The following is a 229818-nucleotide window of genomic DNA, read 5'->3' as shown; positions in this document are numbered from 1 at the left end:
GCGGGCACGGCGGGGCTGGGCCCCTTGTTCCGTGCCCGGGGAGCGGGTTCAGTGGTGGCGGACGAACCCCGCTCAACCGATGCTCCAAAACACAAAGGGGCCGCGCGGTTTCCCGGGCGGCCCCTTTTGCGGGTTGAAGGTGGGGGTCAGGAGACGGCTTCGGCGTTGACCCCGCCTTTCATGGCAATCTCGGTCATGCGGCGGTCGCCGTCATAGGTCTGGTCGAGGCATTTCTTCAGGACGGCGGCGTCTCCGTCGAGGCCGAGGCGGTTGGCGAAGGCGGCCAGGGTGCCGTAGCCTGCCAGCGCGTAGTGGACCATGCGCTGGTACTGCGGGATGATGGCGGCGTCGCGCACGTCCGGGTCGGTGATGTCGTCCGAGAGGCCGTGGGCGCGGGCTTCCTTCACGAGGCCTTCCATGCCCTTGCAGTGCTCGGCGTTCGGGTCGATGCCGTGATCGTTGCAGAGTTTTTCGATCTCGGCGATGCCGTCGGCGATGCCGTTGCCACCGTCGATCAGGGCTTCGGAAAGTTCTTTGTCACTGGCGGCGCGGCCAAGATCGTTCACGACGGACAGGGACTGCCTGTTGGCGCTCCAGATGTCCTGCAACTGGTCGAGATAAATGTCCTTGAGCGAGTTCATTGCCATGTCGGTGTCCTTTCGTGGTTCCGTTTGAGGTCCCAACGGCTGGCACGGTGGAAGGTTCCTTTGGGCGCGTCGATTTGCGTGTACCGGTGTGGGGTGACCGGGTGGTGGGTTCGGTCGTGGTCATGGTGGGGAGGGTTCAGTCGTTGGGGGGTTGTCTCACGCTTTGCTCCCGTAGGATCTGCCCCGAGGCGCGACGCGCCATGACCGGCTTTGGGAGGGCTCCGCCCCGGTTGTTCAGCGGGTGTCGTCTCAGTCACTGAAGCGATTGAGCGGTCGCCGACGTAGTGGATGCCCTCCCGGGGGGAAAGTCGGGCATGGCGTGTCGTGCCGACACGCCGGGAAGTTTGCTTGACCTGCGCCCCGCACCCGCGCCCTACCCCTCGGCGGCGATGCGGAGGAGGTACTGGCCGTATTCGGTTTTGAGGTAGGGCAGGGCGATTTCGCGCAGGTGGTCGGCGGTGATCCAACCGCGGGTGAAGGCGATTTCCTCGGGGCAGCCGATCTTGAGGTTCTGGCGGTCCTCGATGGTGCGCACGAAATTGCCTGCGTCGAGAAGGCTCGCATGGGTGCCGGTGTCGAGCCAGGCGTAGCCGCGGCCCATACGCTCGACCGTGAGGGTGCCCTCGGCGAGGTAGGAGTTGAGAAGCTCGGTGATTTCCAGCTCGCCGCGGGCGCTGGGTTTGACGGCCTTGGCGCGTTCGGGTGCCGTGCCGTCGAGCACGTAGATGCCGGTGACGGCGAAGTTGGATTTGGGCTTCTTGGGTTTTTCCTCGATGGAAATCACCTTGCCGGTTTTGTCGAATTCCACCACGCCGTAGCGTTCGGGGTCGGCCACGCGGTAGCCGAAGACCGTGCCGCCGGGGCCGCGGGAATTGGCGGAGTTCATCAGTTTGGGGATGTCCACGCCGAAGAATATGTTGTCGCCCAAAACCATGGTGGAGGGCGCGCCGTCGAGGAACTCCTCGGCCAGGATATAGGCCTGGGCGAGCCCCTCGGGTTTGGGCTGGACGATATAGGTGATGTCCATGCCCCATTGCGATCCGTCGCGCAGGAGGCGTTTGAACTGCTCCTGGTCGTCGGGGGTGGTGATCACGGCAACCTCGCGCAGACCGGCCAGCATCAGGACGGAAAGCGGGTAGTAGATCATGGGTTTGTCGTAGAGCGGCAGGAGCTGCTTCGACAGGGAATGGGTGATGGGATAAAGGCGCGTGCCGGAACCGCCCGCCAGAATGATGCCTTTGCGGGCTTTGGAGTTACCAGATACCATTTTACGCGGCCCCGTTCAGTTTTTGGATGACGTCCTCAAGGGCGGGACGCCAGTCAGGCTGTTTGATGCCGTAGACCTCCCGGATTTTGCTGCAGTCGAGCACGGAATTTTCCGGGCGTTTGGTTTTGGTGGGCCATTCCGATGAGGGGATGCCCTTCACGGAGGGGTTTTTCTCCCAGCCGGTGCGCTCGAAAATGGCGCTGGCGAAATCGGCCCAGCTGACGGCGGGCTGTCCCGCGAAATGGAAGATGCCGGAGACGCCGTCACCCTTGTCCCAGGCTTCCGCGATGTCCCAGAGCGCACCCGCGATGTCGTGGGCGGAGGTGGGACCGCCGAACTGGTCGTTGACCACGGTCAACTCGTCGCGCTGTGCGCCGTAGTGCAGCATGGTTTTCACGAAGTTTTTGCCGTGGGGCGAGAAGACCCAGGCGGTGCGCAGGATGACGTGATCGCCGCCGGCGGAAGCGACCTCGTTTTCGCCGTCGAGTTTGCTGGCGCCATAGACGCCGAGAGGCGCGGTCGGGTCGTCCTCTTTCTTCGGATCGCCGGGGGCGCCGTCAAAGACGTAGTCGGTGGAGATGTGCAGCAGCGGAATTTTCCGCATGGCCGCGGCGCGGGCCATAGTGCCGGGCGCGTTGCCGTTGACGGCGAAGGCCTCCTCGCTGTTGTCCTCGGCGTCGTCCACGGCCGTATAGGCGGCGGCGTTGACGATGATGTCGACATCGGCCTCGTGGATGCAGCGGGCGACCTCGGCGGCCTGGGTCAGGTGCACGGTCTGGCGGTCGACGGGCAGGACCTCGATGCCGCGATCCTGGGCGAGATCGAGAAGTTCGCGGCCGACCTGGCCGTTGGGGCCAAATACAAGTGCGCGCATCACTGACCCGCCTGTTTCAGGCCGAGACGTTCCTGGATGTGGCCGCGCTGCTGGATGGACTGCCACCAGGGGCGGTTTTCCAGATACCAGTCAACGGTGGCCTCCAGGCCCTCGTCGAGGGTTACGGACGGCTCCCAGCCAAGCTCGGCACGGATTTTGCTGGCGTCGATGGCGTAGCGGAAATCATGGCCGGGGCGGTCGGTGACGTATTCGATCAGATCCGCGTGCGGCGCGTTGTCCGGGTTGCGGGCGTCCATGAGGGCGCAGATTTTCCGCACGATCTCAATGTTTTGCGCCTCGGCATTGCCACCGATGTTGTAGCTTTCGCCGAGCTTGCCTTCCTGCGCCACCAAGAGAAGTGCGCGGGCGTGGTCGGTGACGAAGAGCCAGTCGCGGACGTTTTTGCCCTCGCCATAGACGGGGATTTTTTTGCCCGCGAGCGCGTTGAGGATCACCACGGGGATGAGTTTTTCGGGGAAGTGGAACGGCCCGTAATTGTTGGAGCAGTTCGAGAGTACCACAGGCAGGCCGTAGGTTTCGCCCCAGGCGCGCACGAGGTGGTCGCTGGAGGCTTTAGAGGCGCTGTAGGGCGAGTTCGGGTCGTAGGGAGTGGTTTCCGTGAAGAGTCCGGTGTCGCCAAGGGTTCCAAACACCTCGTCGGTGGAGATGTGGTGGAACCTGAAGTCGCGGGTGCCGGCCCAGTAGCTCCGCGCGGCCTCCAGAAGGGTGTAGGTGCCGACGATGTTGGTCTCGATGAAATCCGCCGGGCCGTCGATGGAGCGGTCCACGTGGCTCTCGGCGGCAAGGTGCATCACGATGTCGGGCTGGTGCTCGGCAAAGACGCGGTCGAGTTCGGGGCGGTCGCAGATGTTGACCTGCTCGAAAGCGTAGTTCGGGCTGTCCTCGACCGAGGCCACGTTGGGCAGGTTGGCGGCGTAGGTCAGGCAGTCGAGATTGACGACCTCGTGGCCGTCGGCGATGGCCTGGCGCACTACCGCGGAGCCGATGAAGCCCGCGCCGCCGGTTACCAGAAGTTTCATCAGTACTCTCCGTACTCGAATGGGGACTGCCAGTCGCGAAAGTTTTGAGCGGCGGCGTCCTTGGCGGACAGAACGGCGTCGGAGGGGTCGATGCCCCAGTCGATGCCGAGATCGGGGTCGTTCCAGGCCACGCCACCGTCGCTTGCGCCGTCATAGACGTTGTCGACCTTGTACATGACGAGCACGTCCGGGGTGAGCGTGACGAAGCCGTGGAGGAAACCGCGGGGGACGAGGATCTGGGCGCCGTTTTCGGCGGAAATTTCCTCGGCCACCCATTTTCCGTACCTGGGTGAGCCCTTGCGGGCGTCCACGGCGACATCGAGGATGGCGCCCTTGCCCACGCGGACCAGCTTGGTCTGGGCGAATGGCGGGGCCTGGTAATGCAGGCCGCGCAGTGTTCCTTTCGTCGCGGACAGGCTTTCATTGTCCTGGACGAAGTCAAAATCGAGGCCCTGTTCCGCCATGCGGGGGCGGCTCCAGGATTCGCAGAAATATCCCCGGTCGTCGCCAAACCGGCGCGGTGTGAGGACCTTTACTTCAGGTAGATCGGTTACTCGTACATCCATGTGGTCGGATTAGTCGATGTGGCGGTGCGGCGTCCAGTATCTTCGTGGTGAATCGGGACCGGCGTGGCGCATTTGCCCCTAGTTGCCGGAACCTTGGGCGATATTTCGCGTTTGGCTTGAGGTACGCCGCAAAAAAGGTACGATACCGGCAATAATAACGGGATGCGGGCAGCTCCATGCGGGACATTCACTATTCTCTGCTCACCGCCGGTCTGGCGGCGGGGGTCATGATCGCGACCGTACCATCGGCCGGGGCGTTCGAAATTTTTGGCGTCCAGCTCTGGGGCGGTGATGATGACGAGGACGAGATGGGCCGGATCGAGATTTCCGATCCCCTGCCCTATACCGTCACGATCCAGGCCACGGGTGTTGATGACGCGCAGAGCATTGTGGAATCCGCCTCCTCGCTGTGGAAGGACCGCGAGGAGCCTGCCGCGGGCAAGGCCGGGCTGGTATCCAAGGGCCGGGGAGATTACCGGCGCATCCTGTCGGCGTTTTATGCCGAAGGCTATTACGACACGGCGATCAGCATCGAGGCCAACGGGGCGGAGTTTTCCGACCTGACGCTGGGCTCTGACATTCCACCGAACACCAATGTCATGATCCGGGTGAATGCCGGTGGGCAGTTCACCTTCGGGCGTACGGAGGTCGAGAACGCGCCGGTGTTTGAGGATCCCGACCGGACGCCCGCCGCAGTGGGGTTTGAAACCGGTGAGGTGGCGATTGCCTCGGGGATTAGCGCGGCATCGGCCATAGCGGTTGAGGAATGGCGGCGGCAGTCACGGGCGAAGGCCCAGGAGATTGACCGGAGCATCACTGCCAACCACGAAACCCAACAGCTTGACGTTACGGTGACGCTGGACCCCGGTCCGGAGGTGCGCAACGGGCCGGTTTCGGCGCGCGGGAACACCCAGGTGGATGAGGAATTCATCATCTACATGACCGACCTTGAACAAGGCAAATCCTATAACCCGGAAGAGGTCACGGATGCGCGTAACCGTCTGGCGGATCTGGGGGTTTTCAGCTCCATCCGGCTCGAGGAGTCCGAGTATGTCGCGCAGAACGGTGAGATGCCCTATGTCATCACGGTTGAGGACATGGAGCGGCGCGGGATCGGGCTTGGCGGCACATATTCGACCATCGACGGGCTGGGTCTGTCGGCCTACTGGCTGCACCGCAACCTGTTTGGGCGGGCGGAACAGCTGAGGTTTGACGCGAGTATCGAGGGTCTGGGGACCACGAATAACTGGGAGGATTACGACTATAATTTCGGTGTGTCCTTCACCAAGCCGGGCATGTTCTCACCCAGGGCCACGGGGTATTCGTCGCTGGTGGCCAGTCAGCTGGACTATGAAAACTACCGGGAGACGTCCATTACTGCGCGGGCGGGTCTGAGCTGGGACCTGAACCGCTTTGCGACCGGTGATCTCTACGGGTTTGCGTCCAAATCGCGTTACAGGGATGATTTCGGGACGCGTGATTTTCTGACCTTCGGGCTTGAGGGCCGTGGCGAGTATGACCGGCGCGACAACGAGTTTGACGCGACGCGTGGGTATTACCTGCTCGCGACGCTGCAGCCGTTTTATGAGGCTGAGTACGGCAATACGGCCGTGCGGGGGACGCTGGAGGGGCGCATCTTCAAGGGGTTTGGCGAGGATGACCGCAAGGTGGTGCTGGCCGGGCGTGCGAAGGTCGGCAGCTTCTACGGCGCGCCGATTTCCGAAAGCCCGCCCGATCTGCTGTTCTTTGCCGGTGGCGGCGGTTCGGTCCGTGGTTACGAATACCAGTCGATCGGTGTTCAGCAGACGGATGCGGATGGCGACACGTTCACGACCGGTGGTCGAAGCCTGATGGAACTGTCGGGCGAGGTACGGTACAGGATCAATGACACGTTCGGCGCGGTTGCGTTTACCGATGCGGGTTATGTGGATACGGGGTCCGCCTTTGACGATGTGAGCGACCTGAAGGTCGGTACGGGTCTGGGCGTGCGTTACTATACGGGGTTTGGTCCGCTGCGGCTTGATGTGGCGGTACCTCTGGATAAAGATGAGGACGACGACGAGTTCGGCGTCTATATCGGGATCGGCCAGGCATTTTGAGACGGTTTGTTTCCATCGCTGGCGTATTGATGGTCGCCACCCTGGCGGTTCATGCGCAGACCAATCCTCCCACTGAGGGTGAGGAGGATAACGGGTTTCTGATCAATCTGATCCAGGAGAAAATTTCCGGACCGGGGCGGCACATCTCGATTGAGGGGGTCAGTGGTGCCCTGTCGTCGCAGGCCGAGATCGGGGCGCTGACCATTTCCGATGAGGAAGGTCCGTGGCTGCGTATCGAGGACGTGCAGCTGAACTGGAGCCGTCTGAAGCTTCTGGTGGGGAACCTGGAGGTCAATGAGCTTAGCGTGGGCACCATTGACTTCATGCGCAAGCCCATCCCGGTGGAGACCGCGCCGACGCTGAAGGCGAAGAAGGAGCCGTTTGCCCTGCCCGAGCTGCCGGTGTCGATTTTGCTCGAGTCGCTCGATATCGAAAGCATCGTGATTGCCGAGGAGGCCTTTGGCGAGGCGGCGGAACTGACCATGAACGGCAGTCTGCAGCTGGCGGACGGGAACCTTGATACGCGCATCGACGTGGACCGGCTCGATGAGCCTGGCGGGACGCTGGACGTGGTGGCGTCGTTTGAGAATGAAAACCGTATCCTGGGGCTGGACCTGGATTTCCAGTCTCCGGGCGGAGGGCTGGTTTCAGAGCTGCTGAACCTCGAGAACGATCCGGCCATTGACCTGACGGTTCAGGGCGAGGGTCCACTTGACAATGTGGATGTGACCTTTGGCCTCGACGCGGATGAGGAACAGCTGCTCGGCGGTCTGATCGCGCTGCGCGGGGTTGAGGACGGGCTGGGGTTTGACGTGGATGTCAGTGGTGGCGTGAGCCCGCTGATCCCGGCCGATTACCGGGAGTTTTTCGAGGGCAACACGGCCCTGACCGTCAGCGGCACGCAGAAAAGCGCGGGCGGTATCCGGGTGGACAGTCTCGATCTGGATGGTCCGGTTCTGCAGCTTGAGGGTCAGGCGGAAACCGGTGAGGACGGGTTCCTGCGCAGCCTGAACCTGTCGGGCATGGTGGGCGATCCGGCGGCGGAGGCGCTGGTTCTGCCGGTGCCGGGCGCGTCGACGCGTCTGAACTCGGCCACGATTTACGCGAATTACGGCACAGGCAGCCGCTGGGAGGGCTTTATCGTGCTCGACCGGCTGGAAGCGGCCGGGATTTCGGCGGAGGACATTACCCTGAAGCTGGGCGGTCTGGCGCAGGATCTGGACGACCCGGACCAGCGCAGTGTGACCGTGGCCCTGGAGGGTCTGGCCACCGGGCTTTATGCGGAAGACCCGGAGATTGCCGAGGCCATTGGCGACCGGCTCGATCTTTTTGCCGATGCGGCGATGCCCCCAGGCGGTCCGATGGAGCTGCGCCAGGTGCAGGCGTTTGGCAATGGTCTGTCGCTGTTTGCCTCCGGCGAGTGGGACCAGGAGGTGTTTGAAGGCAACCTGTCCGCGCGTCTGCCTGAGCTGGGCATTCTGTCAGGGCTGGCGAAGCGGCCGCTGGACGGGGGCGTGTCGCTCTATGCCTCGGGCAGCGTGACGCCAGGCGTTGGCGGGTTTGACCTGGCGCTGGATGGTGGCACCACGGATGTGACGATTGGCGATCCGCGCGTGGATGCCCTGATGGCCGGTGAAACGGAAATTTCCGGACGGCTGGTGCGCGATGAGGACGGGTTCCGGGCCGAGGATTTCGGCATTGAAAACAACCAGTTCAGCCTGGCCTCCGAGGGGCGGGCCTCCTCGACGGATACGGATATTGGCGTGGAGCTTCTGCTCACCGATCTGGGGCTTCTGGATGAGCGTGCGAGCGGGGAGCTGACCCTGACGGCCAATGCCGAGGGTGAGGGTTTCCCGGTTGACGTGACTGTTCAGGCTCTGCTGCCCGACGCCACGATCCTGGAGCGGCAGGTGTCGGATCTGGAACTGGGTTTTGACGGGGCCGTGGACGGCTCGACCGTGACCGGTGATCTGGAAGGTTCCGGTGAGCTGGATGACCTGCCGGTGGAACTGGCCGGGTCCGTGGATGCGGGGCCGTCGGAGCGTTCGGTTGAGGGGCTGCGCCTGGCCGTGGGGCCGTCGATCCTGACCGGTGACGTGCAAAACACGGTGGGTGAGCCCTATGAGGGCGCGCTGCGGTTCCGGTCGCCGGATATTGCGCCGCTGGCGGCCCTCGGTCTGATCGAGGCCGGTGGCGCGCTGCAGGCGGATGTGACGCTTGACCGGGCCGATACGGGCCAGGGCGTGGATGTGGAAGCCCAGGCGCGGGATCTCGCGGTGATGGGCAACACGGTCGACAGCCTCGACATGGACATGCGGGTGACCGATGCGCTGGCCGCGCCGATGGCCGATGGCACGGTCGCGGTGCGTGGTGTCAATGCGGGCGGGTTTGTGGTGACCTCGCTGGATCTGGAGGCCGAGCAGCTTGATCCGCAGGCGATGGCGGTGAGAGCGGATACGGAGCTTGAGATCGGCACGACCGCGAGCCTGGCCGGGCAGTTCGAGCGGGTCACGGACGGGTTTGCCATGACGCTCGACCAGCTGGCGATTGAGCATGACGCGGAGAGTGCGACCCTGGAGCAGCCGGCGACGGTGTCGATCGTGGACGGTGCGGTTTATCTCACGCCGCTGGCTCTGGATTTTGGCACCGGGCGGCTGGCCGCGGAAGGCCGGGTGGACGACAATCTTGATCTGGTGCTGGACGTGGATGACATGCCGGTGGCGCTGGCCAATGCGGTTGCGCCGGAACTTGGCCTGGAAGGCGTGCTGAACGGTACGGCTAACGTGTCGGGGCCGCGCAATACGCCGGTGATTGATTTTGACATCAGCGGTACCGGTCTGGCGGCGGCGGCGACGCGGAGCCAGGACCTGCCCGCACTCAACGTGCAGGCGCAGGGGCAGACCGAGGACGGGCTGCTGAACCTGGATGCGGCGCTCGATGCCGAGGGCGGGCTGGCCGCGAATGTGGACGGTGTTGTGCCGCTCGGTGAGGGTGAGCTGGACCTGTCCGCCGATCTGGCCGCCTTCCCCTTGCAGCTGATTGACCCGGCGATTGGCAATCAGGGCCTGCGCGGAACGGTGACCGGCACGGCGAGCGTGACGGGGCCCTTGAGCGCGCCGGAGGTGGTGTTCGATCTGGGCGCGGATGCGATCAGCACGACGCTGCTGCGCGAAAACGCCCTTCCCGACCTGTCGCTGGATGTTGCCGGGGGATTTGCCGACAACGCGGTGTCGCTGGACACCGCGGCCCTGTCCGGGCCGTTTGGACTGAATTTGAACGCCTCGGGCGTGGTGCCGTTTACCTCCGACGGGCTCGATCTGTCAGTGAATGGCGCGGTGCCGTTGCAGCTGGCGCGGCCGGTGCTGGCGAAGCGTGCGGCCTCGGCCACGGGGACGGTCAATCTCGATGCCACGGTGCAGGGCTCGCTGGCCGCGCCGCAGCTGGGGGGCAGTGTCAACCTGGCGGGCGGGACGTATACCGACCCGGAAGCGAACCTGAAGCTTGAGGATATCGTTCTGGCCGTGAACCTGGCCGGGGAGACCGTGAACCTGCAGCAGCTCTCGGCGCAGGTGACGCAGGGCGGGACGATCACGGGCCAGGGCACGATGTCGCTGGTGCCGCGCTCGGATCTGCCCACGCAGGCGGCGATTTCCTTCAACGACGTGCGGTATACCGATGGGGCCTTTGTGGCGACGCAGTTCTCGGGCGATCTGAACCTGGACGGTGATCTGCTCGGTCAGGCGGTTCTGTCAGGCGAGTTCAATCTGGGCAAAACCGATGTGTCGATCCCGGAAGGGTTTGGATCGAGCCTTGGGGTGGATCTGGAGGAGATTGTGCATCTGCGTCCGCCTGCCCGCGTGACGCAGACGCTGAACCGGGCGGAGGTCGGCGAACCCGCTCCGCGGCCGCAGTCGAGCGACGAGAACCTGATCCTGGACATTACGGTCAACGCGCCGAACCAGATTTTCATTCGCGGTCGCGGGCTCAATGCCGAGCTTGGCGGCGATGTGCAGATCACGGGCCCCGCCACGGATCCGCAGCCTGTGGGTGAGTTTGAACTGCGCCGGGGTGATATCAGCATCCTGACCCAGCGTATCGAGTTCACGCAAGGAGAGGTCACGCTGGACGGCAACCTTGATCCGCAGCTGGATTTTGTGGCTTCGACGGTGTCGGGTGACGTGACGGCGATGGTCAATGTGGAGGGGCGTGCCTCGGACCCGGACATTTCCTTTACCTCCTCGCCGGAACTGCCGGAGGATGAGGTTCTGTCACGGCTCCTGTTTAACCGCGCGAGCCAGGACCTGTCGCCCTTCCAGATCGCGCAGCTGGCCGCGGCGGCGGCGGAACTGGCCGGTGTGGGCGGCCCGGGCGTGATGAGCAACCTGCGCAGTGCCACGGGGCTCGACGACCTTGACGTGCTGACCGACGAGAGCGGTGCCACGGCGGTACGGGCGGGGAAATACATCTCGGATGACGTGTATTTCGACGTTCAGACCGACAGCGAGGGCGAAAGCCGCGCGGGCGTGGTTGTGGAACTGACCGACAACCTGGAGGCCGAAGGCTCGGTCGGCAGTGACGGCAACACGATCTTTGGGCTGTTTTTCAAGCACGACTACTGAGGGGTGCGGCCCGTCTGACGGAGGGCCTCGGGGACTGACGGCTGGATTTTTTGAAAGCCGGTGTTATCCTTGAGGTCTTTTGATCAGGTTGAAAAAGGCCGCACCCATGACAGGTTTGTCCGCTCGCACGCTTTCCAGGTTTCGCTTGGCCGTGGCGGCCGCAATGGTTTGGGGCGGAGCGTTGTGCGGGTCGGGGTCTGGGGTATCGGCGCAACAGCTTAACGTGACCGCGGGCCAGGCAACGGGTGTGGATCTCGTGGCGACCGCCCGGGCGGTGAGCATGCGGGATATTTATGCGCGCTCGCTTTATCTGCATATCCGGGCCAATCCGACGAAACTGGATGATCCGACATTCTATGCGAATTTCGTGATTTTCCTGCTCAAGGAATCCCCGGATTTCAATTGTGAAAAGGCCTTTGCGAACGAGTTTGAAAAGCGGGATTTTTTCACTCAGGCTTTCGCCATCAAGCCGCAGATCGCCGCGGCGGTAAATGGCGTTACCATTCCCCAGCGGTTTGACATCGCGTTCTCGATCCAGACCGGGAATTACGACTTTACCACCGCTACCCTGCCCTTTGCGGATGTGGCCACGGTGGGGGCCAGGAATGAGTTGAGTACGCGGGTTTCCGAGAGCAACCAGACGCAGTATTGCGCGAGGACTGTTTTGAGCGGCACGGAGGTTTCGTCACGGGAGTTTCCGTGGTCCTTCGATGTTGTAACCGAGGGGGAAGATCAGCGCTCCTATGGTGGCAACGGCAAGTTCTTTCCGTTTGGCGGGTCCATGAACCTGTCGGACTCGGATGCGCGTATTCTGTTTGAGCGGTTTGGACGGAAGCTCTACGCCATCGTCAGCTACAGCGTTCTGGCCGCGAATGACGGGCGCGCGTTGTTGCAGATCATTCCCACGGACGGGCAGATGTTTGGCCTGGCGGCGGATGCGGTGGTGCGGGTCAAGACCCATGCCCATCCGACCCTGAGCCAGGTGAACTACCTCGATTTCAGCAATCCGCTGCATCTTTCGATTCCCGCCATTGGCCTGACCGCCGACACGCGGTTTGAGCAGGACGGGTTCCGGGCGGTTGGCAAGGGTACGTCGCGCACGCGGGGCACGGGGATTACCGCGGGTCAGGTGTTGCCGGTGAGTGGCTCGGCCGCGGTGGGGAACTCGTCCTTCGTGGTGCGCCTGGCGACGGGTCCGGCCTATGCGCCGAAATACCTCACCCTGTTTGGTGACGTGGATTTTGAGAAGGTCACGGGCACATCCGTGCCGGTGTCGGGGGTCGTCGAGGTGATTGACCCCTCGGATGCGGACCGTCAGGCGCTGAACCACCGGAATTTCACGGCCTTTACCGGATCGTTCAGTCCGGGTGGCGAAACGCGGCCGGAACCGGCCGCGCCATCCTCGAAGCTGGATCAGTCGTCAATTATACCGACGACCGATCCCGCGGAGGCGGAAACCGCCAACTGACTTAAGGTCAGTTGATCGGGGTGTCGGCCGGGACAACCGGCTGGCTGCCATCCTGGGGAAGCACCACGTTGATTGCGGCCTCACCGCCCTGCTGCGCGGTCGGGTTCACCGGTGCGGCGATTGCGGCGGCCGCGGCGGGCTGCTGTTCAGGCGTTCCCGCGAAGATGTCGAGGGATGACTGTGGCTGTGCCGCCTGCTGGACAACCGCGCCGCCTTGCCCCTGCTGGGGTGCGGTGGCCGGGTTGGTTGTGGCAAAGAGCGGCGCTGGCTGCTGGCCCTGGCCGGTATTGGCGTAGACGTCATTGGCGCCTGGAACCACCTGCGGCTGCTGCACGGGCTGCTGCTGGAACTGGCCGTTGGCGGCCGGGTTCTGAACGGGCTGTCCGGGCTGGGCAAACGGGTTGTTGGTTTGCGGAGCGACGACCTGTTGCGGCTGCGGCGTGGCGAACACGCCGTTGTTTGGAGCGGCCACGTTTTGCTGCTGCTGCGGGTTGCCAAAGACCTGCTGGCCACCGGGCTGAACGAAAGTGTTGGGGTTCTGCTGCTGGTAGCCCTGCTGGAACTGGTTGCCTGGGCGGCTCGCGGCGATCATCGCGGCTTCCTGATGGATGTAGGGCGGCAGCTGCATGCCCGCAGCCATGGCGGCGAGCTGGAGCGCCTCAACGGGAGCGGTCATCTGCGGGTTGCGGTTCTGGCTCAGAAGGAAGCTCTGAACGCCATGCGCGGTGGCGCCACCAGCCAGACCATCGATCCGTCCGTGATAGTAGCCCAGCCGCTGCAGGCTCTGCTGCAGCATCACGACCTCATTGGGCTGAAGGTTGCGCTGGGTGACCACGGCGGGTGTCCCCATGCCGTTGGTGTATCCGATCAGCGCGACATACTGCGCGCGGGTCAGTAGCCCGGTGGCGGCCTCACCCCGGGAGGCCTGAAACTGCGAGATTGCGTTGCGGCTGCGCGGGCCGAGGGCGCCGTCGACGACACCCACGTTGTAGCCGAGACCGTTGAGGGATGTCTGGATCTGCATCCGTTCAGTGCGGGTGTACTGGTCGTTGATGGTCGGCTGCCGGGTTACGGTCCTTTTGGGTTGCCGCTGCTGCTGCACGCGCTGCTGTTTGCTGTTGTTTATGGTCTGGTTGATGATAGCGCCGACGACGCCACCGGCGATTGCATCACCGAGATCGGCCGACGCGGTGGTTGGAACAGCCATGGCGAGTGATACCGCCAGTCCAACTGAAAGCCCTGATTTTCTCATCTGTCCTCCAACTGTCGCAATCGCAACAATATCTTCGTTATCAACCTGCCCTGGGCCTCCCACCCGCTGTTTCCCAACTGAAATACCTGGAAATGGAAACGGCGGGTCAACTGCAGGGCAGCTGCGGACGGAGCATCAGGCCTAATCTAAAATATAAGTCTAACATCGGGCGCAGGATTCTTCCAGTTTGAGTTACAGTTTGTTTGAATTGGGAAAAAACGGGCGCAAACACCGGAAATATATTGCGTTTTACTGCTGCGGTACGGCGCGGTTACGGCAGGTTTTTAAGGGGTTTTGGCCGCCGGTCGTGCGGGAATGGCACGGCTGTTTCAGGGGAAACGGGCCTGCTTTTCAGGGGTCCCCGGCGGTGGTTGGCCGGTCGAAAATTTTTTGTTTTTGGCTTTGTTGACATCCGGTGAGGAACCCGGCATCCATTACCCGACTTAAAAAGTCAGATTAATGACAACGCCGAAAACTGGGGATACCGACATGTTTAAAACCACCCGCGTCGCCTGTCTGACCGCATTGATGGGGCTGACGCCGGCGATGGCCGCATGGGCGCAGGAGGTCAATATTTATTCCTCCCGCCACTACGACACCGACGACGCCCTGTATGAGGCTTTCACGGAAGCCACCGGGATTGAGGTGAACCGTCTGGAAGGTGAGGCCGATGAGCTGATCGCGCGCATCCAGGCTGAGGGCGACAACAGCCCGGCGGACATCATCCTGACCGTGGATATCGGACGCATCTGGCGTGCGGACAGCGCGGGGCTTCTGCAGCCGGTGGAATCAGAAGTGCTCAACGAGCGGATTCCGGAGAACCTGCGCCATCCCGAAGGCCACTGGTTTGGTCTGTCACAGCGCGCACGGCTGATTTTCTATGCGAAAGACCGGCTGGACAATCCGCCGATGACCTATGCGGACCTCGCCGATCCGGAGTATGACGACAAGATCTGCATCCGCTCCTCCACCAACATCTACAACCTGTCGCTGCTCGCGTCGATCGTGGCGAACCAGGGTGAGGAGAAGGCCCAGGAATGGGCGGCCGGTGTTGTGGAGAACATGGCGCGTGATCCGGAAGGTGGCGACACCGACCAGCTGCGCGGCATCGTGTCCGGCGCCTGCGACATTGCGGTGGCCAACAGCTACTACTTCGCCCGCGCGCTTGGCAGTGACGTTGAGGGTCTGACCGGCTCCACCGACCAGATTGGTGTGGTGTTCCCCGATCAGGACGGCAACGGCACCCATGTGAACGTGGCCGCGGCCGGTGTGGCGGTGAACGCGCCGAACCGGGACAACGCGATTGCGTTCCTGGAGTGGCTGACGACGCCCGCCGCCCAGAGCCACTTCGCCGACCAGAACAACGAGTTCCCGGTGGTTGAGGGTGTTGAGACCGGTGAGGTTGCGGCCTCTCTGGGTGAGTTCAGGGCGGACAGCCTGAACCTGAACGCGCTTGGCGAAAACCAGGCCAAGGCGCAGGAAATCTTCAACGCGGTTGGCTTCCAGTAGGGCCAAACCTGCCACACATTCCCGCTTTGAGCGGCCCGCCGGGGAGACCGGCGGGCCGTTTTTATTTGGGAATTCAGGGGGTAAGTGAAATTGTCGTACATCGAATTGGTGAGGTTTATTTGGCTCAAACATCCATCCTAAAGGACTAATTGTTCGAATCCCCCATTTGCCCAAATATTTGAGGCACGAAAATTAATAACAAGGGGGAGATTATTTATGGGACTTTTGAGTTCACTGTTTGGAGGTGGCGCGGAGGAGGTCAAACCCGCACCGCCGCCCGCACCGCCGCAGCCGAAATATACGCATGTGAAGATCCATCCGGCGGTGGATGGTGGGGTGAAGCCTGCGGCGGAGGGATTTGCCGGTGGGACGCTGACCTGCAAATGTGCTGACACTCCCGTGACGGTGACGATTTCGGCGCAGACGGCGCATAACCATGTGTGTGGCTGCTCGAAATGCTGGAAGCCGGAGGGTGCGGTTTTCTCGCAGGTGGCCGTGGTGGGCCGGGACAATGTGGCCGTGAGCTCGGGTGAGGAGAAGCTGCATGTAATTGACACCTCGGCCGCCATTCAGAGGCATGCCTGCCGGGAGTGTGGCGTGCACATGTATGGGCGGATCGAGGATGACGGTCATCCGTTTTACGGGCTCGATTTCGTGCATACGGAGCTGTCGGACAAAAGCGGCTGGTCGCCGGCGGAGTTTGCGGCATTTGTCTCGTCGATCATTGAGTCCGGGTATGATCCGGCAAAAATGGATGAGGTGCGCGGGCGGCTGCGGGAACTGGGGCTGGAGCCCTATGACTGTCTGTCGCCGCCTTTGATGGACCTTATTGCGGCGCATGTGGCGAAGAGCCGGCAGGCGGCGGGCTGAACGCGGCCCTGCGGCGTCGGAGCTGTCAGACCCAGGCGTCGTGTTCGGTCAGGGGAGAGCGGAAATCGTCCCGTGGGCGCAGGCGGAACCGGGTGCCGGTGCGGGAGGCGGAGAGCATCCGGTCGCAGCGGAAGGTGCGCGGCTGGTCCCGGAGGTGATCATGGGCCAGCACGTACCAGACCGGGTAGTTCAGCAGGAGGTAATGGGGCTCGATCTCGCGCCCGGAGGCGGTGCCGTCCTCGCGGGCGTAGCGGATGCGCAGGGTTTCCTGGTCCATGAAGGCCTGGTGCAGCGCGCGGACAACGCGCGGCGGTGGGCTGGTAAAATCGGCCTGGACGTAAGTGGAGGCGGTGACGCCGATCAGGATGCGCGATTTCAGGCGGTTTACGCGGTTGCGTTTCTCCGGGGAAAACGACGCGGCAAGCTGGCGGCGGACGGAGCCGAGGCCCGCAAGGAAAATCGGTGAGTTCATCTGCTCGGCCACGGCGATGCTGATAAGCAGGTCGACGGCCTCGGAATAGTCGAGATTGAGGCGACCGACGCCCCAGTTGCGGTCGAGGCGGACGCCACCGCCGCGGCCACGGTCGGCGTCGAGCGGCATCCCCTGCTCCCGCATTAATGCCAGGTCACGGGCGACGGTGCGCTGGCTGACGCCGTGTTCGCGTGCGAGATCGCTGATGGTGCAGTGGCCGTCCTGTTTGAGGCGGACGGCGAGGCGTTCGAGGCGGTGGAGTCTGCCGTTGGCGTCAGATCGGGTCATCAAACAAACAGGACATAAACTGTCATGTTTGGCAATATCAGCATGGCGACCGGCGATGATGCCGGTGCCATGGAGATGACCGCATGAAAATGAACTACTTCGTATTTGGGACCACCGACATGGAGGCGTCGGTCCGGTTTTATGACGCGCTGTTTGAGGGCGCAGGGGTGAGCCGCGTCGCACCGACGGAGCGGATGACCTACTGGCTCGGGGAGGATTTTGCCTTTGCCGTGGCAAAGCCATTCGACGGCGAGGCGGCCAGCGCCGGGAATGGCACGATGGTGGGGTTTGATATGGGATCGCAGGACGGGGTTCGGCGCAGCCACGGGCTGGCGCTGGAACTGGGAGGCAGTTGTGAGGGCGCGCCGGGTCCGCGGGGGCCGAAATTTTCGGCCTATGTGCGTGATCCGGACGGGAACAAGATCTGTTTTTCGGCCTGAGGTGGAACGGGGCCAGGGCTGTGCGCGGATTTTGCTTTACGGCGGTCGCGGGTTGTGGCTCCGTCGCCCTGTCGTCGGAGAGGTGATTTCATGGATATTCAGGTCTGGCTTGGTTTTGTGGCGGCGTCGACCGCGCTTCTTCTGATTCCCGGGCCGACGGTTCTGCTGGTCCTGAGCTATGCCATGAGCCAGGGCAAACGTGTGGCGCTCGCGACGGCGGGCGGTGTGGCGCTGGGGGATCTGATTGCCATGTCCGCGTCGCTGGCGGGGCTTGGGGCGCTGGTTCTGGCCTCGGCTACGCTGTTTACCGTGCTCAAATGGGTCGGAGCGGTGTACCTGGTGTATCTGGGCGTGAAGCTCTTTCGCAGTGCGCCGAAGGCCGCGCTGGGGGATCTGGAGCGGGTGACGGAGACACGGGCGTCAAGCGTGTTTGGCCATGCGGCGGCGGTGACGGCCCTGAACCCGAAATCCATCGCGTTTTTCATCGCCTTCGTGCCGCAGTTCGTGGCGGTGGAGCGCCCCCTCCTGCCCCAGTTTGTCATTCTGGTGGCGACCTTTGTGGGCCTGGCGGCGGTGAATGCGCTGGCCTATGCGCTGCTGGCGGACCGGCTGCGGGCGAGGATTTCGCGGCCTTCGGTTCTGGCCGGGATTTCCCGGCTGGGAGGCGGTGCGCTGATCGCCATGGGCTGTGCGACGGCCCTGGCCCGGCGGGCCTGAAGCGCCCCGGGCCGGATTGGTCGGAGAGAGCCCTTCATTTGTAAGATGGTTAACAGTGCGCGGGAGCGCCGCGTACTAAATTCGTCCTCGCTGGACCGCTCCGGGATGATCCCGGTGCGTGTACCAGGGTTTGAGGAAGGATATTTGAATGGCGACTTTTTTTGGAAGCGACAACGCTGACACCATCACGCCGGAGTTTGTGTCGGGCTGGATTTCCCCGTCACCCGCCGGTTCCACACCGGGGAATGGCACGGACTACATTTTTGCCGCGGATGGCCATGACAGCCTGGATGGAGGAGGTGGCAACGACCTGATTACCGGAGGCGAAGGTAACGACACCATCCGGGGCGGCGCGGGCGCTGACAGCCTGATGGGCGGCGACGGAAACGACATCATCTACAACGACGAATCCGTGTATCTTGCCGACAGGTATCATGACGAGGTGTACGGCGGTGCCGGAAACGACCTGATCCATGCTTTTGGTGCGGGCTCATATTTCGGTCAGGAAAACAATGACCGGTTCATCGTCAAACCCGTCACTGGTGCAGGCCAGCAGCTTTTTCATGGTGGTTCGGGAAGAGATACCCTGGATTTCAGCACGACGCATATTTTCACGGACATCAATTTGGGAACGCGGGAGGTGTCCACGCCGAACCTGAACTTTTCCCATATTGAGAATGTCGTGGGGAACTACCTGGCCAACCGTATCACGGGGGATTTTAATAACAACGAACTCAGCGGAGACGGTGGAGCGGACACAATCGACGGTGGCGACGGTCTGGACACGATCTCCGGGGGCAGCGGATTCGATGTGATCTATGGCGGCAACGGGTCCGATGAGATACGTGGCGGCGCCGATAATGACGTACTTTATGCGAACAGGCCGGGTGTCATGCTGGGTGGATTTGACGATGTCCGTGGCGGTGGTGGCGATGACATTCTGATCTCGAGCGGCGCAGGGACCTATGTAGGAGGAAGCGGGAACGATAATTTTATCTGCTTCGCGGAAGATAATTCGCAGCACCTTTTTGGCGGCGATGGAGTCGACACGCTGCAAATGGGTGATCTTACCGCGGATACGGTCATTAACCTTACGACCGGTTACACCAACGTGGCGTGGCTTTGGTTCAACGGGATCGAAGATCTTGTGATTGGCCAACACCTCGATGGGGGCGACAACCGGCTCTACGGTTCGTCCGTTGACAACCGTCTGGTCAGCGGCGGCGGCAATGATACCATTTATGGATACGGTGGCGACGATGAACTGCTTGGCGGACGCGGCGACGATACGCTGGTGGGCGGGAATGGTGACGACCGACTGGTGGGTTCCCACGGAAACGACTGGCTGCGCGGTGGCCAGGGTGCCGATGTCCTGGAGGGCGGGATCGGATCAGACCGGTTCGATTTCAACATGGGCACGGAGTCACAGGGCTGGGACCATGACAGGATCGTGGGTTTCGACGGGGCAGGATCCGCGTATGGTGACACGATCGATCTCTTCGGTATCGATGCCAACATCGGTGTTTCGGGAAATCAGGCCTTCGAGTTTCTGGGGGCCGTGTCGGATTCGCAGGGGCTGTCGCATGGGGCGGGTCATCTGTGGACGGTGAACACCGGTGGCAACACCTATGTGCGCGGCAACGTGGATGGGGACCGGTTCCTGGAACTGACGATTTTGATTGAGGACGGGGCCGGTACGTCGGCCTCGGATTATGAACGGTCGGACTTTATTCTCTGATCCACTGGCGCACCCTGCCCCGGTTTCGGGTAGGGTGCGTCCCTGGGGACCTGGGGTTCAGGCAGTAAGGACCGCGATGGCGCCGAAGATCAGGGCCGAGAGGAGTGCCGCGGCGGGGACCGTGATGATCCAGGCGGCGACGATGGTCATGAAGTGGGAGCGGCGCACGAGTTTGCGGCGTCGGCGTTCCTCGCGGGCCAGGTGGCCGGTTTCCGGAACCGCCTGTTTCAGGGCCTTCATGCGCCGTTCCGTGTACCACTCGCGGAAGAAACCAACGCCGAAGATGCCGCCCACGGCGATGTGGGTGGAACTGACCGGGAGGCCGAGCCAGCTGGCGAAGATCACGGTGACGGCGGCGGAGAGTGCGACGCAGTAGGCGCGCATGGGGTTGAGTTTAGTGATCTGGTTGCCGACCACGCGGATCAGGCGCGGGCCGAACAGGAAGAGGCCGATCGAGATGCCGAACGCCCCGATCATCATGACCCAGACGGGGATGTTGAAGCTGTCCACGAACTGGCCGCTGCGCGAGGCGTCGACGATGGCGGCAAGAGGCCCGACGGCGTTTGCCACGTCATTGGCGCCATGGGCAAAACTCAGCATCGCTGCGGAGACGATCAGCGGGATCGCGAACAGCGTTTTGAGCGATTTGTTGCGGTTCTCCAGCCCCTGGGACTGACGCCGGATTACGGGGATCATGATGAGCCAGCACGCCATGCCAACGGCCAGACCGAGGCCCAGCGTAGCGGCGGTGGAGATTTTCAGGACGTTTTTGAGGCCCTTCATGGCGAGATAGGCGGCGAAGGCCCCTGCCATGATGCCGACCAGCACCGGAACCCAGCGGCGGGCGGCGGCGATTTTGTCGTCCTGAAAGATGATGCGGTCCTTGATGAACCACAGGAACAGGGCCGCGATGACGCCGCCCAGCAACGGTGAGATAACCCAGCTGGCGGCAATCAGGCCCATCTGTGCCCAGTCGACGGAGGCAAACCCGGCGGCGGCGATGCCCGCGCCCATCACCCCGCCGACGACGGAATGGGTGGTGGAGACCGGCGCGCCGACCCACGTGGCGAGGTTCACCCAGAGCGCGGAGGACAGGAGTGCGGCCATCATGGCCCAGATGAACACCCGAGCGGAGCCGAGGCTGTTGGGGTCGATGATGCCCTTGGCGATGGTGGAGACCACGTCGCCGCCCGCCAGCAGGGCCCCTGCGGTTTCGCAGACCGCCGCGATGGCAATGGCCCCGCCCATGGTAAGCGCGTTGGCGCCCACCGCCGGTCCCATGTTGTTGGCAACGTCATTGGCCCCGATATTGAGCGCCATATAGGCCCCGAAAGCGGCGGCCAGAACGATCAGGAGGGTGTTGTTCTGATCCCCGAAGGCCAGAACGGCGAAGAGTGCCACGGCCACGACGAAGAGGAAGGCGATGCCCTTGCCGACGACGGGACGGCCCACGAAACCGGCGGCCTGCTCAAGCGTCGTGATGCGGCCGAGGTCGCGGTCGAGAGTGTCGAAATGTTTGGGGTCGAAGTCCCTGTCCGGCATGCCCGCCCTTGAATTTTGGTGGGTCTACCTACCTGGCGGGACCGCGGGTTTCAATCAGAATTGGGCGAGGATGTCGCGAAGCTCGGGCTCGTCCACCATGGTGGCGGCCTCCTGCGGCGTGACCCATTTGCGGGTGCGCTGGTGCGCCTCGGGGTAGTCCTCCTCCAGGGAGACGACGCGGACGGGGTAGACCATCGTGGTGACCGGGATGGACCAGTCGCCCTTGAGGCCTTTTTCGTAGGAGTAGCTGCCGACGGGTTCATCGGCGGGGATGCCGACGCGGACGCCCGCCTCCTCCCAGGCCTCTGTCAGGGCGGCGCCGGCGGAATCCTTGCCGTCCATGGGCCAGCCCTTGGGGATGATCCAGCGGCCGGTATCGCGGCTGGTGATCAGCAGGACTTTGCGGTGGGGTCCCTCAACGTCATAGCAGAGCGCGGCAAACTGGACCCTGTCGGGCCGTTTGAGCATTGGCTGAACGTATTCGGTCCAGACGGACCTGAGCTGGGATGACATTCTTTAAACCTGCCTAACTTTTATTAATTTTAGATTACCCCACATACGACATTAATGCAAACTGCACACGTGTGCGAGATAACAAGTGACCCCCTCACGACATGTTGCGATGGCATTTGTTACGGGCGGTGTTCACGTGAACATGTCAATGAAAACATGTGGTTGTTTTTCACGGGACGCATTGCGCCGGACGGTGTGACCGGGCCCGGATTTGTGAAGCAGCCCACAGAAGGCGTTAACCGTACCGATTATGTACGGGCTCATGCCGGTCCAGGCGGAATTTGTGAGGTCTGACCGGCATGTGACGGTGACCTGATTCCCAGGGGCCGGTTTTTGAGAGGATATTTCATGGCTTATTTTAACGGCACGTTTGGTGCGGACAGAATTACGACCACGGGTGTGTCTGCGGGAGTGACCGCGAATCCGGTTGGATCGCGGCCAGGTGATGGAGGTGACATTATCCTTGGTCAGGGTGGCGATGATTACCTGAGCGGCGGGGGCGGCAACGACCTGATTATGGGGGGTTGGGGAAATGACGCCATTTTTGGTGGCGCAGGTGCGGACAACCTTCACGGCGGAGATGGAGATGACGTGATTTATAACGCGTCAACCCTTACCGATGCCGTCATCGGGCTCGATTATGTTTATGGCGGCAACGGCAATGACACGATTTATGCGTCGGGGTTCGGTTCATTCGAAGGAAATGCCGGTGACGATACTTTTATTGTGCGACCGTCACTTTTGACCGGGCTGTTCGGGATCAGCGGCGGTACGGGTACCGACACGCTGGATTTCAGCCAAACCCAATACTTTCACACCATTGATCTTGCGACACGCGAGGTGTCGACACCAAACCTTGTGTTTGGACAGATCGAAAACGTCATCGGAAACAACTTCGCCAACCGCATCACGGGGGACGCGAATGATAACGAATTACACGGTAACGGTGGCCGGGACACGATTGATGGGGGTGACGGCGACAACAGGCTGTTTGGCGGAAGTGGCGGCGATGTCATTTATGGCGGCAACGGGCACGACCTGATCGAAGGCGGATCAGGGGACGACATTTTGTTTGGATCAGCTCCAGGCAGTGCGCCCTGGGCCTGGGACGTTGTTTATGGCGATGGCGGCAATGACATCATACAATCGAGCGGTTTCGGACGCTATTATGGCGGATCGGGTGACGATTATTTCGTTGTCGAAGAGGCGTGGGACCAGACGGTTTGGGGTGGCAGTGGAACCGACACGCTGCGATTGAACGGCGGGGGCAGAAACACCGAAATCAACCTCGGGACAGGTTACAGTAACGTCGATGAACTGACATTTTACAGTATCGAGAATCTCAACATCAGCAATGAACTCTACGGTGGAAATGACATTGTCAGAGGAAGTGACGGGGACAACGATATCAGGACCGGAAATGGCGTCGATGTTATCTTTGGCGAGGACGGTAACGATCATCTCTGGGGAGGGCGTGATCGTGACGTGCTTTATGGCGATGATGGCAACGACACGCTGGATGGGGGTGACGGCAACGACAATCTGAAGGGCGGACTGGGTGCTGATGTGCTGGATGGAGGAAGTGGCGACGACCGTTTTATATTTGGGCGGCGGGTTGAGGAGTCCCAGGGTTGGACCCACGACACGATCCTCGGATTTGATGGCGCGGGAGATGCCGAAGGTGATACAATTGGCCTAAACGACATTGACGCCGACACGACCCTTGCCGGGAACCAGGCATTTGTCTTTTTGGGTGCGGTGTCGGATGCGACGGGTATGTCGTATGGCGCGGGGCATCTTTGGACCGTCAATACGGGCTCAAATACCTATGTGCGCGGGAATGTTGATGGCGACGACTTCCTTGAACTGACGATCCTGATTGAGGATGGCGCCGATGCGACAGCGTCGGATTACACCGCGGACGATTTCTTCCTTTAAGATCACGATCACCCGTCCGGCCCCCGGGCCGGACGGGATGGCGGCGGTGCCATATCACCCGGTGCCGCCATCGGGAAGGCCGGTGGGGACGGCGGTGGGGAGTTTGGGGCGTTTTTGGCCGCCGGCGATGCGGCGGCAGACCATGATCACGGGCAGAAGGCCGATGGCGACGATGGCGAGGCTGGGGACCGCGGCCTCGTTTAGGCGTTCGTCGGAGGCGAGGCGGTGGGCCTGGACGGCGAGGGTGTCAAAGCCGAAGGGGCGCATGATGAGCGTGGCGGGCAGTTCCTTCATCACGTCCACGAACACGATCAGCATGGCGGAAAGGATGCTGCCCTTCAGGATGGGCAGGTGGACCTGGAACAGGAGGCCCGGCGGGGTGCGGCCGAGTGTGCGGGCGGCGGCGTCTATGGTGGGGCTGACGGAGGAGAGGCCCGCGTCGAGCGTGTTGAGCCCTGCGGCCATGAAGCGAGCCATGCAGGCGACCACGAGGAGCCAGATCGAGCCGGTGAACAGGAGACCGGTGGAGATGCCGAAAGCGGCCTCCATCCAGTCGTCGATGAGGTTGTCGAGGGCCGCGAAGGGCACGAGCAGGCCCACCGCAATGACGCCGCCCGGCACGGAGTAGCCAAGCCCCGCGAGCATGGTCATGGTGCGGCTGGACCGGCCAGGGTGGAGGCGACCGCGGAAGGTGATGAGAAGCGCGCAGGTGACGGTTAGGAGGGCTGCGGATCCGGCCAGGAGAAGCGAATCCGCCACAAACCCCTGGTAGCGCGGGTGCAGGATGCTCTGGCCCGAGACCACGGCCATTTTGGTGAGGATGATTACGGGCAGCAGGAAGCCGACCAGCACCGGCAGGAAGCAGAAGAAGGTCATGCACCAGCCCTGGAGGCCCGTGACCTCCATGCGGGAGAACAGCCCCTGCCCCCCGCCCCGGCCATGGGATTTGGCCTGTCCGCGCTGGATGCGCTCAAGGAAGGCCAGCAGCAGCGCGAAGGCGAGCAGGCAGAGCGCGAGCTGGGCCGCGGCGGCGCGGTTGCCCATGGAGAACCAGGCCTGGTAGATGCCGGTGGAGAAGGTCTGCACGGAGAAATGCGCGACCGTGCCGTAATCCGCGATGGTTTCCATGATGACGAGCAGCACGCCGCCCACGATGGCCGGACGGGCCATGGGCAGGCTGACGCGGAAAAACGACTGCCACGGGCCCTTGCCCAGGGTGCGGGATGCAAGCCAGGCTGACGCCGTCTGCTGCGCGAAGGCGGTGCGGGCGAGCAGGTAGACATACGGGTAAAGCACGCAGATCAGCATGATTGCCGCACCAGGCAGTGAGCGGATATTGGGGAACCAGTAGTCCCGCGGCCCCCATCCGGTGACGGCGCGCAGGGCGGTCTGCACGGCGCCGGGATGCGAGAGCAGATCGGTATAGGCGTAGGCCAGCACGTAGGCCGGAAACGCGAGCGGCAGGACGAGCAGGACCTCGAAGAGACGGGAGCCTGGGAAGCGGTACATGGTGACCATCCAGGCCGCGCCGGTGCCCACGGCGGCCGCGCCCAGCGCCACGAGGCTCACGAGCATCAGAGTGTTGGCGACATAGCCCGGCAGAACGGTTGCGACGAGACCGCGCCAGGTGGTCAGGTCGCCGGACAGGGCCGCGAGCATTGCGGCCACGATGGGCGCAAGGCAGATCAGGGCTGCGGCCCATGCGGCTGAATTGAGTATTCTGGCGCCCAAAATCCCGTCCCTGGGTGGAAAGACCGGTTGGGATTAGCGCCCGCAAGCGGTCAGGACAAGGCGGGTGCGCTCAAATGTGACCGGTTATGGGTCGGGGTCGGTGGTTGCTGGGGCGTCTGCGAGTGTTTCAGCCGTTGGTGTGGAGCCGTGCCAGCACAGGCCCTTGCGGACCGGACCGGCGCTGGCACGGCGGGGTTGAAGCCCGTTTGCTCCGTGCCTGTGGGCGGCCGGTGAAGGCGACCGTGCAACAGTTCCTTCGGCGGGGCGGGTGGATCTGCGTTTGAGCTTTCATGTCGGCCGGTGACGGAGGTAAAGCCCTGGGCATGGTACGAGTTTTGAAATGGGTGGGGCTGGTCTTCGCCGTGATGATCACCGGCCTCACGGGGTATGGGGCCAAAGGATATTTTGATGCCGTGCGGGACGTGGACGGGCTGAGGGATCGTGCGGAGCGGTTGCTGGCAGCCGGTCGGGGCGGTGAGGGTCTTGGGGATGAACGCCTAGAGGACCTGTTGCGGGTTCAGGATCCGGCCTATTTTGAGCATGGTGGGGTGGATTTCACCACGGCGGGTGCGGGCGCCACGACGGTTTCGCAGTCCGTGTCAAAGCGGCTCGCTTTCGAGCGGTTCCGGCCTGGCATCGGCAAAATCCGACAGACGGGGTACGCGCTCGGGCTGGAGAGCCGTCTGGACAAGGATCAGATCCTCGCGCTTTGGCTCGATACGCTGGAGATGGGGCGTGGCCCGGATGGCTGGATGACGGGGTTTCATCATGCCAGCGAACAGGTTTTCTGGGCGTCACCGGCGGAGATTGAGAGGGGAGATTTTCTACGGCTGGCGGCGGTTTTGATTGCGCCGGGTCAGTATGATTTGCGCGCGGACGATCCCGCGCTTGCGGAACGGGTGGGACGGATAGAGCGGTTGCTGACGGGTGAATGCGTGCCGCTGGATCACGGGGATGTCTGGCTCGAAGGATGCGGACCTACTGCGCAATAGATCGCCTGGATCAGCCTGCCGGTCCGAAGAGAAGCCTTGCGCGGTTGGGCGGGATGCGGCCGACCTCGACGCCGGTGAAGACGTGGAGGGTGTTCAGGTCGCGGTCGAGGACGGCATGGTCGGAGACCCAGCCGCCCATGGCGAGGTAGGATTTCAGGAGCGGCGGCATGGTGCGGGCGGCTTTTTTGAGGTCGGGCTTGCGCAGACGGAAGCGGCGGGCGAAGCGCAAGACGGCGGGGGCCTTGACGCGGGGCAGCCAGCGTTTGGGGGCCAGATGCTGCTGCGCGAGGAGCGCGAAAGCGTCCTCGTAGGGGTCGGCGGAGGTGCCGGAGAAGCTGCTGCAGCCTATGAGGAGGCCGATATTGCCTGCGCGAACCTCCGTTGCCACATGGGCCCAGGCGGTGCGCAGGATGGACGGGTCGCGGGCGTTTTCCGCGACGCAGAAGCGGCCGATTTCGAGGATGGCCTCGGGGTATTCGGCGAGGGCGCCGAGGTCGTAATAGCGGGCGGAATAGGACCGGGCGAGCTCCGCACCGGAGGCAAATCGCATCAGACGAAAGGTGCAGACGGGCTCGCCGGTGGTGGTGTCCCTGACCAGAATGCACTCGAAACCGCTGTCTTCCGGTTCGGCCCGGTCGTTGAACCGCGCGTGGCGCAGGGCCAGCACGTCGCGCATGTCCCGGGCGGATGTGGCGGGGGTAGCCATGAAGGCGCGTGCGGGTCTGCGTAACATGGTGGACCTCCGTAAGTTCCGGAGACGGAGATTATGCGAGGAATGTGACTTCCGTTTGACGGCCGGCGGCCGGGCCAGCGGGGTCCTTCAAATTAGTCAAGTCAATTTACCAATTCATCTCACAACCGTAGTTTTTTTAGCCTGGTTTTAATAAGAATCGTGGAGGAAGAGGGTCACGGTATTTGGAGACGCGTTGTTGAGACGGATTGGCGGCACACGTACGAAATTCGCCTGTTTTGGCGTGTTGTTCGGACTGATGTTTCCGCTGTGCGGCTTTGCGTTTGAACGGTACTGGATCGGCACGGAATTTGACACGCCGCTCTATCTCATCCGTCAGAACCCCATTCACGGCATAGTTGCGATCGCCCCGCTGGTTCTGGGCGGGGTTTTTCTGTTTCTGGGCCATATGCAGGCAAATCTGCGCTCGGAGATGAGGAAATCCCGCACCATGCAGCGGGAACTGTGGGGGGTTCTTTACCAGGACGAACTTACCGGGATCGGCAACCGCAACAGCCTGAAACGTGATATTGAGGCGCTGATCGACAAGCGCGCGCCGGCGGTGTTGCTGGTTATCGACCTGGACCGGTTCAAGCCCATCAACGACACCCTGGGCCACCAGGTTGGGGACGAGCTGCTTAAGGCGGCTGTGCGCCGGATCAGCCGGGAACTCGACAAGGGTTCCAAAATCTACCGCGTGGGCGGCGACGAGTTTGCGGTTCTGACGCCTGGTCAGGGCAGCTGGTTCATCAATGATCTGGCCAAGCGTATTTCATCCAGCATGGACAGGCCTCTGGAGGCCTGTGGCGCGCAGGTGGTCAGCGGGTGTTCGATCGGGATCACGTCGCTCGTGGAGGGTGACACGGAAAGAAGCGATCTGCTGGCGCGGGCGAGTTTCGCGCTTCAGCAGGCCCGGGCGCCGGGCGGCGGAGGCATATGCTATTTCTCGCAGACCATGTCGGAGGATGCGAATTCCAAACTGCGGATGGAATCGGAAATCCGTCGGGGCCTCGCGGAGAACGAGTTTTTCCTGGAATTTCAGCCCATCGTGAACATGCAGTCCAACATGGTGCGCGGCTTTGAGGCGCTGGTCCGCTGGCAGCATCCGGAGCTGGGCCGCATTCCCCCCAATGAGTTCATTCCTCTGGCGGAGCTGTCCGGTCTGATCGGGGCGCTGGGGGAACATGTGCTGGAGATGGCCTGTCGAGCGGCGGCGCAATGGCCCTCTCCGGCAAGCGTGTCGGTCAATGTCTCGATGGAGCAGTTCAAGAACCCACAGTTTGTGGAGAAGGTCGAGGATGCGCTCGACCGGAACGGCCTGCCCCCTGGACGGCTGGTGCTTGAGATTACCGAGACGGTGTTTTCGCTTGAGACGGAAATGCTTCAGACCGTGTTGCGGCGGCTGAAGATGATGGGCGTGCGGTTTGCGCTGGATGATTTTGGCACGGGCTATTCCTCGATCAACCATCTGCGGCAGTTTGATCTGGACTACCTCAAGCTCGACAAATCCTTTGCGGACTCGCTTGCCGACCAGAGGGAACGGGACCTCGTGCGCACGATCGTCAACCTGGGCCAGCGGTTCTCCCTGACCACGACGATCGAGGGCGTGGAATCCTCGCGGCAGCTGGCGTTCATGCGCGAAAACGGCGTCGATGAGGTTCAGGGCTTCCTGGTGTCAAAGCCCCTGCCCTCAGAGGACGTGATGAATTTCCTCAGCCATTCCAGCCACGGCGTTGCCGGAATGCTGACACCCGACCGCACGGCGTCGGGGCAGACCGGCGGCTGAGACCACCGCTCACGGGTTGTTTGACCGCCAGGCGTTGACACGCCATCGCAAAATCCCTGTATCCATATGCGGCGGAGGGTGCCTTCCGCTGAACCACATGTGACACGAGCGCGGGGAGCCTGATCGGATGGCTATCAGAATGTACGGAATGTCGGGATGCACCACGGTCAAGCGGGGTGCGGACTGGCTTGAGGAACAGGGTGTTGAGTTTGAGAGGATCAACTTCAACAAGGCCGAAAACCTGGCCAGTGACCTCGATGCGTGGATCGATGCCGCAGGGCTGACCACGGTGATGAACCTGAAGGCGGCGAATTTCAAAAAGCTCGATGAGGCGACGCAGGAGCGTCTGAAATCGGACCGGGCAGCGGCGATTGAGGCGATGGTGGAGAACCCGCGCATCATCAAACGGCCGCTGCTGGATGCGAACGGGACGGTGATACCGGGGTTCGACAGAGACGCCTGGGCGAAGGCCATCGGCTGACGGCCCCCTGACGGGGTGGCGCGGGCGGCGGCGCCTTTACCGGGCCGTCCGCGTCAGTTCTGGAACTGCTCCGCGTCGAGAGTCAGCAGGTTGCCGAAGATCTGCTCAAGCGCGCTGAGCTTGCGGCCGCCGGTTTCGGTGGTGCGGGTGGTCAGGTTGATGATCCGGCCATCCTCGATGCCATAGCGCACCATGCCGGTCACGGTGCCGGCGGAGTTGAACTCGATGGCCAGAACCGTGCGGTCGATCACCTCGGGCGCGTTGTAGGTGTAGTTGCGGACGACGCTTTCGACATAGTACCAGGTGCTGTCCTCCAGCAGGCCACTGGCGGTGGGGTTGCCCAGGGCCTCGGCTACGGTCTGCTGGGTGTCGACGCCGGGGCGGATCGGTTCGATCTCGGCATCGGACGGAACATAGCCATGAACCCGTATCGTGGGTGCGCATCCGGCGGCGATCAATCCCGTGAGGCTCGCGCCGACGATGAGACGCAACAGGGTTCGAGATTTCATCGGGTCCTCACGACACGGGTAAAACACCTTGCTCCCCTACCCTGCACATGGTCTAAATTCAAGCACCCTGGGACGCGGGCCGGTTGCCCGCCGCACGATAGGATACTCATGCCGGATCTCCTTAAAACCTCACCGGACAACCCGGATTTCGCACGTGTGCTCGTTCTGGCCCGAATGGCGAAGAGTCAGGAGCTGGATTTTGACGTGAGCCCCACGGAAGACGAGTACCGGGCGATTGCGAAACTTTTCGATGCCAACTCGGTCCGCAAGATGCGGATGACGGGGACGGTCGCGCCGCTGAGCGGCCAGGGGTGGCGCCTGACCGGAAAACTCGGCGCCACTGTCATCCAGCCCTGCGTGGTGTCGCTGGAACCGGTGACGACGCGGGTCGATGTGCCGGTGGAGCGGAAATTCGTGCCGATGGAGGCCCCGGTCGATCTGGATTACATGATTCCCCACGACCTTGACGACAGTGAGGAGCCGCTGACTGATCGTATTGATATTGGGCTGGTTGCGCTTGAGGCCCTGTCGCTGGCTTTGCCGACCTATCCAAAAAAAGAGGGAATTTCCCTTGAAAAACAGAATTTTGCGGAGGAAGGTGTAGTTCCGATCCGGGATGAGGATCTGAAGCCTTTTGCCGGTCTCGCCAAATTAAGGAACAAACTGGGTGATGGCACCTGAAAAAGTCTGGAAATGGGCTTGCGCGTCTGGCGGTTTTCGCTATGTTCCGCGCTTCGTTTCCCCGCTGATTCCGGGGGTCGGCATCATGCGTGCATGGGGTTGGCCAACCGGTTGCAAGACCACCCGGTCTTCGGTATGGGAAGCTCCGGAATTTCGGGCTGAGACCCGCGCGAGACTGAGGTTGAGAAATGGCTGTTCCAAAAAGCAAGATTACGCGTTCCAAACGCGGAATGCGACGCTCTCATGATTCGCTTGTTGGCGGCAATCCCAACGAGTGTTCGAACTGCGGTGAGCTGCGCCGTCCGCATCACGTCTGTGGTGCCTGCGGTCACTATGACGACCGCGAAGTGGTTGTGCTTGCCGAAGAAGTCGACTTCGACGACGAGGCTGCCTGATTTTTTCCCGACTGAGGTGGGCCAGGCATGAGTACGGGTACCGAAAAAACCGGACCTGACCGTACGTCCACCGGAGCCGGGAAAGATGTTGTGATCACGATCGACGCCATGGGCGGTGATCGTGACGTGTCCCATGTCGTGCGCGGCATGGGCAAATCGCTCAGGAAAAATCCGCAGATCCGCTATATCGTTCATGGCGATGCCGATCTGCTGAATTCCGCCATCCGAGCAAACTCCCCCCTTTCCCAACGCTGTGAGATCCGTCATGCGGACAGCGTGATTGCGATGGATGAGAAGCCGTCGCGGGCATTGCGCGCCGCACGGGGGTCGAGCATGTGGAACGCGCTGGAGAGCGTGAAGAACGGCGAGAGCAGCGCCGTTATCTCCTGTGGCAATACCGGCGCGCTGATGGCGATGTCGATGCTGGCCCTGCGCAAGGCGCCGGGGGTCAACCGCCCCGCGATTGCGATCCTGTGGCCCTCCACCAATCCCAACGGGTACAATGTGGTTCTGGATGCCGGTGCGGATATCCGCGCCGATCCCGATGATCTTCTGACCTTTGCGCTGATGGGGGCGTCCTATGCCCGCAATGCGCTTGGAATTGAGCGGCCGCGTATCGGGCTGCTGAATGTCGGGACGGAAGAGCACAAGGGGCGTTCGGAACTGCATGCCGCCGCGCAGCTTATCGAGGCGGCCGGGCCGGCCGGTGAGTTTGAGTATATCGGCTACGTGGAGGGCGGCGACATGCCGTCGGACCGGGTGGATGTGATCGTCACGGACGGGTTTACGGGCAATGTGGCGCTGAAATCGGCGGAAGGCACGGCCAAGCTGATCGGGTCGCTGCTGCGCGAGGCGTTCACCCATACCATTCTGTCGCGCATTGGCGGCATGTTTGCGGTCACGTCCCTGCGCCGTTTTCAGAAACGCATCGACCCGCGTCGCGTGAATGGCGGCGTGTTCCTGGGTCTGAACGGGACGGTGATCAAGTCGCATGGCAGTTCGGACGCCACCGGTATTTCGGCGGCGATCAAGCTGGCCTGCACGCTGAGCGAAATTGAGTTTACCCGCAAGCTGGCCGCGCGTGTGGCCTGCGGCGGGCAGTCGGGTACCGGCAGAAATGCCGAAGTTGAGGGGAGTGGAACTTGAGCATCATCAGATCGGTTCCAGTGGCCTGCGGTCACTACCTGCCAGAACGGGTCGTTGAAAACGCCGAGTTTGCCAAGACGCTCGACACGTCTGACGAGTGGATCACCTCCCGGTCAGGCATCAAACGCAGACATTTCGCCGCCGAGGGGCAGAAGACCTCGGACCTGGCCATTGCGGCCGCAAAACAGGCTCTGGAGAACGCAGGCCTGGACGGCAGTGATATTGGCGCGATCGTGCTGGCGACGGCCACACCTGACCAGACCTTCCCCTCCACCGCCGTGCGGGTTCAGGAAGCGATCGGCATGACGGGCGGGTTCGCCTTTGACGTGCAGGCGGTCTGTGCGGGGTTTGTCTTTGCGCTGTCCCAGGCGGATGCGATCATCCGCTCGGGCCAGGCGGAACGGGTCATGGTAATCGGTGCGGAGACGTTCTCGCGCATCCTGGATTTCACCGACCGGTCGACCTGCGTTCTGTTTGGCGATGGTGCGGGCGCGCTGATCCTGGAGGCGAAGGAAGGCACGGGGGAGAGCACGGACCGGGGCATCCTGTCGACGGATCTGCATTCCGATGGGCGATATACCGATATTCTCTATGTGGATGGCGGGCCGTCCTCCACCGGCACCGCAGGTGTGGTTCACATGTCCGGCCGGGAGGTTTTCCGGCATGCGGTTGTAAAACTTGCGGAAACCGGTCAGGCGGCACTGGACCGGGCGGGGCTCGACAAGAGTGACGTGACCTGGCTGGTGCCCCATCAGGCGAATTTGCGAATCATGACACAGACGGCGACCAAACTGGGGATTCCGCTGGAAAATGTTGTCGTAACGGTCCACGATCACGGCAACACGTCAGCCGCCTCGATCCCGCTTGCCATGTCGGTAGCGGCCCAGGAGGGACGTTTTAAGGAAGGCGACCTGCTCCTGATGGAGGCAATCGGCGGCGGACTGGCCTGGGGCGCGGCAACACTGCGCTGGTAGTCCGCATTTGCACCTCTCCACAAGCCGTTGTTATTGACTCGCTTTCCCATATCCACCTAGGTTAGCAAAACCGCATATAACAGGGGGAAGCCCATGAGTGAAAAGACCCTTACAAGAATGGAACTCAGTGAGGCGGTATTCGGCGCGGTGGGGCTTTCGCGAAACGAGTCCGCTGAACTCGTGGAATCGGTACTGAACCACATGTCCGACGCTCTCGTTAAAGGCGAGTCGGTCAAGATTTCATCTTTTGGAACCTTCAGTGTCCGGTCAAAATCGGCACGGGTGGGACGCAACCCGAAAACCGGCGAGGAGGTTCCCATTGAACCGCGCCGCGTTCTGACGTTTCGGCCGTCCCACATCATGAAGGAACGCGTTGACGCCGGGAACAAACGCTAACTACGGAGACAGACGTTGGTCAGGAAGTCGGCGGAAGCATTCAGAACAATCAGTGAGGTGGCGGACGTACTTGAGGTGCCTCCGCACGTCCTGCGGTTCTGGGAGACCCGTTTTTCACAGGTAAAGCCCGTTAAGCGTGGCGGTGGCCGGAGATACTACCGCCCGGAGGATATTTGTCTTCTGCGCGGCATTCGCGGGCTGCTGTATGATGACGGCATGACCATCAAGGGCGCGCAGAAGATCCTGCGCGAAAAAGGCGTCCGTCACGTGATTACGCTCGGCACCGTTGAGGCGGAGGCGGAAGAGGCACCGGCTGAGAAGGCGCCGGTGGAGGCCAAAACCAGGGAAGCCGCCAAGCCGAAGAAGGCTGAGGAGCCGACAGTTGTCACGCCGGTCGTCGTCGCCAGCAACGGTGTGACACCGTCCCAGGCTACGATACCGCAAGGCGATCTGTTTGGGGAATCGGAACCCGAGGAAGACCTTCTGCTGGAGGAGCGTCCGGAGGTGGAGGATACCGTGGCAGCCGACAAAAAAGCCGCAATTCGCGACCTTCTGGTCAAACTCGAAGCCCTGCGCGCCACCATGGTGGAAGACGCGCCGCGCTGATTTCAAGTGACGTTGTTTTCCTGCTTGCCCTTCCCCAACCGGTACCTGTATAGGGCTGCCTGTCGGGCTATAGCGCAGTCTGGTAGCGCGTTCGTCTGGGGGACGAAAGGTCGTGAGTTCGAATCTCGCTAGCCCGACCATTTCCTTAAATTCGCTTCTGGCGGCAACGGGTGTGGTCCCGTCGCAGGGCATCGCGGCAATGATCGCCGATGGCCTGATCCGCATGGACCAGCCAGCCGTTACGGGCCAGATCCAGCCGGCCAGTCTCGACCTGAGACTCGGGGTTGAGGCGTTCCGGCTGCGGGCGTCTTTCCTGCCGGGGCGGAATGCCACGATTTCCGAGCGGCTTGAGGATTTTTCCATGCACCGCATTGATCTGGAGCCCGGCGCGGTTCTGGAGAAGGGCTGTGTGTACCTGGTGCCTCTGATGGAGGAGTTGTCCCTGCCCCCGCATCTGGCGGCGGTGGCGAATGCCAAAAGCTCCACGGGGCGGCTCGATGTTTTCACGCGGCTGATCACGGACCGGGGCACGGAATTTGACCGGATCGAGGCCGGGTATGACGGGCCGCTCTATGCCGAGATTTCGCCGCGGTCCTTTTCGGTGCTGGTGCGGCCGGGGATGCGGCTCAACCAGATCCGGTTTTCGACCGTGGGCACGCGGGAGCTGGATGACGCGGCGCTGAAGGCGCTGGATGCGGACCAGGGCCTGGTGGATGGTGAGGCGCATATCGACAAGGGTCTGGCCTTCTCCGTCGATCTCAGGCCGCGGGAGGGCGGTGTCGTCGGGTATCGCGCCAAGCCGCATACGGGGCTGATCGATCTGGACCGGATCGGGTATTACGACCCCGCGGAGTTTTGGGAGCCGGTGACGTCCCATGACGGTCGCATGATTCTCGACCCTGGCGCGTTTTATATTCTTGTGAGCCGCGAGGCGGTGCATGTGCCGCCGGATCATGCGGCGGAGATGGCGCCCTATCTTGCGATGGTGGGTGAGTTCCGGGTGCATTACGCGGGGTTCTTCGATCCGGGATTCGGCAACAGCGATGCGGGCGGTCACGGATCGCGCGGGGTGCTGGAGGTGCGGTGTCATGAGGCGCCGTTTGCGCTGGATCATGGACAGGTTGTGGGACGGCTGGTTTATGAGCCGATGATGGAACGGCCGGATATCCTTTATGGTCGCGACCTGGGGTCGAACTATCAGGGTCAGGGTCTAAAACTGTCGAAGCATTTCCGGACGCCGTGACGGTGGGCGGCCGTACGGGACCAGTGATTTCATCAAATTGGCGGGACACCAGATGACAAACAACAGGCCCAATGTCGGCGTTAAGGTCGAGGAAATGAGTTTTCCCAGAGCCGATGGCGATGGCGCGGTAACGATTGGCCAGCCGAAGGAGCGCTGGACGATGCTGTTCGTGTATCGCGGGGCGCACTGCCCGCGCTGCAAGCGGTTTCTTGCCAAGCTGGATGCGGCCCTGCCCTCCTGGACCGAGGTGATGGATGTGGTGGTTGTCTCTGCGGACACGCGCGAGAAGGCGCTGGCGGACCGGGAGGAGTTTGGCTGGAGTTTCGACCTCTGCTATGGTCTGACCGTGCCGCAGATGCGGTCACTGGGGCTGTATGTTTCCGAGCCTTTGTCGGAGGCGGAAACGACCGGTGCGTTTGCGGAGCCTGGCGCGTTTGGCATTCAGCCGGACGGGACGCTGATGCTCGTTGACATTTCCAACGGTCCCGCCGCGCGTCCCGACCTGGTTGAACTGCTCGACGGGATGAAGTTCAACATTAAGAACAATCGGCCTGTGCGGGGAACGGCCTGACCGGTTCGGTCAGGCACAACATGTTTCGCAAACATTTCAGGACATTGTGACGGGGCGGTAGAGTACCGCCCCCCATGCCGCCAGCAGGAATGAGAGACCGGATGCGACCGTGCGGGTCTGGTTCCAAAACTGCCAGGGGCCGGAATAGTCGTTCCAGATTTGGGCGGCGGCGTTTGCGTCGTCCGGGATGGTGACCAAGGCCAGAGCCTCATTCATGGGGACGTTGACGGCCATGGTCAGAACCAGACCTCCGAAGAGATAGACGAGGCCCGCCAGCCCGAAGAACGTGGCGGAGGAACGGCGTTTCCGTGTCCACAGACACGCGCCTGCAAGGATCAGCAGGAAGGGCGTGGCGAAGAAGGCCGGGGCAAATACCGCGTTGCGCACGGAGGCGTTCATGGCCTGCATGGCAGCGATGGCGGTTGCGGGCTCCGCCGCATCGAGGCCCCACATGGTTGAGCAGACCCAGGCGTAGAAAAACCCGAAAATCGCTGCGGAATGCAGGAGTGCGGTGAGCATCAGGATCAGGGTGATGGCGCGTGTCACTGGGGCTTCCTTTCCGTACACATCTATACGCTTTGCAATTTACGTACACATGTGTACGGTATTTGTCCAGTACCGTTTGAAGGCGGTGCGGTGGAGATTTGGGAGAGATCATGCGGGATGAAGCGAGGCGAAAGCGGCATGAGGCGATTACGGCGGCGGCCTATGCCCTGCTTGAGGAGCGGGGATATGCGGGCACGTCGATGCTGACCATTGCCAGAGCGGCGAAGGCGTCGAACGAGACGCTTTACCGCTGGTACGGGGACAAGCAGGGGCTGTTTGCGGAGATGGTGCGGGATAATGCGGAAGCGTCCCGTGCGCTGCTGGACGAGGCCATTGCGGACGAGGGTGATCCGCTGGAGGCGCTGGCGCGGCTGGGTCCGGTTTTGTTCGGGATGGTTCTGGGGGACCGGGCGGTGCTGCTGAACCGCGCGGCGGCGGCGGATGCCTCGGGGGAGTTGGGCGCGGCAATCTCAGCGGGCGGTCGCGAGGCGGTGAGACCTCTGCTGGTGGATTTGATGCGACGGGTGGCGGGCGATGATGCGGCTGAAGGGTTGGTGGAGGTGTATCTGAGCCTGCTGATTGGGGATTTGCAGATCAGGCGGGCGATCGGGGCGATGCCGGCGCCGGATCAGGCCACCATCGACGCCCGCGCGGAGCGGGCGATGACGGCGTTTTTGAAGCTGCTGAACGACTGAGAGGGCTGTCTCAGGTAAAGAGGTCGGCGGGTTCGCCCTCGGCATCCTCGCCCGTAAGGTCGGCATCCCCTTCCCCGGCGGCGTTCTCCGGTGTGGGCACAAAGCCTGGGCGATTGTCGAGCAGACCGGCGGCGCGGAGTTCGGCGACACCGGGCAGGTCCTTTTCGGAGCCGAGACCGAAATGGTCGAGGAAGGCCGGGGTGACGATGAGGGTCATGGGTCGGCCCGGGCTTTCGCGGCGGCGGCCGAGTTTGACCCAGCCCTGATCCATCAGCAGGTCAATGGTGCCACTGGAGACGGAAACGCCACGGATTTCCTCGATTTCGGCACGGGTGACCGGCTGGTGATAGGCAATGATGGCGAGGGTTTCGACGGCGGCGCGGCTGAGCTTGCGGGTCTCGACAACCTCGCGGCTCATCAGGAAGGCCAGATCGCCCGCGGTGCGGAAGGCCCAGCCCTCGCCCACGCGCACCAGTTGCACACCGCGGCCGCGATAGTGTTCGCGCAGGGCCACGACGGCCTCGCCAATGTCGCATCCCTCGGGCAGGCGTTCCTTTAACTGTGCGGTGCTGAGCGGTGTTTTGCTGGCGAAGAGGACCGCCTCGACCATGCGCTGCTGTTCCTCCGGTGAAGGGAGCGTCCAGGCTTCGGCATCGTCGAAATCGTGGGTGGTCTCGTTCATGTTCGGTCCTCCTCGTCGCAGCGACGCAGAAAAATCGGCTGGAAGGTTCCGTCCTGACGGATGCGGAGCCTGCCCTCCTTCACCAGTTCAAGGGAGGCGGCAAAATTGGCGGCGGTGGCGTTGCGGCGTTTCTTGCCGTCGGTGCACCATTCGGGCGGGAGCCATTCGGAGAGCTGCACCCAGTCCATGGCGTCCCCCACAAGGCCGCGCATCCGCTCGAGCGCCTGCTCCATGGTGTAGACCGGTTTGCGGGTCAGGTGGAGCGGCTGAAAATCCTCACGGGTTTTGATGCGCGAATAGGCGCGCAGCAGATCCATGAGGGTGGCCGAATGGCGGATCTCGGTGGTTTTGCTGACATTTTGCGGCTCGCCACGGGCGAAAACGTCACGGCCAAGCTGGTCGCGGGCCATAAGCTGGGCGGCGACGGAGCGCATGGCCTCAAGACGCTGAAGCTGGAAGGCCAGGTGCGCGGCCATGTCCTCACCGGAGGGGCCCTCCTCCTCCGGATCGGGGGGGAGCAAAAGGCGCGATTTGAGGAAGGCGAGCCAGGCCGCCATCACGAGGTAGTCGGCGGCCAGTTCGATGCGGAGTTTTTTCGCCTCCTCAACAAAGCCCAGATACTGCTCGGCGAGTTTGAGGATTGAGATCTTCAGAAGGTCGACTTTTTGACTGCGGGCGAGTGTGAGAAGCAGGTCGAGCGGGCCCTCAAACCCGTCCACGTCCACGCGGAGCGCCTCGGATGCAATGCGGGCCTCGGTGCCGGCGGCGTCGAAACTCTCATCAAGCATGGACGGTCCTCTCCCTCAGTTCGGCGTATTCGGCCTCAAGAGCCTCGAAATCCGCCGGTTGCGGGTCCTGGCGCAGGGCGAGCGCCGCATCGGCGCGCTCCAGGGACCGGCCCTCCAGCATGGGAACGGCATCCGCGACCGGCACCATTTCGTTGGGATCGCCGTTGCAGTGCAGGACCACGTCACATCCGGCGGCCAGGGCATTCTCCGCCCGCTTGCCGAACGGTCCGGTCAGGGCGTGCATGGAGAGGTCGTCGGTCATCAGCAGACCATCAAAGCCGATTTCCTGGCGCATGATGGTGTTCATGCGCGGCGACAGGGTTGCCGGAGCGGTGGGGTCGATGTCGCTGTAGATCACGTGGGCGGACATCGCCATGGGCAGGTCCGCGAGCGCCCGGAACGGGGCGAAATCGGTGTTGGTCAGTTCCGTGTGGGTGGTGCTGACGACCGGCAGGTCCTTGTGGCTGTCGAGATCGGCGCGGCCCTGGCCTGGCATGTGTTTGATCACGGGCAGGACACCGCCCTCCATCAGACCCTCGGCCACGGCGCGACCGGTGGTGGCAACGCCCTGCATGTCCGGGCCGTAGCAGCGGTTTTTCAGGACGGCGTGGGAGTATTCCTGCACGAGGTCGAGGACCGGGGCGCAGTTCACGTCGATGCCAACGCTGCGCAACTCGGCCGCCATCAGCCGGTAGCGCAGGCGCATGGCCTGGGCGCGGGCGTCGATGTCAGTGAAGTGCTGGCATTCATCGAGGGCCGGTTCCCATTCGCGCCAGTGCGGGCCGCGCAGACGGGCGACGCGGCCGCCCTCCTGGTCGATCAGGACCGGCGCGTCACGGCCCACGGCCTGGCGCAGGCTGTCGGTGAGGGCGCGCAACTGTTCAGGGTTTTCCACGTTGCGGGCAAAGAGGATGTACCCCCAGGGGTCGCGGCTGGTGAAAAACCGCAGTTCCTCCGGTGTGAGCGTGGTGCCACCACAGCCAAAGATGACGGCGCGCGCGGCCATCTACTGCACGGTTACCGGGATGCAGTCGACGCCCCGTGCGCGCAGAGCCTCACACATGTCCCGGGTCTGGGTCGTGTTGGAGAAACCGGCAACGCGAAGGCGGTAGAACACCCGCGAATTGTTGGTGGTACGCTGCACGTAGAGGCTCTTGGAGCCCAACAGATCGCCGTGTTTTGCCACAAGGTTGGCCCAGGCGCTGCGCGTGATCTGCTCGCTGTCGAAAGCGCCGAGCTGGATCAGGCGGCTGCCGGTCGGGACGGAGGCGACCTCCTTCGGGACGACCGGGGCGGCCGCAGCCGGAGTGGTGCTGGCCGCCGTGGTTGCGGCGGGTGCGGCGCGAAGGTGACGCGGACGGCTCAGCGGACGCGGGCCGGTGGAGAACGGGGCTGCCTCCTCGGCTTCCTCCGGTTCGGGCGACTGAAGGCTTTCCACAAGGGCGCTGAGTTCGCCGGGCTGGACCGTGGGCGCGTCGTCCCCGGCGATGGCGTCCTCGGGGAGGGCCTCGACCGGTTCACCGCCGAGGGTAATCTCAGCGTCGGGATCCTCGACCGGCTCCGGAGCGGTCGCGGTGATTTCCAGGGTTCCCTGGGGGCCGTCCTCCTCGGTCAGCACTTCGGGCTGGGCCAGGGCGGTTGCCGTCTCACGGGGCACCGGGGCGGGGTTGCCCTCAAGGACCGAATTGATTTCGAGGTCGGTATTGGGTGCCACAAATCCGCCCTGGTCCTCCGGCGTGATGCGGGCGGGACCTTCCATGGCGCGGATGATGGGAACCTCGCGGGCGTCGCGGGTGCCGAGACGCCAGGCCCAGACACCCATCCCCGCTATCAGCCCGAGAAACACAAGCGCGCTGACCGCGCGCCTGACCGAGCCGGGGATCAGTGAGTTTCCGTTGCCATCCATAAGGGATACATAATCGTCGCGATAAGCTTCGTGCATTGGGTTCTAGCCTGTATTTTAAACACCATATCGTGTAGGTGCCCTTGCTCCAACCCCAAAATACTTTGGATTTCTTAACGCATCTCTTCCATTGGGGTTACTCCGAGAATACCAAGTCCTGTCGAAATCACAACCATTGAGGCCCGCACCAGAGCCAGTCTTGCGCGGGTCAGATCGGGCGCGTCGGGGCGCACGAAACGGTGCTCCTCCTCCAGTTTTCCCTGATGCTGCAATGCATGAAATTCCGACGCCAGGTCGTAGAGATAGAACGAAATTCTGTGCGGCTCATGGTGGTTCGCGGCCAGCTCGACATGGCGGGGCCACTCGGAGATCTTGCGCAGAAGACGCATCTCCGCATCGCGACCCAGCAGGCTCAGATCGGCTCCGGCCAGCGCCTCATCAGAGGTTTCCATGTTTTCGTCGCGGGCCCGGGACAGAATGGAACAGGCGCGGGCATGGGCGTACTGAACGTAATAAACCGGGTTTTCCTTCGATTTTTCCATGACCTTGTCGAAATCGAAGTCGAGCGGGGCGTCGTTTTTGCGTGTGAGCATGACGAACCGAGTCTCGTCCGGCCCGACCTGATCGAGCAGATCGCGCAGGGTGACGAAATTGCCGGCGCGTTTGGACATCTTGAACGGCTCACCGCCACGGAAGAGCTTCACAAGCTGCACGAGCTTAATGTCCAAAGATACTGATTTATCACCCGAAAGTGCCGCAACCGCCGCCTTCATCCGCTTGACGTAGCCGCCATGATCCGCACCAAAAACGTCGATCAGCATATCAAAGTCGCGCTGAATTTTGTCGTAGTGGTAGGCGATATCCGGGGCGAAATAGGTCCAGGAGCCGTCCGATTTTTTCAGCGGGCGGTCGACATCATCGCCATATTCGGTGGATTTGAACAGGGTTTGCGGGCGCGGCTCCCAATCCTCGGGCTTTTTGCCCTTGGGTGGTTCGAGAACGCCGTTGTAGATGAGGCCCCGTGATTCGAGTGATTCTACCGCCTCCTCGATGCGGCCGGAGCCGTAGAGGGACTTCTCGGAGAAGAAGCTGTCCATTTTGACGCCGAGCAGAGCCAGGTCGCTGCGGATCAGGTCCATCATCATTTCGGTGGCAAACTCGCGCAGTTCGGCCAGCCATTTGTCCTCGGGCTGGTCGATCAGGCTGTCGCCGTATTTTTCCTTGAGCGCCTCACCGACGGGAATCAGGTAGTCGCCGGGATAGAGACCCTCCGCAATTTCGGGCTCAAGTCCGTTGGCTTCGCGGTAACGCTCATAGGCGGAGCGGGCGAGAACGTCGACCTGGGCACCGCCATCGTTGATGTAGTATTCGCGGGTCACGTCGTATCCCGCGAAGGCGAGCAGGTTGGAAAGCGTGTCGCCGAACACGGTGCCGCGCGTGTGACCCACATGCAGGGGGCCGGTGGGGTTGGCGGAGACGAACTCGACATTGACCCTCTGCCCCTGCCCCATGTCGGAGCGGCCAACACCGGTACCGGCGGCGATTACGGCGGGAATGATGCTGAACCACCGGGACGGATCGAGACGCAGGTTGAGAAAGCCCGGTCCCGCCACATCGGCATTCGCGATGCCGGGGTCTTTGGCGAGCACCTCAGCCAGGGCGGCGGCAATGTCGCGGGGAGATTTGCGGGCGGGTTTGGCGAGGACCATTGCGGCGTTGGTGGCCATGTCGCCGTGAGCCGGATCGCGCGGGGGTTCCACGGAAACCGCGCGGGTTTCCAGACCCTCGGGCAGCGTGCCGTCGGCAACCAGCGTGTCAATTCCCTGCAGAACCAGGGTCTTCACTTCCGCGAACAGATCCATCGCGTAACAATCTCCGTTATTACTGACTGCGGGGGTCGCAGTTCCAGCCCGCCCTTTACGCCAATTCCCGGCACCCGTCCAGGCCACAAGGGGCGTTGCGGCGCGGAATCGGGTTCATCCGCGAATTGCGTCATGCTAGGTGCGTTCAAATGGGGACCCTGCGAACATGGTTGGTCGTTTCGATGCTGGCGGCTCAGCCCGTGTGGCTGGCGGCGGAACCGATTGTCACGGCTGAGGAATTTGCCCGGCGCGTCAGTGGCCGTACCGTTCATTTCACCTGGAATGGCGAGTATTTTGGGTCGGAGCAGTACTACCGCAGCGGGCGCGCGCTGTGGCGGTTTGCCAGTGGACTCTGTCAGGAGGGGTTCTGGGAATTTGATGGCGGGCATGTCTGTTTCTCCTATGTCGGCGATCCGGAGCGCATGTGCTGGCGCACGGGTGTGGAAAACGGACGTATTTACGCCACGCAGGTCGAGGCGTCAGGGGAAGACGGCATCACGCTGACCGAGAGCCATTCGGATGACAGTGACCTGCCCTGCCCCGGACCTCTGGTGGGCAGCTGACGCTGGGTAAGGTCAGTCCCGGGCCGAGCGTTCCATCAGGTAGCGGTGCATGAACCGGCCGGCGACGAAAATGCCTGGCAGTGTTGGGGTCGGGTTGTTGTAAACGGTTGGATTGCCGTTGCGGTCGGTGACAATCGCGCCGGCCTCGCGGGCGATGATGTCTCCGGCGGCGATGTCCCATTCAAAGGAATTGCGGAAGGTCAGCATGCCGTCGAATTTGCCCTCGGCAGCCAAACACATGCGGTAGGCGATGGAGGGCCGGAAGTGGCGTTCCAGTTGGGGGATGCCGCCGGGCCAGTACTGTTCCTTCATCTGGGCGCCGTTGACGAGGAGCGTGGCCTCGCCAATCGTGCTGGTCTCGCTGGCCCAGATTGCGGCGCCGTTGCACTGCGCGCCGTAGCCCTCGATTGCCGTGTAGCTGCGGCCAAGCACGGGCATGTGGACGATGCCGGCGATGGCGCGACCGCGTTCGACCACGGCAATGGATATGGCCCAGTCCTTTTTACCCTCGATGAAGGCGCGTGTTCCGTCGATCGGGTCGACAACAAACACACGGTCGGCGTTCAGGCGCGCGGGATCGTCCTCGCTTTCCTCGGAGAGCCAGCCATAAGAGGGGCGTGCCTCCAGCAGTTGTTTGCGCAGTAGACGGTCGACCTCGATATCGGCCTGGGTGACGGGGCCGAGGCCACCGGCTTTCTCCGTAGCCGCGCGGCTGCCCGCGAAGTGACGCAGGGCAAGGTCACCAGCCGCGCGGGCGGCTCCGATCATGATGGCGAGTTCAGCTTCCGGCAATAACCATCCCCTCAACCAGCAGGCTTGGCACCACGCGGCTCATGTGGTGACGGGCGTCGTTGGCGGCGGTGATGCTCAGGAGCATTTCGCGCAGGTTGCCGGCCACGGTGCATTCGTTCACGGGGCGTTTGATTTCGCCGTTTTCCACCCAGAACCCGGCGGCACCCCGGGAATAGTCGCCGGTATTGGGATTGATGGTGGAGCCGATCATCGAGGTCACGAGCAGCCCCGTTCCCATCTGCGCGAGCAGTTCGTCGCGGGACATGGCCCCTTCGGTGAGGCCCAGATGTGTGACCGCCGGAGACGGGGTTGATCCGGTGCCGCGGGATGCGTTGGCGGTGCTCTCGAGCCCCAGCTTGCGGGCCGTTGCCAGGTCAAGCGTCCAGCCCTGGAGCACGCCGTCCCGTACCAGTGCGCGTTTCGCGCAGGGCAGTCCCTCGGCATCGAACATGCGGGAGCCGCGCACGCGGTGGCGGCTGGGGTCTTCGATGAGGTCCATTCCCTTCGGCAGGACCTGCTCGCCCAGCGCGTCCTTGAGCCACGAGGCCCCGCGGGCAATGGCCTGGCCGTTGATGGCCTGCACGAGGTGGCCGATCAGGCCCGCTGCGATGCGTTCATCAAAAATCACGGGATATGCGCCGGTGGGCGGACGCGTGGCGCCGTAGCGGGCCACGGCGCGTTCACCGGCGAGCCGGCCGGTCTCTGCCACGGGTGGCAGATCCGCGAAGTGGGTCCGGGTCTCGAAGGCGTAGTCGTTTTCCATTTCCAGTCCGTTGCCGGCGATGGCCACGGCCTGGACCGCGTGGCTTGTGCGGCGGATGCGGCCCTCGAACCCGTTGGTCATGGCGAGGTGGATGGACACGTCCTCATAGCCCGCGCCCGCGGAATCCGTACGGGTTACGCCCTCAACGGCGAGTGATGCAGCCTCGGCCTCAAGCGCGCGTTCCTTCAGAAGCTCCGGCGATGGCGGTTCGCTGTCATCCACGAGATCGAGCGCGTCGTTGTCGCGGATTTCCGCGAGCTGATCCGGGTCGGCAAGGCCGCAGGTGGGGTCCTCCGGGGCCTCTTTTGCCATCGCAACGGCACGTTCGGCCATGGCGGTGATGGTTTCCGGGCGGGTGTCGCTGGCGGAGACGCAGGCCTGGCGACGGCCGAGCAGGACACGAAGGCCGATATCGACGCCCTCGGAGCGTTCGGCCTCCTCGAGCGCTCCGTTGCGCACACCGATCTGGAGGCTGTCCCCGGATACGGCGATGGCGTCGGCATCCGCGGCTCCGGCCTCTTTGGCGGCGTGCAGGAGTTGTTTGGTAATCTCAGCCAGCGCGGTCATGTTCGTGTCACCCCGTCCGGGTCACACACGACCCGCAAATTGTCGGAAATGGTCCGCGCGTCGCGGGCCTGGGCATCAGTCATGCGATACTCCTCAACATACCCCGATGACACCTAGGCTCAATCGCTTCCGGTGACAACCTTGGCCATTGGTGGGGCTTGCCAACGCAACTGCAAAGGGATTCAATACGGGAAATAATACAAGAGGATAGTCCGATGGCCAGTATGACCGGAAAAACAGCAATAATCACCGGTGCGAGCCGCGGCATCGGGGAGGCGACCGCGCGGGCGATGGCGGCGGAGGGGGCAAATCTGCTCCTGCTGGCGCGCAATGGCGGCAGCCTGACGGATCTGGCCCAGGAACTCTCCGGCAAGGGCGGCCGGGTTGAGGCGATGACCTGCGACGTGTCGGAGTATTCACAGGTGGAAACGGCCGTTTCGCGGGCGCGCGGGCTGTTTGAAAAGGTCGACATCATGGTGAACAACGCGGCCGTGATCGATCCCATCGGGCCGCTCTCCACCTCGACGCCGAAGGAATGGCACAAGGCCATCTCGATCAATCTTGGCGGCATGTATAATGGCACGCGGGCGGTACTGCCGCAGATGCGGCGTCAGGGCGCGGGCGTGATCGTCAATATCAGCTCCGGGGCGGCGCATAACCCGATTGAGGGCTGGAGCTCGTACTGTTCGTCGAAGGCGGCCGCGTTCATGCTGACGCGCTGTACGCATCTGGAGAACCGGGGCGCGGGCGTGCGGGCCATGAGCCTGTCACCGGGAACGGTGGCCACGGACATGCAGCGCCAGATCAAGGCCAGCGGTATCAATGCGGTAAGCCGCATGGAGTTTTCCGACCACGCACCCGTCGAGATCCCGGCGCGGGCGATCATCTGGCTGACCGGCGATGACGCGAAGGACCTGGCCGGTGAGGAGGTCAGCCTGCGTGATCCGGAGATTCGCGCCCGGATCGGTCTTGACCAGCCTGCCTGAGCCGCTGACCCCGGACGCGCTGGTCATCGGGGCCGGTCCGGCAGGGCTGATGGCCGCTGACATGATCTCGGCGGCCGGTCGTCGGGTTGTGATCGCCGATGCCATGCCCTCCCCGGCGCGGAAGTTTCTGATGGCGGGCAAATCGGGGCTCAACGTGTCGCGGGATCAGCCGCTGCCGGAATTTGTCTCGAGCTATTTTGAGGGAGGCGAGTGGCTGGCGCCAATCCTCGACAATTTCGGGCCGCAGGACGTGAAGGTCTGGCTCGACAGCCATGGCATCGAGCATTTCACCGGGTCGTCGAAACGGATTTTTCCGCAGGGCATGAAGGCGTCCCCCCTGCTCCGGTCCTGGCTAGGGCTGCTGGCCGGGCGTGGGGTTGAGCTGAAAACGCGCTGGCGCTGGGATGGCTGGGATGGTGACGGCTACCGGTTTCTGACGCCTGACGGGCCGCGGCAGGTCCGTGCCAGGTGTGCGGTTCTGGCTGTGGGTGGCGCATCCTGGTCGCGGTTGGGCTCGACCGGGAGTTGGACGCGGCTGTTTGAGGACAGGGAGATTGAGCTCAACCCGTTCAAGCCGACCAACGTGGGATGCCGGGTGCCGTGGTCCGAACATATGGAGAAACATTTCGGGCAACCGGTGAAGCCCGTGCGCATGCAGGTCGGGTCAGCGGAGGTGCATGGGGAATTTGTGATTTCAAGGAAGGGTCTCGAAGGCGGCGGGATTTACCTTCTGTCGAACCGGTTGCGGGAGGGTGAGCCGCTGGTTCTCGATCTTCTGCCCCATATGGACCGGGCAACCGTGGCGGAACGGCTGACGCGGCCGAGGGGGCGCAACAGTTTTTCGAATCACATGAGGAAAGCCCTGGGGCTCACGCCTGTGAAAATCGCGCTGTTTCGGGAGTGCTTTGATGGTGATGTTTCCGATGTGGATGCGGTAGCAGGCGCGCTGAAAGCGCTGCGGCCGCAGATTGCCGGGCCTTTGGAGATTGATGAGGCGATCTCAACCGGCGGTGGTGTGCCGGAAACGGCTCTGGACGGGAACCTGATGCTGCGTGCGGCGCCGGGTGTTTTTTGTGCCGGAGAGATGCTGGACTGGGATGCGCCGACGGGAGGTTATCTTCTGACCGCCTGTCTTGCCACAGGACGCCATGCCGGGATGGCGGCGGCCGGATGGCTGGAAAGCCGGGTTGCCACACCAACGCCTGCTTGTTAGACGCCTCAAAAATTTTGGAGCGAGGTTGCAAATATGCGTTTTTTCTCAATCGGCACGCGAGGCGTGTCGCTGATTTTGGCCATGCTGGCCTGGATGATGGTGGCGATGCCACTTCATGCCCAGGACGAACCGGCAGCGGATGCAGCCCCCGCCGCGACTGAGGAAGCGGCACCGGCTGTTGAGGGCGGAGATGCCGCGGAAGCCCCGGCAGAGGAGGCTGAAGCCGAACCGACTTTCGCGGATGTCATGCTCGATCCGGAAGCGTCGAACGAGGAATTTGAGCTGCGGCTCATTCCGCTGACGGCATCGGAGCTCGAGGCGCTGGCCAATGAGTGGCTGGGCATTGTCCGCAACGACACCCAGGCCGTTGTTGAGGAACGCATCCGGTCCCGTTCAGAGGACGCCGAAGTTGCAGCCGGTGCGGCGGAACGCGTTGTTGCACAGACCGAAGCGCTGAAACTTGCCTTCGACAAGTTCAATCTGGTTCTCATCAACTGGATTAAGAAAGGTGGAGATGAGGCTGTAATCAATGAGTTTCAGTCGTATCGCAGCGCGGTATTGATTGATGAACGCCGTACGGCGGATTTCCAGGCCGTGGTGCAGGAGGTGATTAACTGGGCGATCTCACCCACAGGTGGAATTGCGCTTTTGATTGACGTCGGCATCGTTGTTGGCTCCTTCATTCTGCTCTTTATGGCAGCCGGAATTATCAGCCGGTTTGCCCGGCGGATGCTGACGCGGGTGCCAAACATTTCCACCCTGCTCAAGGACTTCCTCGGCAAGGTGTTCTTCTGGGTCACCATTGCCATCGGTCTGATGGTGGTTCTGTCGATGCTGGGCGTTGACGTGACGCCGATGCTGGCCCTGCTCGGTGGTGCCTCGTTCATCATTGCCTTCGCGATGCAGGACACGCTCAGCAACCTGGCCGCCGGTCTGATGATCATGATCAACCGTCCGTTTGACGTGGGTGACTACGTGGATATTGGTGGCGTTGGCGGTACGGTTCAGACGGTTTCGATCGTGTCCACGACCGTGACCACGCCGGACAACCAGGTGATTGTGGTGCCGAACTCCAACGTCTGGGGCAATGTCATTACCAACGTTACCTCCAGCCCGACGCGGCGCGTGGATATGACCTTCGGTATTGGCTACAGCGACTCCATTGAGAAGGCGCAGAGCGTTCTGGAGGAAATCGCGGCCGAGCATCCGCTGGTGCTGGATGATCCCGAGCCGACCATTCGCGTCAGCTCGCTGGGCGCGAGTTCGGTGGACTTCATCTTCCGTCCCTGGACGCGGGGCGAGGATTACTGGACAGTATTCTGGGACATGCAGCGCATCGTGAAGGAACGGTTTGACGCCGAGGGCATCTCCATTCCGTTCCCGCAGACCGACATGCACATCAAGATGGATGGCGTCGGAAACGGTGACGGCAAGCAGGGTCAGCTGCCTTTTGCCACGGCCTCCCAATCCTCGGGCGATTATTCGACCGGTGACGAGGGTCACGACAGGGATGACCGGGGCGAGTAAGCCCCGTGAGGGCGGTCGGGCGGATTGCGCGTCTAGACCGCCCGTTTCATGGCCCGTCGCAAGGCGGGCCGTGACCGGACCCGGGCGAGATAGTCGCCCACCGGTCCATCAGGCAGGTTGAAGCCCGCCGGAACTGCCCACCCGCCGCAGTGGCCAAGGATGATGTCCGGAATGGTAAAGCGGTCCCCCATGACAAATTCGCGGTCGCCAAGGCGGCGTTCGAGCGTCTTCATGGCGCGGTCGAACTCCCAGATTGCAAGGGGTTTGATCTCCGCCAGGCGCTTTTCCGGCGGGTAGACGAAGGCGTGTTTGGACCGGGTCCAGAGCGCACCATCGACCTCCTCCACCGCGAACTGCGTGAAACCGTCCTGACGCAGGCGTTCGCGCGTTCCCGCCGGGAAGGTCAGACTGCCATGGGTGTCGGCCAGATACTGGATGATCGCGACGGAATCAGTGAAAGGCTCGCCATCCATCAGGAAAACCGGCACCTTACCTTCGGGATTAAGCGCCCGGACCGCGTCGGAATGTGGCGGGTCGGGTGAGAAATCATAGTCGAGGCCAAGTTCCTCCAGCACCCACAAAACCCGCATGGCACGGGATTTGGGGTTTCCGATCACCTTGTATCCGTGGGTCATTACACGCGTTCCAGACTGGCGATTTTGACGAGAAGCCGTTCGACGAAGGCAAGGCCCGGCACCGGTTTGCCGGAGCGCAGGCGCAGTTCGGCCTCCATGATCATCGCAAGCGCATTTTCGACCCCGGCGGGTCCGAGGCGGCGGGCCTGGGCCGCCATGCGGGAGCGGGCCGGGCCGAACACCGGTGGGCGGGCACGGGCAAGAGCTCTGTCCGGACCTTCAGGATCAATTGCGGCCGCGTGGAGGGCGCGGAAATGGCGCGCGGCGGCGATGGTGATGCCTGTGGCGTTGGTCCCCTGCTCCGTCAGGCGGGCAAATTCGGAGGCGAGGCCATCACGTTTGCCGTCAGCGGCCAGGTGAATGAGCGTGTCCATCTCCGCCCCCTGGACCGCCGGGGCGCAGGCGGCTATGTCGCCGGGCATGAGATCGGTGCCATCGCCCAGTTTGTAGAGCCCGAGTTTTTCCATGAACTGGCTGAAGTCGCCCGGATCCAGAGACCGGGCGAGAATGTCGAGATCAGTCATCGCCTCGCGGGACACACCGGAGATGCCGGACTTCTCAAGCGATGCGGCTATTTCGGCCCGTCCCGGCGGGTCCTGGTAGATCGCAATGCAGTAGGCGCGTTTTTCGCCCTCGAAGAGTTTGCGCAGGCTACTGCGGGGGCCAAGCTGACCGGCGGTCAGAAGGATTTGCGCGTCGCCGGGCTGCCAGTCCGCGATGGCCGATTTGATGGCGGCTGTGACTCCGTCGCCCGCCTCCTCCACGAAGACGGCGCGGTCGCCGGGGAAGAAGCCGGTGGCCTTCATGGCGTCGTTCACGGATGCCGGATCGCGTCGGACATCCGCGCCTGAGAGACGGGTCAGCCGCATCTCATCGGCGGCGTTTTCACCGACCAGCGTGAGAAGCAGTTCGCGACGGCGCAGGGCCACACGCACGGCATCGGTGCCGTAGATCAGGATGGCGGCGGCGTTCCGGTCCGGTTTGGCGAAGAACTTCTGGGCATCCCGGGTGTTGAGTTTCATGTCGCCCAGTCCGGTGCGTTCAGTGCGAGGCGGCGTACCATCTGTTCAGCCAGGTTGCGGGTCACGCGCAGGTTGGCGTCGCGCTCCGCGGCGCGAATGGCGTAGGCCGATGAGGTTTCGGTTTCCGGTGCGCTGTAGCGGGAAATGGCGAAAACACTGTCCGTTAGAGCGGATGGCCCGCCTTCCAACGGAACAAGGCGGTAGTTGGCCTCGCCCTTCACCTCGTAACGGGTGGTGACATTTTCGGTTGTCAGGGCAACACCATCGGTTTCGACCCTGAGATCGACGACAAGCCGGTGTGTGGCGATGTCGGGCGGCCCGAGCAGTTCCACGAGACGTTCCCGCAGGGCGTATCCGCGCTCGGTGGGAATGAGGTCGACGTCAACCCGGCCGTAAATATGGCGGGCGGAGGCGCCGTCGCCATACATGGGCTCAAAGCCGCAGGCGGTCAGGGCCGCTGCGGGCGCTGCCCCGGCCAGAAGTTTCAAAATGGTCCGGCGGTCAGACAACCACATTCACGATTCGGCCAGGAACAACGATCAGTTTCCTCGGCTCCCCTCCATCCAGGGCTTTTACCACGACCGGATCCGCCAGAGCCAGCGCCTCAATGGCGGGTTTGTCGGCGGTGGCGGGCACGTCCATCTGGCCGCGACGCTTGCCGTTGATCTGTATCGGGAGGGTCACGGTATCGACGGTAAGGTATTTCTCCTCGGCCTCGGGCCACGGCGCGGTAACCACCAGGCCCTCACCGCCCATGGTTTTCCAGACCTCTTCGGCCAGATGCGGAACCATCGGCGCCATAAGCTGGGCCATCGTCTTCATGGCAAATCGGCGGGCGCCGGAGGCTCCTGGGGCACCGGCCTTGAGTTTGGCGATGGCGTTGGTGAACTCGTAAAGGCGCGCGACGGCCTTGTTGAAGGCAAAGCCCTCGATATCCCCGGTCACGTCCCGAATTGCGCGGTGGGTGGCGCGGATCAGGTCATTTGCTTCATCACCAGGGGCCGCGTCATCGGCATCCGATTCGGCGATTTCAGCAGCGATGCGCCAGACCCGTTGCAGGTGACGCCAGGCGGCCTCGGCTCCGGAGGCGGTCCATTCGACGTCACGTTCAGGCGGGCTGTCGGACATGACAAACCAGCGTGCGGTGTCGGCGCCGTAGAGGTCGATGATGTCTTCCGGGTCGACCACGTTCTTTTTGGATTTCGACATCTTGATGGACGGGCCGATTTCAACGGCGGAGCCATCGGACAGCGTTGCGCCGGCATCCGTGCGTTTTACGTCATCCGGGGAATGCCAGACGCGGCGGCCATTGGCATTGATCGTCGAATAGGTCTCGTGTGTGACCATGCCCTGGGTGAAGAGCGCATCGAAGGGTTCGATCGCCTTTTCAGGCAGATGCCCGGTGCGCTGCATGGCCCGGGCGAAGAAGCGGGAATAGAGCAGATGCAGAATCGCGTGCTCGACGCCACCGATATACTGGTCAACGTTCATCCAGTAGGCCGCGTCCTCCGCCACGGTGGGCGTGTCGGCCTTTGGGGCGGTGAATCGGGCGAAATACCAGGACGAGTCGACGAAGGTGTCCATCGTGTCGGTTTCGCGCAGGGCGTCGCCACCGCATTTGGGGCATTTGGTCTTCCGCCAGGTGTCATGGCGTTCCAGCGGGTTGCCGGGGCGGTCGAAGCTGACATCCTCAGGCAGACGCACGGGGAGATTCGCCTTGTCCTCCGGAACAAGACCGCAACTGTCGCAGTGAATGATCGGAATGGGACAACCCCAGTACCGCTGGCGGCTGATGCCCCAGTCGCGCAGCCGGTATTTGGTAACGCCCTCACCGATGCCTTTGGCCTCCGCCAGTGCGACGGCTTCGGCCACGGCCTCGTCGCCTGTCATCTCCTTTTCGCCGCTCAAACCACGGCTGTACCAGACCGACTGTGTCTTTTGGGGCACATAGGCCTCATTTGCCACATCAGGGGCGTCGGGGCTTTCGCGATAGACGTCAAGAACGGGCAGGCCATATTTGCGTGCGAAGTCGAGGTCGCGCTGGTCATGGGCCGGACAACCGAAGATGGCACCGGTGCCGTAATCCATCAGCACGAAGTTCGCGATATAGACCGGCAGTTCCCACGAAGGATCGAGCGGATGTTTGACCGTGACGGCGGTTTTCAGACCCCGCTTCTCGGCCTTTTCCAGCGCCTCCTCGGAAGTACCGATCCGGCGGCATTCGGCGTTGAATTCGGCGATCTCCGGGTCGCTTTCGAGCGCTTTGGCAAGCGGATGATCCGGCGAGATGGCAGCGAAAGATGCGCCCAGAAGGGTGTCCGGGCGGGTCGTGTACACTTCCAGCTCGCCGTGGCCCTCGGGGGCGCCAACGGTCTCAAAACGGAACTGGAGACCCTGGCTTTTGCCGATCCAGTTGCGCTGCATCAGGCGGACTTTTTCCGGCCAGGCCTCGAGCCCGTCAATGGCCTCGAGCAGCTCCTCGGCCATGTCGGAAATGGCAAAGAACCACTGGGTCAGTTCGCGCCGTTCCACAGGCTCGCCGGAGCGCCAGCCCTTGCCGTCGATGACCTGTTCATTGGCGAGAACGGTCATGTCCACCGGATCCCAGTTCACCACCGCGGCCTTGCGGTAGATGAGCCCGGCGTCGAGCATGTCGATGAACAGGGCCTGCTGCTGGGCGTAGTATTCGGGGTCGCAGGTGGCAAATTCGCGGGACCAGTCGATGGAGAAGCCCATGGGCTTCATCTGCTCGCGCATGGTCGCGATATTGTCGTAGGTCCATTTGCCAGGATGCAGTTTGTGCTCGATCGCGGCGTTCTCGGCCGGCATGCCGAAGGCGTCAAAACCCATGGGATGCAGCACGTTATAGCCACAACTCAGCTTGTAGCGGGCGATAACGTCGCCCATGGTATAATTGCGGGTATGGCCGATATGAATGCGTCCCGACGGGTACGGGAACATCTCCAGGACATAATATTTGGGGCGCGAAACATCCGTGCGCGCCTGGAACACTCCGGCCTCATCCCAGGCCTTCTGCCATTTTGGTTCAACCTCACTGGCGTTGTAGCGCGACATCGGGGTAACTCATCCTTAAAGCGTAACAGTTGCAGGCGGGGTCCGGTCGGGTCCGGAGCCGGAATCATCCGTCGATTTCGAAGTCCTCGATCCGGAGTTCTCTGGCGCGGGTCAGAATGGCGTCCTCAAGCTGACGGTTCTGCTCGTCGGAAACCGGCACGGCCCGTCCACCCTGGGAACGGAAGGCGGCAACCTTGAGGGAGCGGGCGTCAAGGGCCGGATCCGTGATCAGGATCGTGGCCTTGTAGGTACCCGCGCCGGAGACACTGCCCCATCCGGTCAGAATCAGACCGGAGAAGGGATCGGCGGTCTCGACGGGAAGGAAAGAGAGAACGTCAAGCGAGGCCTGCCAGAGATAGCGGTTGACCGCGACACCCTGTTCGGGCCCGTGCTGGTTCCGGAAGAGGTCGAAGAACGATTCCTCCTCATACTCGTTTTCACGATAGAAGCGTTCCTCGCGAAGTTCGTTCTGGTATTCCGCATCGCCATTGCACGCGGAAAGACCCCACGTCGCAAGCAGCAGCAGTATTATCGCCTGAAATCTGTTCACAAAACCGCCGCAGTCCCATCGTCAAAACCGAACCCATTCTGTAAAGTTTCGGGACAGGACGGGCAAGTGCAAAGCTGACGGGGTGTGGCGGGGTATAGTGTGGCAAAGCTGCATCAATAATACCAACAAACCTGAAGCCGTTCGCCATTTGCTTGACCCACCGAGCCCTCCTGAGTGAAAAGACCGCATCTGGTCCGGACAAAAACCGGGTTTGAGATAGGTTTCGAATTAAAAAAACGAGGAATAGCGATGAAGAAGGTTCTCTTCGCAACTACAGCCACCTCAGCACTGCTTTTTGCTGGTCTGGCTTCCGCCCAGGGCATCTCGCTCTTCGGTGACGCACGTCTGGGTATGACCTACAACGAAGACCGGGACGATGAGCTTCAGGCCACTTCCCGTGTTCGTTTCGGCGTAAACATGACCGGTGAGACCGACAGCGGCATCACCTTCGGCGCCAGCGTTCGTGCTGACAACGCCGTAGCCGGTGAAAACGGCCTTGCAGGCAGCACTTTCGTGTCCGGTTCGCTCGGCACCCTGACTTTCGGCGACACCTCCGGTGCCGACGAAAACTGGGTTGGCGACGTTCCAGGCAACCTCACCCTGACCGGTATCGGCGATGAGAACGAAACTCCGTTCATCTCCAACGCTGGTGGTTTTGAGGTAGCAGCAGGCGACGGCCTTGCATTTGCTCCGAACCCGCAGGCTCGTCCGACCGTTCGTTACGACTTCGACATCGCAGGCTTCGGTGTTTCGGTTTCGACCAACCGTCTGATGGATGACTACGGTGTAGGTGCTGGTTATGCCGGTTCCTTCGGCGGCGTCGACCTCAACGTAGGTGTTGGTTACTACGACTTCGACGGCTTCGACACCGGCGTTGGCGCAGACATCCAGGAAGTTGCAGACGGTGAGCAGGTTTCCGCAACCGTTGGCGCAGCATTCGGCAACTTCGCCCTCGGTGTTGTTTGGCAGAACGCTGACTCCGACGACGCAGAGTACGAAACCGTACACGTTGGTGGTACCGCCGGATTTGGCGCATTCACCGTTGGTGCATGGTACGTGAACGCCATCGAAAACCTCGACATCAACGAGGAAGACGACTCCATGGGTCTGTCCGCTGAGTACGACCTCGGTGGTGGCGCTTCGGTTAAAGGCGGCGTTGGCCAGAACTTCGCCGGCAGCACCATTGGTGACTTCGGTATCTCCATGTCCTTCTAATCCCCCCAGGGATTTGGATATGAAAGGCGGGCCTTGGGCCCGCCTTTTTTTATGCGCGAAGCGGCCGGTTGTCCGCGCGGCGCGCTTTTCCCCGCCCGTCTGCTGATGTATGCCCTGCCCTGTTCAGAACGGGGAGACTTTCATGGCACTGGATGACATCAGAACACGTATCCGCTCGGCCGCGACCGCTGCGGGACGCAACCCGGATGACATTACCCTGATCGCAATTTCCAAGGTGCAACCGCTGGAGCGGGTTGAGGCCGTGCTGGAGGCTGGACACCGGATTTTTGGGGAGAACAGGGTTCAGGAAGCCGGAGAAAAATGGCCCGACTTCCGCGAAAGGTTCGACGGTGTGGATCTGCATCTGGTTGGGCCGCTGCAATCCAATAAACTGAACCGGGCGCTGGATCTGTTTGATGCGATCCACTCCCTGGACCGGGACAGCCTCGCGAAGAAACTGGCCAACGCGGTTCAGTCCCGTGGCGGCTGTCCGAAGCTGTTTGTGCAGGTCAATGTGGGTCGCGAGCCGCAGAAGGCCGGGGTGGATCCGGATGGGCTTGAAGGGTTTCTGAAAAACTGTCGCGATACGCTGGATCTGCCCATTTCAGGGTTGATGACCATTCCGCCTGCGGATGATGAGCCGGAAAAATGGTTCGGTATGCTGAAGCAAATGGCGGCGGATCAGGGACTTACGGAGCTTTCCATGGGGATGTCCGGGGACTTTGAAACCGCGATTGCCCACGGCGCGACCCATGTAAGGATCGGGTCGGCCATATTCGGGGAGCGCACGACCGCTGGTTGATCAGCGCAGGCGGCCGTGGCGGGCGAGGTAGAGTTCCCGTGCCCAGATGGCGATGCCCGCCGCCGCGACAATCGTGGCCCCGATGACAACCCAAATGTCGGGAAGATCGCCGAACAACAGGAAACTCCAGATCGCGATGTAGATCATGAAGGAGTAGCTGAACGGCACCAGCTTGTTTGCCGGTGCAAAGCGATAGGCGCGGGTCAGAAGCTCATGGCCGATCCAGCCGAAAATCCCGAGGCAGATGAACACAATCCATTCCAGTCCCGTCTTGGGCAACACCCATGTACCCAGGGCCAGTGGCAGCATTGCAACAGTGCCGACGACACCGGAATAGAACTGCATCAGGTCGGAACTTACCCGCTCTGACAGCATGCGTGTCAGGATGGAATAGACCGCGAAACAGGTGGCGGCCCCAAGGGACAGGAACGCCGCCCAGTGGAATTCGGCACCGAACGGGCGGATCGCAACCAGTATTCCGGCAAACCCCGCCAGGATGGCGAGGGTCCGGAACTGCCCTACCCTCTCGCCCAGCATTGGCCAGGAGAGTACGCACACCAGGACCGGCGCGAGGAACAGGATTGTCGAGGTCAGGGTTATGGGCAGGTACTGAATCGCGATGAAGTTCAGCACGGTCGACAGCGCCAGCATGATGCTGCGCAGAATGACGAGGCCCATGCTGCCGGAGCGGAGTTCACTCCACTGGAAGCCACGGTGAAACACCAGCGAGGATGAGATCACCAGATGGCCGAAGTAGCGCATGAAGGCCAGCTGCAACGGGGGCAGACCGGCCATCACGAGCCATTTCACACCGGTATCGATCCACGAAAAGAAGAAAAACGCCGCCAGCATAAGGCCCATGCCGAGCAGTGGCCGTTCCTCATTGTGCAGAACCGCGCTGCGCCTCACGTCCGTGACCGGTGCAAATCAGTCGGTGGAATCATTTCCTGGCTTTCAGGAAATCAATCAGCTGCGGAACCATGATGTCGCCATGCCCCTGATCGGTGGCCGAACCAAGGAGTTTGCGCGGGCCTTCGGAGACCAGGGATTCGAAGCCGAGATCACCGGTCATGCGTGCGTAATAGCCCACATCCTTGTTCGCATTGCGCACGGCAAAGGCGAGTTGGTTGGGATCACCGTCGACGCAGTAGGCCTTGACGAAATCCATCATTCCGGAATGCAGCGGACCCGCGGACACCACGTCATAAAGCTGCTGACGCGGGATACCGGCGGCATCGGCGACGGCGAAGGCCTCGGACATGGCGGTGGCGGTGGTCATGGCGAAGAAGTTGTTGATCAGTTTGATCGTGTGACCGGAGCCAAGCGGGCCGAGGTGGAAGACGTTTTCGCCCAGATCGTCGAGCACCGGTTTGACCCGGTCGAAGGTGTCCCTGTCACCGGCGCCCATAATGTTGAGCTTGCCTTCGCGGCCATGGGATGGCGTGCGTCCGAGCGGCGCGTCGAGCATGACCGCCTGTTTCTCCGCAACCATTGCGCCAAGTTTCTTTGTGGATTCCGGCAGGGAGGTGCCAAAGTCAATCACGACGGCATCCGGGTTCAGACCCGCGATTACACCATCATCGCCGAGCATACGGGCTTCGACCTCGTCCGAGGTGCCGACGCAGAGCATGACGATGTCGCTCGCCGCGGCCAGTTCGCGGGCGTTGGCCGCCTCAACGGCGCCGCGTTCGACAGCCGCGTCAATGTTAGGACGCGAGACATTGCCCAGAACCGTGAGGGAATAACCGCAATCCTGCAGCCGACCGACCATTGCACTCCCCATGAGGCCAAGGCCAATAAATCCAATGCGGGGTTTGCTCATAGAAAAACTCCAGTCTGAGTGACAATTACAGGGTGATGTGGATGTGGCCGGGGCCGGTCAGGCCCTAGCGGAAGAACATCGTGATTTCCGGGAAAAACAGCACGAGTGTCAACACCAGCAGCTGAATTCCGATGAAAGGCAGGAATCCGCGGAAGATGTCCGGAAGGGTGATGTGCGGCGGAGCGACCGATTTGAGGTAAAATGCCGCGGGGCCAAATGGTGGCGACAGGAACGACACCTGCATGTTCACGCAGAACAGGATACCGAACCAGACGGCAACATGGCTGGTTGTATCCACCATGGGACCGAACAGGCCGATTTCCTCAACAGGCAGTTGGAGCACGATGGGCAGGAAAACGGGCATGACCAGCAGAACGATGCCGACCCAATCCATGAACGCCCCCATGAACAGGAAAATCAGCATCATCACGAGCAGAATGCCGGTGGTTGGCAGGTCCGCTCCGGTGATCATGTTGGCGACATAAACGGGGCCGCCGGCGATTGTGTAGGCGCCGGCCAGGGCGGTTGCGCCGATGGTCACCCAGATGATGGTGCCAGTGGATTTCAGGGTGCGCATCAGGCTGTCCCAAACCAGTTCGAAACTGGCTTCGCCGCGCAGAACCGAGAGGATGAACACGGCGATCACGCCCATGCCTGCAGCCTCGGTGATGCCGGTTATGCCACCATAAATGGAGCCGAGAACAACGCCGATGACGACAATGGGGGCGACAAGCCCCTTGCCCATGGACCAGGCGAGCTTGGCGCGATCAATCCCGGCGAACAGAATGAGGGCTACGCCGGCGGCCACCATGCCACCAAACCAGGGCAGGTAGTCCACGGTGCCGTAGGCGATTGGGTCGACGCCCTCAACGAAGGCATTCTGGCCGGTGACGGTGAAGAAGAGCGCGCGCAGGAACAGGATACCCGCGCCCATCACCAGAAGAACCGCGAGGAAGGAGCCGAACAGAATGGTCTTTTCGCGCGGTTCGGGATCGTTCGGGTCGGGTTCCGGCAGGGGTGCCACGTCCGGGTTCATCTGGGTCCGGATGATGATGTAGATGATGATAAAGGACGCGAGTATGAAACCGGGAACGAAAGCGCCGGTGAACAGGGCCTTGATCGAGGTTTCGGTGATAAGCCCGTAGATGATCAGAACGATGGATGGCGGGATCATCGTGCCAAGGGAGCCGGAGGCGCAGATCGTGCCGATGGCGAGGTTCTGGTTGTATCCGAGACGCAGCATTTGCGGCAGGGCGATCAGGCCAAGCAGGACGACCTCGCCGCCAATGATTCCGGACATCGCGGCCATGATGACGGCCATGATCGATGTCACGATGGCGATGCCACCGCGCGTGCGGCTGAGCCAGACATTCAGGGAGGAATACATGTCGCGGGCGATGCCCGAGCGTTCCAGTAGCGCGGCCATGAATATGAATAACGGTATGGATATCAGCACGTAATCCGTCAGGAGCCCGTATATTCGCTGGGCCAGAATGTTTAGCGGACCGGTACCGAAGCCGCGGAAGAGGACATCGGGGCCGAATTTAAGGACGAGGACGCCAACAGCGAGGATGGCGGAGGCAAAACCAAGCGGCATCCCGATGGCGAGGAACACCAGCATGGCGACCAGCAGGAGGAGGGAAAGCGTTCCGATATCAACCATTTAGTCGTCTTTCCCGAGAGATTTTTTCAACGCCGCAATTTCCTCGGCGTCGATTTCATCAGCCGCTGTATGGTGCTCCGGCTCGCGGTTCCAGTCGGCAATGAGGTTTGAGATCGCCTGGAGGGCCACCACGGCCACAATGATCAGGATCATCGGCTTGAGGGTGGCGGGGATGGGCGGATCGAAGGCCGTACCGAAGGTTTCCCAACGCAGGAGTTTGGCTATCGCCTCACCGGTTCCGCCGTAGATCAGGGCCAGGGCGAAGAGGACGATCATCAGTGTAGAGATAATGTCGCAAACCCTCTGCAGCCAGCGGGGCAGCATGTCATAGATGATGAAGATGCGGATGTGGCTGCGCTGCTGCATGGCGTAGAGACCGGAAAGCAGAAACACGAAACTGGCCATCCAGAGGGATAGCTCATTGGCCCAGAGCGTGGGTTCCTCAAAACCGTAGCGCACGACGACTTCGTAGAACATGACGCAGACGAGACCCGCGACGAGCGCCATGGTGACGCGTCCGAGGAAGACGGAAACACGGTCGATGCCGCGCACTTCGGGGAACTCCATCGGGGAAATTCCGACGGTGAAGAGGCCCCAGATGAAGAACGCCACGACGCCGGCTAGCGACAGGAGGTCGACCAGGCCCGCGGGTTCATTGTTGGCGATGATCGCCTCACTGGCGAAGCCGAATGTGATGAGATAGGCGGGGCCGTTCCAGATGGACCAGGCCGCACACAGTGTGAATGCCAGCGGCACGAGCCATTCCAGCAATCCAGTCTTTTTGGCCACCGACACGGGCCCCTCCCCTGGAAAATAGGGTCAGGCAGGCATTGTTCCGCCTGCCTGACCCGCGTTTTTGAATACCGGGTTTATTCGGCTACGAGGCCGAGCGTCGCGAGGTATTCCATGTGGCTGTCCACGATTGCGCGGGCTTCCGGCGTTTTGTCGGCCCAGCCCTGCCAGGCTTTCTGAGCGGCGGTACGGAAGGCGGCGCGGTCCTCTGCAGACCAGTCGTAGATGGTCACGCCGTCAGCGGCGAGCTGTGCCGCGGCCTCGGCATTGGCTTTCTCGAAGGTCAAAGCCGTTTGCAGAGCCAGCTTCTGCATGGCGGTGTCCATGATACGGCGGTGATGCTCCGGCATTCCGTCCCAGACAGCCTTGTTACAGGCGAGGTGGTCGGACGGCATGGAGTGGAAGCCCGGATAGTTCGCGTGCTTCACGATGTCATAGAGGCCGAGTCCCACGTTGTTCGCGATACCCGATGCATCCGCACCGTCGATGATGCCGGTCTCAAGCGCCGTAAAGATTTCGGTGAAGTCCATCACGATGGGTTTGGCGCCCAGTTCGGCAAAAATTTCGGTTTCAAGTCCCGGAGGGGACCGGAATTTCCAGTCCTTGAGATCGTCGGGGCCTGCGATGGGTTTGGAGGATGCCAGCGATTCCTGACCGTAGATCCACCAGCCCACGAGCTGCATGTCGAAGGCGTTGTAGAGCGACTGCGCCGCGTCGTAACCACCACCGTGATAGAGCCAGGAGAGCTGCTGATACGGCGTGTCATAGCCGCCCATAATGTCGCCCACGAACTGGAAGGCGGGGTTTTTACCGGTCTGGTAGGCACCGCCGGTCATGTCGCAATCAAGGATCCCGGTTGCCGCGGCGTCGAATGCCTCAACGGTTTTCACAACGGAAGACGCGTAGAACATTTCGATGGTGATTTCGCCGTTCGACATGACCTGCACGTCGTCGACGAACTGCGAGGCGAGTTCGCCGGATACCGATTCCGGGGTATAGTGGGTCTGGATGCGCAGATGTGTGGACTGCGCAGACGCCATACCGACGGACAGCGCGCACAGGGATACAGCAGCGATTGCTGACACAAATTTCATGGATCGTCCTCCCATTGGACTTTTCGTTTTCATTACCTGGCCTTCCGGCCTTTTGCAGTCTCTGGCGTGGTTGTGCCCGGAGCGTCGCGCCCGGTTGGTATGCTTCAGCAAGGAACCGCAACGGAAGCCGGAGACTAGCGGCTGATATTTCACCTATCAAGTATAAACGAAAACAATCGCAAACGGGATGTCCGGACCCGGGAGTAACGACGCGCAAAAAGAAACCGCCCGTAGGACACGGGCGGTTTGGCAGTTTTTTTATGTTAGAGAGGTGTCAGTCCACGAAGGCTTTTTCGATGACGAAGTGGCCCGGCTCGGAGTTGGAGCCTTCAACGAAACCACGCTCCTCGCAGATTTCCTTGTGGTCCTTGAGCATGGCCATTGAACCGCAGATCATCACGCGGTCGCTTTCGGGATTGAGGTCTCCCCCCACCGCGCCGGCCAGACGGCCGTCACGAATCCAGTCCGTCATGCGACCCATCTGCCCGCTGTCCTCACGGGTGGTCGTGGCGATGTGGGTTAGTTTGTCGCCGACGATTTCCGGAAGGAACTCATGGGTTTTGATGCTCTCGATCAGGTGCTTGCCGTAATCAAGCTCCTTCACGTCGCGACAGGTTTGGGTCAGGATAACCTGGTCGAACTTCTCATAGGTTTCCGGGTCGCGGATCACACTGGCGAAGGGCGCGATGCCGGTACCGGTGGAGAAAAGGAACAGACGTTTGCCGGGCAGAAGCGCGTCGTGAACAAGGGTTCCGACCGGCTTGGGGCGCATAACGATCTCGTCGCCCTCTTTAAGGTGCTGAAGGCGGGAGGTGAGTGGACCGTCCTCTACCTTGATCGAGTAGAACTCAAGTTCATCGTCCCAGGACGGGGATGCAATGGAATAGGCCCGCAGGAGCGGCTTGCCATCAACGATAAGGCCGATCATGGCGAATTCGCCCGAGCGGAAGCGGAAGCCCTGGGGCCTCTCGCAGTCGAAGGAAAATGTACGGTCCGTCCAGTGACGGATGTTGCTCACCTTGAGCAGGGCGACACCACGCAGGGCCTTGTCGACAATCTGGTTCATGTCTTGCGTCTCCAGGATATTTCGGCCCCCTTACACCGGTCGACCGCCACGGGAAAGGCCCCGGCGGAACGCTGCCACGCAGCGCAACGGAAAACCATCATCACGGTTTTCATAGCAAACGAATTTCATTCCGAAAATCACCAAATCGATCCTGGTTTTCCCAAAAACATCGTTGGCCCAGGGAATTCATCCCTTTTTTTGGCCTGTTCCCGCATTACGGGGAATGTCGTTCCGAAGATACATCTGACAGTTGCAGTGCAGCGTCACCATTTACCGCAGTGGTGTATCGAATTTGACCTGTTGTCCATATTGGTCTATAGGCGGCTGCACATAGCAGAGTTCCAATACGGGAGCTCGGGCCGCGAGGACAAATGCGGCCAAACAACCGCAACAACCTTGCAGGCCATATGACAAGTTTTTCCGATCTCTCGCTCGATACGCGGGTCCTTCAGGCGGTTACTGAATCAGGTTACGATCAGCCCACTCCGATTCAGCAGCAGGCCATTCCGCATGCACTCGCAGGCGAGGATGTGCTGGGCATTGCCCAGACCGGTACAGGCAAGACGGCCTCGTTCGTGCTTCCCATGCTCACGCATCTCTCCAAGGGCCGCGCCCGTGCGCGCATGCCACGGAGCCTCGTTCTTGCACCGACCCGCGAGCTGGCCGCACAGGTTGGGGAGCAGTTCGAGAAGTATTCGGCGCATCTAAAACTCACGATGGCGCTGCTGATCGGTGGGGTCAGCTTCAAGGATCAGGACAAGCTGATCGACCGGGGTGTGGACGTGCTGATCGCGACGCCGGGCCGCCTTCTCGACCATTTTGAGCGCGGCAAGCTGATGCTGACCGGTGTTCAGATCATGGTGGTCGATGAGGCCGACCGGATGCTGGACATGGGTTTCATTCCGGACATCGAGCGGATTTTCAAACTCGTGCCGTTTACACGGCAGACACTGTTTTTCTCGGCCACAATGGCGCCGGAGATTACGCGGATCACCGAGGAATTCCTCCACAATCCGAAGCGGGTTGAGGTGGCACGCCAGGCGACTACGTCCGAGACGATCACCCAGGCGGTCTGCAAGCACAAACCCTCGCGCAAGGACCGGGCGGATTCAGAGAAGCGCGCGGTTTTGCGGGAATTGATCCAGGCTGAGGGCGACGCGCTCACCAATGGCATCGTGTTCTGTAACCGCAAGCGGGACGTGGATATTGTTGCGAAATCCCTGAAGAAACACGGATTTGACGCGGCGGCGCTGCATGGTGATCTTGAACAGAAGCTGCGCATGCAGATCCTCGGCCGGTTCCGCGATGGCGAACTGAAGCTTCTGATCGCATCGGATGTGGCTGCCCGCGGTCTCGATATCCCGAGTGTGAGCCACGTCTTCAACTATGACGTTCCGATCCACTCCGAGGACTATGTCCACCGGATCGGCCGCACGGGTCGTGCGGGACGTGATGGCAAGGCGGTGACGCTGTGCCTGCCGTTTGAGGAAAAGCACCTGGAAAAGATTGAGCAACTCGTTGGCGCGAGTATTCCGGTCATTCCAAGCCCGGTTGACCGTTCGGCGCGCAAATCGAGCGCCGGGTCGGATCAGGAAGAAACCCAGAGTGGACGTGGTCGGCGTGGTTCGTCACGGCGGAAATCCGGTGAGGAAACCGAGGCGGCCTCGCAGGACGAGGCAGCGAAATCCTCCGGCAGCAATCAGGAAAGCCGCCGTGAAGGCTCGTCGCGTCGCGGTGGACGCAATAATGGCGGACGCCGCAACAACGGCAATGGGGGCAACGGCCCGGTAGTTGTCGGAATGGGCGATCACGTACCCGCGTTTTTGCTGCGCGAAATCCGCTTTGAGAAAAGTGATGCGCCAGCCACGGACGAGCCGTCCCAGGAGCAGGAGGCTACGCCGGCCACAGACAGCCAGGATGAGGCTGCCGTAAAGCCCGCAGAGAATTCCGGGACCGATGCGGCGACGGATTCGGAAGCACAGGCATCCGATACCTCGTCGACGGAAACGGAAAAGCCGAAGCGTAAACCGCGAAAGCCGCGCAAAACGTCGAGCCGCAGCAAAAAGTCGGCCAAGGACGAGGACACAGGGGACGGCGCTGAGACACCAGTTTCGGGTGACTCCGGTCCAGCGAATACGGGTGCTGACGAAGAGAAGAAGTCGGACAGCCCTGCCCCGTCAAATGATACCGGCTCGGAGCCGGGCTCGTCGTCGCAGGAAGTGTCACCGGAGGCCTGAGCCTCCGGTTTTACCGAAAAGCTTTAATCGGCCAGGCGGCTGATCATAATGCTGCAAATCGGCTTTTTGCCCATGGCATTGTTGCAGGTTCTGGTGCAGGTGCGCCGGATGAGATCCTCAAGCGCGTCGTCATCATTCAAAACCTTGCGGTCGGCCCGGTTCATGACGTCTCCGAGTTCATCCTCGATCTCGCCCGCCAGTCCGTTGGGCATGGCAGTCATTTCCGGCAGGCCCTGAAGCTCGACCCAGGCATCGCCAAGTGGCCTGCCCTTCTCGTCGATAATCACACTGACCGAGACATGACCGCGCAGCGCGATGCGGATGCGCTCCAGGATGACACCGTCCATGGCACCGATCAGTTCGGTGCCGTCAAGGTAGAGACGTCCGGTTTCGATGTTGTCGACGATCTCCGGCGTATCACCGGTGAGGTCCACCACCGTGCCGTTGGGCGCGATGACCGATTTCATGCCCTTTTCCTCACCGAGCGCGGCATGGGTGGACAGATGCCGGTGCTCACCATGCATTGGGATCAGGATGTCGGCATTGATCAACTCATGCATGCGGGCGAGGTCCGGGCGGTTGGGGTGGCCGGAGACATGGTAGATCTCGGCGCTGTCGTCGATGATGTTGACGCCCTTCTCGCTCAGCCGGTTCAGGATGCGCGCGACGCTGACCTCATTGCCCGGAATGGTCTTGGACGAGAACAGGAAGGTGTCGTCCTTTTTGAGCTCGAACCCGAGGTATTTGCCTTCCGAGAGTTGGGCGCTCGCGGCGCGCCTTTCGCCCTGGCTGCCCGTAGCCAGAAGCATGAGGTTGCGGCGCGGGATGTCCTGGGCGTCGGTTGCGTCCACGGTTGGCGGGAAGCCGTCGAGGACCTCCGTGGCCCGTGCGGTGGACAGCATGTGGTTCATGGCCCGGCCAAGAACGACGATCTCCCGACCCGCTGCCTTGCCCGCAAGGGCAAGCGTCTTCAGCCGCGCGACGTTTGAGGCGAATGTCGTCGCCACCACCATGCCTGAGGCATTTGAAATGAGTTCCGATATGGGCTTTTCCAGGGTGGCCTCGGACCGGCCCGGATGAGTGGAGAAGACGTTTGTTGAATCGCAGACGAGGACCTTGACGCCCTCGCGGCCGATTTCGCCAAAGAGGTCCGGATCGAACGGTTCACCGACCACCGGTGTCGGGTCGACCTTAAAATCCCCGGTGTGCAGGATGCGGCCCGCCGGTGTGTCGATCACCAGACTCGAGGATTCCGGGATGGAATGGGAGACGGGAACGAAGCCCACCTCGAAGGGTCCAACCTTGACCTTTTTGGGCCAGGGATGGGTTTCAATGACCTTGGTCGTGTCGAGGCCCGCGCGCTCCATTTTGCCCTGCGCGAGAGCGGTGGTGAAACGTCGGGCATATACCGGCACGTGCAGGCGCGGCCACAGGAGGCCGAGCGCTCCGACATGGTCCTCATGTCCGTGCGTGATGAATATCGCATCGAGCCTGTCGGCCCGTGCCTGTATCCAGGATATGTCGGCCATGATCAGGTCGACGCCAGGCGAGCTTTCCATGTTGCCGAAGGTCACGCCCACATCCACCAGGATAAAGCGCTCCTTCCCTTCCGGCCCGTAGCCGTAAAGGTACATGTTCATGCCGATTTCCCCGGCGCCGCCGAGCGGCGCGTAAATCAGTCTGGCATTTTTGTTCTTTGCCATGTGTTCAGTTCTTGTCCGTATTTATTCGATTTATGAGAACGAGCCCGTGGATCGTCAGATCGGTGTCCACGGTCTCGAGAATGTCAGTGCCCTGGGCGAAGAGGGTCGAGAGCCCTCCGGTACCTACAACCTTCATCGGCACGCCACGTTCCGCGCGGATACGGTTACAGATGCCCTCAATCAGGCCAATATAACCCCAGTACACGCCGGACTGCATACAGGCCACGGTATTCGTGCCAATCACGTTTTCCGGCCGTGTCACGTCAATATGAGGTAGTGCGGCGGCGGCGTCATGCAATGCCCGCAGGGACAGATTGACACCTGGCGAGATCACACCACCGACATAGGCGCCGTCCTCCGCCACCACATCGAACGTGGTGGCCGTCCCGAAATCCACGATGATCAGGTTTCCGCCGTAACGGTCATGGGCGCCCACCGTGTTGACGAGGCGATCGGCGCCTACATGGGTTGTGGGGTCCACCCGCACCGGCACGCCCAGTTTGACTTCCGGTTTGCCCACAACAAGTGGCCGGGTGTTAAAGTATCTGTCCGAGAGGACGCGCAGATTGAAGACCACCTGCGGCACCACAGAAGAGATCACCACATCGGTGATACGCGGTTGCAGATCGGTAAATTCCATAAGCTTTTGCAGCCACACGAAGTACTCGTCGGCGGTTCTCTGGCCGGAGGTGCTGCACCGCCATTCGGCGATGGATCTTTCGCCATCGTGAAGCGCGAATACGGTATTGGTGTTTCCAACATCAATTGCCAGCAGCATCCAACCCCTCCATTTCCCGGTTCTCCGCCTCAAATTCCAGTTCCGCAGCCGGCAGGCTGACCGGTCCGTCGTCTGTTTCGACCACGATAAAACCACGCCCGTCGATGCCGGAGAATATGCCCCTCACCTCGCGATTGGTCATGCGCGCCACAACCGGCTTGCCGAGTCCGGACGCGCGTTCGAGCCAGATTTTGCGCAGCGGCTCGAACCCCTCCGCCACCAGGCGGTACTCCCATGCCTCAACCGCACGGCCCAGGAGGTCCAGCAGCGCTTCTGGCGGATGGGTCATGCCGTCCACCTCAGCAAGGCAGGTGGGCGGTAGAGCGTGTGTTTCGAGCCCCGATGGATCAGGTGCGGCGGCGAGGTTCACGCCAATGCCCAGGATCAGAACCTGGGGTATTCCGGCCTGCCCGCCCTGTAACTCCAACAGAATACCCGCGAGTTTTCGGCCATCGAGCAGCACGTCATTCGGCCATTTCAGGGAGAAACGTTCAGGATGACCAGTCAGGAGATGGAAAGCGTCGTAAAGCGCGAGTGCCGCCACAAAGGACCGTTGTGCGGCGGCCTCCGGTCCTCCCACCACGGGACGAATAAGGGATGCGGCGAAGTTGCCCTCGGGGGCAACCCAGGCGCGCCCGCGTCTGCCGCGGGCGGCTGTTTGGGTCTTTGCCATGATCCAAAGCGGTCCGGTCTCCCCGGCCCGCGCGCGGCGGGCGCATTCCAGACTGGTGCTGTCGAGTTCATCGTGGACCTCTACCCTGATCCGGGAGGGACAGGGGGTCATGAACTACTGGACAAGAGTAGCGGCAGCGAGTGCGGCCACATCGTCGATACCGAAGAGGTTGAAGACACCGATCACCATGGCCAGCGACGAGACCGCCAGAAGGGCTCCGTGTACCATCGGCATTTTGCCATCGAGAGGCTCGACCGCGGTGCCGAAATACATCAGCCGCACGATGCGCAGGTAATAGAACGCGCTGATAACACTGGCGATCACGGCGAGTACCGCGAGCCAGACGAGGCCCGCATTCACGGCGGCCTGAAGGACAAAGAACTTGCCGAAGAAGCCAACGAGCGGCGGAACACCGGCGAGGCTGAACATCAGCGCCGCAAGCGCCGCGGCCCGTGCGGGGTGGACCGAACTGTACTGACCGAGCGACGAGATGTCCGTCACCGGTTTGCCGTCACGCTCCATGTTCAGGATAAAAGCGAAGACACCGATATTGGTCGTGACGTAAATCGCCAGATAGATCAGCAGGGAGCGGGCGCCCTCCTCCGTACCGGCGGCGAGGCCGGTCAGGGCAAAACCCATATGGCCGATGGAGGAGTAGGCCATCAGGCGTTTGATGTTGGTCTGACCGATAGCCGCGACCGCGCCCACAAACATCGAGGCGACAGCGAGCAGTGCGAGGATCTGCTGCCAGTCGGAAACGACACTGCCAAAGATGTCGAACATCACCCGTGCGAGCATTGCAGCCGCCGCGACCTTTGGAGCCGTTGCAAAGAACGCGGTGACGGGCGTGGGCGAGCCCTCGTAGACGTCCGGGGTCCACATGTGGAACGGAGCGGCGGAGACCTTGAAGGCCATACCGGCTGCGAGGAAGACCAGACCGAAAATCAGGCCAAGTGACAGTTGGTCATCACCGATGACTGCGGAGATGCCTGCAAAGTCCGTGGTGCCGGAGAAGCCGTAGGTCAGGCTCGCACCATAGAGGAGAAGACCGGAGGACAGAGCGCCCAGGACGAAATACTTCAGGCCGGCCTCGGTGGATTTAAGGCTGTCCCGGCGGAAGGACGCGACCACATAGAGGGCCAGCGACTGCAGTTCAAGGCCGAGGTAGAGCACGATCAGGTCGGACGCGGAGACCATGATCATCATCCCGACAACCGACAGGACGATCAGGATCGGGTATTCGTATTTCAAAAGATTGTTGCGCTCCAAAAACTCGACGCTCAGGGCAAGCGTGGCGGCGGAGCCGAACAGGATCAGGACTTTGGAGAAGCGCGCGAAGCCGTCGCTGACAAAAGAGCCGTGAAACGCGTATTGCGCTTCGCCGGACTGGAAACCGACCCAGAGGCCGACGACGACCAGCAGGCCGCAGGATGCCCATAGCACCTGGCGGCTGATGTCGCGGGGGCTGTAGGCGCCGGCCATGAGTGCGGCGGCCGCAAAAAGCACCAGAAGAAGTTCGGGAGCGATTATTGACAGGTCTTGTCCAAGCATTGCGGTATTCCCGGATTCAGTGCTGTGCGAGCGTCGTGGTTCCCGCCGCGATCGCCGTTTGGGTCTGGTCAACGAGTGCGCTCACCGAAGGCCCGACAATATCAAGTACCAGCGCCGGATAGACGCCGAGGAGGATCGTCATGACCACCAGCGGAGCGAAGAGCAGTTTTTCGCGACGGCTCAGATCCCGAATGGTTTTCAGGCTTTCCTTGATCAGGTCGCCAAAAACCACACGGCGATAGAGCCACAGGGCATAGCCGGCCGACAGGATAACACCAGTGGCCGCAAAGAACGCCACCCACGTATTCACCTGGAATACTCCGGCGAGGGTCAGAAACTCACCGACGAAACCGGATGTGCCAGGCAGGCCCACGTTACCCATGGTGAAGAGCATGAAGACAAGCGCATAGGCGGGCATCCGGATGACAAGGCCACCATAGGCGGCGATCTCACGGGTGTGCATGCGGTCGTAGATCACGCCGACCGAGAGGAAGAGTGCGCCGGAGATGAAGCCGTGGCTGATCATCTGGAAGATCGCACCGTCGAGACCCTGCTGATTAATGGCGAAGATGCCCATCGTCACAAAGCCCATATGGGCGACGGATGTGTAGGCGATCAGCTTCTTCATGTCCTCCTGCACGATCGCGACCAGCGAGGTGTAGATGATCGCGATTACGGAAAGGGTGAAGACGAAGTTCTGCATCACTTCGGATCCAATGGGGAACATCGGCAGGCTGAAACGCAGGAACCCGTAACCACCCATTTTCAGCAGGATCGCGGCCAGGACCACGGACCCGGCGGTTGGTGCCTGCACGTGAGCGTCGGGCAGCCAGGTGTGAACCGGCCACATCGGCATTTTCACGGCGAAGCTCGCAAAGAACGCCAGGAACATCAGAGTCTGTGCACCACCGACAATGGTCAGGCTGAGGAAGTTCAGGGGTTCGGAGCTGAACTCATGGGTCAGCAGCACCTCGATATCCGTTGTGCCGGCCTGGTAGTACATGGCGATCATCGCCACGAGCATCAGGACCGAGCCGAGGAAGGTATAGAGGAAGAACTTGAAGGAGGCGTAGACCCGGTTGTCCCCGCCCCAGATGCCGATGATGAGGAACATTGGGATCAGTCCGGCCTCGAAGAAGACGTAGAACAGGAACAGGTCGAGCGCACAGAACACCCCGATCATCAGGGTTTCGAGCAGCAGGAACGCGACCATGTATTCCTTGACCCGTTCGGTCACGCCCCAGGACGCTCCGATTACGATGGGCATCAGGAACGTGGTGAGCATCACGAAGAGCACGGAAATGCCGTCCACGCCCATCTTGTAGGTCAGGCCGCCCAGCCATTCGCTTTCCTCAACGAACTGGAACCCGGTGTTCGAGGGATCAAATCCGCTCAGGATGAAGAGTGACAGAATGAAGGTGGCGGAGGTGGTGAACAGCGCCAGCATGCGGGCGTTGCGCCGGGCCATCTCGTCGTCGCCCCGAAGGAACACCATCAGGACGACCGCACCGATGAGCGGCAGGAAGGTGACGAGTGAGAGAAGGGAATTCATCTTAACCTGCGCTCCGAATGCTGAGCCATAGGGACAGGAATATCAGTCCCACGACCATGGCGAGGGCGTAGTGGAACAGGTACCCGGACTGCGCCCGGCCAACCTGGCGGGTGAAGAAGGGAACCACGCCCATGGCGATGCCGTTGATCGCGCCATCGATGGTGTTGCCGTCGCCCTTCTTCCACAGGAAGGTTCCGAGCCATTTAGCGGGACGGACGAAAACAGCGTCGTAGATTTCGTCGAAGTACCATTTGTTGAGCAGGAACCGGTAGAGGATCGGCTGTGCCTCGGCCAGTTTCCGCGGCATGGACGGGCTGGCAATGTAGAACCAGTAGGCAACAGCCAGACCGATTGCCATGGCGATGAAGGGCGAAACCTTCACCCAGACCGGCGCCTCGTGTGCATCGTGAATGGTGTGGTTTTCGGGGCCGAAGAAAAGCGCGTTACCAAACCACTCCTCATAATGGTGACCGAAGAAGCCCCCGTACCAGATCATCCCTGAAAGGATCGCCCCTGCCGAAAGGATGGCAAGCGGGATGAGCATGTTGTTGGGGCTTTCATGCGCGTGATCATGGGTATGCGCATCGCCACGCGGTTTTCCGAAGAAGGTCATGAAAATCAGACGCCAGCTGTAGAAACTTGTCATCAATGCCGCGATCACAAGTGCCCAGAACGCGAAGCCGGCAGCGGAGTTGTGACCGGCCCAGGCGCTCTCGATGATTGCGTCCTTGGACAGGAAACCGGCAAAACCGATATGGGTCAGCGGAATGCCGACACCGGTGATAGCGAGTGTGCCAATGACCATGGCCCAGAAGGTGTAGGGGATTTTGTTCCTCAGGCCACCGTAGTTTCGCATGTCCTGTTCATGATGCATCGCGTGAATCACGGACCCTGCGCAAAGGAACAACAGTGCCTTAAAGAAGGCGTGTGTGAACAGGTGGTACATCGCCGCCGGATAGGCACCGACACCTGCTGCAACGAACATGTAACCGAGCTGCGAACAGGTGGAATAGGCTATGACCCGTTTGATGTCGTTCTGGACGAGACCCACAGTCGCCGCGAAGAACGCGGTCGCCGCACCCATGAAGGTGATGAATGTCAGCGTGGCGGGAGCCCATTCCAGGACCGGAGACATGCGGCAGACAAGGAAGACGCCTGCCGTCACCATGGTTGCGGCGTGGATCAGGGCGGACACGGGCGTTGGGCCCTCCATCGCGTCGGGCAGCCAGGTGTGGAGCAGAAGCTGTGCCGATTTACCCATCGCTCCGATGAAGAGCAGGAACGACGCGACCTCGGCCGCATTCCAATCGCGCCAAAGAAAGGTGATCTGGGTTTCCGCAAGGGTGGGAGCGGCGGCGAAAATGTCGTCGAAATGGATGGAGTCAACGAGGAAATAGATCGCGAAGATCCCCATCAGGAAGCCGAAATCGCCCACGCGGTTAACGATGAAGGCTTTCATCGCAGCGGCTCCGGCGCTCTGTTTACGGTAGTAGAAACCGATCAGCAGGTAGGAGGCGACACCCACGCCTTCCCAGCCGAAGAACAGTTGAAGGAGGTTGTCGGCCGTGACCAGCGCAAGCATGGCGAAGGTAAAGAAGGACAGGTACGCGAAAAACCGCGGCTTGTAGCTCTCGCCCTCCTTAAAATTGACGTCGTGATCCATGTAGCCAAGGCTGTAGACATGCACGAGGGCCGACACGGAGTTGACCACGACGAGCATGATCACTGACATCCGGTCGATGCGTACGCCCCAGTCGGCGCTCATCGAACCGGAAACGATCCAGCGGAACAGCGGATGGCTTTCCGCATCGCCGTGGAAGGTCAGGAAAACCACCCAGGACAGGAGAGCGATGGCAATCAGGATACCCGTTGCGGTCCAGATGGCGGCTTTCTCACCGATGAACTTCCAGCCGAAGCCGCAGATCAGTGCGCCGAACAGCGGGGCGAGGAGAATAAGTGTGGTCATGTTCCCTTACCCCTTCATCACGTTGATGTCCTCAACCGCAATCGTTCCGGTATTGCGGAAGAAGCAGACGAGGATGGCGAGGCCGATGGCTGCCTCAGCGGCGGCAACGGTCAGAATGAAGAGCGTGAAGACCTGTCCGACCAGGTCACCGAGATGAGCGGAAAATGCGACCATGTTGATGTTGACTGCGAGCAGCATCAGTTCGATCGACATCAGGATGATGATGACGTTCTTCCGGTTCAGGAAGATGCCGAAAATGCCCGTGACGAACAGAATGGCAGCAACGGTTAGAAAGTGACTGAGTTCAATCATGCGCCCTGCCCCGGTTTGATATCAAGAAGCTCTACGGCTTCCTTCGGATCGCGGTACATCTGTGACACCACGCTCTGTCGTTTGACGCCCTCACGATGGCGCAGTGTCAAAACGATGGCGCCAATCATTGCAACGAGCAGGATGAGCCCCGCCACCTGGAAGAGAAACACGTAGCGCGTGTAGAGGAGCATACCGAGAGCCGCCGTGTTCTCCGTGACCTCCGGCGCCGGTGTCACAGCCTGGCGCATGGAGAGCATCTCGTCGGTGACCTCCCACGCGCCGAAGGCGAACCCAAGCTGGATCAGCAGAACGAGGCCAATCAGCAGACCTACCGGAAGGTATTTCGCCATACCTGCTTTCAGCTCTGCAAAATCCACGTCGAGCATCATCACTACGAAGAGGAACAGCACCGCGACCGCACCGACATAGACGATCAGCATGAGCATCGCGACGAATTCAGCGCCGAGCAGAACGAAAAGCCCTGCGGCGGAGAAAAACGCCAGTATGAGCCAGAGCACGGAATGCACCGGGTTGCGGGCGAAGATCACGAGGAACCCGGATATCACCGCCACGGTCGAGAACATGTAAAATGCGAAGGTCGCAAAACCCATTGTCATTTACCTTTCATCGGTACGGAGCATCCAGTTCCAGGTTGCGCGCGATTTCCGTTTCCCAGCGGTCGCCGTTATCGAGCAGCTTTTCCTTGTTATAGAACAGCTCCTCGCGGCTTTCGGTGGCAAACTCAAAGTTCGGGCCCTCAACGATCGCATCCACCGGGCAGGCTTCCTGACAGAAACCGCAATAGATGCATTTCGTCATGTCGATGTCGTAGCGGGTGGTTCGACGGGAGCCATCCTCACGCGGTTCGGCATCGATGGTGATGGCCTGTGCCGGGCATATCGCCTCGCACAGCTTGCAGGCAATGCAGCGTTCCTCGCCATTGGGATACCGGCGAAGCGCGTGCTCACCACGGAAACGCGGGCTGAGCGGGCCTTTTTCGTGCGGGTAGTTCAGGGTCGGTTTGGGCTTGAAGAAATACTTCATGCCCATTTTGAACCCGCCGAAAAAGTCGGCGAGGAAGAAATACCGCAGGCCTTTTTGGATCGTGAATGCCATTGCCTCAGCCTCCTACAGTCCAGCGCTGATATGCGCCCCAGAACCAGCCATACTGTGCGAAGAGACCAACCAGAGCGACCCAGGCGAGGCTCATCGGCAGAAAGAATTTCCAGCCAATCCGCATGAGCTGGTCGTAGCGGTAGCGCGGCACAACGGCTTTCACGAGCGCGAAGATAAAGAAGAAGAAGCCCATTTTCAGCACCATCCAGTGCAGACCGTCCGGAAGGAACGGGATGGGCGAGAGCCAACCACCGAAGAACAGGATCGACATGAGCGCGCACATGAAGACCACGGCCATCAGTTCGCCGATCATAAAGAGCAGGAACGGTGTGGAGGAATACTCAACCTGGTAACCGGCCACGAGCTCGGATTCCGCTTCCGGCAGGTCGAAAGGCGGACGGTTCGTCTCAGCCAGGGCCGAGATGAAGAACAGGAAAACCATCGGCAGGTGCGGCAGCCAGTACCAGCTGAACGCTCCAAGATCGCCGTCCTGGGCGCGCACGATGTCGCTGAGGTTCAGCGACCCGGTCGAAACGAGCACACCGATGATGATCAGACCGATGGAGACCTCGTAGGAGATCATCTGCGCAGCTGACCGCAGGGATCCAAGGAACGGATATTTGGAGTTTGAGGCCCAGCCACCCATGATGACGCCATAAACCTCAAGGGAGGAGATGGCGAAAATGAACAGAATGCCGACATTTAGATCGGAGATGACCCATCCCTCGTTCCACGGCATCACGGCCCAGACGATCATCGACAGGACGAACGTAATCATCGGGGCCATGAAGAACACGGTTTTGTCCGCACCCGCGGGAACCACGATCTCCTTGACTATGTATTTCAGGAAGTCCGCGAAGCTTTGCAGAAGGCCCCAGGGGCCAACTACGTTTGGTCCGCGACGCATCTGGACCGCAGCCCAGATCTTGCGGTCGGCGTACATTAGGAACGCGAGGCTGACCAGAACCATCACGGTCACCAGCATACACTGGGAGAGGATCACGACAAAAATGCCAAGGCCCGTATCGAAAAAACCGGTTTCCATACCCTACTCCGCCGCCATGGGGTGATCCCGCTGTTCCGCGAGTTTTGCCAGTTCAGCCATAACGGTGCTCGCCCGCATGACCGGGTTGGCCAGGTAATGCTCGCCCACGGCCGATCCAAAATCCGCCTGCGTCATATCGCCGCCTTCCACCAGGGTCCAGGCATTTTCCGGAACGTCGTCGATCCGGGCCAGATGTGGAGCCGCCGCAAACATCGCGCTGCGGAGCATGCCAATTGCGTCGAAGGGAAGCGTGACACCAAGGCGGCCAGACAGGGCCCGCAGTATGGTCCAGTTCTCCCTCGCGTCTCCCGGCGGGAAGCCGGCCCGCATGGCCATCTGTGGACGGCCCTCGGTATTGACGAAAATCCCGGTTTCCTCGGTATAGGCAGCCCCTGGAAGGATCACGTCCGCCCGGTGCGCGCCGCGGTCGCCGTGGCTGCCTTGGTAGATGACGAAAGCCCCGTCCGGCATGTCGACCTCGTCGCAGCCGAGATTGTAAATCACGTCCGCCCCGTCAACCGCCGCATCCATGCCGCCGTCCGTGACACAGCCGAGATCCATGGCACCAACGCGGCCCGCGGCCGTGTGCAGCACGAGGAAACGTGACTCGGTGTTGTTCGCAAACTTCATGGCAGCGGCGAGTACGGCTTCTCCATCGTCCCCGCGCAAGGCGTCCTGACCGATGATGACGACGGTTTCCTTGCCGAGCGCATCCTTGTGGTCACCGTCGAGCAGTCCGGCCAAAGCCTCACGACCGGTTCCCGCGTGGAAATAAGGATAGGTCAGGTCCACATTCTCACCGACCAGTCCCACCTTCGCACCATTCAGCCAGGCCTTGCGGATGCGTGAGTTGAGAACCGGTGCTTCCTTTCGCGGGTTCGTGCCGATCAGCATGATTGCCTGAGCGCTATCGATGTCCTCGATCCGTGCCGTTCCGACATAGGCGCCGCGATTACCGGCAGGCAGTTTGGCGCCGTCGGTGCGGCACTCGATACGGCCATCCAGACGCTCGATCAACTGCTTCAATGCAAAGGCGCTCTCAGTCGACACGAGATCACCGACAACACCGGCTACGGTTTTGTCCTTCACGGCCTCGGCAATTGCGTCGAACGCCTCATTCCAGGTTGCGGCCTGAAGTTTGCCGTCGCGACGCACATAGGGCCGGTCGAGACGCTGTCTGCGCAGTCCGTCCCAGATGAACCGGGAGCGGTCGGCAAGCCATTCCTCGTTTACGCCATCGTTGTTGCGAGGCAGGATCCGCATGACCTCGCGGCCTTTGGTATCCACACGAATGTTCGATCCGAGCGCGTCCATCACGTCGATAGATTCCGTCTTGGTCAGTTCCCAAGGACGGGCCGTAAATGCGTAGGGTTTCGACGTAAGAGCGCCAACCGGGCAAAGGTCGATTACGTTACCCTGCATCTCGCTCGTGAGCATCGCGCCGAGATAGGAGGTGATTTCACTGTCCTCGCCACGTCCCGTCTGTCCCAGTTCGGGAATGCCGGCCACCTCGGTAATGAACCGCACGCAACGGGTGCAGGAGATGCAACGGGTCATGCATGTGCCAACGAGCGGACCAAGATCCATATCGATCGCGGCGCGTTTGGGTTCGCGGTACCGACTAAAATCGACCCCGTAGGCCATCGCCTGGTCCTGAAGGTCACACTCACCGCCCTGGTCGCAAATGGGGCAGTCGAGCGGGTGGTTGATGAGCAGGAACTCCATAACCCCTTCCCGGGCCTTTTTGACCATCGGGGACTTGGTTTTCACCTCGGGCGGCGCGCCTTCCGGCCCGGGACGCAGATCCTTGACCTGCATGGCACAGGAAGCGGCCGGTTTGGGCGGTCCGCCCACAACCTCGACGAGGCACATGCGACAGTTTCCGGCAATCGACAGTCGCTCGTGGTAGCAGAAACGCGGCACCTCGACACCGGCAACCTCGCAGGCCTGCAGCAGTGTCATGCGCGGATCGACCTCGATCTCGTCACCGTCGATTATGATTTTGCGCAGATCGCTCATTTTGTCACTCCGCTACCACGTCGGCACAACCGCTGTCGCGCCACTGTGCTGCTTTTTCAATAGATTTCCGGAACAAAGAGGTGCCAGTGTTGCCGCTCGCACGCAGTTCGACGCGCGTCGGCAGGGCTGACCGGATGTTCCGGGTAACCTCCATTACTCGGCCGCCACCGCGCCGGAACGGCCGCCGCGTTTGTGTGCGATGCGGTCCTCGATTTCGTCCCGGAAGTGGCGGATCAGGCCCTGGATGGGCCAGGCGGCCGCGTCACCCAGCGCGCAGATCGTGTGGCCCTCGACTTGCTTGGTCACGTCCAGCAGCATGTCGATTTCCTCAGGCTCGGCATCGCCGGTGACCAGACGGTCCATGACGCGCATCATCCAGCCAGTCCCTTCACGGCACGGGGTACACTGACCGCAGCTTTCATGTTTGTAGAACTTGGACAGGCGCCAGATCGCCTTGATGATGTCCGTGCTCTGATCCATGACGATCACGGCGGCCGTTCCCAGACCGGAGCGCTGTTCCCGCAGCCAGTCGAAATCCATGATGGCGTCGCCACAAACGTGCGACGGGAGGCAGGGCACGGATGATCCGCCTGGGATTACGGCCTTAAGGTTTTTCCAACCGCCCCGGACGCCACCGCAGTGTTTGTCCAGCAGTTCGCGAAGGGAAATCGACATCTCCTCCTCCACGACGCAGGGGTGGTTGACGTGACCGCTGATGGCAAAAAGCTTGGTGCCCGCATTGTTTGGACGGCCAAACCCGGCGAACCAGCCTGCCCCACGCCGCAGAATGGTCGGCACGACGGCAATGGATTCCACATTGTTCACGGTGGTCGGTGCACCATAGAGGCCGGCATTTGCCGGGAAAGGCGGCTTGAGGCGCGGCATACCCTTGCGGCCCTCAAGGCTTTCAAGAAGAGCGGTTTCCTCTCCGCAGATATAAGCACCGGCGCCATGGTGCAGGTAGAGGTCAAAGTCCCACCCGGAACCGGCGGCGTTTTTGCCGAGCAAGCCGTCTTCATACGCCTCATCTATGGCGATCTGCAGAGCCTCGCGCTCGCGGATATACTCACCACGAAGGTAGATATACCCGGTGTTGGCCCCCATGGCGAAACCGGCGATCAGGCAGCCCTCGACCAGCGTGTGCGGGTCGTGGCGCATGATCTCGCGGTCCTTGCAGGTGCCCGGCTCGGACTCGTCGGCGTTTACGACCAGGTAATGTGGCCGGCCATCGCTTTCCTTGGGCATAAACGACCATTTTAGACCCGTCGGGAAACCGGCGCCGCCACGACCGCGCAGGCCGCTTGCCTTCATCTCCTCAACGATCTTGTCCCGGCCCCGCTGGATGATGTCAGCGGTGCCGTCCCAATGGCCGCGGGACTTCGCACCGGCAAGCGTGCGGTCAAACATACCGTATATGTTGGTAAAGATCCTGTCCTTATCAGCGAGCATCGGTGTTCGTCCCTACATCCCGGCCTGAAAAGCCTGTACATTTCAATTTTTTACATGCCGCACGGAGCGGCATGAACGCAACCGACGAGTGCAATCGTCAGTCGTAAACATCTCCGTCGTCCACCCGTTTGGAAAACTCGGTTTCCTCACCGGCGGCCAGCAGTTTGCTCTGTCCGACCCAGTCGTCGCGGGAAGCCCGGCCCTTGAAATCGTCCATGTTGGAGTCGACCCAGAGCAGCTCCTCCTCCGTCCAGTTGGCAATCTGATCGAAGTGGTAGAAGCCCAGCTTGTTGAGGGATTCCTCAAGTTTCGGGCCTACACCCTTGATTTTCTTGAGGTCATCCGCCTGACCGCCCCGGGGAGCGGTCAGTGTCTCGGGACGGGTCCCGATCTCCTCAGCTTCCTCCTCATCGAATTTGCCGATGACCTTTTCCTCGTCGGCTTCGGCAGCCTCTTCCATGGCTTTGTGTTCGGAATTGGTTTCGGGCTTTTCAGCATCGAGACCGTCATCTTCCACCGGCTCCGGCTGATCCATCAACTGCACCGAATCCGTTTCGGTGCCGGCCGTCGCGACCGGGGCGGCAGAGTCGAGCATGGGCATTTTCAGGGCGGGTTCGGTCCCGTCGATACGTTTGATCGTATCCTGCCCGTATTCCGCGAGACCGACCGAGGCGTTGCCGGAATAACGGCGCTCGCCCTCGGTCAGGGACGTCAGACCACCGAACGGCTCGGCACCGAAACGACCGTTTTGCGGTCCCGGGCGCGGCACTTCGCCACGTCCAAGCGCGTCAATGATCTCACCGAGGCGCTCTGCGGTCAGGTTTTCATAGTAGTCCTTGCCGATCTGAGCCATGGGCGCATTGGAACATGCACCGAGACACTCCACCTCTTCCCATGAGAATTTGCCGTCAGCAGAAATCTCATGCGGATTGGCTGCGATTTTCGCCTGGCATACCTCAATAAGGTTTTCAGAACCGCAGATCATGCAGGACGTGGTGCCACAAATCTGAATATGCGCCACCGAACCAACGGGTTGCAGCTGGAACATGAAGTAAAAACTTGCAACCTCAAGCACGCGGATCGAGGCCATGTCGAGCATGTCGGCGATGCTTTCGATCGCCGGTTTGGTGACCCAGCCTTCCTGTTCCTGGGCGCGCCACAGCAGTGGAATCACGGCTGACGCCTTCCGCTCGGGCGGGTATTTGCTCAGCTGCTTTTCAGCCCACTCCTGGTTGCCAGGGGTGAACGCGAAGCTCTCGGGCTGTTCGGGGTGTAGACGGCGCAGCATCAGGAACGTCCTTTCCTGCCGTTCAGTCGAAATTCAGGATGGGCACTCACCGGTCGACCTCACCAAACACGATATCGAGCGAACCCAGCGCGGCAGAAACATCAGCGAGCATATGGCCCTTACAGATGTAATCCATTGCCTGAAGGTGCGGATAGCCGGGGGCGCGCAGTTTAACTTTCCAGGGTTTGTTGGTTCCATCGGACACCAGATAGACGCCAAACTCCCCTTTCGGAGCTTCAACGGCGGCATACACCTCACCTGGCGGCACATGGAAGCCTTCGGTGTAGAGCTTAAAGTGATGGATCAGGGCTTCCATCGACGTTTTCATGTCAGTGCGTTTCGGCGGTGACAGCTTGCCACGGGTCATGACCTCGCCGCCCTTGCAGTCATTCAGTTTTTCAATGCACTGCTCAATGATCCGGGTACTTTCCCGCATCTCGGCCATACGGCAGAGGTAGCGGTCATAGCAGTCACCGTTTTTACCGACCGGAATTTTGAAATCAAACTCGTTATAGCACTCGTAAGGCTGCGAGCGACGGAGATCCCAGGCAATACCGGAGCCGCGCACCATGACACCGGACAGGGCAAGATCCTGGCATTCCTGCTGGCTGACGATGGCAATATCAACGTTGCGCTGCTTGAAGATGCGGTTTTCCGTGATGAGGCTCTCAATGTCATCAAGCGCCTGGGGGAATTCCTTCGCCCAGGCTGCGATGTCATCCACCAGATCCTGGGGCAGATCCTGATGGACGCCACCGGGACGGAAATAAGCGGAGTGAAGCCGCGCTCCACAAGCCCGCTCATAGAAAATCATTAGCTTTTCGCGCTCTTCGAAGCCCCAGAGCGGCGGGGTAAGCGCACCCACGTCCATTGCCTGGGTGGTCACGTTCAGGAGGTGGTTCAGAATACGCCCAATCTCGGAATAAAGCACGCGGATCAGCGAACCACGACGGGGCACCTCAGTCTTCGTCAGTTTTTCAATCGCGAGACACCAAGCATGCTCCTGGTTCATTGGAGCCACGTAATCCAGACGGTCCAGATATGGAAGATTCTGAAGATAGGTGCGGCTTTCCATCAGCTTTTCGGTGCCGCGGTGAAGTAGACCGATATGCGGATCGCAGCGTTCAACGATCTCGCCATCCAGCTCCAGCACAAGACGCAAGACGCCGTGGGCCGCGGGATGCTGCGGACCGAAGTTGATGTTGAAGTTGCGGATGTTTTGCTCGCCCGTCAGGACGTCGTTACCTGCTCCGTCCATCATTCGCTCCCCTCGTCACCAGGCCATTTGCGAAACGCGAGAACCCAGAGGAAAATCAGACCCACCAGCGGAATAAGAAACAGCAGCGAAAATGCCGGGTGCATGCCGGAGCGGCCCACAATTTTCCAGGCCGGGACAACCAGCAGAACCGCAAAAATGAGATATACCACGAGTTCCATTACGCACCGTCTTTCTTCTCATCACCGGGGAGGATGTATTCTGCCCCTTCCCACGGGCTCATGAAGTCAAACTTCCGGTATTCCTGCGTCAGTGTTACGGGCTCATAGACCACGCGCTTCTGTTCCTCGTCGTAGCGCAGTTCCACATAACCGGTGGTCGGAAAATCCTTGCGCAGCGGATGTCCGCGGAAACCGTAATCGGTGAGAATGCGTCGCAGATCGGGATGACCGGAGAACAGGATACCGTACATGTCGTAGACTTCCCGCTCGTACCAGTTGGCGGCGGGGAATATGGATACGATGGACGGCACCAGCTCGCCTTCACGGACGGAAACCTTGACCCTGATCCGCTGGTTCAGGTGCATGGACAGGAAGTGGTATACCACCTCGAACCGCTTCTCACGGTCCGGCCAGTCCACAGCCGTCACATCAATAAGCGTCGTAAAACGACAGGCGCCGTCCGCACGCAGATGATCCACAAAATCGACGAGATCCCCTGCGGCGACGGTGATCGTCAGCTCGCCATGTGCGGCGACCGCCTCGACCATCGCATCCTCTTTGCGGAGGGCGATTACTTCGCGGAGATCGTCAAGTGCTCTGTCCATTATTTCACCCAAACGAGGATCCTATCGCACGATGGTTCCGGTACGCCGCATCTTCCGCTGAAGCTGCAGAATTCCGTAGAGAAGCGCCTCCGCCGTTGGCGGGCAGCCTGGCACGTAGACATCCACGGGAACAATCCGGTCACAGCCGCGAACCACGGAATAGCTGTAGTGGTAATATCCACCGCCATTTGCACAGGAGCCCATGGAGATCACGTATCTCGGCTCCGGCATCTGGTCGTAAACCTTGCGCAGGGCAGGCGCCATTTTGTTCGTAAGCGTACCGGCCACGATCATCAGATCGGACTGGCGCGGTGACGCGCGGGGGGCCGTTCCAAACCGTTCAAGGTCATAGCGGGGCATGGAGGTGTGCATCATTTCGACCGCACAGCACGCCAGACCAAACGTCATCCAGTGCAGGGAGCCCGTGCGGGCCCAGTTGATCGCACCGGCGGTGGAGGTGACGAGAAAGCCCTTGTCGGCAAGCTCATCGGAAAGCATCCGGGCGGTTGCCTCCTTGTCCGCTCCGGCCTGTGTCGCGAGTGCTGCGGAACTGTCGGTCATTCCCACTCCAGCGCTCCTTTTTTCCACTCATACGCGAATCCTATGGTCAGGATCGCAAGAAATACCATCATCGACCAGAAGCCAAACTCGCCGATGTACTGGAAGCTCACGGCCCAGGGAAACAGGAAAGCGACCTCAAGGTCAAAAATGATGAAGAGGATCGAGACCAGATAGAACCGGACATCAAACTTCATGCGGGAGTCGTCGAATGCGTTGAAGCCGCACTCGTATGCGGATGTCTTTTCCGGATCGGGATTGCTGACCGCCACCACAACCGCCGCCAGCAACAAAACCAGGCCGAGAGCGATTGCAAGACCCAGGAAAATCAGGATGGGGAGATATTCCCTTAACAGTTCTTCCAAGCGGCACCTCCGTCCCGAGCACTGGTTTTGAACATCCGGTCGTCACCGACCTCTGCTACGGGTATATGCCGCAACGCACCAGGTCAACAAGGCGGCGGTAAATTCCACGCGGGTTTGGAGGATTTTAGACAGTTTTCCGACGTACTAACCAATGGTTTAGACGGCGCGCGACCTGCAGCCGCGCGTGTCCCTGAGCATGCATTTATCCGATCAAATCAGTCGGCAATAAATTCCTGATACGCATCCTCATCCATGAGGCCGTCCATGTCGGATGCGTCATTGAGGGTCATTTTGAAGAACCAGCCGATTTCCATCGGGTCCTCATTAACCTTTGCCGGATCCTCGACAATCGCCTCGTTCACCTCCGTGATCGTGCCGTCGAGCGGAGCCACGATGTCGCTGGCAGCCTTCACGGATTCGATAGTGACGATTTCGTCACCCTTGGCCACGACCGCCCCGGCTTCGGGCAGTTCGACAAAAACCAGGTCACCCAGCTGTTTGGCGGCGTGATCGGTGATGCCGACGGTAACCTCATCACCGTCGAGCAGCAGCCATTCGTGTTCCTCGGTAAATTTCAGCATTTGCCCAGTCCCTTTTGAACCCACAATGAATTTACACCGAGGATTGCCGCAAATCGATTGTGACGTCCAGCAGGTTTGCAGCGTTTGTGACCGCCTTCCCGCAGCCTTTGACTGCGGCCCTGTTTGAGGACAGGTTTCCTCATGTTATCGAAGCCTGCAAACGATCCGGGAGGGTGTCACATGCATGAACTGCTGACCGCTGAACAGATGGGCAAAGCCGACGCACTTGCTATTGGGTCGGGAATTCCAGGCATGACGCTGATGGAGAACGCCGGTCGTGCGGTGGCGGATGTTGCAGCCAGCATTGCACCGACCGGACCGGTGACCGTAGTTGCCGGGCCAGGAAACAACGGAGGCGACGGATTCGTCGTGGCCCGCTTGCTGGCATCGGCGGGTCGGGATGTAAGTGTACTTACGCTTGGAGACGTTGAGGCCCTGAAGGGCGATGCGGCGACCGCGAAAAACAGGTGGCACGGCAGAATACAAGGCGTTGACCATCCTCTGCCCGAGGACGGTGTCATCATTGACGCCATATTTGGTGCCGGACTGAACCGGGCGCCGGAAGGTGTTGCGGCAGACCTCGTTGAGCGGATCAACAAAAGTGAAGCCCGGGTAGTCGCGGTGGACGTTCCCAGCGGGTTAAATGCCAGTTCCGGAAAGGCACCAGGAGCCTGCGTACGGGCCGACGCGACCGTCACTTTTTTCCGCAAAAAGCCCGGCCATCTTCTTCAACCGGGACGCGGACTGTGCGGCGAGGTTTATCTCCACGACATTGGCATCCCGGAAATGGTGCTGGACAGCCTGCCGCGCGACCTATCGGAGAATACGCCTGATCTATGGCTGTTCGAGCTTAGAGTGCCAGGGGCTGGCGGTCACAAGTTCTCGCGCGGTCACGCCCTTGTCCTTTCGGGTCCAGCAACCCGGACAGGGGCGGCAAGGATGTCTGCCATGGCCGCGCTGCGAGCGGGCGCTGGACTTGTAACCGTTGGGAGCCCGGCCGACGCGCTGGCGGAAAACGCGGCGCATCTGACTGCTGTTATGTTGAAGGAGGTCAATACGACTGACGATCTGGCGGGTGTTTTGAATGACAGCCGGTTTTCGAGCGTAACGCTTGGTCCGGGATTTGGCACTGACCCGAGCAAACGGGATTTTGTGCTGACCGCGCTTGCCGCGAACCGGGCCACAGTGCTCGATGCGGATGCGATCAGCTTGTTCGAGTACGCCCAGGCGGAGCTGTTTGCTGCAATTCGCGAAAACGCTGGAGAGGTGGTAATGACGCCGCACGCCGGAGAATTCGCACGCCTGTTTCCTGATCTCTCATCGGATGACAGTGATAAGGTCACGCGCACAAGAGCGGCGGCTGAACTCTCCGGAGCAATTGTGGTCCTGAAAGGGTCTGACACGGTGATTGCCGGCCCCGGCGGGCGGGCCGCGATCAATTCGAACGCTCCGCCCTGGCTTGCGACGGCCGGTTCGGGGGATGTCCTCACCGGGATTGCTTCGGGGCTTGTTGCCCAGGGCATGCCGGCGTTCGAGGGCGCCTGTGCCGCGGTCTGGATACATGGTGAGGCCGGGCGACAGTTCGGCCCGGGCCTGATCGCGGAGGATCTGGCGCCCGGGCTTCCACCCGTATTGGCCGACCTCTATAGGCGTCTTGAACGAGCCTAAGCCTGGACGGCGGTGATTATGCCCTTTGCCTCGTCCGACTCAACAGCGAGGTCGAGAACCTTCTGTAGGTCGGCGCCCCGGGCAAAATCCGGATCCATCGGGCCCTCGCCCCGTATGGCGGAAATGAAGCGCTCGAAAACCCAGGGCTCGGACTCGGGTATCTCGACGTCTCTCCAGACTCCTTCGAGAAGATCCTCTCCGGTACAGGCGCGCAGGGTATTGACCCCATGCGTTGCCCGGACCTCAAGCCCCCCCTTGTCCCCGTAAATGCTGAGGGACAGGTCGTTGATATGTCCGGAGGCGAAGCGGGAGGCATGCAGTACACCGGTCGCACCATTCGCCAGTTCAAGATGCATCATGCAGCTGTCATTCGCGTCCAGAACATAGTCGTCAATCCGGTTACCAGGCGCCTTGTCGAAAGTCTTCAGACGACACGATACGGACGCAACGGCGCTGCCCGCCACGTGAGTGGCGTAGTCGAGGATATGCACTCCGACGTCGCCTAACACGCCTTTCGATCCATGGGCTGAGGAAAGACGCCATAGCCACTGCTCCTCCTCGTCCCACTTGCCCCAGGCATCCTGCGTCAGCCAGCTTTGCAGATATGACGCATCAAAGTGACGAACCTCGCCGATGTCGCCGGATGCGACCATTTTGGCCGCCGTTTGCATTGCCGGGCCATTGCGGTAGGTCAGATTGACCATGTTGACGACGCCAGCATTGGTCGCGGCCTCCGCCATCCGGGATGCGTCGGCGTGGGTAACTGCCAGGGGTTTCTCACATAAAACGTGCTTTTTGGCCTCGAGGAAAGGCAGGGTCGTCACAAAGTGAACCGCATCGGGCGTCACGTTGGTAACGGCATCAAATTCGCCCCATTCCAGTGCCTCATCGACGGACTGAAACCGCTTTTCAATGCCATGCTCATCGCAGAAAGTAGCCAGCCGATTGGCGTCACGATCGATACCGGCCACGATCTGCACGCCATCGATCGCGCTGAACGCCTCGACATGGGCCCGGGCCATACCGCCCGTCCCCACAACCAGCAGACGGATGCGTTGGGCGCTCACCGAAAACCCTCCTCGCCGTCCTCGTGCAGCCGCGGCCCTTTCTGTTCGATGGCCTCCAGTGCGTCCTCAACCGAACGGTTCGGCGCGGCATTGACGTCCTGAATGCGTGCCTCCGGGTTGTAGGCCCACGCGACCGCGTTGCGGAGCACCGTGCGGATGTTCGCGTCGTGATAGGTCGGATAGGTTTCGTGGCCCGGCTGGAAATAGAAGACCTTCCCTGCTCCGCGCCGATAGGTCACACCGGACCGAAATACCTCGCCGCCCTGAAACCAGCCGATCATGACGGTTTCCATGGGCTCCGGAATACCGAACGGTTCGCCATACATTTCCTCGCTTTCCAGCTCAAAATGGTCCGGCAGTCCGCGAACAATGGGGTGCTGACGCGACGTGACCCAGATGCGTTCCCGCTCACCGGCCTCACGCCAGGAGAGGTTGCACGGTGTCCCCATCAGACGGCGGAAGATCTTGGAGAAGTGACCCGAGTGAAGCACGATCAGCCCCATGCCGGCGTTGACCGCATCGGCCACCCGCTCAACAATTTCATCTTCTACGTCGCCGTGCGCCGCATGTCCCCACCAGAGCAGCACGTCGGTTTCGGCCAGCCGCTCAACGGTCAGACCATGCTCCGGCTCCTGGAGTGTTGCCGTGGTTGCATTGATCCCATCAGCCTCATTCAGGGCTGCAGCGATACACCCGTGCATGCCATCAGGATAGATTTCAGCGACGATCTTGTTGGTCCGCTCATGCACGTTTTCGCCCCAGACGACGGCGTTGATCTGTTTCATCGGAGTTCCTGATTTTTTTGGCTCGCCGCGTACGGGAGCGCCAGTGAATCTGCTTTCAGGTTTAATACCCGGCACTGCAGGCTTCCAGCGCCTTTTTTTGAGAGGAATTTCACGGACATGGCTGTCTTCACAGGAATTGGCAGGTTTGACCTGAACCGGGACCCGGTCATTGGGCGGAAAGACCTCCAGCCCAAACCGATAAACTCGAGAATGTAAGGGAATTTTTGGTAGCGGAGGAGGGACTTGAACCCCCGACACGCGGATTATGATTCCGCTGCTCTAACCACCTGAGCTACTCCGCCGTTGCGCGGGTCTCTTACGGACACGGTGCGGAGGCGTCAAGCAAAAAACCGGCAAAAATCCAGGGTTATTGAAGCCACTACGTCGGGACGGCTCATGCCGCTCAATTGGGCACCATGCGCGCAATGGCTGCAAAGAACAGTCGTGCAACGATGGAAACGACGTCGGTATTTCGAATCAACGATTTACCTCTTTCCAATCCGGTGACCGTCCGTAAGCTGACCGCCACTCAACGAAGGAAATGGAGCAGCGATTGACGACCAGACACCGGAAAGTTGCCGTAATTGGAGCGGGCATTGTGGGTGTCTCGGCCGCAATCTGGCTGCAAAGGTCTGGTGCGGACGTCACGCTGATCGATCGCACGGGGCCTGCCAGCGGCACGTCCTACGGCAACGGCGGAATTCTGGCGTCCTGCTCAATGGTGCCGGTCACAACACCGGGTCTGGTGGTAAAAGCTCCTGGTATGCTGTTCAATCCTGATTTTCCGCTTTTCCTGCGGTGGTCCTATTTGCCGAAGCTGGCTCCGTGGCTTCGAAACTATCTCAAACATGCCAATGACAAAGATACCCGCCGCATCGCGCAGGGTTTGACCGGCATCACGGGTGACAGTCTTGAACAGCATCAGGCTCTCGCAACCGGCACCATCGCGGCAAGGTTTGTGAAACCGTCTGAATACGGCTTTGCCTATGCGGACCGGGCCGCGTTCGAAGCGGACTCATACGTGTGGGAACTGCGCAGGGAAGCCGGGTTCGTACCAGATATCGTTGAGGGCGAAGCCGTTCGCGAGGATGAGCCGGGCTTTGGCCGCGCCGTAAACCTGCTGGCGCTGGTGAACGGACATGGATTTGTCACGAGTCCCGGAGGGTATGTTCAGGCTCTGGCGAAGCAATTCGAAAATTCCGGCGGCACGTTCGTTAAATCCGAGGTGAAGGACTTCGATCTTCAGGACGGCCAAATCGCGGCGGTGCTTACCGACCAGGGCAAAATACAGTGTGATGCAGCAGTTCTAAGTTCGGGTGTCTGGTCCAAATCGCTGGCCCACAGGCTTGGCCTTAATGTGCCGATGGAAAGCGAGCGCGGGTATCATATTGTATTCCGGAACCCGTCCGTTGCGCTGTCCCGGCCCTATATGGTGACAGCAGGGAAATTTGTGGCCACTCAGATGGAAGACGGTCTTCGCTGCGCAGGCGTGGTTGAATTTGGAGGGCTGGAGGCAGAGGCCACCGAAGCGCCGTTCAATCTCATTCGAAAAAAGGTCCGCGAAACTTTCGCCGACCTCTCCTGGGATACCACCGATGAATGGATGGGACACCGGCCTGCCCCAGCGGACAGTCTGCCGCTAATCGGGGAAATCGGGCAAACCGGCATCCATACGGCCTATGGGCACCATCACATTGGACTGACCGGCGGCCCGAAGACCGGGCGGCTGGTGGCTGGACTCATCATGGGCGATGCGCCCAATATCGACCTGCAACCTTACTCACCCAACCGGTTTGCGTAACGGATTGGGACACTCACTGGAGGATCATATGAAGATGGCAATTGCAAAATCCACGACGGCGCTGGCGCTGTCGGCCACTTTCGTTTTTGCGGCGGGCGCGTCAAATGCCGAGAAATGGGATATGCCGATGGCCTATTCCGCTTCCAATTTTCACTCTGAAACCGGTGCGGAGTTCGCCGCCTGTATCACCGAGGGCACGGGTGGGGAAATTGAGGTGGTGACCCATCCCGGCGGTTCGCTTTTTGCCGGAGACGACATCAAACGGGCCGTTCAGACCGGGCAGGCTCCAATTGGCGAACGGCTGCTCTCAAGCCATCAGAACGAAAACGCGCTGTTCGGGTATGATTCCGTGCCGTTCCTCGCCACTTCTTTCGATGATGCGGAGAAGCTCTGGAGTGCGGCCCGCCCTTCACTTGAGGAAATTCTGGCGGAACAGAACCTGACGCTTCTCTATTCCGTGCCATGGCCGCCGCAGGGTTTGTATTTTGACCGGGAGGTTAATTCGGTTGAGGACATGGAAGGTATTAAATTCCGGTCCTACAACAATGCCACCGCACGTCTTGCGGAGCTGACCGGGATGCTGCCCGTGTCCATTGAAGCGGCGGAAATCAGCCAGGCGTTTGCGACCGGTGTGGCGGAATCCATGATTTCGTCCGGTGCCACCGGCTACGACCGGAAGGTCTGGGAGAGCCTGTCGCACTTCTATGAGGTCGATGCCTGGCTGCCGCGTAATTACGTCTTCGTTAACAGCGATGTCTGGGATGGTGTTTCCGACGCCAACAAGGAAGTTGTGCTGACCTGTGCCGAAACCGCCGCCGAAGTTGGTCTGCAACGGTCGAAGGACTACACGCAGTTCACCGTGGACGGGCTGCGTGAGGGTGGCATGACGGTGGAACCGGCAAGCGATCAGCTCAAGGCAGACCTCGTGGAGATTGGCGCGACAATGAGCGCGGACTGGCTCGAATCAGTCGGCGATGAGGGTGCGGCGGTGATCGACGCTTTCAAGGCGGCTCAATAATCTGGACTACAGCCCGCCTGGCAGTCCGGGCGGGCATTTACATACTGGCGAGGTACTGAATGGCGAGACTTCGTAAGGCTCTTGATCTGATCTATCTGGGATCAGGGATTGTTGCATCGCTGTTTTTGATCGCCATTCTGGCGCTGATTGTCATTCAGATGCTCGCCCGCTGGACCGGGGAGGTCTTCCCCGGCGCACCGGATTATGCGGGCTACTGCATGGCTGGGGCGTCGTTTTTTGCCTTTGCCCATGCCCTGCACCGCGGTGCGCATATCCGGGTCTCAATCCTGCTGAATTCCGTGAGTGCAACGACACGTCGCGCCCTCGAGATTTGGTGTTTTGGGATCGGCACGGCGATTTCCTGGTATGTAACCTGGTATTCCGTGCGGTTTGTGTACTGGTCGTGGAAATTCAACGATGTCAGCCAGGGACAGGACGCATCGCCCCTTTGGATACCGCAGTCGTCCATGGTGATCGGAATGGCCGTTTTGGCCATCGCCATGACCGACCATCTACTTCATGTCGTCTTTTCAGGCGGCCACCGGATCACGGTTGATGCCGTCGATCAGGAAACGGGGGATTAATCATGGGCGATCTCTCGGTCATCATGCTGTTCCTGTTTGTTCTGTTTCTCCTGCTCGGGACCGGCGTCTGGGTCGGGCTTGCGCTGATGGGAGTTGCCTGGTTCGGCATGGAACTGTTCACCAACCGGCCCGTTGGCGACGTGATGATCACGACCATCTGGTCGGCGTTATCCTCGTGGACCCTGACCTCCCTGCCGCTGTTTATTTGGATGGGCGAAATCCTGTTCAGAACGCGACTGTCGGAAGACATGTTTCGGGGCCTGGCGCCTTGGATGGCCGGGCTTCCAGGGGGGCTGGTGCATACAAACATTGTGGGCTGCACGATTTTTGCGGCGGTTTCCGGGTCTTCCGCCGCGACCCTGACGACCGTGGGCAAAATGTCGATCCCGGAACTCCGCCGACGAAACTACCCCGAGAAGATGGTGGTGGGTACCCTTACCGGAGCGGCCACGCTTGGGTTGATGATCCCGCCATCCCTGACGCTGATCGTTTATGGAGTGACGATCAATGAGAGCATCACGAAACTGTTCTTCGCCGGAGTGATCCCGGGGATTGTTCTGGCAGCGATGTTCATGGGCTATGTCGCGATTTATTCCAAAACCGCATCCGACTGGGCGCCGGACAGGGAGGCGGGATTGAGTTTTGCGGACAAGGTCAAAAATTCAAGGTTTCTGATCCCGGTCATTCTTTTGATCACGGTAGTGATCGGATCCATGTATCTCGGCTTTGCAACGGCGACGGAAGCGGCGGCGTTCGGGGTTCTGGGTGGGCTGGTCCTGGCCGCATCGCAGGGCTCGCTCAACTGGCGGACGTTTAGCTCCAGTCTCATGGGCGCGACACGCACATCGGCAATGATTGCACTCATCCTTGCCGGCGCGGCTTTCCTGTCGCTGGCGATGGGCTTCACCGGGCTGCCGCGTGGGCTGGCCAATCTGATCGCGGGTTTGGAACTCAGCCGGTTTGAGCTGCTTATGGCTCTTTTGGTGTTCTATATCATTTTGGGGTGTTTTCTCGACGGTATTTCTTCCGTGGTTCTAACCATGGCGGTGGTCGAACCAATGATCCGGGATGCGGGAATAGACCTGATCTGGTTTGGCATCTTTATCGTGGTGGTCGTCGAGATGGCTCAGATCACGCCTCCGATCGGCTTCAATCTGTTCGTTATGCAGGGCATGACGGGCCACGAGATGAATTTCATAGCCAAAGCGGCGATACCCATGTTCCTGATCATGGTGCTGATGGTCTTCATCCTGATAGCCGTTCCGGACCTGGCAACATGGCTGCCGGACAACATCCGCCAAAGACCAGGGGGCTGAAACGCAGAACACCGGCCACATGGGGCCGGTGCTACGAAGGAAGCGGCGGGTTAGTAGCCGGGACCCGCGCCCGTGACACCTGCCGCCCGGCAGGCGTGGCCAGCATTATTTCTCGCCGTAGACAGCGCCGTAGGCAACGTCACGAATGGAGACGCGGCTGATGCCCAGATCCTGAAGTTCACGATCGGACAGCGAATTCAGTTCATTGTAGGTACGGCTGTATTCACGGTAATCAGCGAAAGCTTTTACCAGACGCTCGACAAAACCCTGACCTTTGATCAGTGTGGTTTCAGTTGCAGTGTGGGATGCGTAAGCCATCTTTTTAATCCTCAACAGTTGCCAAGCGGGAAATCCAACCAGGCGGTACACGGCGAATGATCCAACCGCGGACATCCACCAAATCCATCACTGCCGCTTTCGACAGACAGCGAACTACTCGTTTTGTGGCCTCGACCTTCGACGGTGGTTTCGGGTTCCCGCGTGCGGGTTACCTTTTGTCCGCGAGGTGCCGTTGCCTCTCCAGACCGACCGGAACAGTTGCATCCATACCTGCGTCGACCTGCTGCAGTGCAATATAGCCCGGATCCGATTTCCCACAACTACCTGAATGCTCAATACGGCCATGCACCTCATGCATGGCAGTTAACACTTTGTTAATAAAGAGATTAGCTAAGACCTTTCAGCATTGTGAAGGTTATGTGAAGCAGGTCGCAAGTACACTTCGCAAACGCAACCGGCAAGCTGAAAAACTTAAAAATGGTTAAAAACACCTTGCCCATCGTGCCTGCTCACATGATCTAAAGGGCAACTTCTGAAACAGCCTGCACCAAGGAAACCGCATGCCCGTCACCCGCGACGCCGTTATCGAAGCCCTCAGCGCAATCGCCGTTCCCGGACGTGGCCAGAACCTTGTCGAGGCGGACATGGCCCGCGCCATTACCATTGAGGGCGGAACCGTCAAATTTGTAATTGAGATTGATCCTGCGGAAGCGGACCGGATGGAACCGGTCAGAGCCAAAGCGGAAGCGGCGGTCAAGGCACTTCGCTCCGTCGAGACCGTCAGTGCGATCCTTACCGCCCATGGCCCTGCTGCCCCCAAAGGACCCGCACCCTCCCTGAAGGTTGGTCGTCACCCCACCCCCTCCTCCGGGCCTGCACCGGTGGCGGGGGTTAAGCGCATTATAGCGGTCGGCTCCGGCAAAGGTGGCGTGGGCAAGTCCACGGTGGCATCGAACCTCGCCGTTGCGCTCGCGCAGGCCGGGAAAAAAGTCGGCCTGCTGGACGCCGACATCTACGGACCCAGCCAGCCCAGAATGATGGGAGCGCATGACCGGCCAAAATCGCCGGACGGGAAAACCATTCTGCCGCTGCGTGCCCATGGTGTCACGTTCATGTCCATCGGCCTCATGCTGAAAGAGGATGAGGCCGTCGTCTGGCGGGGTCCGATGCTCATGGGGGCGCTCCAGCAAATGATGGGTCAGGTGCAGTGGGGAGAGTTGGATGTTCTCATCGTCGATCTGCCGCCGGGCACCGGCGACGTCCAACTGACCCTTTCCCAGAAATACGAGATCACAGGCGCGGTGGTGGTGTCTACGCCGCAGGATGTCGCTCTGCTTGATGCACGGAAAGCGCTCGACATGTTTAACAAAACGAAGACACCGGTCCTGGGGCTCATCGAGAACATGTCAGCCTATATCTGTCCGGAATGCGGGCATGAGGCCCATATTTTCGGACATGGCGGTACGAGAGCCGATGCGGAAAAGCACGGCCTTCCCTTCCTTGGCGAAATACCGCTGGATATAGAGATCAGGCTGGCCGGCGACGGTGGCGCGCCGTTGGTTGTCACGGCCCCGGACAGCAAAGAGGCCGAAGCGTTCCGCGCGGTCTCTGAAAGGTTTATCTCCAGCGGTCTCGTTTAATCCCCGGGAAGGCTTATTCGTCCGCACCGGCGCAAGCCCCTGACCGCGCACGGTTTTTTGACACCACCGCTGAACCGGCGCGTGGTGCCAGCGGCGCTTGCGCAAAAAAATCAAAGATATAAGGTACTTGGGATGATTCCCTGCCGGTGGCTTTGCCGGTCGCGGAACGATCAAATTATAACTGCCGTTTCTCCAGGGAGACTAAAATGAAAAGACTGCTTCTGGCTTCCGCCGCGTCCGTTCTGGTAGCGGGCTCCGCCGTCGCCGAGGATGTCAATGTAGGCATCATTCTGGGCTTTACCGGCCCGCTGGAATCCATCACGCCCGGCATGGCCGCCGGGGCCGAGCTCGCTTTTGCCGAAGCGTCCGAGGCCGGTGAGACCAACTACAATGTGGTCCGCGGCGACAGCACCTGTATCGACGCCGCAGCTGCCACGACCGCGGCTGAACAGCTCATCACCTCGGACAACGTGGTCGCGATCATGGGTGCCGACTGTTCGGGCGTTACCACCGCGATTGCGAATAACGTGGCCGTTCCCAACGGTGTTGTCATGGTGTCACCATCCGCCACATCCCCCGCACTCTCGACAATCGAGGATGACGGGTACTTCTTCCGCGTGGCTCCGTCCGACGCCCGCCAGGGTGAGATTATCGCCGACATTCTTGCCGAGCGTGACATCACCAACATCGCCATCACCTACACCAACAACGACTATGGCAAGGGCCTCGCCGACGCGATTGCCGCTGCCCATGAGGCCAAAGGTGGAACTGTAGCGATCAACGCCGCGCACGAGGACGGCAAAGGCGACTATTCCGCCGAGGTTGCCGCCCTTCAGGCGTCCGGCGCGGAGCATCTGGTTGTTGCGGGTTACGTCGACCAGGGTGGCGTAGGTATCGTCCAGGCATCCATCGACACCGGAGCGTTTGACAGCTTCTTCTTCCCCGATGGCATGTACGGCCAGAGCCTGATCGACTCCGTTGGTGACGACATCAACGGCGCGGTGATCGGCACCCTTCCCGGCACTGAGGGTGAGGGAACCGAGAAGTTCTTTGAAATCGCCGAAGCCGCAGGCATTGACCCCACCTCGACCTATGCGCCTGAGAGCTATGACGCCGCCGCGCTGATCGTACTGGCTGCGGCCGCCGCCGGTTCGACCGACCGCACGGCTATCCGCGACAAAATCGTGGACGTGGCAAACGCTCCGGGCGAAGTCATTTTGCCTGGTGATCTGGCGCGCGGCATGGAACTGGCGGCTGCCGGTACCGACATCGACTATGCCGGTGCATCCGGCGTCGAGCTGATCGGACCGGGCGAGGCGGCAGGCTCGTACCGCGAGTACGAGATCGAAGATAACGCCGTCAAAAACATCGGCTACCGCTGATAACGCTGCAAACCGGCCCCTCCTGGGGCCGGTTCCGCATTACGGGAAAATCACCCAGTGATCCGAGTCGACAACCTGAACATGCATTTCGGCGGCATTAGGGCCGTTGACGGTGCCTCCATCGAAATTGCCAAAGGGTCGATAACGGGTCTTATCGGTCCAAACGGCGCCGGAAAAACAACCCTCTTCAACGTTATCGCCGGACACTACACTCCGACATCCGGTCACGTGTACCTCGATGGCGAGGATGTCACGGGACTGTCGCCACACGAGCTTTTTCACCAGGGCCTGTTACGGACCTTCCAGATCGCGCATGAGTTTTCGACACTGACGGTCCGAGAAAACCTGATGATGGTGCCTGACAACCAGCCAGGCGAGACGCTGTGGGATACTTGGTTCAAAAGCGGAACAGTGCGGGCACGGGAAGCGGAGGTTCGCGCCAAGGCCGACGAGGTGATCGAATTCCTCGAGATTTCCCATGTGGCCAACGAACTCGCCGGGAATCTCTCCGGTGGTCAGAAAAAACTGCTTGAGCTTGGACGCACCATGATGGTCGACGCCAAAATCGTTTTTCTCGACGAAGTGGGCGCGGGCGTGAACCGCACACTGCTCAATACGATCGGAGACGCCATTCTGCGCCTGAACCGTGAACGGGGTTATACGTTCTGCATGATTGAACACGACATGGACTTCATCGGACGGCTCTGTGACCCGGTGATTGTGATGGCGGAGGGAAAGGTTCTCACCGTTGGCAAGCCGGATGAGGTTATGGCCAATGAGGCGGTCATCGAAGCCTATCTGGGCCGGGGACTCAAAAACAAACCGCAAAGGGGCGTGACCGCATGAGTTTCCTTGCCGGCACAAACATGACCGGCGGCTACGGTGCCGCAGACATTCTGCATGACTGCACCATCGCGGTCGATAAGGGGGAAATAGCCGTCATCGTCGGCCCCAATGGCGCGGGAAAATCCACTGCGATGAAAGCTGTCTTCGGCATGCTCAAGCTGAGGCAGGGAAGCGTTACACTTGACGGCCGTGACATAACCAATCTGACACCGCAGGACCGGGTCCAGTCCGGGATGGGCTTTGTGCCGCAGACGAACAATGTGTTCGTCAATATGAGCGTCGAAGAAAACCTCGAGATGGGCGCCTATATCCGTGATGACGATTTCTCCGGCACCATGGACCGTGTTTTCGACCTTTTTCCAATTCTGAAAGAAAAACGTTCCCAACCCGCAGGGCAGTTGTCCGGGGGACAAAGGCAACAGGTCGCTGTGGGGCGCGCTCTCATGACGCAACCCAAGGTACTTATGCTGGATGAACCCACAGCGGGAGTCTCTCCCATCGTGATGGATGAACTTTTTGACAATATACTCGAAATTGCCGCGCTTGGCATCGCTATCCTGATGGTCGAGCAGAATGCGCGCCAGGCGCTCAATATCGCGGACAAGGGTTACGTTCTCGTCCAGGGGGCCAACCGCTACACCGACACCGGAGAGGCCCTGATGGCCAATCCGGAGGTTCGAAAAACATTCCTTGGGGGTTAAGGCACAATAATGACCGACATCCTCAACGCATTGGTTCTGCTCTCAAACTTTGTTTTGATCCCGGCGCTATCCTACGGCTCGCAGTTGGCACTTGGCGCACTCGGAGTCACCCTGATCTACGCTGTTTTGCGGTTCTCCAACTTCGCGCATGGCGACATGATGGCTTTGGGAACCATGGCCACAATTATGATCACCTGGGGCCTCCACGCGATGGGCGTGTCCTTCGGTCCTCTACCGACCGCCCTGCTCGCGCTTCCCTTCGGCATTCTGATTGCTATGGCCGTAGCACTCGTCACCGACCGGGCGGTCTACAGGTTCTATCGAAAACAGCGCAGCGCGCCTGTTGTTTTCGTCATGGCCTCCGTTGGCGTCATGTTCATGTACAACGCCATTACAAGAATTTTCATCGGCACCGGAGATCAGCGGTTCGCAGATGGCGAACGGTTTGTACTCAAGGTCAACGAATTCAAGGAACTGACGGGGCTCGACCAGGGGCTGGCCATTCGGACAAGCCAGTTGATCACAGTGGTTGTCATGGTTGCGGTGGTCGCATTCGTTTTTTGGTTTCTTCAAAAAACCAGAACCGGCAAAGCGATGCGGGCTTATTCCGATAACGAGGATCTTGCGCTGCTGTCAGGTATCAACCCGGATCGCGTCGTCCGGATTACGTGGATCCTCGCAGCGGCGCTGGCGACCATTGCCGGCGTGCTCTACGGGCTCGATAAATCGTTCCGACCATTCGTCTATTTTCAGCTGCTCCTGCCGATTTTTGCTTCGGCGATCGTTGGCGGAATTGGACAGCCGCTGGGCGCTATAGCAGGAGGCTTCATTGTTGCCTTCTCCGAGGTCATGGTCACATACGCCTGGAAGGGCTTCATCACGCTGATAGTTCCAGCCGACATGGCACCAGAGGGCCTCGTTCAGCTTCTCGGCACCGATTACAAGTTCGCCGTGTCGTTCATCATCCTCGTGGTCGTGCTGCTGGTCAGGCCGACGGGCATATTCAAGGGGCGGGTGATATGAGCGGTTTCTTCGACAAGTGGCGCATTCCCCTGCTCTACACGGCGATGGCTCTACTCCTTCTGGCCGTCGGGTTTGGCCAAAGCTGGACGGTGATGCTGGCGATTTTGAACCTCGGGTTGATCTCCGCGGTCATGGCTTTAGGCGTTAACATCCAGTGGGGATACGCCGGCCTGTTCAACGTTGGTATTATGGGCTTCGCCGCCCTGGGTGGTCTTGGTGTGGTTTTGACCGCCATGCCTCCGGTCCCCGCGGCATGGTCCGCCGGAGGCATCAATCTTGGGCTCGCGGCTCTCGTAATTGTCGGCACGATTGCACTTGCGCTTTTTGTTAGAGAAAGACTTCCCGGGCTTCGCGGGCCAGCAACCCTGATCATCGTTTTTGCCGGCTATGTGGTAATGCGCTTTTTCCTCGATCCAGCCTCCGAGGCAATCGAGGCGGTCAATTCAGCGTCCGAAGGGTATCTGGGTGGTCTTGGTCTGCCGGTGCTGATCGGATGGCCTGTCGGCGGTCTCTTTGCTGCTGGGGCCGCATATATTGTTGGAAAAATTGCGCTCGGTTTGCGGTCGGATTACCTCGCGATTGCGACGCTCGGCATCTCTGAGATCATCATCGCGGTCATCAAAAATGAGGACTGGCTGTCGCGCGGTGTGAAAAATGTCACCGGCCTGCCCCGCCCCGTACCTTACGAACGCGACCTTCAGGCGGAACAGTGGATCATCGACCTCGCCGCGCGTTTTGAGACGGATGTTCAGACGGCATCGGCCATTGTTGTCAGGCTGGAATACGCCCTGCTGTTTGCGGCGGTACTCGGGATTCTCATGTGGCTCTCGCAGCGCGCGTTGCATTCGCCCTGGGGCCGTATGATGCGTGCCATCCGGGACAACCGGGATGCGGCCGAAGCAATGGGCAAGGATGTAACCCGAAGGCATTTGCAGGTCTTTGTGATGGGGTCCGCGGTGGTGGGCATTGGGGGCGCGATGCTAACCACTCTGGACGGACAGTTCACGCCCTCCTCCTACAATCCGTTGCGGTATACGTTCCTGATCTGGGTAATGGTTATCGCGGGCGGTTCAGGCAACAACTGGGGTTCAATACTTGGCGCATTCCTGATCTGGTACGTTTGGGTCATGGCCGAACCGCTCGGCAGCGGGTTGATGAACCTTCTGACCGCAGGTATGGACGCAGACAACGGTCTCCGAACTCATCTGCTCGACAGTGCGGCACATATGCGCCCGTTCCTGATGGGACTGATCCTGCTGCTCGTACTTCGCTTCGCGCCGCGTGGCCTCATACCGGAACGGTCCGGGAGATAGGCCCGACACAGGCTGTAACCTCAACAATACTTGGACCCAGGGATGCTTTGAAACGGCCTTCGGAGCCGTTATCACTACGGGGCAAAACGGAGCAAATTGGATGAAAAAACACAAACTCGGGTCCAGCGACCTGGAGGTAAGCATACTTTGCCTTGGTTCCATGACCTGGGGCACCCAAAACACGGAAGCCGAGGGCCATGCCCAGATCGATTATGCGCTGGATCATGGTATCAATTTCATAGACACGGCTGAAATCTATCCGACCACGCCGGTCTCGAAAGAAACCGCGGGAGACACCGAAAGGGTAATCGGATCCTGGATCGCAAACTCCTCGCGCCGTGAGGACGTCGTGATCGCCACCAAAATCGCGGGCAACGGCAACAGGACCGCCCGCCCCGACGGCGGACCAATCACGGCGGACCATATTCGGCCGGCACTTGAGGGCAGCCTGCAGCGGTTGCGCACCGACTGGATCGACCTATACCAGCTGCACTGGCCCAATCGCGGCTCCTACCACTTCCGCCAGAACTGGAAGTATGATCCGTCCGGTCAGACAACAGGTCTGGATCAGGAATTCCACGACATCCTCGGTACGCTAGGCGATTTGGTCAAAGAAGGCAAACTCCGCCACTTCGGCGTTTCAAATGAGACGGCCTGGGGGTGCATGAAATGGATTGAAAGGGCTGATAAAACCAACGGTCCTCGGATGATTTCGATCCAAAACGAATACAGCCTTCTGCACCGAATCTTTGACCTCGATCTGGCGGAACTGTGTCATCACGAGAACATCGGGTTGCTGGCTTACTCGCCCTTGGGTGCAGGATTGCTGACCGGTAAATATGAAGGCGGTTCGGTGCCCAAGGGTTCGCGAATGGACATCAATTCCGAACTCGGAGGACGCAAAAGCGCGTGGTCAACTCCAGTCGTTTCCAAATATGTCAAAGTGGCGGCGAAACATGGTCTCGACCCCGCGCAAATGGCGCTGTCTTTCTGTGCATCACGGCCGCACATGGGGTCGGTGATTATCGGAGCGACCACTATGGAGCAGCTTGCCACCAACATCGCGTCGACCGAAATCGTTTTGAGCGATGATGTGTTGGATGATATCGCCGCCATTTACCGCGAACACCCAATTCCACTCTAGTTGTCTGAAACCGGAGAAGTTACTCGGCAACCGGGACATGGGTCAGGAGGGCTATGCAGTTGCCCTCCTCATCAAAGAGCTGCAGTTGGTCATCCGTTATGTCCCAGGATCGCGTTTCTTTCAGCACCTCACCGAGGATTTCCTCGTTGTCGCTCAGTTCACCCTCACACGCCATCAGTGTGGAGGCGGCCCCCGGTCCAAATGTCAGGCTCTCGCCGTTTAGCGCAAAACTGCCCATGATCTGGTTGCAGCCTACCGTCGCGGAAAACCGTGACTCCTCGCTACGCAGCACCAGATGGGGTTCGGCAGCGGGATAATCATCGCCAAGCATGGTCATGCCCAGCTTGCTGAATTTCCAGTAGGAATTGGTCAGGCCGAGCTCGCTGCCCGAGCTCTCGCAGTCGCGTTCAGCCCAGATACCCACAAAGCGGTCGATGAAAACCAAAGGCTCCGCATTATCATCATTGTCGCCGGGAATTTCGGTATGCCCCTCGACGCTGGCAAGTTTCAGCACTCCAGGTCCGTTTCCAGCGGCCACATAGGCATGTTCCAGCGCTTCGTGGTCACCCTCCTCTGCAACACGGAAAGCGATGCCGGTCTCGCAGTCAGTGAACAGTCCGCCATTCTCGCTGTAGGCTACCATGCCGCTCAGACGCGGTGGTTCCTTTTCTTTCCCGTCTTCTACATCTTCGTCCGCGTCTTCAACATCCGTTTCCGCGACTTCAGCCTGAGCCAAAATGATTTCGGCCTCCGGGTCATCAGAATGCTGCATGTCGCTCCGCGGTCCGATGAGCACGCGGCCTGACGTTACGGGCTTCATGATAATCTCAACATGATCCGGCGCACCGCGCGTCAGAACCAGTTGCATGGTCTGCGACGACAAAACCGGCCCGGCCTCCTCAAGCACCGAAGCGGTCACGGCGTATGTCTTTTTGGGATCGATCAGGCTGGAGTCGTAGGGGATGGAGAATTCGAATGGTGGTGCGCCATCCGTCTCGGCCTTGAAACGTCCGACCTCAACGGCGGGGGTGTCAGCCCTGCTGATGTCCTGCAGGACCGCTTCAAACATGGCGCCAGGCTTGACTGCGATACGCTCCGCATAACTGGCCTGACCAGCCAGCCACGCATCCTGCCCGAAAGCAGCGCCGCAAACAAAATACCCCAACACCAAAATTGAGGTGAACATTTTACCCGGATTCATCAACGTCCCCATTCTGCGGGCAATTTGGCAGGAAAACCCTTCATGGCCAATCCCTTTCGTCAGAATCCGATAATGAAATTTTCGTTTTCACCCGGGGCCTGTTTGTCTTCTCACGAGCACGAATGCCGATCACCCCAACAGGGTGTCAGCATGGCGGCACCGTAAAAAAAAGGTTGAAAGAATTAAAGCTGAGCCATGATTTCGTCGGAAATCTCGAAATTGGCGGTAACAGACTGGACGTCGTCATCATCCTCCAACGCCTCGATCAGTCCCATAAGGCTCTGGGCACCCTCAAGATCCAGTTCGGTCGTGGTCTGAGGCTTCCACACCAGTTTGGTGCTTTCCGACTCTCCCAATGTCTCCTCAAGTGCGTTGGAGACATCATTCAGATCCGTATCGGCGCACCAGATGACATGACCGTCATCGCCGCTCTCGACATCCTCGGCTCCCGCATCGATCGCTGCCATCATGACATCGTCGGCGGAACCTACATCCGCCGGATAAACAACCTGTCCCTTGCGGTCGAACATGAAGGAAACCGATCCGGTTTCAGCAAGGTTTCCACCGCGTTTTGCGAAGGTAGAGCGAATGCTGGAGGCCGTCCGGTTGCGATTGTCGGTCATCGCTTCGACGATGACAGCGACGCCATTGGGCCCGTAGCCCTCATAGCGGATTTCATCGTAGTTTTCGCTGTCACCACCCACCGCTTTTTTGATGGCGCGGTCGATGTTGTCCTTGGGCATCGAATTGGATTTCGCTTCCTTGACCGCCAGGCGCAGACGCGGGTTTTTCTCCGGATCCGGATCGCCCATTTTGGCAGCGACCGTAATCTCCTTGGAGAGCTTGGAGAACATTTTTGAGCGCACTGCATCCTGTCGGCCTTTGCGGTGCTGAATGTTTGCCCATTTTGAATGGCCTGCCATGATGGTCTCCGTTGCGTAGCTGGTCAGGAACGAAAGGGCTTATAGTCGACGTCCGCCCCCGTGTACAAGTCCACAAGACCGCGAACACACACTCAGATGCGTTTGTTCGCTCCATTATTGGGGTTTTGCACGCGCCATACCAGGCCGTCCGGTGTACTCACGACAGGAGTGTCCTGCGCCCGAACCAATCCCGATACGATTGACAGTGGATTCCAATACCTAAACAGGTTGCAGCAGTCTTTCGTCATCGACGAGTATGCCGCCTACGGCCCTTGCCACCGCCTCGCGATGGCGGCGCTCCGAACGGGACAGGTCATCCTCATTCGCCGAAATTTCCGCCTGCTCCCTCGCCAGAAGGCCATATTTCCTGATAACCCGGCGCGCTTCGCTGCGAATACGCTCACGCTTGGCAAAATCCTGTCTTATCCTGATGAACATAGTCCCCACCCCATTCAAATTGAGACCAATTTTGTGACAGGTTAGCTAAAATCCATCAAGAATTGTAAATCACATTGGTTAATGCGCGCCATGCGCGCACTCACTACAGATCCCAGAAGATCGGTATAAGAACGCATGTAGAAATACCGAAGATGAGGTTCATCGGAATTCCGACCCGCAGAAAATCCGAGAAACGGTATCCGCCAGGGCCATAAACGAGTGTATTGGTTTGATATCCAATTGGAGTCGCGAAAGCTGCACTGGCCCCAACCATAACGGCAATCACCATCGGCCGGGGATCAATCCCAAGGTTTTGCGACAGGGCAATAGCAATAGGCGTCATCACCACGGCCACGGCATTGTTGGTCACCATTTCGGTCAGCACTGACGTCAACATGTACACGAGCATCAGCGTCACCCAGATCGGTAGCTGGGACAGACTTGGCGCCAGAAAGTTCACGATCAAACTGACCGCTCCGGAATGTTCGAGCGCGATCCCAACGGCGAGCATCGAAAAAATCAGTGCCATGAGCTGCGCGTCAATGTAGCCGAACGCCTCGTCCGCATCGAGGATACCCGTGACGAGAACCACGGCAACCGCGATCAACGCGAGGACATGAATCGGTGCCCAGCCAACAGCCGAAATTCCGACGACAGCAGCCAGAATGAGAACCATAAAAGGCGCCATCTCGCGGCGATAGGGCCGTTCGGTTGGCTCGGAAATGTCGATCAGGTCCACATCGGTCGCAAGGCGACGAAGATCCTGCGGAGACCCTTCAAGCAGCAGCGTATCCCCAACCCGGACCACGACCTCATCAAGCTGACGGCCGATGTTCTGGTTTCGCCTGTGCACGGCAAGGGGGTAGACACCATAGCGACGCCGGAGACGAAGGGACCCCAAAGACCGTCCCACAAGGCGGCAGTCCGGCGAGATAAGAGCCTCGACCGTTGTGGTTTCTTTGGAGCCAACCCGGTCCACAAGTGTTACCTTGTTGGAGTCCTTTAGGCCAAGAAGCTCTTCCATCTCGGTGCGCAGAACGATCCGGTCACCCTCGGCGAGGACGACGTCAGGAAACTGACGTCTCAGGCTTTCCTCACCACGCAAAACGTCAATGACGCGCATGCCCTCGCGTTTGAAAAGCTGGATTTCCATCACTTTGTCACCGATGAGTGGTGAGCCCTGGGGAACCACGACCTCGGTGAAGAACTTCATTTTCTTCTTCCGGGCTCCAAGCATATCCACCATGGAATCCCGATCCGGCAGCAGACTGGGGACGGCCAGGCGCATGTAGATGAAACCGATTGCCGCGAGGCAGAGCGCCAGAGGCGTGATTTCGAACAGCGAAAACGGCTCAAGACCCGCCGATCGCGCCACGCCGTCCACCAGGAGGTTGGTCGAGGTGCCAATAAGGGTGCAGAGCCCCCCCATGATTGCAACGTAGGAAAGCGGGATCAGCAGCCGCGACGGGGCAATTCCCAGTGTCTGGGCGAGCTTCACGGTGATCGGGATCATCACCAGAACAATCGGCGTGTTGTTCATGAAGGCCGAGGAAAACAGCACCATGAGGCCAAAAGCCGCCACGACCAGCTTCGGATTGGTCCCGCCGTAAACGTTTATTAGACGGGAAATGTTGTTCAGCACCCCGGTCCGGACCAGCCCACCCGACAGGATAAACATGGCCGCAATGGTCCAGGGTGCCGGGTTCGAGAACACATCCAGAACCTCGTCCGTTGGAATGGCCCCTCCCACCACAAGCACGGACGCTCCCGCCAATGCGGTAACCTCTGTTGAAAAGGTCTCGCGCAGGAAAAACACGAACATTGCCACAATGACCACAAGCGTAAAAATGGCTGGGAAGAGTGGCGAGCCAATGATGTCGGTCAAACTGGTACCCTGTTACAAAACCATGCTGTCAGTGGGAGACGGTAAGTGCGACGGTCAGATGCTCCAACAACACGATGGAGGAAAATGTCGTATCCGAGGATCATACTCAACGATTCTTCCACTGCTGCAATTTTTTCAGGCAATGCCCGTGTCGGATCAGGCGAGCGGGCCAGGTCCGGACGCGGAAAGGCGTCCGCCCACCCGTACCGGCACGGCTTTGACGGCTTTGCCGCTGGCATCGTCGGTTTCGACAAACACACCGCTTAGAGTTGCTGGACCAGACGCTGGCGTGAACCTTGATTTTGTCATGCCGGTCACGAAACGCGAAATGGGTTCGAGTTTGTCCATACCAATCACGCTGTCGTAGTCACCGCACATCCCCGCATCACTCTGATAGGCCGTGCCTTTAGGAAGGATCTGAGTATCTGCCGTGGGCACGTGAGTATGCGTTCCGACGACGAGGCTGGCCCGGCCGTCGCACCAAAAGCCCATCGCCATTTTCTCGGACGTGGCCTCCGCGTGGAAATCGACGATGACCGCGTTCGCGTTGCCTAAAGGCGCCTGTTTCAGAGCCGCATCGATTGCCGAAAACGGGTCGGCGAAGGCGCGTCGCATAAAGACCTGGCCCAGGACCTGAGCCACAAACACCTTTTTTCCGCTGGCAGTGGAAAAAACGCGCGCTCCAATTCCGGGTGCGGTGCGGGCGTAATTGAGCGGTCGCAGGACACGGTTGTCCTTCTCAACATGACCGAACATGTCTTTTTGGTCGAAAGCATGGTCACCCAGCGTTACGCAGTCGGCTCCGGCCTCAAACAGAAGGTCCGCATGGGCCGCGGTTAAACCCATGCCACCGGAGGAATTCTCGCCGTTGACAACCACAAAATCGAGGGACCATTCCGTCCGGAGCCGCGGAAGCGTTTCGGCTACAGCCCGGCGTCCGGCACGCCCCATCACGTCACCAAGAAACAGAATTTTCATGCGGCATGCTTAGTTTGTATGGCCATGCGCGGCAAGCGCAGGTTCAGTCAGGTCGGATAATTCCACTCTCGGTCACCACGCCATCAAGCTGAACATCGGTTTTTTCCAAAGGTAATTCAGGCACCTGCTGACCCGCATAAGCCACGCCAAACGCCTGAATTGGGTGAATGGAAGAGAGTTTGGCCAGAGTTCGGTCATAGAAACCGCCTCCGTATCCCAAGCGATAGCATTGCTCATCAAACGCAAGAAGGGGCACGAAAAGAAGATGTGGACACACCCACGGTCCTCCGGCGGGAACCGGCACGCCAAACTCACCTTTCACGAGGTCAATGCCCGGATGCCAGTCACGGAACCCGAGCGCCTGACCGGCCCCGGTGACCACCGGAACACAAACCTTGTGGCGGTGTTGATGCAGGGCATTCAGGAGAGGAAGCGTATCCATCTCCGTCCGGATCGGCATGTAGGCCGATACCCTTGCGTGGCCCGTCATATGAGATGCCAGTCCTAGGGCAAACGCTACCATCCTTTGGGCGGCCGCGCCGGTTGGATCGTGCAAAGCCTTTCGACGGGCGACAGCGGTGGCTCTCGCTTCGGACTTCACGGCTTTGAAATTCATTCTGATTTATCCTGTGGCGGGCCCGACGCGACCGTGGGGGTGATTGATCCTTGAGAGCCTGTATAAACAGGTGGGCACCAGGTGCGATAGGCCAGGACCAGTCACAGAGCCGGCTCCCTCAAGAGATTTTATGGCCACTAGGATGCTACCCCGAAGACGTGAAGGTCAGCACCCGCCGAAAAACAATCTAGGCGTTCGCCGGACGCTTTTGAAGCCCCCGCGACCAAAATCGGCAAAGGATGCAAGCAATTCGACGGGAGAGGCACTTTATTCAGGGCCGCTGCCCGCACAAACCGGGCACTTTGGGTCAGGGGAGGTGCGCATACGGCGGAACTCGGCACCGAGCGAGTCGTACATCAAAAGCACCCCCCGCAATCCGGTCCCGGCACCGGTGATTTCCTTGATCGCTTCCAACGCCATCATGGATCCGAGAACGCCAGGCAGGGCACCGATGACCCCCGCCTCCGCGCAGGCGGGGACCATTCCATCCTCAGGCCGCCGAGGAAAAACACACCTGTAGCACGGACTACCGCTGGAGGGATCGAACAAACTGATCTGGCCTTCCCAACGACCCATGGCGGCCGAAATCAGAGGTTTTTCAGCGCGCGCGCATGCTTCGTTCACGAGATAACGCGTAGAGAAATTGTCGCAGCCATCGAGGACCAGATCGTAATCCAGAAGAATTCCGTCGATGTTTTCCTGATCGAGACGCACGTCGTGGCCCACGAAATCGACATGGGGATTGATGTTCTCGACACTGTCACCCGCGCTTTCTATTTTGGACCGGCCGATCCGGTCGGTTGTGTGGATAACCTGTCTTTGGAGGTTCGAGAGGCTTACCGTGTCGTCATCAACCACACCGAGCGTGCCCACTCCCGCCGCAGCCAAATAAAGGATTGCGGGACTACCCAGACCACCGGCGCCGACAACCAGCACCTTCGCCGATTTCAACCGTTGCTGACCGGGGCCTCCGACCTCATGCAAAACGATATGACGGGCGTAGCGCTCAAGTTCAACCGGTTCAAAACTCATCCCACGCCCTTTTCCATCCACGACCATTCGACGCCGCCGCCCAGATCCAGCCGGGCAACCTGTCGAAAGCTCAGATCATCCATGTCGACCGCAATCCGACCGTCACCCATTTTCGTGACAATTTTATTTAATCTCAACTCACGCGCGTGCTCTTCTGCAGCTTCCACAAGCTTCTTCGCAACACCCGCATCCGGGCAATCCGGCTGAACATAGAAAAGGTCTATTTGCAGAGATGAGCCCTGAAGCCTCCAGGCGAGGTGAGCTGCAATTTCACCATCCTCTCCGCGCCATGCAAACGAGCCGCGATCGTCCCTTGCCGGGACGCGACCCATTTCGACCAAAGTATCCTCTCGCAAAGCGGCATCATCAGAAATAATGACGAGGCCGCGACGTGCCGGCGCTGCCCCGCTTCCCCGGATGCCGTCGTCCTGTACGCCGGACCGCCTGCGCAACGTCCGAATTAGAAAAGCGTATCCCGCGATGGGTACCGCGACCACCAGTGTCCAGCCCAAAAATGAGATCGAATCTCCAGCATCAAGTGCGTATGGCGCACCATCCGGCAAAGCCCAGCGCGCCATAAGGAGCACCGCCGCAATAACGCAAATCAGGAGGTATGCCCGGCGTCCCGCACCAAGCTGTTTCGCCAGAAGGAACGCCGTGCCAAAGAGAGCGAGGTGCAGGATCACGCCGCGAACGCCTGAAGGTTCAGAGGGTTACGCCAGTATTTTCCCATGGCTCGCCAATCCCGTGGACCCAAATCCGCCCTGCCCCCGTGCCGTCATATCCAGTGTATCGACCAACTGAAACCGGGCGCGGGTTACCGGTGCGACCACCAGTTGGGCGATCCGCATGCCGTGTTCGACAACAAAATCATCGGGTCCATGATTGATGACAATGATTGCCACCTCGCCCCTGTAATCGCAGTCGACAGTGCCTGGTGAATTTGCCAGCGTAAGCCCATGCTTGAGAGCCAGCCCCGACCGAGGGCGCACCTGAACCTCAAAACCCTCCGGGATTGCCATGGCCAATCCGGTCGGTACCAGCCACCGCTCACCGGGAGCGATACCATGCCCTGTCTCCCGTTCTCCAAAAGCCAGACAGGCCACCACGTCCATACCGGCGGCCCCGCTGCTGGCATAGGACGGGAGAGGCAGTTCCGGGTCGTACCCTTCAAGTAACTTGATGGCAATTTCGATGTTACTCATGCGAGTGCTTCCACAATTCGGTCCACCAGTGCATCGGCAGTGTTCCGTTTTGACATGCGCGGCCATTGTTCCGCACCATCGTCGGTAACGAAGATTGCCGAATTCTCAGTGCCGCCCATGATTCCGGTCCCCGGGCTTACATCATTCGCGACCAGCCAGTCACACCCTTTTCTCAGACGTTTGGCAGTCGCGTTTCCGATGACGTCATCAGTCTCAGCCGCAAAGCCGATCACCAGTCGCGGACGATCCACATCCAATTTGGACACGGTTTTGAGAATGTCGGGGTTTTCGACCATTTTCAAAGCTGGCGGCTCCCCGGAGCCGTCCTTTTTGAGCTTGGAGCCGCTTTCCTCGGCCATTCGCCAGTCCGCAACCGCTGCAGAGAAAACAGCTGCGTCCGCAGGCAACGCATCAAGCACCGCGTCGCGCATCTGCAAAGCCGTTTCGACCTCGACGATTTTTGCGCCTTCAGGCCGCGGCGCTGTTGCGGGTCCGGTCACAAAAACCACCTCCGCACCCTGCGCCACGAGGGCGTCAGCGATAGCGGTTCCCTGTCGTCCCGATGACCGGTTGGCCAGGTAGCGCACCGGATCAATCGGTTCATGTGTCGGACCGGACGTCACCACAATCCGCTTGCCTTTCAGCGGTCCATCCGACAGCGCCGCCTCAATCGCCGCAAATATCTCGTCCGGTTCCGCCATCCGGCCTAAACCATATTCGCCACAGGCCATGTCACCCTCGTTCGGACCGACCATCAGAACGCCGTCTTTTCTCAAGATATCGATATTGCGCTGCGTTGCCGGATGCTCCCACATCCGCACATTCATGGCAGGTGCCATAAGAACCCGCTTGTCGGTTGCCAGAAGAAGCGTGGAGGCAAGATCATTCGCCAACCCGTGCACCTGGCGCGCCATCAAATCTGCGGTCGCCGGGGCGACCACGACCAGATCGGCGCTGCGGGACAGCTCTATGTGGCCCATTTCGGACTCCGCAGTGAGGTCGAACAGTTCCGAATAGAGTTTATTGCCTGCCAGAGCGGACACGGTAAGAGGCGTCACAAATTCCGAACCGGCCCTTGTCAGCACCGGTACCACGTGGACGGACGCTTTTTGCAGCAACCGGATGAGCTCCAGACTCTTGTAGGCGGAAATCCCACCACCTATGACCAGCAGAACGGCCTTTCCGGCAATCACGGCAACCCCTCCATCACTATGCGTATCCCGCTCCACCTGAAATAGGAGGTTTAGGCCGGTATTACCATCCGGGTTATTCTACTTCCGTGGAACCGCCGTCATCAAACGCGTCACATGGATCATCCCGATCCGGCGCCGGCGCAGTCATCCATGCATCAAACTCGCGGTCCTCAGGCTGCGGTCCTTCGCCCTGCCCCAACGTGAGCACACTGACCTCTGGTTCCGCCAGTCTCATCAGCGCCGGAGCCCCGAAACGGGCGTCGGCATGTCCGCTGCCGGTGATCACGACCACACGACCATCCTCACCGACATGGTTCCGTGCCCAGAGCGCGGCATCCGCAAGGCCGGCATCGCGAAAACGCTGAACCTCTACCATTCCCGGCAACATTACCTCCGGCAGCGCATTGCAGTGGGATTCCATCATTTCAAGTTCGCGCAATTTCTGATCCGCCTCAGAAAACGGCTGTTCCAAACCGTATGTGGCGGAATGCACTCCAAATGCTTTTGCCGCACCTTCGGTGGCCGCGGTGCGAATATCCTCGGGCGACTGCCCAGCGCCGAAAACGCGCGCGAACGGCGCAGCTTCCAGAATGGCCGCGTAGTAGTCAAAATCCGGCCAGCCACTGTTTTCCCAGTCGAGCGCTTCAGCCAGTTTCGCCCGCCCGGCCCCGGCTTTGCGAAGATCGTTGACAAGATCCTCATCTTCCTGGTCAATCATCTCAAAGACCAGTGCACCGGGCTGCAATTCCTCCACAATACGGGCCTGATTTTCGTGGTGCCCAGGATTGTCGTGGACCTCACCCAAAACCACAATCTGTGCGTCGGCCGCATGTCCGATAAAGGCTTCCAGAGCCGTCTCATCCGCGAAAACAGCGTTGGACAGACATGAAATGCAAACCGCCAACGGCGTTATCTTCGTCACGTGGCTTCCTCCGGCCAACTTTGTATGCCCCCACAACGGAGCGCTAAAAAACACCGATACTATGTGGAACTGTCACAATAAATACAATTTCAGTCAACAATCGGCGAATGGCGGCCGACCGCTACCGTTCACCAATTCCAGCAGAATTCATGGAAATTAACGAAAACGCAATTCAGGCAATTCAAACCCGGAACACAGTCTCCGGGACACCGCATGATTACCTGCACATATACCGTTGCTTTTCAGGGCGTTGAGGCCAAAATCGTCGAGGTCCAATGCGCAATTACGGCCGGACTGCCCGCCTTCAATGTGGTTGGACTGCCCGACAAGGCCGTCTCGGAGGCCCGTGAAAGGGTGCGCTCCGCGCTCACGGCCATGGGTCTTGCTCTGCCTGCCCGGAGGATCACGGTAAACCTGTCTCCCGCCGATCTGCCCAAGGAGGGCAGCCATTTCGATCTGCCAATCGCGCTTGCAGTTCTTGCCGCGATGGAAGCCGTGCCGGCGGATATTGTTTCGCAACAGGTGGCTTTAGGTGAGCTTTCCCTAAACGGCACGCTGGTGCCGGTACTTGGCGCATTACCATCGGCTCTCGCCGCGGCGGAGGCGGATTGCGGTCTGATCTGTCCGGCGGCCTGCGGTGCGGAAGCGGCGTGGGTAGGTTCGGTTCAGGTTATCGCACCGAAAACGCTTCTGGCGACGGTCAATCATCTCAACGGCCGCTCCGTCCTGCCCACAGCCGAACCCGGCACCGTCAGCAAGCCCGCGTCGTATAAGGATCTTTCCGAGGTGAAGGGCCAGGAAAAAGCAAAACGCGCCCTTGAGATTGCAGCGGCCGGTCGGCATCATATCCTTATGGTAGGTCCACCAGGCAGTGGCAAATCCATGCTGGCGGCCCGGCTCTCCGGAATACTTCCACCGATGGAACCTAGCGAAGCTCTCGAGACATCCATGATCCATTCGCTGTCCGGATTGCTCGACGAGGGTGGCATTCACCGCGACCGGCCGTTTCGCGCTCCGCATCACACGGCATCGATGGCCGCGGTCGTTGGCGGAGGGCGCGGGGCAAAACCTGGCGAAATCAGCCTTGCCCATAACGGCGTTCTGTTCATGGATGAGTTTCCGGAGTTTCCGCGCGCGGTGCTCGAAACGCTGCGCCAGCCCATTGAAACGGGAGACGTGGTTGTGGCCCGTGCAAATGCGCATGTGACCTACCCCTGTCGTTTCATGCTCGTGGCTGCTGCAAACCCCTGTCGCTGCGGTTACCTTGCTGATCCCAACCGCTCCTGCGCCCGGGTTCCGGACTGTGGCTCAGACTACATGGGGCGCATATCCGGCCCCCTGATGGACCGGTTTGATCTGCGGGTTGAGGTACCGCCCGTGCTGCCTAAGGAACTTGGCAGCATGGCGCCCGGCGAAAGCAGTGCAGCCGTTGCCCAAAGAGTTGAGGCCGCCCGCGCAATACAGAGCGAACGTTTTTCTGATCTGGATGACGTCACGGTCAACGCCGACGCAGAGGGGGAACTACTGGATTCCATTGTTTGCATGAATGACGAGGCCGATGCATTTTTGACTGCCGCCGCTGAAAAGTTTCATCTAAGTGCCCGGGGCTACCACCGCATCTTGCGCGTAGCGCGGACCATTGCCGACCTGGCAGGGTCCGAAGAAGTGCAGAAATCCCACGTTGCGGAGGCCGCGGGGTACAGACTGGCATTTTGACCGGTCAGTCCTGATCCTCAACAAGGGTACCGTCGCGGCTGTAGCGGTCATGCGGCCACCAGTCGGGGTGATTTTCCTGAATGAACTTAATCATCGCCTCCCGCAGACGCATTTCGGTTTCCCAACCGGTGGAGGGGTCGGGCGCCATTACATAAAGCGTGACTTCCTGGCCGCGCTCGCCGTGATCGGTTACCATGCAGTCCGCCTGCTCCGGCTCTATGACGCCATCCTGATCCTTCACCAGACGATTAAAAGCCTCCCGCACAACCGAGGCATCGGCGGAGTGGTCAAGAGTGAGTGAGATTGTCTTCATAATGCGGGCGTCTTTTACCGACCAGTTCTCGAAAGGTTTCGAGACAAAATATTTGACCGGCACGACGATCCGCCGCTCGTCCCATGTGCGAAGACGGATAAACGTGTAGAAAATGCTTTCGACGTAGGCCCAGTGTCCCTCGAATTGAACGCTGTCCCCGATGCGAACCGGCTTTGCGAGTGCAATCTGAAGGGATGCGAGAATATTGCCCAATACCGCCTGCCCCGCGATACCGAGCAGAACAGTCAAGACCCCGGCAGAGGCCAAAAGAGTCAGACCAACAGACTCAAAAAGATTGAGACGGGTCAGCACGAACACCGTCGCAAATCCCACCATCAACAGCACGATGATACGTCGTAGTGCGTAGATGGATGTATAAAGCTCACGTTTGTCCAGACTGCGCGTATCGTCGATTTCGCCAATGTAACGAAGCGTGATCCGGTCCAGGATCGCGTCGACGACCCGAAGAGCGGCGATTCCCACCCCTGACGTCATGACGACGATAAGCACGGGCTGCACGACACTCGTTATTGGTCCAGAGAACGAAATCGCCTGCCGCAGCAATATCTGAGCGACAATCGCCACGACAAAGAGCGCGAGCGGAACACCCGCCCGGGTAAATGCCGTCCTGAGGAAACCGTGGGGCGCTCTTTCGGCCAGACGTCCTACCAGCCAATTTATGAACCAGCCAATGCCAATAAGAAGAACAATCAATATGGGGACCGCGACCCATTCCCAAATGCGCAGACCGCTTAGTTCCTGCTGCATCGATTTCGGGATATGGTACTCGAATGCCCTGGGACCGTAGAGTTCATAGAGCGGTGGGACGTCCTCAACAGTTTGCGGCGAAAACAGCCAGACCGGCTCCGCATCCTCACCGGTGCTGTAACGGGCAAGACGGATTTCATAAGCCCGTCCAGCCACCTCAAAAAGCTTTATGCCCAGATCGCGCCGGACCTGACCGGCCTGGGCTTTCTCCGAGCCGTTTTCGACCATCGCGTCGGGACGGGACGGCAAAGACGACCAGTCGATCCAGACGCGGCGGTCCAGAACCTGGAACAACTGACGGGCGAGACGTGGACCTGCCTCTGACTGTTCCTCTTCCGGGATATTGGCGAGGTTCAAAACGTGGGACGCGTCGGTAAACCTGCCCTCATCCGACAGTTCCACAAAACCGCGCATTGCAGCCCGTGGCGTCGCGCGATCCAGTTCCTCGGGAGGGTCGCCTAGACCCGGGTTGACCGCATCAACACTGTACCAGGAGCGCGGTTCCTCCTGAGCCCAGGCAAAGCCCGCGCTTAACACCACAAGGAGAAGAAAGCATATACCCAGAACGAACCGCATCGTCCTGTAACGCGGATGTGAGCTTATGGTTCCCGAATAATCTCGAAAATCACTTTCTGAAGTTCAACTTGGCCAGGCCACGGGCCAGGTTTCGCGTCACTGATCCGAGGATTTTCGGCGCTCAATAGCTTCCCAGATTTTCTCCGTGACATTCACGCCATCGAAACGCTCCAGCTCCTGAAGCCCCGTCGGAGATGTGACGTTGATTTCCGTCAACCATCCGCCAATCACGTCAATGCCCACGAATATCTGGCCTTTCTCTTTCAGCAGCGGCCCAATCCGTTCACAAATCTCGAGGTCGCGGTCGGTCAGGTCCACCTTCTCGGCCCGGCCACCTACGTGCATGTTCGACCGCGTTTCACCCTTTTGCGGGACGCGATTGATGCCCCCGACACATTCGCCATCCACGAGAATAATCCGTTTGTCGCCGGCGCTGACATCTGGCAAAAATTTCTGAGCGATCAATGGCTCACGATTGATGCCCGTGAAGAGTTCATAGAGCGAGCTGAAATTCCGGTCGTTGGGATCGAGCCTGAACACACCGGCTCCGCCGTTTCCATAAAGCGGCTTCAGAATAATGTCGCCATGCTTTTCCTTGAATGCCCGAAGGGTGTTCATGTCACGGGCAATGGTAGTCGGCGGTGTAAGATCGGTAAAGCCAAGAACCAGCAGCTTTTCCGGATAGTTCCGCACCCAGAATGGGTCGTTCACCACCAGTGTTTCAGGATGGATCATGTCGAGAATATGAGTTGTCGTGATGTAACCCATGTCAAACGGCGGATCCTGCCGCAGCCAGACCACATTCCAGTCCGCCAGGTCCACGACGGTTTCCTCGCCCCGGGTGAAGTGGTTGCCCACCTCACGCCGCACCGTCACCGGCCAGCCCCGCGCGGTCACGCGTCCGCCGTCATAGGCCAGCCGATCGGGCGTGTAGTAGAACAGCTCATGTCCCCGTGCGGCGGCTTCCTCCATGATCCGGAAAGTGGAATCCGCGTTGATGTCAATGTTGTCGATCGGGTCCATCTGGACGGCGACTTTCAGGCCCATAGGCTCCCCCGTAAAAACGTTTCGGAACGACATGGCCCTTTGCATGCCTGTTTGACAAGAGGTCTGCGGTCACCACTCGTCGAAAGACGCGGCATTTTCCAGCCGCTCGCCCTGACCGGTACCGTCAACCAGAAATGCGTCGAACCTGCACGGGGTATCAGGAGACGCATGTTCGGCGAGGTAAATCATCGCCGCGCGGCCAATTCTGGCCCATTGTCGGGCTGAAATGGAACCCGCTGCGGTGTCGCGGGTCTTGCGCGCCTTCACCTCGACAAAGACGATTTCGGTACCGTCCTGGACAATGAGATCAATCTCTCCCTCGGCGCAACGCCATCTTTGCTCCAGTATTTTCGCACCGCGTCGTTTATAATCGAGCGCCGCGGTTTCCTCTGCTGCCAAACCGGACTGATGATTTCGACCACTGCCGGTCATTCGCGTTTACTTAGTTGAAGTGCACGCGCGTAAATCTCGCGGCGGGGCATCCCGAAACGCAGAGCAACCTCGCCCGCCGCATCCTTTACTGACATGGTCTCCAGAGCTTTGGTCAGCGAGGCATCCACGTCCTTTTCGTCCGCCTCTTCCTCCACCGGTGGTCCGATGAGGATCACGACTTCTCCCTTCGGCGCACCTTCTGAGGAATACCATTCAGCGAGTTCCTCCAGTGTGCCACGCCGGGTCTCCTCAAACTTTTTCGTCAGTTCGCGACAGACCGCCGCCTGCCGCGCCCCTCCCAAAACGTCACGCATTGCCGCAAGGCAAGCCGAAACACGCTTTGGGCCTTCGTAGAACACAAGCGTTGCGGGAACGCTTTTCAATGCTTCCAGAGCCTTGCCCCTCGCGACCGATTTCGGCGGAAGAAACCCATTGAACAAAAACCTGTCCGTAGGCAGGCCGGAAACACACAGCGCGGACAGGACGGCCGACGCCCCTGGGGCCGCCAAAACACGGTGTCCGGCCGCAATGACCTCTCGGACCAGTCCAAATCCGGGATCCGCGACCATTGGAGTCCCGGCATCCGAAACAAGCGCCACTGATTTTCCCGCTGCCAGTTCACGCAGCAACCTCGGTCTCTGGGCCGCACCGTTGTGGTCGTGATAAGGGATTATACCCCGCTCCTCGCGCCGAATACCGAGAATATCGAGAAGCTTACGCGTCTGCCGGGTATCCTCCGCGGCCAAAACATCCGCCTGTTCCAGAACGTCCATTGCGCGCAACGTGATGTCACGAACGTTGCCAATCGGCGTTGCGACCAGATGCAGCCCGTGCTCCGGCCTGCGCGGTTTACCTGGCACACCGCGCTGGTGAGGCGTTTCCGGATACCCGTCATCGTCGTTCGTCATGTGACCAAATGCCCGCACTGTTGCTGGACCGACAACCTATACAGCTGCGACCAAAATCAAAAGGACACATGAGGAACCCAACCTCCGCGAAACCGCTTTTGCGCGTTTACTTTTGATGGTTCAGACCGTAGCGTGCCGACCGCCGACCACTGTGAGAACCCAACACAACAGCCCAAGGTAGACTGTCATGCTGTCCAAAAACTTCTCCAGAAGAAACGCGATCAGGAGCATTGCTGTTGCGGCCGCCATGGGTGTGCTGTCCGCCTGTGCTCCCACACCCGGACAGCAGTCGTCGGGGTTCGGTGGAGACTTCGATCCGAATCAACCGGTGAAGGTCGCACTTCTCGTTCCGTCAGAGTCCGGCGATCCTGGGCGCGAACTGATTGCGCGCAGTCTGATCAACGCGGCCAACCTGGCCGTATCCGATCTGCGCAACGCCGACATAGACCTGACCGTTTATCCCACATACGGCACATCGGGCGGAGGATCGGCAGCCGCAAGCCAGGCCGTCGCGGAAGGCGCAAAAATCATCGTGGGTCCGCTGTTCAGCACCGCAACCTCAGGCGCGGAACCTGTCGCGGCCGGAGCGGGGCTGAAACTCCTTAGCATGAGCAACAACATCGAGGTTGCCAGCAACAACGTCTATATTCTCGGTAATACTTTCGCCAACACAGCGGACAGTCTTGTGGCCTATGCCATGTCGCGCGGGCTCAGAAACTTCGGCGTCGTTTACCCGGAAGGCCTTGAGGGCGAGACCGCCCGCAACGCGGCAAGTTCCGCAATCCAGCGTCGCGGGGCCACGCTTGTTGCTTCTGAACCCTACAGCCTGTCCGTCGAGGGCATCAACTCCTCCGCTCCGTCCATCGCTTCCTCGTTGAACTCCAATGGCGCGAATGCGGTTATCCTGACCGACGGCCCAACCGGTGGTCTTGGCTATATCGGTGATGCATTGCGGGACAACGGTGTGGACCACGCACAGGTTCAGTATCTCGGTATGCAGCGTTGGGATGTCAGCGCCGAAACACTGGCACTGCCCAGCATGCAGGGTGGCGCATTCGCAGCGCCGGATCCCGGGCTTCTTGGTGCGTTCCAGGCGCGTTACACATCTACCTTTGGCGAAAGCCCGCATGAGGTCGCCGGCCTGGCATATGACGGAATTGCCGCTGTTGGGGCGCTTATCTCGGAAGCCCGCTCATCCGGTGTCGCCGCATTTTCCGACGCCGCGATCACACAGCCCTCCGGATTTGCCGGCGTAGGTGGCGCGTTCCGCTTCCTTCCTGACGGCACAAGCCAGCGCAATCTTGCAATTTACGAGGTACAGGGCGCGCAGGCTGTCGTTGTTCAAAGGGCCGCTGGGGGTTTTGGAACCTTTGCCAACTGATCAGACGCCCCTGAAGAAAAAGAAGCCAAAGGGCTGGAAGGGCCTGTTTTCAAAGCCTAAAAATATTTTCGACGTCGAAGGGCTGATCGACGACGTAAATGCGGCCGTGAAGTCAACCGAAAACAAGTCGGCTCTGCGGCAGGAGATCGTGCCACTTCTGCAGACCGCGTATCAGTCGGGACGTGACCGCATTCGGGAGGAAGTCCTTAAACGTCCCCTCGATGCGCATCGGGCAATCCACGACTATTCTTGGCTGACCGACAGGATCGTTACACTGGTTCTCGACGTGTGCGCCGAACACCTTCACCCACGCCCCAATCCAACGGCATCCGAACACCTGGCCACTTTGGCTGTTGGTGGCTATGGACGGGGGGAGATGGCTCCCTATTCGGACGTCGATCTGCTGTTCCTAATCCCCTACAAGCAGACCGCCTGGGGTGAGAGCCTGGTTGAGAGCGTCCTCTACATTCTCTGGGATCTCAAACTGAAGGTCGGCCACTCGGTCCGCACCATCGACGACTGCATCAGGCTCGCGAAGACCGACGTTACCATTCGCACAACACTTCTCGAGACTCGCAGGATATGGGGTAGCGAGGAACTCTCCGCGCAACTGGACGACCGGATTTGGCCTGAACTTTTTGAGAAAACGGGGACGGAGTTCGTTGAGCTCAAACTCGAGGAACGGGACCAGCGGCACAAACGACAGGGTACGACGCGTTACCTGCTTGAACCCAACGTCAAGGAGAGTAAGGGCGGGCTCCGCGACCTTCAAACGCTGATCTGGATCGCCAAATACCTCAACCACGCTGACACCATGTCCGACCTCGTTCGCGCGGGTGTTTTCTCACGGGAGGAAGCCGATTCTTTCGCGGAGGCTGAGGCGTTCTTGTGGACCACACGGGTAAACCTGCACCTGCTGACGAACCGTGCAACTGAACAACTGACCTTCGACACGCAGGTCGAACTGGCCGAGAGGCTGGGCTACACCGGGTCGTCCGGCCAGCAGGCGGTCGAGCGTTACATGCAGGACTACTTCCGCCACGCGAAGCATGTTGGTGACCTGACACGCATCTTCTTGGCAGCTCTCGAAGCCCGCCACGCTAAACCACGCCCCAATATTCGTCAGACACTGCGTCACGTATTTACCTTCGGTCGCAGCGCTTCCGGATCAGCCTACCGGCTTAAACACGGACGTATCGACATCCTCGATGCCGACCGTTTCTTGGAAGACCCCGTCAACATCCTGCGCCTGTTCCGTGAAGGGCTGACCACAGGCATCCCGGTGCATCCGGACAGCCTCCGTCTTGTTGCCGCCAATCTCGATCTTATCGATGACAACATGCGGAACGACCCGGAGGCCAACCGGATTTTTCTGCAACTCCTTCTGGATCAAAACAGGCCGGAACGCGAACTTCGTCTCATGAACGAAGTCGGCGTTTTGGGCCGGTTCATACCGGAGTTTGGCCGGATCGTGGCGATGATGCAGTTCAATATGTATCACCACTACACGGTCGACGAACACACCATCCAGGTCATCGCGGCACTTGGCCACATCGAACAGGGCGATTTGGTTGAAGAAATCCCCATGTGTTCGGCCATCATGTCGAAAGGCGTGAACCGACGGGTGCTGTATGTTGCGCTGCTGCTCCATGACATCGGCAAGGGATCGGATCGGGATCATTCCGAATACGGTGCGGAAATCGCTACGGAACTGGCACCACGTCTTGGCCTAACCGAAGCGGAAACCGAACTGGTGGTTTGGTTGGTTGAAAACCACCTCATCATGTCCGACACGGCGCAGCGGCGCGACCTGACGGATCCACGAACGGTGCGCGATTTTGCCAAGATCGTGAAAAGCCCTATGAGGCTCAAACTCCTATTTGTTCTAACCGTTTGCGATATCCGTGGGGTCGGTCCTGGAGTGTGGAACAACTGGAAAGCCACGCTGCTCAGAACACTCTATTCCAATACGCTCGAATATCTAAGCGGCGGACAGTCTCAGGACCGTCCGGAACGCGAACGGCAGGCCCAGGAGGAACTCGCGGAAGCTCTGGACGGATGGACGGAAGAAGAAATTAAGGCGGAGTGGGACCGGCACTATTCGCCCTACTGGCTGGGCTTCGATACACGGACCCACAAAATATTCGCCAACCTGCTGCGAAACCTGCCAACCGACGGTGCCGGTATCAACATCGAGCTGGACGAGGAACGGGACGCCACGCAGGTCTGCTTTGCCATGGCCGACCATATCGGTATTTTCACGCGCCTGACCGGAGCGCTGGCCATTGTGGGCGCCAACACCGTCGATGCTCGCAGCTACACCACCTCTGATGGCAACGCGACGGCCGCGTTCTGGATTCAGGATTCGGAAGGTAAACCCTACGAACAATCGCGCATTTCCCGCCTGCGCCGCAGCGTAAGACGCATTCTCGAAGGTGAGGTCATCGCCGGCGAGGCACTGCGCGAGAAAGACCGGATCAAACCGAGGGAAAGCCGCTTCGTCGTTCCCACCCAGATCACCTTCGACAACACCGGCAGTGACGTCTTTACGATCATTGAGGTCGAAACCTTTGACCGCCCCGGTCTCCTCTATGACATCTGTCGGACCCTAACCCGGAACAATATTCCGATTTCCTCGCTGATCATCGCGACCTACGGCAAGCAGGCGGTGGATGTGTTTTACGTGAAAGACATATTCGGTCTGAAGCTTCACGCCGAGAGCAAACGAAACCAAATCGAAAAGCGGCTGCTTGAGGTTATCAACGCGGCACCGGGTCCCGATCCTTGAAGCGTTCAATCCGGCTCCTGCCCGCATTTCTGACCGTAGGAACCTGGACGCTGCTGAGCCGCGTCTTCGGTCTGGCGCGCGACATCCTGCTGGCATCGTACCTTGGCTCCGGACCGGCGGCCCAGGCATTCCTCGTGGCATTCACCCTACCAAACATGTTTCGCCGTTTCTTTGCAGAGGGCGCGTTCAACATGGCCTTCGTGCCCATGTTCGCCAAACGTTTGGAAACGGGGGACGAACCCAAAGAATTTGCACGCGACGCCCTGTCAGGCTTGGTCACCATTCTCATGGGTCTCTGCGTGGTAGCGCAGGTCTTCATGCCATGGCTCGTGCTTGCCATGGCAAGTGGATTTCAGGGGGATGAACGATTCGAACTGAGCGTTCACTACGGCCGCATAGCCTTCCCCTACATCCTGTTCATTTCCGTAGCAGCGCTTCTAAGCGGCGTCCTCAACGCTCTTGGTCGATTTGCGGCGGCGGCGGCGGCTCCGGTCCTGATGAACATTACAATGATCTCCTTTCTCCTGATCGGTGATCTGGTGGGAGGAGAGGTTGCCCTTTGGCTCGTCTGGGCGGTACCGGTAGCAGGCGTCGCGCAGCTTGTTTTGGTATGGAAAGCTGCAGCCAACGCTGGCTACCGGCTTGTTCCGCGCAGGCCGAGGCTCACACCGGAGTTGAAGCGGCTGGCCATTATTGCAGGCCCCGCCATCATTGCAGGCGGAGTGACGCAAATTAACCTGCTGGTGGGCCGACAGGTCGGATCGTTCTTCGATGGTGCCGTCGCCTGGCTGTCCTTCGCGGATCGCCTTTACCAGTTGCCCCTTGGTGTCGTGGGCATTGCAATCGGTATCGTACTGTTGCCGGATCTAGCCCGCAAATTGGGGGCAAATGACGAACAGGGCTCCCGTTTCGCCGTAAATCGCGCGACGGAATTTACACTGGCCCTGACCCTGCCTGCGACGCTCGCGCTGATTCTTATCCCCACGCCACTTGTTTCCGTCCTCTACGAGCGCGGGGAGTTTACCGCGTCAGATACCGCCCGAACCGCACTGGCCGTGGCAATTTATGGAGCGGGCCTTCCGGCATTCGTTCTGCAAAAAGTATTTCTGCCAATGTATTATGTCCGGGAGGACACCCGCACACCGTTGCGGTTCGCGGTCTACGGAATGCTGGTCAATGTGGTCGTTGCCATCGCCCTTGCCCCGGTTATGGGCTTCGCCGCAGCCGCACTTGGAACCACGGTTGCCGGGTGGGTTATGACACTGCTCCTTTGGAACGGCTCACGCAGCATGGGAGAGTCAGTCCGTGCGGATGCCAGGTTGTTGCGCACCCTGCCCCGCCTCATTCTCGCCACACTGATGATGGGCGGCGTACTGGTGGTACTGGAACAGGTTCTTTCAGCCCATCTTCAACTTCCGGTTTGGCGCTATGGTGCTCTCGCCCTGCTGGTCGCATTTGGAATGGCAACATATGCAGCGGCGGTATTGCTTACGGGTGCCATGACCCGAGCGGACATTCGCTCCATGATCCGCCGTTAGCTGCAGATTTGCATTTCCGCGATGAGCTCCTTTACGAGTTTACCGGCCGGCATTGACCGCGCCCGATCGCATCCGGCGCCCGACCACTGCGCCCCGTAACCCGTTTCACCGGCGGCTTTAGCAACACCGTTGAGCGCTTTTGCGAGGTCGTAGGCACACGGGTAAGCGGGCACTCCATCGGGACTCACTCCCTTGCCCCACGCCGTAAACGCGTTGCTTAGGCATCTTGCGGGGCGGCCTGATATGACACGCGTCATCACCGTGCTGCCGCCTTTCGACAAACGGTCACGATAGGCTTCATCGGCTGCACTTTCAGGGCATCCGACAAAAGCAGTTCCGAGTTGAGCCGCCGATGCACCCCAGCCCAGCGCCGCCACGACATGCTGGCCATCCATCAAACCACCTGCTGCAATCACCGGCAGGTTGGTCTCACGCACAAGCCGACGGGTCAGTGTCTCGGTATCGCACCGGTCATCGGGACCGTCAGGATCAAATATCCCCCGATGACCTCCAGCGCCCCAGCCCTGCGCGACCACGGCGTCAATCCCGGCCCGCTCGACGACCTGGCCCTCGAAGACCCTGGTTGCGCTTGCAATCAGAAAGCACCCTACTTCATGGAGTGCGCTAATCTGATCGGGCCGAGGCAAACCGAAGTGAAAACTGACAACCGCTGGGCGGGTTTCCAGAAGCATCCGAAACATGGCGTCGTTGTCGCGAAAGCTCCGGTAAATTTCATTCAGTTCAACGGGCGGAACGGCCCCAAATTTCGAGAAAAGGGGAGCGGTGTGTTCAATCCACGACTGTTCAAGCACGGCATCGCGCCGGGCCGGTTCGTGGCAGAAGAAGTTCACGCCAAAGGGTCTTTGCGTTTTTTGCCGCGTCTGCGCGATCTGCTCCGCTGCCGTCTCCACGTCCAAGGCGGCCAAACCCAGACTGCCCAGGGCACCCGCATTCGAAACCGCAGCTGCCATTTCAGGCGTGGACACGCCAGCCATTGGGGCCTGAACTATTGGCGCTGTCAGGCCCAGATTATTCGGAAACGCCCCATCCATGAAACTGAGGGACACATATTCCAGTCTTCAAATCAAGACAGCGAAAACTGGGTCCTCCACGGAGTGCCAAGCTACTGCGAGGTGTCCGGCCGCTTCCCGCTGACCAGAGCCCAGATCACCGCGCCAACATAGGCGATGCACAACGCCACCAGTGTGACCCATGCGTATGTCAGAGCCGCCGCACCAGTGAACGCAATTCCCACGAGGAAAAACTTCACGTTTTCACGCGAGACGGTGAGCGTTTTGAACGACCATGTCGGAATACGGCTGATAAGAAGCCACCCGACAAACACCATATGCAGGCAGATCATTGCCACCGGCAGCACTGGTTTTTCGGCAATCGAGAACGAAATGAACATCGGCAGCAACACGAGCAGAGCGCCCGCCGGAGCGGGTACGCCAACGAAGAACCGGTTGTCGAACTCATCGGTTTCCGATTTTGCGTGAACGTTGAAACGCGCCAGCCTGACCACGCAGCACACCGCGAAAATCAGCACGCAAATCCAGCCCGCGCTCCTCGTAGTGTCCAAAGCCCAGTAGTAGATCAGGAGAGGCGGCGCGACACCGAAGTTCAGGAAATCCGCGAGCGAACCCAGTTCCGCACCCATTTTGCTGTCGGATTTCAGTGCCCGTGCCAGTCGGCCATCCAAACCATCCAGAACCCCCGCAAACAGGACCAACTGAACCGCGAGTTCGTAATTGCCCTCAACACCCAGCCTGATCGCTGTCAGGCCGGCACAGATTGCGGCTATGGTCAGCACATTCGGCAACAGCGTTATGATCGGGAATTCCGACCTTGGACGCTGTTGAGGTTCCGGAAGGTTACCCATGGCTACCCCGTTCTGCCAGTTCGGGCAGGTCCGTCGTACGACATGTCAGCCAGTACCGTTTCGCCGGCGACCATGGTCTGTCCAACGCTAACCAGCGGCTTCACACCCTCCGGAAGGTAAACGTCCACGCGCGAACCAAACCGGATCAGGCCAAAGCGCTCGCCCGCCTCCAGCCTGGCATCGTCCCGCACGAAACAGACAATGCGTCGTGCCACCAACCCGGCAATCTGAACCACCGCGATCTGGCGACCGTCCTGCATTTCAATGCAAAGCGAATTGCGTTCGTTGTCACTGCTCGCCTTATCAAGGGAGGCGTTGAAAAATTTGCCCGGACGGTACGCAACCTTGCGAACGGTCCCTGCAATTGGTGAGCGGTTCACATGACAGTTGAAGACATTCATGAAAACGCTGACCCGTGTCAGTTCCGTACCATCCATACCCAGTTCAGCCGGTGGAACGGCACGGCCGATCAGAGAGACAACTCCATCGGCCGGACTGATGAACAGGTTACTGTCGACCGGTGTCGTTCGTTTGGGATCGCGAAAGAAATAGTAGCACCACACAGTCAGACCGAGACCAACCCAGCCAAGGAAATCGGACATAAGAAAAAGGGCCAGTGCAATTACCAGGAATATGGCGACGAAACGCCGTCCTTCCGGGTGCATTGGTTTTACGAAGGTTCCGATCATGTTCATACGCAAGTCTCCTGGCATTGGGCGGCGGCCACATCCGGCACCTGTCCATCCACGTATTCGCCCGGGTTTCGCCTGATGTATCGTGGCGACGGGTCATATCCCTCGCACGACGACTGAACAAGGGTCAATCAAGGCAGTGTGGCTGCCGTGGTCACATATGGATGCGCGAAGTAGAATTCCCGGTTACCCTTCGGCTACCCCGTCATAAGCTTGCGCTTCAGGTCCCGCCCGATGCCGTCAACAATACTGGTTCGCAGCTGCGGATAATGAATGTTCATCGCATCCAGCGTATTTGTGCCCAGGCGCCAGCATCTCGTTCTACGGGTGGCATAGGTATCGGCAACGGCCACGTCCTCATCAATCAGGGACATTTCGCCAACGAACTGTCCCGCACCTATGTGAGCTACAGTCCTGCCATCCCTCAGGACCTCAATATCACCGGATGAGACGTAATAGAGATACGGTGAGCGGACACCTTCGGTGGTCAATTTTGTTTGGCTTGGAAAATCGACCCATTCACCCAGGTCCAAAAGCTGCCGCGCCTCTCCCCGGCCCAAACCCCATAAACAATTGCCGACAAACCTGCGCTCCTCGTCAGTGAAGCTTGCGGCGTAGTTGCGACGAAAGATGACGACCAACTGATAGACATTGACGAGAATAAGCAGAGATTCCCAAAAAAGACCGACGGGATCCTGAAGCCAAACCGTGTCATAGATAATAGCCGCAATAGCGGAAAGAGTGACCATGACCCGTAACATGCCCATCGACCGCATCATCATGGACAGGACCATGAGCAGATACGACAGGTGCCCGATCAGCCCCCCGGGGGACAGCGCGGATTCGATCGTCAGTTCCATCGGTTGCACAAGCACCACCCCACAGAAATTCAGCCCCCTGTTAACGCTCCCGGCACCGGCCGGTCTCAGCGCCCACGGAATTTACTAATAGCGACCCCGGACACGGTGGAGGCGTACGCCCGGCCGAAATGCTCCGGAACTCCTCTATCCCCGTCCGATTGGACATCGGCCTCCACTCAAGACGCAGATTACACCCATCCCTTCGCCAACCGCGATGGGCAGTGGCGCTGCGTCTTCAGCTTCAAATCCTGATCCGATGGCGGGTGTTTGCGCGATGTACATGAAACGTTCAACCCACAGTGTGAGGTGCGTCCCGCCATGAGCGGAATATGGCCAAAAGACCCTTGTTTCGGCACGCTTCGATCCGATGGCCAAAGGCGGTTTCCGCAGCACCCACCTCTCTGCTGTTGACCGGAACCGGTTCAACGTGAATAAGCGCGGGGTTTGAAGTTGAACCTGCGGATCGCGACCATGTCAGAGGCAAATTTCCAGCCACGTGTTTTTTCAGGCATCCAGCCGTCGGGCAACCTGACCCTTGGCAACTACCTTGGTGCGCTGCGTCGTTTCGTCGACATGCAAAACGATGAGAACCCGGCGCTCTACTGTATCGTCGACCTTCATGCCATCACGGTTTGGCAGGAACCTGACGCACTTGCCATGGCAACCCGTGAACTGACGGCTGCCTACGTCGCATGTGGCATTGATCCGGAACGCTCAATTCTGTTCAACCAGTCCCAGGTTCCGGCTCATTCGCAGCTTGCCTGGATTTTCAACTGCGTGGCGCGGATCGGATGGATCAACCGCATGACGCAGTTCAAGGATAAGGCTGGGAAAAACCGGGAGAATGCGTCTCTCGGCCTCTATGCCTACCCTGCCTTGATGGCCGCCGACATTCTTGTGTACCACGCAACCCATGTCCCGGTGGGTGAGGATCAGAAACAGCACGTGGAACTGACACGCGACATCGCGGCGAAGTTCAACCACGACTTCGGTCTTGATTTTTTCCCAATGCCTGAGCCGGTCATTGAAGGTGCCGCGACGCGCGTCATGTCGTTGCGGGACGGCACCAAAAAAATGTCGAAATCCGATCCATCGGATATGAGCCGCATCAACATGACCGATGATGCCGACGCGATCGCTCAAAAAATCCGCAAAGCGCGTACCGATCCGGAGGCCCTGCCAAGCGAGCTCAAGGGACTGGATGACCGGCCCGAGGCGCGCAATCTGGTAAATATATATGCCGCGCTTGCCGGAACCCAGCCACAGGATGTTTTGACCGAGTATGGGGGGCAACAATTCTCGACGTTCAAGCCCGCGCTCGCCGATCTGGCCGTCGAACATCTCTCACCGATTGCAGGCCGAATGTCTGAACTGATGGCCGATCCGGCCGAAATCGACCGGATCCTGGCACAAGGCGCGGACCGGGCGGCGGAGATCGCTGAGCCGATTATCGACCGGACATATGAAATCACCGGTATGATTCTAAAACGCAAATCCTGATGTTTGGGGCCCGGTGAAGGCCTGAAAGATTGAAATAGTCTCCGCATTTTTGGGCAAAGTCAGGGGCTTGCAGGTTCACGCCTGACAGCCCCGACGAAACCTGTTGCGACTTTCGCTCCGCTGAAGGATGATCCCGAACCCTTTGCGGCAATCCAGGAGGGAACTCTTGCGCAAATTTCTGATCATTCTGGACGACCTTCCGGAAATGCTGAACGCGATGCGGTATGCCGCCATCCGTGCGTCCAAAACCGGTGGTGGCGTCGAAATGCTGGCGATTATTTCGAACGAGGAATTTCAGCACTTCATGGGCGTGGCGGATGTCATGCGGGCCGAGGCTCATGAGAAAATCGAAGCCCATTTCCAGGTTTTTAAAAACCGGATGGAGAAACGGGAAAAAATTACCCCGACTCTCGCCATTCGTGAGGGCGACAAGGTCGATGCCGTTCTGACCCACATTAAGGAAAACCCGGATATTGGCATCATCGTGCTGGGCGCCGGCACAGGTGGTGGGGGCCCCGGCCCTATTGTTTCCGCATTGACGGGGCGTCGGATGAACGAACTGCACATCCCTGTCACGATCGTGCCTGGTTCCATGACCAAAGAGGAGGTCATCGCGGTTACATGATGACGTGTGGCGGCTGGCAAGCTTGACTTGGTGCCCACAGAACACCAAATAACGGAGCGATCACGGGAGTAGCTGGAATGTTTATTCAAACGGAGTCGACGCCGAACCCGGCGACATTGAAATTCTTGCCTGGACAGTCCGTTCTTGCAACTGGAACCGCGGATTTCCCGAGTGAAGCCGCCGCCGAGAGTTCGCCGCTTGCGCGCCGCATTTTTGCGACCGGAGATGTGACAGGCGTGTTCCTGGGGCCGGATTTTGTGACGGTAACCAAATCCGACTCGGTTGAGTGGGCGCATATTAAGCCCGCCATTCTGGGCGCGGTTATGGAACACTTCCAGTCGGGCCTTCCCGCGATTGAGGACGGTGCAGGCTCCGTTGGTCATGCGGAGCACACGGGGCCGGATGAGGAAATCGTGAATCAGATCAAGGATCTGCTCGATACGCGCGTCCGCCCAGCAGTAGCTCAGGACGGCGGCGACATTACATTCCACGGCTTCGAGCGTGGTGTCGTCTATCTGCACATGCAGGGCGCCTGTGCCGGATGTCCGTCGTCAACGATGACGCTGAAAATGGGCATCGAGAACCTGCTTCGGCATTACATTCCGGATGTGACCGAGGTACGCCCGGTCGGTGTCTGACGGTCCGCTCATTCTGGCATTTGATACAACGGCCGCGCGATGCGCGGCCGCTTTGGTTCATGGTGACACGACCCTTTTTCAGATTTCTGAAGCCATGAAACGCGGCCAGGCCGAGCGGCTTGTTCCGATGCTCGAGGAAACATTGGTCGAAGCGGGACGTAAGTGGTCTGATATTGATGGCCTTGCGGTTTTGACCGGCCCCGGCAATTTCACGGGTATTCGTCTATCAGTTGCAACCGCGCGTGGTTTGGCGCTGTCGCTTAACATTCCCGCTATCGGCGTGACGGGATTTGAAGCCGCGGCCCACGGCATGCAACGCGCGGTGCTGGCTTTCACCGACAACGGTCGGGGAAACACGTCCTGTCAGCTGTTTGTGGAAGGTCGCGCCATTTCTGAACCCACGGAAAACCCTGCGGATTTGTCATTAGCCGCTGACGTGATTTGCACGGGAGTGCAGACCGATTTCGCGCGCAGCGCCGGTTTTCCGTTTGTAGAAAAGAACAAAGAAGACCACCTCTGGCGCGCCGCACAGGTCGCCATGTGTAAGTTGCGAAACGGCGAAACTTCGTTGCCGGTCCCTCTTTATGTGCGAAAGGCCGATGCAGCGCCGTCGTCCGATTTGCCTCCCGTCATCCTCGATGACGCCTGAACGGCTCGCAGACCTTCATGGGCTCTGTTTTGAGGCTCCTGCCCGCGCGTGGACATCAACAGAGTTCAAGGACTTGCTTGATCAGCCGACCGTATTTCTTTGCGCGCTTGCGCACGGATTCGCCCTTGGACGCGCGGCCGGGCCCGAAGCGGAACTCCTGACACTCGCCGTCGATCCCTCCCGCCGCCGGGAAGGCATTGGCTCGAATCTTCTTGCCGGATTCGAAGAAACCGCCGCCAGTCGCAGCGTTGCGGAAATTTTCCTCGAGGTTGCGGAACACAACTCACCTGCCCGCGCTCTTTACAGACGGGCAGGATACGATGATGTCGGTAGAAGAGCCGGGTATTACCCGGTGTCCAGCGGTGCGGAGGTCGATGCCATCGTGATGCGTAAAATGCTGACCTAAATGGCTACTTGCGCGCAACAAAAAGCAATTGACCGTACCAGGCGTTAAGCCTTTACTGTCCGCAGATCCTTTTGCGAACGGGTGGGCGGATGGCACGGGCCGGATTGTTCAACCCTTTCCGCGCACCGATGAGTCCCTGGAGGTAAATTATGAAATACTTGACAACTTTCGTGTCACTGGCGGCCCTGACCGCAATGGCGGGAATTGCCAACGCGGAAGATGTGAACCCGGCGGTCATTTTTGACCTCGGCGGTAAGTTCGACCGGTCCTTCAACCAGGCGTCCTATGAAGGGGCCGAGCGGTTCAAGGAGGAAACCGGCATCGATTACCGCGAGTTCGAACTCCAGTCGGACGCCCAGCGCGAACAGGCCCTGCGCAAGTTTGCCCGCGACGGCCACAACCCCGTAGTTGTTGCCGGCTTCTCATACGGCTCTGCTATGGAAACCGTAGCCGCCGAATTCCCGGAAACCGACTTTGCAATTATCGATATGGTTGTTGATCTGCCGAACGTACGCTCGGTCGTGTTCAACGAGCATGAGGGTTCCTACCTCGTTGGCATGCTTGCCGCGATGGCATCCGAGACCGGGAAGGTTGGCTTTGTCGGCGGCATGGATATCCCGCTCATTCGCAAATTTGCCTGCGGATACGTTCAGGGCGCCAAAGCCGCAAATCCGGACGCGGAAGTTTTCCAGAACATGACCGGTTCCACCGGTGCGGCCTGGAACGACCCGGTCAAAGGCGGCGAGCTTGCCAAATCACAGATCGATCGCGGCGCCGACGTGATCTACCACGCAGCCGGCGGCACCGGCATCGGCGTTCTTCAGGCAGCGGCCGATGCGGGCGCCCTCGGCATTGGCGTGGATTCCAACCAGAACTACATCCATCCCGGCCAGGTGCTGACCTCAATGCTCAAGCGCGTTGATGTAGCCGTCTACAACGCGATGATGGACGTTCAGGAAGGTAACTGGTCCACCGGAATAAACGTGATGGGCCTCGCCGAAAATGGCGTCGGATACGCGGTCGACGAAAACAACGAGGAACTCATTACTCCGGAAATGGTCGAGGCGGTGGAAGCCGCAAAAGAATCCATCATCGCCGGTGACACAGTGGTTCACGACTACATGAAAGATGACTCCTGCCCGGTTTCCTGACACGTGAGCGACCTTTCCACTGAAATGCAAAATCAGGCAGGGCGGATTGATTCCGCCCTCGCCATCGAACTTGTCGGCATCTCCAAGAGCTTCGGCCCCGTTCAGGCCAACCGGGACATCCATCTGCCCGTGCGCCGCGGAACCATCCACGGCATCGTGGGTGAAAATGGCGCTGGCAAATCAACGCTCATGTCGATCCTGTACGGTTTTTATCAGGCCGACAGTGGGGAAATCCGGATCAACGGTCAGCGGACCGAAATTCCTGACAGCCTCGCCGCAATTTCCGCAGGCATCGGCATGGTTCACCAGCATTTCATGCTGGTTCAGCCATTCACCGTTCTTGAAAACATTATTTTGGGTGCCGAGGACGGTCCTCTATTGCGCCCTTCCCTGGCGAAGGCCAGATCCGAACTCGAACGCCTTGCAAACGAGTACGAACTGAGGGTCGATCCCGATGCGGTCGTGTCGGAACTGTCCGTCGGAGCCCAACAGCGCGTGGAAATCCTCAAGGCACTGTACCGCGAATGCGACATTCTGATCCTTGATGAGCCGACCGGCGTTCTGACCCCGGCGGAAGCGGATCACCTCTTCAGGATTTTGGAGCACCTCAAGTCCGAGGGAAAGACCATTATCCTGATTACCCATAAACTGCGCGAGATCATGGCCGTGACCGATGAGGTCAGCATCATGCGGCGCGGTGAAATGGTGAAAACACTTGTAACCAGCGAAACCAGCCCCAGCGAATTGGCTGAATTGATGGTTGGACGCAGGGTGCTGCTGAGGGTGGAGAAAACACCGGCGAAGCCCGGACCCGTGGCCCTGGAGGCAAAAGACCTGACGCTGATCGACGATAAAGGCGTGGAACGTCTACGGTCCGTGAGCCTCAATGTCCGCGAGGGCGAAATCCTCGGAATTGCCGGCGTCGCTGGAAACGGCCAGTCGGAACTCCTTGAGGTGCTTGCCGGCATTGCCGTCGCCAATTCCGGAACGGTGACCTTTCGCGGTCAGGATCTCGATCTGTCAAAAATCACCAATGCCAACCAGCGGCGCAAACTCGGTATTGCCCACGTACCCGAAGACCGCCACCGCCGCGGCCTGGTCATGCCCTACCAGACCTGGGAGAACACCGCGTTCGGTTACCACGGCCAGCCACGCTTTGAAGCCGGATACGGGCTCATGTCCCGCGGGGAGATGCGCAATGACGCCGTCGGAAAGATCGAACGGTTTGACATTCGCCCACCCGACACCAATCTCAAAAGCGCCAATTTCTCAGGCGGCAACCAGCAGAAAATCGTGTTGGCCCGGGAAATCGAAAGCGATCCGGATGTTCTGCTCGTGGGCCAGCCGACACGTGGCGTCGACATTGGGGCCATTGAATTCATCCACCAGCAAATTGTCACCCTGCGGGACCGAGGCAAGGCGATTATTCTCGTCTCCGTTGAATTGGATGAAATTCAGGCCCTGAGTGATCGGATCATCGTTATGTTCGACGGCCGCGTTTCCGGCGAAAGGCTGAGCAGCGAGACCGACGAGCGCGAACTGGGGCTTTTGATGGCCGGCATTGACCCGGAAAAAAGCGAGGGAGCATGAACGACAAACTGCCGCGCTGGGTCGATCTGGCGCTGATCCCGCTGATAAACCTCATACTGGCCTTTCTCGTCGCGGGCCTTGTCGTGGTTTTCATCGGTGAGGACCCGATCCAAGCCGTGCGCTTGCTGCTGGTTGGATCGCTTGGCTCCAGCTACGGTATTGGGTTTACACTCTACTACGCGACAACATTTGTGTTCACGGGCCTCGCGGTCGCAATCGCTTTCCACGCCGGTCTTTTCAATATCGGCGGAGAGGGCCAGGCAGCCCTCGGTGGCATTGGGGCTACCCTTGTGTGTCTCGCCTTCGACTGGCCACACTGGACCCTCGCCCTGCCCTTTGCGATCCTGGGTGCCTGCCTGTTCGGTGCCGCCTGGGCCTTTATTCCCGGGTATCTCCAGGCAAAACGCGGCAGTCACATCGTGATCACGACGATCATGTTTAACTTCATTGGCGCAGCCCTGGTTGTCTATCTTCTGGTGAATGTACTCAAGGTGCCTGGATCAATGGCACCCGAAACGCGGAACTTCGCAGAGGGTACGCACCTGCCGTTCATGCACGAGATCCTCGGTGTTTTTGGAGTTACGATTTCAAAAACCCCACTGAACCTCTCGGCTTTTCTGGCTCTGATCGGCGCGTTTCTAACGTGGCTTTTGATATGGCGGTCGCGGCTCGGGTATGAGATGCGGGCACTCGGTTTTTCCGAACCGGCTGCCGTCTACGCAGGTATCGACCCCGTTCGCATCACCATCATCGCAATGGTTCTGTCCGGGGCGATGGCCGGGATGATGGCCCTAAACGTGGTGATGGGCTTCCAGCACAGGCTGGTACTCGACTATGTCGGTGGGGCCGGGTTTGTTGGCATCGCCGTGGCTCTCATGGGACGCAACCACCCGGTGGGTGTGGTCATCGCCGCCATCCTCTTCGGTATCCTCTATCAGGGCGGCGCGGAACTCGCTTTCGACATGCCAAATATCAGCCGGGAGATGATCGTGGTCATCCAGGCTCTGGTCATTCTCTTTACCGGCGCACTTGAAAACCTCGTCAGGTTTCCGATGGAAAAACTGTTTGTCAAAAGCGGAACGAGGACGGGCTGATGGATATCGACGTTTTTGTTCAGTTGATGGGATCAAGCCTGCGCCTAGCAACCCCGCTGCTGCTTGCGTGCCTCGCCGGGCTTTTCTCTGAAAGGGCCGGGATATTCGACATCGGACTGGACGGCAAAATGCTTGCCGCAGCATTCGCCGCCGGCGCGGTCGCCGCCGTGTCAGGTTCGGCATGGCTCGGACTTCTCGCCGGCATTGGCGCCTCCATGGCGCTTTCCGTTGTGCACGGGCTGGCTTCGATCACGCTCCGCGGCAACCAGCTGATTTCGGGTGTGGCAATCAACTTTCTGGCCTCCGGAATGACGGCCCTTATAGGACAAAACTGGTTTCATCAGGGGGGCCAAACACCCCAGTTGACCGCGGATTCACGCTTCCTCGGAATACAGTTACCCTTCGCCGAAGGCCTGTCATCCGTGCCTGTCGTCGGTCCAATCTATTCGAACTTCATTTCAGGCCATAACATACTGGTATATATCGCTCTTCTCACCGTTCCACTTACGTGGTGGATCCTTTTTCGGACGCGGTTTGGCCTCAGGTTGCGCGCCGTGGGCGAAAACCCGGGGGCGGTCGATACCGCTGGCATTTCGGTGGTTGCCCAACGGTATCAGGCAGTGCTGATTTGCGGCCTGCTTTGCGGTATCTCAGGCGCCTACCTGTCCACCGGCATGTCGGCAGGCTTTGTCCGCGAAATGACCGCCGGTAAAGGCTTCATAGCGCTTGCAGCACTCATTTTTGCCAAGTGGAAACCGTGGCCAGCCCTCGGCGCCTGTTTCCTGTTCGGCTTCCTTGAGGCGTTCGGCATACGTTACCAGGGCTTCACCATTGCCGGAGTCACTGTCCCCGTGCAGTTCATGCAGGCCCTTCCCTACATTCTGACTGTCGTGATCCTCGCGGGTTTCGTAGGCAAAGCCATACCGCCTAGAGCCGGCGGTCAACCATACGTAAAGGAACGATAACCGTGGACCTGCTCAGTACAGTTCGCAGCCGTGCGGGAGATGAACCGGTGCAGGTGGGCCTCATCCTCGGCTCCGGTCTTGGGCATCTTGCGGATACGGTCGACGGGGTTGCCATACCTTATGAGGATCTGCCCGGGTTTCCACACGCCGGTGTGTCGGGACATCAGCCCAAACTGGTGATCGGTGATCTGGAGGGAGTTCGTGTCGCAATCCTCGGTGGGCGCGCGCACTACTATGAATCCGGTCAGGCCGCTGTGATGCGGGGACCAATTGAACTCCTTCAGCAGCTGGGAGCGGAAACCCTGCTGTTGACCAACGCTGCCGGTTCCTTCCGCGCGGATATCCCGCCGGGCGACCTGATGCTGATAAACGATCACATCAATTTTTCCGGGCTAAATCCGCTAATCGGCGAACCAACCGACCGCCGTTTCGTAAATATGACCAACGCCTATGATCCGGAAATTTCAACCCAGCTGGAGTCGGCTGCCGCGTCTGAGGACATCGCCATAAAATCGGGTGTTTACGCCTGGTATTCGGGACCAAGTTTCGAAACACCTGCCGAGATCCGCGCGATCAAAATACTTGGCGCGGACGCGGTAGGTATGTCTACGGTTCCTGAAGTGATCCTGGCCCGGTTTTTTGGAATGAAGGCCGTCGCGATTTCAACCATCACCAATATGGCTGCAGGTATGAGCGACGAAAACATCAGTCACGAACATACCAAGGCCATGGCTCCGCTGGGCGCGGCAAAACTGGAAAAGGTAATCCGCAGGTTTTTGAGGAACATTTCCGTTAACCCTGGGTCGAAACCAGTATAATATTCCTCACTGAACTAAAGCCAAATCCGGCCGAACCGAGTGTGCCAAACAGGTTTCGTTGAATGCAGCTGTACCTCCCGATTGCCGAAGTCTCAGTGGATGCTTTTCTGCTCCTTGGGATCGGCGGGATGGTTGGGATCCTGTCAGGGATGTTTGGCGTAGGCGGTGGATTTATTCTTACGCCGCTGCTGTTCTTCATAGGCATCCCCCCGGCAGTAGCGGTCTCATCCGCCGCGAACCAGATTGCCGGTTCGTCCTTTTCGGCCCTGCTTGCGCACCTCAAACGAAAAACCGTCGACATCAAGATGGGCACGGTGCTTCTGGTCGGCGGACTCGTTGGCTCCTCGATTGGTGTGGCGATTTTCGCCAAGCTGAAAGAAATGGGCCAGTTTGAGTTGGTCGTCAGCATCCTCTACGTGGCGCTGCTCGGCACCATAGGCGGGCTTATGTTTGCCGAAAGCCTGCGGACCATTCGGCGTCAAAAAAAGAACACACCGGTCGCAGCCCGAAAGCGGCATACCTGGGCACACGGGCTGCCACTTAAAATGCGGTTCAGAACGTCGCAGCTTTACGTCAGTGCCATCCCACCTTTTGTCGTCGGCATTATGGTCGGCGCACTCGCCGCCGTTATGGGAGTGGGCGGCGGCTTTATCATGGTACCGGCCATGATCTATGTTATTGGAATGCCAACAAAAGTTGTGGTCGGCACCTCGGTGTTCCAGTTTCTGTTCGTCACCGGCTACACGACGATAATGCACGCTGTACAAAACAAATCAGTCGACACTGTCCTGGCGGTGATACTGCTCCTTGGCGGCGTGATCGGCGCTCAAATTGGTGTACGGCTTGCCGCAAAGCTGCGCGCGGAACAGTTGCGCATCCTGCTTGCTGCGCTTGTTTTGCTTGTGTGTTTCAAACTCGCCAGCGACCTCATTCTTGAGCCGTCGGAGCCCTATTCAATTGAGTTGAGCCGATGATCATACGTGCGCTTCTGGCTCTGTTGCTGCTTTGGGTAATGCCCGTCCAAGCCGATGAACGCGTCGTAACCGGAATATCCAAGGACAACATCGCACTCAATGCGAGCTTCAACGGATCAAGCCTTTTCGTATTCGGCGCCGTCAGTCGCGACGCCCCGATCCCGATAGATGCGCCAAAACTTGATGTGGTGATCACCATCAAAGGTCCGGAAGGACCCGCCGTGGTACGCAGGAAGGAACGCTGGTTTGGAATTTGGGTGAACCGGGTATCGGTGACCGTCCGCGACGCTCCGAGTTACTACGCCATCGCTTCAACGCGTAATCTGTCTGACATCATCACCCAGACCGAGATGCTGCGTTACAAAATCGGCATGGATCAGGCGGTTCGGAAGGTTGAGAGCCATCAGAAACTTTATGATACCCAACCTTTCGCTGAAGCCGTCGTGCGCATCCGGATGGATAACCGGCTCTATTCACAACGGGACTGGGAAGTGTATTTGGCCGAGGAAACATTGTTCCAGTCCGAATTCGAGATGCCCTCCAATATTGTGGAAGGTGAATACACCGCAGAATTTTTCCTGATCCGCGACAAGGAAGTCGTAAGTACCGGATCGACCGAAATCATTGTACAGAAAACCGGGATTGAACGCTGGCTCTACAATTTGGCACAGAACCAGCCCCTGATCTACGGGTGTCTCTCGGTGTTCATCGCCCTGGTCGCGGGATGGGTTGCTGCCACGGCCTTCTCTCTCGCCAAGCGCTAAGCCCCTATTTCGCGCCCTCTCCATCCTGAACTTCCATTTGAAGCGCAGGCGCCTCAAACCTTGCCGCCAGGTCTGAGACGGAAAGCGGCTCGGTAGGTCGGGCCAGTGCATACCGGGTCACCCAGTGCAGCCTGTGTTCAGCCCGCGTAATCGCAACATAAGCCAACCGCTTCCAAACAGCGATGCCCGCCTCCGACCTGTTGGACCATGCCGCCGCGCCGATATCGGGGGCAAAAAGCTGAACCTCGGGCCATTGCGAGCCCTGGGCCTTGTGAATGGTAACTGCCGAACCGTGCAGAAACACCGCACCCATATTGGCCGCGGTCGGTATGAACGGCTCTTCCGCATCCGGCAGTTCAATCTGAATGATGCTGGCCACACCGAACTGCGGATCATCGGCCCCAAGAAGGTGAATACGGCTGAACCCCGGCTTGCGACCCGGCGCCAAATAAACGGCCTGCGCCCCTTTCACGAGACCGCGGGCCTCCAAATCCATACGCCGTTTGCGATGTTTCAGCGGCAGTTCAATTCCATCACAGATCAAAGGCTCACCGGGAACCAGATCTGTCGGTGGAATTCCATGCGCGGACCTGAAGGCATGTATCAGCCGGATCCTCGTTTTGTTGCGCCACACAAGAACCGGGGCCCGCGCCATTGCGGTCGAATCAACACGCGGACTGATCACCACGCGATCGTCCCGTTCCGCCGCTTCGCGCACCATGTCCTCAAAATTGTCGAACGATAATTCCGAATCGCCGAGTGCATGAGCAAGGTCGAGAATCGGGTTATCCGCCTGCTGACGGTGCACACGGCCCAGTGTTAGACGCGAATCGTCTTCGAGATCGTCGAAAACCATGCCGCCTTTTCCGCCCACCGGGGCCAGCTGTGCGGGGTCCCCAAACAGAATCAGGGACCGAAACAGTCCCCTCAGGTCCTCATACTGCCGCGAATCAAGCATCGATGATTCGTCGACGAGGCCAATATCCAGCGGCTCCTCCCGCAGCTTCCATCCCTGGATGAAATCAGACCCGCGCAACCCGGCGCTGGCGAGGGCCCCGGGGATGGAAGGATGGGTTGAATAAAAGGCATGCGCCCGGTCCAGAGCCTCTTCGGTAAGGTCCTCGATGGCCGGCCGTTCCGCCTTCCCCATCAACCACTCGGCAATCGCCTCATAGTCGGGGTGATACAATGGTGTGTAGAGAATTCGGTGGATGGTCGTTGCGGGCACCCCCCGCGAACGCAAAACGCTTGCGGCTTTGTTCGTCGGAGCCAACACGGCAAGAGTTCGCCGTGTCCTTATGCGCCGACTTTCGAAATCGGAGGAAATGGCCTCGACACCCGCGGCCATCAGACTTTTAACCAGTTCCGCGAGAAGCATGGTCTTGCCGGACCCGGCTTTACCCACAACAGCCAATGTCGGCTGTTCACCACCCTCGCCGGTAATTTCCGAGGCTTTCAGGTCAATCCCGGCCGCGAGGAGCATTTTGAATATCCGCTCCCACGCGTGCGCCTGATCCTCAGAAAATTCCATTCGTTTCGCCCGCGCCTGTTCAACCTGACCCTGTTACCAACAGGGTCCGTGCATGACCAGCCTCAGGCCGCCGCCAAACTCTCATCATTAAAATTTGCGTTAAAGCTCGCATCGAACCAGTAAGCCATGTCGTCAGCCGAAATTCCGGATTTACGGCAGAGTTCGTCGCGAGCCTCGGTGCTGATGTCCCAGACGCCAATGCTGATGGCTTCGCGGTCATCACCATCCGTTCCGATGATTTCCGGAACCCAACCAATCCGGCGGTAGATGGCGTGTGTCCGGGTGTAGATAACGCCGATCGCCTGATCGAGGCCAAAACGGATGCCCAGTTCCAATCCCGCTGCCAAAAGGGCAGCTGCTACATTGGGACCCGCCCCTGGAGCGAGGCAAAAGCGCGTGCATTCCCAGATCACCGGGCTCGATATTTTAACACCATCCGTCAGGTGGGAGAAATAGTCATTGGTCATGATCTGACCAACGGTCGGCATAATACGAATAGATCCACCATGCGTGCCGTCTTCATTCTGCCAAATGACGTAAAGCGGGTTCATCGCATCGTACTGATCGATTTCGTGACCGTTTTCATTTACGTTAACATCCCAGTTGTGGCGATCCTTAAACTGGTAGGCACGATCCTTGAACATGGAGTCAGCAAGTACCGGGAAGTTTTTAAGTTGATCAGCGTAAATATAGTGGATCATGTTGTGCTCCAGTGTTCTTTGACTGGAGCAATAAATGACCTTCAAATTTTAACAAAATTGAAAGCTACCGTGCGCTGGCTTAATACTTCGGAAACTCTTTTTGCCGACCGATGATACCCCGTGCCGTTGCCAAAGCTACTGCATGGGTGACGTTGGCCGCCCCGAGTTTGTGTCTGGCGGAGTCGATATAGGCCCGCAGCGTATTCTCCGAAATATTCAGCTCATTGGCGACCGCCGCGCGACTTTGTCCGAGGCTGAGCTGGGTCAGGGCATCCTTTTCCCTTGGTGAAAGATCAAGCGGCGATCCGACTGTCTCCTCATTGATGATCCGCATGGCCTGCTGATGTACGAGGTGGGAAACAACCAGAATGTCCTTGCCCCTGCTTTGTGTGAATTCGTTCCACTCGTCATCTGACGCATTGTCATTCAGGGCGAAGAGGGCGAATTCACCATTGGGGCCAAATATCGGAACCGACCATCCCTGGTTGCCGATCCCCGCCTTCGCCGCATCCTTGGCGAAGGCCCGGGCTTTCGGATTGGACCAGTCGAGTGACTTCCAGTCCATCGGGATGAAGCGGCGTGCGGCACCTATCACCACCGGGTCGATTTTGACGTATTCCTTCTCCACATACCGCCGGGCCCACTCAAGCCCATATGTGAACGCTCCGACGTGTTCGCCTTCACGGTTAACAGTGTGGTATACTACATGGGCTACGCCGAAGTAATCGCGTAACTCGTGGGTCCAGACCTGAAGTTCCTCAATGGACTTCGTGATCTGCAAACGTTCCAGTAGGTCTTCCAGTATGTCCTGAGGCACTCGTAACTGTTTCCGTTTCAGCCATCTTCAAGCCTATTTCACGTGCTGCGACGAAAATAGCGTCATCGAGCTGTTCCGCAAGCTCAACCATTCCATTCTTTTCGGAAAACTGCCTGATATCCTTGAGAATATCAATGACCCAATAAGCTTTCATGTCGGCACCTCAGCAATGAGCTAAATTTCATTGAATTGTTTGTACCATTAAGGTTCGCGCGCCGATATTCGCTATTTATGTCCCCCCAAAAATGGGGGGATACGAATTTTCAAGCAATTGAAATTGTTGGATTTCGGCGCGCGGGGAGCCGGACCGGAACAATTTTACGCGTTTACGAATCAGTCTCAAACGCGCCCTTTGCTGGCCTCAACCGTGTCCTCGAAAGTCCGCAGACCCGCAACCGGTGCACTCACGAGAACAGCCATGTTTCCTGGCTTGTGCAGGTTTTTCCGCATTTTCACATGGCCATCCGGAATCTCCGCCCACGGAAGCACTTCAGACATACAAGGGTCAAGCCTTCTTTCTATCATTAGTTGATTTGCGGAACTTGCCTGCTTCAGATGCGCAAAGTGGCTGCCCTGGATGCGCTTCTGGTTCATCCACACGTAACGCGCATCCATGGTGAGATTGTACCCGGTTGTACCGGCACAGATCACGACCATGCCGCCCCGCTTGCAAACGAAGGTGGATACGGGGAACGTCGCCTCACCAGGATGCTCGAACACCATGTCGACATTTACACCCTTGCCGGTGATGTCCCAGATTGCCTTACCGAACTTTCGAACCTCGGCAAACCATTCCTTGTACTCCGGCGAATTAACGGTCGGCAGCTGCCCCCAACAGTTGAAGTCCTTACGATTGATGACGCCTTTGGCACCCAGCCCCATGACGAACTCACGCTTGTCCTCTTCCGAGATCACGCCAATCGCATTACCGCCAGCCGTATTGATCAGCTGGATGGCAAACGAACCCAGACCACCGGATGCTCCCCAGACCAGAACATTCTGCCCAGGCTTCAGTTCGTGCGGATGGTGGCCGAACAGCATCCGGTAGGCCGTGGCCAGCGTCAGCGTGTAACAGGCGCTCTCTTCCCACGTCAGATGGCGCGGACGCGGCATGAGCTGCTGAGCCTGAACATTGGTGAATTGCGCAAAGGATCCGTCAGGCGTCTCATAGCCCCAGATGCGCTGGCTCGACGAATACATCGGATCGCCACCGTTACATTCCTCGTCGTCACCGTCATCCTGATTGCAGTGGATGACAACCTCGTCGCCCACCTTCCAGCGTGTAACCTTGTCACCGACGGCCCAAACTATGCCGGACGCATCCGACCCCGCAATATGATACTCAACCTTGTGAACGTCAAAGGGACTGATTGGAATGCCGAGCCCGGCCCAGATCCCGTTGTAGTTGACCCCGGCAGCCATCACGAGAACCAGAACCTCGTGACTGTCCAAAACCGGAGTGTCCACGACCTCAACCTTAAAGGACTCATCGGGTTCGCCGTGGCGTTCACGGCGGATGGTCCATGCGTACATCTGCTTCGGCACGTGGCCCAGCGGAGGGATTTCTCCAACCTCGTACAAGTCCTTTTGCGGCGCATCATGGTTGGGCGTTATGTCAGGTGCGTCGAGAGGTGCCACTTGCGGTTTTCCTTATCATAAGAGTTCAGTCCGGCGTCAATTTTCGCAATATTATTACGAAAATCGTCTGATATCATCATTTACAGCAAAAATGGCCGGACGCAACCCGCATTAAGGGCCATTTTCGCCGCATTGCGAGAGAAATCTTACAAAAAAATTGAATTGGTAAACGAAATTTTGTTTCGTCTATTTGCGCCGCAGCGCAAAAGACTATACTCATAGGATAGCGAGAAATGTGATTCGAAGTGACGGAAAACCCATGAGCGCACCCGAAAGAGACAAACCCTGGCTGTTCAGAACATACGCAGGTCATTCCACGGCAGCCAAATCTAACGAACTTTACCGCTCAAATCTCGCCAAGGGTCAGACCGGCCTTTCCGTGGCCTTCGACCTCCCAACACAAACGGGATACGACAGCGACCATATCCTCGCACGCGGAGAGGTCGGCAAAGTTGGGGTTCCCATTTGCCATATTGGCGACATGCGTGCCCTGTTCGACCGGATCCCGCTCGAGGAGATGAACACCTCGATGACGATCAACGCCACGGCCGCATGGCTCCTCGCGCTGTATGTAGCGGTGGCTGAGGAACAGGGTGCGGATACGACCAAACTCCAGGGTACCGTTCAGAACGATATTATTAAGGAGTATCTTTCGCGCGGCACGTATGTCTTCCCACCGGAGCCGTCCCTGCGGCTGATCGGCAATATTGCCGAGTACTGTCTCGGCAACATGCCGAAATGGAACCCGATGAACGTCTGCTCCTATCACCTTCAGGAAGCCGGAGCGACACCGGAACAGGAACTGGCGTTCGCCCTCGCGACGGCCACGGCCGTTCTGGACCAGGTACGCACCCAGGTTGCGCCCGAAGACTTCCCAAAGATGGTTTCCCGCATCTCATTCTTCGTGAATGCCGGGATCCGCTTCGTAACCGAAATGTGCAAGATGCGCGCCTTTGTGGAGCTCTGGGACGAAATCTGCCGCGAACGCTATGGGATTGAGGACCCGAAACTCCGCCGGTTCCGTTACGGTGTTCAGGTCAACTCCCTTGGTCTCACCGAACAGCAGCCGGAAAACAACGTCTATCGCATCCTGATCGAAATGCTGGCTGTGGTTCTCTCCAAAAAAGCCCGCGCCCGTGCCGTGCAGCTACCCGCCTGGAACGAGGCCATCGGCCTGCCCCGGCCTTGGGATCAGCAGTGGTCGCTAAGGATGCAGCAGATCATGGCGTACGAGACTGACCTTCTTGAATATGAAGATCTTTTCGACGGCAACCCTGCCGTGGACGACAAGGTCAAATCCCTCTGCGACGCCGCGCGCGAGGAGCTTAAGAACATCGATGCCATGGGCGGTGCCGTCGCGGCAATCGAACACATGAAGTCTGCCCTCGTGTCGTCCAACAGCATTCGTTTAGCCAAAATGGAAACCGGCGAAACGACAGTGGTGGGCGTGAACCGCTTCCAGGAGGGCCAAACCTCCCCGCTTATGTCCGGGGACCGGGCAATTGTGGTGGTCGACCCCGCGCTTGAGGCGGAACAGATCGCAAGCCTTCAGGAATGGCGCGAAACGCGGGATCAGGCGGCCGTCGATGTGGCGCTGGCAGAACTGCGTAATGCTGCCAAACTGAAGAAGAACATCATGCCCGCCTCAATAGCAGCAGCCAAAGCAGGTGCAACCACCGGAGAATGGGGTGAGGCGATGCGCGGCGTCTTTGGTGAGTACCGGGCCCCAACCGGTGTTGGCCGTTCGTCCAACGCCCAGGCTGCCAACCTCGGTGAGGTGCGCGAAGCGGTCGATGCGGTCAGCAACGCCCTCGGCGCCCGGCTGCGCTTTCTTGTCGGCAAACCTGGCCTTGATGGACATTCAAACGGCGCCGAACAGATCGCGGTCCGCGCGCGTGATGCGGGAATGGAAGTTCACTATGACGGTATTCGCCTCACTCCTGGGCAGATCGTGGACGCGGCGCTGGAAAACTCGGTCCACGTCATCGGGCTGTCCATCCTGTCGGGATCACATCTCTCTCTTGTAACGGAAATTCAGGAGCGAATGAAAGAAACGGGCCTGGAGGACGTCCCCCTCATTGTGGGTGGCATCATCCCGGAGGAAGACGCCAAAAAACTTCGGGAGAGTGGTATCGCGGCGGTCTACACGCCAAAAGATTTCGATCTAAACGACATCATGTTCGACATCATTAAACATGTCGATCCCCGACGGCGTTCGGAAAGCGCCGCGTAACGCGACGGGCCGTCAGACCCGTCCCGCGACCAGTTCGGCAACAAAATCCCGACGCTCCGGCTTTGTTGCTGATACTCCGGGGGTTTGTGAAACCCCGCTTGTGACCCCTTCAGTATTCTGCGTAACAACCGGCTGCATCATAAGTGGCTGCGCCGCCATAGCCTGAGCCTGCTTGTTTTCGAGCAGACCCGCTGCGGTTTTCCGGTTCTCACGCCCAACATCCACAAGCGCATCCCGGAAGGCGGACAGCTGATCGTCCTTCTCTTTTGATCCACGGGAACTCCCAAACTCAAATGCGAAGGCATCGCTCAGCATTTTGAGGAGCGCGCCCGCGACAGTTGTGATCAGAGCGATCATGGCCGTCGTGTATTCGCCCTCATTGCCAACCCGTGCAATGCGAATTGCAGCAATGATACAGGCAGCCAAACCGGCTGCCACACAAATCAGCATGATGTTCCCCCGGCGGCGCCCTTCGGCCCCGACAGCCATCTGATAATTCCTGGCGCTGGCACGGTCTTCCAAGATCCGGGCATGTTCCTGCTGATCGAGCATTGCGAACTCAAAACGGACCTGCTCCATTGCTTCCGGATCATCACCGAGAGAAGCGATAATCTCTTTTGCACTCGCGTCTTTCGGCAATCCTGCAACACGCGTAGCAACATCGACAACCTGATCGGCAACCTCGCCGGCCCGTTCGCCGCCCAGTTTTGTTGCCAGCATTGGAAAGAAAGCATCCGCAAGCGAGATCGCAGTCGGGATCAGAAAACTGACAGCCATTTTATGCCTCCTCCAACTCAACCGCGCCCATAGATATTCCCAGAGCCTCGCACAGATCCCTGTTAATCAGTCCCGTCGGCTCCATACCGTTCAACTTCTGAAACTTGCGGATGGCACTGAACGTCTTTGGACCGACCCAGCCATCAACCACCAGATTTTCGGTCAAATCGTCTCCGAGTACGGCATTCAGGGTAGCCTGAAGCAGCACAGCATCACCGCGTTCCGGAGAAATCTCTCCGCCGGCCAGCTGCTCCTCCTGTTCCTTCAGCTTCCTGGCAAACGCAGCCGCCATTTTGACGTCGTATTTGTTCTTTGCATAAGCGGGACCGTTGTAACCGCGCGCGAAACGCGCCCAATCCCTGCTGCGCAACTCATCGGCAAGACCCGTCCCAATGATGAAATTCACAAAAGCCATCAAATGTTCGGCTTCATTGTCGGCCATTGCATTCACGAAATCCCGGACATCCAGGAAGCCCGCGAGTTCATGATTGAACCCCATGATCTGAAACATGCCCCAGGAAGTGGAAAGAAGGGCAGGGTCGGGATTGTCATCGTTGATGTTGATGGCCTCGACCAGTCGGTCATACTCCCCGCGACCGCCCTTGTAGTGAACCTTGGTCCACCGACGGTAGGAAAGATGCGGTGCCTCGCTGTCGAAACGCCGATCCGTATATTTGCTAAAGTGATGTCCCTCAAAGAGAATACAGGGAAGGTTTGTGCCCTTGATGTATCCGCTGCCCCTCGCCTCAACCTCGGCGACGGCACGAACGACACTGGAATCAACGTCAAGTCTACGGGCAGCTGCCAGAAAATCCGAGCCCCGCAAATACTGAACTTTTATCATGAAATTCTCCCGAACAATTGCAAAGCATAATCGAAATGGTCGATTCGATCAATTCAGCCGCAATTATTGGGAGAGTACAGTACGCTGGTCCCAATAAGTCTCAGGACCAGCAACCAATTTTTAAGGTCTATTAGACCCGACGCTCAACCATCATCTTCTTAACCTGCGCAATAGCCTCAGCCGGGTTCAATCCCTTCGGGCAGGTCTTCGTGCAGTTCATGATGGTGTGGCAACGATACAGCTTAAACGGATCCTCAAGGTCATCCAGGCGCTTGCCCGTGGCCTCGTCACGGCTGTCAATGATCCAGCGATAGGCATGCAACAACGCCGCCGGGCCGAGATACCGGTCACCATTCCACCAGTAGCTCGGACAGGCGGTGGAGCAGGACGCACACATGACGCATTCATAGAGGCCATCGAGTTTCTTACGATCCTCAATCGATTGCCGCCATTCCTTCTCAGGTGTATTCGTCGCCGTTTCCAGCCAGGGCATGATTGAGGCGTGCTGGGCATAGAAATGTGTCAGATCCGGGATCAGATCCTTCACAACCGGCATATGCGGCAGCGGGTAAATTTTGATGTCACCCTCAATCTCGTCGATGCCGTATATGCAGGCCAAAGTATTGATGCCATCGATATTCATGGCACAGGAGCCGCAAATACCCTCCCGGCAGGAACGCCGGAACGTAAGCGTCGGATCGATCTCATTTTTTATCTTGATGAGAACGTCCAGGACCATGGGGCCACAGGTGTCCAAGTCCACAAAATATGTGTCGAGGCGCGGCGCGCTGCCCTCCACCGCATCGTAGCGGTAGATTTTTACCGTTCTCACATTGGTCGCGCCCTCCGGCTTGGGCCAGGTTTTACCCGAAACCATCCGGGAATTTTTGGGCAGGGTAAGCTCGACCATTTCAGTCCTCCTGTGTCCGGCTGCTCACCGCGGGCAGTGGAACCGGTCCGTCAATCTTGACCCGGACTATCGGGTCCAAACCTCCACCGGCCCCGTCAACCGGGACCGGGCAACATCATAAGCGGCTCAGTAAACGCGAGCCTTCGGAGCAATCTTCGCGAGATCAATCCCGCCTTCATCATGCGCGGTCAGCGGGTCAAGATGAACCGGACGGTACGACAGCGTCACCTCGTTGTCGTCACCGACCTCCGCCAGAGTGTGTTTCCGCCATTCGTTGTCGTCCCGATCCGGGAAGTCCTCGTGGGCATGTGCACCGCGACTCTCGTGACGAGCCTCGGCGCCAACAATCGTTGCCAGAGCATTTGGCATCAGGTTGGTCAGTTCCAGCGTCTCCATCAAATCGGAGTTCCAGATCATCGACCTGTCCGTGACTTTCAGATCCGACATCTTGGCCGCGACACCATCCATCAGTTCGCAACCTTCCTTGAGAACCTCGGAGGTACGGAACACGGCCGCGTTGGCCTGCATGGTCTTCTGCATTTCCAAACGCAGTTCAGCGGTCGGAACCGCCCCATCCGCATGACGCAACCCGTCAAAACGATCCAATGCCTTTTCAACCGATGCCTTGTTGACTTCCGGGTTCGGCGCTGCCGGATCCACGACTTTCGCGGCGCGGATGGCAGCGGCACGGCCAAATACCACAAGGTCAATCAGACTGTTTGAACCAAGACGGTTCGCTCCGTGTACACTCGCGCAGCCGGCCTCCCCGACGGCCATCAGGCCGGGGAAAATCCGATCAGGATCGTCCACCGTGGGTGCAAGAACCTCGCCCCAGTAATTCGTAGGGATGCCGCCCATATTGTAGTGAACGGTCGGCAGTACAGGGATCGGTTCCTTTGTCAGATCCACTCCGGCAAAAATCTTGGCACTTTCGGAAATACCCGGAAGACGCTCCGCAAGTGCCTCAGGTGGTAGGTGATCCAGATGCAGGAAGATATGATCCTTCTCCGCACCCACCCCACGGCCTTCGCGGATCTCGATCGTCATGCAACGCGATACCACGTCGCGGGAGGCCAGATCCTTGTAGGTCGGCGCGTAACGCTCCATGAAGCGCTCGCCCTCGGAGTTGGTCAAATAACCACCCTCACCGCGCGCACCTTCGGTAATCAGGCAGCCTGAGCCATAAATACCGGTCGGGTGGAACTGAACGAACTCCATGTCCTGCAGCGCCAGTCCCTGACGGGCAACCATGCCACCACCGTCTCCGGTACATGTATGCGCGGAGGTTGCGGAGAAATAGGCGCGGCCATATCCACCCGTTGCGAGGACAACCATCTTCGCATTGAACAGATGCAGCGTGCCGTCATCCAGTTTCCAGCAGAGCACACCCTGGCACCTGCCGTCCTCCGACATGATCAGATCAAGCGCAAAATACTCGATGTAAAACTCGGCATTGTGCTTCAGCGACTGACCATAGAGCGTGTGCAGAATGGCATGGCCCGTACGGTCTGCAGCGGCACAGGTCCGCTGTACCGGCGGCCCCTCACCAAACTCAGTGGTATGGCCACCAAACGGACGCTGGTAGATTTTGCCTTCTTCGGTCCGGGAGAAGGGCACCCCATAGTGCTCAAGTTCATAAACCGCCTTGGGCGCTTCGCGGGCGAGATATTCCATCGCATCCGTGTCACCCAGCCAGTCCGAACCCTTGACGGTGTCGTACATGTGCCACTGCCAGTGGTCGGGCCCCATGTTTTTCAGCGATGCGGCGATACCGCCCTGCGCGGCCACGGTATGGCTGCGCGTTGGAAAAACCTTGGTCACGCAGGCGGTCCGAAGACCCTGCTCGGCCATGCCGAGGGTCGCACGCAATCCTGCGCCACCGGCCCCCACGATCACGACGTCATAGTCATGCGTCTCGTATTCGTATGCTGCCACTGTGTTATTCCATTTCCTAAAGCGCAATTCTGGCGAGGGCGAAAAGGCCAATCGCAATCAGCGTGTAAGCAATGGCCGTCACGGCCATCAGTACGAGCTTCCCGGCCAGACCATGAATGTAGTCCTCAACGGCCTCCTGCACCTCAAACATGAAGTGCCGGATACCAACGATCAGCCCAAGACCGGTGACAATCGCCGGGAACGGCCGGCTAAAATAGGAGATCACCTCTTCCTGTGTTCCGCCCATGCCAAGGCCAAACGTGAAGATGAAGAGCGGCACCATAACCACCAGCGCCACCGAACTCGCCATCATCTGCCAGTGATGTTTTGTTCCGTCACGCCCGGACCCCATCCCCTGCGCACGCTTGCGATCAGTCAGAAAATTCATTGCCATCTTCCTACACCACCAAAGCGACAAGGATCGCCAGGACCGTTGCGCCACCGAACATGATCTTGGCCATTTTTTCGGATTTTTCCACGTCGAGGCAGTATCCGAAATCCCAAATCACATGCCGCAGTCGACCGAACATGTGGTAAATCAGCGCCCATGTCGCACCGAACAAAATCAGGTCGCCAAACCAGCTGCGCATCAAGCCGTCCATGAAACCGAAAGCTCCTTCCGACGATGATACGGAAAGGAGCCAGAAAACGATTAAAATCGACAGACAAAAAAGTGCGATCCCCGTGATACGCACCATGATCGACGACATGGAAGTAAGTTGTGGACGGTATATCGTGAGATGCGGTGAAAGCGGTCGGTTCCCGCGATTGACATCAGCCATGCTCAGTTCCCTATTTTCGCGTCGTGCCGGTACAGACCGGTCAAAACAGTGCGGCAACACGCGTTTAAAGAGCGTGAATGTTTCCCGGAATTTTCACCGCCGAACCGGTAACCTGTGAAGGTCATTCACCAAATCCCGCCGAATTGCAAGCTTGAACCGCAAATCCCACGGTCTGTTCATCCCCGCACGTCATACCGGCATGAACACCCAGTAGTCGAGATCAAGCAACACATGCGGAAGGTATCTACCGTTGTCTCCACGCAGCTCAAAACCGACGTCTTTCCGGCTGGTTGCAACTGTTCTTAAACGCAGCGCCCCAACATCAGGCACCGCGGTTTCCGACCGTTCCAGCACTTCCGACCACGCCCCTATGGTGGTGCCGGCAACGCATGGATTTGCGTGGGCGCCGGAATTGATCGCAGCAATAAACTGCGCGTTGGCAAGCCCGTTAAACGACAAAGCCCGCGCTATCGAGATCACATGCCCGCCGTACACGAGCCGCGATCCGTCATCCCGCACCGTTGTATCAAAATGTACCTTGGCCGTGTTCTGCCAAAGCCGGGTTGCCATCATATGCTCGGCGTCCTCGACGGTCACCGCGTCTACATGATCGATCCTTTCGCCCGGAGCATAATCGCCCCAACCATGTTTTTCTCCCGCCAGGGCATGGTCATACCCGGCAAAGCTCAACCCGTCCGGAACCACAAGTTTGTCCGCGGAAACGACATCGGGCAGATCAGGAACAACCGTGTCAGTTGCTGGCGCATCGACGTCCCGCTTGCGGACCATCACCCAGCGACAGTAGGTCAGGACCTCTTCGCCATGCTGGTTTCGGCCCGTCGTCCTTACATAAACAACACCGGATTTGCCGTTGGAGTTTTGCTTGAGCCCAATCACCTCACTGGATGAGGTCAGTGTGTCGCCCGGATAGACCCGGCGCAAAAACCGTCCATCCGCATAGCCCAGATTTGCCACCGCATTCAGGCTTATATCGGGAACGGTTTTTCCAAACACTACGTGGAACGCAATCAGGTCATCAACCGGACTTTTTTCAAAACCACAGGCCCGCGCGAATTCGTCCGAGGACGCCACCGCAAACCGACTGGGATAAAGAGACTGGTAGACCGCCCGATCACCTTCCGTGACAGTTCGTGGCACCGCATGCGCGATCACCTGACCGACGTAATAGTCCTCAAAAAAATACCCGGCAAAGGTCTTGGATTTCGTCACCTACAACTCCCCGAGTTTCATGGACGGATCATACTCGCCATCCACCTCCTTGACGACCGCCTGCCCGCAGCGCATGACCCCGGCCGCCGTATCAAATGCATAGGCCGGTCCGCCGTGAAGCGACCAGCCCAGTGACAGGGCTTTCGTCACCTTGTGGCAAAAAGCCGATGTGTCTTCCTCAGTGAGCAGTCGGTAAGCAAGCATCTCAATTTATCCCGGAAATGGTGACGGACCGACCAGCGCGTGAACGCCGGTAATAACAATAAACAGCACAACCGTAATCGCCGCGAGACGAATGTCGCCTTTCAGTGGTCCAGGTTCCGGCCGCGTCCACTCCGGTTCGGCACGGTTGATCATGACAATACTTGCCACACCCCAGGCACCAAGCCCGCCAAACAAAATGACCGAGGCCAGGTCACCGTTGACCATCAGATGTGCGACCGCCCAGACTATCACACCGACCAGCATCGGATGGCGCATCAGAGCCCGCGCCCGGCCCTTCGACTTGCCAGCCCCCATAAGAGCGACAGCAAACAACATCATCAGGTTATTAAGATGGACAGTCCAAAACGGTGTCGCATAGACATGGATGAAGTCCGAAGACCTATAACCGACGATCATCAAAACGAGTGAGACACCGATAACCGCGGCAACCACACCTTTGGAGCCGGCACCGAACCTTGTCTCCAGACCGGCACGAAACTCGGGCGCCAGCCGTTTAAGCCAGTGCGCAGCCACCCAGAGCAGCACACCCAGTACAAGCAACGCCATTCCGTCGTCTCCCCTCTCGTCGGGCTGGATCAGACGGCATCACTGCTCTCGGAGAGTCTGGCAATAGCATCGGCTTGACCCAACAGTTTTCTCGCGGTTTCCACATGGAGGTTTTCAACGATACGGCCATTGACGACGGCAACGCCCTCCCCGCGTGCTTCGGCTTCCTCATGGGCCTGAATCTGCTCCCGTGCAAGCGCAAGATCCTCTTCGCTCGGCGCAAACACCCTGTTTGTAATCTCAATCTGTGCCGGATGGATCAGCGTCTTGCCGTCAAAACCCATTTCCAGACCCTGAATGCAAACGACCTCCAGCCCTTCATCATCCTTGAAGGCGTTGTAAACACCATCGACACAAACCAGCCCTTCGGCTCTGGCTGCCAACAGACACAGTCCAAGCCCTGTCATCAGAGGCTGCCTGTCCGGTGTCTGCGCGGCACCAAGTTCCTTTGCAAGATCATTCGTCCCCATGACGAAGCCTTCAAGCAGGGGATCGGCGCCGGCAATTTCCAGAGCGTTTAACACCCCTCGGGGCGTTTCCATCATCGCCCAAATCCGCGTGTTTTCCGGCGCTCCGCTTGCGGCCATGATCCCGGCGACCTCGACAATCATCGCCGCCGTTTCAACTTTCGGGATCAGAATGGCGTCGGGACCGGCCGCACACATCGCGACAAGGTCCTCGCCACCCCACTCCGTATCCAAACCATTAATTCGGGTGAGCACCTTCCGCGGGCCGAAACCACCGGCCTTAACGGCCCTCGCGACCAGTTCGCGTGCCGCGGGCTTTTCCGAAGGCGTTACCGCGTCCTCAAGATCAAGGATCAGAGCATCGGCCGGAAGTGTCTTCGCTTTTTCCAGCACGCGCTCACGGGAACCAGGCAAATAAAGAACGGAGCGGTATGGAGATACGCCTTGTTCCACGGGGTGCCTTTCCTCGTTGCAATGCAGCATAATGCATAAGGGGCGGCCCAAAAAATTCAAGCCTGAAATTAGGTCCGTTGCGGTCCGATTAACGTGACCGCCCGCGTCATTAACCAATTATTCGCGAATCGCACCCATTTTTGAGGTCAGTCGGGATGGTTGCTCCAGGGGGAGGACGCACCCGGTAACAAGCAGGCACACAGGTAAGCCTGACCGTTCCGGCAAGAAGATCCGCAGCAGAAGCCGCGGTGTCCGGTGCCCCGGTTTCCGGCCCGCCAAGGATAAGGAACTGAAGATGAAAATCGCCTCCCCAATCGCAGCACTCGGCCTCGCGGCAGGCCTCGCCGTCGCAGCTCCCGTCACCGCCGTTAACGCCCAGGCCACCAACGCCTGCGCCGACCGCGAAATGGTTATTAAGCGTCTTGCCGACAAATACGGCGAAACCCTTCAGAGCCTCGGCCTCCACCAAAACAACGCCGTGCTTGAGGTTTATGCCTCCGACAAGTCCGGCAGCTGGACCATCCTGATTTCGCGCCCCAACGGCATGGCCTGCCTCGTGGCATCCGGCCAGATGTGGGAAGCCAAGGCTAACCCTCTGACCCCGACCGGCAACCCGGCCTAAGACCTTTCGCCCTGGCTCAGGTCAGGGCATCCAGGATCAGTTTTGCGCCTGTGATGGTCAGCAAAACATAGGTGATCCGGAAAAAGATGGTCTCGGGTATCATGTTATGCGCCCGAACCCCAATAAAGACCCCCACAAGAGCGGTCGGCACCAGCCACGGATATGTGGACAGTGCCCCCCTGTCGAGCATCCCCAGCCCGAGGTAAAAGGGGAACTTGATCAGGTTAATCCACCAGAACACGATTACAGTGGTAGCCTGATAGGCGGTTTTTCCCAGTTTCGATCCCATCAGATACGTGGTCGACGGCGGCCCACCGGCATGGCTGATGAAACTGGTCAGCCCCGAGACCGCCCCCCAGAAATACCCCCAGAACGGCGCGACAAATGTCTTGCCCGTATTCAGATGACCGCGTGACCGCGCCAACTGGTAGGCAACGAACCCAACCGCGACGAGTCCCACCATGAGGCGCAGACCATCCGCACTGATGTTTTTGAACACTAATGCGCCCAACACGACACCAGGAATTGCCCCCAGAGCGAGACGAAGTGCGTGTTCTTTGCTCCACTTTCCCCAGTATGATTTCAGGCTCGCCACATCCATCATCATAAGGAGCGGCAGCATCAGTCCCACGGCCTGAGCGGGCTCAAGAATCAAGGCCAGAAGAGGCGTTGCGGCAAAGGCCGCACCCGACCCGAACCCCCCTTTCGAAATTCCCGCAAACAGAACGGCAGGGATGGCCGCTGCCAAAAATATGGTGTCCACTACCATCGTCACTCCGGGGTTTTGCTGCTTTGCACCTTGATTAAGACCGCCCAAAGGGCTAGCCAACCGGCGATTACACCACAACGGGAGACCAGGCCAAATGGCAAGACCAAAGATCGCATTGATCGGTGCTGGACAGATCGGGGGCACTCTCGCCCATCTGGCAGCCCTCAAAGAACTTGGTGACGTAATCCTTTTCGACATCGCTGAAGGAACGCCACAGGGCAAGGCTCTCGACATCGCCGAAAGCTCCCCGGTTGACGGGTTCGACGCCAACCTCAAAGGCACCAATTCCTACGAGGACATTGCTGATGCGGATGTCTGCATCGTAACGGCCGGTGTCCCACGCAAGCCGGGCATGTCGCGCGATGACCTACTTGGCATCAACCTCAAAGTCATGAAATCCGTTGGTGAGGGTATCGCCGCCCACGCACCCAACGCGTTTGTCATCTGCATCACCAACCCGCTTGACGCGATGGTTTGGGCACTGCGCGAGTTCTCCGGCCTTCCCGCCAACAAGGTTTGCGGAATGGCGGGCATTCTGGACAGCGCCCGCTTCCGGCACTTCCTGGCCGAGGAATTCAACGTATCGGTCAAGGACGTCACCGCATTCGTTCTCGGCGGTCACGGCGACACCATGGTTCCGCTGCCCAACTATTCCACCGTCGCAGGCATTCCCCTGCCCGACCTCGTGGAAATGGGCTGGACCACCCAGGAAAAACTCGACGCCATCATCCAGCGTACCCGTGACGGCGGTGCCGAGATTGTTTCGCTCCTGAAAACCGGATCGGCTTTTTACGCGCCAGCAGCCAGCGCCATCGAGATGGCTGAAGCCTACCTCAAGGATCAGAAGCGCGTTCTTCCCTGTGCAGCCCATCTTGGCGGCGAATATGGCCTGAACGACATCTATGTGGGCGTCCCGACCGTCATCGGCGCCGGCGGCATTGAGCGTGTGATCGAAATCAAGCTGAACAAAGAGTCCAAGGCAGCCTTCAACAAATCCGTTGAATCCGTCCAGGGACTGATCGCAGCCTGTAAGGGTATCGACGAGAACCTCTAGGCTCCGTTTACCAGATCATCGAACACCAAAGCCCGGGAAAATCCCCGGGCTTTTTTTGTGCCGAATACCCCGGGAAACTCAATCGACCCTCGGACAGCGCCGCTATTAACCGAACAGCAAACAAATCGCTCGGGACCGTTGACATCAAAATACATTTGAAATTGCGAATCCCGGCTCTCCTGATTCTCCCCGTTTTTCTGGACAAATTTGCGCAAAATTGCAGGCACTCAGGTTTTGTGATCACAAAAAAAATAGTGTGATCACAAAATCAGAAATATTCCCACGAATGCTGGAAATCCCGGGAATTTCGTTTGCAACCCGGAAAGCATGCTCATAACGATTGAGCAATGTCAAAGCGCATGGTGAACTAGAACCCCGGAGGGACGGCGGAAATGAACATTCATGAATACCAGGCGAAAAAGCTCCTGAAGGAATACGGCGCGCCTGTTTCCGATGGACGGGTCGTACTGCGCTCGGAAGAAGCCAAATCCGCAGCAGGCGAACTGGACGGTCCGATCTGGGTCGTTAAAGCCCAGATTCACGCCGGTGGACGCGGTAAAGGTAAATTTAAGGAAGCGGAAGCCGGTGAAAAGGGCGGTGTCCGCATTGCAAAATCCGCCTCGGAAGCCGCCGAGGAAGCCCAGAAAATGCTCGGTCGCACTCTGGTCACACACCAGTCCGGAGAAGCAGGCAAGACCGTAAACCGCATCTACCTCGAAGATGGCGCCGAAATTGAGCGTGAACTCTACCTCGCCCTGCTGATCGACCGCAACACCAGCCGCGTCGCATTCGTCTGCTCCACCGAGGGCGGAATGGATATCGAGGAAGTCGCCGCAAGCACTCCCGAAAAGGTCCTGACCTTCACAGTTGACCCGGCATCGGGAATCTCCGGATTTCACGGTCGCCGTGTGGCATTCGCTCTCGGCCTGCAGGGCAAGCAGATCAAACAGTGTGTTGACCTGATCTTCCGGCTCTACAAACTCTTCACCGAACGTGACTGCGAGATGCTGGAGATCAACCCGCTGATCGTGACCAAATCCGGAAACCTGAAATGCCTCGACGCAAAAATGGGTTTTGACGGCAACGCCATGTACCGCCAGCCGGAAATTGCCGCGCTCCGGGACGAGACCGAAGAAGACCCCAAGGAACTTGCGGCCTCCAAGCATGACCTGAACTACATCGCGCTCGACGGCGAAATCGGCTGCATGGTCAACGGCGCCGGCCTCGCAATGGCCACAATGGACATCATCAAACTCTACGGTTCCGAACCGGCCAACTTCCTCGATGTGGGCGGCGGCGCAACCAAGGAAAAGGTGACCGAGGCCTTCAAGATCATCACCTCGGATCCCAACGTTAAAGGCATCCTTGTAAACATTTTCGGCGGCATCATGCGCTGCGACGTCATCGCGGAAGGCGTTATCGCTGCCGTGAAAGAGATGGGGCTTGAGGTGCCACTCGTGGTCCGGCTTGAGGGCACGAACGTGGAACTCGGCAAGAAAATCATCAACGAATCCGGTCTTTCCGTGATTGCCGCCGATGACCTCGGCGACGCCGCCCAGAAGATCGTAGCTGCCGTGAAAGGCGAATAATATGGCCATTCTCGTAGACGAAAACACCAAGGTAATCTGCCAGGGCCTCACCGGCTCACAGGGCACGTTCCATTCAGAACAGGCGATCGCCTATGGCACCCAGATGGTCGGCGGCGTAACACCCGGCAAGGGTGGCTCCGAGCACATCGGCCTGCCAATTTTTAACACTGTTGCCGAAGCCCGCGAGACCACCGGCGCGAATGCATCCGCCATCTACGTGCCCCCGCCCTTCGCTGCCGACGCAATCCTCGAAGCGATTGATGCCGAAATTCCGCTGATCGTCTGCATTACTGAAGGCATCCCGGTACTCGACATGATGCGGGTGAAGCGCGCCCTTCAGGGATCCTCCTCGATTCTGATCGGACCCAACTGCCCAGGCGTCATTACGCCTGACGCCTGTAAAATCGGCATCATGCCCGGCCACATCCACAAACGTGGCTCTGTTGGCGTCGTATCCCGCTCCGGCACCCTGACTTACGAAGCAGTTGGCCAGACAACGGCTGCAGGCCTCGGCCAGTCAAGCTGCGTCGGGATCGGCGGAGACCCGATCAAGGGCACCGAGCATATCGACGTGCTCGAGTGGTTCCTCGCCGACGATGAAACCGAATCCATCATCATGATCGGTGAAATCGGCGGTTCCGCGGAAGAAGAGGCAGCCCAGTTCCTTAAGGACGAAGCGAAAAAGGGCCGTTCCAAACCCTGTGCCGGCTTCATCGCCGGACGTACCGCACCTCCGGGCCGTCGCATGGGCCATGCCGGTGCGATCGTTGCGGGCGGCAAGGGCGGCGCTGACGACAAGATCGAAGCCATGAAATCCGCAGGCATCGTCGTCGCGGACAGCCCGGCCGGTTTAGGTGAGGCCGTTCTCAAAGCCATCGGCTGAGGCGCTTCCATGAAAACATCCCATGCGGTCTGATCATCTGCATGGGACCCACACACCAGGTTCCGGTGTTGCAAAGAGGAACCACAACCAAAGGGAGCGGGCATTCCCCGTCAGACGCCATGACCGAGCAATCTCAAAACACGGTCTTTCATTCTTCCTCGTTCCTGCAGGGCCATAACGCCGATTTCATCGAGCAGTTGCACGCCCGTTATTCCCAGGATCCCGAAAGCGTGGATGAAAGCTGGAAATCCTATTTTGCGGGGCTCGATGACGCGCCGGTGGACGTGACCACCGCAGCCCAGGGTCCGAGTTGGGCGAGAAACGACTGGCCCCCTGCTCCCAACGATGAACTGACGGCCGCCCTTGACGGCCAATGGGGTCCCGAGCCGGAAAAGGCCGTGGCCAAAAAAGTCAGGGACAAGGCGACTGAAAAAGGCGTTGAACTGACCGACCACCAGGTCCGTCAGGCCGTTCTCGATTCCGTGCGCGCCCTCATGGTTATCCGTGCCTACCGAATTCGCGGTCACCTGGCCGCCGACCTTGATCCGCTTGGCCTGACCGAGGATGTGGATCATCCCGAACTCGACCCTGCATCCTACGGCTTCACTCCAGCCGACATGGACCGTCAGATTTTCCTCGACAACGTGCTCGGGCTTCAGACGGCCAGCATGCGTCAGATCCTGGCCCTCGTAAAACGCACCTATTGCGGCACCTTTGCGCTGCAGTACATGCACATCTCCAGCCCGGAGGAATCCTCCTGGCTTAAGGAACGCATTGAGGGTCTTGGCAAGGAAATCGCCTTCACCCAGCGTGGACGCCGCGCGATCCTGAATAAACTGGTCGAGGCCGAAGGCTTCGAGAAATTCCTTCAGGTCAAATACACCGGCACCAAACGTTTCGGTCTGGACGGTGGTGAAAGCCTCATCCCCGCCATGGAGCAGATCATCAAACGTGGTGGCGCCCTCGGTGTTGAGGAAATTGTCATCGGCATGCCGCACCGCGGCCGCCTGAGCGTGCTCGCCAACGTGATGGCCAAACCCTACAAGGCCATCTTCAACGAATTCCAGGGCGGCAGCTTCAAACCCGATGAGGTTGAGGGCTCCGGCGACGTGAAATATCACCTCGGCGCATCGTCCGACCGTGAATTCGACGGAAACAATGTCCACCTGTCCCTAACTGCCAACCCAAGCCACCTGGAGGCGGTGAACCCTGTCGTTCTCGGCAAGGTCCGTGCCAAACAGGAGCAGAAAAACGATTCCGACCGCACCAAGGTGCTTCCCATCCTTCTGCATGGTGACGCCGCATTTGCCGGACAGGGCGTGGTCGCGGAATGCTTCGGCCTCTCCGGCCTGAAGGGGCACAAAACCGGTGGGACCATCCACCTGGTCGTCAACAACCAGATCGGTTTCACGACCAGCCCGCACAACTCGCGGTCCTCCCCCTACCCAACCGACATCGCGCTGATGGTTGAGGCCCCGATTTTCCACGTCAACGGCGATGACCCGGAAGCGGTTGTGCACGCAGCCCGTGTGGCAATCGAATTCCGGCAGAAGTTCCACAAGGACGTTGTCATCGACATGTTCTGCTACCGCCGGTTTGGGCACAACGAGGGCGACGAGCCCATGTTCACCCAGCCGCAGATGTACAAGTCGATTAAGGCGCACAAAACGACACTTCAGCTCTACACCGAACGGCTGATCGCGGACGGGCTGATCCCCGAAGGCGAAATTGAGGATATGAAAACCGCCTTCCAGGCCTTTCTCAACGAGGAGTTCGAGGCCGGGAAAAGCTATCGTCCCAACAAGGCCGACTGGCTCGACGGGCGCTGGTCCGGTATGGCCGCCAAGGACGGTGACTACCAGCGTGGCAAAACCGCGTCCTCGATGGAGACACTGAAAGAGGTAGGCCAGGCCCTGACCCGCCTGCCCGACTCGCTGACCCCCCACCGTACCGTTCAGCGCATGCTCGACGCCAAAGAGAAGATGATTTCTTCCGGCACCGGCATTGACTGGGCAACGGCCGAGGCACTGGCATTCGGAACACTTTTGACTGAAGGCTACCCGGTCCGCCTCTCCGGACAGGACTGTACGCGCGGTACTTTCAGCCACCGTCACTCCGGCATCATCGACCAGGAAACCGAGGAACGCTACTACCCGCTCAACCATATCAAGTCCGGCCAGGCACAGTATGAGGTCGTGGATTCCATGCTCTCGGAATATGCCGTGCTTGGCTACGAGTATGGCTACACACTGGCGGAGCCCAACGCACTGACCCTCTGGGAAGCCCAGTTCGGCGATTTCGTCAACGGCGCGCAGATCATGATCGACCAGTTCATTTCCTCCGGTGAGAGCAAATGGCTGCGCATGTCGGGTCTCGTCATGCTCCTGCCCCATGGTTACGAGGGTCAGGGACCGGAACATTCGTCGGCCCGTCCGGAACGGTTCCTCCAACTCTGTGCCGGCGACAACTGGATCGTGGCCAACTGCACGACCCCGGCGAACTACTTCCACATCCTGCGCCGGCAAATGCACCGCAGTTTCCGTAAACCGCTTGTTCTGATGACGCCAAAGTCCCTTCTGCGCCACAAACAGGCCGTTTCGCGGCTTGAGGATTTCGGTCCCGGCTCCAGTTTCCACCGCGTTCTATGGGACGATGCCGAAACCGGGGAGGATACCGGCCTGTCGGAAACAAAGCTCGTTTCCGACGACCGGATCAAGCGCGTCGTCATGTGTTCCGGCAAGGTCTACTACGACCTTCTGGCGGAACGCGACTCACGCGGCATCGACGACATCTATCTGATGCGTCTGGAACAGTTCTATCCATTCCCGGCCCTGTCCCTGACGAAGGAACTTGGCCGTTTTACCGGAGCCGACGTCGTTTGGTGTCAGGAAGAGCCGAAAAACCAGGGCTACTGGACGTTTGTTGAACCCAATATCGAATGGGTACTGGAGCGCATTGGCGCGCGACACACCCGCCCCGTCTTCGTAGGCCGTCCGGCCGCCGCCTCCCCGGCAACCGGACTTGCCAGCCAGCACAAAGCGCAGCAGGAAGCCCTCATCGATGAGGCCCTTACCGTGAAAGAGGACCAGTAAAGATGGCAGAAATCCGCGTACCCACTCTGGGTGAAAGCGTCACCGAAGCAACCATCGCCACATGGTTCAAGAAAGTCGGTGACACCGTAGCCATAGACGAGATGGTCTGCGAACTGGAAACCGACAAGGTCACGGTCGAGGTTCCCGCAACCTCCGCCGGGGTACTCTCTGAAATCGTCGCCAAGGAAGGTGAGACCGTCGGCGTCGACGCCCTGCTTGCCAATATCGACGAAAACGCCGAAGGCAAATCCGCAACATCTTCCAGCGACGCCGCCGGCCCGCAGGAAGTGAAAGAAGAGCCGGAAGCTTCCGATGACGGCGGAGATGCGGACGGAAATCCGGTCGACATCCCCGTGCCGTCCCTGGGAGAGAGCGTTAGCGAAGCCACCGTTGGCAGCTGGATGAAAAACGTCGGCGATGAGGTCTCCCAGGATGAGATCCTCTGCGAACTCGAAACCGACAAGGTGTCCGTCGAGGTTCCCGCCCCGGCATCCGGCGTTCTGTCTTCCATCTCGGCTGAGGCCGGAACCACGGTTGAGGCCGGTGGTGTGCTTGGTGTCATCGCATCCGGAGCAAAAGGCGGCAAACCAACCGCCAGCGCCCCGGCATCGGACGAGAAACCTGCCTCTCCGGAACCGTCCAGCGGTAAAAAAGACGTGGAAAACGCGCCGTCGGCCAACCGTATTCTGGCCGAAAAAGGCATTTCCGCCGACGAGGTCACCGGTTCGGGTCGCGACGGTCGTGTCATGAAAGAGGACGCGCTTGCGGCGAAGAAATCGTCCGAGTCCTCCGCATCCTCCTCCGCGCCAATCCCCCGTGGCCCGGTTGCCGCCGAGGACGCCAACCGCGAGGAACGGGTCAAAATGACCCGCCTGCGCCAGACCATCGCGCGCCGCCTGAAGGAAGCCCAGAACACGGCCGCCATGCTGACCACCTACAACGAGGTGGACATGACGGCGACCATGGAAATCCGCAAGGAATACAAGGACCTTTTTGAGAAGAAACACGGCGTGAAACTGGGTTTCATGTCCTTCTTCACCAAGGCCTGCTGCCACGCGCTCAAGGAAGTTCCGGACGTCAATGCCGAGATCGACGGCACCGATGTGGTCTACAAAAACTTCGTCCACATGGGTGTTGCCGTAGGTACGCCCACCGGTCTTGTGGTTCCGGTCATTCGCGATGCCGACCAGATGAGCTTCGCAGCCATCGAGAAGAAAATCGCGGAGCTCGGCACCCGTGCCCGCGATGGAAAACTTTCGATGGCCGACATGCAGGGCGGCACCTTCACCATCTCCAACGGTGGCGTCTACGGCTCGCTGATGTCCTCGCCCATTCTCAACCCGCCGCAGTCCGGCATCCTCGGCATGCACAAAATTCAACAGCGCCCGATGGTTGTGAATGGTGAGATCGTCATTCGTCCGATGATGTACCTCGCCCTCAGCTACGATCACCGCATCGTCGATGGCAAAGGCGCGGTAACGTTCCTCGTTCGGGTCAAGGAAGCCCTTGAGGATCCACGTCGCCTTCTGATGGACCTGTAAGGTCAGACAAAAAACGACCCGTTCCGGCCGCACGGCCGGGACGGCGCACCAAAACGGAGGAGCGACACGGCCATGCTGCAACTGCTGATCCGAAACACCGTCACGGACCCCGCCAAATGGAAAGAAGTCTACGACGCCCATTCCGAGGACCGCTCAAACGCGGGCCTGGGCCAACTTCAAATCTGGAACGACGTCTCTGACGCCAACACGATCTGGGGCCTTTACTCCGTATCTGACCAGTCGCGCGCCCAGGAACATCTCGACGACGCCAAGACCAAAATGGTCGACGACCGCGCTGGTGTCCAAAGCAGCGAATACCATTTTCTGAAAACCGCCTGACGTCAGATGACACCGGAACTCACGGCCCTCGCCCTCGCCGGGCTTCTACAGGCCATCCAATTTGTATTGATGGCCGTGCCAGCGAATATCGCGCTGGGACCGGAACGCACACTTGGCCCCCGCGACGGAAAATCGCTTGCCGAGGATCTGCCGGTGATGGCCGGACGACTGAACCGGGCGCTTTCCAACCATTTCGAGGCTCTGATCCTTTTCACGATTGGCGTGGTCGTGGTCACCCTCTCCCAACAAGCCAGTGGATTTACCGCGACCTGCGCCTGGGTATACCTTGCCGCACGTATTGCCTATGTTCCCGCATACGCATTTGGACTGATGCCGTGGCGGTCCTGTATCTGGCTGGCCGGTTTTCTCGCGACGGTCGCAATGATCATCGCGGCTCTAATCTGAAAGGACTAACTGATGGCAGACTATGACGTAATCGTAATCGGTGGCGGCCCTGGCGGCTATGTCTGCGGCATCCGCTGCGCGCAGCTCGGCTTGAAAACCGCATGCGTTGAGGGCCGCGAGACCCTGGGCGGCACCTGCCTGAACGTGGGCTGTATTCCGTCAAAGGCCATGCTGCACGCCTCCGAACTCTACCATGAGTCCACCACCCATTTTGAGACCATGGGCCTGATGGGCAACGCGCCTTCGGTCGATCTGTCGAAGATGGTCGAATACAAACAGTCGACAGTGGAGAGCAACACCAGCGGCATCGAATTCCTTTTCAAAAAGAATAAGGTCGACTGGATCAAGGGCTGGGGCAAGGTCACCGGCGAAGGCCAGGTCACGGTTGGCGACGACGTGCATAAGGCGAAGAACATCGTCATCGCAACGGGTTCGGAGCCGTCCACTCTGCCTGGCGTTGAGATCGACGAGGAAACCGTGGTTAGTTCCACCGGCGCTCTCGTTCTGAAAGAAATTCCCAAGAAACTGGCCGTCATTGGCGCCGGCGTCATCGGCCTTGAGCTTGGCTCGGTTTATGCCCGCCTCGGCTCGGAAGTAACCGTCATCGAATTCCTCGACCACATCACGCCAGGTATGGACGCTGAGGTCTCCAAAAACTTCCAGCGTCTGCTAAAAAAGCAGGGCCTGAATTTCATCCTGAACTCCGCTGTCCAGTCCGTAGAAACCGCAGACGGCGGTGCGAAGGTCACCTACAAATCCCGCAAAGATGATTCCGAGTCTACGCTCGACGCTGACATCGTTCTGGTCGCCACCGGTCGCAAACCCTACACCAAAGGTCTTGGCCTCGAGGACGCGGGTGTCACCGTGACTGATCGCGGAATGGTGGAAATTGACGCCATGTGGCGCACAAATGTCCCGCACATCTACGCCATCGGCGACGTCGTCAAAGGCCCGATGCTGGCGCACAAGGCTGAGGACGAGGGCATGGCCGTCGCGGAAACCATCGCCGGCAAGCATGGCCACGTAAACTACAATGTGATCCCCGGGGTGATCTACACGGCCCCCGAGGTCGCAAATGTTGGCAAAACCGAGGAACAGCTCAAGGAAGAGGGCCGCAAATACACCGTCGGCAAATTCCCCTTCATGGGCAACGCCCGCGCAAAAGCGCATTTCATGGGCGACGGCTTCGTCAAAATGCTGGCGGACGCGGAAACCGACCGCATCCTCGGCGTTCACATCATCGGCCCAGGCGCTGGCGACATCATCCATGAAATCTGCGTTGCGATGGAATTTGGCGCAGCGGCTGAGGACATTGCCCGCACCTGCCACGCTCACCCGACCTTCTCCGAAGCGGTCCGCGAAGCGGCACTGGCCTGCGGGGACGGCGCCATCCACGCCTGACAACGTCCGGGCTGAGCCCCCTTGGGGGGCTCAGCTCATCAGCATTCGCAAACCCTGCGTCACATCCATCCGGATCGCGAGCCGAAGCCCCGGTTCATCCCCCGCCCTGAGCGCGGCAATGATCTTCCGGTGGTTCTGGCTTGCCTCCTTCCGCTGCAACCGCTCATAGAGCATCCGCATGGTCGGCCCCGACTGCAGCCATACCGTCTCGGTCAGACCGAGCATCGCCGGCGCGTGCGCCCGAAGGTACAGCGTCCGGTGAAACTCCAGATTGGTACGGACATAGCCTTCGGCGTCCCCTTTGACGATCATCTCGTCGATGATCGAATTGATTGCAAGCATCCGTTCCGTCAGCGCGTTATGCGCCCGCGGCATCGCCCGTGAGGCCAATTCGGGCTCCAACAACGCACGCAGCTCCGCCAGTTCCTCAATACGCGCATTTGTCAGTTCAGGCGTCGAAACACGCCCCGATGACGAAAACTGAAACGCGCCTTCCGCCACCAGTCTGCGTACCGCATCCCGCGCCGGTGCCGTGCTGACACCGAAATCCCGCGCAATACCGCGCAATGTAAGGCTTTGCCCCGGACGGATCGCCCCATGCATGACCCGTGTCCGCAACTGGCGATACACCACCTCATGGGAGGGGGGCTTTTTCTCAGGTTTTTTAGGGCGTTCCAAAACGGCCAGTGTCGACACGGTCCCAACCTCGTTCAGGCGGCGGTGAATTCCCAGCGGTGCAACTGCCCGCCGTTCTTTCGTAGCCAGTCCCGCGGCCCCTGGCAATCCGGCTCAAGCCTGTGGACCAGATCCCAAAACCGGCGTGAATGGTTCATTTCGACGAGATGGGCGACCTCATGGGCCGCGACGTAATCAAGCACGTCCGGAGGGGCCATGATCAGACGCCAGGAATACATCAGTTTCCCGTTGGAACTGCACGACCCCCAGCGCGACCGCGTGTCCCGCAAGGTAATCGCGTTGACCTTGCGATTGACCTGCGTGGCATAAAACCGGGATCTTTCAAGCAAACGGTCCCGTGCGGCCTCTTTGAGGAAAGCCATGGCGCGGTGACCCGCACGCTCCACCGGCCCGTGAACCCGCAACTCACCATCGGCGAGTTCCGTGCGCCGGGCCTTCGCGGAAACAACCCGCACGTCCTCGCCCGCATAGGGCAGCACGGTGCCTATCCCCACAGGAACACGACCGCCCCTCTTCGCGACACGCTCACGCAGCCAGTCCTCGTTCGCCAGGAGAAAAGCACGGGCATGCCCCATCGACATGCCCCGCGGCACCGTCAATACCGGTTCATCACCGGCGGTCGGTACTCTTAAAATAAACCGTTTCGCACGGTCATTCCGCCGCCATCGAACGGTAATCGCAGGCATCCCAATACTGATCGCCTGCGACAAGATCAGCTCACCGCCTTAAGGCGTACGACCTCATCAACCTCTTTGCGGTTTGCCTTAATGAAGTCGCGGATCTGCGGATAAATGTTTTTCCGGAACCGCGAACCGTTGAACACGCCGTAGTGACCCACACCTTCGGCAACGTAGTGCTTGCGAAGCCCATCAGGCAGATTGACGGCCAGCGTCTGCGCCGCCTCCGTCTGACCGAGGCCAGTAATATCGTCCTTCTCCCCCTCGATCGTCATAATTGCCACGTCGTCAATGGCCGACGGGTCGACATGGGTATCGCGGTACATGTACTGACCTTCGGCCAGCAGACGTTTCTGGAAAACGCGCTCAATGGTCTGGAGATAGAACTCCGCCGTCAGATCCATCACGGCCATGTATTCATCATAGAACCGCTGATGGGCCTCGGTGCTGTCACCATCGCCCTTCACAAGATTCTCAAACTGCGTGACATGGGCATCCATATGCCGGTCAATGTTCATCGCAAGAAAGCTCGAAAGCTGGAGGAAACCCGGATAGACCCGCCGCATGAAGCCCTGATTGGGCCAGGGTACCCGCGTCACAACATTGTTTTCAAACCAACTGAGCGGCTTGCCCGTCGCCAACTCATTCGGCTGTTTCGGATTTTTCGCCGTATCAATGGGTGAGCCCATCAGAATAATCGACGATGGCCGCCCCGGATCCCTGTTCATCGACATCAGGCTCGTTGCGACCATAGCGGGAATCCCCGGCTGGCACACGGCGACCATTGTCACACGCTCGCCTGTCTCCGACAAAGCCTCCAGCATTTCCATCAGGTAGTCGGTATAGTCGTCGAGATCGAAACTTCCCTCAACCACCGGCACGTCGCGCGCGTCGACCCAGTCGGTAATGTAGACGTCATGATCCGGCAGCATCGCCTCAACCGTTCCGCGAAGCAGAGTGGCGTAGTGCCCGGACATCGGCGCGACCATCAGCACGCGCGGATCGTTCCGACGCTCAACCGTTCGCGAATCGCGTCGGAAATGCAACAGGTTACAGAACGGCTTTGACCAGACGATCTCCTCGCGGACCGGAACATCCGTCCGCCCGATCCTGACCGAACTGATGTCAAACTCCGGTTTGCCGTACCGCCGCGTGGCGTTGATGAACATCTCAAGCGCCGCGGACATGGCCCGCGACCCGTAATACTGCGAGAATGGATTGAGCGGATTGGATATCACCTCCCGCCCCATGCGCGCGGCCGTTCGCATCGGCGAAATTGCGGCATGCGTCATTTCATAGGCGTGGTACAGCATCCGGAATGGTCCCTACATCTTTATATCTTTGGCCCCGAAACTAATGTTTTTCCGCACTGCGACAAGTTGTTTCGTACGTTTTCCTGCGGATTTGTGACAGTTTGCCTAATCATTCGTTGCCAAATCCAAAGCCTTTGACAATCCAGCAAAGGCATGGCATCGGGGCGCATTCGAAAAGATGGATATGAGGTTTTCAATGCCCAAGGAAGAATGGGGCGTAAAACGGGTCTGCCCTTCATGCGCCACCAGGTTCTATGACCTGAACAATGATCCGATGACATGCCCCAGCTGTCAGGCATCGTTCACGGTTGAAAGCCTGTCCGCATCCAAACCAAAGGCACTGCGGCCCGAGAAGGAAAAAACTCCGGAAGAACCGGAAGTCGATGATATGCCCGATATCGAATCCGATGACGACGATATCGATGATGATCTGCTCGACGACGATGACGATACCGTGCCGCTGGAAACGATTGCGGACGTGGGATCCGACGACGACGACGACTCGTAACGAAAACTTTGCAAACCTCTCATTTTGGGCTTGATCTGTCCGGGGCACACCCCTAAGAACAGGCCCGAATTTGAGAGTTCAAACGGGGCCATAGCTCAGCTGGGAGAGCGCTTGCATGGCATGCAAGAGGTCAGGGGTTCGATCCCCCTTGGCTCCACCAATACCCGAAATAGCGACTCATATTTTTCGGGCTTTCAGGTCCGTAACCTGACCGCTAGAGTCGTTACTCCCGCGTTCAGCGACCTTCCCGCCTCCCCCTGATACCTGCTTCAGTCACGGTCAAATCCAGCCGAACATCATGCGGCTGGGGATAAATCGTGCCGAGTCGCGCCGCATCAAATCCTACACCGATCAAAAACGGTTTCGGGTCGAGTGCTGCGAGCGTCCGGTCGAAATACCCCCCACCATAGCCGAGACGGTAGCACTCCTCGGTCCACCCCACCAGCGGCGCCAGAGAGATGTCCGGCACAACAATCGGCGCATCCGGCGGCGGCACCGGAATATTCCAGTCACCCCGCACCATTCGCAATTCCGGCTTCCAGCGCCGAAACACCAGAGGTGCCGCCTTCGTTTCCACAACCGGCAACGCCACGGTCACACCCGCGTCGTGCAATTCCTCCAGCATCGGCCGAAGGTCCGGCTCGCCCTTAATGGGCCAGTAGCCGGAGAACACGCACCCCCGCATGTCGCCAAAGCGCTCCCGCAAAACCGTAAGCAAATGGCCGCGCAGCGCGAGCCCCGCTCTTTTGCGATCCCCCACACTCATCCCCGCCCGCAGGCGCCGCAGCCTCGCGCGCTCGGCCTTACGCCAACGCGCAACATCCCCGGCCTGCTGCGCATCCACGGCCAAAGGATCAAAATAGTCGGGCGCAATTTCGCCGGCATAACAGGGCGGCGACGCAAACCCGCCCCGGCAATCCCCGTCTCCCGCCATAAGACCTCCCCTTACATCAGTGATGGAACCCGTCCCGGTCTGGAATCCTCCACCGCCATACGCAGCGACCGGGCAATCCGTTCCGCGCGTTCGATCACATGCTCCGCTCCCGCAGGCGTACAGACCTCCCGCGCCGTCAAACGGAAGAGCGCCAGCCAGCGATCAAAATGCTCCGCCCCAACCGGGAGGCCGATATGCATGGGAACCGGGCGACCGTGATACCGGCCTGACATCAGCGCAACCGATGACCAAAACGCCGCCATCCGCTCCAGATGCGGCCCCCAGTCGCTGATCCGTTCGGCAAAAATCGGGCCCAGCAGATCATCCTCACGCACCCGCCCGTAAAACCGCTGAACCAGCGTTTCCAATACGTTCTCATCCAGGCCGGTCCGCTGAATCAGATCCGCAGTCAGGTCCGGACGGGCCGATGCCGGCGCGACCCGAATTTCAGTCGAAGCCATGAGACAAAGCTCCATCAAGGTTGCAATTTTACCTCGCAGGTCTAATAGGTATTGTAAATACTTATTCAAAGGACGCCACCCAAACCATGCGCCTGACGACCTTCACGGATTACGGACTTCGTATGCTGATGCGGCTTGCCAGCAACCCGGATCGTGGATTTTCCACAGCGGAACTTGCCGAAGAGTTTAACCTCTCGCGCAATCACCTCGCGAAGATCGTGCAGCGTCTTGCCCGCGCCGGTCTCGTCGAGACCCGCCGGGGCGGTGGTGGTGGCGCGACCCTTGCACGGCGCGCGGATCATATCCGTCTGGGTGACGTCATCGCTCTGCTTGACGAGGGACAACCGCTTGTTGAATGTTTCGCTCCGGATGGCGGAGACTGCACCATCGATGGCCGCTGCCGCCTCAAGGCCCGCCTCCGCTCCGCCGAAAACGCCTTTATGGCCGATCTGAACCGCTCAACCCTCGCCGATATCGCCCTGCCAAAACTGGAGCCCGCCGCATGACGGACAGAAAGCCCGACAGTGAAAAACCGGCACCGGTAGAGGTCGATGCCAAAATCATAGCCGACGCGTTCTCCCTTGATGCCGCAACCGTCCAGAACCTGATGCGCGCCGGCGAAATCACGTCACTCTGCGAACGCGGAGAAGGAGAGGATACCGGCCGAATGCGCCTGACTTTCTGGTACGGCGACCGCGCCCTTCGCCTGATCATGACTGACGCGGGCGCGCTCATCTCCCAAACCCGGTTTCCGGTCCCCGGACGCACCAAAGCCAAACAGCAAACCGCGACACGCCCCTGACAGGCTGTTCAGCGCAGGAAGAAAATCACCGCCATCACCAGTCCGACGCCCACAATAAACGCGCGCAGAACCGCGGTGTTGTCAATCCTGCGCGCAACCGCCGCCCCGGCATACCCCCCGATCGCACAGGACAGACCGAGCACAATCAACGCGCTCCAGTCGATCAGCCCTGCCAGCGAATAGGCTACAACCGAGACCAGGGACAGAACAGCCGAGATCAGGTTTTTCAGCCCGTTCATACGGTGCAGGTTGGTCATGCCGATGATGCCAAATACCGCCAGCAGCATGATGCCCAGCCCGCCGTTGAAATAGCCGCCGTAAACGGACACCGCGAAAACCAGAGCCAAAGCCGACGCCTCCGACACGCTGCGTCCCGACCGCGCCATGAACCGAATAAACGCCGGACCGGCAGCAAACGCCCCGGTTGCGATCAGTAACAGCCACGGGACAACCCCGGAAAACACGGCCTCCGGTGTCACGAGCAGCAGGAACGCCCCCGCCAGGCCACCGATGACCGATGTCAGTATGATACGCCAAAGCGTCGGACGACCACCGGTCTCGATCTCGGTCCGGTAAGCCCAGGCACTGCTGACATATCCCGGCATGGCCGCGAAAGTCGCCGTTGCGTTCGCCATAATTGGCGGCACACCGGCCCAGACCAGTGCCGGAAACGCAAGGAACGTACCGCCCCCCGCGACCGCGTTGAGGGCACCGGCCGCGAGCCCGGCCAGAACAAGTATCACAGTCGTCAGCATCTTTGCCCCTCCATCTCTCGGCACACCCTTTGCACGATCCTGAAAGCCCCGCAAATCCGACAATCAAACAGCAGGCTTGACTCACATACCAACCGGTCGGTATTTTACCTCCATGCCAAGACCCACGAAACTGACGCCGGAGCACGGCGATGCCCGTACCAGACTTCTTCAATCCGCCCGCGACCTCATACGCAGCCAGGGGTACGCCGCCACCAGCGTCGGCGACCTGTGCAGGGCGGCCGGAGTGACCAAGGGTGCGTTCTTTCACCATTTTGAGAACAAGGAGGCCCTGGGCGTCGCCGCCGCAGCCTACTGGGCGGAAACCACATCTGAACTCTTCGCCAACGCGCCCTATCACCGGCAAGACGACCCACTGAACCGGTTCCTCGCCTATATCGACTTCCGCAAACAGATCATCGACGGCGATCTCGCGAGGTTCACCTGCCTCGTCGGCACCATGACCCAGGAAATCTACGGCTCCCACCCGGCGATCCGCGACGCCTGCGCCGCCAGCATCTTTGGCCACGCCGCCACACTCGAACCCGACATCGAGGCCGCCATCGCCTCACGCGGGATCACCCCGGACTGGTCCGCGGAAAGCCTCGCCATCCACACCCAGGCCGTGCTTCAGGGTGCCTTCATCCTGGCCAAAGCAACCGGCAACACGGAAACCGCAAAGGACAGCGTCGACCACCTCAAACGCTATGTCGAACTGTTGTTCAAAACCAACCACTGACATGGAGAGAAACAATGCAGCCGACCATCTATCTATTTTTCAAAGGTAACTGTCTCGAGGCCATGACCCGCTATGCGGAGGTTCTCGGCGGCGAGATTGAAGGTGTGTTCCGCAACGCTGACGCGCCCGATCCCGAAAGCCGAATGCCCGGCGGCGACGACATGGTCTTGAACATGTCAATGCGTCTCGGCGGCTCCACCATCATGGCGTCCGACAATACCGAGCAGATGTATGACAAACCCAAGGGTTTCCGCATTTCCATCCCCGCACCGTCCCGCGCGGAATTCGACCGCATTTTCAACGCCCTCGCGGACGGCGCACAGGCCGTCGAAATGGAACCTGACGAAACATTCTGGGCCGAGCGCTTCGCAATGTTTACCGACAGGTTTGGCACGCCCTGGATACTCAATTTCGAAGGCAACCGGGCACAGGGATGAGGAGCCAAAACCATGGACAAACTCGTAACCTGCATGTGGTTCGACCACGGCGAAGCAAGGAAAGCAGCGGAGTTCTACGCCACAACCTTCCCTGATACCCGCATTGACCGCATCAATTCCGCAGCCAGCGACTATCCCGGTGGCCACAAAGGCGACGAACTGACAGTCGAGTTTACCCTTCTCGGCCGTCCCTTCCTGGGCCTGAACGGCGGCCCGGTCTTCACGCCCAACCAGGCTGTCAGCCTTATGGTTCTGACATCAGATCAGGAGGAAACCGACCGTTACTGGCACGCAATCGTCGACAATGGCGGTCAGGAAAGCGCCTGCGGCTGGTGCAGCGACCGCTGGGGTTTTCACTGGCAGATCACCCCAAAACGCCTGCTCGAGCTTAACGCCCATCCCGATCCCGGCGTGGCGAAACGATCCTTCGAGGCCATGATGACTATGCACAAAATCGACATCGCAGCCCTGGAGGCTGCGGCCATTCCACCGGACACGACCGCCTGAACCGAACCAAACCAACGGAGGAGAACATGTCCTATATCGACGGCTTCATCATCGCGGTTCCGACCGCCAACAAATCCAAATTCATCTCCCATGCCGAACACGCGGATGGCGTCTTTACCGATCTCGGCGCAACCCGCGTCATCGAATGCTGGGGCGACGACGTGCCGGAGGGAAAAACCACGGATTTCCGACGGGCGGTCGCCGCAAAAGACGACGAGTCCGTTGTTTTCTCCTGGGTGGAATGGCCCGACAAAGCTACCCGAGACGCTGCCATGAAAACCATGACCGGGTGGATGGAAAACCCGGAAACCGCGGACCCGCGGATGGATCAGGAGAAAAACCCGATGCCTTTTGACGGGCCCCGATTGATCTTCGGCGGCTTTACGCCGGTTGTGGAGATCACCGCAAAAACCCCGGAACCCGCCGAATAACAAGTAGCGGTGCCCCCGGCCAACTCCCAGGGGCACCGGTCCATCAATCCTCGAGATTGAGCCACGCCACCTGCTCCGTCGACAGCTTCACGTCGAGCGCCGGCAGTGTTGTGGCAATCTCGCCTGGACTTCGCGGCCCAATCAGGGCCAGTGACGGAAAACCCTGGTGCAGCACCCAGGCCGTCGCGACATTGTGCGGCGTCACTCCCAGATCCTGCGCCAGTGTCTCCGCCCGCCTGCGCCGTTCCTCGTTCTCCGGCCCGCCAAAACAGGTCTCCGGATTCGTATCCACCGGCAGTCTGTCACGCAGTTCCCGGGGCAGAAAATACCCCCGCGCCTGGCTTGACCAGCTGATATGGATGATGCCGTTTTCGCGCATCCAGCCAAGCGTTCCAGGCGAATTCGAAGTCGCGCACCCATCCCAGACAGGTTTCACCATCACCGCCAGCGACAGATTATTGTTGAGCACCCGAGGCGGCTCCAGCCCGCGTTCATTCGCATACGCCACGGCCTCAGCAAAACGCTCAACCGACCAGTTCGAGCCGCCCCAAATACCAATTCGCCCGGCATCCCGCTCCCGCGCAACCGCCTCGACAAACTCACCCACCGGCACGTCGGGATTGTCCCGGTGCATGATGTAGATTGGCGCTTTCTCAAGCCCCAAACGATCCAGCGAAATATCGAGCTGCGCGGAAATCACATCCGGAAAACAATACGGCGAATGCACGCCCTTCACGATCACGGTGACATCATCAGAGACACCCCGAGACCGGATCCAGTCACCCAGAACCGCTTCATGACGCCCGCCGCCATAGACAAACGCCGTGTCAAACGTCCGCCCTCCGGCTTCCATCCAGGCGTCCCAAACAACAGCACCCTCCGCCGCCGTATCACGGTTGTCACACCCCATGATCAACCGGTTGACCGGCTTCTCAACGCCCTCGAGTTTAACGGTGGACACCTGCGGCAATCCACTTGGCAAAACATTCACAAGACGCCGTACGGTCGCCGGATCCTCAGCAAACGTGACATAACCCAGCTCCCGCCGCCAGGCATCCTGCACCCTCGCATTTCCAATCGACCCCCTGGTGTCCATGGCAGGGAAAGTCGCCTCGGTCTCACCGGCTAAAATGGCACGGCTCGCATCCTCCGCCTCAAAGGCAAACAGAATACGCTCGTCCTCAAGCCTGATGATCTCGGTCTGACCACCGGTCGTGACATGGATCTCGGAATCCGATGGCCCGGCATTGCGCCCCGGCACCCACGGGTTCGCGAGGCGCAGGCTTCCGTTCTCACAGAAGACCTCAACCGTCTCCCCCAGATTGCGCGCAACCGCACAGGAAATCTCGGCCGTGATCCCGTTGGCGAATTTCAGCAGCCCAAACGCCACCTCATCCACATTCGTCCGGCCCAGATGGCCAACACCCTTCACCTCAACCGGATCCGCGAACACACCATCGCCAATGCCCGCGATCAAACGCGCCGCCGAAACGGGATACCCTCCCACATCCAGAATTCCACCACCCGCAAGCTCACGACTGTAAAGCCGCGACTGCGGGTCGAACCCTGCCGAAAACCCGAACACGGCCTTTACATGCTGAATCGCGCCAAGCCGACCCTCGCGCAGGATCTCCACCATCCGCGCAATCTGCGGATGATGCAGATACATGTAGGCCTCACGGAAAAACACCCCCGCCTCCCGCGCCGCCTCAACAATCGCCGTGGCCTCCGCTTCATTCAGGGCCATCGGCTTTTCAACCGACACATGCTTTCCGGCCCGAATGGCCATCAACGCCTGTTCGGCATGAAACGGATGCGGGGTTGCTATGTGAACCGCACCCACCTCCGGATCAGCGCACAAAGCCTCGTAGCTGTCATAGCGTTTCCCCGGGGCCACCCCAAACCTGTCACCGAAACTCTCACGCCTTGCAGGTGTCCGGCTCGCTATGGCCAAAAGGCTGCCGCTCTCGCACTCCGCAAGTCCCTGCGCAAAATTCGCGGCAATATCCCCCGGACCAATAATACCCCACTGCACCTTCGGCATGTTAACTCCCTTTGCACGATAGATTTTTTTCAGTTTTGACCGGAACTCCGTCAGAAGACCGATCCCGGCGCCAGGCTGTCAACGACGCCCGGCCACTGGAACCTAAACAGCGAACATGGAAATCACCATCCACAAAACCTGTCCGTCCACGACGGCTATTGCCGCGCCTCCCTGCGGAAGGCAGCAGGGGTTTTATGCTGATGGGCCTGAAACGCCTCGTAAAAGCTCGACAGGGATCCAAAACCTGAATCCATCGCCACGCTCAGTATCTTGTGGTCCGAATGGGCCAGCAGCATCTGTGCGTGGCTCAGCCTGATCCGCGTAATGTGCTCCTTGATCGGCACGCCCACCACCCGCCGGAACAGGGACATGGCATAGGATGGAGAAAGGTCCACGTGTTCCGCCACCTGTGCCACGGAGATTGGATTGCCGTAATTGTCCGCGATAAACCGCAGCATCTGGTCAATATGACGCATGGTGCTGGTACCACTGACATTGGCATCCGCATTGCCCCGCGCTTTCATCAGCACGTCATAGCCCTCCAGCGCCATACGCCGCAGACGCATCTCAATTTCCCCGATCAGCAGATTGCGCCAGTTGGGATCATCGCTCGCCCGGCTGTAATCGCGCGCCCAGGTGTTAAACATCAGGGCATCCTCGTGGCAGCTTTCCCGAGAGGCCAGAATACCGCCACTGATAATGGTCTCAACAAACAATTCCGGAAGCCCAAACTTCAGAAGCTGCGCAAGCGACAGGTACACATTCACAATTGAACCGGAACCCTGCACGTCCGTCACCCCGTGCGGCACGGCCCCCCAAAACACCACCAGTTTCTGGCGGCCTGCCCGCACCAAGGTTCCTGAAAAGGAATACTCCATATCGCAGCCGATAAGAAAATTGATCTCCACGGACGGGTGGTGATGATACGCCGTCCTGAACCGCGTGGGACGGTGCGTTTCAACCATAAAATCGTGCCGTCCCGGGACGCAACCGGTATCTACATGTTCAAGATATTGATTTGTCTCACCTTTTGTAATCACCTGCATGTCCCCCCATACATCGGCACCATACCGGCACACCCCATGGTTGAAGATCGCCGGAACAAAGGTCAAGCCGACCGCGCCGCGACGGCGCTTTTCCGACCATACAGCAGAATGCCGGAATTCGCTCGCTTTTTTCCGGAAGTATTGTGACGATCACCCATACGTTATTCGGGAAACCTAAAACCAAACGGGGGTGACTCCGGCGGACACCCTGTCAGAAATATAGAGTTCGCGACGCTGACGATGCGGGCCTCGCCAAACGCCCGGATAAGGAGGGAAAACTCCAAAAAACTACCCAAATCCCAACCATTTTCACCACCCCATGTGAACCTTTTCTGACACCGGTTGACACCCGAACACCCGGATGGTTTCCCTTCCGCGACACGGAAAGCGACGGGGGCAGCAGGTTTTCACAGATGCGCGGCATCCTCACGCTCAACACCGGCTCCTCCTCCCTCAAATTCGGCCTGTATGCGGATGCCCCCGAACCGGAGGAACTGCTCACCGGCCAGGTCGACGGGATCGGAAAAACCGCACGGCTCGTCCTCCGCAAAAACGGCGACAAAACCACCCTCGAGGTTGCCGCGGCTACGCATGCCGCCGCCATCTCCGCCGTTATGGCAGTTCTGCACGACAGCCTCGACGGGCTGAAAATCGCGGGCGTCGGACACCGGATCGTGCACGGCGGGCTCGATTTTTGCGGCCCGGCCACCCTGACACCGGACGTCATCGAAACCCTTTCCGGCCTCATCCCCCTCGCACCCCTGCACCAGCCCCACAACCTCGCGGGCGTGCATGTCGCGAAAGCCGCGTTCCCGGACGCGGTCCAGGTCGGCTGTTTCGATACCGCATTCCATCGCGGCCACCCCTGGGTCAACGACACCTTCGCCATTCCCCGCAGGCATTATGACGAGGGTGTGCGCCGCTACGGCTTTCACGGGGTCAGCTACGACTATGTCACTGGCGAGGTCAAACGTGCCTTTCCCAACCTCCACCGCGGCCGGATCATCATCGCCCATCTCGGTAACGGGGCCTCCATGTGTGCCGTCCGCGCGGGCCAGAGCGTCGGCTCCACCATGGGGTTCACCGCGCTTGACGGCCTGCCCATGGGTACCCGCTGTGGCCAGATCGATCCGGGTGCCGTACTGCACCTCATTGAACAGGTTGGCATGTCACCGCGGGAAGTCCGCGAAATGCTCTACGACCGCAGCGGCCTGCTGGGCCTCTCGGGCATTTCCAGCGACATGCGCACTCTGATGAAATCCGAAAGCCCCGACGCGGCCGAGGCCATCGACTACTATGTCTTCCGCGCCCGCCGCGAAATCGGCGCGCTGGCCGCCGTCCTCGGTGGCCTCGACGGGCTGATCTTTTGCGGAGGCATCGGTGAAAACGCGGCCCCGATCCGCCAGCGCATCGTGAAGGGCCTGGAGTTCCTCGGCATCGAGATCAATGCCGAGGCCAACGCCAACCGCGAAACGGAAATCGGCACAGGTCCCACCCGCGTCCTCGTCATCCCCACCGACGAGGAACGCGTGATTGCCAGGGCCGTCCACGCGGCCCTGACCAGAGGCCAATCCCGAGTCAGATACGCTTTTCCGTCTTCCGGTCAAACAGATGAACATCGGCCGGGTCGATGATGAACCCAAGCGATGACCCCGGCCGTGCCATAATCCGCTCCTTCACGAGGGCATCGACCAGATCCTTACCGTGCTTGGCGAAGATCTGGGTTTCGGACCCGGTCGGCTCAACCACGACCACACTCATCGGCACACCGCTTTCACCGATCTGGATGTGCTCCGGCCGAATGCCGTAGATAACGTCCTGCCCCTCGGAGGCCGCCGTCTCCGGCAGAGGGAGGGTAAGCCCGGAGGCGGACACAAACTGCTTCGTCCCCTCCACCATCGCCACCTTGCCATGCACGAAATTCATCGACGGCGAGCCAATAAACCCGGCCACAAAAACGTTGTCCGGGCTATCATAGAGATCCAGCGGCGAGCCGATCTGCTCGACCCGCCCGTCGCGCATCACCACGATCTTGTCCGCCATGGTCATGGCCTCGATCTGGTCATGGGTGACGTAGACAATCGTCGTGCCCAACCTCTGATGCAGTTCCTTGATCTCCACCCGCATCGTCACGCGCAGCTTCGCATCGAGGTTCGACAGTGGCTCGTCAAACAGGAACACCTGCGGGTCGCGCACAATCGCCCGGCCCATCGCCACGCGCTGACGCTGACCGCCCGACAGTTCCTTGGGATAGCGTTTGAGGTATTTCGACAGGTCCAGAACCTCTGCGGCCTTTGTGACCTTCTCCTCAATCTCCGCTTGCGGCCGCTTCGCCATTTTCAGGGGAAACCCGATATTGTCGAACACCGTTTTATGCGGATAAAGAGCATAGCTCTGGAACACCATCGCGATGTCCCGTTCCTTCGGCAGCACGTTGTTCACAACCCGCCCACCGATTGAAATGGTCCCATCGCTGATCTGCTCAAGCCCTGCCAGCATGCGCAGCAGCGTCGACTTGCCGCATCCCGATGGACCGACCAGTACGACAAACTCGCCATCCTGAATATCGACGCTCACCCCATGCATGACCTGGGTACTGCCAAAGCGCTTGATTACATTGTCTATTTTTACATCGGCCATTGGCCTGCCCCCCTATTGCGGCAGTTCGATCTGCATTTTCACGTCAGCCGGCGGGGCCGATGCCGCGATTTCAAACGCCTTCACGCTCTCATCAAACTCAAATGTGCGCGTGATCAGCGGCTTCACGTCAATCAGGCCCGAGGCCAGCATCGACACGCAGCGCGGGAACACGTGGGCATAACGGAAAATGTTCTCCACCCGCGCCTCGCGCACCATCGCCGCACCCGCGTCATAGCTGATCGGATCCGGCTGCCCGCCGATCATCACCACGCATCCGCCCGGCGCGAGCGGCTCAAACACACCCGCCGCAGCCCTGGGTGACCCGGTCGCCTCAAACACCACATCCGCGCCCCAGCCGTCGGTGTCGGCCGCAACCCGTTCCGCAATGCTCTCACCGGTCACATTGATCGGCACGATGGCCCCGCTCAGACCGGCCGCGATCTTCAGCTTTTTCTCCGCCAGATCGGCCACGTAAACCCGGGCACATCCCGCCGCAATCGCCGACAGCGCGGTCACAAGCCCAATCGGCCCCGCACCAATGACAACACCGATGTCCCCCGGCTTGATCCGCGCCTTCGTCGCCGCATGAACCCCGACGGCCAGAGGCTCCACCATCGCGGCCTCGGCAAAACTCACATTCTCAGGCAGCTTGAAGGTAAATGCCTCCGGATGCACACAGGTCGGCCGCAAGATGCCATGCACCGGCGGCGTCGCCCAGAAGCGCACGGCCGGATCGACATTGTACATCCCCATCCGCGTGGCTCTGCTGTTCGGATCAGGAATGCCCGGCTCCATGCAGACACGGTCGCCCTCCTTCAGCGTCGAAACCTCCGACCCGGTCTCGATCACAATTCCAGACGCCTCATGCCCCAGGATCATCGGTTCATTGACCACAAACGACCCGATGCGCCCATGGGTGTAGTAATGCACGTCAGAGCCACAGATCCCGACCGTGTGCAGTTTGATGCGCACGTCCCGCGGGCCGAGAACCTCCTCCTCGCGGTCGATCCCGGGAAAATCGCGAAGGGACAGCGCATCCTTCTTTTCCAGAACGAGAGACTTCATCCGCTTATCCTTTCCTGACGATAAAAATCGCCAACACAACTGCTATGGCATTTGAAATCCAGATCGACAGTCCCAGCGGTTCCACGAAGCGGAACCAGAACAGCGACAGCGCCACCCAGATCACGACCGAAATGAAAAGCCGGTCGAACCAGTTTGTTTCAATGGGCAGAAAGCCGTGGTTTTCACCCGCGCTTTCCAGAGTGTCGTCCTCCTCCAGGCTGGCGGAGGCAAGCGGGGTTTCGTGTGTGTCACCCATATCCCTATCCTTTCACCGCACCGAAGGTCAGACCGGCCACGATATGCCGCTGCACCATGCCAAACACGATCAGCGCAGGAATGAGAGTAAAGACCGAAATCGTCGCCATGATGCCCCACTCCGTACCGGTCGTGGTCACATACTCAGACAAACCCGTGGTGAGCGTGCGCGCATTGAAATTTGTCAGCGTCGCCGCCAGCAGATACTCGTTCCACGCAAACACCCATGTCAGGATCAGCGTCACGGCAAGCCCAGGCCGGCAGAGCGGGAACACGACCTCGGTGATCACCTTCCACGGACTCGCCCCGTCCACGAATGCCGCCTCATCCAACTCCTTGGGGATACCATCCACCGTTGGGCGCAACGTCCAGATTGCAAACGGCAGATTGAACGTGCAGTACACCAAAATCATGCCGATCCGCGTATCCAGAAGCCGCCATTCCCCGACCGCATAGACCTGCGTCATCAGCAGGAACAGCGGCAGAAGGAACACCGCCGGCGGCGCCATACGGTTGGTGATCGTCCAGAAGAAGATCGACTCCTTGCCGCTCATGTTGAACCGCGACAGGGCATAACAGGCAAAGAAGCCGAGCACCGTACACAGGATTGCGTTGCCGCTCGAAATGATCAGCGAGTTGACCATGTAACTGCGCAGCAGCCGGTCACCCCAGACCTTGGCATAGTTCCCCCAGTAGGGATCGCTCAGGATCACATCCGGCGTGCTGAACAGCTGCACCGCCGGTTTCACGGAAATCACGAACAGCCAGTAAATCGGAAACAGCGTCAGGAAGCTGACAAGGATCCAGAAAAACAGACCGATAATGGGACTTTGTTTTTTCATAACCTCAGTCCTTCTTCGTGTTACGCGGCGCGAGCATGGTCACGTAAAGCAGCCAGCACGCAACAATGGTCAGGTACAGAACGATCACCGAAATCGTTGATCCGTAACCGTAATTTGTCTTCGGGAACACTTCCTTGAAAATGTGAACGCCCACAAACCTCGTGGCCGATCCAGGCCCCCCACCGGTCAGCATCCAAACCTCATCCACCGTGCGCAGCGCATCCATCAGCCGGATAAACACCGTGGCCACAACCGCGGGCATGATCATCGGCAGGGTGATGTGCCAGAAAATCTGACGGCTGTTCGCGCCATCAATCTGCGCCTGCTCAAACGGATCGGCCGGCAGCGAAACAAGTGCCGCAATCAGCGTCAGCGTCACCAGCGGCGTCCAGTGCCAGACATCCATGATGACAATGGTGGCAAACGCGGCCGGTGCCGAGGTGCCAATGTTCATCGTGATGCCGAACCACTCATCGAGGTAATGGGGAATGATCCCGATGGAGGGGGTGGTCATCAGCTTCCAGACCGATCCCACGATAATGGGCGCCATAATCAGGGGCAGCGTATGAATGGTCCGAAAAAACGCCTTGCCGGGGAAGTCCTTCATAAAAGCCTGCGCCAGGAAATATCCCACGATCAGCTCCGACACGACCGCGAAAAACACGAAAGCCACCGTGACGCCAACAGAATTCAGAAACTCCGCATCAAAGACGATCCGGCGGAAATTGTCCGCGCCGTTGAAAATCATCTCCGGATTTGCGGCGAACGGGTTCCACTGATGGAACGAGACATAAACGACGTAAATGAAGGGCAGGACGCCGAAGAAAAACAGGATTACCAGCGTCGGTGCCAGCAGAATCCAGCCAAGCCTGTTGGACTGCATCATCACCCTCCCGTGTTTGATTGTTTCTGGGTCTCGCCCGCCACCCGCAGGCCGACCCGGTTTTTATGGTCGGGCCGCCGCCGTCAAAGGCGACGACCCCAAGTCATTTGGACGAAACGCGCCCCGTCAGTTCCGGTAGCCAAGATCCGTCAGAACGGCCTCGGCCTCCGCAGCCATCTGGTCGAGACCATCGCTTACGCTCAGATCACCGGTCAGGATGCTGTAGAAGGTGGGCGCAACGGTCTCACGAACCTGCGCGTGGAACGGATAGGCCGGCGCCCCCGCGAACAGGTAACCCTTGTCCTTGAGCATGTCGTAGTAACCGCCCAGTTCCTCGTTCATGTCCTGAACCTTGGGGTCGTCATAGGTCGCGGTGTTGGTCACGCGCGGCGCCGCAACGGCCCATTCAGGCTGAACCTCGTTCTGACCGATATACTGCAGGAACAGGGCCGCGGCCTCTTTCTGCTTGGACGTGGACGGAAGACCGAACGCACCGCCATCGTAGTAGCCGATGTAACCCTCGCCGGATTCCACCTCGTCCATGACGCCATCAGCCAGCGGCGGCAAAGCCACGCCAACCTTGCCGACCACGAGGGACTTGGTCTCGTCAGCTGCGATCCAGCCGGCATTCTCACCGTAAACCAGACCCTGCGCCGCACGTCCCGCACCGAAGGTCGTACCAACCTCGGTCCAGGTCGACTGCACGGACTCGGGCGGCGCGATATCACGCATGGACAGCCACCAGGTCAGCGCCTCCTTGGCCTCCTCGCTGTTCATCGTTCCGCCATTCTCAACCGAGGCGGCGTAGTTGTTATCCGCGTTGATGCCCCAGTTGTAGACGCCAAACGTGGGTGCAACGGATTCAACATACTCGTACCACGACGCGACATGACCGGTATGCGCCTGTGCCGTGGTGCCCCACAGCTCCATGTCGTTTTCCTTGCCCCAGTCCGTGAAGAACTGCGCAATCTCGGAATACTCCTCATGGGTCGCGGCGGGCACGAGGTCACGTCCGGTTTTCTCCTTGAACGCGGCCTGTATGTCAGGATCCTCGAACAGGTCCTTGCGGTAGAGATAGACCTTGATGAAGGCTTCCATCGGCACGCCGAACAGATGGCCTTCCTCATTCTTGAAGTAATCCGCGAAGGTCGTGAAATTGTCCTCGCTATAGGTCGGCGCAACCAGATCGGGATTGTCCTCCATCAGCTGCGTCAGGTCGGTGAGGAAATCACGGGCCAGATAGGAATAGATGATGTCCTGCTCGATATAGACCATGTCATAGATGCCGGTCCCGGCTTCCATGTCCTTGATGGCCTTGTCGAACATCTGGTCCCAGGAGGTCGTCTCAACATCCACCCGAATGCCGGTCAGTTCCTCGAACTGCGGGGCAAGCACCTCGCGAATGTAAAGCGATGGCGGCGAGGACTCCGTCACGCCTCTCAGGGTCACGCCCTGGTACGGTTCCGCCGCCTGTTTCCAGAACGCGTCATCCGCGAATGCGGCCGTTGCCGCAACGCTCATGGCCAGCGCGGATGCGCCGAATTTCAGTGCAAAGCTCATGTGCTTCCTCCCTGTTTATTGCGAAGGCCGTTCACGCGGACCAAACCGAAGCCGGCCGAAGCGATTCGCGCATCCTTCCGAATTCAGGATGCATCTGTAAGCACCACCATGCAACTGAAAATTTTCAAATGTTCATCTTGTCATTCATATGTAATCCATGTCACGCTCCGACCCGTGTGATTGTCAGATAAGACAACACGGTTGGGAGGAAACACGTGGCGCGTGAACCGATTGAGGACAGTGAGGCATTCCTGGTGGAGGTCTGCTGGCATTACTTCGTCAATGAAATGACCCAGGCGGAAATCGCCCGGATGCTCAACGTAACCCGCCTGCGCGTCAACCAGAGCATCCAGCGCGCCAAATCCCTGGGCCTCGTGAAAATCCAGATCGAGTCGCCGTTTCTTGCCCGTTCCAAGCAGCAGGACGCCCTGAAAAACGCGCTCGGCATCACCGGCGCCATTATCAGCCCGGTCAACCGCAACGACTATGACTACCACCGCCCCGTTGGCGCCGCGCTCGCGGCCTTCATGACCGAGCGCCTGCGCAACGCCGCCTGGAAATCCATCGGCGTATCCTGGGGCCTGACCCTGGACGCCGCCATCCGCAAGCTCCCGCGGCAGTCCCACCCGGACTTGGAAATCGTCTCAATCCTCGGTGGAACCGCCAAGGGCTCCACCTTCAACTCCTTCGGCGTCGTATCGGGTCTCGCCGACGTCCTTGGCGCGCACTACTCCATCCTGACCGCTCCGATTTACCTCTCCGAGGGCATCGACCGTGACCTGTTCCTCTCGCAGTACTCGCTCAGCGAACATTTTCGCAAATTCGAGTCCCTCGACGCCGTGCTTCTGACCTGCTCCAACGTCTCGCACAAATCGTTCCTCGTATCCCATGGACTGCCCCGTGAACTCACCCCTGAGGGCCTGATCGCCGCCGGTGCCATCGGCGACGTGCTCGGCCAGTTCCTAACCCGCGACGGCACACCCGTATCCCGCGAGGTGGACGACCGAACCATCGGCATGCTCCTCGAACAGGTGCAGCAGGTGCCTGAGAAGATCATGGCCGCCGCCGGTCCCCACAAGGTCGACATCATCGCCGCCGCCTGCCGCCGCGGCCTCGTGGACACCCTGGTGACCGACGACCTCACCGCCGAACTGCTGCTCGAAAAGCACGCAGCCGACACCTGACCGGGAAAGCGCAGAATGACCAAAGTCAAAAGCCCCGCCCCGGAAACACTCGGCCCCACGGTCTGCATCGGCGAGATCCTCGTGGAAATCGTCGCCACCACCACCGGCGAGGGCTTCCTTGATGAACAGCCCTTCATTGGACCCTATCCCAGCGGCGCCCCCGCCATCTTCATCGACCAGTGCGCCCGCATGGGCGGCACCGCGGCCATGATCGGTGCAGTGGGCCAGGACGATTTCGGGCGCGTGAACACCGACCGCCTGCGCGCCGATGGCGTGGACATCTCCGGCGTCATGGTCGATCCGGAACTTCCCACCGGCACCGCCTTCGTGCGCTACCGCCCCGATGGCGACCGCAATTTCGTCTTCAACATGTGGACCTCCGCCGCCGGCTCCCTCACCTGGTCCCCGGAGATCGAGGCTGTCATTTCCCGCGCCGGACACCTGCACATCATGGGTACGCTGCTGGTCCAGGAGAACATCTGGAAGATGATCGACCGTGCCGCCAGAACCATCCGGCAACGCGGCGGCACCGTCTCTCTCGACCCCAACATGCGCAGCGAACTGCGCGCCGATCCAGGCATCGACGCCCGTATCGCGGAAACCGTCGCGCGTGCCGACCTCCTGCTGCCTTCGGGCGAAGAAATCTACGTTGCCTCCGGCACCGATCCAAAGGACGGCGAGGACACCGCCATCACCCGCCTCTTCGAACTCGGCGTCTCCGAAGTTGTCATCAAACGTGGGGCCAACGGCTCATCCTGCCACCTCGCCAGCGGTGAGACCTTCACTGCCCCTGCCTTCAAAATCCAGGAAATCGACCCAACCGGCGCGGGCGACTGTTTCGGCGGGGCCTATGTCGCCAGTCGCCGCCTCGGCATGGACGTAAATGAGGCCCTGACCTTCGCCAACGCCGCGGGCGCGCGCAACGCCACCATCCGCGGCCCGATGGAAGGCGCGGGCACGCGGGAGCAGCTCGACGCGTTCATTGCCGCCACCCCGAGGAACCCGTAATGCCCGTCACCCTGACCGACCTCGCCCCTCTCTACCGCCGCGGCACGCCCGCCGGGATCACCTCCGTCTGCTCCGCACACCCGTCCGTTCTCCGCTCGGCCCTGCGCCACGGACGCGACAACGGCTCAACCGTCCTGATCGAGGCGACATGCAACCAGGTCAACCACCAGGGCGGCTACACCGGCATGAGACCGGCCGATTTCGCGAGCCTCGTCAACAGCCTGGCCGACTCTGAGAACTGCCCCAAAGACCTCATCATCCTGGGCGGTGACCATCTCGGGCCAAACCCCTGGCGTGACCGACCGGCTGAGGACGCCTTGGCCGAGGCCGAAAAAATGGTCGCGGAATACGTGGCCTCCGGCTTCCGCAAGATCCATCTCGACGCCTCCATGGGCTGCGCCGGTGAGCCCCCGGCCCTCGACGACGCCAAAACCGCCGACCGTGCCGCACGACTCGCGAAAGTCGCCGAGGACACCGCCAAAGCCCACAACCTGCCGCTGCCGCATTACGTTATCGGCACGGAGGTCCCCCCGCCCGGCGGCGCCGATCACGCGCTCTCCTCCATTGAACCCACCTCCGCCGAAGCTGCCTCCCGAACCCTCGAAATCCATGGTGAGGTCTTCGCAAAACACGGTCTCACCGACGCTTTCGCCCGCGTCATCGGTCTGGTCGTCCAGCCCGGCGTGGAATTTGGCAACCGCAACGTCATCCTCTACGAACCCGACAAGGCCACCAGCCTCATCTCCGTCCTCGAAAACCATCCGCAGTTCGTTTTCGAGGCCCACTCAACCGACTACCAGATGACCTGCCCGCTCGCGGAACTCGTCCGCGACGGTTTCCCGATCCTCAAGGTCGGCCCGGAACTTACCTTTGTGATGCGCGAGGCGCTCTACGCGCTCGATCTGATCGCCTCCGACCTCGTCCCCGGCTACGGCGACCGGCCCCTGTACCAGGCCATGGAGTCCCTCATGCTGGACCGGCCAGGGCATTGGGCTCGGCACTACAATGGTGACGACGGCGAACTGAAGCTCCTGCGTCACTACTCGCTCTCCGACCGCATCCGCTATTACTGGGCCACCGAACCCGCCCAACTGGCCGTGTCGAAACTTTACGACACCCTTCAGGGCCGCTCCGTTCCCCTGCCCCTGATCTGGCAGCACCTGCCCGGAGCGGAGCGGTTCGCGGGCGCAGCACTCAATCCAGAGGATGTCGTGATCTGGAAAATCACCCAAAGCCTCAACCATTACCACACCGCCTGCACCCGGCCCGCCAAACGCCGGTCGGTTGCCGCGGCATCGTAGCCTCAGACAGGGGGAAGGACTGATGGACAAAAATTTCGAAGGCCAGAGCGTCATCATCACCGGCGCGGGCAAGGGCATAGGTCGGGCCGTGACGGTCGAACTTGCCAAACGGGGCGCCAAAACCGTCGCTATTGCCCGAACAAAAAGCGACCTCAACAACCTCGCCGCGGAAACCGGCTGCACGCCCATCGTGGCCGACCTGATGGACAACGCCGCCGCCCGCGCCGCCATGAAACAGGCCGGAACCTGCGACCACCTCATCAACTGCGCCGGCACCAACGTGCTGGAAAGCGTACTCGACATGACGGACGAGGGCTACGAGACCGTGATGGGCATCAATCTGCGCGCCGCGCTGATCTGCGCCCAGGAATTCGCGCGGGCCCGCATCGCCGCCGGTGGCGGCGGCTCCATCCTCAACGTCACCTCCATCGCCGGGCATCGCGGTTTCCAGGACCACATGTGCTACGCCGCCTCGAAGGCAGGACTGGAGGGCGCCAGCCGCGTGATGGCAAAGGAACTCGGCCCCCACGGCATCCGCGTCAACGCCGTCGCCCCCACGGTAACAATGACTGAACTCGCGGCAGAAGCCTGGTCCGACCCCGCGAAAGCCGACCCAATGATGGTCCGCCACCCAATCGGCCGCTTTGCCGAAGTTGAGGACGTGGCACGGGCCATGGTTATGCTTCTGAGCGGCGACGCGGCCATGGTGACCGGTGCGGTCCTGCCAATTGACGGCGGTTTTCTCGCGGTCTGATCCCGCGGTCACTGGACAAAATTCTTGTTTATGGGAGACAAAACATGGGTGAAAAACTGAACGGCAAAATTGCCGCCGTAACCGGTGCCGCCTCCGGCATCGGCCTCGCCACCACAGAGGCTCTGCTGGCCGAGGGCGCCACGGTCGTTATGGTCGACCGCGATGAGGCCGCACTGTCCGATCTGACCGCCAAACTGGGCGACCGCGCCATTGCCCAGGTCACGGACCTGCTCGATGCGGACAGCTGCAACGCCATGGTGCCAGAGATCCTCGAAAAGGTCGATCACATCGACATTCTCTACTGCAACGCCGGAACTTACATCGGCGGCGATCTCGACGAAACCGACCCGGCGACCATCGACCGGATGCTGAACCTCAACGTCAATGCGGTGATGAAGAACGTTCACGCCATCATTCCGCATATGAAAGAGCGAAAAACCGGTGACATCTGGGTCACCTGCTCCGTCGCGGGCCATTCCGCCATTGCCTGGGAACCGGTCTATTCCGGCTCGAAATGGGCGATCACCTGCTTCGTTCAGACCATGCGGCGACAGCTTCGCGAGTACGGCATCCGCGTGGGTCAGGTCTCGCCAGGCCCGGTGATTTCCGCGCTTCTGGCCGACTGGCCGGAGGAAAACCTGCGCAAGGCCAAGGAAAGCGGTTCGCTGATCGAACCTACGGAGGTGGCCGACGCGGTGGTGTTTGCGCTCACACGTGGGCGCAATGTGACCATCCGTGACATGATCGTTTTGCCAACGAATTTCGATATTTAGGGAAACCGCGGCTCCGGTTCTCTACGCCCTGAAACCGGAGCCCGCCATGCGGTGAAACTGGTGGGTAAACACCGCCACGCCCAGCACCGGGACGATCAGGTTCAGCACCGGAACCGACAGCGGCACCGCCATCAGTGTACCGGCCACCCAGATCATCATGCGGTTGTTGCGCCTCAGCTTCGCCGCATCCGCCGGTGACAGACGACGCAGTGCAACGAGCGTGAAGTATTCCCGCCCGAGCAGCAGCCCGTTGACGATCCAGAAGATGAACGGGGCTAGAGGTGCTACCAAAAGGTAAATGACCAGTGCGACCAGGTTGACCATGATCAGAAGCCCAAAAAACCTTATGGAATCAATTATTTGAGACCCTGTCGAGGCCGGATTTGCCTCCGGCAGGTGCGGGTAGTGCCGCGCCTCCACGGCCTCGACCACGCTGTCGAGGAAGAACCCGACCACAGCCGCCGCCGTCGGCACCATCAGCACCACCGACAGCACCAGCATCAGCCCCGCCGCCGCCCATGAGGCCAGGTTGTCCACAAAGGACACGGTCCCGATAAACGGCAGATTGACCGTCTCCGGCAGCGCCGCCCCGAGCAGCACCATCACCAGCCAGAAGATCACCACAAGGCCCACCAGCGTCAGCAGAAGGGACCAGATCACGGCCCCCAGAAACCTGCGGTCATCAAGCTGCCCGAACGCGCGAAAAAGGTCGGTGAAGAGTGTCACTGATCAACCCAGTCCACTTTCTTCTCCATGTCCGGCCGGGGCCGTTCGGGTGGCGGATTTTGGCAGGTTCCGATATGAATAAACCCGGCCACCCACTCATCCCCGGTCAGGCCAAACGTGTCATTCAGGAGCGGTTTATCCGTGGCAATCCAGGCTGTCAGCCAGTTCGCACCCCACCCGCTGGCCAGGGCCGCGTTGAGGACACTCATGGCCGCGCAACCGGCGGAGAGGACCTGTTCATATTCGGGAATTTTGGTGCCTTCGACGGTCGAGCCGACCACCATTATGCAGACTGGAGCGAGGTCAAAAGGTGACGATGCCTTGGCTCCATCCTCTCCGATTTCTTCGGCGCGACAAATTATATCCGCGGATATACGGCTCAATGCGGCGCCCTCAAACACCACAAAACGCCACGGTTCGAGCTTGCCATGATCGGGAACGCGGCCCCCGGCGGTGAGGATTTTTTCGAGCGTCGCGCGGTCCGGACCGGGGGAACTGAGCAGTTTGGCCGGGCGGGAACGGCGGGTCAGCAGGAAATCCATTACTTCAGACAAGGCATTTCTCCATTTTCTCGCGCACTGATGTGCGGCCTTGTCCGCGCCGCGTCAAGGGATTGGCGTAAAAACATAGTGATTTAGTCGGGAATTTTTTGTCAGGCCTGCGCCAGTTCCACCTGGACGACATTGGTCTGTCCGACCTTGAACGAGGCGGTGCATATGCCAAGGTAGAACTGCCAGTTCCGGATGAAGCGGTCATCATAGCCAAGCTGCTGAATTTGCCTGCGTTTCTCGCCAATACGCTGGTTCCAGATGGCGCAGGTTTTGGAATAGTCCTGTCCAAAAGCGAAGCTGTCCCGCACGGCCAGACCAGCCTGTCTGGCCTGGCTGGCGATCACGCTGTCGGAAAGGAGCATTCCGCCCGGAAAGGTATAATGTCTAATGAAATCAGACCCTTTCCGGTAAATGTCGAAATAGCTGTCCTTCACGGTAATCGCCTGGATCAGCACGCGCCCCCCCTCATTGAGGCGGGAGGCCAGAGTGCCAAAGTAGGTCGGCCAGTAGGCCTCACCCACCGCCTCGATCATCTCGATGGATACGATATTGTCGAATTTGCCGGAGCTCTTGCGATAGTCCTGAAGCCGGATGTCGGCCCGGTTTTGCAAACGGTCCTGGGCAAACTGATGCTGGCTGGGCGAGATCGTCAAACCAGTGACGTGACGGCCGGATTCCGCGGCACGTTCCGCAAATCCACCCCAGCCGCAGCCTATCTCAAGCACACGGTCGCCGTCGCTCAACCGGTTGATAATCCTGTCGATTTTTCGGTTTTGACCGTCATGCAGATCCGATGCGTCACCATCAAAGATAGCGGAGGAATAGGTCATGCCAGGGTCGAGCCAGAGTTTGTAGAAGTCGTTCCCGACATCGTAATGCGCCCTGATGTTCCGCGAGGCGCCACGGGTGGAATTCGCCCGGAGCAGCGAATTCAGGACGCGGAATTTCAGACGGTTAAAAAACCCCGCATGGGCATAGCCCTGAAATTCATCAATATTCCGCAGGGCCACCTCGGTTACATTCGCAATGGAAGGCGTGTCCCATAATCCCTCGACATAGGTCTCGCCAAGGCCAATGTCCCCACGGGTCAGACAGGCGACGACAACCGACCAGTCGTGAATTTCCATTTCCGCATGAGGTTCGCCGGAGCCGAAGTCGTGGGTCTCGCCTTCCGGCGTTTTGAGGCGCAGGCTTCCATCCCGAATCCGCGAACAGGTCTCCAGAAAATCGCGTTTTATCCGTGCGTCGATAGAGAACATTCGCTCCTCCCCAGACACGTCCGGTGCCGTGTCCTCTTACCCTGTAAATTCCCGTGACGACCGCCTTTTTTGGACTGTGCCGCCAAACTGCAACCGCGCGCCACCCGAAAGGTTCCCCTCCGGACGCCGCGACATTCCATCCCACGCGATATTATGGAACGGTTTTTCGACAAATTTCAACTTTTTCAGACCTGTCCCACGCGTACCGACCATGACCGATGCGTGAGGATACCCCACGGTTGAGGCCAGAACCGGCTTTTCAAGCGGGCGCGTGATCTCTATTCCTCCGGGGGAGTTAGAGGAAACCGCACAGGAACAACGACCATGCCAGAACCGGTGGCGCTCCAGACTGACGGGCTGTCCGGGCCTGAACCGGAATGGTTCAGTTCACCGGGGCTGGTGGATTATGAGGAGGCCACGGCCTTCATGGAGAACCGGGTTGCGGAAATCCAGGAGGGCGATGCGCCGGAGTTTGTCTGGCTGCTTGAGCATCCACCACTTTACACGTCAGGCACGTCTGCCGACCCGAAGGATCTGCTGACGCCGGACCGGTTTCCGGTCTACCCGTCGAAACGGGGCGGCGAGTTCACCTATCACGGGCCAGGGCAGCGCGTGGCCTATGCCATGCTGGACCTCAACCGGCGCGGTCGCGATGTGCGGGGCTATGTGCGCAATCTGGAGGAATGGGTGATCCAGACGCTCGCGGAGTTTAATGTGGTGGGCGAGCGCAGACAGGGTCGCGTGGGGGTCTGGGTCGTGCGGCCGGACAAACCGCCCCTGGCCGATGGCTCATCGGCTGAGGACAAGATTGCCGCAATTGGCGTGCGGATCCGCAAATGGGTCACGTTTCATGGGATTTCCATCAATGTGGAACCGGAGCTGGAGCATTTTTCCGGGATCGTGCCCTGCGGCATTCAGGATTACGGCGTCACCAGCCTCGTTGACCTTGGGCTGCCGGTGACCATGACCGATGTGGATGTGGCCCTGAAACGGTCCTTCACCAAAGTTTTTGGCTGACGCCATCCTCTCTCCAATTCAACGCTGACCGGGGAAACACGCATGCTTCCTGACTTTGCCTTTGCCACTGCCACGCGGATCGTTTTTGGACGGGAAAAGGCCGACACCGTAGCCGACGAAGTGGCGGCGATGGGGCGGCGCGTGCTGCTGGTACATGGGCGCGGCACGGAGCGCAGTGCGGGGATCGCGGCGGGTCTTGCCGCCGCCGGGTGTTCGGTGGGGTCCTTTTCCGTGCGTGGGGAGCCGGACCTGCCGATGATCGAGGACGGTGTCGCTCTGGCCCGCGATGTGGGGGTTGAGGTTGTGCTCGCGGTTGGTGGCGGTGCGGTGATTGATGCGGGCAAAGCGATTGCCGCCCTGAAACCGGCGACGCGGCCGACGCTCGATCATCTGGAAGTGGTTGGACAGGGTCTGCCGCTGGATCATGCACCCCTGCCCTTTGTGGCGGTGCCGACGACGGCGGGGACCGGTGCGGAGGTGACGCGGAACGCGGTCATTGGCGTGCCGGAGCATCAGCGCAAGGTCAGCCTGCGCGACTTGCGGATGCTGCCCGACCTGGCGGTGGTGGATCCGGCCCTGACCGATGGCTGCCCCTGGGGTGTGACGCTGGCCTCGGGGCTCGATGCGGTGACGCAGGTGATTGAGCCGTTTGTCGGCACGCGGGCGAACCCGATGACCGATGCGCTGTGCCGGGATGCGATCCCGCGCGGCTTGCGGGCTCTGCGGCGGCTGGCCGAGGGTGAGGATCATGGCGCGCGGGACGACATGGCCTGGGTGAGCCTGTGCGGTGGGCTGGCGCTGGCCAATTCCGGGCTTGGGGCCGTGCATGGGCTGGCCGGGCCGCTTGGTGGGCTGACAGGCGCCGCGCATGGGGCGATCTGTGGGGCGCTGCTGCCGCATGTTCTGGTGGCCAATCACCGGGTGGCGGCCGAGGCGGGTCGCGACGTGGCGCGAATGGAGCAGGTTGGGCGCTGGATTGGAGAGGTGTTTGACGCGCCGGGAGCCGGGATCGACGAGGCGGCGGAACTGCTGGCCGGGTGGTCGCGGGCGGTTGGACTGCGCGGGTTTGAGGCGCTGGGGATTGACGGGGACGCCCGGGCTGCGGCGGCGGTGGCCGCGGCGGGGTCGTCGTCGATGAAAGCCAATCCCGTGGCTCTGTCGGAGGCGGACCTGCTGGCGGTGATGAAGGCGACGGACTGAGACCTCAGTGTTCCTGGTTCAGTGCGTCCATGGCGGGAATTTCGCGCTCACGCCGGGCAATGTAGTCGAGCAGAGCCTCGTTTGTGGCCTCATCGAGTTTGGGTTCCTCGTAATCGGCCAGAAGGTTGCGGGCGTGCTCCAGGGCGCGGGTGGTGATTTCCCTTGAGCCCTCGGCCGTCCACTGTTCGATGGAATTGTTGTCGAACAGGTCGGGCATGAAATACGCGGTCTGGAAGTTTTCCTGGGTGTGCGGGTGACCGAGATAGTGACCGCCAGGGCCGACATCCGGAACGGCGGCAAGAGCCGCGTCGAAATCGTCCCATTTTGGGCCCTCGGCCATGCGGTAAGCCATGGCGCACTGTTCGGCGTCAACCACGAATTTGGCGACGGAGCAGTGCATCCCGGCCTCGTTCCAGCCGGCGGAATGCCAGATGTAGTTTGCGCCGGCGTGCATCACGGCGGAGAGGGTTGTGGCGCTCTCGTAACCGGCCTGGGCGTCGAAGGTCTTGGCACCGCCAAGGGTGTTGGAGGTGCGCCAGGGGATGCCGTAATGGCGGGCCATCTGGCCGATCATGAAATTCATCAGACTGATTTCCGGGGTGCCCGCCATGGGCGCGCCGGATTTCATGGAGACGGTTGCGAGGTAGTGACCATAGATCGCCGGGGCGCCGCGGCGGATGACCTGGGTGTAGGCGAGTGCCGCCAGCGCCTCGGCGTTAAGTTGGGCGACCGTGGCCGGGACGGAGGCGGGCGTGTTGGCACCGCCAAGCACGAAAGGCGAGCAGAGCACGGGCTGATTGCGACGGCAGAAGGCACGCATGGCGCCAAGCATGGTTTCGTCCCAGACGAGTGGTGAGTTGCCGTTGCAGTTGCCGGTGGTGACCGGATGGGTTTCCATGAACTCCGCGCCGAAGAGGATGGCGCACATCTCCATCACGTCCTCGGCGTTTTTGGGGCTGGTGGTCATGCCCATGAACATTTTGTCGGAATGTTTCATGGAGGAATACGTAATGCGCAGGTGGCGGTGGCTTATCGGGTGGTCATAAGGCTCAACGATGTGGTGCGCGGTGGAATGCAGCGCGGGGCTCATGTGGCTGAGTTTGTGGAACATCGCGAGGTCTTCGAGGGTCGGATTGCGCCGCGTGTCCTCAAGGTCGCGGATATATGGTGCACCGGTCATGGGGACGAAGACGGCCTGGCGTCCGCCCAGCGCGACGTTATTCGCCGGGTTGCGGGCGTGGTATGTGAAGCCTGCGGGGATCGTGGCGATGAGATCGCGGACCAGACCGCGGTCGAGGTGGACGCGTTCGCCGGTGACTTTGGCCCCGGCCCTGCGCCAGTCTTCGAGGGCGATGGGGTCGCGGAAGACGACTCCCACGTTTTCGAGGATGTCCATGGAGGCCGCGTCGATGCGTTCGACCCCGGCGCCGTCCATCACCTCGCAGAGCGGCAGGGTGTTTTTCAGGCCCGGAAGCATGGTGACGTCGCGTTTCGAGCGGATGCTGCGGCGGGCGCTGCGGCCACCGGCGCGGGAGCGGAGCCTGGGGGATTGCTGGTTCATGGGCGTGGCCTCCCGGGCATCAGATGTCCTTCACGAGGCGCAGGGCGTCGTAGATGGCGGCGTGGGTGTTACGGGCGCTGACGGCGTCGCCGATGCGGAAGAGCTGGAAACCGCCGGACGGGTTGCGGGTGACGTCCTGTGGGCTTCCGTCGATCAGGGCGTCATAGTCGACGGCGCCGGCATTGGACGACAAGGGCCGGAGTTCGAAATAGAGATCGTCGAGCGGCATGGTGCCGTAGTTCACCACTACCTGGTCATATGTCTTTTCGCTGGTGAAACCGCTGTAATCGGTGCCGATGATGGCTTTGAGGCGGTTACCCTCGCGGGTGACATCCCGGAGACGGCGGGTGACGGTGAATGTGACGTCCCTGTCCTGAAGCGCGCGCATGTAGGGCACGAGGTTCATGCCCATGATGTCGGGAGCGAAGGTGCGGTCGGGGGTCATGATCTCGACTTTGGCCCCCGCGTTGGCCGCGACCTCGGCGGCCATGAGGGCGGGATGGTCGCCGCTTTCGTCGTAGATCAGGATATCCTGGCCGGGTTTGACGTCGCCGGAAATGATGTCCCAGGCGGTGACGACCAGGCCCTGATCCTTTCGGCTCTCGAACAGTTCGGTGTTGGGCAGGCCACCGGTGGCGATGATGACCACGTCAGGGTTCAGGGCGGTTACGTCATCGGCCTCGGCCCAGGTGTTGAAGTGGAATTCCACGTCGCGGGCGGCGCATTGGGACATGCGCCAGTTGATGATGGAGATCATTTCGCGGCGGCGCGGGTTGAGGGTGGTCAGGCGGACCTGCCCCCCTGGATCGGGCTGCGCCTCGAACACGGTGACGGAGTGGCCCCGTTCGGCGGCGACGCGGGCGGCCTCCAGGCCTGCGGGACCCGCGCCAACAATCACGACCCTGCGGCTTTGGGCGGCGGGCGCGATTTCATGGGGCATGGTGAGTTCGCGGCCGGTGGCCGGGTTATGGATGCAGAGCGCCTCCCCCGCGGCATAAATGCGGTCGAGGCAGTAGGTCGCGCCGACGCAGGGCCGGATGTCATCCTCGCGGCCCTCGATGATTTTGCGCACAATATGCGGGTCGGCCATATGGGCGCGGGTCATGCCGACCATGTCGAGCAGACCGGCCTGAACCGCGTGGCGGGCGGTTGCGACATCGGGAATTTTTGCGGCGTGGAATGTTGGCATGCCGGTGGCCTTGCGGACCTCACCCGCGAAGTCGAGATGGGGAGCGTTTTTCATGCCTTGGACGGGGATCACGTCAGTCATTGCGGGATCGGTGTGGATGCGGCCGCGGATGACGTTGAGGAAGTCGACCATGCCGGTGTCGGCCAGACGTTTGGAGATTTCGATGCCCTCTTCGGGTGTGATGCCACCGGCCTCGGCCTCGTCGGCGGTGTAGCGGATGCCGACGATAAAATCCGGCCCGACCCGTTCGCGGATGCCGCTGAGCACGTCGAGGACGATTTTCATGCGGCTGTCGAGGGTGCGACCGCCATAGGGGCCGTCGAGATCGTTGGTGAGGGGGGACCAGAACTGGTCGAGCAGGTGGCCGTAGACCTGAAGCTCGATGCCGTCCATGCCACCCGCCTTCATCCGTTCGGTGGCGTCGGCGAAGTCCTGGATGATGCGCTCAATGTCCCAGTCCTCGGCCAGTTTGGGAAAGGCGCGGTGGGCCGGTTCGCGGTGTTTGGAGGAGGAGACAGAAGGCAGCCAGTCGCCCTTGTTCCAGGCGGTGCGGCGGCCAAGATGGGTGAGCTGGATCATCACCGCGCAGCCATGGTCATGGCAGGCATCGGTGAGTTTTTTGATCCAGGGCACGACCTCGTCGCGGTAGGCCAGGATGTTGTTGAAGACGGGCGGGCTGTCTTTTGAGACGGCGGCGGAGCCTGCGGTCATGGCGAGTGCCACGCCGGCTTTGGCGCGTTCGGCGTGATATGCGGCATAGCGCTCCTTCGGCATGCCATCCTCGGGATAGGCGGGTTCATGACTGGTGGTCATGATGCGGTTGCGCAGGGTGAGATGCCTCAGCTGGTAAGGCTGGAGAAGGGGGTCGCTGGACATGGCGGGCTTCCTGGTCGTCAGTACCATGCGTCGGGCATGGAGGCTTTTTTGCGGGCGATGAAATCCTTCAGCTGTTCTTCGACGCCCTCATCCATGGGCGGAGCCTCATAATCGCGCAGGATCTGCTTCCAGCGGGTGTTGGCCCGCTGGGCGTAGTCAATGCCGCCCTGCTCGTCCCAGGTCTCGAAAGGCTGGTCGTCGTTCAGGGCGCTGTCCCAGTAGGCGGTCGTGTAGTGGCGCAGGGTGTGCTCCGTGCCAAAGAGATGTTCCCCTGGACCGTACTGCGCCAGGGCCTCGAAACCCAGCGTGTCCTCAGTGACCTCCAGACCGGCCAGATAGGAGTGCAGCGCGCCAGCCATGTCGCAGTCCATCACGAATTTCTCGTAGGACATGGACAGAAGACCATCGAGGAAACCGGCGGAGTGCAGAACATAGTTCGCGCCGCCCTGAACCGCCGACATCATCGACATCATCGCCTGCTGCATGGCCTGGCCGTCGGGGCGCTTGGATGTGCTGAAATTTCCGGCGCAACGCAGGGGCAGGTTCAGGCGCCGGGCCAACTGACCCATGACAAGCGAGCCCAGCGCGGGTTCGGGCGTGCCGAAAGTGGGCGAACCGGAGCGCAGGGACATGGAGGACAGGAACCCGGCGAGGATCGTCGGAGCGCCTGGGCGGACAAGCTGCGTCAGGGCGCAGGAGGCCATGGACTCGGCGAGGCACTGCGCCACCGCGCCCGGCATGGTCAGGGGCGAGACGGCCCCGCCGAGCAGGAACGGCAGGTGGATGGAGCCCTGCCCCGCCTCCGCGTAGGTGCGGATGCCGGCGGTGGTGACGCCATCGAGGACGAGCGGGGATGTGGTGTTGAAATTGCCCATGACGACGCAGTGGGTGTCCACAAACTCCGCGCCGAACAGGATGCGGCACATCTCAATGCTGTCGGCGGCGCGTTCCGGTGCGGTGATCGAGCCGAGGAAAGCCCGATCGGAATAGCGCATATGGGCGAAGACCATGTCGAGATGGCGCTTGTTGACGGGGACGTCGGTGGGTTCGCAGATCGTGCCGCCGGAATAGTGCATCCAGGGAGAGGACTGGCCCAGGCGCACCAGGTTCTCAAAATCCGCGATGGTGCCGTAGCGGCGGCCGCTGTCGAGATCCATGACGAAGGGCGAGCCATAGGATGGGGCGAAGACCACGGCGTCGCCGCCGATCTCGACGGTGTTGGCGGGGTTGCGGGCATGCTGGGTGAAACGTGCCGGGGCGGTTTTGAGAATCTCGCGTAGCATGCCAGGCTCGAACCGGACCCGGTCGGCCTCCCCGCCCTGCGGTGTGACTTCGGCTCCGGCCTCGCGGTAGAGACGCACGGCCTCAGCATCGCCGCGAATCTCTATGCCGATCTCGGCCAGTATGCGGTCGGCGGTATGTTCGATACGTTCGAGCGCGTCCTCACCAAGCAGGTCGTAGGTGGGGATTTTGCGTGTGATGTATGGAACGCGCAGGTGTGGATTTTCGCCGGGGGCGGCGCTGCGGATGGAGGAACCCGCGCGGCTGCGGCGGGATCGTCGGGTTGGGGCTTTGACGGTTTCGTGTTTTGTCATTGGCCTGACCTTCCTTTGCGCACGGTCGGTGCCACAGCGCGGCCCGACGGACTGACCCACGGTTTCGCGCCGGGCGGTGTCACGCAATATCCAAATTTCTGTTGCAGGCTTAGCTGAAGTAATGCCAGGCTTCACCTGAACCCCTGCGGGATGGACTTCAGTGGGCCTGGAAGTGAGGTTGATTTGCCCAAGCGCCCCTATGACCTGCCCCCGATGAGTGCGCTTGTGGCCTTTGAGGCGGCCGCGCGGCATGTGGGCTTCAAGCCCGCGGCCCGGGAGCTGAACGTGACCCCGGCCGCGATCAGTCATCAGGTGAAGGCGCTGGAGGCGGACCTGCGCTGCGTGCTGTTTCGGCGGCATCACCGGGGGGTGGAACTGACCGAAACGGGGGCTTACCTGCTGGTCGCCCTGCAGCGCGGGTTTGAGGCGATGGGTGACGCGGTGGACCAGTTGCGGCAGCGCGCACACATGGCCTCGGTGACGGTGCGGGTGACAACGGCGGTGAGTGCCCTGTGGCTGACCCCGAAGCTGGCGCAGTTCTGGAAACGGCACGGGGATATTTCCGTGAGCCAGATCGTCACCGACACTGACCACGACCCGTCCGACTGCGACCTGAGCATCCGCTATGGCAATCTGAAACGCGAGACCGGGGCCTGCACGGTGCTGTTCCATGACCGGATCATGGCGCTCGGCAGTCCGGAGTTTGCGCGGGCACATCCAGTCAGGACGCCGGAGGATCTGGCGCGGGTGCCGCTGATCCATTCGGATACGGTGGCGGCCTGGACCCGGTGGGCCGACTGGTTTCATGCTTTGGGTTATGACGGTCCGGTTAAGCAGAGCCATAGCGTGAACAGCTACATGATTGCCCTGCAGGCCGCTCGGGACGACATGGGCGCGGTGCTGGGCTGGGTTGCGCTGACCCGCCGTCATCTGGAGGCGGGTGATCTGGTGCCTCTGTTGCCGGATGAGGTGGACACGAAGGAGGATTTCTACGTGAAGCTGCATCCGCACGCCTCGGAACGGGCGAAGCTTGTCCACGACTGGTTGTTGAGATCGTCCTGAGGCACGCCCGCGGTCAGGCGGACCATTCGGGGCGGTTGCCGAGGTGGTGGATCAGGAAGTCCATAAAGATGCGGGTTTTGGGGGTCAGCACGTTCGAGCGGGGGTAGACGAGCCATAGTACGGTGGGCTGGTTGAGGTGCCAGCCGGGGAGGACGCGGGTCAGGCGGCCGGCGTCGAATTCATAAGTGACACTCCAGAGTGAGTTGATGGACAGTCCTGCGCCCGCGATGGTTGCTTCGCGCTGGGCGTCGCCGTCATCGACAAGGGTGCGGCAGATCATGGCGGCCGGATCAAGAGTGACGGTTTCGCCCGCGTCACTGATCAGACCGCGGGGTTCGGCGTTGCTCCAGGCGATGAGGTGATGGCCGTTGAGGTCGTCCGGTGCTTTCGGCGTTCCGTGGCGGACCAGGTAATCCGGCGAGGCGCAGAGGACGCGTTTGTCGTCGGAGAGTTTGCGGCCCTTCAGGCTGCTGTCAGTCAGGGGGGCGCTGCGCAGGGCGAGGTCAAAGCTGCCCTCGATGGCGTCGAAGCGGGTATCGGACAGGCGCAAATCAAGGGTGAGGTCGGGATACTGCGCGTGAAACGCGGGCAGCAGCGGCATGATGTGCAGTTGCGCAAAGGTGCTGGGGGCGGCGAAACGCAGTGTGCCCTTCGGGCCGGTATCGGTACCGCCGAGAATGGTGCGGGCGGCGTCGGCCTGGGCCAGAATTTCGCGGGCATAGGGCAGGAAATCCGAGCCTTCAATAGAAAGGGAGACCTTGCGGGTCGTGCGCCGCATCAGTTCCACGCCCAGTTCGGTTTCAAGTTTGGCAAGGCGCGCGCTGGCGACCGCGGGTGCCAGGCCCAGCGCCCGCCCCGCGGCACTGATGTTCAGCCGTTCGGCGGCCATGACGAAGAGGCGCAGGCTGGAAGTGTCCATTTTATTATATCCCAAACCCGAAAACTGAACTCAAGCTACGCCCGGTTTTACACTGATACGCAAGAGATATGTTCTCCACAACCGACACATTTCCCGCGATGGAGCGACACATGAACAAAATGACCAGCATAGCCCCGGACGTAAACACGCAGATCATCGACGCCTTCAACTTCCGTCACGCGACAAAGGTGTTCGATGCGGAGCGCCGGGTGGATGAGCAGGATTTTCAGACCATTCTCGAGGCCGGACGTTTGTCACCAACCTCGTTCGGGCATGAGCCGTTTAAAATTCTCATGATCCAATCGGCGGAGAAACGCGAGCTTTTCCGGGAGTTTTCCTGGGGCGCCAATGGCATGATGAGCGGCACCACCGGTCAGCTCGGCACGGCCAGCCATTTTGGCATCATTCTGGCCAGCACATCGGAAACCATGACGGCGGGGTCGGATTACCTCGTGGACCACTATCGCAACGTCAAACAGCTGCCCGAAGAGGTCATTGAAATATTCAACGGTGCCTATGGCAGGTTCCAGACCACGGACCACAACATCACCACCGACCGCGAGATCACGGACTGGGCGGGAAAACAGGCCTATATCGTTCTGGCCAACATGATGACGGCGGGTGCCCTGCTGGGGGTCGACAGCTGCCCGATTGAAGGCTTCGACATGGCGCGCACCACCGAGACGCTGAAGGAGCATTTCGGCGTCGACACGTCAAAATGGAGGCCGGCGGTGATGTTTGCGTTTGGATACCGCGCAAAAGATCCGGAATACCCGAAAACCCGCCGGTCGATGGAAGACACCGTCAGCTGGTTCTGAGCCCAAAGTCATTCACGAACATACGCGAGAGGAAACGCCAATGAGCTGCTATTCCATACTGGATGTCACGCCAACCAGTGAGGACTGGATCCCGGACTACGTGCCGGTGGCCATTGACCGGATTGCCGCGCATGGCGGCAGATACCTCGCCCGCACTACCCAACACAAGCAGGTGGAGGGCGAGGAACGTGAGGCCGCGCTCCGGATCATCATTGAGTGGCCGTCGCGGGAGAATGCGGAGGCGTTCATCGCAGACAGCGCATATGCGCCGCACCTGAAAGCGCGGACCGACGGCTCGACCAGCCACCATTATCTAATTGAGGGTCAGGACGACCTGGCCTGAGAGCGATGGCCGCCCCCTGCCGGGCGGGCCCACTGCCCTGAAAGGAGATATGTCATGTCCAGCACGGGAACCGTAAACTACCACGTTCACAAGCCCGGACGTCAGGCGTTTGAAATTGACGCGGGCGGTATTGTGGGGAACGTGATTTCTCCGGAATTCTCCGCCGCCGAGGTGGAATTGACGGATTTGCGCGGAGGCCTCGCTTCGGCGGAATTTGAGCGTGACGGTTTTGCGTTTCTGACCCTGCCCAGCGCGGTTGGGGATTTCGAGGCGGACGCGACGGTCTGGACGGCAACCTATGACCGTGAGTTGAAAGACATGCTGCGGCGTGAGACCGGCGCGCGGGAGGTGATTGTGTTTGACCATACCGTGCGGGTGGACGACCCCGAAGCCACCCGGCGACCGGCGCGGCATGTTCACAGCGACTACAGCCCGGACGGAGCGGAACAGCGGCTGGTGGACATTCTTGGCACGGAGACGGCGGCGGAATGGTCGAAGGGGCGGTATGCGTTCGTCAATGTCTGGAGGCCGGTGGGCGATGCCATCAACAGCGCGCCGCTTGGGTTTGTGCGGCCGTCGACAGTGAAGGACGAGGACTGGATTGAGATTGACCTGATCTATCCCGACCGGCGGGGGCGGATCATGGGTCTGGCCGCGGACGAGGGGCAGGAATGGGTTTACCTGTCGCGGATGCGGCCGGATGAGGTCGTGTATTTCAACATCTACGACAGTTCCGGGCGTCCTCCGGTCGGGCACAGTGCCATTGACCTGGTCGAGGATCCGTCCGTGACAACGGTGCGCAGAAGTATTGAGAGCCGGGCGCTGGTGCGGTTTTGAGTGAGGAAACGGTGATGCTCGACGGACAAAACGAAGCGGGGTTTCCGCAAATGAACCGCGCCTACAATGCGGTTTTCAGGAGGGACAGGCTAAACCTTGGGCTGGTCCTGCCGTTGGATGCCCATGGCAACAGCCCTGTGCCGGATATGGCGGGACATATGGAGCGGGCGAAGCTGGCGGATGAACTGGGGTTTGCGGCGCTGTGGCTGCGCGACGTGCCGTTCAATGTGCCGTCCTTTGGCGATGCGGGACAGATGTTTGACCCGTTCGTCTACCTTGGTGCCCTGGCGGCTTCGACCCGTGACATTGCGCTTGGTGTGGCGAGTGTGGTTTTGCCGCTTCGTCATCCGGCGCATGTGGCGAAGGCCGCGGCCTCGGCTGATGTTCTGTCGGGAGGCCGTGTTCTTCTCGGCGTGGCATCAGGCGACCGGCCGGAGGAATACCCGGCACTGAACATGGAATTTGGCGACCGTGGCGACAGGTTTCGCGACAGTGTCGACTACATTCGGGCCATGGCGGAGAGCTATCCGCGGATTGAAACGGCGCAGGGGGTGTTGTCCGGCGGGATCGACATGTTGCCGAAACCCCATTCGGGGCAGCTGCCACTCTTGATCACGGGTGGCAGCCGGCAGTCACCGGACTGGGTGGCGCGCAATGGCGACGGCTGGATGACCTATCCGCGTGACCCGGCGGCGCAGGCCGCTACAGTGGCGGGATACCGTCAGCGGATATCCGAGGCGGGGTTGCCCGACAAACCGGTGATGCAGTCGCTTTACGTGGATCTGGTGGAACAGGCGGATGCGCCGCCGCGACCGATCCATCTGGGGTTCCGCTCGGGCACGGATTACCTGAAGCGCTATCTGGAAAGCGTTCAGCAAATCGGCATCAACCACGTGGCCCTGAATTTGCGGTTTAACGGGGCGGCTATGGAACACACACTTGAACGGCTGGCGCGGGAGTTGCTGCCGGAATTCAACAGCGGGGAGACACGGGCATGACCAAAACCATTCTGATTACGGGGGCAACGGACGGCCTCGGGCTTGCGACGGCGAAATCCCTTGCCGGTGAGGGCCATACCGTTCTGCTGCATGGGCGCAACGGTGAGAAACTGGCGGCAGCGGCGAAGGAAATTGGGGGGTCGCCGCGCACCTACCAGGCGGATCTGTCCGACCTGGATGAGGTCGAGGCGCTGGCGGCGGAAGTGCGGAAACAGCATGACAGGCTGGACGTGCTGATCAACAATGCCGGGGTTTACAAGACGAAGGCACCGCTGACGGCAACGGGACTGGATGTGCGGTTCGTCGTGAACACGCTTGCGCCCTATCTGCTGACGCAGAGGCTGTTGCCGATTATCCCGGCGGATGGGCGGGTGGTGAACCTGTCCTCGGCGGCGCAGGCCCCTGTGAATGCGGATGCCTTGCGTGGCCGGGTGACGCTCGACGACATGGCGGCCTATGCGCAGAGCAAGCTGGGCATCGCAGCCTGGACCCGCGAGCTGGCGCGCAAACATCCCGACGGGCCAGTGATTGTTTCGGTCAATCCTGGCTCGCTTCTGGCGACGAAAATGGTTCGGGAAGGCTTTGGCGTCTCAGGCAACGACCTGTCGATAGGAGCGGACATTCTGCGCCGTGCGGCGCTGTCGCAGGGGTTTGCGGATGCATCGGGCAAATATTTCGACAATGACAGCGGCAGTTTTGCCAGACCGCATCCGGCGGCATTCGACGCCCGCCACAATCAGGCGATGATGTCGGCGATTGCGGAGTTGACCGGCATCGACGTCAACGCAGCGGTCCGCGGCAGCCGGGCGGACGATCTGAAACCGGTGTGACTTAGTCACCGTCGCGGTGGCGGGTGTCGTGGCAAGTCTTCTGGAAATCTCCGGAGATTCGCCATGACATTCGTTCGATACTGTTCCGCCCTGCCCCAATCGCGTGGGTTGCGATGCACAGCGATTGACAGCACAGTCCGCGCGTCCCGGTTTTAAAGAGTTGGGGCGCAGGTCTGTAGTTCGGATTATCCGGTTCGCATGACACAGAAACAGGGCACGGGCGGAATGAGCGCGGGGGCGCGGGCGAAGAAGCGGATTATTGCGCCGGTCGCACGACAGCTTGGTCGGGCGGGCCGGCTTTCGCTTTTGGCCGGGCTGCTGTGGCCGGTGCAGGCTGCAGCCCTCGCCTGGGCGGTTGCCGGATGGATTGAGGGAGAGCCGGCGGTGGAGCGGGCTGGGCTGGCGGCGGTTGTGTTCGTGGTCTGCGCCGCGCTGAAAGCGTTTTGGGAGCATCGGGCGGGCGCGTCGCTCTTCGCGGCGGCGGATGAAACCATAGCCCGGGAGCGCGCGGCTCTGATTGAGCGGGAGGCGCGGGCGCCTGGGGATGCTGGATCCGCGGCAATTGCATCGCTGATCGTGCAGAAACTCCCGCTGCTGCAACCCTGGATCACGCGCTATCACGTTGCGATGCTGCGGGCTTCGGTTTTGCCGCTGGTTCTGCTGGTACTGGCCTTTTCGCAGTCCTGGGTGGTGGGCCTGACGCTCCTTGTGGCCGGGCCGCTCATTCCCGTGTTCATGGCGCTGGTCGGCATGGCGGCGGAAGAGGCGTCGCGGCGTCAGATGGATGAGATCGGCACCATCAATGACATGCTCATGGACCGGCTTTCGGCCATGCTCGACATCCGTCTGCTGGGTGCGACGGAGCGGGTCGCCGGGGATTTCGAGAACAAGGCGGAGACGCTGCGGGAGCGGACCATGGCGGTTTTGCGGATCGCGTTTCTGTCCTCCACGGTGCTGGAACTGTTTTCCGCGCTTGGTGTGGCGATGGTCGCGGTGTTTGTGGGCTTTACGCTGCTGGGTGAGATTGGCTTCGGGTCCTGGGGTGACGGGCTGACGGCGGGACAGGGGATTTTCCTGCTGCTGATCGCGCCCGAGTTTTTCCAGCCGCTTCGCGATCTGGCGGGTGCATGGCACGACCGTGCGGCGGGATTTGCCGTGGTCGCGGAACTCGATGCGCTGGACGGCGCGGAGCGGGTGGCTTTCCTGGGGCGGGGTGTTGCGGCTGAACCTCTGGCGGGACGCATGCATGTTGAGGTGACGGGGGCTGTTGCCGCCCTGCCCGGTCGCGATGTTGGCATTCCCGATTTTGCTGTGCAGGCGGGGCAGAGCGTTGCGCTGACCGGTCCGAGTGGTGCGGGCAAAAGCACGGCCCTGGCGGCGCTTGTGGGGCTGGTGCCATTAAGCGCGGGACGGATTGAGGTGTGTGGCACGGTGCTTGACGACCGGTCGGCGGATGCGTGGCGGGCGCGCACGGCGTGGGTGCCGCAGCGGCCGCATTTTCCGGATGAGGATTTGTCCGCGTGGCTCGACACCAGGGGGGTGGGAGCGGATCCGTGGCCCGCGCTGGAAATGGCGGAGGCGGCCGGGATTGTGCGGCGGTTGCCGGATGGGCTTCAGACCCGGCTCGGCGAGAGCGGCGGCGGCGTGTCGGGGGGTGAGGCGCGCAGGCTGCTTCTGGCGCGGGCCATTTTGACGGGCGCGGATTTGGTGATCGCGGATGAGCCGACGGCGGATTTGGACGCGGAAACGGCCGGGCGGATCATTTCAACGCTGAAAAAACTGCAGGATGAGGGCAAGGCAGTGATCGTGGCGACCCATGACCCGGCGTTGGCCGCGGCGATGGACCGTCAGGTGGAGGTGGCGCGATGAGGTCGCTCTTTCGGATTGCCCTTCTGCTCGTCAATGCCGACCGTCGGGCCATGGCGCGCGGCGCGGCCCTGTCTGTTGTGGTGCTGGTAATGGGCGCGGCTCTGTTGGGGCTTTCGGGCTGGTTCGTGACGGCAACGGGGCTGGCCGGGATTGCCGGCATTGGCATTGCCTTTGACGTCTTCCGTCCGTCCGCAGGGGTTCGGTTTCTGGCGCTGGGACGTACGGCCGCACGATATGGGGAGCGGCTGCTTACCCATGATGCGACGTTGCGGGCACTGGCGGCACTCCGTGTGGTGCTGCTTCGGGGACATGCGCGGGAGACGGCAGCGGGGTTTGCGCGGTTGCGGAGCGAGGCGGAGCTGACACGGATTTTGTCGGATGTGGATGCGCTGGATGGGGTGATCCTGCGTCTGATTTTGCCGGTTGTTTCGGCCGTTGTGACTCATCTGGTGGTATTTGCGGCTCTCGCGTGGCTGGTGGGCTGGCCGGTGGCCTGGGTCATTTTGGCCGGGTACCTGCCGCTGGCGGCGCTGGTTTTCATGCGCCTGGCGCGGCGCGGTGTTGCGCCGTCGAAGTCGGTGGAGGAGACCGGACAGCGGCTGCGCCGGGGTGTGATCGATATGATGCGGGACCGCACGGCCCTGATACTCGCGGCGCAACTCCCGGACCGGGAACGGGCGATGCGGGAACTGGAAGCGCACGGCCGTGATGAAGCGCGCGTCCTTGATCGGGTCGAACGTGATGCCGGGGCGATGATCACCGTTTTGGTGGCTCTGGTGGCGATGGGTGCCTTCGTGACGGGGGCGTGGATGCTCGACGCGGGAGACATTGGACCGGCAAAAGCTGTGATCGGGGTGTTTGTGGCGCTGGCACTGGCGGAAGCTCTGATGCCTTTGCGTCGTGGTGTCTCTGAGATTGGCCGGATGACCGGAGCGGCGGAGCGCGTGGTACCGCGTACCGTTGAGCCAAGCGTACGGCACCCTGATCCCCGGGAAAGTAGTGCGGTGCTTTTGGAGATTGATCGGCCCAATCTCAGCATACGACTCGAGCCGGGTGAGGCGGTCGCTTTGACCGGGCCGTCGGGTGTGGGTAAATCGTCGCTCCTGATGGATATCGCCGGTTTGGGCAACGATAGCGGCATTCGGATCGCCGGGGCCGCGCCCGGCGCATGGCCGGAAGACAGACTGCGCGGGATGATTGCGGCCCTGCCACAGCGTTCGGCGCTGGTTGCGGGGACGATCCGTGAGAACCTGGAACTTGGCCGGGCGGCTGACGATGCGGTTCTGTGGCGGGCGCTGGATGCCGTGATGCTGTCGGATGACGTGCGGGCGCGCGGTGGGCTGGATGCGCGGCTTGGGGAAAGCGGAGCGGGCCTGTCCGGTGGGCAGTCCCGGCGGCTGTCGCTGGCACGGGTGATCCTGAGGGAGCCGCGGATTTTGCTGCTGGACGAACCCACCGAAGGACTGGACGCCGCGACGGCGGATGCGGTTTTGCGTGGGGTGCGTGACTCCCTGCCCCGGACTGCAGTGCTGGCCGCCATGCATCGCGGGTCGGACCATGATCTTTTTGACAGACGGATTAAAATGACAGCGGCTTTGTGACGATGTCACCGAGACTGCGCAGGGCTGTACTATAGAGTTTTCCAGAAGGAACTGCGGGATTCGTAGCGGACCGTATTTTGAACCGCCCCGCATAACGACCAAGGAGGCCTCTGAATGGAGCTGGATGTCGTGGAGCTGTCGCGTCTGCAATTTGCGATGACGGCAATGTATCACTTTTTGTTTGTACCGCTGACGCTCGGGCTGTCGATCATCGTGGCGATCATGGAGACCGTCTACGTCATGACGGGACGCCCGATCTGGCGGCAGATGACGAAATTCTGGGGCACGCTGTTCGGGATCAATTTCGTTCTCGGCGTGGCCACGGGGATCACCATGGAATTCCAGTTCGGGATGAACTGGAGCTACTACAGCCACTATGTGGGCGACATATTTGGCGCACCACTCGCGATTGAGGGGCTGATGGCGTTCTTCCTGGAAGCGACCTTTGTCGGTCTCTTCTTCTTCGGATGGGACAAACTCAGCCGCGTGCAGCACCTGATGGTGGCCTGGCTGGTGGCGCTGGGATCGAACTTCTCGGCACTGTGGATTCTGATCGCAAACGGATGGATGCAGAACCCGGTCGGTGCGGAGTTCAACCCCGATACGATGCGCATGGAGATGACATCGTTCTTTGACGTGCTCTTCAACGAGGTGGCGCAGGCGAAATTCGTGCATACGGTCTCGGCTGGCTACGTCACGGCGGCGGTTTTTGTGCTGGGTGTCTCCGCCTGGTATCTGCTGAAGGACCGGCATGTGGAACTTGCGCGGCGGTCGATTGCCGTGGCCGCGTCATTCGGCCTGGCGGCGGCTCTCTCGGTTGTCGTGCTGGGTGACGAGTCCGGATATTCGGCCAGCCATACACAGCGCATGAAACTCGCCGCCATTGAGGCCATGTGGGAAACCCATGATGCTCCAGCGCCGTTCACGGCCGTAGGTCTTCCGGATCAGGAGGCCCGCGAGACCCATTACGCCGTGGAAATTCCCTGGGTCATGGGTCTGATCGGTACACGGTCGCTCAACCATGAAATTCCTGGCATCGACCAACTGGTCGAGGAAGCCCACGAAAAAGTGGAGCGTGGCATCGTGGCGTTTGATGCGCTGCAGACCATTCGTGAGGAACGCGATAACGCTCCCGCCGAGGTTCGCGCGACGTTTGAGGAAAACTCCGGTGACCTTGGGTTTGCCTATCTTCTGATGCGCTATGTTGAGGACCCGCGCGACGCGACGCCGGAACAGATTGCCCAGGCCGCGGAAGATACGGTGCCGAAAGTCTGGCCGTTGTTCTGGGCCTTTCGGGTGATGGTCGGGCTTGGTTTCGCCTTTATCGGTGTGATGGCGTATTTCTTCTACCGGTCCTCGTTCAAGGGTCAGACCTATCCGCGCTGGGCGCTGTGGGCGGCCGTGATTGCGATCCCGACGCCGTGGATTGCGGCGGAAATGGGGTGGTTCGTGGCCGAGTTTGGCCGTCAGCCCTGGACGGTGGACGGGGTTCTGCCAACCGCCCTGTCGGCAAGTCACCTGAGCGTTCAGGACCTCCTGATCACGCTTGTGGGCTTCATGCTCTTCTATTCGATCCTGTTCGTCGTCGAGATGGGGCTGATGCTGAAATACATCCGGAAAGGCCCATTCCAGGATGTGGAGGAGACCAATGCCTGGGAAGAGCGGCATGAGCACCGCCTGCGGACCCACGATGGTCGGGGGCCGTTTGCCCCGGCCGGTGCCAGTGCGGCCTCGGCGCTGGACGGCCTGCCTGACGCAACACCTGCGGAGTAACTGACATGATCCTTTATGAACTTATCGACTACGAAATTCTGCGGGTGGTCTGGTGGGCGCTTCTGGGCGTTCTTCTGATCGGCTTCGCCCTGACGGACGGTTTTGACATGGGAGTGGGTGCGCTTCTGCCGTTTGTCGCGAAGACCGATGTGGAGCGGCGCGTGGTCATCAACACGGTCGGTCCCGTCTGGGAAGGAAACCAGGTCTGGTTCATCCTTGGCGGTGGCGCGATCTTTGCCGCCTGGCCGCCGCTCTATGCGGTCAGCTTTTCCGGCTTTTACCTCGCCATGTTTGTCATTCTGGCGGCGCTGATCGTGCGACCGGTGGCATTCAAGTACCGCTCCAAACGGGAGAGCGCGACCTGGCGCAAAACCTGGGACTGGGGTCTTTTTGCCGGAGGTGCGGTCCCTGCCCTGTTGTTCGGAGTTGCGGTTGGCAACGTGCTTCTGGGCGTGCCGTTTCACCTCAATGACATGCTGATGCCGCGCTACGACGGAAACTTCCTTATGAAGTTTGTCGGGCTGCTGCGACCGTTTGCGCTGCTCGCCGGTGTGGTGTCGATCTCGATGCTGCTGATGCATGGTGCGGCCTGGCTCGGGCTGAAAACCGAGGGCGTGATTGCGGCACGGGCGCGTAGTATCGGCAGGAAGGCCGGGATGGTCGCCATGGGAGGCTATGCCCTTGCGGGGCTCTGGCTCGCCTTTGGGATCGACGGGTTTGCGTTGACCGGTGAGGTTGTCACGGACGGGCCGTCCAATCCGCTTTACTCCGAGGTGGCGCGGGGCGGGTCATGGCTTTCCGCCTATGCGGAGCGCCCGTGGATCATCATCGCACCCATTATGGGATTTGGAGGGATGGCGATGGCGCTGCGCGGGCTGTCGGCCGAACGCGACGTTTCGACACTTCTTTGGTCAAAACTGGGAATTGCCGGTGTGATTTCCTCGGTGGGGCTGACGATGTTTCCGTTCATTCTGCCGTCGACCGTTGATCCGAACAGCTCCCTGACCGTTTGGGATGCGTCCTCGTCGCATCAGACGCTTTTCATCATGCTGGTCTGCGTTGTGATCTTCATGCCGCTGATCCTGGCCTACACCTCGTGGGTTTACAAAGTGCTCTGGGGCAAGGTCACGGAGACCGATGTCACCGGCAATTCCGACACCGTTTACTGAGAAAGGAGATCCCCATGTGGTATTTTGCCTGGCTGCTTGGCCTTCCGCTGGCTGCGATCTTTGCCGTGATGAACGCGATGTGGCTTGAACTTCAGCGGGACCGGAAACTGGCTGAGGAGGATGACGAACCGTCGCCGGTCGTCATTGGGGAGTAGCGGTAACGGGCGCGTCGCATTCCCGTGACGCGCTCCTGCCCTGGGAGTAGAAAAATGGACAGAAGACAATTCCTGACCGCCGCACTGGCCGGCGGTGCAGCGGCCTCGTTTGTGCCGCTCGATGAGCCGGCGCAGGCTGCCGGGATCAAAACTGCAGCCAAGATCGTCATTATTGGTGCGGGTGCCGGTGGTACCGCGCTGGCGAACCGGCTGGTGCGGCGGCTTGACGGGGCGGAGATCACACTGATCGATCCGCGGCGCGAGCACCTTTATCAGCCGGGTCTGACGCTGGTCGCCACGGGCCTGAAGCCGGCAAATTACGTTGTCTCACGAACCGCGGACTGGCTGCCGGATGGGGTGACCTGGTTGCCGGAGCGGGTTGCCTCGGTGGATCCGGTGGCCCGGACCGTGTCGACCGACAGTGGTGAAACCCTGCTTTATGATTTTTTGGTGGTGGCCCCCGGCCTCGTGCTCGACCACGACGCCATTGAGGGCTTCAGCCTCGACATGGTTGGCGAGAACGGCATCGGAGCGCTCTATGCGGGACCGGACTACGCGGCGCGCACATGGCAGGCCGCGGGGCGGTTTACGGAAGAAGGCGGGACCGGGATCTTCACGCGGCCGGCAACGGAAATGAAATGCGCGGGCGCGCCGCTGAAACATACGTTTCTGATCGATGACATCGCGCGTCGGGCGGGTAACGCGGGCAAGGTCAACATGGTCTATGCCGCGCCGCAGTCATCGCTGTTCGGTGTGCCGATCGTGGCCGAAAAGGTCCGGATGCTGTTCGAGGACCGTGGCGTTGATACGATGATGAACCGGACGCTGACCGCCATCGATGCAGGCGCAAAGCGTGCGACATTTTCCACCGCGAACGGCACGGAGGACATCGAATACGACTATATCCACGTGATCCCGCCGCAACGGGCGCCGGATTTCGTGGTGCAGTCGAGCCTTGCCTGGGCTGACAAATGGACGGATCAGGGCTGGGTCGAATGCGACATGCAGACCCTGAGGCATCTGCGCTACTCGGAGATTTTTGCGCTGGGCGATGTGGCCGGTGTGCCCAAGGGCAAAACCGCTGCATCAGTAAAATGGCAGGTTCCGGTGGTTGAGGATCATCTGGTTTCGGCGATCCAGGGGAGCGAGGGCACCGCGACCTACGACGGATACACCTCCTGTCCAATGATCACACGGATCGGGCGCGCGATGCTGGTGGAGTTCGATTACAACGACAACCTAGTCCCGTCCTTCCCCGGCTTGATCGCTCCGCTGGAGGAACTGTGGATCTCATGGCTCATGAAGGAGGTGGCGCTCAAGGCCACCTATAACGCCATGCTGCGCGGACGGGCCTAAGGAGACGAACCATGAAAGATCTGACATTTGGCACGCTGATTGCCGTTTTCGAGGAAATTTTTGGCCGCGGGCTGCTCTGGGTCATGGTGGCTGCAGCCGTGGTTATTACGGCGGCCTATGCCTATGTACTCATTCGGGACCGGGCGGTGAGCTGGCGCAAATTTTTGCTTGCGCAGCTGTCGATGCCCGTGGGAGCTGTGCTGGGGGTTGGCTTCGTCATGGTTATGACCGGGTCGCGGCCGTCGGACCTCGGCGGGCCGGTTGATCTGATCCTGTTCCTCGGGATCGCGGTCGCGGGTGCGGTCGGAATGGCGGTGCTCGTTTACACGCTTGAATCGCTGTTGGCCCCTAAGCGGCCCGGAGACTAACGCCGCGCAGGGCGGCAAAAACAATCGACTGATGACAAAAGGAGACTGACAATGTCGAACGAAAAAATCATTGAGTACCTTCAGCGGGCCGTGAACATGGAGATGACCGCGGCGCACCAGTACCAGCTGCACGCGCATACCCTTGATGACTGGGGGCTGACGAAACTCGCCACAAAAATGCGCGAGGAGATGACCGAGGAAATCGGCCATTCGGACCGTTTTATTGAACGGCTGATGTTTCTGAAGGCGTCGCCGGAACTGGCCTTCGACAAGGCACCGAGAAAGGCGGAAACGCTGCCTGAGATGTTCAAATCCGACCTTGAGGACGAGGAAGAAGCCATTCAGGTCTACTCCAAAGCTGCCCAGCATGCGGCGGAAGTGGGGGACATTGGAACGCGGGTGCTGTTCGAGGAAATCGCTCTGGACGAGGAAGGCCACAAGGCCTGGCTGGAACTGCAACTCGATCTGATCGAGCGGCTGGGTGAGAAAACCTATGCGGCCAAACTCATCAGTTTTGATGAGCCCGAGGAAGCCTGATCCGGAGCTGAACATGCAGGTGGATACTGACATGGGCGGGGAAACCGGTCGCCTTGCCCATTTCCCGATCACGTTTTTCGGGGTCACGATGGGCGTCTTTGGCCTCGGCCTGGCGCTGCGGGCCGGTGGGTTTGCGCCAGCCTCGCAGGCGATTACCGGGGCCGGAGTGCTGTTGCTGGTGGGGCTGTTTGCGACCTATCTGCTGAAAGCGTTTCGGTTTCCGGATCGCGTGGCCGAGGAATGGAACCATCCGGTGAAGCTGTCGTTTTTTCCGGCCGCCAATATCTCCGTATTGCTGCTCTCGCTTCTGTTGCAGGACATGGCCCCGGGTCTGTCGGCCGTTTTGTGGGTCACGGGTGCGGCGGTGCAGGCGGTGCTGACGGTTGTGATCGTATCGGCGTGGATTTCGCATCGGGCGTTTGGGCCGGTCATGCTGTCACCGGCGTGGTTTATTCCGGCGGTCGCGAATGTGATCGTGCCGCTGGGTGGTGTCCACCTCGGCTTCGGTGAGGTCGCCTGGTATTTCTTTGCCGTCGGGCTGCTGTTTTGGCTGATCCTGCTGACGCTGGTGTTCAACCGGCTGATTTTTCATGATCCGCTGCCGGGGAAGCTGCGGCCGACGCTGGTGATCATGATCGCGCCACCATCGGTCGCTTATCTTGCCTGGACGGGGATGAACGGCGGAGAGGTTGATGCGCTGGCCCAGGTTCTGATCAACATTGCCATTTTCTTCGCGGCGATTGTTGCGGTCCAGGTGCCGGCGTTGCTGCGCCTGCCTTTTGCGATGTCGTTCTGGGCACTGTCCTTTCCGTTGGCTGCACTGACAACGGCCATGTTCCGGCATGGCGACCTGACCGGGTCGGACCAGTTTTGGTTCGCGGGTGTGGGGATGCTGGCGCTGCTTATCCTGACCATTGCGGCCCTTGGCGTTCGAACCGTGCGGGCGGCGATGGCGGGAGAAATCTGTCAGCCTGAATAAGGCACGGGCCGGTATTGTCCGGCCCAGCGCCAATTGGCACGCTAGATGATGGCGTGCCGGATTTTTGCGGAGACCCATTCGCTGAGGACGACTGTGGCGAGGATCAGGAGCAGGATGACGGTGACCTGGCCCCAGGCAAGCACGTTGAGGGACGCCTGAAGTTTAAGGCCGATACCGCCCGCGCCGACGAGGCCCAGAATGGTGCTTTCGCGGATGTTGATATCCCAGCGGAAGACCGAAATGCCCCAGAATGCGGGCATGACCTGGGGTACGATGCCGTAGCTGAGGACCTGGGCGGCGCCGGCGCCGGTCGCCTCGATGGCTTCACGCTGGCGCGGGTCGGTTTCCTCGATGGCTTCATAGAGCAGTTTTCCGACGAAACCGATGGACCGCAGCGCGATGGCAACAATGCCCGCAAGGATGCCGGGGCCGATGATTGCAACCAAAAGCAGCGCCCAGATGAGGGAATTGATCGACCGGGAGGCCACGATGATGAAAAGCGCGATGGGGCGCAGAATGGCCACGGAGGGCGTCGTGTTGCGCGCGGCGAGGAAGGCCACGGGCACTGCCATGATGACGCCGCCGATGGTGCCAAGAGTGGCGATGTTGATGGTGTCCCAGAGCGGGAGCATCAGTTCGGGCAGATATTCCCATTTGGGCGGGAACATGCGGCCGCCTATATCAGCGGCCTGACGCGGCGCGTCGGTGACAAAGGCCCAGATCGTGCTTTGCGTCATGATCTGCCAGCACCACACGAACAGCGCCACAAGGGCGAGCCAGCCGAACCAGATCATCAGGCGTGTGCGCGGGGTCCTGTGCTGCCAGATCTGGCTGTGATGGGAAATGTCGCTCATTGCAGGAACTTCCGCAGATAGCTGGAGGCGTATTCGGCAACCATGACGATCGCGATGATGATGAGCAGTATTGCGCCCGCGCTGTCGTATTCATAGCGGTCGATGGCGGTGTTCAGGGTGGCGCCGATGCCCCCTGCCCCGACGATGCCGATCACGGCGCTTTCACGGAAATTGATGTCGAGGCGATAGAGCGACAGGCCAATCAGGCGTGGCATGACCTGGGGCTGAACCGCGTAGTTGACGAGTTGCCACCAGGATGCCCCGGTCGACCGGATCGCCTCGGCCTGGGCCTCGTCGATTTCCTCAATGTCGTCGGCCAGCAACTTGGCGAGGAAACCGATCGTGGCGAATGAAAGCGTCACGAAGCCGGCGAAGGGACCAAAGCCGAACATGGCCACGAGAAAGATCGCGATGATCACTTCCTGTAGTGAACGGCTGACGGCGATGATCGAGCGGCAGATCAGGTAAACGGCCCTCGGCGCGAGATTGCGAGCGGCCCCGATGCCGATGGGTACGGAAATGGCGACGCCGACCACGGTGGAGGTCAGTGTCATGGTCAGGCTTTCAACGAGGCCGCGAGAGATATCGCCCCAGCGGCTGGTGAAATCGGGCTGGAGAAAACCGGTTACGAAACGCTGCCCGCGTTCCAGACCCACGGCAACGCGGGCCCAGTCGATCTCCAGCGACCCGATGGCGAGCACGAGATAAACCAAAATCCCGACCTGCAATGCGATGCGCCAGCGCCGGTCCCGGATAATCTGTGGTGGGCGGCGCCACGTCGTTGGATAGGTGGCGCCGCTCATTGGGCGAGTGCCGCCATGCGGTCCCTGGCATCGGCTTCGGCCTGGGCCTGTTCCTCGTCGCCGCGGCGCATGGCGTTCCAGTCCTCGGCGCCGTAAATCGTCGTCAGAGCGGTTTCCGTCAGATCGCCGGGCGCACCGTCGAAAACGATACGGCCCGCCTGAAGACCGACGATACGCTGCATGAACTGCTGAGCCAGGGGTACGTCATGTATGTTGACGATGGCCGGAAGGCCGCGCTCCTCGCAGATTTCGACCAGCAGCCGCATGATCTGGCGGCTGGTCTTGGGATCGAGGCTGGCGGTCGGTTCATCGACCAGTAGAAGTTCGGGCTCCTGCGCGAGGGCGCGGGCGATGCCGACACGCTGTCGCTGACCGCCGGAAAGGGCGTCAGCGCGCTTGTCGGCATGTTCCAGCAGGCCCACCCTGTCGAGCAGACGGTAGGCGTTTTGAATATCCGTGGGCGGGAAGCGGCGCAGCCAGCTTCGCCAGAAGGGCACGTATCCCAGACGGCCCGACAGCACGTTTTCCATGACGGTCAGACGTTCGACCAGCGAATATTCCTGGAAAATCATGCCAATGCGGCGACGCTGCAGGCGGAGCTCGGATTTGCCCACCTTAACCAGATCGACATCACCCAGCCTGACACTGCCGGAACTGGGCTCAACCAGGCGGTTGATGCAGCGGATCAGTGTCGATTTGCCCGCTCCTGACGGTCCAATGAGGCCCATGATCTGGCCTTCCGGCACCTCCAGCGAAACGTCGCTCAGCGCCCTGTCACCCGTCGCGTAGACTTTCGACAGATCCTCAATCCGCAGCATTGCGGTCCTCCCCAAAAACGCGGGCAGCCGTGGCCGCCCGCACCCTTACCTTTCCGGTATCAGATTACTGGCATTCGTAGACAACACCATTGGCGTCGTCGATGGTCCGGATCACGGCCCAGTCATCCTTGAACGAGATCTCGATGAACTGGTCCTCGCCATTCCGGCCGAACTCCTCGGCGAGCTTTGTGCCTTCCCACTCATAGGTGAAGAAAGCCTCGCGGATTTTGTCCTGGAGTTCCGGTGTCAGGTTATGGACCGTGCCGTAACCAGTCGTTGGGAAGGTCTGGGACTGGTAGACCGTCACCACCTGATCCTCGGTGATGACCTCGCGGTCGATCATGCGGGCCTTGACCGAGTTGGCGATTGATGCGGCCGCGTAGTCCTTGTTGGCCACGCCGAGAATCGAGCTGTCATGGGCGCCCGAGAAGGCCGGCGTAAAGTCAGTGTCGGCGACCATTTCAAACTCGGCTTTCAGGATCGCGGATGGCGCCTTGAACCCGGAGTTGGACGTCTCGGAGGTGAAGGCAAGTTCCTTGCCCTTGATGTCCTCAACCGCCTCAATGCCGGAGCCGGGATAGGTGATGATCTCCATCTCATAGCCATAGGAGCCGTCCTCGGCTGCCATCATGGCAAAAGGCCTGAAGCCGGCGCAGGCCACGGCGATCGGGTTTGAGCCGGTGTTGAAACCGGCCACATGCAGACGGCCGGCGCGCATCGCCTCGATCTGGGCGGCGTTGGACTGGACCGGGAAGAACTGCACGTTTTTGCCGGTCAGCTCAGCCATGTGATCGAGGAACCCCTGCCAGACCTCAGCGTACACGGCCGGATCCTCAACCGGGGTATAGGCAAAGATCAGAGTATCGGGATCGATCTGTTCCGACGCGTCCTCCGGGATATCGGCGACCAGATCGCCGTCATTGTCCACGTAACGGTCGTCCAGTGCGAATTCGGCCTGTGCCGGGACGGCGACGGCCAGGGCGGCGAGCGCGGTCAGATATGCAGGTGTTTTCATGGTTCTCCCCTAAATGCTGTAAGTCCAGTCTTTTGAGGTAGCATCAATGCATAACGGACAAATGACAACCATTTCCAGCATGTGGGCGACTTTTGTGAACCGGCGGCACTGAAGCGTGGGGTGAGTTTACCAGACGCGATCAAGTTGTTCGAAGAGTGCGCCGATGACGGGGTTCTCCCGCCGCTCCTCAAGGCTGAGCATGACGAGGCAGGCGGGAACCTTGAGATGGTCGCTCATGGCGAGGCCGAACGACTGGCGCTGATGGAGGGCAATGGATTCGCGACAGAGGCTTAATCCGACGCCGGAGCGGACCATTTCGAGCATGGAGGCTTCCTGATCGACGAGAGCCACCGTGCGCTGGGTGCAGTTGTGTTCCGCGAAAATCCGGGAAAGCAGACGGTTGTGGACCGAGGCTTCCGGCGTGCCGATCCACGGAAGTTGCGCAAGATCAGACCAGTCGGCCCCGGCGAGCCTGGCCTGCCATCCCGATGGTGCAATGACGCGGTAGATGAAATCAGCGAGTTTTTTGACACAGAGAGGTTGATCCGCGGGAATGGCGTCTATGCTTTCCGGGCCAGTGAGGTAAAAGCCCGCGTCGATGCGACGGCGTTTCAGCCGGTCGAGGATGTTGCCGCTGACGCCGTGGACAAGCTCGGCGCTGATGTTCGGGTGGGCGGCACCCAGCGCGCTCAGAAGGCGTCCAAGACGGATGAACTCCGGATCCACAATGGTGCCGATCCGGACGATGCCTGAGACCTGACCAAGCTGTCGGCTGGCGCTGCGGCGGAATTCGGTCATTGCAGCCAGAACCTCTTCTGCCTTTGGCAGCATGGCGGCGCCGTCGGGTGTCAGGTCCAGCCCGCGCGGAGTTCGTCTGAACAGGGTTATGCCGGTATCCTCGCTTAGACGCCGCAACTGATGGGTGACTGCGGGTTGCGTCAGGTTGAGCACCTCGGCGGCGCGGGAGACGGAGCCTTCCCGCGCGACGGTGACAAATGCGAGGATGCTGTTCACGGTTGAAAATCGCTGCATATTAAAAATTCTAATATCACAACGAGAAATTTGTCATTAGCAATGTGGATGACGTCTCTCTAAACCAGCCTGAAATGCTGCGGCGGGAGGCGCCGACGCGACCTGAACCAACAGATCGCCAAAGGCGGTGTCGGGGCGCGACAGGTTTCACCTCCCAAACACGCAGGACCAGGACAATGGGGGGTGCCGTCATGGCCGACAGTACAACGGAATTTGACTTCATCGTCATCGGTGGCGGCTCCGCGGGCTGTCTTTTGGCCAATCGGTTGAGCGCTAACCCGAGTAATCGCGTGTTGCTCCTGGAGGCAGGCAAGCGGGACAGTTATCCGTGGATTCATATTCCTGTTGGCTATCTCTACTGCATCGGCAATCCCCGTACCGACTGGATGTACAACACCGAGGCCGACAAGGGTTTGAACGGGCGGGTTCTGCGCTATCCGCGCGGTAAAACGCTGGGTGGCTGTTCGTCGATCAATGGCATGATCTACATGCGCGGGCAGAAGCGGGACTACGACAACTGGGCGCATCTGACCGGCGAGGACGCGTGGAGCTGGGACGGCTCACTTGAGGATTTCAAGGCGCATGAGGACCACTATCGCCTCGACGATGGTGCGGACCCGAAGACCGGAGACAATGCCAGGTTTTCCGACATGCATGGCCATGGAGGCGAATGGCGTGTGGAAAAACAGCGGCTGCGCTGGGATGTGCTGGACAGTTTTGCCGATGCCGCGACCGAGGCCGGGATCGAAAAAACGGATGATTTCAACAGCGGCGACAATGCCGGTGTAGGCTATTTCGACGTAAACCAGAGGTCGGGCTGGCGCTGGAACACATCGAAGGCGTTTTTGCGTCCGGTGAAGTCTCGGCGGAACCTGACGGTCTGGACCGAGGCGCTGGTTGAAAAGCTGACCTTTGATCGCGATGCGGATGGGGCCCTGAAGTGTTCCGGAGCCCGGGTTCATCGCGGGGATCAGGTTGTCGATGTCATCGCACGCCGCGAGACGCTGCTGTCGGCCGGGGCGATCAATTCGCCGCAGATTTTGCAGCTTTCGGGCATCGGACCAGCGGACGTGCTAAAGTCCCATGGGATTGAGGTGCTGCGCGATGCTCCGGTGGGGGAGAACCTTCAGGATCACCTGCAGATCCGCGCGGTCTACAAGGTGGCCGGGACGCGCACACTCAACACCCTGGCGGGCAATCTCCTCGGTAAAGCCATGATCGGTGTGGAGTACCTGTTCAGGCGCTCCGGCCCGATGAGCATGTCGCCCAGTCAGCTTGGCGCTTTTACCCGTTCGGATCCGGGGCGCAGCCACGCCAACCTCGAATACCATGTACAGCCATTGAGCCTCGACGCCTTCGGTGAACCCCTGCATGCCTTTCCCGCCATGACGGTCAGCGTTTGCAACCTCAACCCGAGCAGTCGTGGAACGGTACGCATCCGCTCGGCCAATTTTCGTGACGCGCCGATGATGGCACCCAATTACCTCGACACGGATGACGACCGGAAGGTCGCGGCAGACAGTCTGCGCCAGGTGCGGGAGATCATGTCGAAGCCTGCGATGGAGAAATATGAGCCTGAGGAATTCAAGCCCGGTGTGCAGTATCAGAGCGACGGAGATCTGGCCAAACTGGCAGGCGATATTGCAAACACGATTTTTCATCCGGTCGGAACGGTAAAAATGGGTCGGGATGATGATGACAGTGCCGTCCTCGACCCGCACCTGCGGATGAAGGGCGTGTCCGGCCTGCGGGTCGTGGATGCCAGCATCATGCCTGAAATCACCAGCGGGAACACCAATTCCCCGACGCTGATGATCGCGGAGAAAGCGGCCCGCTGGGTTCTGGCGGGTCAGTAACGGCGCATCAGCCTGGGAGGAACAATGCGTACTTCGTTTTCCAGTCTGCCCCTGACGGGGGTGAAAGTGGTCGATTTCGGCCAGTATATCGCGGGCCCGGCCGTTGCGATGCTGCTGGGTGATCTGGGTGCGACCGTCGTGCATGTCGATCCGCCGGACGGGCCGATGTGGGACAGCCCGGCCAATGCGGCGCTGATGCGCAACAAGGTGATCGTGAACCTCGACCTGACGTCCACCGACGGTCTGGAGAAAGCGCGGGCCCTGTGCGCGGAGGCCGACATCATTGTCGAGAATTTCCGGCCCGGGAAACTGGCGGCACTGGGTATCGATTTCGCGGCGATGCGGGAAGAGCGCCCCGAACTCATCACGATATCGATCCCTGGATTTGCCTCGAACGACCTGGAGCGTCGGGAACAGCGGGCTTTCGAAAGCGTGGTGGCCGCGAGTTCCGGGGTTTTTACCGATATGGGGCTTAACCGGGTTCTGATGGGGTTGAACCCGTCATTCTCGCCCCTGCCCCTGTCATCGGCCTATGCCTCGCAGATTGCGGCATCGGCGTCGGTGCTGGCGTTGCAGTCCCGGCAGGTGACGGGGTTGGGCGACCAAATCGAGGTGCCACTGGCGGCGGCGGTGATGGAGGGGCTGTGCTACAACTCCATTAAGGTCTCGGACATGCCCGGCCGCTATCTGACGCAACGGGAAATTGAGATCGAGCGGCGTCGCGTTGAGGGCCTGCCGATGAATGTGTCATACGAGGAGCTTCAGGAACTGCTCGACCCGTTCTTCCGCAGCTACATGTGCAAGGACGGGCGCATGTTCTACGTCGTCTGCCCCAGCCACAAATACCACGCGCGACGCTGCCTTGAGGTTCTGGGGCTTTATGAGGAGATGATCGCGGAGGGGCTGCAGGAAGAGGACGACACCTACAAACCGCAGTCGGAATGGGTTTCAGACACCTCTCTTGGCGTCTACCCGATGCCGAAGGAATGGGCCGACAAGATTGCGGCGCGGATGAAAGAGGTGTTCATGACGCGCACCTCTCACGAGTGGAAACGCATGTTCGGACGCGCGGGGATACCCGGTGCGCCGCAGCGCTGGCTTCAGGAGTGGATCAACGACGAATATGCCGAGACCTCCGGTCTGATGATCGATGTGTGGGACCCGGAATACGGTGAGATGATCCAGCCCGGCCCGGTCGTCTGGATGGAGGAAAGTGGTGAGGAGGCGCTGAACCCGGAACCGCGGCGCTGGGTCGAGTTCGATGAGGCGCTGAAAATCCTGCGCAAGCTGCGCACCGAAATTCCCGACCCGGAGGACGGTATCGCCCAGGAAGGGTGGCTGTCGGGGGTGCGTGTTCTGGACATGTGCAACGTCATCGCCGGGCCGCACGCGGCGAGTTACCTTGCGCGTTTTGGGGCCGAGGTGATCAAGATCGACCCGGCACAGCCGCTTTATGACAGCTGGAACACCGTGATCTATGGACTCAGCCAGGGTCGCGGCAAAAAGTCCATTCTGGCGGATGTGAAATCGGAGCACGGGCGAAAGGTCTTTGAGGACCTTGTTAAATCCGTTGACGTGATTTTTTGGAACGCACCGGACAGCCAGATCAAACGCATGGGCCTGGACGCGGAGAGCCTGCGCAAGCTGAACCCGGAGGCGATTTTCTGCAAGCTGGACTGTTTCAGCGGAGTGCGGCGCGGCACCCGGACCGATTACATCGGGTATGACGATCTGGTTCAGGCAACGACGGGCATCATGCTTCGGTTTGGCGGCGCGATGGACCGGCCGGAAGAGCACGCCCATGTGGGTACGATCGACGTCATGTGCGGATTTGGCGGGGCGCTGGCGGTGGCGGCGGCGCTCTATCAGAAGCACCGCTTTGGCAGGATCGGGCGCGGGCGCACGTCGCTGTCGGCCAACAGCGGCCTGCTGCAGATCCCGTTTGCCTATGACTACCGGGGGCGCGGACTTTTTGACGAACCGTCCGGTCCGGAAGTGAACGGGTATGATCCGTTAAGCCGCTTTTACAGCACGGCTTCGGGCATCTACATCCTCCTGAGCGCCTATGAGACGGACCTGCCGCGGTTCCGCAATGTCGAGGATCTTGGCGATTTGCCCGACCTTCCGGAGGAGGAGCGTGCGGCCTACCTGGCCGGAGCGTTTCAGATGCATCCGGCCACGGAATGGATTGAGCGTCTGAGGGCGGCGGATATCGGATGCGCGATCTGCAACAACATTGATGCGCTACGTTCGGAAAACCTGCGTGAACCGGACGGAACGCCTGGGACCGACCGGGGAAGCTATTCCTTCTCGCACTATGCGGATCATCCGAGCGGACATGAGGTCACGCAGCTCGACCCCTATGCGGTGCGCCCTTCGCGCGGGAAGGTGTTTGCGCTGCAGCCCACCGAAAAATTTGGCGCGTCAACGCGGGATATCCTGCGTGATCTTGGCTACTCGGACGCGGCCATTGAGACGATGCTGAAATCCGGTCAGCTCAGCGAAAGCTGGAGCGCGGAATACCTGCCGAGCTGACGGCAGCCCGGGCCAGCCCCGCACGGGGCTGCCCCCAATTACTGCGGCAATTTCGATACGCCGCTTCCATGGAACGATCTGGACCGCCCACGCCGGGCAATTGCGCTCGGCGAATGAAGTCGGCTGTCCGGACGGTTCCCAACAAAACGGAGGACACATGCCTGACAAACCACCCCTTATGAATTTACATATTCCGACGGCCGATGAGGGCTTTTATTCCGGCTTTGCGCGGAGTGTGGCCATCCCGTCGAAAATTCTGGTGAGCGCTCTGATCGTCTGGGCCATCACGGTGCCGGAAAATGCCGCGGCGGTGCTCAATGCGCTGAACGGCGCCATGCTCAACAGCTTCGCCAGCTGGTATATCTGGGTTGTGGCGATATTCCTGATCCTGTGCGTCGGTCTGGCGCTGGTGCCGACAACCGGACGGCTCAAGCTCGGTCTGCCCGATGACCGCCCGGAGTTTTCGCGGTTTTCGTGGTTTTCCATGATGTTCGGCGCCGGTATCGGCATTGGCATGCTCACGTTCGCCACAGCCGAGCCCATGTATCATTTCGCCAACAACCCCAATGTTATTATGGGCGAGACGACCGCATCGGGTGCGGACAACGTAACCGCGGCCTATGTCTGGTCCTTCCTGCACTGGGGCTTTTCGGCCTGGGCCTGTTATGCCCTGGTTGGTCTGTCGCTCGCCTATTTCTCCTATCGGCGCAATCTTCCCCTGACGGTGCGGTCGGCGCTGACGCCATTGTTTGGCGCTCGGCTTTCCGGTGTTGGGGGTCACGTTGTCGACGTGGTCGCCGTGGTTGCGACGATCCTGGGCGTGGCGCAGACCCTGGGGTTTGGCGTCGAGCAGTTCGTAGCGGGTCTCAACCGGGTTGGGTTTGGCGACTGGATCGTTCTGGCGGATGGCAAACCGAGTGCGGCGGGGATCGTTGTGGCACTGATCGTCATTCTGGGCGCATCTACGCTGTCTGCGCTCTCGGGCGTTGGCAAGGGGATCAAGTGGCTGTCGAACCTCAATATGGGTTTGAGTTTCTTCCTGCTCGCGTTCTTCGTGCTGTTTGGGTCAACGTTCTTTGGCCTTGGAGCGCTGTTTGACGGACTGATCGCATATATCACTGAACTTCCGCGACTGCTGTTCACGGTCTGGCATCCGGATGGCAGCGAAACCGGTGATGCACTTGCGTCATGGCAGGGCGGCTGGTCGGTTTTCTACTGGGCCTGGTGGATTGCGTTTGCGCCGTTTGTCGGCGTGTTCCTCGCCCGCATTTCCCGGGGGCGCAGCATTCGGGAATATGTTCTCGGCGCCATAATCGTCCCCTCGCTGATGTGTTTTGTCTGGTTCACCCTGGTCGGCGGGACCGCCATCGACATGACACTGAACGGCGGGGCCGGAGACGCGATTTCCGGGGCGGGACAGGAGAGTCAGCTCTTCGTCATGCTGGATTTGATGCTCGGCAGCGGCCTGGCCTGGGCTATGGCAGCGATCGTAGTGGTTCTGTTGCTGACCTACCTCGTCACCACCGCTGACTCCGCCATTCTGATCGTCAACACGATCAACGCGGCGGGAGAGGAAAGTCCGAAAGGCCGGGCTCACATCATCTTCTGGGGTGTGGCGCTCAGCCTGGTGGTTGGTGGCCTGCTCCTCGTGGGCGGTTTGGATGCGATCAGAACCGCAATGGTGATCGGGGCACTGCCGTTCAGCCTCGTCATGTTCCTCATGTGCACAGCGCTGACCAAAGCCGTCATCAAGGACGCGATCCGCGAGCGTCGCGGCGTGCAGAACCTCCACGTTCGCGCCTGACGCCATCGAGGCGCGGGGCGGATCAGTTCCGCCCCGGCCATGCGGTATTCGGCCTCCAAACAGTACCGGTTCCGACTGCATTTAACCGTACGTTATGAAGTCACGTGTGAGAAGTCTCCCTCAACTCCGGAGATTCTGACATGCGCGTACTGATTCACCTTCTGTTCCTGACAGTTTTGATTTTTGCAGGTGATGCGAAGGCATCGTCGGGTTGGACGGTGGACCGGGCCGGCGGTGACGTATTTTTCGCACCTGATGGAAAAACCTGGAGTGAGGTTGCTACCGGGCAGGAGATTCCGAATGCCAGCTGGATTCAGACCGGGCGCCGGGGGCGCGTTATCCTGCGTCGCGATGAGGAACGCATTCTGATCCATCCGGGCAGCCTGACGGCGATTGCCACCTGGCAGAACGAAGGGTCAAACACAAAGGTTGTTCACCGCAAGGGCTCTGTGGTTCTGGACCTCGAGGTCCGGGACCGGCGCCACGCCGAGGTGGAAACCCCGCATATGGCAGCGGTTGTGAAAGGCACGGTGTTCGAGGTGTCAGTCAACCGGAAGGGATCCTCGGTGCGCGTGGACCGGGGCCAGGTCAACGTGCGCAATTCCGGGTCCTCCAGGGAAACCAGCGTAACGCCGGGACAGATGGCCATGGTATCGGCGTCCGGTGAGGCGGCCGTGACGGTTGTGGCGGCACCGCAGCCGGCGGAAACGATTGAGAGCGTCAGCGAGGAACTCGATCCCGCCAAATCAAAAAAAACCTCACGATCTTCTTCGCGCCGGAGTGCGGCGGCGTCCGGGAACGGCGGCAGCAATGACAGTGATGGACCTGAAATCCTAGCCGCAGCCGCCGCATCAGCAGCTGCAACGAAATCCGGCAGGGGATCGGATTCAGAAGCCGGGAATTCCAAAAAGAAAAAGAAGAAGAAGAAAAACAGGAACAAAAACAACGGAAACACCGGAAACGGAAACACCAGCGGCGGCAACGATGATGGCGACAGCAACTCCGGGAACAACGGAAACGGGAACGGCAATAACGGGAACGGAAACGGCGGCAGCAACAGTGATGACGACGATGACGACTCCGGGAACAACGGGAATGGAAACAACGGGAACACCGGAAACGGGAACGGCAATAACGGGAACGGAAACGGAAACGGCGGCAGCAACAGTGATGACGACGATGACGTCTCCGCGAACAACGGAAACGGAAACAACGGGAACACCGGAAACGGGAACGGCAATAACGGCAACGGGAACGGGAACGGCGGCAGCAACAATGATGACGACGATGACGGCTCCGGGAACAACGGGAACGGAAACAACGGGAACACCGGAAACGGCAAGGGCAATAACGGGAACGGGAAAGGAAACGGCGGCAGCAACAATGATGACGATGACGATGATGACGATGATGACGATGATGACGATGATGACGATGATGACGATGATGACGATGATTGATTTGGCCGCATAATCAGGGTTCGACAAGCGGATCCCTGAGTTAAAACCCACGGGATCCGTTTGGACGGCCTGACCGGAACGAAACCCGGCGGAGGCAGGCACACTGGCAGTTTTGACCCGAATTGGTGCCGTTGCGGTGATCACCCTGATCGCCGCTTTTGCGTCCCTGACAGGTGTCCTGCGGCCGCTCGACACCGCAATAGCGGATTTCCGAATGCGACTGTCACCGGTGGAGGTCACCGGTGACACGGTATTTGTGGCAATCGATGACAAAAGCCTGAAACGGATCGGGATCTGGCCGTGGCCCCGCCGGATTCATGCCGACCTGCTGGACCGAATTTCCGAAGCGGGCCCGCGCGACGTATTTTTTGACATCGATTTTGCGTTTGCAAGCAATCCCGCTGATGACGCGGCCTTCGAGGCGGCGCTCGACCGGGCCGGAGGCAGTACATATCTCGCCGCGTTTGCGCAAGATGCCACCGCCCGCCCGGACGAGGATGCGGAGCTGAGCCACAACCTGCCCTACTCCGCCTTCGAGGCACTCAGCTGGCCGGTCTCGGTGAACGTGCCGGCAAACGCGGACGGCATGGTCAGGCACTACTATTTCAGTGGAGAGATCGACGGCATGGACATGCCGTCCGCCGCTTCTTTCCTGTCCGGAGTGTTCGGGCCGGAAAACGGGCTGTTCCGGATCAATTTCGCGCTCCAGCCCGCCAGCATCCCGTTTTACTCCGTGGCGGATGTTCTGGACGGCACCGTTCCGGCATCCGCATTTGAGGGTAAATCGGTTGTCATAGGTGCCCACGCGGTTGAGTTACGCGACAATTTCGCCGTGCCCGTGCATGGCATTGTTCCAGGTCCGCTGATCCATATTCTGGCGAGCGAAACCCTCTCGCGGCAGATCATTCCGCAACCCACAACCGGTTGGTTCGGCATTCTCCTGCTCACCGCGGCCATCGGCCTTTTCGAGATCAGGCGGCGCGGGTTCGGCCACTGGAAGCTGATGACACAGTCCGTGGTCCTCATCGGCGCCGTTGAGGTCACCGGGCTGTGGCTGTTCCGGTCCCAGGCTGTTTTGCTGTCGACGGGCGTGCTCTACCCTGGGCTGCTGATCTACGGGCTTTGGCGTCTGGCAAAGGCCCTTGATGTCAGCAACTGGCTGATACGCTACACCCGTGCGGAGATCGGCAACACGCGGCGCCTGCTCGAGCAGGTCTTCAATGACAGCTCCGACATGATTTTGGTGCTGGATCATACCGGTGCCATTCTCAGCAGCAGCGCCAGCGCAAAGCAGCTGATCTCCGAGCGTGGCGACGGTTCGCAAACCATCCCCAGGGAGCTCGAGCAGGCTGCCCTCGCCGCAATTGAGGCGCTGGCGCGGGGGAGTTGGGAACCCTCCGGGTTTCAGGAAACCCATCACGGCCGGCATGTTTTTCAGTATTCGGTCACACCGTCCGAACTCGAGGTCGCGGACCGGCGCCAAAACGGCAGCGATGGGCCGAGACGGATTGCAACCATCTCCGCGAGGGATGTTACGGCCCTGCGGGAAAAGGAAAAGCAGCTCATCTATCTCTCCACCCATGACGGGCGTACCGGCGCACTGCGCCGCCACGAATTTCTGGACCGGTTGCAGAAGCACATGGATGCGGGCAACGACGTCTCGGTATTTGCCCTCAACCTGCACCGCTTTAAGACCATCAACATGACCTATGGCCGGGATGTCGGGAACCTCGTGCTCAAGGAGGCCGTGAAACGGTTGAGCCGTACCGGCAATGGATTGTCGGATGTCGTACGCCTAGAAGGTGACGGGTTCGCGGTTTATTCCGTGAACACGGAGGACGCTGCGGCCTCCGTAGAAACCGCAAAGCGCATCCGGGATATCATTGCCGCGCCCTACGTGTTAGGAACCACGAGCGCCAGGGTTGGCGCGCGGATCGGTTATGCGGATCACAAAGCCGGATCCAAAGTTTTGGCCACCGATCTGCTCGACTACGCCGAGGAAGCCCTGGACCAGGCGCAACAGCTTGGCGGCACCCGCATCCACGCCCATGAGCCGGATAAAATCGAACGAAAACAGCGCGCCCGGGCAATCGAACGGGCCATGTGGACGGCTATCGAGGATGAGGAGTTTAACCTCGTCTACCAGCCCCAGTTCGATATGAGGGACGGGCGTCTGATCGGCGTGGAGGCCCTGCTGCGCTGGACCAATCCCGAACTTGGCCAGGTTTTTCCCGACGAGTTCATCGAAATTGCGGAATCAAACGGCTCGATCGCCGAAATCGGCCGCTGGGTGCTTGGTCGGGCCGCCCGGGATGCAATGCAGATGCCCCCCGATGTGAGCGTCGCGGTCAACGTATCCGGTTTGCAGATGCTCGACAGCGATCTGGTCGGAGACGTTCAGTCCACCCTTCGCACCAGCAGTTTGCCTGCGCACAGGTTATGGCTGGAACTCACCGAGTCGGTGTTCACGTCCCCATCTGATTCGGTCGTGGAAACCATGCGCGACGTCGAAACCCTGGGCGTGTCCTGGGCCCTGGACGATTTCGGAACGGGGTATTCGTCCATGGCCTATCTGTCCAAACTCCCTCTGCGGAAACTCAAACTGGACAAATGTTTCGTCCAGGCCCTCGGGACCGACGACACGGATGCCCTCGCAATCGTCCGCTCGGTCCGCGCCTTATGCAGTGGACTTGGGATCGAACTGCTTTGCGAAGGCGTGGAGACGGAAGAGCACGTCAAAATTCTCCTTCAGGAGAACTGTTTTGAGGCTCAGGGGTATTTTTATGGCAGGCCACAATCTCTGAAGGATCTGCTGGCAAACCATGTCGCCGGGGGCACTGAAGCGAGTGCCGCGCGTTCGGGTCTGTGATTTTGATCCGTAGGGGTTGTCCTCGCCGAACCATTGAATTTTGTGCCCAAGCGATCCTGATGGATTACTTGCGTTTTCGGATGCTGGAATCGAAAAGACCTGCGCGATGCACAGGTCTTCGCTAACAGTGGTTGCGGGGACAGGATTTGAACCTGTGACCTTCAGGTTATGAGCCTGACGAGCTACCGGGCTGCTCCACCCCGCGACGCTTTTGCAGAGTTGCAGTTTTGTGCTGCGTGACGGGGAAGGTTTCCCCGTATCGGCTTCTGCGTGCCGTCTGGTATTTGATTGAGACCGTAAGAGAGCGTTTGGTGTGTCTGACAGGTTTGGCGGTGACCTACTCTCCCACGTCTTAAGACGCAGTACCATCGGCGCTGTGGCGCTTAACGGCCGAGTTCGGGATGGGATCGGGTGTTTCGCTCACGCTAAAGCCACCAAACCGGCAAGACACACCGGCTGCCACCGGAGCACAGCGTGATGCTGCGCAACGGGGAAGCCGTTCTACACGATGACTGTCTTTCCATGTTTTACTGGTGTGTTGGGTCTGACTTTCGACCATGTGGGAGGGTGTTCCTCTCTTCCACTGGATCGTATCAAGCCTGTCGGGCGATTAGTACCGGTCAACTGAATGCATTGCTGCACTTACATCTCCGGCCTATCGACGTGGTGGTCTTCCACGGCCCTCAAGGGAGACCTTGTTTTGAGGGGGGCTTCCCGCTTAGATGCCTTCAGCGGTTATCCTGTCCGCACTTAGCTACCCTGCACTGCCGTTGGCACGACAACAGGTCCACCAGTGGTGCGTTCACCCCGGTCCTCTCGTACTAGGGGCAACTCCTCTCAAGTCTCCTACACCCACGGCAGATAGGGACCGAACTGTCTCACGACGTTCTAAACCCAGCTCACGTACCACTTTAAACGGCGAACAGCCGTACCCTTGGGACCTTCTCCAGCCCCAGGATGTGATGAGCCGACATCGAGGTGCCAAACACTGCCGTCGATATGGACTCTTGGGCAGTATCAGCCTGTTATCCCCGGCGTACCTTTTATCCGTTGAGCGATGGCCCTTCCACTCGGGACCACCGGATCACTATGACCGACTTTCGTCTCTGCTCGACTTGTCAGTCTCGCAGTCAGGCGGGCTTATGCCATTGCACTCGACGACCGATTTCCGACCGGTCTGAGCCCACCATCGCGCGCCTCCGTTACTGTTTGGGAGGCGACCGCCCCAGTCAAACTACCCGCCACACAGGGTCCCGGAACCGGATAACGGTCCGCGGTTAGACATCAGATGAGCGAAGGGTGGTATCTCAAGGATGGCTCCCCGGGAACTGGCGTCCCCGGTTCAAAGCCTACCACCTATCCTGCACATCGCTGACCTGATGCCAGTGTGAAGCTGTAGTAAAGGTGCACGGGGTCTTTCCGTCTGACCGCGGGAACCCCGCATCTTCACGGGGAATTCAATTTCGCTGAGTCTGCATTGGAGACAGCGGGGAAGTCGTTACGCCATTCGTGCAGGTCGGAACTTACCCGACAAGGAATTTCGCTACCTTAGGACCGTTATAGTTACGGCCGCCGTTTACCGGGGCTTCAATTCAAGGCTTGCACCTCTCCTTTTAACCTTCCGGCACCGGGCAGGCGTCAGTCCCTATACGTCGTCTTGCGACTTCGCAGAGACCTGTGTTTTTAGTAAACAGTCGCCACCCCCTGGTCTGTGCCCCCCGCCCGTGGTTGCCCACGAACGGGGCCTCCTTCTCCCGAAGTTACGGAGGCATTTTGCCGAGTTCCTTCAATGCAG

214 protein-coding genes, 4 tRNA genes, 2 rRNA genes and 1 pseudogene (1 of these 221 cut by a window edge) are annotated in these 229818 nt (G+C 60.1%); 103 read left to right on the top strand and 118 right to left on the bottom strand.

Annotated features, from left to right (window positions below; translation table 11 throughout):
- Positions 1 to 146: 146 nt before the first annotated feature.
- The 5 genes from ACP15P_RS05510 to rfbC all read right to left on the bottom strand — a co-directional run bounded on the left by ACP15P_RS05510 (position 147) and on the right by rfbC (position 4394).
- Positions 147 to 647, bottom strand: a complete 501-nt coding sequence (locus tag ACP15P_RS05510) for a ferritin-like domain-containing protein (RefSeq protein WP_424927506.1) — start codon at positions 645 to 647, stop codon at positions 147 to 149.
- 373 nt (positions 648 to 1020) lie between these two features.
- The gene (gene rfbA, locus ACP15P_RS05505) at positions 1021 to 1914 is read right to left on the bottom strand and encodes a glucose-1-phosphate thymidylyltransferase RfbA (RefSeq protein ID WP_424927505.1); all 894 of its coding nucleotides are present in this window, start codon (positions 1912 to 1914) and stop codon (positions 1021 to 1023) included.
- 1 nt (position 1915) lies between these two features.
- Entirely contained in the window at positions 1916 to 2788 is an 873-nt protein-coding gene (rfbD, locus tag ACP15P_RS05500) for a dTDP-4-dehydrorhamnose reductase (RefSeq protein WP_424927504.1), read from the bottom strand.
- Positions 2788 to 3828: a dTDP-glucose 4,6-dehydratase gene (gene rfbB / locus ACP15P_RS05495; RefSeq protein WP_424927503.1), complete on the bottom strand. Its 1041-nt coding sequence runs from the start codon at positions 3826 to 3828 to the stop codon at positions 2788 to 2790. Before rfbB ends, rfbD begins: the two co-directional genes overlap by 1 nt.
- The gene (gene rfbC / locus ACP15P_RS05490) at positions 3828 to 4394 is read right to left on the bottom strand and encodes a dTDP-4-dehydrorhamnose 3,5-epimerase (protein WP_424927502.1); all 567 of its coding nucleotides are present in this window, start codon (positions 4392 to 4394) and stop codon (positions 3828 to 3830) included. The genes rfbB and rfbC overlap by 1 nt, the downstream gene beginning before the upstream one ends.
- Before the next feature lie 176 nt (positions 4395 to 4570).
- On the opposite strand from rfbC, the gene ACP15P_RS05485 reads away from it, so the two are divergent.
- The 3 genes from ACP15P_RS05485 (at position 4571) to ACP15P_RS05475 (ending at position 12580) form a co-directional block, all read left to right on the top strand.
- Positions 4571 to 6493, top strand: coding sequence for an autotransporter assembly complex protein TamA (locus ACP15P_RS05485; RefSeq protein ID WP_424927501.1), 1923 nt, complete (start codon positions 4571 to 4573; stop codon positions 6491 to 6493).
- On the top strand, positions 6490 to 11112 hold the full coding sequence (locus tag ACP15P_RS05480; RefSeq protein ID WP_424927500.1) for a translocation/assembly module TamB domain-containing protein: 4623 nt from the start codon (positions 6490 to 6492) through the stop codon (positions 11110 to 11112). Before ACP15P_RS05485 ends, ACP15P_RS05480 begins: the two co-directional genes overlap by 4 nt.
- 106 nt (positions 11113 to 11218) lie before the next feature.
- A complete protein-coding gene (locus ACP15P_RS05475; RefSeq protein ID WP_424927499.1) occupies positions 11219 to 12580 on the top strand; it encodes a hypothetical protein in 1362 nt (453 codons plus the stop codon).
- Between the two features lie 7 nt (positions 12581 to 12587).
- Here the strand turns inward: ACP15P_RS05475 and ACP15P_RS05470 are convergent, their stop codons facing one another.
- A complete protein-coding gene (locus tag ACP15P_RS05470) occupies positions 12588 to 13832 on the bottom strand; it encodes a peptidoglycan-binding domain-containing protein (protein WP_424927498.1) in 1245 nt (414 codons plus the stop codon).
- A 489-nt stretch (positions 13833 to 14321) separates the two neighbouring features.
- Here ACP15P_RS05470 and ACP15P_RS05465 point away from each other — a divergent pair, with 489 nt between their 5' ends.
- Positions 14322 to 15341: an extracellular solute-binding protein gene (locus tag ACP15P_RS05465; protein WP_424927497.1), complete on the top strand. Its 1020-nt coding sequence runs from the start codon at positions 14322 to 14324 to the stop codon at positions 15339 to 15341.
- A gap of 216 nt (positions 15342 to 15557) precedes the next feature.
- The gene (gene gfa, locus ACP15P_RS05460; RefSeq protein ID WP_424927496.1) at positions 15558 to 16211 is read left to right on the top strand and encodes an S-(hydroxymethyl)glutathione synthase; all 654 of its coding nucleotides are present in this window, start codon (positions 15558 to 15560) and stop codon (positions 16209 to 16211) included.
- Between the two features lie 25 nt (positions 16212 to 16236).
- On the opposite strand, the gene ACP15P_RS05455 is transcribed toward gfa, so the two are convergent.
- Positions 16237 to 16971 carry a helix-turn-helix transcriptional regulator gene (locus tag ACP15P_RS05455; RefSeq protein ID WP_424927495.1) on the bottom strand — a complete coding sequence of 245 codons (735 nt, stop codon included), beginning with the start codon at positions 16969 to 16971 and terminating at the stop codon, positions 16237 to 16239.
- 83 nt (positions 16972 to 17054) lie between these two features.
- Here ACP15P_RS05455 and ACP15P_RS05450 point away from each other — a divergent pair, with 83 nt between their 5' ends.
- The 3 genes from ACP15P_RS05450 to ACP15P_RS05440 all read left to right on the top strand — a co-directional run bounded on the left by ACP15P_RS05450 (position 17055) and on the right by ACP15P_RS05440 (position 19866).
- On the top strand, positions 17055 to 17411 hold the full coding sequence (locus tag ACP15P_RS05450) for a VOC family protein (RefSeq protein ID WP_424927494.1): 357 nt from the start codon (positions 17055 to 17057) through the stop codon (positions 17409 to 17411).
- Positions 17412 to 17501: 90 nt separating this feature from the next.
- On the top strand, positions 17502 to 18128 hold the full coding sequence (locus tag ACP15P_RS05445) for a LysE family translocator (protein WP_424927493.1): 627 nt from the start codon (positions 17502 to 17504) through the stop codon (positions 18126 to 18128).
- 148 nt (positions 18129 to 18276) lie between these two features.
- Complete coding sequence (locus ACP15P_RS05440; RefSeq protein WP_424927492.1) at positions 18277 to 19866, top strand: calcium-binding protein; 1590 nt, start codon at positions 18277 to 18279, stop codon at positions 19864 to 19866.
- Positions 19867 to 19923: 57 nt separating this feature from the next.
- On the opposite strand, the gene ACP15P_RS05435 is transcribed toward ACP15P_RS05440, so the two are convergent.
- Positions 19924 to 21408: an inorganic phosphate transporter gene (locus ACP15P_RS05435; RefSeq protein WP_424927491.1), complete on the bottom strand. Its 1485-nt coding sequence runs from the start codon at positions 21406 to 21408 to the stop codon at positions 19924 to 19926.
- A gap of 54 nt (positions 21409 to 21462) precedes the next feature.
- Positions 21463 to 21921, bottom strand: a complete 459-nt coding sequence (locus ACP15P_RS05430; protein ID WP_424927490.1) for an NUDIX hydrolase — start codon at positions 21919 to 21921, stop codon at positions 21463 to 21465.
- 348 nt (positions 21922 to 22269) lie between these two features.
- Between ACP15P_RS05430 and ACP15P_RS05425 the strand changes: the two genes are divergently transcribed.
- On the top strand, positions 22270 to 23859 hold the full coding sequence (locus ACP15P_RS05425; RefSeq protein WP_424927489.1) for a calcium-binding protein: 1590 nt from the start codon (positions 22270 to 22272) through the stop codon (positions 23857 to 23859).
- A 54-nt stretch (positions 23860 to 23913) separates the two neighbouring features.
- On the opposite strand, the gene ACP15P_RS05420 is transcribed toward ACP15P_RS05425, so the two are convergent.
- Positions 23914 to 25590, bottom strand: a complete 1677-nt coding sequence (locus ACP15P_RS05420) for an ABC transporter permease (protein ID WP_424927488.1) — start codon at positions 25588 to 25590, stop codon at positions 23914 to 23916.
- A gap of 323 nt (positions 25591 to 25913) precedes the next feature.
- On the opposite strand from ACP15P_RS05420, the gene ACP15P_RS05415 reads away from it, so the two are divergent.
- Positions 25914 to 26582, top strand: a complete 669-nt coding sequence (locus ACP15P_RS05415; RefSeq protein ID WP_424927487.1) for a transglycosylase domain-containing protein — start codon at positions 25914 to 25916, stop codon at positions 26580 to 26582.
- A 10-nt stretch (positions 26583 to 26592) separates the two neighbouring features.
- Here ACP15P_RS05415 and ACP15P_RS05410 read toward each other — a convergent pair whose 3' ends face one another.
- Positions 26593 to 27315 (bottom strand): GNAT family N-acetyltransferase, encoded by a 723-nt coding sequence (locus ACP15P_RS05410; RefSeq protein WP_424927486.1) that lies wholly within the window; start codon positions 27313 to 27315, stop codon positions 26593 to 26595.
- Positions 27316 to 27511: 196 nt separating this feature from the next.
- Here ACP15P_RS05410 and ACP15P_RS05405 point away from each other — a divergent pair, with 196 nt between their 5' ends.
- Positions 27512 to 29098 carry a putative bifunctional diguanylate cyclase/phosphodiesterase gene (locus tag ACP15P_RS05405; RefSeq protein WP_424927485.1) on the top strand — a complete coding sequence of 529 codons (1587 nt, stop codon included), beginning with the start codon at positions 27512 to 27514 and terminating at the stop codon, positions 29096 to 29098.
- Positions 29099 to 29225: 127 nt separating this feature from the next.
- Complete coding sequence (locus ACP15P_RS05400) at positions 29226 to 29579, top strand: ArsC/Spx/MgsR family protein (RefSeq protein WP_424927484.1); 354 nt, start codon at positions 29226 to 29228, stop codon at positions 29577 to 29579.
- A gap of 53 nt (positions 29580 to 29632) precedes the next feature.
- Here ACP15P_RS05400 and ACP15P_RS05395 read toward each other — a convergent pair whose 3' ends face one another.
- Positions 29633 to 30088, bottom strand: coding sequence for an outer membrane protein assembly factor BamE (locus tag ACP15P_RS05395; protein WP_424927483.1), 456 nt, complete (start codon positions 30086 to 30088; stop codon positions 29633 to 29635).
- Positions 30089 to 30196: 108 nt separating this feature from the next.
- On the opposite strand from ACP15P_RS05395, the gene ACP15P_RS05390 reads away from it, so the two are divergent.
- The 9 genes and pseudogenes from ACP15P_RS05390 to ACP15P_RS05350 all read left to right on the top strand — a co-directional run bounded on the left by ACP15P_RS05390 (position 30197) and on the right by ACP15P_RS05350 (position 36100).
- A complete protein-coding gene (locus tag ACP15P_RS05390; protein WP_424927482.1) occupies positions 30197 to 30769 on the top strand; it encodes a YceD family protein in 573 nt (190 codons plus the stop codon).
- 188 nt (positions 30770 to 30957) lie between these two features.
- Complete coding sequence (rpmF, locus tag ACP15P_RS05385) at positions 30958 to 31164, top strand: 50S ribosomal protein L32 (protein WP_424927481.1); 207 nt, start codon at positions 30958 to 30960, stop codon at positions 31162 to 31164.
- A gap of 27 nt (positions 31165 to 31191) precedes the next feature.
- A complete protein-coding gene (gene plsX, locus ACP15P_RS05380; RefSeq protein WP_424927480.1) occupies positions 31192 to 32310 on the top strand; it encodes a phosphate acyltransferase PlsX in 1119 nt (372 codons plus the stop codon).
- 2 nt (positions 32311 to 32312) lie between these two features.
- Positions 32313 to 33284 (top strand): beta-ketoacyl-ACP synthase III, encoded by a 972-nt coding sequence (locus ACP15P_RS05375; protein ID WP_424927829.1) that lies wholly within the window; start codon positions 32313 to 32315, stop codon positions 33282 to 33284.
- 93 nt (positions 33285 to 33377) lie between these two features.
- Complete coding sequence (gene ihfA / locus ACP15P_RS05370) at positions 33378 to 33680, top strand: integration host factor subunit alpha (RefSeq protein ID WP_424927479.1); 303 nt, start codon at positions 33378 to 33380, stop codon at positions 33678 to 33680.
- Between the two features lie 15 nt (positions 33681 to 33695).
- Positions 33696 to 33963 (top strand): annotated as a pseudogene (locus tag ACP15P_RS05365) (MerR family transcriptional regulator); the annotation flags it as partial.
- 386 nt (positions 33964 to 34349) lie between these two features.
- Positions 34350 to 34426 (top strand) — tRNA-Pro (locus ACP15P_RS05360).
- A complete protein-coding gene (locus tag ACP15P_RS05355) occupies positions 34399 to 35529 on the top strand; it encodes a 2'-deoxycytidine 5'-triphosphate deaminase (protein WP_424927478.1) in 1131 nt (376 codons plus the stop codon). The genes ACP15P_RS05360 and ACP15P_RS05355 overlap by 28 nt, the downstream gene beginning before the upstream one ends.
- Positions 35530 to 35581: 52 nt before the next feature.
- A complete protein-coding gene (locus ACP15P_RS05350) occupies positions 35582 to 36100 on the top strand; it encodes a redoxin domain-containing protein (RefSeq protein WP_424927477.1) in 519 nt (172 codons plus the stop codon).
- Between the two features lie 36 nt (positions 36101 to 36136).
- Here the strand turns inward: ACP15P_RS05350 and ACP15P_RS05345 are convergent, their stop codons facing one another.
- Complete coding sequence (locus ACP15P_RS05345; RefSeq protein ID WP_424927476.1) at positions 36137 to 36646, bottom strand: anthrone oxygenase family protein; 510 nt, start codon at positions 36644 to 36646, stop codon at positions 36137 to 36139.
- Positions 36647 to 36756: 110 nt separating this feature from the next.
- On the opposite strand from ACP15P_RS05345, the gene ACP15P_RS05340 reads away from it, so the two are divergent.
- Positions 36757 to 37341 carry a TetR/AcrR family transcriptional regulator gene (locus tag ACP15P_RS05340; RefSeq protein WP_424927475.1) on the top strand — a complete coding sequence of 195 codons (585 nt, stop codon included), beginning with the start codon at positions 36757 to 36759 and terminating at the stop codon, positions 37339 to 37341.
- Between the two features lie 10 nt (positions 37342 to 37351).
- Here ACP15P_RS05340 and scpB read toward each other — a convergent pair whose 3' ends face one another.
- From scpB to argS, 5 genes are all read right to left on the bottom strand, one after another.
- The gene (gene scpB, locus ACP15P_RS05335; RefSeq protein ID WP_424927474.1) at positions 37352 to 38023 is read right to left on the bottom strand and encodes an SMC-Scp complex subunit ScpB; all 672 of its coding nucleotides are present in this window, start codon (positions 38021 to 38023) and stop codon (positions 37352 to 37354) included.
- On the bottom strand, positions 38020 to 38811 hold the full coding sequence (locus ACP15P_RS05330; protein ID WP_424927473.1) for a segregation and condensation protein A: 792 nt from the start codon (positions 38809 to 38811) through the stop codon (positions 38020 to 38022). Before ACP15P_RS05330 ends, scpB begins: the two co-directional genes overlap by 4 nt.
- The gene (nagZ, locus tag ACP15P_RS05325) at positions 38804 to 39817 is read right to left on the bottom strand and encodes a beta-N-acetylhexosaminidase (RefSeq protein ID WP_424927472.1); all 1014 of its coding nucleotides are present in this window, start codon (positions 39815 to 39817) and stop codon (positions 38804 to 38806) included. Before nagZ ends, ACP15P_RS05330 begins: the two co-directional genes overlap by 8 nt.
- Positions 39818 to 40753: an SPOR domain-containing protein gene (locus ACP15P_RS05320; protein WP_424927471.1), complete on the bottom strand. Its 936-nt coding sequence runs from the start codon at positions 40751 to 40753 to the stop codon at positions 39818 to 39820.
- A 74-nt stretch (positions 40754 to 40827) separates the two neighbouring features.
- Positions 40828 to 42576, bottom strand: a complete 1749-nt coding sequence (gene argS, locus ACP15P_RS05315; protein ID WP_424927470.1) for an arginine--tRNA ligase — start codon at positions 42574 to 42576, stop codon at positions 40828 to 40830.
- A gap of 149 nt (positions 42577 to 42725) precedes the next feature.
- On the opposite strand from argS, the gene ACP15P_RS05310 reads away from it, so the two are divergent.
- The gene (locus tag ACP15P_RS05310; protein WP_424927469.1) at positions 42726 to 43139 is read left to right on the top strand and encodes a hypothetical protein; all 414 of its coding nucleotides are present in this window, start codon (positions 42726 to 42728) and stop codon (positions 43137 to 43139) included.
- Positions 43140 to 43151: 12 nt separating this feature from the next.
- Here the strand turns inward: ACP15P_RS05310 and ACP15P_RS05305 are convergent, their stop codons facing one another.
- Both ACP15P_RS05305 and ACP15P_RS05300 read right to left on the bottom strand, forming a co-directional pair.
- The gene (locus tag ACP15P_RS05305) at positions 43152 to 43931 is read right to left on the bottom strand and encodes a 3'(2'),5'-bisphosphate nucleotidase CysQ (RefSeq protein ID WP_424927468.1); all 780 of its coding nucleotides are present in this window, start codon (positions 43929 to 43931) and stop codon (positions 43152 to 43154) included.
- Complete coding sequence (locus ACP15P_RS05300) at positions 43918 to 45261, bottom strand: TldD/PmbA family protein (protein WP_424927467.1); 1344 nt, start codon at positions 45259 to 45261, stop codon at positions 43918 to 43920. The genes ACP15P_RS05305 and ACP15P_RS05300 overlap by 14 nt, the downstream gene beginning before the upstream one ends.
- 215 nt (positions 45262 to 45476) lie before the next feature.
- Here ACP15P_RS05300 and ACP15P_RS05295 point away from each other — a divergent pair, with 215 nt between their 5' ends.
- Genes ACP15P_RS05295 through ACP15P_RS05285 form a run of 3 tightly spaced genes read left to right on the top strand, consistent with a single transcriptional unit; the run spans position 45477 to position 48987 of the window.
- Positions 45477 to 46247 carry an SDR family oxidoreductase gene (locus tag ACP15P_RS05295; RefSeq protein ID WP_424927466.1) on the top strand — a complete coding sequence of 257 codons (771 nt, stop codon included), beginning with the start codon at positions 45477 to 45479 and terminating at the stop codon, positions 46245 to 46247.
- Positions 46204 to 47460: a TIGR03862 family flavoprotein gene (locus tag ACP15P_RS05290; protein ID WP_424927828.1), complete on the top strand. Its 1257-nt coding sequence runs from the start codon at positions 46204 to 46206 to the stop codon at positions 47458 to 47460. The genes ACP15P_RS05295 and ACP15P_RS05290 overlap by 44 nt, the downstream gene beginning before the upstream one ends.
- A gap of 33 nt (positions 47461 to 47493) precedes the next feature.
- Complete coding sequence (locus ACP15P_RS05285; protein ID WP_424927465.1) at positions 47494 to 48987, top strand: mechanosensitive ion channel family protein; 1494 nt, start codon at positions 47494 to 47496, stop codon at positions 48985 to 48987.
- A 32-nt stretch (positions 48988 to 49019) separates the two neighbouring features.
- Here ACP15P_RS05285 and ACP15P_RS05280 read toward each other — a convergent pair whose 3' ends face one another.
- The 5 genes from ACP15P_RS05280 to ACP15P_RS05260 all read right to left on the bottom strand — a co-directional run bounded on the left by ACP15P_RS05280 (position 49020) and on the right by ACP15P_RS05260 (position 54269).
- A complete protein-coding gene (locus tag ACP15P_RS05280) occupies positions 49020 to 49622 on the bottom strand; it encodes a glutathione S-transferase family protein (protein ID WP_424927464.1) in 603 nt (200 codons plus the stop codon).
- Positions 49622 to 50644, bottom strand: a complete 1023-nt coding sequence (locus tag ACP15P_RS05275) for a DNA polymerase III subunit delta (RefSeq protein ID WP_424927463.1) — start codon at positions 50642 to 50644, stop codon at positions 49622 to 49624. The genes ACP15P_RS05280 and ACP15P_RS05275 overlap by 1 nt, the downstream gene beginning before the upstream one ends.
- Entirely contained in the window at positions 50641 to 51159 is a 519-nt protein-coding gene (lptE, locus tag ACP15P_RS05270; RefSeq protein ID WP_424927462.1) for an LPS assembly lipoprotein LptE, read from the bottom strand. The genes ACP15P_RS05275 and lptE overlap by 4 nt, the downstream gene beginning before the upstream one ends.
- On the bottom strand, positions 51146 to 53719 hold the full coding sequence (leuS, locus tag ACP15P_RS05265; protein ID WP_424927461.1) for a leucine--tRNA ligase: 2574 nt from the start codon (positions 53717 to 53719) through the stop codon (positions 51146 to 51148). The genes lptE and leuS overlap by 14 nt, the downstream gene beginning before the upstream one ends.
- A gap of 64 nt (positions 53720 to 53783) precedes the next feature.
- Positions 53784 to 54269 carry a DUF3576 domain-containing protein gene (locus ACP15P_RS05260; RefSeq protein ID WP_424927460.1) on the bottom strand — a complete coding sequence of 162 codons (486 nt, stop codon included), beginning with the start codon at positions 54267 to 54269 and terminating at the stop codon, positions 53784 to 53786.
- A gap of 249 nt (positions 54270 to 54518) precedes the next feature.
- Here ACP15P_RS05260 and ACP15P_RS05255 point away from each other — a divergent pair, with 249 nt between their 5' ends.
- Complete coding sequence (locus ACP15P_RS05255; protein WP_424927459.1) at positions 54519 to 55484, top strand: porin; 966 nt, start codon at positions 54519 to 54521, stop codon at positions 55482 to 55484.
- Positions 55485 to 55626: 142 nt separating this feature from the next.
- On the top strand, positions 55627 to 56286 hold the full coding sequence (locus tag ACP15P_RS05250; RefSeq protein WP_424927458.1) for a YggS family pyridoxal phosphate-dependent enzyme: 660 nt from the start codon (positions 55627 to 55629) through the stop codon (positions 56284 to 56286).
- On the opposite strand, the gene ACP15P_RS05245 is transcribed toward ACP15P_RS05250, so the two are convergent.
- The 6 genes from ACP15P_RS05245 to ACP15P_RS05220 all read right to left on the bottom strand — a co-directional run bounded on the left by ACP15P_RS05245 (position 56287) and on the right by ACP15P_RS05220 (position 62723).
- Positions 56287 to 57195, bottom strand: coding sequence for a DMT family transporter (locus ACP15P_RS05245; RefSeq protein ID WP_424927457.1), 909 nt, complete (start codon positions 57193 to 57195; stop codon positions 56287 to 56289). It abuts the gene before it with no gap.
- A gap of 31 nt (positions 57196 to 57226) precedes the next feature.
- A complete protein-coding gene (locus tag ACP15P_RS05240) occupies positions 57227 to 58108 on the bottom strand; it encodes an NAD(P)-dependent oxidoreductase (RefSeq protein ID WP_424927456.1) in 882 nt (293 codons plus the stop codon).
- Positions 58109 to 58172: 64 nt separating this feature from the next.
- Positions 58173 to 59771, bottom strand: coding sequence for a TRAP transporter large permease (locus ACP15P_RS05235; RefSeq protein ID WP_424927455.1), 1599 nt, complete (start codon positions 59769 to 59771; stop codon positions 58173 to 58175).
- Positions 59772 to 60566 (bottom strand): TRAP transporter small permease subunit, encoded by a 795-nt coding sequence (locus tag ACP15P_RS05230; RefSeq protein WP_424927454.1) that lies wholly within the window; start codon positions 60564 to 60566, stop codon positions 59772 to 59774.
- A gap of 74 nt (positions 60567 to 60640) precedes the next feature.
- Positions 60641 to 61657, bottom strand: a complete 1017-nt coding sequence (locus ACP15P_RS05225) for a TRAP transporter substrate-binding protein (protein WP_424927453.1) — start codon at positions 61655 to 61657, stop codon at positions 60641 to 60643.
- A gap of 274 nt (positions 61658 to 61931) precedes the next feature.
- Positions 61932 to 62723: a ferredoxin--NADP reductase gene (locus tag ACP15P_RS05220; protein WP_424927452.1), complete on the bottom strand. Its 792-nt coding sequence runs from the start codon at positions 62721 to 62723 to the stop codon at positions 61932 to 61934.
- A gap of 407 nt (positions 62724 to 63130) precedes the next feature.
- Between ACP15P_RS05220 and ACP15P_RS05215 the strand changes: the two genes are divergently transcribed.
- Positions 63131 to 64960: a DEAD/DEAH box helicase gene (locus tag ACP15P_RS05215; protein ID WP_424927451.1), complete on the top strand. Its 1830-nt coding sequence runs from the start codon at positions 63131 to 63133 to the stop codon at positions 64958 to 64960.
- A gap of 23 nt (positions 64961 to 64983) precedes the next feature.
- Here the strand turns inward: ACP15P_RS05215 and ACP15P_RS05210 are convergent, their stop codons facing one another.
- From ACP15P_RS05210 to gcvH, 19 genes are all read right to left on the bottom strand, one after another.
- Positions 64984 to 66663 (bottom strand): ribonuclease J, encoded by a 1680-nt coding sequence (locus ACP15P_RS05210; protein ID WP_424927450.1) that lies wholly within the window; start codon positions 66661 to 66663, stop codon positions 64984 to 64986.
- Between the two features lie 4 nt (positions 66664 to 66667).
- Positions 66668 to 67441 (bottom strand): type III pantothenate kinase, encoded by a 774-nt coding sequence (locus ACP15P_RS05205; RefSeq protein ID WP_424927449.1) that lies wholly within the window; start codon positions 67439 to 67441, stop codon positions 66668 to 66670.
- Complete coding sequence (locus ACP15P_RS05200; protein WP_424927448.1) at positions 67425 to 68225, bottom strand: biotin--[acetyl-CoA-carboxylase] ligase; 801 nt, start codon at positions 68223 to 68225, stop codon at positions 67425 to 67427. The genes ACP15P_RS05205 and ACP15P_RS05200 overlap by 17 nt, the downstream gene beginning before the upstream one ends.
- 3 nt (positions 68226 to 68228) lie before the next feature.
- The gene (gene nuoN, locus ACP15P_RS05195; RefSeq protein WP_424927447.1) at positions 68229 to 69665 is read right to left on the bottom strand and encodes an NADH-quinone oxidoreductase subunit NuoN; all 1437 of its coding nucleotides are present in this window, start codon (positions 69663 to 69665) and stop codon (positions 68229 to 68231) included.
- Positions 69666 to 69681: 16 nt separating this feature from the next.
- Positions 69682 to 71217 (bottom strand): NADH-quinone oxidoreductase subunit M, encoded by a 1536-nt coding sequence (locus ACP15P_RS05190; protein WP_424927446.1) that lies wholly within the window; start codon positions 71215 to 71217, stop codon positions 69682 to 69684.
- A gap of 1 nt (position 71218) precedes the next feature.
- Positions 71219 to 73183, bottom strand: coding sequence for an NADH-quinone oxidoreductase subunit L (gene nuoL, locus ACP15P_RS05185; protein WP_424927445.1), 1965 nt, complete (start codon positions 73181 to 73183; stop codon positions 71219 to 71221).
- A gap of 6 nt (positions 73184 to 73189) precedes the next feature.
- Positions 73190 to 73495 carry an NADH-quinone oxidoreductase subunit NuoK gene (nuoK, locus tag ACP15P_RS05180; protein ID WP_424927444.1) on the bottom strand — a complete coding sequence of 102 codons (306 nt, stop codon included), beginning with the start codon at positions 73493 to 73495 and terminating at the stop codon, positions 73190 to 73192.
- Complete coding sequence (locus tag ACP15P_RS05175; protein WP_424927827.1) at positions 73492 to 74106, bottom strand: NADH-quinone oxidoreductase subunit J; 615 nt, start codon at positions 74104 to 74106, stop codon at positions 73492 to 73494. Before ACP15P_RS05175 ends, nuoK begins: the two co-directional genes overlap by 4 nt.
- A gap of 13 nt (positions 74107 to 74119) precedes the next feature.
- A complete protein-coding gene (gene nuoI / locus ACP15P_RS05170) occupies positions 74120 to 74611 on the bottom strand; it encodes an NADH-quinone oxidoreductase subunit NuoI (RefSeq protein ID WP_424927443.1) in 492 nt (163 codons plus the stop codon).
- A 4-nt stretch (positions 74612 to 74615) separates the two neighbouring features.
- Positions 74616 to 75656, bottom strand: coding sequence for an NADH-quinone oxidoreductase subunit NuoH (nuoH, locus tag ACP15P_RS05165; protein ID WP_424927442.1), 1041 nt, complete (start codon positions 75654 to 75656; stop codon positions 74616 to 74618).
- Between the two features lie 3 nt (positions 75657 to 75659).
- Entirely contained in the window at positions 75660 to 77675 is a 2016-nt protein-coding gene (nuoG, locus tag ACP15P_RS05160; RefSeq protein ID WP_424927441.1) for an NADH-quinone oxidoreductase subunit NuoG, read from the bottom strand.
- A 153-nt stretch (positions 77676 to 77828) separates the two neighbouring features.
- A complete protein-coding gene (nuoF, locus tag ACP15P_RS05155) occupies positions 77829 to 79124 on the bottom strand; it encodes an NADH-quinone oxidoreductase subunit NuoF (protein ID WP_424927440.1) in 1296 nt (431 codons plus the stop codon).
- Between the two features lie 97 nt (positions 79125 to 79221).
- A complete protein-coding gene (locus tag ACP15P_RS05150) occupies positions 79222 to 80412 on the bottom strand; it encodes an NADH-quinone oxidoreductase subunit E (protein ID WP_424927439.1) in 1191 nt (396 codons plus the stop codon).
- A gap of 46 nt (positions 80413 to 80458) precedes the next feature.
- Entirely contained in the window at positions 80459 to 81670 is a 1212-nt protein-coding gene (locus ACP15P_RS05145) for an NADH-quinone oxidoreductase subunit D (RefSeq protein ID WP_424927826.1), read from the bottom strand.
- Positions 81670 to 81849, bottom strand: a complete 180-nt coding sequence (locus ACP15P_RS05140) for a hypothetical protein (protein WP_424927438.1) — start codon at positions 81847 to 81849, stop codon at positions 81670 to 81672. The genes ACP15P_RS05145 and ACP15P_RS05140 overlap by 1 nt, the downstream gene beginning before the upstream one ends.
- Positions 81849 to 82454: an NADH-quinone oxidoreductase subunit C gene (locus ACP15P_RS05135; RefSeq protein WP_424927437.1), complete on the bottom strand. Its 606-nt coding sequence runs from the start codon at positions 82452 to 82454 to the stop codon at positions 81849 to 81851. The genes ACP15P_RS05140 and ACP15P_RS05135 overlap by 1 nt, the downstream gene beginning before the upstream one ends.
- Positions 82455 to 82475: 21 nt before the next feature.
- Entirely contained in the window at positions 82476 to 83015 is a 540-nt protein-coding gene (locus ACP15P_RS05130) for a NuoB/complex I 20 kDa subunit family protein (RefSeq protein ID WP_424927436.1), read from the bottom strand.
- Positions 83012 to 83377, bottom strand: coding sequence for an NADH-quinone oxidoreductase subunit A (locus ACP15P_RS05125; RefSeq protein WP_424927435.1), 366 nt, complete (start codon positions 83375 to 83377; stop codon positions 83012 to 83014). Before ACP15P_RS05125 ends, ACP15P_RS05130 begins: the two co-directional genes overlap by 4 nt.
- Positions 83378 to 83592: 215 nt before the next feature.
- The gene (gene gcvH / locus ACP15P_RS05120) at positions 83593 to 83955 is read right to left on the bottom strand and encodes a glycine cleavage system protein GcvH (protein WP_424927825.1); all 363 of its coding nucleotides are present in this window, start codon (positions 83953 to 83955) and stop codon (positions 83593 to 83595) included.
- Between the two features lie 183 nt (positions 83956 to 84138).
- On the opposite strand from gcvH, the gene ACP15P_RS05115 reads away from it, so the two are divergent.
- Entirely contained in the window at positions 84139 to 85626 is a 1488-nt protein-coding gene (locus ACP15P_RS05115; protein ID WP_424927434.1) for an NAD(P)H-hydrate dehydratase, read from the top strand.
- Here the strand turns inward: ACP15P_RS05115 and ACP15P_RS05110 are convergent.
- From ACP15P_RS05110 to ACP15P_RS05100, 3 genes are all read right to left on the bottom strand, one after another.
- Complete coding sequence (locus ACP15P_RS05110; protein ID WP_424927433.1) at positions 85623 to 86693, bottom strand: Gfo/Idh/MocA family protein; 1071 nt, start codon at positions 86691 to 86693, stop codon at positions 85623 to 85625. The two genes, ACP15P_RS05115 and ACP15P_RS05110, sit on opposite strands and share 4 nt — an antisense overlap.
- Entirely contained in the window at positions 86690 to 87478 is a 789-nt protein-coding gene (locus ACP15P_RS05105) for a ThuA domain-containing protein (RefSeq protein WP_424927432.1), read from the bottom strand. Before ACP15P_RS05105 ends, ACP15P_RS05110 begins: the two co-directional genes overlap by 4 nt.
- Positions 87479 to 87703: 225 nt before the next feature.
- A tRNA-Met gene (locus ACP15P_RS05100) sits at positions 87704 to 87780 on the bottom strand.
- Positions 87781 to 88031: 251 nt separating this feature from the next.
- Here ACP15P_RS05100 and ACP15P_RS05095 point away from each other — a divergent pair.
- The 4 genes from ACP15P_RS05095 to ACP15P_RS05080 are packed head-to-tail and all read left to right on the top strand — an operon-like array spanning position 88032 to position 92197.
- Positions 88032 to 89279 (top strand): NAD(P)/FAD-dependent oxidoreductase, encoded by a 1248-nt coding sequence (locus tag ACP15P_RS05095; protein ID WP_424927431.1) that lies wholly within the window; start codon positions 88032 to 88034, stop codon positions 89277 to 89279.
- Between the two features lie 28 nt (positions 89280 to 89307).
- On the top strand, positions 89308 to 90297 hold the full coding sequence (locus ACP15P_RS05090) for a TRAP transporter substrate-binding protein (RefSeq protein ID WP_424927430.1): 990 nt from the start codon (positions 89308 to 89310) through the stop codon (positions 90295 to 90297).
- Positions 90298 to 90356: 59 nt separating this feature from the next.
- The gene (locus ACP15P_RS05085; protein WP_424927429.1) at positions 90357 to 90881 is read left to right on the top strand and encodes a TRAP transporter small permease; all 525 of its coding nucleotides are present in this window, start codon (positions 90357 to 90359) and stop codon (positions 90879 to 90881) included.
- 2 nt (positions 90882 to 90883) lie between these two features.
- Complete coding sequence (locus tag ACP15P_RS05080) at positions 90884 to 92197, top strand: TRAP transporter large permease (protein WP_424927428.1); 1314 nt, start codon at positions 90884 to 90886, stop codon at positions 92195 to 92197.
- Between the two features lie 105 nt (positions 92198 to 92302).
- Here ACP15P_RS05080 and ACP15P_RS05075 read toward each other — a convergent pair whose 3' ends face one another.
- Entirely contained in the window at positions 92303 to 92515 is a 213-nt protein-coding gene (locus ACP15P_RS05075) for a DUF1127 domain-containing protein (RefSeq protein ID WP_424927427.1), read from the bottom strand.
- A gap of 521 nt (positions 92516 to 93036) precedes the next feature.
- On the opposite strand from ACP15P_RS05075, the gene ACP15P_RS05070 reads away from it, so the two are divergent.
- From ACP15P_RS05070 to ACP15P_RS05040, 7 genes are all read left to right on the top strand, one after another.
- The gene (locus tag ACP15P_RS05070; protein WP_424927426.1) at positions 93037 to 94116 is read left to right on the top strand and encodes an Mrp/NBP35 family ATP-binding protein; all 1080 of its coding nucleotides are present in this window, start codon (positions 93037 to 93039) and stop codon (positions 94114 to 94116) included.
- Positions 94117 to 94322: 206 nt separating this feature from the next.
- Positions 94323 to 95498, top strand: coding sequence for an ABC transporter substrate-binding protein (locus tag ACP15P_RS05065; protein WP_424927425.1), 1176 nt, complete (start codon positions 94323 to 94325; stop codon positions 95496 to 95498).
- Positions 95499 to 95555: 57 nt separating this feature from the next.
- A complete protein-coding gene (locus tag ACP15P_RS05060) occupies positions 95556 to 96344 on the top strand; it encodes an ABC transporter ATP-binding protein (RefSeq protein WP_424927424.1) in 789 nt (262 codons plus the stop codon).
- Positions 96341 to 97045 (top strand): ABC transporter ATP-binding protein, encoded by a 705-nt coding sequence (locus ACP15P_RS05055; protein ID WP_424927423.1) that lies wholly within the window; start codon positions 96341 to 96343, stop codon positions 97043 to 97045. The genes ACP15P_RS05060 and ACP15P_RS05055 overlap by 4 nt, the downstream gene beginning before the upstream one ends.
- A gap of 9 nt (positions 97046 to 97054) precedes the next feature.
- A complete protein-coding gene (locus ACP15P_RS05050) occupies positions 97055 to 98068 on the top strand; it encodes a branched-chain amino acid ABC transporter permease (RefSeq protein ID WP_424927422.1) in 1014 nt (337 codons plus the stop codon).
- Positions 98065 to 99381, top strand: coding sequence for a branched-chain amino acid ABC transporter permease (locus ACP15P_RS05045; RefSeq protein ID WP_424927421.1), 1317 nt, complete (start codon positions 98065 to 98067; stop codon positions 99379 to 99381). The genes ACP15P_RS05050 and ACP15P_RS05045 overlap by 4 nt, the downstream gene beginning before the upstream one ends.
- A gap of 100 nt (positions 99382 to 99481) precedes the next feature.
- Positions 99482 to 100525, top strand: a complete 1044-nt coding sequence (locus ACP15P_RS05040; RefSeq protein ID WP_424927420.1) for an aldo/keto reductase — start codon at positions 99482 to 99484, stop codon at positions 100523 to 100525.
- A 19-nt stretch (positions 100526 to 100544) separates the two neighbouring features.
- Here ACP15P_RS05040 and ACP15P_RS05035 read toward each other — a convergent pair whose 3' ends face one another.
- The 11 genes from ACP15P_RS05035 to ACP15P_RS04985 form a co-directional block, all read right to left on the bottom strand.
- Positions 100545 to 101726 carry a YbaY family lipoprotein gene (locus ACP15P_RS05035; protein WP_424927419.1) on the bottom strand — a complete coding sequence of 394 codons (1182 nt, stop codon included), beginning with the start codon at positions 101724 to 101726 and terminating at the stop codon, positions 100545 to 100547.
- Between the two features lie 182 nt (positions 101727 to 101908).
- The gene (locus ACP15P_RS05030; RefSeq protein ID WP_424927418.1) at positions 101909 to 102649 is read right to left on the bottom strand and encodes a YebC/PmpR family DNA-binding transcriptional regulator; all 741 of its coding nucleotides are present in this window, start codon (positions 102647 to 102649) and stop codon (positions 101909 to 101911) included.
- Between the two features lie 219 nt (positions 102650 to 102868).
- Positions 102869 to 103087, bottom strand: a complete 219-nt coding sequence (locus ACP15P_RS05025; RefSeq protein ID WP_424927417.1) for a hypothetical protein — start codon at positions 103085 to 103087, stop codon at positions 102869 to 102871.
- Between the two features lie 103 nt (positions 103088 to 103190).
- Positions 103191 to 104972, bottom strand: a complete 1782-nt coding sequence (locus ACP15P_RS05020) for an SLC13 family permease (RefSeq protein WP_424927416.1) — start codon at positions 104970 to 104972, stop codon at positions 103191 to 103193.
- A gap of 156 nt (positions 104973 to 105128) precedes the next feature.
- On the bottom strand, positions 105129 to 105950 hold the full coding sequence (locus ACP15P_RS05015; protein WP_424927415.1) for a TIGR00282 family metallophosphoesterase: 822 nt from the start codon (positions 105948 to 105950) through the stop codon (positions 105129 to 105131).
- A gap of 43 nt (positions 105951 to 105993) precedes the next feature.
- A complete protein-coding gene (locus ACP15P_RS05010) occupies positions 105994 to 106566 on the bottom strand; it encodes a 5-formyltetrahydrofolate cyclo-ligase (protein ID WP_424927414.1) in 573 nt (190 codons plus the stop codon).
- A gap of 267 nt (positions 106567 to 106833) precedes the next feature.
- Entirely contained in the window at positions 106834 to 107598 is a 765-nt protein-coding gene (locus ACP15P_RS05005) for a HesA/MoeB/ThiF family protein (RefSeq protein WP_424927413.1), read from the bottom strand.
- The gene (locus ACP15P_RS05000) at positions 107595 to 108284 is read right to left on the bottom strand and encodes a GNAT family N-acetyltransferase (protein WP_424927412.1); all 690 of its coding nucleotides are present in this window, start codon (positions 108282 to 108284) and stop codon (positions 107595 to 107597) included. The genes ACP15P_RS05005 and ACP15P_RS05000 overlap by 4 nt, the downstream gene beginning before the upstream one ends.
- A 27-nt stretch (positions 108285 to 108311) precedes the next feature.
- Entirely contained in the window at positions 108312 to 108803 is a 492-nt protein-coding gene (dut, locus tag ACP15P_RS04995) for a dUTP diphosphatase (RefSeq protein ID WP_424927411.1), read from the bottom strand.
- A complete protein-coding gene (gene coaBC / locus ACP15P_RS04990; protein ID WP_424927410.1) occupies positions 108800 to 109996 on the bottom strand; it encodes a bifunctional phosphopantothenoylcysteine decarboxylase/phosphopantothenate--cysteine ligase CoaBC in 1197 nt (398 codons plus the stop codon). The genes dut and coaBC overlap by 4 nt, the downstream gene beginning before the upstream one ends.
- 73 nt (positions 109997 to 110069) lie before the next feature.
- Positions 110070 to 110918 carry a ChaN family lipoprotein gene (locus ACP15P_RS04985; RefSeq protein ID WP_424927409.1) on the bottom strand — a complete coding sequence of 283 codons (849 nt, stop codon included), beginning with the start codon at positions 110916 to 110918 and terminating at the stop codon, positions 110070 to 110072.
- A gap of 213 nt (positions 110919 to 111131) precedes the next feature.
- Between ACP15P_RS04985 and ACP15P_RS04980 the strand changes: the two genes are divergently transcribed.
- A complete protein-coding gene (locus ACP15P_RS04980) occupies positions 111132 to 112634 on the top strand; it encodes a YifB family Mg chelatase-like AAA ATPase (RefSeq protein WP_424927408.1) in 1503 nt (500 codons plus the stop codon).
- Between the two features lie 4 nt (positions 112635 to 112638).
- Here ACP15P_RS04980 and ACP15P_RS04975 read toward each other — a convergent pair whose 3' ends face one another.
- The 4 genes from ACP15P_RS04975 to rsmI form a co-directional block, all read right to left on the bottom strand.
- Positions 112639 to 114291, bottom strand: a complete 1653-nt coding sequence (locus ACP15P_RS04975) for a mechanosensitive ion channel family protein (protein ID WP_424927407.1) — start codon at positions 114289 to 114291, stop codon at positions 112639 to 112641.
- A 96-nt stretch (positions 114292 to 114387) separates the two neighbouring features.
- On the bottom strand, positions 114388 to 115338 hold the full coding sequence (gshB, locus tag ACP15P_RS04970) for a glutathione synthase (protein ID WP_424927406.1): 951 nt from the start codon (positions 115336 to 115338) through the stop codon (positions 114388 to 114390).
- 69 nt (positions 115339 to 115407) lie between these two features.
- On the bottom strand, positions 115408 to 115770 hold the full coding sequence (locus tag ACP15P_RS04965; RefSeq protein WP_424927405.1) for a YraN family protein: 363 nt from the start codon (positions 115768 to 115770) through the stop codon (positions 115408 to 115410).
- A complete protein-coding gene (gene rsmI, locus ACP15P_RS04960) occupies positions 115767 to 116678 on the bottom strand; it encodes a 16S rRNA (cytidine(1402)-2'-O)-methyltransferase (RefSeq protein WP_424927404.1) in 912 nt (303 codons plus the stop codon). Before rsmI ends, ACP15P_RS04965 begins: the two co-directional genes overlap by 4 nt.
- Positions 116679 to 116865: 187 nt before the next feature.
- Between rsmI and ACP15P_RS04955 the strand changes: the two genes are divergently transcribed.
- From ACP15P_RS04955 to murJ, 3 genes are read left to right on the top strand one after another with little or no spacing between them, the layout of a single operon-like run.
- Positions 116866 to 118059: a penicillin-binding protein activator gene (locus ACP15P_RS04955; protein WP_424927403.1), complete on the top strand. Its 1194-nt coding sequence runs from the start codon at positions 116866 to 116868 to the stop codon at positions 118057 to 118059.
- Entirely contained in the window at positions 118049 to 120847 is a 2799-nt protein-coding gene (locus ACP15P_RS04950; protein WP_424927402.1) for a [protein-PII] uridylyltransferase, read from the top strand. The genes ACP15P_RS04955 and ACP15P_RS04950 overlap by 11 nt, the downstream gene beginning before the upstream one ends.
- Complete coding sequence (gene murJ / locus ACP15P_RS04945) at positions 120844 to 122385, top strand: murein biosynthesis integral membrane protein MurJ (RefSeq protein WP_424927401.1); 1542 nt, start codon at positions 120844 to 120846, stop codon at positions 122383 to 122385. The genes ACP15P_RS04950 and murJ overlap by 4 nt, the downstream gene beginning before the upstream one ends.
- Here murJ and ACP15P_RS04940 read toward each other — a convergent pair.
- From ACP15P_RS04940 to ACP15P_RS04925, 4 genes are all read right to left on the bottom strand, one after another.
- A complete protein-coding gene (locus ACP15P_RS04940; RefSeq protein WP_424927824.1) occupies positions 122382 to 123437 on the bottom strand; it encodes an NAD(P)H-dependent flavin oxidoreductase in 1056 nt (351 codons plus the stop codon). The two genes, murJ and ACP15P_RS04940, sit on opposite strands and share 4 nt — an antisense overlap.
- A gap of 71 nt (positions 123438 to 123508) precedes the next feature.
- A complete protein-coding gene (gene pssA / locus ACP15P_RS04935) occupies positions 123509 to 124267 on the bottom strand; it encodes a CDP-diacylglycerol--serine O-phosphatidyltransferase (protein ID WP_424927400.1) in 759 nt (252 codons plus the stop codon).
- Positions 124268 to 124269: 2 nt separating this feature from the next.
- Positions 124270 to 124962, bottom strand: a complete 693-nt coding sequence (locus ACP15P_RS04930; protein WP_424927399.1) for a phosphatidylserine decarboxylase — start codon at positions 124960 to 124962, stop codon at positions 124270 to 124272.
- A gap of 194 nt (positions 124963 to 125156) precedes the next feature.
- Complete coding sequence (locus ACP15P_RS04925) at positions 125157 to 125819, bottom strand: cyclic nucleotide-binding domain-containing protein (protein ID WP_424927398.1); 663 nt, start codon at positions 125817 to 125819, stop codon at positions 125157 to 125159.
- Between the two features lie 471 nt (positions 125820 to 126290).
- Between ACP15P_RS04925 and trpS the strand changes: the two genes are divergently transcribed.
- The 12 genes from trpS (at position 126291) to ACP15P_RS04865 (ending at position 136993) form a co-directional block, all read left to right on the top strand.
- Positions 126291 to 127319, top strand: a complete 1029-nt coding sequence (gene trpS / locus ACP15P_RS04920) for a tryptophan--tRNA ligase (RefSeq protein ID WP_424927397.1) — start codon at positions 126291 to 126293, stop codon at positions 127317 to 127319.
- Positions 127320 to 127485: 166 nt separating this feature from the next.
- Complete coding sequence (locus tag ACP15P_RS04915) at positions 127486 to 127944, top strand: universal stress protein (protein ID WP_424927396.1); 459 nt, start codon at positions 127486 to 127488, stop codon at positions 127942 to 127944.
- Between the two features lie 77 nt (positions 127945 to 128021).
- A complete protein-coding gene (locus ACP15P_RS04910; RefSeq protein ID WP_424927395.1) occupies positions 128022 to 128582 on the top strand; it encodes a NifU family protein in 561 nt (186 codons plus the stop codon).
- Positions 128575 to 129231, top strand: a complete 657-nt coding sequence (gene tsaB / locus ACP15P_RS04905; RefSeq protein WP_424927394.1) for a tRNA (adenosine(37)-N6)-threonylcarbamoyltransferase complex dimerization subunit type 1 TsaB — start codon at positions 128575 to 128577, stop codon at positions 129229 to 129231. The genes ACP15P_RS04910 and tsaB overlap by 8 nt, the downstream gene beginning before the upstream one ends.
- Positions 129167 to 129637 (top strand): GNAT family N-acetyltransferase, encoded by a 471-nt coding sequence (locus ACP15P_RS04900; protein WP_424927393.1) that lies wholly within the window; start codon positions 129167 to 129169, stop codon positions 129635 to 129637. Before tsaB ends, ACP15P_RS04900 begins: the two co-directional genes overlap by 65 nt.
- A 149-nt stretch (positions 129638 to 129786) precedes the next feature.
- Positions 129787 to 130788, top strand: coding sequence for a BMP family lipoprotein (locus ACP15P_RS04895; RefSeq protein ID WP_424927392.1), 1002 nt, complete (start codon positions 129787 to 129789; stop codon positions 130786 to 130788).
- A 24-nt stretch (positions 130789 to 130812) separates the two neighbouring features.
- Positions 130813 to 132378, top strand: a complete 1566-nt coding sequence (locus ACP15P_RS04890; RefSeq protein ID WP_424927823.1) for an ABC transporter ATP-binding protein — start codon at positions 130813 to 130815, stop codon at positions 132376 to 132378.
- Entirely contained in the window at positions 132375 to 133472 is a 1098-nt protein-coding gene (locus ACP15P_RS04885; RefSeq protein ID WP_424927391.1) for an ABC transporter permease, read from the top strand. The genes ACP15P_RS04890 and ACP15P_RS04885 overlap by 4 nt, the downstream gene beginning before the upstream one ends.
- Positions 133472 to 134437 (top strand): ABC transporter permease, encoded by a 966-nt coding sequence (locus ACP15P_RS04880; RefSeq protein WP_424927390.1) that lies wholly within the window; start codon positions 133472 to 133474, stop codon positions 134435 to 134437. The genes ACP15P_RS04885 and ACP15P_RS04880 overlap by 1 nt, the downstream gene beginning before the upstream one ends.
- On the top strand, positions 134434 to 135255 hold the full coding sequence (locus ACP15P_RS04875; RefSeq protein ID WP_424927822.1) for a purine-nucleoside phosphorylase: 822 nt from the start codon (positions 134434 to 134436) through the stop codon (positions 135253 to 135255). The genes ACP15P_RS04880 and ACP15P_RS04875 overlap by 4 nt, the downstream gene beginning before the upstream one ends.
- A 62-nt stretch (positions 135256 to 135317) precedes the next feature.
- Entirely contained in the window at positions 135318 to 136229 is a 912-nt protein-coding gene (locus ACP15P_RS04870) for a sulfite exporter TauE/SafE family protein (RefSeq protein WP_424927389.1), read from the top strand.
- Positions 136226 to 136993, top strand: coding sequence for a TIGR02186 family protein (locus ACP15P_RS04865; protein ID WP_424927388.1), 768 nt, complete (start codon positions 136226 to 136228; stop codon positions 136991 to 136993). Before ACP15P_RS04870 ends, ACP15P_RS04865 begins: the two co-directional genes overlap by 4 nt.
- Before the next feature lie 4 nt (positions 136994 to 136997).
- Here ACP15P_RS04865 and ACP15P_RS04860 read toward each other — a convergent pair whose 3' ends face one another.
- The 5 genes from ACP15P_RS04860 to ccrA all read right to left on the bottom strand — a co-directional run bounded on the left by ACP15P_RS04860 (position 136998) and on the right by ccrA (position 141680).
- Entirely contained in the window at positions 136998 to 138524 is a 1527-nt protein-coding gene (locus ACP15P_RS04860) for an ATP-dependent DNA helicase (RefSeq protein WP_424927387.1), read from the bottom strand.
- A 62-nt stretch (positions 138525 to 138586) separates the two neighbouring features.
- Positions 138587 to 139225 carry an acyl-homoserine-lactone synthase gene (locus ACP15P_RS04855; protein WP_424927386.1) on the bottom strand — a complete coding sequence of 213 codons (639 nt, stop codon included), beginning with the start codon at positions 139223 to 139225 and terminating at the stop codon, positions 138587 to 138589.
- 79 nt (positions 139226 to 139304) lie between these two features.
- Positions 139305 to 140042, bottom strand: coding sequence for a helix-turn-helix transcriptional regulator (locus ACP15P_RS04850; RefSeq protein WP_424927385.1), 738 nt, complete (start codon positions 140040 to 140042; stop codon positions 139305 to 139307).
- Positions 139984 to 140196 (bottom strand): hypothetical protein, encoded by a 213-nt coding sequence (locus tag ACP15P_RS04845; RefSeq protein ID WP_424927384.1) that lies wholly within the window; start codon positions 140194 to 140196, stop codon positions 139984 to 139986. Before ACP15P_RS04845 ends, ACP15P_RS04850 begins: the two co-directional genes overlap by 59 nt.
- Before the next feature lie 185 nt (positions 140197 to 140381).
- Complete coding sequence (gene ccrA, locus ACP15P_RS04840; RefSeq protein ID WP_424927383.1) at positions 140382 to 141680, bottom strand: crotonyl-CoA carboxylase/reductase; 1299 nt, start codon at positions 141678 to 141680, stop codon at positions 140382 to 140384.
- A 259-nt stretch (positions 141681 to 141939) separates the two neighbouring features.
- Between ccrA and ACP15P_RS04835 the strand changes: the two genes are divergently transcribed.
- Positions 141940 to 143913, top strand: a complete 1974-nt coding sequence (locus tag ACP15P_RS04835; RefSeq protein ID WP_424927382.1) for a protein meaA — start codon at positions 141940 to 141942, stop codon at positions 143911 to 143913.
- Between the two features lie 12 nt (positions 143914 to 143925).
- Here the strand turns inward: ACP15P_RS04835 and ACP15P_RS04830 are convergent, their stop codons facing one another.
- The 10 genes from ACP15P_RS04830 to ACP15P_RS04785 form a co-directional block, all read right to left on the bottom strand.
- Positions 143926 to 144690 (bottom strand): hypothetical protein, encoded by a 765-nt coding sequence (locus tag ACP15P_RS04830; RefSeq protein ID WP_424927381.1) that lies wholly within the window; start codon positions 144688 to 144690, stop codon positions 143926 to 143928.
- A gap of 1 nt (position 144691) precedes the next feature.
- Positions 144692 to 145534, bottom strand: a complete 843-nt coding sequence (locus ACP15P_RS04825; RefSeq protein ID WP_424927380.1) for an N-acetylmuramidase domain-containing protein — start codon at positions 145532 to 145534, stop codon at positions 144692 to 144694.
- A gap of 130 nt (positions 145535 to 145664) precedes the next feature.
- Entirely contained in the window at positions 145665 to 146444 is a 780-nt protein-coding gene (locus ACP15P_RS04820; protein WP_424927379.1) for a succinate dehydrogenase iron-sulfur subunit, read from the bottom strand.
- 126 nt (positions 146445 to 146570) lie between these two features.
- Entirely contained in the window at positions 146571 to 148379 is a 1809-nt protein-coding gene (gene sdhA / locus ACP15P_RS04815) for a succinate dehydrogenase flavoprotein subunit (protein WP_424927378.1), read from the bottom strand.
- A 16-nt stretch (positions 148380 to 148395) separates the two neighbouring features.
- Entirely contained in the window at positions 148396 to 148767 is a 372-nt protein-coding gene (sdhD, locus tag ACP15P_RS04810; protein ID WP_424927377.1) for a succinate dehydrogenase, hydrophobic membrane anchor protein, read from the bottom strand.
- A gap of 10 nt (positions 148768 to 148777) precedes the next feature.
- Positions 148778 to 149161 (bottom strand): succinate dehydrogenase, cytochrome b556 subunit, encoded by a 384-nt coding sequence (gene sdhC / locus ACP15P_RS04805; RefSeq protein ID WP_424927376.1) that lies wholly within the window; start codon positions 149159 to 149161, stop codon positions 148778 to 148780.
- Positions 149162 to 149350: 189 nt separating this feature from the next.
- Positions 149351 to 150391, bottom strand: coding sequence for a MaoC family dehydratase (locus tag ACP15P_RS04800; protein WP_424927375.1), 1041 nt, complete (start codon positions 150389 to 150391; stop codon positions 149351 to 149353).
- The gene (locus tag ACP15P_RS04795; RefSeq protein WP_424927374.1) at positions 150392 to 150595 is read right to left on the bottom strand and encodes a DUF1737 domain-containing protein; all 204 of its coding nucleotides are present in this window, start codon (positions 150593 to 150595) and stop codon (positions 150392 to 150394) included.
- Between the two features lie 6 nt (positions 150596 to 150601).
- Complete coding sequence (locus ACP15P_RS04790) at positions 150602 to 151162, bottom strand: NnrU family protein (protein ID WP_424927373.1); 561 nt, start codon at positions 151160 to 151162, stop codon at positions 150602 to 150604.
- Between the two features lie 29 nt (positions 151163 to 151191).
- Positions 151192 to 152082 (bottom strand): HpcH/HpaI aldolase/citrate lyase family protein, encoded by an 891-nt coding sequence (locus tag ACP15P_RS04785; protein ID WP_424927372.1) that lies wholly within the window; start codon positions 152080 to 152082, stop codon positions 151192 to 151194.
- Positions 152083 to 152377: 295 nt separating this feature from the next.
- On the opposite strand from ACP15P_RS04785, the gene ACP15P_RS04780 reads away from it, so the two are divergent.
- A complete protein-coding gene (locus ACP15P_RS04780; protein ID WP_424927371.1) occupies positions 152378 to 152704 on the top strand; it encodes a hypothetical protein in 327 nt (108 codons plus the stop codon).
- Positions 152705 to 152720: 16 nt separating this feature from the next.
- On the opposite strand, the gene ACP15P_RS04775 is transcribed toward ACP15P_RS04780, so the two are convergent.
- Complete coding sequence (locus ACP15P_RS04775; protein WP_424927370.1) at positions 152721 to 153473, bottom strand: sulfite exporter TauE/SafE family protein; 753 nt, start codon at positions 153471 to 153473, stop codon at positions 152721 to 152723.
- 94 nt (positions 153474 to 153567) lie between these two features.
- Here ACP15P_RS04775 and mdh point away from each other — a divergent pair, with 94 nt between their 5' ends.
- From mdh to lpdA, 8 genes are all read left to right on the top strand, one after another.
- Positions 153568 to 154527, top strand: coding sequence for a malate dehydrogenase (mdh, locus tag ACP15P_RS04770; RefSeq protein ID WP_424927369.1), 960 nt, complete (start codon positions 153568 to 153570; stop codon positions 154525 to 154527).
- 392 nt (positions 154528 to 154919) lie between these two features.
- Positions 154920 to 156116: an ADP-forming succinate--CoA ligase subunit beta gene (gene sucC / locus ACP15P_RS04765; protein WP_424927368.1), complete on the top strand. Its 1197-nt coding sequence runs from the start codon at positions 154920 to 154922 to the stop codon at positions 156114 to 156116.
- Position 156117: 1 nt separating this feature from the next.
- Complete coding sequence (gene sucD, locus ACP15P_RS04760) at positions 156118 to 156999, top strand: succinate--CoA ligase subunit alpha (RefSeq protein WP_424927367.1); 882 nt, start codon at positions 156118 to 156120, stop codon at positions 156997 to 156999.
- Between the two features lie 119 nt (positions 157000 to 157118).
- Positions 157119 to 160091 (top strand): 2-oxoglutarate dehydrogenase E1 component, encoded by a 2973-nt coding sequence (locus ACP15P_RS04755; protein WP_424927366.1) that lies wholly within the window; start codon positions 157119 to 157121, stop codon positions 160089 to 160091.
- Between the two features lie 2 nt (positions 160092 to 160093).
- A complete protein-coding gene (odhB, locus tag ACP15P_RS04750) occupies positions 160094 to 161632 on the top strand; it encodes a 2-oxoglutarate dehydrogenase complex dihydrolipoyllysine-residue succinyltransferase (protein WP_424927365.1) in 1539 nt (512 codons plus the stop codon).
- Between the two features lie 72 nt (positions 161633 to 161704).
- On the top strand, positions 161705 to 161971 hold the full coding sequence (locus ACP15P_RS04745) for a hypothetical protein (RefSeq protein ID WP_424927364.1): 267 nt from the start codon (positions 161705 to 161707) through the stop codon (positions 161969 to 161971).
- Positions 161972 to 161977: 6 nt separating this feature from the next.
- A complete protein-coding gene (locus ACP15P_RS04740; protein ID WP_424927363.1) occupies positions 161978 to 162376 on the top strand; it encodes an MAPEG family protein in 399 nt (132 codons plus the stop codon).
- A 12-nt stretch (positions 162377 to 162388) separates the two neighbouring features.
- Positions 162389 to 163777, top strand: a complete 1389-nt coding sequence (lpdA, locus tag ACP15P_RS04735) for a dihydrolipoyl dehydrogenase (protein WP_424927362.1) — start codon at positions 162389 to 162391, stop codon at positions 163775 to 163777.
- Between the two features lie 30 nt (positions 163778 to 163807).
- Here lpdA and ACP15P_RS04730 read toward each other — a convergent pair whose 3' ends face one another.
- Genes ACP15P_RS04730 through ACP15P_RS04720 form a run of 3 tightly spaced genes read right to left on the bottom strand, consistent with a single transcriptional unit; the run spans position 163808 to position 166463 of the window.
- Entirely contained in the window at positions 163808 to 164473 is a 666-nt protein-coding gene (locus ACP15P_RS04730) for a GntR family transcriptional regulator (protein ID WP_424927361.1), read from the bottom strand.
- Between the two features lie 14 nt (positions 164474 to 164487).
- Complete coding sequence (locus ACP15P_RS04725) at positions 164488 to 165159, bottom strand: M48 family metallopeptidase (RefSeq protein ID WP_424927360.1); 672 nt, start codon at positions 165157 to 165159, stop codon at positions 164488 to 164490.
- Between the two features lie 26 nt (positions 165160 to 165185).
- Positions 165186 to 166463: a polyhydroxyalkanoate depolymerase gene (locus ACP15P_RS04720; RefSeq protein ID WP_424927359.1), complete on the bottom strand. Its 1278-nt coding sequence runs from the start codon at positions 166461 to 166463 to the stop codon at positions 165186 to 165188.
- Between the two features lie 196 nt (positions 166464 to 166659).
- Between ACP15P_RS04720 and ACP15P_RS04715 the strand changes: the two genes are divergently transcribed.
- Together ACP15P_RS04715 and ACP15P_RS04710 are read left to right on the top strand one after the other, a co-directional pair.
- Positions 166660 to 166971: an FYDLN acid domain-containing protein gene (locus ACP15P_RS04715; RefSeq protein ID WP_424927358.1), complete on the top strand. Its 312-nt coding sequence runs from the start codon at positions 166660 to 166662 to the stop codon at positions 166969 to 166971.
- Positions 166972 to 167055: 84 nt separating this feature from the next.
- Positions 167056 to 167131, top strand: a tRNA-Ala gene (locus ACP15P_RS04710).
- Positions 167132 to 167206: 75 nt separating this feature from the next.
- Here ACP15P_RS04710 and ACP15P_RS04705 read toward each other — a convergent pair.
- Positions 167207 to 167905 carry a 5-formyltetrahydrofolate cyclo-ligase gene (locus tag ACP15P_RS04705; protein ID WP_424927357.1) on the bottom strand — a complete coding sequence of 233 codons (699 nt, stop codon included), beginning with the start codon at positions 167903 to 167905 and terminating at the stop codon, positions 167207 to 167209.
- A gap of 11 nt (positions 167906 to 167916) precedes the next feature.
- Positions 167917 to 168366 (bottom strand): group III truncated hemoglobin, encoded by a 450-nt coding sequence (locus ACP15P_RS04700; RefSeq protein WP_424927356.1) that lies wholly within the window; start codon positions 168364 to 168366, stop codon positions 167917 to 167919.
- An 86-nt stretch (positions 168367 to 168452) separates the two neighbouring features.
- Here ACP15P_RS04700 and ACP15P_RS04695 point away from each other — a divergent pair, with 86 nt between their 5' ends.
- Positions 168453 to 168872 carry an RrF2 family transcriptional regulator gene (locus ACP15P_RS04695; protein ID WP_424927355.1) on the top strand — a complete coding sequence of 140 codons (420 nt, stop codon included), beginning with the start codon at positions 168453 to 168455 and terminating at the stop codon, positions 168870 to 168872.
- On the top strand, positions 168869 to 169168 hold the full coding sequence (locus tag ACP15P_RS04690) for a DUF6522 family protein (protein ID WP_424927354.1): 300 nt from the start codon (positions 168869 to 168871) through the stop codon (positions 169166 to 169168). Before ACP15P_RS04695 ends, ACP15P_RS04690 begins: the two co-directional genes overlap by 4 nt.
- A gap of 8 nt (positions 169169 to 169176) precedes the next feature.
- Here the strand turns inward: ACP15P_RS04690 and ACP15P_RS04685 are convergent, their stop codons facing one another.
- Positions 169177 to 169923 carry a sulfite exporter TauE/SafE family protein gene (locus ACP15P_RS04685; RefSeq protein WP_424927353.1) on the bottom strand — a complete coding sequence of 249 codons (747 nt, stop codon included), beginning with the start codon at positions 169921 to 169923 and terminating at the stop codon, positions 169177 to 169179.
- 112 nt (positions 169924 to 170035) lie between these two features.
- Between ACP15P_RS04685 and ACP15P_RS04680 the strand changes: the two genes are divergently transcribed.
- Genes ACP15P_RS04680 through ACP15P_RS04665 form a run of 4 tightly spaced genes read left to right on the top strand, consistent with a single transcriptional unit; the run spans position 170036 to position 172034 of the window.
- Positions 170036 to 170659, top strand: coding sequence for a TetR/AcrR family transcriptional regulator (locus ACP15P_RS04680; RefSeq protein WP_424927352.1), 624 nt, complete (start codon positions 170036 to 170038; stop codon positions 170657 to 170659).
- 14 nt (positions 170660 to 170673) lie between these two features.
- On the top strand, positions 170674 to 171096 hold the full coding sequence (locus tag ACP15P_RS04675; protein ID WP_424927351.1) for a VOC family protein: 423 nt from the start codon (positions 170674 to 170676) through the stop codon (positions 171094 to 171096).
- 12 nt (positions 171097 to 171108) lie between these two features.
- Positions 171109 to 171603, top strand: coding sequence for a VOC family protein (locus tag ACP15P_RS04670; protein WP_424927350.1), 495 nt, complete (start codon positions 171109 to 171111; stop codon positions 171601 to 171603).
- A 26-nt stretch (positions 171604 to 171629) separates the two neighbouring features.
- A complete protein-coding gene (locus ACP15P_RS04665; protein ID WP_424927349.1) occupies positions 171630 to 172034 on the top strand; it encodes a DUF1428 domain-containing protein in 405 nt (134 codons plus the stop codon).
- A 43-nt stretch (positions 172035 to 172077) separates the two neighbouring features.
- Here the strand turns inward: ACP15P_RS04665 and ACP15P_RS04660 are convergent, their stop codons facing one another.
- Together ACP15P_RS04660 and ACP15P_RS04655 are read right to left on the bottom strand one after the other, a co-directional pair.
- Entirely contained in the window at positions 172078 to 174078 is a 2001-nt protein-coding gene (locus tag ACP15P_RS04660; protein WP_424927348.1) for an aldo/keto reductase, read from the bottom strand.
- Between the two features lie 155 nt (positions 174079 to 174233).
- Positions 174234 to 175043, bottom strand: coding sequence for a helix-turn-helix domain-containing protein (locus tag ACP15P_RS04655; RefSeq protein WP_424927347.1), 810 nt, complete (start codon positions 175041 to 175043; stop codon positions 174234 to 174236).
- A gap of 494 nt (positions 175044 to 175537) precedes the next feature.
- Here ACP15P_RS04655 and ACP15P_RS04650 point away from each other — a divergent pair, with 494 nt between their 5' ends.
- Positions 175538 to 176758, top strand: coding sequence for an acetate/propionate family kinase (locus tag ACP15P_RS04650; protein ID WP_424927346.1), 1221 nt, complete (start codon positions 175538 to 175540; stop codon positions 176756 to 176758).
- On the opposite strand, the gene ACP15P_RS04645 is transcribed toward ACP15P_RS04650, so the two are convergent.
- The 6 genes from ACP15P_RS04645 to ACP15P_RS04620 form a co-directional block, all read right to left on the bottom strand.
- A complete protein-coding gene (locus ACP15P_RS04645) occupies positions 176703 to 177764 on the bottom strand; it encodes an ABC transporter ATP-binding protein (protein ID WP_424927345.1) in 1062 nt (353 codons plus the stop codon). The genes ACP15P_RS04650 and ACP15P_RS04645 overlap by 56 nt on opposite strands.
- A 12-nt stretch (positions 177765 to 177776) precedes the next feature.
- Complete coding sequence (locus ACP15P_RS04640; protein WP_424927344.1) at positions 177777 to 178829, bottom strand: NAD(P)-dependent alcohol dehydrogenase; 1053 nt, start codon at positions 178827 to 178829, stop codon at positions 177777 to 177779.
- Positions 178830 to 178833: 4 nt separating this feature from the next.
- Positions 178834 to 179085 carry a DUF2160 family membrane protein gene (locus tag ACP15P_RS04635; protein WP_424927343.1) on the bottom strand — a complete coding sequence of 84 codons (252 nt, stop codon included), beginning with the start codon at positions 179083 to 179085 and terminating at the stop codon, positions 178834 to 178836.
- A gap of 4 nt (positions 179086 to 179089) precedes the next feature.
- Positions 179090 to 179926: a carbohydrate ABC transporter permease gene (locus ACP15P_RS04630; protein WP_424927342.1), complete on the bottom strand. Its 837-nt coding sequence runs from the start codon at positions 179924 to 179926 to the stop codon at positions 179090 to 179092.
- 4 nt (positions 179927 to 179930) lie between these two features.
- Positions 179931 to 180812, bottom strand: coding sequence for a carbohydrate ABC transporter permease (locus ACP15P_RS04625; protein ID WP_424927341.1), 882 nt, complete (start codon positions 180810 to 180812; stop codon positions 179931 to 179933).
- 123 nt (positions 180813 to 180935) lie between these two features.
- Positions 180936 to 182369: an extracellular solute-binding protein gene (locus ACP15P_RS04620; RefSeq protein WP_424927340.1), complete on the bottom strand. Its 1434-nt coding sequence runs from the start codon at positions 182367 to 182369 to the stop codon at positions 180936 to 180938.
- 215 nt (positions 182370 to 182584) lie between these two features.
- Between ACP15P_RS04620 and ACP15P_RS04615 the strand changes: the two genes are divergently transcribed.
- From ACP15P_RS04615 to ACP15P_RS04595, 5 genes are read left to right on the top strand one after another with little or no spacing between them, the layout of a single operon-like run.
- Positions 182585 to 183553, top strand: coding sequence for a sugar-binding transcriptional regulator (locus ACP15P_RS04615; RefSeq protein ID WP_424927339.1), 969 nt, complete (start codon positions 182585 to 182587; stop codon positions 183551 to 183553).
- A gap of 15 nt (positions 183554 to 183568) precedes the next feature.
- On the top strand, positions 183569 to 184561 hold the full coding sequence (locus ACP15P_RS04610; RefSeq protein ID WP_424927338.1) for a tagatose kinase: 993 nt from the start codon (positions 183569 to 183571) through the stop codon (positions 184559 to 184561).
- Entirely contained in the window at positions 184561 to 185862 is a 1302-nt protein-coding gene (locus ACP15P_RS04605) for a D-tagatose-bisphosphate aldolase, class II, non-catalytic subunit (protein ID WP_424927337.1), read from the top strand. The genes ACP15P_RS04610 and ACP15P_RS04605 overlap by 1 nt, the downstream gene beginning before the upstream one ends.
- Positions 185863 to 185884: 22 nt before the next feature.
- On the top strand, positions 185885 to 186616 hold the full coding sequence (locus ACP15P_RS04600; RefSeq protein WP_424927336.1) for an SDR family oxidoreductase: 732 nt from the start codon (positions 185885 to 185887) through the stop codon (positions 186614 to 186616).
- Positions 186617 to 186660: 44 nt separating this feature from the next.
- Positions 186661 to 187389 (top strand): SDR family oxidoreductase, encoded by a 729-nt coding sequence (locus ACP15P_RS04595; RefSeq protein WP_424927335.1) that lies wholly within the window; start codon positions 186661 to 186663, stop codon positions 187387 to 187389.
- A gap of 21 nt (positions 187390 to 187410) precedes the next feature.
- On the opposite strand, the gene ACP15P_RS04590 is transcribed toward ACP15P_RS04595, so the two are convergent.
- The 3 genes from ACP15P_RS04590 to ACP15P_RS04580 all read right to left on the bottom strand — a co-directional run bounded on the left by ACP15P_RS04590 (position 187411) and on the right by ACP15P_RS04580 (position 189925).
- On the bottom strand, positions 187411 to 188115 hold the full coding sequence (locus ACP15P_RS04590) for an EI24 domain-containing protein (protein ID WP_424927334.1): 705 nt from the start codon (positions 188113 to 188115) through the stop codon (positions 187411 to 187413).
- Complete coding sequence (locus ACP15P_RS04585) at positions 188112 to 188669, bottom strand: nitroreductase family protein (protein WP_424927333.1); 558 nt, start codon at positions 188667 to 188669, stop codon at positions 188112 to 188114. Before ACP15P_RS04585 ends, ACP15P_RS04590 begins: the two co-directional genes overlap by 4 nt.
- Before the next feature lie 98 nt (positions 188670 to 188767).
- On the bottom strand, positions 188768 to 189925 hold the full coding sequence (locus tag ACP15P_RS04580; RefSeq protein ID WP_424927332.1) for a class I SAM-dependent methyltransferase: 1158 nt from the start codon (positions 189923 to 189925) through the stop codon (positions 188768 to 188770).
- Between the two features lie 324 nt (positions 189926 to 190249).
- On the opposite strand from ACP15P_RS04580, the gene lipB reads away from it, so the two are divergent.
- Both lipB and ACP15P_RS04570 read left to right on the top strand, forming a co-directional pair.
- Positions 190250 to 190942, top strand: coding sequence for a lipoyl(octanoyl) transferase LipB (lipB, locus tag ACP15P_RS04575; protein WP_424927331.1), 693 nt, complete (start codon positions 190250 to 190252; stop codon positions 190940 to 190942).
- Positions 190943 to 190984: 42 nt separating this feature from the next.
- On the top strand, positions 190985 to 192142 hold the full coding sequence (locus tag ACP15P_RS04570; RefSeq protein WP_424927330.1) for an iron-containing alcohol dehydrogenase: 1158 nt from the start codon (positions 190985 to 190987) through the stop codon (positions 192140 to 192142).
- A gap of 4 nt (positions 192143 to 192146) precedes the next feature.
- Here the strand turns inward: ACP15P_RS04570 and ACP15P_RS04565 are convergent, their stop codons facing one another.
- The 3 genes from ACP15P_RS04565 to ACP15P_RS04555 are packed head-to-tail and all read right to left on the bottom strand — an operon-like array spanning position 192147 to position 197363.
- A complete protein-coding gene (locus ACP15P_RS04565; RefSeq protein WP_424927329.1) occupies positions 192147 to 193703 on the bottom strand; it encodes a trimethylamine methyltransferase family protein in 1557 nt (518 codons plus the stop codon).
- 19 nt (positions 193704 to 193722) lie between these two features.
- On the bottom strand, positions 193723 to 195768 hold the full coding sequence (locus ACP15P_RS04560) for an FAD-dependent oxidoreductase (RefSeq protein WP_424927328.1): 2046 nt from the start codon (positions 195766 to 195768) through the stop codon (positions 193723 to 193725).
- A gap of 17 nt (positions 195769 to 195785) precedes the next feature.
- Positions 195786 to 197363, bottom strand: coding sequence for a trimethylamine methyltransferase family protein (locus ACP15P_RS04555; protein ID WP_424927327.1), 1578 nt, complete (start codon positions 197361 to 197363; stop codon positions 195786 to 195788).
- Between the two features lie 183 nt (positions 197364 to 197546).
- Here ACP15P_RS04555 and ACP15P_RS04550 point away from each other — a divergent pair, with 183 nt between their 5' ends.
- The gene (locus tag ACP15P_RS04550) at positions 197547 to 198425 is read left to right on the top strand and encodes a LysR substrate-binding domain-containing protein (protein WP_424927326.1); all 879 of its coding nucleotides are present in this window, start codon (positions 197547 to 197549) and stop codon (positions 198423 to 198425) included.
- Between the two features lie 13 nt (positions 198426 to 198438).
- Here ACP15P_RS04550 and ACP15P_RS04545 read toward each other — a convergent pair whose 3' ends face one another.
- Positions 198439 to 199344 carry a LysR family transcriptional regulator gene (locus tag ACP15P_RS04545; protein ID WP_424927325.1) on the bottom strand — a complete coding sequence of 302 codons (906 nt, stop codon included), beginning with the start codon at positions 199342 to 199344 and terminating at the stop codon, positions 198439 to 198441.
- A gap of 110 nt (positions 199345 to 199454) precedes the next feature.
- Here ACP15P_RS04545 and ACP15P_RS04540 point away from each other — a divergent pair, with 110 nt between their 5' ends.
- The 14 genes from ACP15P_RS04540 (at position 199455) to ACP15P_RS04475 (ending at position 212977) form a co-directional block, all read left to right on the top strand.
- Positions 199455 to 200162 (top strand): NAD(P)H-dependent oxidoreductase, encoded by a 708-nt coding sequence (locus ACP15P_RS04540; RefSeq protein ID WP_424927324.1) that lies wholly within the window; start codon positions 199455 to 199457, stop codon positions 200160 to 200162.
- Positions 200163 to 200202: 40 nt separating this feature from the next.
- Positions 200203 to 200505: a DUF1330 domain-containing protein gene (locus ACP15P_RS04535; RefSeq protein ID WP_424927323.1), complete on the top strand. Its 303-nt coding sequence runs from the start codon at positions 200203 to 200205 to the stop codon at positions 200503 to 200505.
- A 54-nt stretch (positions 200506 to 200559) separates the two neighbouring features.
- Positions 200560 to 201342 carry a CmcJ/NvfI family oxidoreductase gene (locus ACP15P_RS04530; RefSeq protein WP_424927322.1) on the top strand — a complete coding sequence of 261 codons (783 nt, stop codon included), beginning with the start codon at positions 200560 to 200562 and terminating at the stop codon, positions 201340 to 201342.
- A 14-nt stretch (positions 201343 to 201356) separates the two neighbouring features.
- The gene (locus tag ACP15P_RS04525) at positions 201357 to 202340 is read left to right on the top strand and encodes an LLM class oxidoreductase (RefSeq protein WP_424927321.1); all 984 of its coding nucleotides are present in this window, start codon (positions 201357 to 201359) and stop codon (positions 202338 to 202340) included.
- Positions 202337 to 203170, top strand: coding sequence for an SDR family NAD(P)-dependent oxidoreductase (locus ACP15P_RS04520; protein WP_424927320.1), 834 nt, complete (start codon positions 202337 to 202339; stop codon positions 203168 to 203170). Before ACP15P_RS04525 ends, ACP15P_RS04520 begins: the two co-directional genes overlap by 4 nt.
- 198 nt (positions 203171 to 203368) lie before the next feature.
- On the top strand, positions 203369 to 205039 hold the full coding sequence (locus tag ACP15P_RS04515; protein ID WP_424927319.1) for an ABC transporter ATP-binding protein/permease: 1671 nt from the start codon (positions 203369 to 203371) through the stop codon (positions 205037 to 205039).
- A complete protein-coding gene (locus tag ACP15P_RS04510) occupies positions 205036 to 206640 on the top strand; it encodes an amino acid ABC transporter ATP-binding/permease protein (protein ID WP_424927318.1) in 1605 nt (534 codons plus the stop codon). The genes ACP15P_RS04515 and ACP15P_RS04510 overlap by 4 nt, the downstream gene beginning before the upstream one ends.
- Before the next feature lie 114 nt (positions 206641 to 206754).
- Positions 206755 to 208413, top strand: a complete 1659-nt coding sequence (locus ACP15P_RS04505; protein WP_424927317.1) for a cytochrome ubiquinol oxidase subunit I — start codon at positions 206755 to 206757, stop codon at positions 208411 to 208413.
- A 5-nt stretch (positions 208414 to 208418) separates the two neighbouring features.
- Positions 208419 to 209582, top strand: a complete 1164-nt coding sequence (cydB, locus tag ACP15P_RS04500) for a cytochrome d ubiquinol oxidase subunit II (RefSeq protein ID WP_424927316.1) — start codon at positions 208419 to 208421, stop codon at positions 209580 to 209582.
- A gap of 14 nt (positions 209583 to 209596) precedes the next feature.
- Entirely contained in the window at positions 209597 to 209737 is a 141-nt protein-coding gene (gene cydX / locus ACP15P_RS04495) for a cytochrome bd-I oxidase subunit CydX (protein WP_424927315.1), read from the top strand.
- Positions 209738 to 209791: 54 nt separating this feature from the next.
- The gene (locus tag ACP15P_RS04490) at positions 209792 to 211093 is read left to right on the top strand and encodes an NAD(P)/FAD-dependent oxidoreductase (RefSeq protein WP_424927314.1); all 1302 of its coding nucleotides are present in this window, start codon (positions 209792 to 209794) and stop codon (positions 211091 to 211093) included.
- A gap of 11 nt (positions 211094 to 211104) precedes the next feature.
- Positions 211105 to 211461 (top strand): DUF5368 domain-containing protein, encoded by a 357-nt coding sequence (locus tag ACP15P_RS04485; protein WP_424927313.1) that lies wholly within the window; start codon positions 211105 to 211107, stop codon positions 211459 to 211461.
- 51 nt (positions 211462 to 211512) lie between these two features.
- The gene (locus tag ACP15P_RS04480) at positions 211513 to 211998 is read left to right on the top strand and encodes a bacterioferritin (RefSeq protein ID WP_424927312.1); all 486 of its coding nucleotides are present in this window, start codon (positions 211513 to 211515) and stop codon (positions 211996 to 211998) included.
- A gap of 13 nt (positions 211999 to 212011) precedes the next feature.
- Positions 212012 to 212977 carry an SLAC1 anion channel family protein gene (locus ACP15P_RS04475; protein WP_424927311.1) on the top strand — a complete coding sequence of 322 codons (966 nt, stop codon included), beginning with the start codon at positions 212012 to 212014 and terminating at the stop codon, positions 212975 to 212977.
- A gap of 41 nt (positions 212978 to 213018) precedes the next feature.
- Here ACP15P_RS04475 and phnE (ACP15P_RS04470) read toward each other — a convergent pair whose 3' ends face one another.
- The 5 genes from phnE (ACP15P_RS04470) to ACP15P_RS04450 form a co-directional block, all read right to left on the bottom strand.
- On the bottom strand, positions 213019 to 213831 hold the full coding sequence (phnE, locus tag ACP15P_RS04470) for a phosphonate ABC transporter, permease protein PhnE (protein WP_424927310.1): 813 nt from the start codon (positions 213829 to 213831) through the stop codon (positions 213019 to 213021).
- On the bottom strand, positions 213828 to 214634 hold the full coding sequence (gene phnE / locus ACP15P_RS04465; RefSeq protein WP_424927309.1) for a phosphonate ABC transporter, permease protein PhnE: 807 nt from the start codon (positions 214632 to 214634) through the stop codon (positions 213828 to 213830). The genes phnE (ACP15P_RS04470) and phnE (ACP15P_RS04465) overlap by 4 nt, the downstream gene beginning before the upstream one ends.
- Complete coding sequence (gene phnC / locus ACP15P_RS04460; RefSeq protein WP_424927308.1) at positions 214631 to 215452, bottom strand: phosphonate ABC transporter ATP-binding protein; 822 nt, start codon at positions 215450 to 215452, stop codon at positions 214631 to 214633. The genes phnE (ACP15P_RS04465) and phnC overlap by 4 nt, the downstream gene beginning before the upstream one ends.
- Before the next feature lie 64 nt (positions 215453 to 215516).
- Complete coding sequence (gene phnD, locus ACP15P_RS04455; protein WP_424927307.1) at positions 215517 to 216467, bottom strand: phosphate/phosphite/phosphonate ABC transporter substrate-binding protein; 951 nt, start codon at positions 216465 to 216467, stop codon at positions 215517 to 215519.
- Between the two features lie 126 nt (positions 216468 to 216593).
- On the bottom strand, positions 216594 to 217499 hold the full coding sequence (locus ACP15P_RS04450) for a LysR family transcriptional regulator (protein ID WP_424927306.1): 906 nt from the start codon (positions 217497 to 217499) through the stop codon (positions 216594 to 216596).
- 191 nt (positions 217500 to 217690) lie between these two features.
- Between ACP15P_RS04450 and ACP15P_RS04445 the strand changes: the two genes are divergently transcribed.
- From ACP15P_RS04445 to ACP15P_RS04425, 5 genes are all read left to right on the top strand, one after another.
- Positions 217691 to 219355 carry a GMC family oxidoreductase gene (locus ACP15P_RS04445; RefSeq protein ID WP_424927305.1) on the top strand — a complete coding sequence of 555 codons (1665 nt, stop codon included), beginning with the start codon at positions 217691 to 217693 and terminating at the stop codon, positions 219353 to 219355.
- A gap of 24 nt (positions 219356 to 219379) precedes the next feature.
- The gene (locus ACP15P_RS04440; protein ID WP_424927304.1) at positions 219380 to 221890 is read left to right on the top strand and encodes a CoA transferase; all 2511 of its coding nucleotides are present in this window, start codon (positions 219380 to 219382) and stop codon (positions 221888 to 221890) included.
- Positions 221891 to 222047: 157 nt separating this feature from the next.
- Positions 222048 to 223694, top strand: a complete 1647-nt coding sequence (locus ACP15P_RS04435; protein WP_424927303.1) for a BCCT family transporter — start codon at positions 222048 to 222050, stop codon at positions 223692 to 223694.
- Between the two features lie 140 nt (positions 223695 to 223834).
- Complete coding sequence (locus ACP15P_RS04430; protein WP_424927302.1) at positions 223835 to 225154, top strand: FecR domain-containing protein; 1320 nt, start codon at positions 223835 to 223837, stop codon at positions 225152 to 225154.
- Positions 225155 to 225266: 112 nt separating this feature from the next.
- Positions 225267 to 228023, top strand: coding sequence for an EAL domain-containing protein (locus tag ACP15P_RS04425; RefSeq protein ID WP_424927301.1), 2757 nt, complete (start codon positions 225267 to 225269; stop codon positions 228021 to 228023).
- Between the two features lie 128 nt (positions 228024 to 228151).
- Here ACP15P_RS04425 and ACP15P_RS04420 read toward each other — a convergent pair.
- The 3 genes from ACP15P_RS04420 to ACP15P_RS04410 form a co-directional block, all read right to left on the bottom strand.
- Positions 228152 to 228228 (bottom strand) — tRNA-Met (locus ACP15P_RS04420).
- A 119-nt stretch (positions 228229 to 228347) separates the two neighbouring features.
- Positions 228348 to 228462: ribosomal RNA gene (rrf, locus tag ACP15P_RS04415) — 5S ribosomal RNA — on the bottom strand.
- A 150-nt stretch (positions 228463 to 228612) separates the two neighbouring features.
- Positions 228613 to 229818 (bottom strand): 23S ribosomal RNA (locus ACP15P_RS04410); it runs 1635 nt beyond the window's last position.

The organism is Amaricoccus tamworthensis (assembly GCF_049800875.1).
GTDB lineage: Bacteria > Pseudomonadota > Alphaproteobacteria > Rhodobacterales > Rhodobacteraceae > Amaricoccus > Amaricoccus tamworthensis.
Note: the sequence above shows the minus strand (reverse complement) of the source record. Positions and strands in the feature narration are given on the sequence as shown.

What these genes read in the sequence shown, in the direction of transcription:
- ACP15P_RS04570 (WP_424927330.1), top strand. Translation starts at nt 190,985, where the DNA reads ATGCTTCCTGACTTTGCCTTTGCCACTGCCACGCGGATCGTTTTTGGA.
- ACP15P_RS05275 (WP_424927463.1), bottom strand. Translation starts at nt 50,644, where the DNA reads ATGAAACTCAACACCCGGGATGCCCAGAAGTTCTTCGCCAAACCGGAC.
- ACP15P_RS05440 (WP_424927492.1), top strand. Translation starts at nt 18,277, where the DNA reads ATGGCGACTTTTTTTGGAAGCGACAACGCTGACACCATCACGCCGGAG.
- ACP15P_RS04820 (WP_424927379.1), bottom strand. Translation starts at nt 146,444, where the DNA reads ATGGTCGAGCTTACCCTGCCCAAAAATTCCCGGATGGTTTCGGGTAAA.
- ACP15P_RS04535 (WP_424927323.1), top strand. Translation starts at nt 200,203, where the DNA reads ATGAGCTGCTATTCCATACTGGATGTCACGCCAACCAGTGAGGACTGG.
- rpmF (WP_424927481.1), top strand. Translation starts at nt 30,958, where the DNA reads ATGGCTGTTCCAAAAAGCAAGATTACGCGTTCCAAACGCGGAATGCGA.
- ACP15P_RS04640 (WP_424927344.1), bottom strand. Translation starts at nt 178,829, where the DNA reads ATGAAGTCTCTCGTTCTGGAAAAGAAGGATGCGCTGTCCCTTCGCGAT.
- sdhC (WP_424927376.1), bottom strand. Translation starts at nt 149,161, where the DNA reads ATGGCTGATGTCAATCGCGGGAACCGACCGCTTTCACCGCATCTCACG.
- ACP15P_RS05220 (WP_424927452.1), bottom strand. Translation starts at nt 62,723, where the DNA reads ATGAACCAGATTGTCGACAAGGCCCTGCGTGGTGTCGCCCTGCTCAAG.
- ACP15P_RS05280 (WP_424927464.1), bottom strand. Translation starts at nt 49,622, where the DNA reads ATGACCCACGGATACAAGGTGATCGGAAACCCCAAATCCCGTGCCATG.
- ACP15P_RS04610 (WP_424927338.1), top strand. Translation starts at nt 183,569, where the DNA reads ATGACCAAAGTCAAAAGCCCCGCCCCGGAAACACTCGGCCCCACGGTC.
- nagZ (WP_424927472.1), bottom strand. Translation starts at nt 39,817, where the DNA reads ATGGCCGCGCGCGCCGTCATCTTTGGCTGTGGTGGCACCACGCTCACA.
- ACP15P_RS05085 (WP_424927429.1), top strand. Translation starts at nt 90,357, where the DNA reads ATGGCGAGACTTCGTAAGGCTCTTGATCTGATCTATCTGGGATCAGGG.
- ACP15P_RS05510 (WP_424927506.1), bottom strand. Translation starts at nt 647, where the DNA reads ATGGCAATGAACTCGCTCAAGGACATTTATCTCGACCAGTTGCAGGAC.
- ACP15P_RS04510 (WP_424927318.1), top strand. Translation starts at nt 205,036, where the DNA reads ATGAGGTCGCTCTTTCGGATTGCCCTTCTGCTCGTCAATGCCGACCGT.
- ACP15P_RS04525 (WP_424927321.1), top strand. Translation starts at nt 201,357, where the DNA reads ATGCTCGACGGACAAAACGAAGCGGGGTTTCCGCAAATGAACCGCGCC.
- ACP15P_RS04775 (WP_424927370.1), bottom strand. Translation starts at nt 153,473, where the DNA reads ATGGTAGTGGACACCATATTTTTGGCAGCGGCCATCCCTGCCGTTCTG.
- ACP15P_RS04435 (WP_424927303.1), top strand. Translation starts at nt 222,048, where the DNA reads ATGCCTGACAAACCACCCCTTATGAATTTACATATTCCGACGGCCGAT.
- ACP15P_RS04625 (WP_424927341.1), bottom strand. Translation starts at nt 180,812, where the DNA reads ATGATGCAGTCCAACAGGCTTGGCTGGATTCTGCTGGCACCGACGCTG.
- ACP15P_RS04475 (WP_424927311.1), top strand. Translation starts at nt 212,012, where the DNA reads ATGCAGGTGGATACTGACATGGGCGGGGAAACCGGTCGCCTTGCCCAT.
- sucC (WP_424927368.1), top strand. Translation starts at nt 154,920, where the DNA reads ATGAACATTCATGAATACCAGGCGAAAAAGCTCCTGAAGGAATACGGC.
- ACP15P_RS05145 (WP_424927826.1), bottom strand. Translation starts at nt 81,670, where the DNA reads ATGGACGGAGCAGGTAACGACGTCCTGACGGGCGAGCAAAACATCCGC.
- nuoG (WP_424927441.1), bottom strand. Translation starts at nt 77,675, where the DNA reads ATGAGCGATCTGCGCAAAATCATAATCGACGGTGACGAGATCGAGGTC.
- ACP15P_RS04740 (WP_424927363.1), top strand. Translation starts at nt 161,978, where the DNA reads ATGACACCGGAACTCACGGCCCTCGCCCTCGCCGGGCTTCTACAGGCC.
- ACP15P_RS05455 (WP_424927495.1), bottom strand. Translation starts at nt 16,971, where the DNA reads ATGACCCGATCTGACGCCAACGGCAGACTCCACCGCCTCGAACGCCTC.
- ACP15P_RS04955 (WP_424927403.1), top strand. Translation starts at nt 116,866, where the DNA reads ATGCTGTCCAAAAACTTCTCCAGAAGAAACGCGATCAGGAGCATTGCT.
- ACP15P_RS04670 (WP_424927350.1), top strand. Translation starts at nt 171,109, where the DNA reads ATGGACAAACTCGTAACCTGCATGTGGTTCGACCACGGCGAAGCAAGG.
- ACP15P_RS04925 (WP_424927398.1), bottom strand. Translation starts at nt 125,819, where the DNA reads ATGGAACTGACGATCGAATCCGCGCTGTCCCCCGGGGGGCTGATCGGG.
- ACP15P_RS05040 (WP_424927420.1), top strand. Translation starts at nt 99,482, where the DNA reads ATGAAAAAACACAAACTCGGGTCCAGCGACCTGGAGGTAAGCATACTT.
- ACP15P_RS04450 (WP_424927306.1), bottom strand. Translation starts at nt 217,499, where the DNA reads ATGCAGCGATTTTCAACCGTGAACAGCATCCTCGCATTTGTCACCGTC.
- ACP15P_RS05135 (WP_424927437.1), bottom strand. Translation starts at nt 82,454, where the DNA reads ATGGACAGAGCACTTGACGATCTCCGCGAAGTAATCGCCCTCCGCAAA.
- gshB (WP_424927406.1), bottom strand. Translation starts at nt 115,338, where the DNA reads ATGGGCCTGAAAGTCGCCGTCCAGATGGACCCGATCGACAACATTGAC.
- ACP15P_RS04700 (WP_424927356.1), bottom strand. Translation starts at nt 168,366, where the DNA reads ATGGCTTCGACTGAAATTCGGGTCGCGCCGGCATCGGCCCGTCCGGAC.
- ACP15P_RS04825 (WP_424927380.1), bottom strand. Translation starts at nt 145,534, where the DNA reads ATGATAAAAGTTCAGTATTTGCGGGGCTCGGATTTTCTGGCAGCTGCC.
- sdhD (WP_424927377.1), bottom strand. Translation starts at nt 148,767, where the DNA reads ATGAATTTTCTGACTGATCGCAAGCGTGCGCAGGGGATGGGGTCCGGG.
- ACP15P_RS04695 (WP_424927355.1), top strand. Translation starts at nt 168,453, where the DNA reads ATGCGCCTGACGACCTTCACGGATTACGGACTTCGTATGCTGATGCGG.
- ACP15P_RS05130 (WP_424927436.1), bottom strand. Translation starts at nt 83,015, where the DNA reads ATGACCGACAGTTCCGCAGCACTCGCGACACAGGCCGGAGCGGACAAG.
- ACP15P_RS04855 (WP_424927386.1), bottom strand. Translation starts at nt 139,225, where the DNA reads ATGATCCACTATATTTACGCTGATCAACTTAAAAACTTCCCGGTACTT.
- nuoI (WP_424927443.1), bottom strand. Translation starts at nt 74,611, where the DNA reads ATGGCATTCACGATCCAAAAAGGCCTGCGGTATTTCTTCCTCGCCGAC.
- ACP15P_RS05210 (WP_424927450.1), bottom strand. Translation starts at nt 66,663, where the DNA reads ATGGCAAAGAACAAAAATGCCAGACTGATTTACGCGCCGCTCGGCGGC.
- lpdA (WP_424927362.1), top strand. Translation starts at nt 162,389, where the DNA reads ATGGCAGACTATGACGTAATCGTAATCGGTGGCGGCCCTGGCGGCTAT.
- ACP15P_RS04745 (WP_424927364.1), top strand. Translation starts at nt 161,705, where the DNA reads ATGCTGCAACTGCTGATCCGAAACACCGTCACGGACCCCGCCAAATGG.
- ACP15P_RS05080 (WP_424927428.1), top strand. Translation starts at nt 90,884, where the DNA reads ATGGGCGATCTCTCGGTCATCATGCTGTTCCTGTTTGTTCTGTTTCTC.
- odhB (WP_424927365.1), top strand. Translation starts at nt 160,094, where the DNA reads ATGGCAGAAATCCGCGTACCCACTCTGGGTGAAAGCGTCACCGAAGCA.
- ACP15P_RS05035 (WP_424927419.1), bottom strand. Translation starts at nt 101,726, where the DNA reads ATGAATCCGGGTAAAATGTTCACCTCAATTTTGGTGTTGGGGTATTTT.
- ACP15P_RS04890 (WP_424927823.1), top strand. Translation starts at nt 130,813, where the DNA reads ATGCAAAATCAGGCAGGGCGGATTGATTCCGCCCTCGCCATCGAACTT.
- rfbB (WP_424927503.1), bottom strand. Translation starts at nt 3,828, where the DNA reads ATGAAACTTCTGGTAACCGGCGGCGCGGGCTTCATCGGCTCCGCGGTA.
- lipB (WP_424927331.1), top strand. Translation starts at nt 190,250, where the DNA reads ATGCCAGAACCGGTGGCGCTCCAGACTGACGGGCTGTCCGGGCCTGAA.
- ACP15P_RS05470 (WP_424927498.1), bottom strand. Translation starts at nt 13,832, where the DNA reads ATGAGAAAATCAGGGCTTTCAGTTGGACTGGCGGTATCACTCGCCATG.
- ACP15P_RS05140 (WP_424927438.1), bottom strand. Translation starts at nt 81,849, where the DNA reads ATGGAACTCGTGGTATATCTCATTTTTGCGGTTCTGCTGGTTGTCCCG.
- ACP15P_RS05075 (WP_424927427.1), bottom strand. Translation starts at nt 92,515, where the DNA reads ATGGCTTACGCATCCCACACTGCAACTGAAACCACACTGATCAAAGGT.
- ACP15P_RS04980 (WP_424927408.1), top strand. Translation starts at nt 111,132, where the DNA reads ATGATTACCTGCACATATACCGTTGCTTTTCAGGGCGTTGAGGCCAAA.
- ACP15P_RS05025 (WP_424927417.1), bottom strand. Translation starts at nt 103,087, where the DNA reads ATGTTCATCAGGATAAGACAGGATTTTGCCAAGCGTGAGCGTATTCGC.
- ACP15P_RS05340 (WP_424927475.1), top strand. Translation starts at nt 36,757, where the DNA reads ATGCGGGATGAAGCGAGGCGAAAGCGGCATGAGGCGATTACGGCGGCG.
- ACP15P_RS04600 (WP_424927336.1), top strand. Translation starts at nt 185,885, where the DNA reads ATGGACAAAAATTTCGAAGGCCAGAGCGTCATCATCACCGGCGCGGGC.
- ACP15P_RS05330 (WP_424927473.1), bottom strand. Translation starts at nt 38,811, where the DNA reads ATGCTTGATGAGAGTTTCGACGCCGCCGGCACCGAGGCCCGCATTGCA.
- ACP15P_RS04675 (WP_424927351.1), top strand. Translation starts at nt 170,674, where the DNA reads ATGCAGCCGACCATCTATCTATTTTTCAAAGGTAACTGTCTCGAGGCC.
- ACP15P_RS05285 (WP_424927465.1), top strand. Translation starts at nt 47,494, where the DNA reads ATGCGTTTTTTCTCAATCGGCACGCGAGGCGTGTCGCTGATTTTGGCC.
- ACP15P_RS05255 (WP_424927459.1), top strand. Translation starts at nt 54,519, where the DNA reads ATGAAGAAGGTTCTCTTCGCAACTACAGCCACCTCAGCACTGCTTTTT.
- ACP15P_RS04630 (WP_424927342.1), bottom strand. Translation starts at nt 179,926, where the DNA reads ATGAAAAAACAAAGTCCCATTATCGGTCTGTTTTTCTGGATCCTTGTC.
- ACP15P_RS04860 (WP_424927387.1), bottom strand. Translation starts at nt 138,524, where the DNA reads ATGGAATTTTCTGAGGATCAGGCGCACGCGTGGGAGCGGATATTCAAA.
- ACP15P_RS05435 (WP_424927491.1), bottom strand. Translation starts at nt 21,408, where the DNA reads ATGCCGGACAGGGACTTCGACCCCAAACATTTCGACACTCTCGACCGC.
- ACP15P_RS05425 (WP_424927489.1), top strand. Translation starts at nt 22,270, where the DNA reads ATGGCTTATTTTAACGGCACGTTTGGTGCGGACAGAATTACGACCACG.
- ACP15P_RS04485 (WP_424927313.1), top strand. Translation starts at nt 211,105, where the DNA reads ATGAAAGATCTGACATTTGGCACGCTGATTGCCGTTTTCGAGGAAATT.
- ACP15P_RS04845 (WP_424927384.1), bottom strand. Translation starts at nt 140,196, where the DNA reads ATGAAAGCTTATTGGGTCATTGATATTCTCAAGGATATCAGGCAGTTT.
- ACP15P_RS04725 (WP_424927360.1), bottom strand. Translation starts at nt 165,159, where the DNA reads ATGCCTGCGATTACCGTTCGATGGCGGCGGAATGACCGTGCGAAACGG.
- trpS (WP_424927397.1), top strand. Translation starts at nt 126,291, where the DNA reads ATGTCAGAGGCAAATTTCCAGCCACGTGTTTTTTCAGGCATCCAGCCG.
- leuS (WP_424927461.1), bottom strand. Translation starts at nt 53,719, where the DNA reads ATGTCGCGCTACAACGCCAGTGAGGTTGAACCAAAATGGCAGAAGGCC.
- ACP15P_RS04755 (WP_424927366.1), top strand. Translation starts at nt 157,119, where the DNA reads ATGACCGAGCAATCTCAAAACACGGTCTTTCATTCTTCCTCGTTCCTG.
- ACP15P_RS04900 (WP_424927393.1), top strand. Translation starts at nt 129,167, where the DNA reads ATGTGCGAAAGGCCGATGCAGCGCCGTCGTCCGATTTGCCTCCCGTCA.
- ACP15P_RS04705 (WP_424927357.1), bottom strand. Translation starts at nt 167,905, where the DNA reads ATGGCGGGAGACGGGGATTGCCGGGGCGGGTTTGCGTCGCCGCCCTGT.
- ACP15P_RS05115 (WP_424927434.1), top strand. Translation starts at nt 84,139, where the DNA reads ATGCATGAACTGCTGACCGCTGAACAGATGGGCAAAGCCGACGCACTT.
- ACP15P_RS04780 (WP_424927371.1), top strand. Translation starts at nt 152,378, where the DNA reads ATGAAAATCGCCTCCCCAATCGCAGCACTCGGCCTCGCGGCAGGCCTC.
- ACP15P_RS04975 (WP_424927407.1), bottom strand. Translation starts at nt 114,291, where the DNA reads ATGCGGTTCGTTCTGGGTATATGCTTTCTTCTCCTTGTGGTGTTAAGC.
- ACP15P_RS05200 (WP_424927448.1), bottom strand. Translation starts at nt 68,225, where the DNA reads ATGACCCCCTGTCCCTCCCGGATCAGGGTAGAGGTCCACGATGAACTC.
- argS (WP_424927470.1), bottom strand. Translation starts at nt 42,576, where the DNA reads ATGGATCTGTTCGCGGAAGTGAAGACCCTGGTTCTGCAGGGAATTGAC.
- ACP15P_RS04605 (WP_424927337.1), top strand. Translation starts at nt 184,561, where the DNA reads ATGCCCGTCACCCTGACCGACCTCGCCCCTCTCTACCGCCGCGGCACG.
- ACP15P_RS05400 (WP_424927484.1), top strand. Translation starts at nt 29,226, where the DNA reads ATGGCTATCAGAATGTACGGAATGTCGGGATGCACCACGGTCAAGCGG.
- ACP15P_RS04720 (WP_424927359.1), bottom strand. Translation starts at nt 166,463, where the DNA reads ATGCTGTACCACGCCTATGAAATGACGCATGCCGCAATTTCGCCGATG.
- ACP15P_RS04870 (WP_424927389.1), top strand. Translation starts at nt 135,318, where the DNA reads ATGCAGCTGTACCTCCCGATTGCCGAAGTCTCAGTGGATGCTTTTCTG.
- ACP15P_RS04645 (WP_424927345.1), bottom strand. Translation starts at nt 177,764, where the DNA reads ATGGCCGATGTAAAAATAGACAATGTAATCAAGCGCTTTGGCAGTACC.
- ACP15P_RS05215 (WP_424927451.1), top strand. Translation starts at nt 63,131, where the DNA reads ATGACAAGTTTTTCCGATCTCTCGCTCGATACGCGGGTCCTTCAGGCG.
- ACP15P_RS04520 (WP_424927320.1), top strand. Translation starts at nt 202,337, where the DNA reads ATGACCAAAACCATTCTGATTACGGGGGCAACGGACGGCCTCGGGCTT.
- ACP15P_RS05030 (WP_424927418.1), bottom strand. Translation starts at nt 102,649, where the DNA reads ATGGCAGGCCATTCAAAATGGGCAAACATTCAGCACCGCAAAGGCCGA.
- plsX (WP_424927480.1), top strand. Translation starts at nt 31,192, where the DNA reads ATGAGTACGGGTACCGAAAAAACCGGACCTGACCGTACGTCCACCGGA.
- ACP15P_RS05300 (WP_424927467.1), bottom strand. Translation starts at nt 45,261, where the DNA reads ATGACCGCGCTGGCTGAGATTACCAAACAACTCCTGCACGCCGCCAAA.
- ACP15P_RS05450 (WP_424927494.1), top strand. Translation starts at nt 17,055, where the DNA reads ATGAAAATGAACTACTTCGTATTTGGGACCACCGACATGGAGGCGTCG.
- ACP15P_RS05065 (WP_424927425.1), top strand. Translation starts at nt 94,323, where the DNA reads ATGAAAAGACTGCTTCTGGCTTCCGCCGCGTCCGTTCTGGTAGCGGGC.
- ACP15P_RS04530 (WP_424927322.1), top strand. Translation starts at nt 200,560, where the DNA reads ATGTCCAGCACGGGAACCGTAAACTACCACGTTCACAAGCCCGGACGT.
- ACP15P_RS05430 (WP_424927490.1), bottom strand. Translation starts at nt 21,921, where the DNA reads ATGTCATCCCAGCTCAGGTCCGTCTGGACCGAATACGTTCAGCCAATG.
- ACP15P_RS04665 (WP_424927349.1), top strand. Translation starts at nt 171,630, where the DNA reads ATGTCCTATATCGACGGCTTCATCATCGCGGTTCCGACCGCCAACAAA.
- ACP15P_RS05070 (WP_424927426.1), top strand. Translation starts at nt 93,037, where the DNA reads ATGCCCGTCACCCGCGACGCCGTTATCGAAGCCCTCAGCGCAATCGCC.
- ACP15P_RS04865 (WP_424927388.1), top strand. Translation starts at nt 136,226, where the DNA reads ATGATCATACGTGCGCTTCTGGCTCTGTTGCTGCTTTGGGTAATGCCC.
- nuoH (WP_424927442.1), bottom strand. Translation starts at nt 75,656, where the DNA reads ATGGAAACCGGTTTTTTCGATACGGGCCTTGGCATTTTTGTCGTGATC.
- ACP15P_RS04635 (WP_424927343.1), bottom strand. Translation starts at nt 179,085, where the DNA reads ATGGGTGACACACACGAAACCCCGCTTGCCTCCGCCAGCCTGGAGGAG.
- ACP15P_RS04565 (WP_424927329.1), bottom strand. Translation starts at nt 193,703, where the DNA reads ATGAACCAGCAATCCCCCAGGCTCCGCTCCCGCGCCGGTGGCCGCAGC.
- ACP15P_RS05005 (WP_424927413.1), bottom strand. Translation starts at nt 107,598, where the DNA reads ATGAGTTTTGAACCGGTTGAACTTGAGCGCTACGCCCGTCATATCGTT.
- ihfA (WP_424927479.1), top strand. Translation starts at nt 33,378, where the DNA reads ATGAGTGAAAAGACCCTTACAAGAATGGAACTCAGTGAGGCGGTATTC.
- ACP15P_RS04965 (WP_424927405.1), bottom strand. Translation starts at nt 115,770, where the DNA reads ATGACCGGCAGTGGTCGAAATCATCAGTCCGGTTTGGCAGCAGAGGAA.
- ACP15P_RS05240 (WP_424927456.1), bottom strand. Translation starts at nt 58,108, where the DNA reads ATGAGCAAACCCCGCATTGGATTTATTGGCCTTGGCCTCATGGGGAGT.
- gfa (WP_424927496.1), top strand. Translation starts at nt 15,558, where the DNA reads ATGGGACTTTTGAGTTCACTGTTTGGAGGTGGCGCGGAGGAGGTCAAA.
- ACP15P_RS04545 (WP_424927325.1), bottom strand. Translation starts at nt 199,344, where the DNA reads ATGGACACTTCCAGCCTGCGCCTCTTCGTCATGGCCGCCGAACGGCTG.
- ACP15P_RS05105 (WP_424927432.1), bottom strand. Translation starts at nt 87,478, where the DNA reads ATGAAACAGATCAACGCCGTCGTCTGGGGCGAAAACGTGCATGAGCGG.
- ACP15P_RS05150 (WP_424927439.1), bottom strand. Translation starts at nt 80,412, where the DNA reads ATGCTGCGCCGTCTACACCCCGAACAGCCCGAGAGCTTCGCGTTCACC.
- ACP15P_RS05225 (WP_424927453.1), bottom strand. Translation starts at nt 61,657, where the DNA reads ATGAAATTTGTGTCAGCAATCGCTGCTGTATCCCTGTGCGCGCTGTCC.
- ACP15P_RS04555 (WP_424927327.1), bottom strand. Translation starts at nt 197,363, where the DNA reads ATGACAAAACACGAAACCGTCAAAGCCCCAACCCGACGATCCCGCCGC.
- ACP15P_RS05045 (WP_424927421.1), top strand. Translation starts at nt 98,065, where the DNA reads ATGAGCGGTTTCTTCGACAAGTGGCGCATTCCCCTGCTCTACACGGCG.
- nuoL (WP_424927445.1), bottom strand. Translation starts at nt 73,183, where the DNA reads ATGACCACACTTATTCTCCTCGCCCCGCTGTTCGGCGCACTGATCTGC.
- ACP15P_RS05055 (WP_424927423.1), top strand. Translation starts at nt 96,341, where the DNA reads ATGAGTTTCCTTGCCGGCACAAACATGACCGGCGGCTACGGTGCCGCA.
- ACP15P_RS04490 (WP_424927314.1), top strand. Translation starts at nt 209,792, where the DNA reads ATGGACAGAAGACAATTCCTGACCGCCGCACTGGCCGGCGGTGCAGCG.
- ACP15P_RS04790 (WP_424927373.1), bottom strand. Translation starts at nt 151,162, where the DNA reads ATGGCGTTGCTTGTACTGGGTGTGCTGCTCTGGGTGGCTGCGCACTGG.
- ACP15P_RS04580 (WP_424927332.1), bottom strand. Translation starts at nt 189,925, where the DNA reads ATGTTCTCTATCGACGCACGGATAAAACGCGATTTTCTGGAGACCTGT.
- ACP15P_RS05320 (WP_424927471.1), bottom strand. Translation starts at nt 40,753, where the DNA reads ATGCACGAAGCTTATCGCGACGATTATGTATCCCTTATGGATGGCAAC.
- ACP15P_RS04655 (WP_424927347.1), bottom strand. Translation starts at nt 175,043, where the DNA reads ATGGTTGAAACGCACCGTCCCACGCGGTTCAGGACGGCGTATCATCAC.
- ACP15P_RS04595 (WP_424927335.1), top strand. Translation starts at nt 186,661, where the DNA reads ATGGGTGAAAAACTGAACGGCAAAATTGCCGCCGTAACCGGTGCCGCC.
- ACP15P_RS04895 (WP_424927392.1), top strand. Translation starts at nt 129,787, where the DNA reads ATGAAATACTTGACAACTTTCGTGTCACTGGCGGCCCTGACCGCAATG.
- mdh (WP_424927369.1), top strand. Translation starts at nt 153,568, where the DNA reads ATGGCAAGACCAAAGATCGCATTGATCGGTGCTGGACAGATCGGGGGC.
- ACP15P_RS04830 (WP_424927381.1), bottom strand. Translation starts at nt 144,690, where the DNA reads ATGGCTGTCAGTTTTCTGATCCCGACTGCGATCTCGCTTGCGGATGCT.
- ACP15P_RS04505 (WP_424927317.1), top strand. Translation starts at nt 206,755, where the DNA reads ATGGAGCTGGATGTCGTGGAGCTGTCGCGTCTGCAATTTGCGATGACG.
- rfbA (WP_424927505.1), bottom strand. Translation starts at nt 1,914, where the DNA reads ATGGTATCTGGTAACTCCAAAGCCCGCAAAGGCATCATTCTGGCGGGC.
- ACP15P_RS05295 (WP_424927466.1), top strand. Translation starts at nt 45,477, where the DNA reads ATGGCCAGTATGACCGGAAAAACAGCAATAATCACCGGTGCGAGCCGC.
- ACP15P_RS05015 (WP_424927415.1), bottom strand. Translation starts at nt 105,950, where the DNA reads ATGAAAATTCTGTTTCTTGGTGACGTGATGGGGCGTGCCGGACGCCGG.
- cydX (WP_424927315.1), top strand. Translation starts at nt 209,597, where the DNA reads ATGTGGTATTTTGCCTGGCTGCTTGGCCTTCCGCTGGCTGCGATCTTT.
- ACP15P_RS04910 (WP_424927395.1), top strand. Translation starts at nt 128,022, where the DNA reads ATGTTTATTCAAACGGAGTCGACGCCGAACCCGGCGACATTGAAATTC.
- ACP15P_RS05250 (WP_424927458.1), top strand. Translation starts at nt 55,627, where the DNA reads ATGGCACTGGATGACATCAGAACACGTATCCGCTCGGCCGCGACCGCT.
- rsmI (WP_424927404.1), bottom strand. Translation starts at nt 116,678, where the DNA reads ATGACGAACGACGATGACGGGTATCCGGAAACGCCTCACCAGCGCGGT.
- cydB (WP_424927316.1), top strand. Translation starts at nt 208,419, where the DNA reads ATGATCCTTTATGAACTTATCGACTACGAAATTCTGCGGGTGGTCTGG.
- sucD (WP_424927367.1), top strand. Translation starts at nt 156,118, where the DNA reads ATGGCCATTCTCGTAGACGAAAACACCAAGGTAATCTGCCAGGGCCTC.
- ACP15P_RS04515 (WP_424927319.1), top strand. Translation starts at nt 203,369, where the DNA reads ATGACACAGAAACAGGGCACGGGCGGAATGAGCGCGGGGGCGCGGGCG.
- phnC (WP_424927308.1), bottom strand. Translation starts at nt 215,452, where the DNA reads ATGCTGCGGATTGAGGATCTGTCGAAAGTCTACGCGACGGGTGACAGG.
- dut (WP_424927411.1), bottom strand. Translation starts at nt 108,803, where the DNA reads ATGAGTAACATCGAAATTGCCATCAAGTTACTTGAAGGGTACGACCCG.
- ACP15P_RS04445 (WP_424927305.1), top strand. Translation starts at nt 217,691, where the DNA reads ATGGCCGACAGTACAACGGAATTTGACTTCATCGTCATCGGTGGCGGC.
- ACP15P_RS04930 (WP_424927399.1), bottom strand. Translation starts at nt 124,962, where the DNA reads ATGAACATGATCGGAACCTTCGTAAAACCAATGCACCCGGAAGGACGG.
- ACP15P_RS04685 (WP_424927353.1), bottom strand. Translation starts at nt 169,923, where the DNA reads ATGCTGACGACTGTGATACTTGTTCTGGCCGGGCTCGCGGCCGGTGCC.
- ACP15P_RS05090 (WP_424927430.1), top strand. Translation starts at nt 89,308, where the DNA reads ATGAAGATGGCAATTGCAAAATCCACGACGGCGCTGGCGCTGTCGGCC.
- ACP15P_RS05205 (WP_424927449.1), bottom strand. Translation starts at nt 67,441, where the DNA reads ATGCTGCTGGCAATTGATGTTGGAAACACCAATACCGTATTCGCGCTT.
- ACP15P_RS04650 (WP_424927346.1), top strand. Translation starts at nt 175,538, where the DNA reads ATGCGCGGCATCCTCACGCTCAACACCGGCTCCTCCTCCCTCAAATTC.
- ACP15P_RS04690 (WP_424927354.1), top strand. Translation starts at nt 168,869, where the DNA reads ATGACGGACAGAAAGCCCGACAGTGAAAAACCGGCACCGGTAGAGGTC.
- nuoK (WP_424927444.1), bottom strand. Translation starts at nt 73,495, where the DNA reads ATGATTGAACTCAGTCACTTTCTAACCGTTGCTGCCATTCTGTTCGTC.
- lptE (WP_424927462.1), bottom strand. Translation starts at nt 51,159, where the DNA reads ATGTGGTTGTCTGACCGCCGGACCATTTTGAAACTTCTGGCCGGGGCA.
- ACP15P_RS04885 (WP_424927391.1), top strand. Translation starts at nt 132,375, where the DNA reads ATGAACGACAAACTGCCGCGCTGGGTCGATCTGGCGCTGATCCCGCTG.
- ACP15P_RS04880 (WP_424927390.1), top strand. Translation starts at nt 133,472, where the DNA reads ATGGATATCGACGTTTTTGTTCAGTTGATGGGATCAAGCCTGCGCCTA.
- phnE (WP_424927310.1), bottom strand. Translation starts at nt 213,831, where the DNA reads ATGAGCGACATTTCCCATCACAGCCAGATCTGGCAGCACAGGACCCCG.
- ACP15P_RS04715 (WP_424927358.1), top strand. Translation starts at nt 166,660, where the DNA reads ATGCCCAAGGAAGAATGGGGCGTAAAACGGGTCTGCCCTTCATGCGCC.
- phnE (WP_424927309.1), bottom strand. Translation starts at nt 214,634, where the DNA reads ATGAGCGGCGCCACCTATCCAACGACGTGGCGCCGCCCACCACAGATT.
- ACP15P_RS04835 (WP_424927382.1), top strand. Translation starts at nt 141,940, where the DNA reads ATGAGCGCACCCGAAAGAGACAAACCCTGGCTGTTCAGAACATACGCA.
- ACP15P_RS05235 (WP_424927455.1), bottom strand. Translation starts at nt 59,771, where the DNA reads ATGGTTGATATCGGAACGCTTTCCCTCCTCCTGCTGGTCGCCATGCTG.
- ACP15P_RS05190 (WP_424927446.1), bottom strand. Translation starts at nt 71,217, where the DNA reads ATGAATTCCCTTCTCTCACTCGTCACCTTCCTGCCGCTCATCGGTGCG.
- ACP15P_RS04795 (WP_424927374.1), bottom strand. Translation starts at nt 150,595, where the DNA reads ATGCTTGCTTACCGACTGCTCACTGAGGAAGACACATCGGCTTTTTGC.
- ACP15P_RS04660 (WP_424927348.1), bottom strand. Translation starts at nt 174,078, where the DNA reads ATGCCGAAGGTGCAGTGGGGTATTATTGGTCCGGGGGATATTGCCGCG.
- rfbD (WP_424927504.1), bottom strand. Translation starts at nt 2,788, where the DNA reads ATGCGCGCACTTGTATTTGGCCCCAACGGCCAGGTCGGCCGCGAACTT.
- ACP15P_RS04440 (WP_424927304.1), top strand. Translation starts at nt 219,380, where the DNA reads ATGCGTACTTCGTTTTCCAGTCTGCCCCTGACGGGGGTGAAAGTGGTC.
- ACP15P_RS04620 (WP_424927340.1), bottom strand. Translation starts at nt 182,369, where the DNA reads ATGAGCTTTGCACTGAAATTCGGCGCATCCGCGCTGGCCATGAGCGTT.
- ACP15P_RS05465 (WP_424927497.1), top strand. Translation starts at nt 14,322, where the DNA reads ATGTTTAAAACCACCCGCGTCGCCTGTCTGACCGCATTGATGGGGCTG.
- rfbC (WP_424927502.1), bottom strand. Translation starts at nt 4,394, where the DNA reads ATGGATGTACGAGTAACCGATCTACCTGAAGTAAAGGTCCTCACACCG.
- ACP15P_RS05050 (WP_424927422.1), top strand. Translation starts at nt 97,055, where the DNA reads ATGACCGACATCCTCAACGCATTGGTTCTGCTCTCAAACTTTGTTTTG.
- ACP15P_RS05175 (WP_424927827.1), bottom strand. Translation starts at nt 74,106, where the DNA reads ATGGGTTTTGCGACCTTCGCATTTTACATGTTCTCGACCGTGGCGGTG.
- ACP15P_RS05395 (WP_424927483.1), bottom strand. Translation starts at nt 30,088, where the DNA reads ATGAAATCTCGAACCCTGTTGCGTCTCATCGTCGGCGCGAGCCTCACG.
- ACP15P_RS05410 (WP_424927486.1), bottom strand. Translation starts at nt 27,315, where the DNA reads ATGTTACGCAGACCCGCACGCGCCTTCATGGCTACCCCCGCCACATCC.
- phnD (WP_424927307.1), bottom strand. Translation starts at nt 216,467, where the DNA reads ATGAAAACACCTGCATATCTGACCGCGCTCGCCGCCCTGGCCGTCGCC.
- ACP15P_RS05485 (WP_424927501.1), top strand. Translation starts at nt 4,571, where the DNA reads ATGCGGGACATTCACTATTCTCTGCTCACCGCCGGTCTGGCGGCGGGG.
- ACP15P_RS05390 (WP_424927482.1), top strand. Translation starts at nt 30,197, where the DNA reads ATGCCGGATCTCCTTAAAACCTCACCGGACAACCCGGATTTCGCACGT.
- ACP15P_RS04540 (WP_424927324.1), top strand. Translation starts at nt 199,455, where the DNA reads ATGAACAAAATGACCAGCATAGCCCCGGACGTAAACACGCAGATCATC.
- ACP15P_RS05475 (WP_424927499.1), top strand. Translation starts at nt 11,219, where the DNA reads ATGACAGGTTTGTCCGCTCGCACGCTTTCCAGGTTTCGCTTGGCCGTG.
- ACP15P_RS04680 (WP_424927352.1), top strand. Translation starts at nt 170,036, where the DNA reads ATGCCAAGACCCACGAAACTGACGCCGGAGCACGGCGATGCCCGTACC.
- ACP15P_RS05415 (WP_424927487.1), top strand. Translation starts at nt 25,914, where the DNA reads ATGGTACGAGTTTTGAAATGGGTGGGGCTGGTCTTCGCCGTGATGATC.
- pssA (WP_424927400.1), bottom strand. Translation starts at nt 124,267, where the DNA reads ATGGGTAACCTTCCGGAACCTCAACAGCGTCCAAGGTCGGAATTCCCG.
- ACP15P_RS05310 (WP_424927469.1), top strand. Translation starts at nt 42,726, where the DNA reads ATGGGGACCCTGCGAACATGGTTGGTCGTTTCGATGCTGGCGGCTCAG.
- ACP15P_RS05445 (WP_424927493.1), top strand. Translation starts at nt 17,502, where the DNA reads ATGGATATTCAGGTCTGGCTTGGTTTTGTGGCGGCGTCGACCGCGCTT.
- ACP15P_RS04430 (WP_424927302.1), top strand. Translation starts at nt 223,835, where the DNA reads ATGCGCGTACTGATTCACCTTCTGTTCCTGACAGTTTTGATTTTTGCA.
- ACP15P_RS04480 (WP_424927312.1), top strand. Translation starts at nt 211,513, where the DNA reads ATGTCGAACGAAAAAATCATTGAGTACCTTCAGCGGGCCGTGAACATG.
- ACP15P_RS04940 (WP_424927824.1), bottom strand. Translation starts at nt 123,437, where the DNA reads ATGGATGGGGCGTTTCCGAATAATCTGGGCCTGACAGCGCCAATAGTT.
- ACP15P_RS05010 (WP_424927414.1), bottom strand. Translation starts at nt 106,566, where the DNA reads ATGAATTTCAAAGCCGTGAAGTCCGAAGCGAGAGCCACCGCTGTCGCC.
- nuoN (WP_424927447.1), bottom strand. Translation starts at nt 69,665, where the DNA reads ATGCTTGGACAAGACCTGTCAATAATCGCTCCCGAACTTCTTCTGGTG.
- scpB (WP_424927474.1), bottom strand. Translation starts at nt 38,023, where the DNA reads ATGAACGAGACCACCCACGATTTCGACGATGCCGAAGCCTGGACGCTC.
- ACP15P_RS05350 (WP_424927477.1), top strand. Translation starts at nt 35,582, where the DNA reads ATGACAAACAACAGGCCCAATGTCGGCGTTAAGGTCGAGGAAATGAGT.
- ACP15P_RS04560 (WP_424927328.1), bottom strand. Translation starts at nt 195,768, where the DNA reads ATGTCCAGCGACCCCCTTCTCCAGCCTTACCAGCTGAGGCATCTCACC.
- nuoF (WP_424927440.1), bottom strand. Translation starts at nt 79,124, where the DNA reads ATGCTCGCTGATAAGGACAGGATCTTTACCAACATATACGGTATGTTT.